We start from the raw sequence: 230,686 nt of genomic DNA, 5'->3' as shown, positions 1-230,686 counted from the left end.
CCGTGTATATTTCTAAACTTGATTCAGTGCTTTTTGGAGCATATACATTAAAAGATACTGTTGCTAAAGATCCTTTTCCCCAAACTGGATATTTATCAGTTAATAAAGAAGGTATCTTTGTTTTAGCGTCATCTACAGAATTAAAATTGCCATAGTTTAAATCTAAAGCAGCATAATCGTCATCTGATAAGGTAAAAGTTACATCACCAGTAATTACTTCTTGTTGGGCATCTATTTCCGTATAAATATTGTCCATAGGGTTACAGGATGTAAAAAGATACGCTCCTATAGCCACAAATAAATAAGTTAATTTTTTCATTTTAAATAATTTTTTAATTAAAATCTAATTTTAGCACTTACGTTAAAAGTTCTTCCATATCCAAACCAAACGTATGAAGTTTGTGCATCAGAATTAGAACCATCTTGAGCAACAGATACATATTCAGTATTGAAAACATTATTCATTCTACCAATAACAGTAGCATCTAAATCTCCAATTTTGAATCCATATCTAATACTAGCATCAAATGTTCCAAAATCAGGCATTTTCCAAGGTTGAGCTGTTCCAGGAGTAGTTCTATTATCTGGAGTATAACGTGCATATAAATCTGCATAGTAGTTATAATCTACAGTAAAATGAGTTTTTTCCATAACTTCATAATCAAAACCTAAAGCAGCTGTTGTTTGTGCAGGACCACCAACTTTTAAACCTTTAATATATAAATTATAAGTTCTAATAGGGTTTTGTTGTTCGTCATAAACCTGAACATTTTCTACATTACTATTCCATTTCCAATCTCCTAAAGATAACATACCTGTAGCAGTAAATTTGGTGGTTGGTTTATATGTAAAATCAAATTCAATACCTTGATGAAGCGCATTAATACCAGTTAAATTAGCAAAATAATTAGTAGTTACTCCTGAACCAGGAAAAGTTTCTCCTTGGAAAGATTTAGTAAAAGATCTATCATTCCATTCAGTTCTGTAAATGTTAAGATTAGCGGCAAATTTTTCTCCTCTTAAACCATAACCTAATTCAATACTAAATATTTTTTCATTTGCAGCATCTTTATTAATGTGCTCATTATCATATTGTAAGAAAACAGCATCAAAACCTGGAGCTTTTTCAAAGTAACCAATATTAGCAAATACATTTTGTGTAGCTGTAAAGTTGTAATTTGCACCACCTTTTATACTGTAACCTCCAAAGTTGTATTTATCTGTTTTTTGTAACGGATCACTATCTAAATAGTTAAAGTAATCAATTCTTTGGTATGAAGTGTTAGAAGCTGCTGCAGAAACAAATGCGTTAAAATTTTCTTTATTGTATTCTAATTGCGTGAACATTCCTAGCCATCCTACTTTACCATCATCATAATAATCACGTTTATCTCCTACTTTTAACACAGCATTTGGATTGTTAACGTTTGCGTTGTCAAGTGCGTAATCAGCACCTAATAAATCCGTTACTTGTGAGAAGTGGTGTCCTGTGTAAGTTCTTAAATCAACACCAACAGTAAAATCTAAATTATCATTTAACTCTGTTTTAAAAGTGGATAATGCTCCATACCAGCTATGGTCATTTCTTGAAGCTCTTAAGTAAGATACAGCACCTAAAGGTCCATTAGCACGGTTAATTGCAACAATATTATCTAAATCTATTGGTTGATCAGGTCCACCTAATCTAACTTGGAATAAACTAGCGTCTCCAGCAGTTCCTCCGCCGCCTCCTGTTCCCCAAGAAGCATATAATGCAGTGGATAAACTTGATCTATCACTAATAGTCCAGTAATCATTTAATGAAGTTTGTGATTTATGGTAGAAGTTATCTTCTACATGAACTACTTGACCAAATTTAATACCCCAATCTGGGTTAAATTTTAAACCACTTTCAGCATTTCTATAAGTAGAAATTAAGCTTTTATTTTGGCGTTGTCCGTGTCTTTGTGGAGCTCCAAAAGAAGTAATAGCTATTTTATGATTTTCAGATAATTGTTTTGAAATGTTTACAAAATAACTCATACCTTTAAATTCAGTACCATCAATATAACCATCTCCAGTTGTTCTAGATGCAGATGCAGTAACAGCAAACCCATTATCTAATAATCCAGTAGATAAAGTAACTCCATATTTTTGATAATTATCATTACCAATAGCAGTAAATATATTTCCACCTTTTTCAACATCCGTAGTTTTTGATAAAATGTTAACAGTACCACCAATTGAAGGAACGGCAACTTTAGAAGCACCTAAACCACGTTGAACTTGCATAGCACTAGTAACATCACTTAAACCTGCCCAGTTGCTCCAGTATACTCTACCATTTTCCATATCATTAACAGGTACACCGTTAATTAATACCGCAACATTTTCAGAGTTAAAACCTCTTAATTGTAATGAACCATCACCAAAACCTCCACCTTCTTTGGTAGCATAAACCCCTGGTGTAGATTTTAAAATTTCAGGAAATTCTTGAGATCCTAATTTGTTTTCAATAACATCCGCTTTAACTGTAGATACAGCTACTGGTGTTTTTCTGTCAATTGCAAAAGAAGTTTGTGTAATTACAATTTCATCTAATGATTCAGCAGAAGGTTTTAAAGTTATTGTTCCAAAATCTTTACTTCCACTGAAATCAAGATTTTTAGTTTCATATCCAACAAATGAAACTACAATTGTACCATTAGAAACTTTAGTTTCAAATGTAAATTTCCCATCAAAATCTGATGAAGTTCCGCTTGTAGCTCCTTTAAGAACTACAGAAGCTCCTGGTAAAGGTTGATTTGTTTCATCAACGATAGTTCCAGTAAGTTTGGTTTGACCAAAAATGACAGATGTAGATACTAAAAGTACTACTACTAACCAATTTTTTAAATTTCTCATTGTGTAATTTTAATTTGAATTAAATGTTATGCAAAAATGCAATTATTAATTGATTTGTTTTTTAATTAATTGTTAATTTTTAACAAAAAATTAAGACTTCTAAAAGTATTAAAAATCTTTAAAAAACAGGCTGTTAACCTTGTTAAAAAATAATACTTTTATTAACAGATGTTAATAAAAGTATTAGGTTGCTTTGAAAAAGGTGAAAATTATTACTTTTTGTAGATTTTTTTAGCTAATTCTTTACCTAGCTCCACTCCAAACTGATCAAAGCTAAAAATATTCCAAATTATGCCTTGTACAAATATTTTATGTTCATAAAAAGCAATTAAGCTTCCAAGTGTTTTTGGAGTTAATTTTTCTATTAAAATTGTTGTACTTGGTTTGTTTCCTTCAAAAACTTTAAAAGGTAATAATTGGTTAATGTCATCTAAATTTCCTTGAATTTTTAAATCTAAATGAACTTCTTGTTTTGTTTTTCCTTCAGCTAAAGCCTGAGTTTGAGCAAAAAAGTTTGCCATTAATTTTTGATGATGCTCTTTATTTCCGTACAAAGGTTGTTTGAATCCTATAAAATCAGCAGGAATTAATTTTGTTCCTTGATGAATTAATTGCATAAAAGCATGCTGTCCGTTGGTACCAGTACTTCCCCAAATAATATTAGCAGTTTGGTAATTTACGCTATTACCATTTCTATCTACGCTTTTTCCGTTACTTTCCATAATTGCCTGTTGTAAATATGCTGGTAATTTGTTTAAGTATTGTGTATATGGCAATATAACTTCGGTTTCGGCATTAAAAAAATTAGTGTACCAAATACCAATTAAACTTGCAATTATTGGCGCATTTTCTTTAAAAGGAACATTTTTAAAATGCTCATCCATTTCATAAGCACCTATTAGTAACTCGTTAAAATTATCAAATCCAACGGCTAAACAAATAGATAATCCAACAGCACTCCATAAAGAAAATCGTCCTCCAACCCAATTCCACATTGGAAAAATATTTACTTTATCAATGCCAAAATTGCTAACAGCTTCTATATTAGTGGAAACTGCTACAAAGTGTTTTGCTACATCTTTTTCAGATGCATTTTGCAAAAACCATTTTCTGATTGTGGTTGCATTAGTTAAAGTTTCTTGCGTTGTAAATGTTTTTGAAACGATAACAAATAAAGTAGTTTCTGGATTTAAATTTTTGATAATTTCTTGTACATGATCTCCATCAATATTGGATACAAAATGTGTGTTTAAATGATTTTTGTAGTATTTTAAAGACTCAACAACCATATCTGGACCTAAATCTGATCCTCCAATTCCGATATTTACTATATCAGTAATAGATTTTCCTGTATAACCTTTCCAATTTCCTGAAATTACTTCCTCACTAAAAGATTTCATTTTGGTTAAAGTCTCTTTAATTTTAGGCATAATATCACCGCCATCAACTAATATTTCAGAATTTGTAGGATTACGTAATGCGGTATGTAAAACAGCTCTGTTTTCAGTTTGATTAATTTTTTCGCCTGAAAAATATGCATTTATAGCATTTTTTAAATCGCATTCTTCGGCTAATGCTAACAAGTTTGTTATGCTTTCTTCCGTTATTCTATTTTTAGAAAAGTCGAATTCAAAATCATTAAAGTTTATGGTAAATTTATTTTTTCTGTTTTCATCTTTACTAAACAAATCTTTAAGTTGCTCATTTTTTACTTCATTAAAATGAGTTTCTAAGTTTTTCCAAGCTTTAGTTTGGGTTGGATTTATATTTTTTAAAGCCATAATTTATGATTAATGAGGTTGATTTTAATTAGAGTATTTAATTGAGTCTAATTGTTTTTTTAGAGGTTCAATAAATTTATAATAACTTGGTTTGATTTCTTTTTTCATTGGTTTTGCCGCAGGTAATTTTTGTTTTAAAGGATCTACCTGTCTACCGTTTTTCCAAAAACGATAACAAACATGCGGGCCAGAGGTATTACCTGTCATTCCGATATAACCTATAACTTGACCTTGTTTAACCACCTGGCCAACTTTAACGGCTCTTCTACTCATATGCAAGTATTGTGTGCTATAAGTACTATTATGACGAATTTTTACGTATTTACCATTACCTCGAGTGTAACTAGCTGCAATAACAGTTCCGCTAGCTGTACTCATTATTGGAGTGCCAATTGGAGCGGCAAAATCTGTTCCTTTATGTGGTCTAATTTTATTACCATAATAAGCAATTCTTCTTCGTAAATTATAGCGAGATGTTATTCTACTAAATTTTACGGGCATTTTTAAAAATTGACGTCTTAAATTTGTTGCTTTATCATCAAAATAATCAGGTATATTTAAAGTAGAATCTGCTAAATATTTAAAAGCATAAAAAGGCTCACCACTATGTTCAAAATACGCAGCTTTTATTTCCCCAATACCAACTGGAATGGTATCATTAATATATAGTTGCTCATATATTAGTTTGAATTTATCATTTTTTTGAAGCCTAGAAAAGTCAATAGTCCAAGCATAAATATCATCAGCCATTTTTGAGGTTAAATAGGAACTTAATCCTTGTTTATCCATAGCTTCGGATAATGAATTTTTAATGATACCAGAAGCAGTTTCTATAACAGTTTTTACCTTTTTTTTGCCATTATAGGCAGAAATAATAGAATCTTTAAAGTTAACAACTGTGTACCTAACTTTTGAGGGTTTATATATGAAAACTTCTGCTTTTTCAAGTGAATCTTTAGAAGCTAAAATTGTATAAGGTGTTCCACTTTTTATTTTTCGAACATTAAAAGTGTCTCTAATTTTATTTACAATTTCAAGTACTTTAGGATATTCAACATGGTTTCTGTCTAAAATTTCACTAAAATTTTCTCCAGATTTTATAGTGTCATGTATGACTTTATAATTATTTAAATTAAAGCCGTATTCATAAACTGTTTTAGGCTTTACAGGCGTTTTTACCACCTTTGGTTTTTCGTTTTTACATGCAGTTAATAAGCCAATTAAAAGGAAAATAATTATTTTTTTCAAAAGAGTTTTTTTACAAATTAATTCTTAAAATAAAATCAAGTGGCAAAAATACAATTTAATTGTCAAAAATTATGTTAAAAGGATGTGCTAAACCTTTAAAGGAGTCTAAATCTGCTCGTAATGAGCCAACAGCAAGCGCTGCTTTTATTTTAATCGGAATTTTATTTTCGTCATCGGTTACCCAAACAGTTACACTTTCTTCAGCTTTAAAAACTCTCCCTTTTTGTACTATAGGTCTAAATTTTAATGCTTTTACTTTGCCAAACTTTGTTCGTATTATTTCTTTTCCTAAAAATCGAAGTTTAAAATTATTTATTTCTTGATCAAAAAATAATTTGATTTCAATTTCATTACCAATTCTTAAATTGCTTAAATTTTTATTTCTTAAATAATACAATGCAGAAAGCATATCTTGTATATCGTCACTTATTGGATATTTTTTTACTGTGTTGTGTTTGTAATTTTTTACAATAGCTTCTTTTGAGTCATGATCAAAAGTTATTTCTTTATTTTTTGTGTAACCTCCTTCGTTAATTTTTCGGATAAACAAAAAGGGTTTTAGGGATTTTTTATACATATAACTTTGATAGTTATCCCTAACTTTAAAAAATAAGCCAACTAAGCCAGTAGATTTTCCTTTGCCAATAATATGAAATGCTTCTTTTTTCTTGTAAGTTATTTCTTTAACTTCTATGGTTGAAAAACCTGCATTAAAAAAATTACTATAACTCATTTTAAACCGAAGCCACTCCCCATCTTTAAAAGCTAGTTCATTAGAAGGCATTGGGGCTGGTTTTGTTTGGCTAAATATAAATATCGAGAAAAAGAACAGGATGTAAGGTAGCTTTTTTATCATACATTTTAATTAGTAGTTTACTTTTGCGTAAATTACAATTATTAAGCCAAAAATAATAAAAGCTTAACAAACGTAGTTAAGCTTTTATTAAAATTATACTATTGGCTAGTAAATTATAAGGTTCCTCGTCGTTCTTGTTCTGCTTCAATAGACTCAAAAAGAGCTTTAAAATTTCCTTTTCCAAACGATTGTGCTCCTTTTCGTTGAATTATTTCGAAGAAAAGAGTAGGTCTGTCTGAAACAGGTTTTGTAAATATTTGTAATAAATAGCCTTCATCATCTCTATCTACTAAAATACCTAAATCTTTTAATTCTGCTAAATTTTCATCAATTTCACCAACCCTATCTAAAACAGTATCGTAATAAGAACCAGGAACGTATAAGAATTCAACACCTCTTTCGGTCATTGCTTTTACAGTTTCTAAAATGTTATTAGTAGCAACTGCGATGTGTTGAACTCCTGGACCATTATTAAATTCTAGATACTCTTCAATTTGTGATTTTTTTAAGCCTTCCGCAGGTTCATTTATTGGAAATTTAACTCTACCATTTCCATTAGTCATCACTTTACTCATTAAAGCAGTATATTGTGTAGAAATATCTTTATCATCAAATGTAATTAAGTTGGCAAACCCCATGGTTTTATTATAAAATTTGGACCAAACATTCATTTCATTCCATCCCACATTACCAACCATATGATCAATATAGCGTAAACCTACATCTGTTGGATTGTATTTAGATTCCCATTTTTCGAATTTAGGTAAAAACAATCCATTGTAGTTTTTTCGTTCAACAAAAATATGAACGGTATCTCCATACGTGTGAATTCCAGAACGAATAATTTCTCCGTTTTCATCACTTTCTTTAGTTGGCTCTAAAAAAGATTTTGCACCTCTTTTTGTAGTTTCTTCCCAAGCTTTAGTTGCATCTTCAACCCAAAGAGCAACTACTTTTACTCCGTCGCCATGTTTTTCAATATGTTCAAAAATTTCTTTATTTGAGGAGTTTGGCATTGGAGTAGTTAAAACTAAACGAATTTTATCCTGTACTAAAACATAGCTTGTTCGGTCTTTCATTCCAGTTTCTAATCCTGCATAAGCCAAAGATTGAAATCCGAAAGCAGTTTTGTAATATAAGGCAGCTTGTTTTGCATTTCCAACGTATAATTCTACGTAATCTGTTCCTAATAAAGGAAGAAAATCTTCAGCTTCAGAGAAAATTTTCTCTAAGCCATAATCAAAATTTTGTATGTTTTTTAGTTTTGTCATTTTGTGTGTTTTTTAGTCAATAATCCATGATTTGTAATAATCATCTACTTCAAGTTTTAAGGCTTCTTCTGTAATCATAACAGGATGGAAAGGGTCAATCATAACAGCTAATTCTTCTGTAAATTTTTTACCAATACTTCTTTCAATTGCTCCAGGATGTGGTCCGTGAGGGATTCCACCTGGATGCAAGGTGATTTGTCCTTTTTCAATATTATTTCTACTCATAAAATCGCCATCAACATAATATAAAATTTCTTCAGAATCTATATTGCTGTGATGGTAAGGAGCAGGGATAGATTTTGGATGATAATCGTACATTCTTGGCACGAAAGAGCAAACTACGAATCCGTTTGCTTCCCATGTTTGATGAATTGGTGGAGGCATATGAATTCTACCTGTTATTGGTTCAAAATCATGAATAGAAAATGCATAAGGGTAATTAAATCCATCCCATCCAACTACATCAAAAGGATGATTTTTATAAGTGTATTCCCAAAGAATTCCTTGTTTTTTAATTTTTATTTTAAAATTTCCTTTTTCATCATGTGTTTCTAAATTGGTAGGTAATTTAAAATCGCGTTCGCAAAAAGGTGCATTTTCTAATAGTTGCCCAAAGTTATTTCTATAACGTTTAGGAGTTACTATTGGGCTAAAAGATTCTACATAAAGAATTCTATTTTCATCTGTTTTAAAATCAATTTGATAAATAGTTCCTCGTGGAATTATTAAATAATCTCCATATTTAAAAGGAATGTTTCCATACATGGTTTTTAAAGTCCCGCTTCCTTTATGAATAAATAGCATTTCATCGGCATCAGCATTTTTGTAAAAATAAGTAGCCGAAAATTCTTTTGGTGCCGCTAACCCAATATGTAAATCATTATTCACAAAAACGGTTTTTCGGCTTTCTAAATAATCCATTTCGGGTTTTAAAGAAAATCCTTTAAAACTTAAAGCTTTCATATTTTTTTCTACGGCAATTTTTGGAGTAACGTTTTTAAGTTGTTTTATTTCAGAAACTACTGTAGGAGGATTTATATGATAAATTAAGGAAGACATTCCTACAAAACCTGCAGTTCCAAAAAGTTCTTCTTGGTATAATCCACCATTAGGTTTTTCAAAAGTAGTATGACGTTTAGGTGGAATTTTACCTAAGGTATAATATCTAGGCATAGGTTATTGAATTAGTTAGTAATATAAATTTTATTCGATAAAATCAACTTAAAAAAGTGTTAAGGTTGATTTATGCAATTAGTTAATTATAGGTAAATAGTAAAATTTACTTCAAAAAATAGCTAATTCATTCAGGATCTCTCTTGATTAAGAATTTAAGTAGTAATAATAATTCTGTCCAAGGATTTTTCATACACTACAAATATAGTATATTTTTTAAGATTAAAGCAATAAAAAAGAGCACGTTATGTGCTCTTCTTTAAAAAAATTATATAAATAAATTAAAAAGAAATTCCATTAACTTCAATAACTCGTTTAATTTGAGGTGCATGCTTTTTAATAGTAGCTTCAACTCCATTTTTTAGAGTCATTTGATTTACTGAACAACCAATACAATTTCCCTCTAGCTGAACGCTAACGGTATCATTAGTTATGTCAATTAAAGAAATATTACCACCATCTGCTTCTAGAAATGGTCTAATTTCTTGTAAAGCTTGCTCAACGTTAATTTTCAATTCTTCTTTATTCATGATTTATTAGTTTGTGCTACACCCACTCATGGTTGAAATTCTAACCACTTCTGTTGGAGGTAAATTTTTATTTCTTTTTACCAATTCAGTAAGCATATTTTTTGTGATATCAGAAAAAGCATTTTCTAGTGGAGTGTTATCTTGCAAGGCTACAGGATGACCAACATCACCAGCTTCTCTAATACTTTGTACTAATGGAACTTCGCCTAAAAATGCTGTTTCAGAATCGTTTGCCAAGTTTTTTGCTCCATCTTTGCCAAAAATATAGTATTTGTTGTTTGGTAACTCTTCAGGAGTAAAATAACTCATGTTTTCAACTATTCCTAAAACAGGAACATTAATATCTGCTTGAGCAAACATTGCAACTCCTTTTTTAGCATCTGCTAAAGCAATATTTTGCGGAGTACTAACAATTACGGCTCCGGTAACAGCAACGGATTGTACGATAGACAAATGAATATCACCTGTTCCTGGAGGTAAATCAATTAATAAAAAGTCTAATTCTCCCCAATTTGCATCAAAAATCATTTGATTTAATGCTTTTGAAGCCATTGCTCCTCGCCAAATTACAGCTTGATTTGCACCTGTAAAAAAACCAAGAGATAATATTTTAACTCCATAGCTTTCAATAGGTTGCATTTTAGATTGTCCATCAACAGTTACCGATAATGGACGAGCATTTGCAACATCAAACATTAAGTGAATAGAAGGTCCGTAAACATCAGCATCTAAAATGCCAACTTTGAACCCCATTTTTTGTAAAGAAATTGCCAAGTTTGCAGTAATGGTAGATTTTCCTACACCACCTTTACCTGAAGCAACTGCAATAATATTTTGCACACCTGGTAACTTGTTTTCAATAGTGTTTACTGGTTTTACAGGAACAATTGCTTGTACGTTTACTTTTACATCTGCTTTTTGGTCAACCAAATCATGAATTACTTTCATGATTTCTACTTCCATTTTCTTTTTTGCTTGTAAGGATGGATTACTTATGGTTACATCCACAATTACTTCTTTATCAAAAGTAACAATATTTTTTACCGCACCGCTCTCTATTAAGTTTTTACCTTCTCCAGGAGCAGTAATGGTTTCAAGTGCTTTTGATATGTCTTTTTTATTAATTGCCATAGTTGTTATATAAAATGATTCTAAACAACAAATATACAGAAGTTCTATTGGATTAAAAAGATATGTACTAAAAAGAAATGTGGCTATTGTTACATTTTATTTTTTGAAAATGAAGTATTTACTTTAATTCATTAGAAGGATTCCAAAATACCTTTTCAAAATTTTGGATTTGATTTTTAATCACAATAATACCTTCACTTTCTAGTAATTGTTGCATTAAATTGGTTCCATCAAAATGATGTTTTCCGGTCAGCAATCCTTTTCTATTTACAACTCTATGAGCTGGAATTTCATCATTTCCGTGCGAAGCATTCATTGCCCAACCTACCATTCTGGCAGATTTTGCAGTGCCTAAATAAGTAGCAATTGCACCATAACTTGTAACTCTTCCGTAAGGAATTTGTTTTGCAACAGCGTAAACGCGATCAAAAAAATTTGGTGGGTTGTTTTCCATTCGTTAAAAATAAAAAAATTAATAACGAATTTTAAATTTTATATAAGTTATAGGTTTTCCTGTTTCTAAATACTGACTTTCATAAAAAGTTTGAGTTTCTGTAACTTCAGTGGGCGAAACATAGTTTTTGTAAATATCATGATGTGCATATAAAATTTCATGACCTTCACCGTGTAATAATCCTAAAGTATAACCGTGCATAAATTCACTGTCTGTTTTTAAATGAACTACACCTTCAGGCTTTAAAATTGTATGATATTTTTTTAAAAAATCAGAATTAGTTAATCTGTGTTTGGTTCTTTTATATTTTATTTGAGGATCTGGAAAAGTAATCCAAATTTCACTTACTTCGTTTTTAGAAAATAAAAAATCAATAAGTTCTATTTGAGTTCTTAAAAAACAAACATTGGTTAAATTTTCTTCTAAAGCTGTTTTAGCACCCCTCCAAAAACGAGCTCCTTTGATGTCAATTCCAATATAATTTACATTAGGATTTTTACGTGCTAAAGCAATAGTATATTCTCCTTTTCCGCAGCCAAGTTCTAAAATAATAGGATTATTATTTTTAAAAAAAGAATGCCATTTTCCTTTTAAGTTGAAATTTTCAAGAACTTCAGATCGAGTTGGTTGAATGACATTGCTAAAAGTTTCGTTTTCACGAAATCTTTTAAGTTTGTTTTTGCTTCCCACAAATAGTGTGATTAAAAATAAAGATTATAAGAGCAAAAAATTATTCGCCACCCAATTTTTCGTACTTTTTTAATTCGTTTAACCAATAAAATAAACCGATAAAGGCAATTATTATAAGTATAAAGCTAAATGTATTTTGTGCCCACCAGTTATGCATAAAACGAATCATATCATATGGACGAAAGACAACATTTGTAAAAAAGTTACCAATAGCTCTAAAAATATTGTTTGCAATCATATCTTAATTATATTTACAGGCAAAAGTAAAAAATATAGTAATGATTGCAAATTTTTTTAAGAAATCAAAACCAGCAGGAGTTATTTTAATAATTAGTTTACTATTTATTTACTTCTTTTTTGCAACATTTTATATTTACACAACTAATATTTCTGTAAAATTATTAGCTAACAGATTGTTTTTGTTTTGTTTATATGTTTTATGGTTGTTGGTGTTTAATTTTATCATTTCTAAAAACAAATTAACCTTAGATAATTTATATGGATTATTAATTGGTGTAATTTTTTTAGGAACTTTCTATGAGAGTTTATTTTCAACCAATTTATTATTGTCTAATATTTTTTTGCTGTTGGCATTTCGTAAAATTTATAGTTTATCTAGCAATTTAAATACTAAAATAAAGTTGTTTGATGCTGCTTTTTGGATAGGAATTGCATCGCTAATTTATTTTTGGAGTTTTTTGTTTTTTGTGCTTATTTATGTTGGAATTATTTTATACAAAAAAGTTTCTATTAGAAATTTTTTCATACCAATTATAGGTTTTATAATGCCTGTTTTTTTGTATTTTACGTATTGTTTATATTTAAATGAATTGCCAGGTTTTTATCAAAAGTTCAATTTTAACTTTAATTTAGATTTTAATAATTACAGCGTAGTAAAATATTTATTGCCAATAATTTTGTTCGGTTTTATACTTATTTGGTCCATAATTAGGGTTACGCCAAATATTATTTTGATAAATAATAGATTAAAACAAACATGGATTTTACTATTAAATCATTTAATAGTTTCTTTAGTTGTTGTTGGATTGGCAATGGTAAAAAATGGTTCGGAAGTGCTATTTTTAATTTTCCCTACTGCAATTATTTTAGGAAATTTTATTCCTAAATTAAAGTCAAAATTACTTAGAAATGTATTGCTGTTTATGTTTTTGGCACTTTCAATAAGTGTTTATTTGTTATAATTTTTTTCCAAAAGCTAAATCTCCGGCATCACCTAGCCCAGGCACAATATATCCGTGTTCATTTAATTTATCGTCTACAGTAGCTACCCATAATTTTGTGTTTTCAGGGAAGTAATTTTTTATATAATCAATACCTTCTGTAGAAGCAATAACACAAGCAATATGAATTTCTTTTGGAGTGCCATTTTGTTTTAATCCTTCGTAAACACTAGCCAATGATCTTCCTGTAGCCAGCATTGGATCTGCAAGTATTAAAACTTTATTGGTTAAATCTGGAGATGCGAAATATTCAACTTTTATTTCAAATTCATTTTCATTAATATATTTTCTGTAGGCTGAGATAAATGCATTTTCGGCATCGTCAAAATAATTTAAAATTCCGTTATGTAAAGGTAATCCAGCTCTTAAAATAGAGCAAATAACAATATCTTTTTGAGGCGTTTGAACTTTTTTTGTTCCTAATGGAGTAGCTACATTTTCCGAATTAAATTCTAAGGTTTTACTAAGTTCATAAGCTGTAATTTCACCAATACGTTCAATGTTTCTTCTAAATCGCATGGTATCTTTTTGAATGGTTACATCTCTGATTTCACCAATAAATTTATTTAAAACAGAACTTTCGGAATCTAAAATAGTAACTTTCATACCTTAAAATTTATTGCAAAAATAACACTTAAATCTTTTTTATACTAGTTCTATTATTTTATTTACAACTTTTTTCGGAGTAATACTTTCCATAACATTTTCATATCCTTCGAAAACTTTATTTCCATAAATAGAACAAGGAATGTTTGGATATTTTTTTAGATTGGGAAGTAGACAATTTGTTGATGGTTGGTTAAATGGAGCAAATCCCGCAAAAGGATGTGTAACTCCCCAAAGAGTAATGGTTTTTACACCTAACATAGCTGCAAAATGCGCGTTTCCAGAATCCATACTCAACATAACATCAAGGTTTGAAATTAAAGCTAGTTCTTTTTCTAGCGAAAGGTTTCCTGCTATATTAATGGTGTTTTTGTTATTAGTTGAAATTTCATTTAATAACACAACTTCTTTTTTTCCACCACCAAATAATAATATTTTATAGGAGGTATTTTTAGATAATTCTTCAATTACCTTTTTCATTAATGATAATGGATACATTTTAGATTGATATTGAGCAAATGGAGCAATACCAACCCAAGGTTGTTTTTTTATTCCTGTTAGTTCTATAATTTCTGAAACTAAATTTTGTTTAGCAGGAAATGTTGGGTTTGATAAGTTTAGTTTATAACCTAAATTTCTAAAAACATCAGCATAACGTTCATGAGAAGTTTTAAGTTGTTTGAAAATTTTGTTTTTTGAACGAGTTAAAGCTTTTTTTTCGGCTCTTCCTTTGTTAATATATGCAGTTTTTACAAACGATAATTTAAAAAAAGTTCGTAAAATAATAGACCTAAGCACATTGTGTAAATCTGCAATTTCCGTAAAATTTTGTGACTTAAGTTCTTTAAATAACTTATAAATCCCTGCAAAGCCTTTATGTTTTCCTTTTACATCAGCAGTATAAAAAGTAACATTCTCTAAATCAGCAAACAAAGGTTTTAAAAAAGGTTTTGAAAGTACAGTTATTTTTACAGATGGATGTTGTTTTATAAAAGCTCTTATTACGGGTACTGTCATTGCCACATCTCCTAAAGCAGATAAACGGATTACTAAAATATGGGCGTTTTTATCCAAAAGAAAGTATAAATGTTAAATTATTAAACAAAAATACCATAAGTTGAAGTACAAAAAAAATTTAATCTTCGCTTAAAAAATATTCAAAATTAAATTTATGTAAATTTGTCTAAATTTTAGAATACATGATACAATCAATGACTGGATACGGGAAAACCGTATTACAACTTCCCACAAAAAAAATTTCAATTGAATTAAAATCATTAAATAGTAAAAATTTAGATGTAAGTGTTAGAATGCCATCTTATTATAGAGAAAAAGAGTTGGATGTTCGTAAAAAAATAGCGTCAAAATTAATTAGAGGAAAAATAGATTTTTCAATTTATATTGAAAATAATGGAGGCGAAGTGCATTCAAAAGTAAATGAAAATGTAGTAAAAGAGTATATGAATCAATTGAAAAAAATTGTAGATTCTAATGAAATAGAGTTGCTTAAAATGGCTGTTCGTTTACCAGATTCTTTAAAAACAGAGAGGGAAGAATTAGATGAAGAAGAATGGAAACAAATTGAGAAAACCATTAATGAAACTACAGATAAAATTATTTTATATAGAAAAGATGAAGGTAAAGCGCTATTAAATGATTTTGAATTGCGCATTGAAAACATTGAAAAAATATTAGATAAAATAATTGAAATTGATCCGCAGCGTATTGCACAAGTTAGAGAACGTTTACAAAAATCTATTTCTGAATTGGAAACGAAAATAGACCAAAATAGATTTGAGCAAGAACTAATTTATTATATTGAAAAACTAGATATAACTGAAGAAAAAGTTCGTTTAAAAAACCATTTAGATTATTTTAAAAAGGAACTAAATAGTGATATTTCTAATGGAAAAAAGTTAGCTTTTATTACGCAAGAAATGGGAAGAGAAATTAATACTATGGGATCAAAATCTAACTTTGCGGCAATGCAAAATTTAGTAGTTCAAATGAAAGATGAGCTTGAAAAAATAAAAGAACAGAGTCTTAATGTTTTATAAAAATTCGATGTGTTAATGAAAAAAACAGGTAAACTTATTGTGTTTTCAGCGCCATCAGGTTCAGGGAAAACTACCATTGTACATCATTTATTACAATTTAAAGAGTTGAATTTAGATTTTTCTATTTCAGCAACTTCTCGAGATAAAAGAGGTAAAGAAATTCATGGAAAAGATTATTATTTTATTTCTTTAAAAGAATTTCAAAAGCATATAAAAAATAACGATTTTGTGGAATGGGAAGAAGTTTATTCCGATAATTTTTATGGAACGTTAAAAAAAGAAATTGAACGAATTTGGGCTTTAGGAAAAAATGTAATTTTTGATATTGATGTAAAAGGAGGTTTAAATATAAAATCACAATATCCAGATCAAACATTAGCTATTTTTGTACAACCACCATCTATTACAGAAATGGAACGAAGATTAAGAAATAGAAAAACCGATAGCGAAGAAAAAATAAAAGAACGGGTTTTAAAAGCAGAAAAAGAACTAAAATTTGCAGCGGATTTTGATGTGATTTTAGTTAATGATGAATTAGAAATAGCTAAGAAAAATGCATATAATTTGGTAAACAATTTTTTAAATAAATGAATGTAGGTTTATTTTTTGGCACGTTTAATCCAATACATGTTGGACATATGATAATTGCAAATTATATGGCCGAATTTTCTGATTTAGATGAAATTTGGCTTGTAATAACACCATTAAGCCCATTTAAACAAAAAGAAACATTACTTAGCAACCACCATAGATTAGCAATTGCAAATGTAGCGGTAGAAGACTATCCAAAATTAAAAACATCTACTATTGAATTTAAGTTGCCTCAGCCAAATTACACCATAAATACGCTAATTCATTTAGAGGAAAAATATCCTGAAATTAATTTTAATTTAATTATGGGAGAAGATAATTTGCAAAGTTTTCATAAGTGGAAAAATTACGAAACTATTCTTAAAAATTATCATTTATATGTGTATCCACGTGTAAATTCAAAACCTATAAAAGAAGATTTTAAAAATCATCCAAATATACATTTTGTTCCAGCTCCAATTATTCAAATTTCTTCAACATTTATAAGAAAAGCAATTCATGAACATAAAGATATAAGTACAATGCTACCATTAAAAGTTTGGAATTATATAGATGAAATGAATTTTTATAAATAAGCAAATCGAAATTTTTCAATCTAAACATAAGCCCTAAAAACTAATTCACCTAAATTTTCGTTGTATATTTGAGCATTCATAATTATGGCAAAAACAACCACAAATAAAAAAAAGTTTAAACAAAAATTAATTGATAAATATCGATTAGTAGTTTTAAATGAAGATACTTTTGAAGAGAAATTATCTTTTAAATTAAATCGGTTAAATGTATTTATTTTTGGAAGTATTTTTTCAATATTACTTATTGTTGGCACAATTTTTTTAATTGCGTTTACACCATTAAAGGAATATATTCCTGGGTATTCATCCACTAAACTAAAAAAAGAAGCAACACAATTAGTTTATAAAACCGATTCATTAGAACAAGTTTTAAAAGTTAATAATCAGTACTTACAAAATGTTAGAGAATTATTAACTGGTAAAATATCAGAAGTTAATTTTGATAAAGATTCTGCCATGCAAATGATTAAATTAAATAGAGATTCTGTGAATTTAGCACCATCTGAAAGCGATTTAGATTTTAGAAAAGATGTAGAAAGCGAAGATAGGTACAGTCTTTTTAATCCTGCTAAAAAAACATCAGACGTTGTGTTTTTTGCCCCTTTAACAGGAACAATAACGGATAGATTTAATATTGAAATAAAACATTTTGCAATTGATATTGCAGTTGAGGCAGGAACACCAGTAAAAGCTGTTGCGGACGGAACAGTAATTTTTGCAGGTTGGACTCCAGACACAGGAAATGTAATTGTATTGCAACATGCCGCTGGTTTTATTTCGGTTTACAAACACAATAGTGTACTGCATAAACAAGAAGGAGATATTGTAAAATCTGGTGAAGTTGTTGCCGCTTCTGGAAATACAGGCGAATTTAGTACAGGAGCGCATTTACATTTTGAATTATGGCGCGATGGACAACCTGTAAACCCTGAAAATTATATTGATTTTGAATGATGATTAAAATAAAATCCATTTTAGCAAAACCTTTTGCAAAGCAAATTGCATCTAAATTTTATAAGAAAAGTAATAATGCAGTTGCAGAGCAACAAAAAATATTTAAAAAAATAATAAATCAAGCTAAAAATACCCAATTTGGAAAAGATCATCATTTTAGCGAAATTAAAACCTATCAAGATTTTAAAAATAGAGTTCCAGTAAAAGATTATGAGGCTTTAAAACCATATTTTAATAGAGTTAAAGAAGGCGAATCAGATGTTTTATGGCCAGGAAAACCAATTTATTTTGCAAAAACTTCAGGAACTACTTCGGGTGTAAAATATATTCCGCTAACTAAAGATTCTATGCCAACTCATATTTCAGCAGCTCGTAATGCTTTGTTGTTGTACATTAATCAAACTAATAAATCTGATTTTGTAAATGGTAAAATGATCTTTTTACAAGGAAGTCCCGAACTAAATGAAACCAATGGTATAAAAACCGGAAGACTTTCAGGAATTGCAGCTCATTATGTGCCGCAATACTTAACTAAAAACAGAATGCCAAGTTGGGAAACTAATTGCATTGAAGATTGGGAAACAAAAGTAGATGCAATTGTTAAAGAAACTGTTAATGAAGATATGACTTTAATTAGTGGAATTCCTAGTTGGGTACAAATGTATTTTGAAAAACTAACTGAAAAAACAGGCAAAAAGGTTGGAGAAATTTTTCCAAATTTTAATTTGTTTGTTTATGGAGGCGTTAATTTTGAACCTTATAGAAATAAATTTGAAGATTTAATAGGTAGAAAAGTGGATACGGTAGAGTTGTATCCAGCATCTGAAGGTTTTTTCGCATTTCAAGATTCTCAAAAAGAAAAAGGAATGATGCTTTTAGTGGATAATGGTATGTTTTATGAATTCATTCCTTCCGATGAATTTTTTGATGAAAATCCAACACGAATTTCTTTAAAAGATGTTAAAGTTGGTGTGAATTACGCTTTAATTTTAAATACAAACGCAGGACTTTGGGGATATAATATTGGAGATACTGTAGAGTTTTTATCTGTAAATCCACCAAGAATTATAGTTACTGGTAGAATAAAACATTTTATATCCGCTTTTGGAGAACATGTTATTGGTAAAGAGGTGGAGTATGCTATAAATGAAAACACTAAAAATTCGGAAATTAAAATTAACGAATTTACTGTTGCGCCACAAATTACACCAGTTAATGAATTGCCTTATCACGAGTGGTTTATTGAATTTGAAAATGAACCAGAAAACATGAGTGAATTCTCTAAAAAGGTGGATGTTTCATTACAAAAGCAAAACCCTTATTATTTCGATTTAATTAAAGGAAATATTTTGCAACCTTTAAAAATTACACCAATTAAAAAAGGAGGGTTTAATAGTTATATGAAATCTGTTGGAAAATTAGGAGGTCAAAATAAAGTTCCTAGATTATCTAATGATAGAAAAATTGCTGAATCACTTTTAAAATTTAAAGCGTAATGAAAGTAATTTCTGTAAATATTGGAAAAAAAGAAAAACTAATTTATAAAGGAGAAGAAATAGTTACAGGGATTTTAAAATATCCAGTAAATAACTCTATTTCTTTAGGAAAAGAAGATGTAGTTAATGATGTTGTTGTAGATAGAAGATATCACGGCGGAGAAGATCAGGCGGTATATGCCTATTCAGAAAACCATTATAAATATTGGAAAGAATTATTTCCAAATTTAGATTGGCATTTTGGTATGTTTGGTGAAAATTTAACTATTTCTAATCTTGATGAAACAGTAATTTGTGTTGGAAATGTTTATAAATTAGGAGAAACCATTATTGAAGTTACAAAACCTAGAACGCCTTGTAAAAAACTTGGAATTGTATTTAAAACACAACAATTTTTAAAGCAATTTTGGAATACTACTAAAAGTGGTATTTATTTTAAAGTTCTAAAAATAGGTAAAGTAGCTGTAAATGACGAATTAATTCTTATAAACAAAACTGAAAATTCTCCAACTATTGCTGAAGTTTATAAATCAAAAAAGAAATCATAAAAAAAGGGTTGCATACACAACCCTTTTTGATTTATTAAATAAAGTTTGGTTTATTTTTTAGATAATAAATCTCTTATTTCGGTTAATAAATCTTCTTGAGTTGGTCCTTTTGGTGCTTCAGGAGCTGGTTCTTCTTTCTTTTTCAGTTTATTAATTCCTTTTATAATCATAAACATTACAAAAGCAACAATAATAAAATCAATTAAGTTAGTAATAAAATCGCCATATAATACTGCAACTTCACCGGTAATTTTTCCAGTAGCGTCAGCAGTTCCTTCGGTTATTACATATTTTAAATCTTTAAAGTCGGCTTTGAAAATTAATCCAATAAGTGGAGAAACAATACCTCCTGTAAATGAGGTTACTACACTTTTAAATGCAGCACCCATAACAAAACCTACAGCAATGTCTACAAGGTTTCCCTTCATTGCAAAGTCTTTAAATTCTTTTAGCATTCCCATTTTTTGTTGAAATTTTGGTTAATTATGGATGCTAATATACTAAAATGGATTAAAAATATTTAACTTTTTATTAACACTCTTTTTATTCGTTGAGAAATTGCAGTAATTAATTCGTAAGATATAGTATTAGCGTTTTTAGCTAAATCTTCAATGTGAGATTGATTTTTATAAATAATTACTTCATCACCCTCTTCACATTCAATATTAGTTATATCTATCATAATCATATCCATACAAACATTACCAATAATTGGTGCTTTTTTATCATTTATATAAATATAGCCTTTTTTATTGCCTAGCTGCCTAGAAATACCATCGGCATGACCAATAGGAATAGTCGCAGATTTTATGGTTTTAGTAGCTATATAAGCTCTGTTATATCCAATAGAATCTCCTTTGTGAACGGTATGAATTTGTGAAATAATAGATTTTAAAGTAAGTACATTTTTTAATTTTGATGTTTCTTTATCGTCATTACCAAAACCGTATAATCCAATTCCTAATCTAACCATATCAAATTGAGCTTCAGCATTATAATTAATAATTCCTGAAGTATTTAGCATGTGTTTTATTGGAGCATATCCTAACTTTTCAATAAATTCATTAGAAATAGCTTTAAAATTGCTAATTTGGTTTAAAGTAAAATTTCGTTCATTTAAATCTTCACTTGCAGCAATATGAGAAAAAATAGAGGTTACTTTTATACTAGTTTGTAATTTAAGCAACTCTGTTAATTTAGAAACATCTTTTTTGTCAAAGCCTAAACGGTTTAATCCAGTATTAAACTTAATATGAATAGGATAGTTATTTAGAGAAAATTTTTCTGCACATGCTAAAAAGGAATTTAACAGTTTAAATGAATAAATATTAGGTTCTAATTGATATTCAATTAATTTTTCGAAATTACTAATTACAGGATGTAAAACTAAAATAGGGTTTATAATTCCTGCTTTGCGCAAAGCAATTCCTTCATCTAAATAAGCAACAGCAAAATACGAAACCTTATCTGCTAAAAATTTAGAAACTTCAACAGCACTGCTTCCGTAACCAAATGCCTTAACAACTGCTAGTGTTTTTGTAGTGCTTTTAAGTTTGCTTTTAAAATAGTTAAGATTAAATTCTAATGAATTTAAGTTTATTTCAAGTTTTGTTATGTGGTTATTCATCCTATTTTTTAGGTTTAACCTTTTTAATTTGATCTTTATTAGTAGCTTTAAAATAAGCTGCTCTGCTAAGTGGTTCATATTCTTGGGTTTCCCCTAGAAGAACTAACTCGTCACTTGCAGCAGTTCTATGGCTATAATGTGCTAAGTTTCCTGTTCTTGTGCAAACAGCATGTACTTTAGTAACATATTCTGCAGTTGCCATTAATGCTGGCATTGGACCAAACGGATTTCCTTTAAAATCCATATCTAAACCAGCAACTATAACACGAATACCTCTGTTAGCTAAGTCATTACAAACTGCTACAATTTCATCATCAAAAAATTGTGCTTCATCAATACCAACTACATCTACATCATTAGCTAAAATTCTAATGTTTGCAGACGAAGGAACAGGAGTTGAACGAATTTCATTTGCATCGTGTGAAACTACCATTTCTTCGTCATATCTAACATCAATAGTAGGTTTAAAAATTTCCACTTTTTGTTTTGCAAATTTGGCGCGTTTAAGTCTACGAATCAGTTCTTCGGTTTTGCCAGAGAACATAGATCCACAAATAACTTCGATCCAGCCAAATTGTTCATTATAATTTACGGTATTTTCAAGAAACATTTTGTAATTTCACAATTCAAAGGTTATGGTAAATTTAATTTTGAACAAAACGAAATTATAAATAGTTTATTTTTTTAAATTCGTTTATGTTCGTTACTAAAACAAGTTTTTGATTGTTTTAACAAATACAAATTTATTAAAAATAACACACTAAAAATTATTTAACACCGCAACTTATGCACAAAAAATTAGAAGCAGAATTAGTTAGTTTGGCACACAGTGTTTTACAGTTAAAAAATGATGAAGAAATAGAGGTTTTATATAAAAAAGCACAAGCTATTTATGAAAAATTGACGATTGCTAAATTTTTGAATGAGCAAGAGGAAATAGAAAATAACACTAGTGTTGAAAACCAAGAAAACATTGAAATTAAAGAAGATAAGTTTAACGAGGAAGCAGTTGCTGAAATGAATCAAAGCATTGATAGTGAGGTGGATATGTTAAGTAAAACTTCAAATTTTGAACAGGTAGAATTTTCACTTAACGAAGAAGAAATTGTGTTTGAGAAGGAAGAAGTTGAAGAAATAAATTCTATTCAAACCTCATTAGAAGAAGAATTTAAGGACGCAATATCTTCAACAGAAGCAACTAAAATATTTGAAAATGTTACTAAAGAAAATCCTATAATATCAGAAGAAACATCTGCTAAAAACAGAACTTTAAATGATGCTTTGTTTAAAAATAATTTGCAAATAGGATTAAATGATAGAATTGCATTTGTTAATCAATTATTTAATGGAAGTCAAGAAGATTTTAACCGTGTAATTTCGCAGTTAAACACATTTAATAGCGAAGAAGAAGCAAAGAATTTTCTTTTAAAACTTGTAAAACCAGATTATGATTGGAGTAATAAGCAAGAGTTTGAAGAACGATTGTTAATGTTAATTGAACGAAAATTCACTTAATTTCATGGATTATAAAAGGCTAGAAAAAGAACTTAATTACAGAACAAAACTTAAATATGTTTGGGGAAGAAGACAAACCGATGATTTTGATAAACTTACCAATTTTATCTATAAAACATATTCGTTTAATTTGCTTCTTGAAAAAATAGAAATTGATTTTAAGGATGAAACTAATAAAGAAGAATTAAAAAATTATGCTTTAAACAGATGGTTCAATTTTTGGTCCGCAAAAGGCATTGAAACTATTTTTTGTGAACATCAAAAAGTAAAAGCACATAAAAATTCGTTTGATAGATACACTGATTTTTTTATAGAAAACATTCCCTTTGATCATAAAACTACGGTTTTTCCTAAAGCGTTTAATAAAACGGTTGCTTACGCAAAAAAGCATCCTGACGAGTTAATAAAGTGGTTATATAAAAATCAAAGTAGCCAACAACGGCAGCATTTTAAAAACAGGCTTTTTATTGTTTTAGTTAATACAAACAATGCAGATGAACATTGGAAATTAAAAGCGGAAATAAGTTGGTTAAAGCAATTAATTTCAACTTATTTGCTTAATTTTAACCGCTCAAAATTGATAACATTATCTTTGAAGGATAAGTCAATTTTTACAGATATAATTTGGGCAATTAAATAGTTATTAGTGAATTACATAGGATCTAAAAATAAACTTTCTTCCTTTATAAAAAAATCTATTCAAGAAACCGTTGGAAAAGATATTTCAAACCTAGTATTCTGCGATTTATTTGCCGGAACAGGTATTGTAGGTAGAACTTTTAAACCTTCGGTTAAGCAAGTTATAGCAAATGATATTGAGCAGTATAGCTATGTTTTAAATAAAAATTACATAGGTAATTATCAAAGTTTAAATTGCGATAAATATATTGAGTTTCTTAATAATTTAGAAGGAATTGAAGGATTTATCTTTGATAATTACAGTGAAAATGGAAAAGAAAATAGACAATATTTTTCTTCCGAAAATGGTAAAAAAATAGATGCTATCAGATTGCAAATAGAATTATGGAAATCTAATTCTGAAATTTCAAACGAGGTCTATTATTTTTTATTGGCAACTTTAATTGAAAGTGCCGATAAAGTTGCAAATACAGCATCGGTTTATGGCGCGTATTTAAAAAAAATAAAAAAATCAGCTCAAAAAACATTGGTTTTAAAACCCGCAGAATTTGAAATCACAAAAAATGCTCATCAGGTTTTTAAGGAGGATAGCAATAAATTAATAAAAAAAATAGCTGGAGATATTTTATATTTAGATCCGCCTTATAATGCTCGTCAATATGGAGCAAATTATCATATTTTAAATACTATTGCTTTATACGATTCGTTTAAACCAAAAGGAAAAACTGGATTACGAGATTATTATAAATCCTCTTATTGCAAAAAAGGAGAAGTTAAAAAAGCCTTTGAAGACTTAATAAAAAATGCTAAATTTAAATACATTTTTTTAAGCTATAATAACGAAGGTTTAATGACTAAAAATGAAGTTGAAAATATTATGAAGGCTTACGGAAAGTATAGTTTAAAAACCACAAATTATCAGCGGTTTAAAGCCGATAAAACTGAAAACAGAAATCATAAAGCAACGGCAACCGTTGAATATTTACATATTTTAGAAAAACAATTATGAAAGCAAAACAATACAACGAACTTTTTGATAAAGTAATAGAAAAATATCACATCATAGATTCTGTAGACCAACCTTTTGAAAATCCTTATGAAAGTAACACTTTTGAACATTTATTATACAGAAAATGTTGGATTGATACTGTGCAATGGCATTATGAAGATATTATTCGATTACCAGATATTGATCCTGTTGAAGCAATCAAATTAAAACGAAAAATTGACGCTTCTAATCAAGATAGAACAGATATGGTTGAATATGTTGATAGTTATTTTTTAAATAAATTTAAAGATGTTCAAGTTAAAGATGGCGCAAAAATCAATTCTGAAACTCCAGCTTGGGCAATTGATCGATTATCTATTTTAGCGTTAAAAATATACCATATGAATGAAGAAGCTACAAGAGAAAGTGCTTCAGAAGATCATAGAAATAAATGTCAAGTTAAATTAAATGTATTGTTAGAACAACGTGTAGATTTATCAACTGCAATTGATGATTTATTGAACGATATTGCAACAGGTGAAAAGTATATGAAAGTATATAAACAAATGAAAATGTATAATGATGAGGACACTAACCCAATGTTATACGCTAAAAAATAAATTAAAATTAAGGAATAAAAAAAGCGGCTTTAAGCCGCTTTTTTTATGTTTAAAAACTAAACTTAGTTAGTTTTAGCTTCTTTTTTACTTCCAAAAGTATATGTAATACCAAAGTTAATTCCGAATGAAGAATAAGGAACTTTTTGACTTAATTCTTTTGAAGGGTCAGTATTAGTATTTGATAATGTATCAACATAAGTAGTTTTTATAACATAACCATCAGGAAGATTATCTAAAGATTTAACTCCTGCAGCAGCAATATCTCCATTTGGTAGTACTAAATCGGTATTAAACTCAGTGATTTCAGAATAATCTCTTTTAACACTAATACCTAAATATTCACCCTCAATAAATAAAGATAAATTTTCATTAAGATCATGTTTATAACCAAATGCTCCTGCAAAACCTAGCGGTAGTACACCATGATAATCTTCTTTATAATTTGTTTGTAGATAAGATCCGTCAGGTACACTGAAAGCAGTAGCAACTGTTACGCCTTCAGCAGCATAATAATTTTTATCACTTACAACAGCTTCAGTTTTACCACCAACTTTAATTAACGCTCCAAATCTACCATAGATATGCTTAGAGAATTTATAAACAATAGATGCAGATAATCCCATAGCCCTTGCTCTAGCAATTGCATTGGTATTTCTGTAATTTGCTATATCAACTTTTTGTACAGTTTGATCTGTACCGTGTAAATATGCTAAACCTAAATCAACACCAAAAGTATCGTTAAAAAAGTATCCAGCTCTAAATTGATAATTAGCTCCTTCTCCATAACTTCCATAGGAATTTTCAGTTTGCGTTGCAGTAATTTTTGTTCCTAAAAGCATATCAGAACTTCCAGTTGCATAGCCTGCACTTCCAGAAACATAAAATTGTGCGCTTGCACTTGTAGCCATTGCTATTGCAGCAAATAATAATAAATATTTTTTCATTTTTTTTAAATTAAATTTAGTAATGGAGTAAATTACCTTTATTTTTAGGTTTTAAGAAAGGATTAGAAATTAAATATTTCGAAAAAGTCGTTTTTATGTATTTGATAAAAAACGAATGTAAAATTATAAAAAATCAAAAAACACTTACTTTTTTTTGTGTATTTCCAACATAAACATCTTTTTTATTAACAATAACAGGGCGTTTTAAAAATGTATATTCTTCTAAAATAAGTTGTTTAAAGTCCTCTTCTGTTAAATGCTGACTTTTTAAGTCCATTTGCTTGTATTTTTTCGCCCTTTTACTAAATAAAACTTCGTAATTATTGGTTAATTTATAAAGCTCTTCTAATTGTTTAACTGTTATAGGGTTTGTTTTAATTTCTTGTAAAATGTAATCGCTTGTATCCATGCTTTTCAAAATTCTTCTACAAGTATCGCAAGTTTTTAAATAATATATTTTTTTCATGGGCTTGTATTTTGTGTAGCGTAAATTTAAGAGGATATTAATTAATTTTTGAATACTTTTATAAAAAATCAAAAAACAATGAATAAACAATTTGAAATTTTACAACAATCTAGAAAATTAATATTAAAAAGTATTGAAAATTTAACCATAGATCAATTAAATAAAATACCAGAAGGGTTTAATAATAATATTGTTTGGAATGTAGCTCATTTAGTAGTTACACAACAGTTACTTTGTTATAAGTTATCAGAGTTAGAATGTTTAATTTCTAACGATATGATTGAACGTTTTCAAAAAGGTACATTTCCTAAAAACCCAATTTTAGAAGATGAATTTTTAGAGATAAAAAAGCTTTTTTTAGAATTACCCAAAAGGTTGGAAGAAGATTATAAAAAACAAATGTTTAAAAAATATTTTACCTATAAAACAAGTGTAAATATTACTTTAAATTCTATTGAAGATGGAATTGCATTTAATGCTTACCATGAAGGTATCCATTTAGGAATAATTTTGCAGTTGTTGAAATTTATTTAGTTATGAGTTTATATGTAGTTGCTACTATTTTAATTGTACTATCCGCAGTATTTGGTTATATAAATGTCCGATTTTTAAAATTACCAAACACCATTGGTTTAATGTTAATCACAATTATATTTACTTTGTTAATTTTAGCTACAAGTTTATTTAGCGATACATTATTAGAACACGAGAAATTATTAATTTCTCAAATTGATTTTCAGTCTGTTTTATTAGATGTTATGTTGAGTTTTTTGTTGTTCGCAGGGGCATTACACACTAATTTTCAACAGCTAAAAGTGCATCGTAAACCAATAATATTTTTTGCTACATTTAGTACGATAATTTCAACTTTATTGGTTGGATTTTTTACGTTTTATGTTTTTAAACTAATTAATTTAGAAGTCGATTTTATTTATTGTTTGTTATTTGGAGCTTTAATTTCGCCAACAGATCCTATTGCAGTTTTAGGAATTTTAAAACAAGTTGGAGCACCAAAAAAATTGGAATCTAAAATTGTAGGAGAATCATTGTTTAATGACGGCGTTGGAGTCGTAATATTTTTAACAATATATAAAATTGCTGAAGGCGGAAGCAGTGTTACCTTTAGTCATGTTGCAGAAATGTTTTTATTTGAAGTAGTTGGAGGTATTGCATTTGGGTTACTAATAGGATGGATTACATATAAATTATTAAAATCTATTGATGATTACGATATTGAAGTAATTATAACTATAGCAGCGGTAATGGGAGGAACTTTAATTGCTCAAGAATTTCATTTGTCCGCACCTTTAGCAATGGTAACGGCAGGATTATTTGTTGGTAATGATACCGCTAGAGAAACCTCTATGAGTAAAACAACAGAACAATATGTTGATAAATTTTGGGAACTAACCGATGTGCTTTTTAATGCATTATTGTTTGTGTTAATAGGAATGGAAATATTAGTTCTTACTTTTAATAATCATTATATTTTAGCGGGTTTAATAAGCATACCAATTATATTATTAGCTCGTTATTTATCCTTAATGTACCCAATTAAAGTTTATTCCAAAAAATTAGAATTTGTTCCAAAAACTAATTTAATTATGACTTGGGGAGGTTTGCGTGGAGGAATTTCTATTGCCTTAGCTTTAAGTTTAACTGTAGAAATGCATCGCGATTTATTTTTAATAATTACGTATATAATTGTAGTTTTCTCCATAATTATTCAAGGATTAACCGTTGGAAAATTAATTAAAAAAATAACTAAAGAATAAGTACATTTGTCGCTCAACAATTAGTGAATTTAAAACTCTAAATGAAGATGAAATTTAATACGAAAACTATTCACGGAAATCAACAACATGATTCTGCAACAGGAGCAGTAATGCCTCCAATATATCAAACATCAACCTACGCTCAAACTTCTCCGGGTAAGCATAAAGGATATGAGTATTCAAGAACAGCAAATCCAACTAGAACAGCTTTAGAAAATGCTTTTGCAAGTATTGAAAATGGAAAATTTGGATTAGCTTTTGGATCAGGTTTAGCTGCAATTGATACTGTTTTAAAGTTATTAAAACCAGGAGATGAAGTAGTTTCAACTAATGATTTATATGGAGGATCGTATAGAATATTCACCAAGATATTTGAGGATTTTGGAATTAAATTTCATTTTATTGGCATGGAAAATGCTACTAAAATAGGAGATTTTATTAATAAAAAAACAAAACTTATTTGGGTAGAAACTCCTACTAATCCAATGATGAACATTATTGATATTGAAGCGGTTTCTAAAGTTGCAAAAAATCATAATGTTTTATTGGCTGTAGACAATACATTCGCAACACCATATTTACAGCAACCTTTAACTTTAGGAGCGGATATTGTAATGCATTCAGCTACAAAATATTTAGGGGGCCATTCTGATGTGGTAATGGGAGCTCTTGTGGTTAATGATAAAGATTTAGCTGAAAAATTATATTTTATTCAAAATTCTTGTGGAGCAGTTTGTGGGCCAATGGATAGTTTTTTGGTTTTACGCGGAATAAAAACATTACATGTTCGTATGCAACGTCATTGTGAAAACGGAAAAGCTGTTGCTGAATTTTTGGCTAATCATCCTAAAGTTGAAAAAGTTTATTGGCCAGGGTTCGAAAGTCATCCAAATCACGAAGTTGCTAAAAAACAAATGAAAGATTTTGGAGGCATGGTTTCTTTTGTTACTAAAGGAAATAATATTAAAGATGCTTTTAAAATTGTTGAAAATCTTAAAATATTTACACTTGCTGAATCTTTAGGAGGTGTAGAATCACTCTGTGGTCATCCTGCAAGTATGACGCATGCTTCTATTCCAAAGGAAGAACGTGAAAAAACAGGAGTTGTTGATGCTTTGGTTAGATTAAGTGTAGGTATTGAAGATGAAGAAGACTTAATAAACGATTTAGAACAAGCGCTTCAGTTAGTTTAAATAGTAAGTATAACCAACATGAACCCATAATAACCAATCGTTATATTTATTTGCGGGATCATCTTTGGCATTAAGTCCATCTATAAAATTTGAGAAAAAATATTGCCAACGGGCTTCAATTAATATATCAGAATATTCACCTAATTTATGTCGTGTACCTAAACCTAAAGTTGCTGACATGGTGAAATTAGGTTTAACACTAATTGCTCCAGGAACTCGCCATTTTTGATAAATTACAGAAATATCTTGTTCCCAATCTCCCATATCTGATTTTAACTCAGGTTTATAATAATCTACCATAGCCCCAGCACTTAAATATGGAGACCATTTTAAATCAGGAATTCTTCTTGAACCAAAATCGACAATATCTACCCAATGAAATTCAAGTTGAGCACCAAAATTTATTATTTGAGTTTTTCCGTGCATGGCTCTTAGTTTATCAGCTTCTAAAGAAGTTTGGCTAGGGTCAACATATTTACCAAAATGGTCCAACTTTGCTGACATATAGGATAATTCAGTTCTAACTCTAAAATGCTCATTGAAATAATTAGTTCGTTGATTCCATCTGTATCTATAGTCGGTAAAATTTAAATAGTAAATTAAACCTACTCCCATACCGACATTACCACCAATATTTGCTCTAAAATTATAGCGTTGCCCATAATCTGTAGTGAATGATGCAGAGCCAGTAATAAAACCAATTTCATGGCTAGAGCGATCTTGAGCAAAGCCAGATAACATAAAAAAGCATGTTAAAAATGGGGTTATTATTTTTAGTAGGTGATTCAAATTTGAGGTAGTTAATTGTTTCAAATGTAATAAAATCTTTTTAATCTATTAATTATTAACTTATTGAATACTATTTTAGTATGAAAACTTCATTTAAATCAAAATTAGCTCTTAATTTTAGTTTTTTGTTAAAATACTGAACTTTTTCAGGATATTTTTTATCTAAAAAATTTCCAGTATCCCAAATACCATTGTTATTATCATCAAAAATTGCTTTGATAATATAAGTTTTTGGTGGTAAATTTTTAAATTTTAAATTTTTGTTTTTTGAAATGTATTTTGTAGCAACAACTATATTTTTATCGGTTTGTAATTGAATAATTACAGGAGAGTTCACATTTGAAACACTTAGGTTTATATTTCCATAACTATCTATGTTTTTGGTAGTAAATTTATATTTTAAAGTATCATTTGTGTTTTCAAAAATATCTTTAATGGCGTTTGGCAAAAAATTAACGGTATATCTTTTGTCAAATTTTTTTTCAAAATTTAAGTAAAGTTTAGTTTTACTTTTATCTAAAGTAGAAGTGTATTTTACGTTTAAAGAATCTACTAGAAGTTTTATTTTTGATGTGTCAATAGTTGTTATTGGAATATTGGATTTTATGGCAAAAGTATCGCGTAAATCTAAAACGGATTTTGTGATTTTTGAAATCTGAAGGGAGTCTTTTTTAGCGGTTCTTAATCTTACAGTAAAAGTATCTATATACTTTTTGTTAGTAACTTTAAATAGTAAAGAATCTGCTTTTAACTTTGAAAACCAATAATTAACAGTGTCTTTACCATTTTCAAAATATTCTGCTTTTTTAAAATTATCAGGTTTTGAGCTTAGCAGTTCAATTTTTAATTTTTTTGGATTTCCTTCAAAACCAAAAATAATATGCCCTTTGGATACTTCTTTTGGTTTAATCATTTTAAAAGGAAGTATTTCTTTAAATATTGGAAATTCATAAGTAGTATCTGTTGGAACAGAAATAATTTTTTTATAAAACCCAAATTTATCTTGTTTTGGATGGTAAATGTAATTTTTAGATGGTTGTTTTAAAGCAACTAATAAATATTTACCAGCTTTTATATTTTCAATTTCAAAATTAGCAGTTGTATCTATTGTGCTAGTTACGTAAATTGGTTTTTGTTTGTATACGATGGAATCATTAAAAGTTTTGGTTATTTCGTATAATTCTACGGTAATATCTTCATCTGTTTTTTGATTGAAGGCATCATAAACTTTTCCAGAAACGGTTAAAGAGTCTATGTATGATCCTGTTGAAACTACATATTTAAAACGTTCTAATTTATTTTCTTCGTTATTATCAACAACACTATTTCCAAAATTAAAAGTGTAAGTAGTATTTGGTTGTAGCGTATCTAAAATTTTTAAACTTATAAATTTACTTGCTGTTCCAACTGGTGTAATTATTGGCGTATTTTTTAACGGAGGAGAAATAACTAACTGTTTATTTACATCTTTCAGTTTTATATATTCATCAAATGAAATCTTTATTTTTTTAGCTATAAAATTAATGCTTTTATTAGCGGGTACTGCGTGTACTAATAATGGCGGTATACTATCTTTTTTACCACCAGTTGGCCTTCCTCTTTTGGCACAATTAGTAAGTGTAAGTCCAAATAAAGTGATTAAAATTATAAAATAAACTTTTAATTTCATGGAAGATTATATTTAATGCAAAATAACAACTTATTTGTTTAATTTAATAAAAAAAATGTCTGTTACTTTTGCTATTTAGTATATGCCATACAAGCAATACTAATTTTAATTCCAGTTGAATTTTTAAATGCATTACAGCAAGCTTCAAGTGTTGCCCCCGTTGTGATTACATCATCAATTAATAGGATATGTTTATTAGATGTTTTATTTGGTTCAGGTACATAAAAAAGTTCTTGTACGTTTTTCCATCTGTCCAATCTAACTTTTTTAGTTTGAGTTTTGGTTGAAGAAACTCGTATTAAAATTTCTTCATTAAAAGGAATACTAAGTTTTTTAGATAAACTTTTCCCGAATGTTGTTACTTGGTTATATCCACGTTTTATTAATTTGTTTTTATGTAACGGAACTGGTATTATGTAATCTATATTTTGGAATCGTTTACTTTTTAGCATTTCTTCGCCAAGCCAATCTCCTACAAAAGCACCAACTTGTTGTTGGTTTTTATATTTTAGATTGTGAATTAATTTTTGAACGGTTCCTTGTTTATAAAAGTAAAATAAAGCGGTTCCGTTTTGTATTGGATATTTTCCATAAAATGATTTTTCAACCAAGTTATTAGGTTCAAAGCTAAAATTAGTTAATGGTAAATCGTGTCTGCAATTTATACAAAGCACTTGTTCGTTTGCTGCTAATATTGCATTACAAGACAAACAAATTTCTGGAAAGAAAATATCAAAAACATTTTTAAAAAAATTCATAGCAAAACTTTTTTCTAAAAATACAAATTTAAAAGAACTGTTAAAAATTAGCTTTCTAGTAATTTATTTCGTAGTTTTATAAAACTCCACAAAAACTTTATAAAAAAAATTATATTAAGTATAATTTAAAATGATTATTAGCGTTAGCTAATTATAATCAAAAGTATTTATAATGGAAGATAAAAAAAACAATAACAAACTTATTATCATTGCATTGGCAATTTTGCTGGCGGGAGTTTTAGCATACACTTTTTATATAAACAATAATTATAAAAAAGTTAATAATGCAATTAAGGACGAAAAAGTAGAAATTGAACAAAACTTAGATAGTATGATAGTGAAATACGAGGATGCTATTTCACAAAATACATCTATGTCAAATGAACTTTCCTTAGAAAGAGATAGAATTATAGGTTTACGAGATTCAATAAAAAACCTAAAAGCAACAGATTACCGTTTAATTAGAAAATACAGAAGACAAATTGCTGCTTTACAAAAAACAAATCAACGTTTATTCTACTTAAATGATTCATTAACAGGAATGAACACGGTTTTGCAAACAAATTTAGATAGTGCTAATGTTAAAATTTCAACGCAAAAAGCAATGAACGATACGTTATCATTAAAAAATCTTAATTTATCACAAAAAGTTGCAATAGCATCTGTTTTAAAAGTGAAAACTGCTAAAATATTAGCAATGAGAACTCGTAATAATGGAAAATTAGTAGAAACTTCTAGAGCTAGAAATACCGATGCATTTAGAATTAACTTTACTATTGATAAAAATGAAATTACGGATCAAGGAGAAAGAGAGGTTTATATTCAAATAATGGACGCTAAAGGAAATACTATTGCGCCTAAAGGATCTTTAATGTTGGCAGATGAAACTACAACTATTGATTACAGCGACAAAACAATTGTAAATTATTTAAATGAAGCAGTTGATGTTATTTCTTTAGTTGAAGTAAATAGAGACAATATAAATCGTGGAGCTTATATGGTAAATATTTTTATAAATAATAAATTTGCTGGAGAGACTAAAATTGTATTAAAGTAAAAAGGAAACTCCAATTTGTATTTAATGTTGATTGAGTGGAAATAGTTTAGGCTATTTCCACTTTTTTGTTTTGTAGGTGTAAAACCTTTACTATTTTTGCACCATGGCAAAACAAGAAGATCAATTTAAAAAAGTAGTTTCACACGCAAAAGAATACGGATATGTATTTCAATCTAGTGAAATTTATGACGGCTTAAGCGCAGTTTATGATTATGCACAAAATGGTGTAGAATTAAAGAAAAACATTAGAGAATATTGGTGGAAAGCAATGGTGCAAATGAATGAAAACATTGTAGGCATTGATTCCGCAATATTTATGCATCCAACTATTTGGAAAGCTTCAGGCCATGTAGATGCATTTAACGACCCTTTAATTGATAATAAAGATTCTAAAAAGCGTTACCGTGCAGATGTTTTAATTGAAGATTATGTTGCAAAATTAGATGCAAAAATTGAAAAAGAAGTTTCAAAAGCAGCTAAACGTTTTGGAGACGCTTTTAATAAAGATGAATTTTTAACAACTAATGCAAGAGTTATTGGTTATAAAGAAAAAGGTGAAGCCATATTAAAACGAATGGGAAAATCTTTAGAAGGTGAAGATTTAGCTGATGTAAAAGCATTAATTGAAGAACTAGAAATAGTTTGCCCAGTTTCTGGTTCAAAAAATTGGACAGATGTTAAGCAGTTTAACTTAATGTTTGGTACTAAATTAGGAGCTTCAGCAGATTCTGCAATGGAATTATATTTACGCCCGGAAACAGCTCAAGGTATTTTTGTGAATTTTTTAAATGTTCAAAAATCGGGAAGAATGAAAATTCCTTTTGGAATTGCACAAACTGGAAAAGCTTTTAGAAACGAAATAGTTGCACGTCAGTTTATATTTAGAATGCGTGAATTTGAGCAAATGGAAATGCAATTTTTTGTGCGTCCTGGCACACAAAAAGAGTGGTACGAAAAATGGAAAGAAACTCGTTTAAAATGGCATTTATCCTTAGGAATGGGAGAAGAAAATTATCGTTTTCATGATCATGAAAAATTAGCACATTATGCAGATGCTGCTGCGGATATTGAATTTAAATTTCCTTTTGGGTTTAAAGAATTAGAAGGAATTCATTCTAGAACAGATTTTGATTTGTCAAGTCATGAAAAATTCTCAGGTAAAAAAATTAAATATTTTGACACAGAATTAAATGAACATTATACACCATACGTTGTAGAAACTTCTATAGGTTTAGATCGAATGTTTTTGGCAGTTTTTTCTAATTCATTACAAGAAGAAGAATTAGAAAATGGAACTACAAGAACTGTTTTAAAACTTCCTGCAGTTTTAGCTCCTGTAAAAGCTGCTATTTTACCGTTAGTTAAAAAGGACGGTTTACCAGAAATTGCTAAAAAAATTGTTAGCGATTTAAAATGGGAGTTTAATGTAGCTTATGATGATAAAGATGCAGTTGGAAGAAGATACAGAAGACAAGATGCTGCCGGAACACCATTTTGTATTACTGTAGATCATAATACTTTAGAAGATAATACAGTTACAATTCGCTTTAGAGATACTATGGAACAAAAACGTGTTAAAATTGAAGAATTACAGAGTATTATTAAAAGTGAAGTTGACTATAAAAGTTGGTTAATGAAAATGTAATTTAACTAATATAAAAATATAAAAAGAACCGAGCAAAACTCGGTTCTTTTTTTTGTTAAAAAACAGCTTTTAGTTGTACAGATCCTGTATGTATTGTTTTTGATGTTTCGCTTTTTCTACCCAAATAGTTAAAATTTAAATGTAAAAACGAGTTAATTTTTCTATGAAACAGAAAACTCCAAGTATAGTTTTTTCCAGCTTGTAAACCTTCTAACATTTGGTAGCCAACAGGCGAATTAGTATTTCCTTTAAATTTATTATTAAACAAATTTAAGGTTATTTTTAAAGAATTTCTTGAGTTATTTGAATTATTAAACTCAAGTCCTAGTTTATGAGATTTTAACTCTTCAAAACCTTCAATTAAATTTTCTTTATTCTTTAACTCGTAAAATACAGAAAAATAGGTGTTGCTATTGTAGTAATAAGATAATTTTGGAGCAATACTATAATTTTTCAAATCAAAATTTCTATTGGTATAATTTAAAGAGTTTGTTTTATTTTTACTTTGATTACCATTAATGTTAAATAACCAAAACTTACCTATTTGATGTTCAAAAGTTAGTTGCTGTATTTGTAAATTATTGGTTAAATTATCAATAGTTGTAGTACTTACATTTTTTGATTTTTGATAACTATAACTAGTTGTAAAATGCTTTTTCCCTTTGTTAAAATAAATAGTATTTGTAAAATGATAATTTAAAGCCAACAAATTAGGATTATTTATATCGAAAGGATTTAAATTAAATTTTTTAGGTTGCTTAAGTTGTTTGTTATCTACCAAAATATAGGTTTGATTATTTAAGTGTGAAAGCACTTTTTTTATACCTTTTTTATTACTCCATTGCTGTGCGTTTATACCTATTGTTTGGGTAAATTTATTTTGATGTGTTGCAATATAATTTATACTTGGCAAAATAACGCGTAAATATTCAGCTTGATCAGGAAATTGCGCAATTTCAAATTCGTTTAATTCTTTAATACCATTGTTATTATAATCTATCCAAGTATAATATCCTTGTCCAGGTTCTGTTTTTATATAAGAATAATCTTGCTGAGGTAATGTTCCTGAAAGTGTTTGATAAACAGTACTAAAATTTAAGAATTGATGAAATAATTGTTGTTGATAAATTAATCTTGAATTCAGAGATTCTTCATCTTTAAAATTAGTGTTTTTTACAGTTCTATAATTTATAAATGCTGTTAAATGTGCTGTGTTTGATTTTATTAAATCGGAATTTAAATAATACGTTTTTGATGTGTTAGCACGAGTAAATTTATTGTTTTGAATGCTATCTGTAGTTCTAAATTTTATTCCAATTTTAGTAAATATTTTAGTAGAATCTCCAATACCAAAATAGCCTTCATAAGCATTAAATTTATGACTAATATTTTCTTTTAATTGGGTTAAAACGGATGTTTGTTCATTGTTTTCACCATTAAATCTAGTACCAATCCATCCTTTTCCTAAATTGTAAATTGTAGCTATATGATATCTAGAAAAAGTACCTTTTCTTATTTCTGAAGTATTATCCAAAACGCTTCCATCAAAATTTATGGATAAATTATTATGAACGATATTTCCAAATAAATGATGTTTATTTCCTGTAAATCCACCACCTAAAGTTAAATTTTCAAAGGCATAATGAATGTTACTATTTTTTTTATTGAAAAGTTGTAATTCTGTTGTAACTAACTGCTGATTTCCAGTTAAAGTGTTAATATTCCAATCTCTATTAAACTCTATATTTTGAACTCGTTCAACACTTTTAAAATTATCATTTATATAATCTAAACTCAAGTTGCTTTTTAGTTCCCATTTTTTAGAAAATAGTACTTGTTTCCAATTAAATTGAGTTGCAAATCCGTTATTATTTTCATCATCAATTTTTGAAAATAAATTTGCATCGTTAACACTAAAAGCGGTTTCTGCATTTATAGAAGTTTTTGTAGATGGCTGATAATTTGCCTTAAATACAGCTACTTGTAGTTTATTAGGCGCAGTAAGTTGAATTATTGGATTATAATCTCCTAAATTTTCACCTACATATTCAAATACTTTACCAATAGCAATTACTTCTTTTAATTTATAGCTTCCTAAATTATTACCCACAAAAGAAAAGGAAACGTGGTATAAAATATCATTTTCATTGGTAGAATATTCAAAAATTTCAGAAGTTCCTAAAAGTGTTTTTTTATATAAAATTTTGTTTTCAGAATAAGTATCTATATATGCGGAAGGACTTACCATTTTTGTTAAATCATTTCCAGCATTTGCTAATATTTGCTTTTGAGTATCTGTTAAATCTTGTTCTAAAGGTTGATTTTTAGCATCATTTTCATTGTAAAAATAACCACTTACTGCTAATTTTTTACTTTTAAAATGGATATTATTATAAGTAATAAATCGAGTAAAAACGCTGTCGTTATATTGAAATTCTGCTGTTATTCTCATATTAGCAGTAATAGGAAAAGTGGTATTAAAAGTTAATTCGGCGTTATTATAATCAATAGTATAATCGTAATTTGTACCTCTTTTTAAAAGCCTTCCGTTTACATAAATTTTTTCAGTTCCCGATAAAATTAAAATATAAGTATTATTGTTTAAGTCGTTTAATTTATAAGGACCTTGATTTCCTTCAACACCAACAAATTGAACCTTTTTATATTTACCTCTAACTACAGCTCCTGAAGTTTCTAAATTTATTTCCGAATGTTTATTTTTAATAGTTGCATTAACCGCTAAACCTGATACTTTTTTATTAAAATTCAAATATTTAGTTTCGCTGTTATTCAAATAAATATCTCCTGCGGTAATTTTCCAGCTTTTACTAAATAATTCGATAAAAACTCTGTCAAATTCATTTAATTTATATGTATTTCCATTTTCTTGAATAGGAATATTAGTGTCTATAATAGAGCCTTTTAGAGTTACGTTGTCAGATATTTTACCTGTAATTTGCAAATCTAAAGTAGAGTTTACAACACCATTCTGGTTATTGCCAATAGTAAGCCCTCGAGTTATATTTCCAACGGCATTTAATCCCTCAAATGGTTTATTGGGATTTTTAGATTCATTGGTGGTTAAACTGTATAAATTTCGAGAAGTATTGTTAGTAACAATTAACTTTTTATCAAAACGCTGGTATTTTTTAGTTAGAAATTTTGGATAAGGTTTGTATTGAATTTTGACTGAATCTAAATTTTTTAAACTTTTATCACTAAAAATTAGTTGTGCTTTGGAAAAGTTGATTCTATACTTTGAAGGATTAATTAGAGAATCATTTTTATAAACTTTAAAATTGAAAGAACTTATACTAATGGAATCAATTTTTATAGTATCATTTTTAATTTTGAAGGATTTTATCAGTGTTTTATTCTTTGAAACTTGAGCATTCAAAGTAATTATCGATAATAAAAACACTAAAAAAAAACCTTTTTTCATTGGTAAATTAACGATTTAATACCCCTTTTAGTTTAAAACAGAGTTTGTTGTTTTACTGGATTTTCATGCTCCAACAACCATTTTTTTCGCCATATTCCTCCTGCATATCCAGTTAATGACCCATCGGAACCAATAACTCTGTGACAAGGAATTATAATCCAAATAGGATTTTTACCATTGGCAGAAGCTACAGCTCTAATTGCTTTTATATCTCCAAGTTTTTTAGTTTGCTCTAAGTAAGTTCTTGTTTTTCCATATGGAATATTTAAAAGTTCATTCCATACTTTTTTTTGAAAATCTGTTCCTTGTGGATTTAATTTTAAATCAAATACAGTTCTATTTCCATTAAAGTATTCTTCTAATTGTTGTACACATTTTTTTAATGGAAGTGGGATTTCTGTTGTTTCAATTTCTTCATCTAAAACAGTAATGGAAGAAATTCCAAATTCATTTCCAACAATTTTTGCTGTACCTATTGGTGTTTTGTAATATGCGGTTTGATTAGATTCCAAATATGTCTTTTGAGTTTTGAGTGGTTATTTCTGTAATTTCTTGTGGTGATAAGTCATAAATATCTACTAATTTATCTAAAACTTTAGTAATATAACTACTTTCGTTTCTTTTTCCTCTAAATGGTGTAGGCGCTAAATAAGGCGCATCGGTTTCTAGCACAATATTTTTTATAGGAATTTCATTCAAAAACTGATCTATTTTTCCGTTTTTAAAAGTGACTACGCCGCCAATCCCTAATTTCATGTTATAGGAAATAGCTTTTTTAGCTTGGTCTAAATTTCCGGTAAAACAATGAAAAATACCAAAAAGTTTATCATCTTTTTCCTCTTCTAGAACTTCAAAAACTTCATCAAACGCATCACGACAATGAATTACTATGGGCAAGTTTTTTTCTTTAGCCCATTGTATTTGCGTTTTAAAAGCATACCGTTGTTGTTTTACAAAAGTTTTATCCCAATATAAATCAATTCCAATTTCTCCAACTGCATAAAAATTTCGTTTATGCAGCCATTTTTTTACAAAAGATAATTCCTCTTCAACGTTTTCTTTAACATGAGTTGGATGTAAACCCATCATTAAAAAAGTATTTTTAGGAAAATCTTTTTCCAAATTTAGCATAGCATTTAAGTAAGTAGAATCTATTGCAGGAATAAAAAAACGAGTAACACCAGCTTTTATGGCTCGCTGTATCATTTCATTTCTATCCTCATCAAATTGTTCGCTATATAAGTGAGTGTGTGTATCTGTAATTATCATGTGGTAAAAATAGTTAAAAGTTTAGTTTGTATATATAATTCATCTGTTTTTCATTTTAAAAAGATTAGTTTTGAAACTTAAAATTTTGATCAATGAAATTGAGTAGTATTCTTAAAAGAAAACAATACGAAAAAATTAAATTAAATAAAATAAATACGAATCATTTTGAATTAAAGGCTTCTATAAATGGTGTTTTAGGTAGTTTTATTTTAGATACTGGGGCTTCAAATTCTTGTATTGCGATTGATTTAGCAGAAAAATTTAAATTAAAGGTTGAAGATTCTGAAACAAAAGCTGCAGGAGCTGGAGCAATTGGAATGGAAACTAAAATTTCATCAAAAAATAATTTAAAAATTAAAGATTGGGAGTTTAAAAATCAAATTTTAGTTCTATTAGATTTAACCCATGTAAATACTGCTTTAACAGAGCATGATGCAAATGCTGTAGATGGTATAATTGGTGCGGATGTTTTGGAAAAAGGCAATGCAATTATTGATTATAAGAAGCATTGTGTTTATTTAAAAAAGTTAGTATTTAAGTTTTAATTACCCAAGTTAATCTTCCTCCTGTAAAAAATTGAGAATGATTTAATCCTTTTGAAAATCCAAAATCAAAAGAAAATGAGTCGTTAATTTGATGGCTTATACCAGTTATTCCATTTTGCAAATAATTATTATTAGTGGTATTATTTCCAGTATATTCTATAAAGACACTCCAATTTGAAGATAGATTATAGGTTAAATTAGTAATTAAAAACCATGACAATTCTGTGTTTTTTTCAAATGCATAACCAAAATTATAATTTAATGCTAGTTTTTTGGTAAGTGTATTTGATAAGTTTAATGAAACAGTTTGACCAACATAATCAAATTTTAAATTAGATTGATAATGGAGGTAAGCGCGCGTCATTAATGCAGCTTCTGGAAGCCATTTTTTTTCATTCCATAAATTTATGGAAAAGCCAAGTTGTGTGTCATCAAATTTATGAGTTGAATATACAAGCTCATTATGTTCGTAATAATCTTCTTTAATTATGGGAATTGAAAGTTGTAATTCGACATTTTTTAGAACTCCATATCTAAATAAAAAATTAGGTGTGCTTAACGATTTGGATTCGCTTATATTTTCTTTTTCAATAGAATATATACTTTCTAATTCTATTTGAAGTGTTCTTTTATCAACTGCTTTTGATGGTTCTGCGGTTTGCGCTTTTAAAGGGCATTTACACATAAATAGAGTGAATAATAGACAAGTAATTTTTTGCATTATAAAATTAATTTGAATGCAAAGTTATTTTTAATTAGTCTAAATAAAAATGATTTTAATCAATTTTATAAAAAAAGCCAAACAAAAAATGTCTGGCTTTAAATTAGTTTATTGAATTTTAAAATTAAAGTTCTAATGCTTTTTTAGGGTTGTTATTCATTAAAATTTCTATAGGATTTTCTAAAGCTTCTTTTACAGCTACTAAAAATCCAACAGATTCACGTCCATCAATTACTCTATGATCATAAGAAAGAGCAACATACATAATTGGTCTAATAACTACTTCGCCATTAACAGCAACTGGCCTTTCAACAATATTGTGCATTCCTAAAATACCACTTTGAGGCGGATTAATTATTGGTGTGGATAACATAGATCCAAAAACACCACCGTTAGTAATGGTAAATGTACCACCAGTCATTTCATCTACAGTAATTTGTCCATCACGAGCTCTTAGAGCTAAACGTTTTACTTCACTTTCAACACCTCTAAAGGATAAATTTTCAGCATTTCTAATTACAGGAACCATTAATCCTTTTGGACCAGAAACAGCAATGGAAATATCTTTAAAATCGTGTAAAATTTTATAATCTCCATCAATCATTGAATTTACATCAGGATATAATTCTAAAGCTCTAACAACTGCTAAAGTAAAGAAACTCATAAACCCTAAACTAACCCCATGTTTAGCTTTAAAATCTTCTTTAAACTCAGTTCTCAAATCAAAAATAGGTTTCATATCTACTTCATTAAAAGTAGTAAGCATGGCTGTCTCATTTTTAACAGAAACTAAGCGTTGCGCCACTTTTCTACGAAGCATTGACATTTTTTTGCGTTCAGAATTACGAGAACCACCAGTTGGAGTTCCCATACTTGGAGTTGCGTTTACTGCATCATCTTTTGTAATTCTTCCATCTCTGCCTGTTCCTTTTATTTCGGAAGAAGCAATTCCTTTTTCATCTAATATTTTTTTAGCAGCAGGAGAAGTTGCTCCACTTGCGTAAGTAGTTTTGCTTTCTGCAGGTTTCTCTGCTTTTTTAGGTTTTTCTTCAACCTCAACTTCTTTGGTTTCAGTTGTTCCTTCAGGTTTTTTAGCGTCTAAATCAATTAAACAAACAATTGCTCCAACAGCTACAGCATCACCTTCTTCGGCTTTTAGAGTAATAATACCGCTTTCTTCCGCAGGTAATTCTAAGGTTGCTTTATCTGAATCAACTTCCGCTATTGGCTGATCTTTTTCAACATAATCTCCATCTGCTACAAGCCAAGTTGCAATTTCTACTTCGGTAATAGATTCTCCCGGAGAGGGAACTTTCATTTCTAAAATCATCTTATTAATTTTTTGTCTTTTTTTGACGAATTTTTATTAGTTAGTTTCAAATACTTTATCAATAACACGTTGGTGTCTTCTTTTAAATCGTGTTGATGAACCAGCTGCAGGAACCGCATAAAACGGTTGTGCTGCAACGTCTAAATTTACCAATTTAAATCGTTGTAACATATAACTCCAAGCTCCCATATTTTCAGGTTCTTCTTGTGCCCAAACATATTTTTTTACATTTGTGTATTTATCAATTATTTCTTGTAATTTATCAAAATGTAATGGAAATAATTGTTCAATTCTAACAATGGCTACATCAGTTCGTTCTAATTTTGTACGTTCTTCTAATAAATCATAATAAAATTTACCACTACAAAATACTAGTTTTTTTACATTTTTTATTTCGATAGAATCGTCTATTACTTCTTGAAAACCACCATCAGATAATTCCTGAATTGTTGAGGTTGCTAAAGGATGTCTTAGCAAACTTTTTGGAGTAAAAACAACTAGAGGTTTTCTAAAATTGCGTTTCATTTGACGACGTAATAAATGGTAAAAATTAGCTGGAGTTGTACAGTTTGCCATAGTCATATTATCAACTGCGCAAAGTTGTAAATAGCGTTCTATTCTGGCAGAAGAATGTTCAGAACCTTGGCCTTCATAACCATGAGGAAGTAAAACAACTATTCCATTTTGGAGTTTCCACTTATCTTCAGCAGCCGAAATATATTGGTCAAATATAATTTGAGCGCCGTTACTAAAATCTCCAAATTGTGCTTCCCAAATAGTTAAGGTATTTGGATTTGCCATAGCATAACCATAATCAAAACCTAATACGCCATATTCTGATAATAAGGAATTATAAATATCCATTTTACCTTTTGCATCAGGTAATGTATTTAATAAATTTATGCGTTCTTCTGAAATTTCATCTCTTAAAATAGCATGGCGGTGACTAAAAGTTCCACGTTCAACATCTTGTCCAGATATGCGAATATTAAAACCTTCCTGCATTAAACTTCCATAAGCTAAAGTTTCAGCCATTCCCCAATCTAACTTATTGGTTTCAAAAACCATTTTGTTTCTATCTCTTAAAATTCTTTCAGCTTTTCGTAAAAATTTTACATTTTCAGGAACTGTAGAAACAACTTTTGCAATTTCTTTTAGTTTATTTGAAGAGAATGTAGTGTTTTCCGAAATCAACATTTCCTCTAAACCTTTTCTGGTGAATTCTGCCCAAGTATCTTGCATAAATTCACGCACTTTAGAAGTACTAGACTTTTTAGCTTCTTGATATTTTGATTCTAAAAAGTTTTTAAATTCAGAAATAGAATTGGTTAAATAGTTTGCATCAATAACACCTTCATCCAAAAGTTTTTTTGCGTAAATATCTCTAGGATTTGGATGTTTAGCTATTGCTTTGTATAATTTTGGTTGTGTAAAACGAGGCTCATCTCCTTCATTATGTCCATATTTTCTATAACCTAAAAGGTCAATAAAAATATCACGTTTAAATCTCATTCTAAAATCTAGTGCTAATTCAATTGCTTGTACTACGGCTTCAACATCATCAGCATTAACATGTAGCACAGGAGATAGCGTAACTTTGGCAACGTCTGTACAATAAGTGCTTGAGCGTGCGTCTAAATAATTAGTTGTAAATCCAATTTGATTATTAATTACAATATGAATGGTTCCACCTGTAGTATAGCCATTTAATTTACTCATTTGAATTACTTCATATACTACGCCTTGACCTGCAATTGCAGCATCTCCGTGAACAATTATAGGAAGTAGTTTAGAGTTATTACCATTGTAAATACTATCAATTTTCCCTCTAGAAATTCCTTCTGCAACAGGACCAACAGTTTCTAAATGTGATGGGTTTGGAACTAAATTCATTTTAAGTTCCTTATTGTTTTTTAGTGTTTTGGTAGTGGTTAAGCCTAAATGATATTTAACATCACCATCAAATTCTCTTTCCTCAAAATCTTTACCTTCAAACTCACTAAAAAGCTCTTGCATTGGTTTTCGAAAAATATTGGATAAGGTGTTTAATCGACCACGATGTGCCATACCTAAAACAAATTCTTCTACATCATATATTTCAGCTGCATTTCTAATAACAGAACTTATTGCAGGTATAATAGTTTCGCCTCCTTCTAAGGAAAATCTTTTTTGCCCAACATATTTAGTTTGTAAAAAGCTTTCAAAAGTAACAGCTTGTGTTAGTTTTTTAAGAATATATTTTTTGGATTCTGAAGAATATTTGTGTTCGGAATGATTATAATATAGTTTCTTTTGTATCCATTTTATTTCTTCAGGGTTTCGAATATACATATATTCAACCCCAATAGAATCGCAATAAATTGCTTCAAGATGTACAATTATTTCTTTAAGAGTAGCTTTTCCAGTTCCAATAATTTCTCCTGCATCAAAAACGGTATCTAAATCATCATTTGAGAGTCCAAAATTTTCAAGAGCTAAAGTTGGTGCGTATTTACGGCGTTCGCGAACTGGATTGGTTTTAGTAAATAAATGCCCCCTAGATCTATATCCATTTATAAGATCAATAACCTTAAATTCTTTTAATACATTTTCTGGGAGATTATAGCTTTTCTCTTTAAATGAATCGGAGTAATTTTCATTGGCAAAATCATAGCCCTGAAAAAAACTTTTCCAACTGGGTTCAATGCTGTCAGGATTTATTAAGTACTGATTATATAAATCAGCTATAAATTCTGTATGAACAGTATTTAAAAAGGAGAATTTATCCATAACTTTAATTAGTAGTATCTATTATAGACCGCAAAAATACAATTTTTACTTACAATTATATTTTTAAAAAGTAAATATTCTATTTTTTTACGAATTATTGTTTTTTACTAGTCTATTATCTGATTTTGTTAATGTTAGCAAGGTTTTTTTTTAGGATTGACAAGAAGAAATATATATTTTAGATATAAGAACGATTTTAATAATTAAAAAAAGATTTATTTTTTTAAAAAAAGTCTTGCAAAAAGTATAAAACCTTGTATATTTGCACTCGCAATTGAGAAATTAAATTCCTCCTTAGCTCAGTTGGTTAGAGCATCTGACTGTTAATCAGAGGGTCCTTGGTTCGAGCCCAAGAGGAGGAGCAACCTAAAAAAAAGCTACACACAGGTGTGGCTTTTTTTGATTAGGCTCCATAGTTCAAGGGATAGAATAGAAGTTTCCTAAACTTTAGATCCAGGTTCGAGTCCTGGTGGAGCTACTTCACTTATATACAGATAGTTATAGATGATTTAATTGTAGAAAAGAAGAAACGATTTTATATGTTGAAGGAGCACTTATTTAAACTATAAATATTCCAAGTATTATGTTTAATGGTTTTTTTGAACTAAAGATGAAAATTTATTTAATCATAAAATAAAACAGGTTATAAAAGAGGTATAGTTAAAAAATAGCTTAAGTACTTTCTAAGTTCAAGTAATATTATCGCTAGAAAAAATAATATTGAAATTAGCTAAAAAAGGGTTTTCTATTGTTAGCTCTTTTTTTGTATATTTGAGATAATTTAATCTTTTATATAAATGCTTCTTAAAAAGAACATATCAAACTTAATAAAAACATACAGAAAGCTGTTTGAATGTTTGATGCTATTTGAGCTGTCTTTTTAATTCACTTCTTAAAATTAGTTCAACTTATTGTTTATTATATTCGGTTTAAAGCTGAAGTTTAGTTCATATTCTTAAATTATGGAAACAAATCAAAAAGTATTAAAGCCTGAAAGACCAGTAGCTGCACAAGGTAATTTTTATCAACCAATAACCAACGCTATTGGACCAGGAATGAATGAGCGTATTCAAAAACTTAGAAAAATAAGTTTTGAAACAGAGCCTTCATTATCTATTGAAAGAGCCCTAATTCAAACACAATTTTATAAAGAAAACTTCGGAAAATATTCAACTCCAGTTTTAAGAGCGTTAAATTTTTTAGAAATCTGCAAACAAAAAACAATTTATTTAGGCGAAGGTGAATTAATTGTAGGAGAACGTGGGCCAAAACCAAAATGTGTACCAACATTTCCAGAATTAACTTGTCATAGTGTTGAAGATTTTCATGTATTGAATACGCGTGAAATGCAACGTTACACCATTTCTCAGGAAGATATTGATACCTACGAAAAAGAAGTGATTTCTTATTGGAATGGTAAAACAATGCGTGAACGCATTTTTAGTTATGTGCCAACTGAATGGTCTGATTTGTATGAAGCAGGTTTGTTTACGGAGTTTATGGAGCAACGTGCCCCAGGGCATACAGCGTTGGATGGAAAGATTTACGAAAAAGGGATGTTGGATTTTAAAAAAGAAATTCAAGAGCAGTTGAATAAACTCGACTTTTTAAACGATCCTGAAGCAACTGATAAAAAAGAGCAATTAGATGGAATGAAAATTTCTTGTGATGCCGCCATTATTTTTGCCGAACGCCATGCAGAATTAGCTGAAGAACAAGCCAAAACCGAAACGGATCCAAAACGAATCAAAGAACTTCAAAATATTACAGAAGTATGCCGCTGGGTACCAGCAAATGCACCACGAAATTTTCACGAAGCTATTCAAATGTATTGGTTTGTTCATTTAGGGACCATTACTGAATTGAACGGTTGGGATGCAATGAATCCTGGTCATTTCGACCAACATTTAACACCTTTTTACGAAAAAGAATTAGCAGAAGGAACATTAACACGAGAAGAAGCAAAAGAACTATTAAGTTGTTTTTGGATTAAGGTAAATAATCATCCGGCACCACCAAAAGTAGGAATTACAGCTAAAGAAAGTGGAACGTATAATGATTTTACAAATATTAACATTGGTGGTGTAAAAAAAGATGGCTCTAATGGTGTAAGTGAGGTTTCGTATATCATGTTGGAGATTGTTGAGGAATTACACATACTACAACCTGGAAATTCTGTGCATATCAGTTCCAAAACACCAGACCGCTTTTTAAAGGAAGCATGTAAAGTAATTCGCCAAGGGCACGGTTATCCTTCTATTTTTAATCCAGATATTTATATTCAGGAAATGTTACGTCAAGGGAAATTATTGGAAGATGCTCGAGAAGGTGGTTGCAGTGGTTGTATTGAAGTTGGTGCTTTTGGGAAAGAAGCCTACATTTTAACAGGTTATTTAAATGTTCCAAAAATTATTGAAATTACATTAAATAATGGAATTAATCCAGTTACGGGTAAACAAGTAAGTATTAAAACTGGAGATCCAAGGAATTTTAAAACGTATGAAGAATTGTATGATGCGTTCCTAAAACAGCTGAATTACATTATAAATCAAAAAGTTTTGGTAAGTAATTATATTGATAGAATGTTTGCAAAATATAGTCCGGCAACATTTTTATCAGTAGTTATTGAAGATTGTATCACAAAAGGAAAGGATTACTATAATGGAGGACCAAGGTATAATACAAATTATATTCAATGTACAGGTTTGGGAACGGTGACAGATAGTTTATCAGTTTTAAAGAAACACGTTTTTGAAGACAAAACTTTTTCAATGAGCACACTTTTAAATGCAGTTGCCAATAATTTTGAAGGTGAGGAAATTTTAAGGCAAACCATTATCAACAATACACCGTTCTATGGAAATGATAATAATTATGCCGATGATATAGCATTGCAAGTTTACAATGATTTGTTTGATGCCATTGACGGTAAACCAAATACAAAAGGTGAAACTTTTCATTTAAATATGTTATCAACAACTTGTCATGTGTATTTTGGAAAAGTAATGGGAGCAACACCTAATGGACGTTTAGCGCAAAAATCAATTTCTGATGGAACTTCACCATCACACGGTTGTGATGTTAATGGGCCATCAGCAGTCATAAAATCATTAACTAAAATTGATCAGGTAAAATCTGGTGGAACATTGTTAAATCAACGTTTTTTACCAAGTTTACTAAAACGTGATGAAGATATTATGAAGTTGGGTCAATTGGTAAGAAGTTATTTTGCTTTGGGAGGACACCATATTCAATTTAATATTGTAGATACTGCTACTTTGTATGCTGCACAAAAAAATCCAGAAGATTACAAAGATTTATTGGTGCGTATGGCAGGTTATAGTGATTATTTTAATGATATGAATATCGATTTACAGCAAGAAGTTATTGAAAGAACCGAAAATGAATCGTTTTAAATGAGTACAGGATTAATTTTTGACATTAAAAAATTTGCCATTAATGATGGCCCAGGAATTCGTTTAACAGTATTTTTTAAAGGTTGTAATTTACAGTGTAAATGGTGTCATAACCCAGAAAGTATGTCGCCAAAAGTACAGAAAATGTACAATGCTAAAAAGTGTATTGGGACAGTAAAATGTATTGAAGTTTGTCCAAATGATGCTTTAAAAATGACTTTGGAAGGTATTGTTACCGATTATAATGTTTGTAATTTATGTGGAAAATGTTCTGAAATTTGTCCAACCAAAGCCTTTGAAATGTTGGGTTCAGAAATTCCAATTTCTGAATTAATGAAAAAGATTGATAATGAAGCTATTTTCTTTGACCAGTCGGATGGAGGAGTTACGTTTTCAGGAGGGGAACCTTTAATGCATTCAGAATATTTGTTAGCAGCTTTAAAAGAATGCGGAAAAAGAATGTATCACAGAGTTGTGGACACAACTGCATTTTCAAAATTAGAAACGGTATTAGAAGTCGCAAAACATACTGAACTTTTTTTGATTGATTTAAAAGTGATGGATTCCGAAAAGCATAAAGAGTTTACGGGTGTTAGTAATGAAAAAATTCTTTCAAATATTGTGGAATTGGCAAAAACAAATTGTGAAATTATTTTTAGAATGCCCTTAATAAAAGGTGTAAATACCTCTGAAGAGAATATTAAAAAAACTGCTGTTTTTATGAATTCATTGGATGGCAATAGGGCGACTATAAATTTGTTACCTTATCATAAAGTAGCTGAGAACAAGCATGTAAAATTAGGAGATTCAAACAAATTTATTGAGTTTGAATCTCCTAATAATGATGAGGTATTGAAGGTTATTTCAATTTTTAAAAATTATGAAATCAATGCCACAATTGGTGGTTAATATTAATTATTGATTTAGAAGTTTCATTCCTGAATCATTTTTTCTATTTCCACGAACTTTATGAGATACTTTATTTATTCGCTTTAAGTCAGCATCAGTTAAAACAATTTCCAACGATTGGATATTCTCTGCAAGATAAATTCTTCTTTTTGTGCCGGGAATCGGAAAAATATCAGTTCCTTGGGCAATTAACCATGCAAGTGCAATTTGGCTTGTTTTGCATTTTTTCTCGGTTGCAATTTTTTCCAATTCATCCACAATAAGTAAATTGGATTTAAAATTTTCTCCCTGAAAAAGCGGAATATCTTTTCGGTAATCATCCTTCTCAAATATATCGGTACTTTTTATTTTTCCGGTTAAAAACCCTCTTCCAAGCGGGCTGTATGGCACAATCGCTATTTTAAGTTCACGGCAAGTGTCTAAAATTTCCGTTTCAACATTTCGTACCCAAATAGAGTATTCTGATTGCACCGCAGTAATAGGATGTATGGCATGTGCTTTTTTTAAGCTTTGTGCAGAAACTTCCGAAAGACCAAGATATCTAACCTTGCCTTCATTTACAAGATCAGCCATAGCGCCAACTGTTTCCTCTACGGGTACATTTTTATCTATACGATGTAAATAATACAAATCTATATAATCAGTTCCAAGTCTTTTTAAGCTTGCTTCACAGGATTTTTTAACATATTCCGGTCTGCCACAAATGCCTTTTTCGCTAGGTAGATAACCAAATTTAGTCGCTAAAATTACATTTTTACGGACTTCTTTTAGTGCATTTCCTACAAATGTTTCATTATGTCCATTTCCATAAACATCGGCAGTGTCAAAAAAGTTAAGGTCTTTTTCAATTGCCAATTTAATGGTGGCTAAAGATTCTTTATCATCGGGTTTTCCATACCATTCAGATATTCCCATGCAGCCTAAACCTATTCTTGAGGCTATTAAATCACTTTTGCCAAGTCTTTGTTTTTTCATATATGATAATTTTATAATTCTTAAATAGTTAGGTTTGATTTGTTAATAATCAAATGTTTTAATAATTCTAATATTTATATTTTCTTAAGGAAATGTACAAGAAAGCTTTATAAATAGGTGCCTTAAATTAGTTTTTTTAATAGTTTAGTTACTAGAAATAACAGTAGGTAAAAAAAAATGTCTAAAACTCCAGTGTGAATTGTCAGTAAAAAGTGAATTAGCTAACATCATTTAATGTTGTTAAAAAAAACATATTTACTGACCTCTTTTAAACGTAAAGATACGAAATGTTGGTTGTTACTTTGCGTAATATATAGGCAGGAAATTAAGAGTTACAAAGTCTTTGTAACTCTTTTTTGTTTTTGCCTCAATAGTTTAAAGGATAGAATAGAAGTTTCCTAAACTTTAGATTCAAGTTCTATTCTTGGTGGAGTCACATAATGTAATTTTCAAAATCCTTGAGTTAACTTTTTTTAAATTGATTTTATAATATTTCTACCTTTAAATCGTTTTAAAAGTACTTTTTATATTAATCTATTAAACTAAAAAAATATGAATTCCAAAAGAATTTTCACAGCTTTTTTTATGATTATTACAGCAATGATTACCCAAAGTTGTAGTAATAATAATGATAAATTAAATGGGACTGCAAGTGTTCAATTGAAGTTAATTGATGCCCCTGGAGATTATTTAGCAGTTAATGTTAATATTGTAGATATTCAATATAATAATACGGAAAGCGATTCGGGTTGGACTAGCTTTAATTTAGAAAATACACCTATTAGTGTTGATTTAACAAAGCTAGTAGCTGGTAATAATTTAATACTAGCAGATCAATTAATTCCTGCAGGTACTTTTAAACAAATTAGATTGATTTTAGGTGATGGTAATACATTAAAAATTGAAGGTAATGATACTTTAATACCGCTTGATACACCAAGTGCTATGCAGTCAGGCTTGAAATTACAATTAAACAACACCTTACAAGCAGGCTTTTCTTATACTTTTATTTTAGATTGGGATGTGCAAAAATCTATTGTGAAAGATGGAGCTTCAGGAAAATATAATTTAAAACCTGTTATTAGAGTTAATACTGAAGTAAATTCAGGTTCAATTTCAGGAAATGTAGTTGAAAATATAAATACTGTAGAAACTCCAATGCAAGGAGCTATAGTTAAATTTGTTAATCAATCTGATACTACAATTGAGGGTTCTACGTCAACTGATGAAAATGGTGATTTTTTAATTCAAGGTATTCCTGAAGGAACATATGATTTAACAATTCAACAAACAGGGTATGATGATGTAACAGTAACAAATGTTAATGTTACTGTAGGAAATGTAACGACTGTTGATAAAGTTACTTTAAACCTTACTCCAACTCCTTAAAAAGTTAATATAAGATACAGAATTAAAAAAGCCTACAATAAAATCGTAGGCTTTTTTAATTAAATTTAAAACTGAAATTTATTAGTCATTTTCAAGATCAGTATCTTCTTTTAATAAATTTTTAATTAGATTAGCTAAATCAGCGTTTCCATCAATATTATCAGGTGAAATTTCAATTACACCATCCGCGTTTCCATCAACAGCTGCTGAAAAATCTATTGTTGAAGCAGTTCCAAAAATAGCACTTAAGTCAAAATTAATAGTTGTTGTAGTTGTAGTTCCATCAACAACAATATTAGTGTTTAAAGTTGAAAAGTTTATTTCCATTTCTTCTTCAGCATCTGTCCAAAAAATAAAAGGAACACCATTAATATCTCCTTGAATTTCAATAGATTTACCATATATAGGACTATTAGGATCTGTATCTTTATTTAATTCAAACTGTACTTTATCATATACATTATTTGGCACTTCAACATTAGCTATATCTATAGAAGTATTGCCTGAAGCAAGATCTAATAAAAAAGGACCATGTAATTCTAAATCATGATAAATACTATCATTTGGACTATCTAATTCACCTTCTTCTTCATTAACGCCAAATTCTATGTCTTTAATGTTGATTTTAAGACTTGTAATGTTAAGGCTTAATCCTTTTGCTGAGGTGCTGCTTTTAGCAGCGGTGTTGTTAATTGTTGCTTTTGCTTTTAAAGCTACATTACCAGCAGATGTTAAAGCGGGTGAATTATCTTTTGAACAAGAAATTGTAAAAGCTACTAAAAAAACGGCAATAATTGTTTGGGTAATTTTTTTTGTTTTCATTATTAAAAATGTCTTAAGGGTTTATATTCATATTTAATAACAGTTTAAAAAATAAAAACCCTACCGATTATTTAACTTTTTTTTAGAATCTATATTTTATAATTAAATTCTAAAAATAGAAAGGCTTTTTTCTGCTTATTTTTTAATACAAATTAAATAATTAGAGATCACATAGAAACTCTAAAAGTAAAATTAGGAGTAATTCCGATAGAACTATTGTTTACTTGAGTTATTGATGCGTCAGAATTTGCCTTAAAATAAGTGTTTAGAGTATTGTTTTTATTAAAAATGTTTAACAACGAAACACCTATAAACCCATTAACTTTAGTGTTAAACTTAAAAGCATATGTACTTGAAAAATCAGCTCGAATGTAGTCTTTCAAATTTTGATTATTTGGTAAACTATAATTTATAATGTTTGAAATTCCATTACTAATAACAGGTTCAGTTTTATTTGGAATGGTATATGGTTTTCCTTTACGCCAATGAATTCCTAAAGCAAAATTTAATTTTTTATAGGTATACGTATTACCAAATGAAATACTGTGTTTAATATCTAAATTGTTAGGAAAAGTATTAGGCGTTAAAGCTTTAAAAGTATATTGATTATTATTAAATGTATACCCTAGCCAAATGCTAAAATTGTTTATTTTTTTGTTTACTAAAAATTCTATACCATTAACATTATAACTGCCAGAAGTTTTTACAAATTGAAATTGGTTTTGAAATCCTTGGTTGGAAGTTGTAATGCCATCAACTTTTTTAATAAATCCTTCTAGGTCAATAAATAAGTTGTTGTTTTTATAATTAAATCCAAAGGAAGCTTGTTTGCTTTTAATTACTGGTACAGCATTATTATCGGTTAAAGTCCATCTGCTTTTTGCTACACCTAAGTAATCTTCTTGTAAATCTACTACTTGAGTAATATTCTGACTTTTAAATTCTCCTCCTAGTTTTAGTGAAAATTGAGGGTTTAATTTTTGTAAAACTTGCAAACGAGGTTCAAACAGAAGCATTTTAAATTTTTCAATGTAATTTAAGCGAACTCCGGTTTTAATATAAGTATTATTATTGTTTGAATGAAAACTTGCTTGAGTAAATACAGAATGATTTCTAATTACATTTTTTACAGTTCTAATAAATAAAGGCAAGTTTACGTCTTCAGAATTAGTTACCCCTAATTCATAAAAATGATAACCAGATAAAATAGACAAATTATTATTGATTTTATAGTTTGCATTTAATTTAATTCCAGTTTCTAAAACTTTATTGTGTTGTAATAATCTTTGATCTGTTAACAATGAAAAATTAGAAGCATTAATAGTGTATTTTGTGTAATACGCTTGTAAAAAAGTATTAAAATTAGAGGTCCATTTACTTTTTAACTGAAAACCAACTACCATATTTTCTTGCTCTAATTCACTTGTTTTTGAATCTGTTACACCTTCGTCACTAAGTAATTCGTTATAATCTAAACTATTTTCAATTCTCAAGTAGTTAACTCTTATATGATGATTTTTATTTAAGTCATATAAAAACTTCAAACTATAGTCAAAAAAATTAAAGTTTGAACTTGTCTTAATATCTTCATTACTGGTAGTACTTGTAGTTATTTTTGAATCTTGAAAAGCTTTATTAAAATATTGTGTAAATGTTGGTGTTTTTAACCAATCGGTAATTGATCTTCTTCCAGACACCTGAACTCCAATTTTTTTTGAAACAGGAATATATGCATAAGCATCAGCACTAAGCAGGTTGAACCCTGCGCCAGCAAAAAACTTTTGGTTTACTTTATCTAAAGATTCAATTTTTATGGTTCCAGATACGGCATCATTGTATTGTGCGCTGGTTCCGTTTTTTATAACGGTTACTTTTTCAGTTAAATAAGGATTGAAAGCAGATATTAACCCAAAAAAATGACCTGAATGGTACATTTTAATTCCATCCCAAAGCAATAAATTTTCATCTGTAGTTCCGCCTCTAATATTTATGTTAGAAACACTTTCATTAACACTACTAATTCCTGGAAGAGCTTGTATTTTTTGTAAAACATCAGGCTCAATCAATCCGGGTAAAATACCAGACTTTAATAAATCAATAGTTGTAGAATTATCTGTTTTTATAGCTATTCCTGAAGTTAAAAAGTTACTGATAATTACTTCAGATAATTGCTGAATTTTTTGAGATATAGAAACAAAAATACATTTTTTAGACACTAAAAAATCGGTTGTATTTAAAAAAATGGTTGGATAAGAAATATGGCTTATTTCTATAACAGAGTTTCTATCTACATTTTCAATAAAAAAATATCCATTAGTATTTGAAATAGCATGAATATTTGTGTTTAATATGCTAATATTAGCTCCTTCTACTCGTTTTTTCGTATTAATATCTATTAAATAGCCACAAATAGAATTTTGCGAAACAGGTTTATTGATTAGAATGTTTTTAGCATTTAAAACAGTAAAAGTTAGCGGAGCATTATTGGTAAAATATTTAATTACATCTGTAAGTGATAAGCTTTTGTTGTATGGTAAAATACGGATAGAGTCAATAACTTTATCTGCAAATGAAAATTTAACTCCAAATTGATTTTCGGCACTTTTAAGCAATATAGAAAGAGGCTGTGTTTCTTCTTTTAATAATTTTTGAGAATACGTTAAATTAGTAATAAAAAAACAACCTAAAAACAATAAAAATAACGATTTGTTAATTTTTGTTTTCAATAAAAGAAACCTTGTGATCGCCAATAGTTTTAAAAGTTAAATTTAAAGGTATTGTAACTGCTTTTAACGCTGTATCTAAGTTAGTATGTGTAAAGTTTCCAGTAAACAATGTATTAGCATATTTAGGATTGTATTCTATTTTAATTTTGTATTGCCGTTGTAATTCTTCAATTACAAAATGATAAGGCACACTTTTAAAAGAACTATAATTTTGAATCCAAGATGGTAAAGTATCGTTAATGGCAAAAGGTTGTTCACTATTATTACCTTCTGCTTTAAATGAAGTTCCTGCTGGAACTTTTATAGTTTTATCTTTATAACTAACACTAACCAAACCCCTATAACATGTAACTTGAAAATAATTACCTCTAACAATGACGTTAAACTTTGTACCTAAAACGCTTACGGAACCTAGTTTAGTATTTACCGTAAATTTTGAGCCTTTTTTTACACTAAAATAAGCTTCTCCTTTTAATTTTAGATTTCGATTTGTATTCCAATTTTTTTCTTTAAAAGTAATTTCGGAATCGGCATTTAAGTCAACAACAGATTGATCGGGTAGCGTGAAATTTGTTTTTTCAGCATATTTTGTGGCGTAAACAGTTTCTTTAGCACTAAAAAAATAAAAAGCCATAGCAATAATAGCAATTGACGCGGCAACTCTATAAACTAATTGGAAATTCAATTTTTTTACTTTAGTTTGTTGTTTTTTAGTATTAACTAAATTTAATGCTTTACTAGAATCAAAAGCTGGCGCTTGAAGTTTTTTGGAAGCCTCAATAATTTTTTTGTAAGTGCGTAATTCATCTTCACTAACAAATTTTTTAAGCTCGTCTTCAGATAACTCGTTGTTCAACCATTTTGCTATGTAGTAATTTTCTTTCATATCCTTAATATAACTTAAAACAATTTAAAAATCATTTACCCTACCTTTTGTTAAAAAACATCAATTTCTTTTCTCAAATTTACCAATGCGTTATGAATTCTTTTTTCAACTGTTTTTATAGATATTCCTAATAATTCAGCTATTTCTCTGTATTTTTTTCCATCAATTCTATTCATTAAAAAAGCAATACGTTGTGGTTCTGATAAATTTGAAATAGCTTTTTGTAATTTTGCTTCAAATTCTTTTTCTTCTAAAAGAAATTCTGGAGATTCGTTAGTGTAATCTTTTTTAGGAGTATTCTTGTAATTTATTATTACGGTTGATTTTGCGTATTCGTTTAAAAATAAATTAGTAGCAATAGTAAATAAAAATGATTTTGCTTTGTTAGGAATTACTTTTGCACAGTTTTTCCATATTTTTATAAATGCTTCTTGAACAATATCGTTGGATAAATCCGTATTACCACATTTGTAAAAGATGTAGTTAAAAAGCAAGGTAGAGTTATCTAAAAAAAAGGAACTAAACTTTTTTTCATTACAAAACTCATTTTCATTTTTTTCACTCATTAACAAACGTTTTTATAAATTTGATGTAAATATAAATTTTTTTCAGAATAAGGTAGGGTAAATATACTTTTAACTGTTTATCTTATATACCCAAACAATATTAATAATGAAACTAAAAAATTACTTTTTTATTTTAAGTTTAATTTCTACACTGCTTTTTTCTTGCCAGAAAGAAGTAACTACAGTAATTCAACCTACACAAAATGAGGTTTTAACACCAAATACAATTGTAGAAAACTTAATACAAAAAACAGTTACCAAAGATGGTTCAAAAGATAATATTATTGATAATGCTAGTTGTATTAGCGTTCAATTACCGGTAACTGTAATAGCTAATGGAACTGAAATAGTAATTAGTACAGAAGCAGATTATGTTAAAATTGAAGCTGTTTTTGATCAATCTAGTGTTGATAATGACAGTTTAAATATTATTTTCCCTATTACTATTATTTTAAGTGATTATACCGAAGTTACTATCCAAAACATGGATGAACTAGAAAGCTACACTAGCACTTGTAATGGAGAAAATGAGCCAGATGACGATATTGAATGTGTTGATTTTAACTATCCAATTACATTTTCAATTTTTGATTCAGCAAATGAACTTACCGATACAGTTTCTATACAAAATGATGAACAATTCTATTTGTTTCTAGAAAACATGAATGAAAGCGACATTGTTCAAATTAATTTTCCTATTTCAATAACTTTAGCTGATGGAACAGAAAAAACTATAAATAACCTAGATGAGTTAGAAACAGCTATTGATGATGCTAAAAACATGTGTAATGAAGATGACAATAATGATTATAATGATGACGATTGTGTAAATTGTACTACAGAACAAATTACCGAGATATTACTTACTTGTAGCTGGATGCCAGATACCGTAATAGTTAACGGACAAGATAATAGTGAACAATACGCAAATTACATTTTTACTTTTAAACAAGATGGTACAGTCGTTGCCGATGATAACGGAAATGAGTTACAAGGAACTTGGGTAATTGATCAATCGGATAATGGAATTTTAGTGAAAATTAATTTTGAAGGATTACCTGATTTTTCATTCAATTGGAATCTTCATGAATACAATGATGATCATACTGAAGTTGATTTAACTTTAGAAGAGAATAAACTTACTTTAGAAAAAGTTTGTTTAGAAGATAAAACTTTTTTAGAAAATACGTTAAATGAAGGCACTTGGTTGGTTGCCAATTTTATAAATGGAGGAGTTAGTGAAACAGATAATTATAATGATTTTGTGTTAGATTTTATGACAGATGGAACTGTTACTGCAACAAAAAATAGCGATGTTGTAAACGGAACTTGGAATGTTATATATGATAGTGGAAAATTAAAGCTAGTATTAAACTTTAATGATGCCATTCCATTTAATGAATTTAATGAAGATTGGATTGCGGTTGATGTACAAACAGCTAGGGTTGAGGTTAAACACATTGACAGTGATACAAATGCTGAAAGCACAATAGTTTTTGAGCGTTTATAAACCCCTCTCTTGATTAGATCAAAGCCACTTTTTAAGTGGCTTTTTTTTTGCTAAAAAAAATTACAAGTATAGCTTTAGCTAAACCAATTAAAAAATATTTATATTTACAAGTAAATGATTTTATTACTAAATAGGTAGTAGTATATAGAATTAAAAAAATAAATAAAAAAATCTCAAAATTTGAAATCCTCAGAATTACTTTTAAATGATGCAAACTTAATAGCTGTTTCGGCAGATAAAAACGGACATATTAAATATGTTTCAGGAGCGGCTGAGAAAATAAGTGGTTATAAAACTGAAAATTTATTAGGAGATTTGTGGTGGGAAAAAACTTATTGTGATAAAAATGAAGGATTAGTTTTTAAACAAAAAGTGATTAAAGTATTAGCAAATAAATCTCCTTTAAATGAGGAAATATATGAGCGAAAAATTCTTTGTAAAGATGGAAGTCATAGATGGATAGAATGGAGAGACTCTCTAGGCGCTAACAATAATTATGTATCCGTTGGTGTAGATATTTCCGATTGGAAAAGAAAAGAAGAACATAGAATTCAATCGGAAGAAATTTTAAAGAATATTCCATCCATAGTATTGGTAAGCAATAAAGAAGGAGAAATAGTTTTTGCATCACCATCAGTTGAAAAAATACTAGGCTATAAAGTTAAGGAAATATTAGGCGAAAAATGGTGGCAAAAAACATTTTTAAGCAAGTATAAAGCAGAGGACACCAAAGAGGCAATTTATAAGTATGTTTTTTTTAATGAAAAAAGTTATGTAGATTTTTTCAAGCAAAAACTTAGAACTAAGGATGGATTAGATAAATGGATTGAATGGCAATATTCAAAAGGAGTAAATGAAACCTATATTTCTATTGGAACAGATATTACTGATAGAATTATTTCTGAAATTGAGTTGAAAAAAGCTAAAGAAGCAGCTGAAGAATCTGTGCAAGTTAAAAATGATTTTTTAGCAAATATGAGTCACGAAATTAGAACTCCGTTAAATGCTGTTATCGGATTCACAGATTTACTTTTAGAAACTAAATTAACAAAAGAGCAACGTGAACATTTAGAAACAATGCGTAATTCTGGTGAAATTTTATTGACCTTAATTAACAATGTTCTTGACCTTTCCAAGCTTGAATCTAATAAATTTGTAATTGAGCAAATACCTTTTAATTTAAACAAAACTTTAAATGAAGTTATTAAATTAATGGATGTAAAAGCCCAAGAAAAGGATATTACTCTGGATTTAATTATCGACCCAAATGTAACATCTGAAGTAATTAGCGATCCAAATAGAATTAGTCAAATTTTATTAAATCTTATTGGGAATGCTATAAAATTTACAGATAAAGGTGGCGTAACTATAATTGTAGATAAATTAGAAGAAAAAGATAAAACAGCATTAATTTCCTTTAAAATAAAAGATACTGGAATTGGAATTGTTTCAAACAAAATTAATTCTGTTTTTGGAGCTTTTACTCAAGCAAAAAATGATACTTCAAGAATCTATGGAGGAACAGGATTAGGGCTAACCATTGTAAAACGATTAATTACCTTACTAAATGGAGAAATTAAAGTTGAAAGTGTATTTGGAAAAGGAAGCACCTTCACCATGTTTTTACCATTAAAAATAGGAAAAAAAATTGTTTACAATGAAATTATAGAAAAGGAAACAGAGGATAAAAATTTAGGTTATTCTATTTTATTAGTAGAAGATAATAAAACTAACCAACTACTTGCTAAAACTCGTTTAGAACGTTGGAATTGTAATGTAGATGTGGCAAATAACGGATTTGAGGGCGTAAAAAAAACACAGCAAAAAGTATATGATATTATTATGATGGATATACAAATGCCTATTATGGATGGTTATGAAGCAACCAAAATTATCAAAAACGATATTTCTGAAGAAGTTTCAAAAATACCCATAATAGCAATGACTGCATTTACATCAAAAACAGAAATTGAAAGGGCATTAGAATCTGGTATGGACGATTATATTTTTAAACCATTTAAACCTGACGAGTTATTTAAAATATTAAAAAAGAATTTTAAAAAGATTAAAAACATAAAAAAAACAGCTATGAAAAGTGAAATTAAAAGGGATTATAAGTGTATTAATTTAGAGTTTTTAGAGCAAGAAACCCTTAACGAATCTACTGTTTTAATACTTTTAATAGATTTGTTTTTTAAAGACTTAAAAGAGTATATGCATATGTTAGATGAAGATGTTAAGCAAAAGAAATGGCAGGATTTATATAAAGCAACACATAAAATTAAGCCAAGTATTAGTATGTTTGGTGTTACAAAGTTAGAACCAGTAATATTTACTTTAGAACAAAAATTCAAAGAAGAAGATTTAGAAGATATAGATTCCTTAGTAAGGAAATGTAAAAGCATTATTGTGAATGTGAAAAAAGAATTAAAGCTTGAACTTAAATCTTTGAAAGAATGAAAGAAACTAAAAATATTGTTTTAGCAGAAGACAACACTACCCTATCTCAATTATTAAAATTTAGGTTGCAAAAAGAAGGCTACAATGCTTTTATAGCACAAGATGGCAAACAAGCAATTTCGCTTATTGAACAGCATAAGCCAAATTTAATATTAACCGATATTATGATGCCATTTATTAGTGGATTAGAAGTAATTAGTCATGTTAGAAATAAACTAAAATCAGAAACCCCAATAATTGTTTTTTCAGCAGCCGGACAAGAAGAAATGGTGTTAAAAGCTTTTAACTTAGGAGCAACAGATTTTATGTCAAAACCATTTAGCCCTAACGAATTAATAATTAGAATAAAACGAATATTAACCTAACCCCAACTTGTTAAATTTGGAAACTTTTAAAATTCTTCAAAATTATTTTCAGCAACTACCAATTGAATTAAAATTTGTGTGGGTTTTGAGTTTTATTCTAACTGTTTTTGCAATTATTTTTACGTTTTATTTAAAAATTTTAAGAAATTCCTTAAGAAAAAAAGAGGCGTTAACCATTAAATATCAAAAAGAGTACGAAGATCTTTTACTATCATTTTTATTTGAAGAAATAGAAAATAATGAATTAAGTAATAAACAAAATCAGTTTATAAAAACAATTGAAAATGAAATTAATAATAATTTTAAACGAAAAATTATTGTTGAAACCTTGTTAAAATTAAAGAATGAAGTTTCTGGAGAAATTGAAACTGCAATTCAAGATATATACTTAAAGTCTAATTTAAAAGAACATGCTTATAAGCAACTAAAAAGTAAAAAATGGGATAAAGTTGCAAATGGAATTAAAGAATTTACAAAGTTTAAAGTAAAAGAAGCATATCCAGAAATTAAAAAATTAATAAAATATCCTAAAAAAGAAGTTAGAAAAGAAGTGGAATTATATTTAGTTAGTTTATTTCACTTTGAAGGGCTCGAATTTCTAAATGATTTAAAAATTAGTTTATCCGAATGGGATCAAATTGAATTACTTGAAGAATTGCAAAAACTTGATAATCAAGAAATACCAGATATTACTGTTTGGCTAAATTCTAAAAACGAATCTGTTGTATCATTTTCATTAAAATTAGCCAAAATTTATAATAAATACGAAACAGTAGAAACCTTGTTAAAGTTATTGAATCATAAAAATCAGAAAATTAGATTACAGGTTATTGACGTTTTAACACATTTACAAGTGTTTGATGCTAAAGATATTTTAAAAAATAGTTTTAAAAAACGAAGTCAAGAAGAAAAAATAGCAATTTTTAAAATGTTTGAAAATATTTGTGAACCTAGCGATGAAGATTTTATTGTAGAAAACACCACAAATAGCAATTTTGAAATTCAATATTTAGCAATAAAAATGTTGAAAGAAATTAATGAAAAAGCATTTAATTATTTATTAAAAAACCAAAATAAATTTTATAATAAAGAGCTTTTAAAATTTGTTCAAAATAATTAACGTATGAATACTACTACATTAAATACTATTATTCAAATAATACATTATTTGTTTTTTAGCTATGCCTTTTTGGCAATTTTTTCATATGTTGTATTGTCCATAATATCTGCTTTTGAAACTGTTGATTATTTTAAAAAAAATAGTTTTGTAAACTATAAAAAAATATTGTCTTCTAATATTGCTCCAAGTATTTCTATTATTGCGCCAGCATATAATGAAAGTTTAAATATTGTTGAAAACGTAAGATCTTTACTTTCTAATCATTATGCAAATTACGATGTTATTATTGTTAATGATGGAAGTAAAGATAATAGTCTAGAATTGCTTATAAAGGCTTACGATTTAGTAAAAACAAACTACTTAATTAATCCTCAGTTAAAAACGCAGCCTTTGCGTAAAGGCGTTTTTAAATCTACAAATCCAGCTTTTGAAAAATTAATTGTTGTAGATAAAGAAAATGGAGGAAAAGCAGACGCTTTAAATATGGGCTTAAATATTAGTAATAGTAAATATGTTGCTTGTATTGATGTAGATTGTTTATTGTTAGAAGATGCTTTGCAAAAAATGGTAAAACCTTTTTTAGAAATTACAGATAAAAAAGTTGTAGCTACAGGTGGTGTTATTAGAATTGCAAATAATAGTATTATAAAAGAGGGAAAATTAATGGAAGTCAATTTGCCAAATAAATTAATAGAAAGAGCTCAAATATTAGAGTATTTACGTTCTTTTCTATTGGGGCGAATGGCTTGGAGCAGATTAAACGGGTTACTTGTTATTTCAGGAGCTTTTGGTATGTTTCACAAAAAAATCGCCATTGAAATAGGCGGATATGATACTTCAACTGTAGGTGAAGATATGGAAATAATTGTTAGAATGAGAAGACATTTAGAAGAGCAAAAAGTTAATTATAAAGTGGCTTATATTCCTGATCCTTTATGTTGGACAGAAGCACCAGATAATTATAAAATATTTGTTTCTCAACGTAATAGATGGACTAGAGGAACTATAGAAGTGTTAAGAAAACATCGCAAGCTGGCTTTCAATCCTAATTACAGGAATTTAGGAATATTAAGTTATCCATATTGGCTAATTTTTGAAAGATTAGCTCCAGTAGTTGAGGTTATAGGAATTATTTATTTTGGTATTTTATTAGCATTAAGAGAAGTAAAATGGGATTATGCACTAGCATTTTTTATTTTAGCGTATTTATTTACTACGCTATTGTCATTAGGAGCAATATATTCAGAAGAATTAACGTATCATCAATACAAAAAAAAGGGAACAGGTTTTAAATTAATATTAATTAGTTTGCTTGAACCGTTTGTTCTTCATCCATTTGTTTTGTACGCAGCTGTTAGAGGGAATTTAGATTACTTCTTTAATAAAAAGAAGAAATGGGGAGAAATGACAAGAAAAGGAATGGGAAATATTAATAAATAAAAGATTAATTAAGTATGAAAATTCTTAATTCAAAATTACTATATAGCTATGCATATTTACTATTTACAGTATTAATAGTAGTATGGGTTGCTAGTTTTTTAGATTGGTTTTTAACGGATTATAATAATAAATTTTCAGTAATTACAGTTATAACGTATAAATTTATAAATGACTTTTGGGCAATTGTAATTCTTGGTGTTATTTTATTTCCAATATTTTGGTTAGGATGTATTTTCTTTAAGAAAAGAATTATACCCATTTTTCAAGTACTATTTATACTTATTTTATTAATACAAATATCTTTAATAAAATACAGTTTAACCACTCATGTTAATTTAGGAGCAGATTTACTTGGATATTCTTATGATGATATTTATACAACGGTAACTTCATCAGTATCCTTATCTTTTATTACTATTCTGCCTTTTTTAGTTCTTATCGGATTTTTTTATGGCGTTTATACATTGCTTAAAAAAAGTGTATTAAATTCTCAAATTTTAATTGTTACCATTTTATTAGTTTTATTATTTGGAAGCTTAAAATTAGTATTGCCAAATACTTCTAATGAATTGTTTCAAAATAAAATGCAGTATTTGGCTACGGACATTATTAACTATCAGACTGAAAAATACAGAACCAATGCAAATTTATACAGTAGAAATGATTATCCGTTATTAGAACCTGTTTCAAAAGTAAAAGATGTACTAAAACCATTTTTTAATATTTCTGAAACTAAACCAAATATTGTAATTATAATGGTTGAAGGTTTAGGAGGAGAGTTTATAGGTAATCATAATTATGCCGGTTTTACACCGTATTTAGATAGCTTAATTTCAAAATCTTTATATTGGGAAAATTTTGTTAGTAATGCAGGTAGAACATTTGGTGTTTTACCTTCGTTAACAGCTTCTTTACCTTTTGGTGATAAAGGATTTTTAGAAATACAAAATGCGCCATCGTATATTTCTTTAATAAGCGTTTTAAAATCAAATGGATATACAACTTCATATTATTCAGGCGATCCTTCTAGCTTTGATAGAAAAATCAATTTTTTAGAATATAATCAAATTGATGATGTAATTGATGAAAGTAAATACGGATCAGAGTATAAAAAAACAGCGGCTAATGATGGTGGATTTTCTTGGGGTTATCCTGATGAGGAAATCTTTAAAAAAATGTTAGCATCTATGCAACATAAAAAATCACCTCGATTAGATATTGTGATGACTTTAAGTAATCACGAACCTTTTACTTTTCCTAACAAAGAAAAATATTTAGAAAAGGTAGATAGTATTTTAAACTCTGGCAAGGTTTTAAAAATAAGTAAAGAAAAAGTATTAGAGTACAAAGATATTTTTGCCAGTATATTATATACAGATAATTCTATAAAAAACTTTATGGAAGAATACTCTAAAAGGCCAGAATATAAAAACACTATTTTTGTTATTACAGGAGATCATCGATTAATTCCAATAACACAAAAAGATAAATTATGTCGTTTTCATGTGCCATTATATATTACAAGTCCTTTATTAAAAAAAACAGAAACGTTTAAGTCAGTTTCTTCGCATTGGGATATTACACCAAGCTTACTTTCCTTTTTAATGGATAATTATAAAATGAAACCATTAGATGAAGTTTCATGGATAAGTCAGGGTTTAGATACAGCAAAACAATTTAGGAATATTCATCAAATTGCTTTTATGCGTTATAAAGGAAAAATCAACGATTTTATGTTTAAAGATTATTTGTATTCTGCTGGAAGTTTATATAAAATAAATGAAAACTTTGGAATTTATAAAGTTCAAGAAGACGAGTTGCAAAAAGCAATTAAAGATTCGTTAAATAAATTTAAAAACCTAAATGCATACTTAACTAAACGAGATAAAATTTTCCCAGATTCATTAAATATTTATAGAAAACCAAATTATAAATTTTCTGAATCTGAATTAAAAACCATTCAAAAAATGACAAAAGGGTTAAATTTTGATCAAATTTTTTATTTGGCTAGAAAAAATGCATTTAATAAAAAATATAAAACAGCCCTGTTATTGTGTAATTATATTTTAAATGAATTACCAAATCATGCAGATGCCAGAACATTAAAAGGGAGAGTGTTAGCTTGGAATGGTGATTATAAAAAATCAGAACAAACCTTATTAAATGTATTAAAAAGAAATCCATATTACTCAGATGGTTATGCGGCTTTATTAGATTTGTATTGGTGGTCAAACCAAGATGAAAAAGCAGTAGTTATTTATAAAACAGCACTAAAAAATAAATTAACTAATGCAGATATTAGTTTTAAAATGGCAAAAGCATACCAACGTTTAAAAAACATAAAACAATCGGAAGAAATTATGGATAGTTTATTAATTATATATCCAGATAATAAAGATTATAAAACATTTAAACAAAAGCTAAAAAACTGATGTCGAAAAAAATCGTAACTTTTTATTTATTCGTTATTTTACTCTCTGTAAATGTAGTAGCTCAACAAAAAGAATTTACAGGAAATCCTGATACAGCATTTAAAGTGGCACGTGAACTAGCTTTTAACAAGCACAGAAAACAAGCACAAGATACTTTACTGTTGATTTTAACCAAATATCCCACTTATAATGATGTAAGAGCATTTTTAGCCAGTACTTATTCTTGGGATGGAGATTATGATAAAGCACGAAAAGAATTTATGAAAGTGCTTCATAATGATGCAGATAGAAAAACCACTTGGGTTGCGGCAATCAATAATGAGTTGTGGAGTGAATCTCCATTTAAAGCTTTAGAGTTAGCTACTGATGCTTTAAAATATTTCCCAAAAGATGATGAAATTTTGCTCTTAAAAGCAAAAGCTCAGGAAAACAGTAAAAACCCTGAAGACGCTTTGACCATAGTAAATCAAGTGATAATTAATAACCCAAAAAACAATAAAGCGCTTGAGTATAAAAAAGGGCTTATTAATGCTTTAAGTTATAATACTATTGGATTAAAAACCTCTATAGATTTTTATTCAGAAGTATTTGACCCAATGCAATTACATACTTTAAAATATAGCCGACAAACTAAATATGGAAGTGTAATAGCTAAAATGAATTTTAGTAGAAGGTTTCAAGAAAACGGGACGCAATTTGAAATAGATTTATATCCAAAAATAGCTAAGGGATTATACGCTTATTTAAATATTGGTTTTGCTAATACTTTTTTATTTCCAGATGTTAGATACGGAGCAGAATTATACAAATCATTACCAGAAAGTTTTGAAATTTCTGCTGGATTTAGAACTTTAAAATATGATACTACAACCAACATTTATACTAGTTCATTGGGTTGGTATACGGGTAACAGTTATTGGGCATTTAGAGTCTATATTACTCCAAATGATAATGGAAGTAGTAAATCGGGAACTTTAAACTATCGTAAATATAGAAGCGATGCTAATAATTATTTTAGTGCTTCAATAGGCATGGGATATTCTCCTGAAATTGATCGATTTAACTTTAATGGAAATGAAAATACCATTGTTAAATTAAATTCTCAAAAAATAAATGGTGGATATTATTTTTCTTCAAAAAATAATAAAAATTTGTGGGGTTCTAGCTTTGGAATTACACATCAAGAAATTAGTTTTGATCTTGGAAATTACTTTTGGATTTATTCTCTTTCTTTATCTTGGGAATTAAAATTTAGATAAGCAAAAAACACAATTCAAATAAATCGTATATTGTTAAAAAAACTAATTAAAAGATAGTATGGTAGAATTTGCAGGTATTGTTGTTTTAGGAATTATCGCTCAGTGGTTTGCTTGGAAATTTAAAATTCCAGCGATACTTCCTTTAATTTTAATCGGTTTAGCAGTAGGACCATTTTCTACATTATTTATTGAAAATGGCTCTAAACTTATTGAACCTGTTTGGAATGGAAGAGAAGGTTTATTTCCAGGAGAACGCCTGTTTAATTTTGTCTCTCTAGCCATAAGCATTATTTTATTTGAAGGAGGTTTAACATTAAAAAAAGAAGAAATTTTAAATGTTGGTCCTTCAATTTTAAAATTAATTACTTTAGGAGCAGCAGTAACTTTTTTTGGTGGAGGTATAGCAGCTCATTATATCTTTAATTTAAGTTGGAAAATTTCTTTTTTATTTTCAGCATTAATTATTGTTACTGGTCCAACTGTAATAGCACCAATTCTTCGAAATATTCCGTTAAAAAAAAATATAGCTGCAGTTTTAAAATGGGAAGGAATTTTAATTGACCCAATAGGAGCTTTAGTAGCAGTTTTAGTTTTTGAATTTATTATAGTAGGTGAAGGATATAATTACACCAAAGATGCACTAATTGAATTCGGAAAAATTATTATTATAGGATTTTCTATTGGGTTTACAGCGGCTTACGCATTATTTTATTCCATAAAACACAGACTTATACCTCATTATTTATTAAATGTAATTGCTTTAGCTTGGGTGTTGGCAGTGTTTGTTTTATCCGATTTATTTGCTCACGAATCAGGGTTATTAGCTGTTGTGATTATGGGAATGGTTTTAGGAAACATGAAAGTAAAAGAGCTAAAAGATATTTTATATTTTAAGGAATCATTAAGTATATTATTAATTTCAATACTGTTTATTTTATTAGCTGCAAACATTAATATTAAAGATTTATTATTAATTTATAATTGGAAAACACTAGTTTTATTTGGTATTGTAATCCTTGTTCTACGACCGGTTTCTGTTTTTTTAAGCACTTCTAATTCTGATTTAAAGAGAAACGAAAAGTTATTTATTAGTTGGGTTGGACCAAGAGGAATCGTAGCCGCAGGTATCGCTTCTTTATTTGGATTGAAATTAGTTATGTTGAAGGAGCCAGGAGCAGAATTTATTACCCCATTAGTGTTTATGATTGTGTTAGGAACTGTATTATTAAACGCCACAACTGCACGATTAGTAGCTAAAATAACCAAAGTTTTTTTAGATTCTTCAAATGGAATTTTAATGATTGGAGCTTCAAATTTTGCACGTTTAATAGCAACTTATCTTAAAAAAAATAATAGAAGAGTAGTTTTGGTTGATAATAACGCTGGCAATATTGAAAAAGCTAAACTTCTTGGGTTAGAAGCTTTTGAAGGTGATGTGTATTCCGATGAATTAATAGAAAATGTAGAGTTAAATGATATTGGCTTTTTACTGGCTTTGACAGGAAGCCCAATAATAAATACCTATGTTTTAGATAAATATAAATCTAGTTTTGGAGAGCAAGGAACTTTTCGTTTAATCACTTCTGAAGAAATGAAACAGGATAATTTAAAACCTAAAAACGGTCTGTTTTGTGATACAGAAGATTTTATTAATTTAAGTGAAACAGTAAGAGATTTTCCTTTTATAAATGAAGTTAGCATTACTTCTGAAGAGCATTTTATAAAATTATTAAAAGAATTAAAACTAGAAAAATCTGCTGTTCCTTTATTTTTAAAAGATAATAAAGGAGTTATTCATTTAATTCCTTCATTACCGGATTCCTTTATAATTGAAAATGGTAATGAACTTGTTTATTTAGGAAAAACAATAATTTAATAAACTTAACTTTAAAATAAGGTTATTAAAACCATTTAATAACAATTAATTAAGTACTTGCAGAGCAAATAATTTATTAAAATTTAATTTGAAGTCTGCTACTAAACGTAATCTTGAATTAGTTGTAATCTCAGATATCCATTTAGGAACTTATGGATGCCACGCTAAAGAGTTGTTAAAATATTTAAAAAGTATTAACCCTAATACTATAATTTTAAATGGGGATATTATTGATGTTTGGCAATTCAATAAACGCTATTGGCCAAAATCACACATGAAAATTATAAAACAGCTAATTAATTGGATTTCTAAAGGTAAAAAAGTGTATTATATTACAGGAAATCATGATGAAATGCTACGGAAATTTGTTGATTTCAAATTAGGTTCTTTTTCCATAAAAAACAAAGTAGTGTTGGAATTAGATGGTAAAAAGGCTTGGTTTTTTCATGGGGATGTTTTTGATGTTACAATGGAACACTCTAAATGGTTAGCAAAATTAGGAGCAAAAGGGTATGATTTACTTATCCTTATCAATAAAGCTGTAAATAATATTAGTGAGTTTTTTGGAAAAGGGAAAATATCATTATCCAAAAAAATTAAGGATAGCGTAAAATCAGCAGTAAAGTTTATTAATAATTTTGAAAAAACAGTTACAGATATAGCTATTCAAAATGAATTTGATTGCGTTGTTTGTGGACATATACATCAGCCTGTGATAAAAAATATTACAACAAATAATGGTAAAGTAACTTATTTAAATTCAGGAGATTGGATTGAAAATTTAACAGCTTTAGAATACAATAATAAATCTTGGAGTTTGTATAAATATAATGAAACACATTATAAAAAAGCAAATGAAAAAGAAGTTATTGAAGATGTTGATTTGGTAGATAAATCGGCAAAAGAAATTTTTGGAAAGCTAGTAGCTGATTTTAATTTTAAAGAATAGATGAAAATATTATATGCAATACAAGGAACAGGAAACGGTCATTTAAGTAGGGCAAAAGAAGTTATACCAGCGTTATTAAATCGAGCACAAGTAGATGTTTTAATAAGTGGAACACAAGCTGAAATAGTTTTAGATTATCAAGTTAAATACAAATATAAAGGGCTCAGTTTTTATTTTGGAAAAAGAGGAGGCATTAACTTTTTTAATACTATAAAAAATAATAATATTTTAAGAGTACTAAAAGAAATTATAAACTGTCCAGTTAAAAATTATGATTTAGTAATTAATGATTTTGAGCCAATTTCCGCTTGGGCTTGTAAATTAAGAAGTGTAAAAAGTATTTCGTTAAGCCATCAAAGTGCTTTATTTACTAAAAATGTTCCTAAACCTTCTCATTATGATTTATTAGGGAGTTTAATTATTAAAAATTACGCTAAATGTACCTATAATTATGGATTTCACTTTAAAAAATATAACGATAAAGTATACACGCCAATTATTAGAAATAATATTAGATTGTTAAAACGCACAAATAAGGATCATTTTACAGTTTATTTACCTGCATATTCTGATCAAAAAATTATTGAAGTACTATCTCAAGTTAAGGGAATAAAATGGAAAGTTTTTTCAAAAGAAGCAACTAAATATTATCAAAAAAAGAATGTTTATATAAAGCCAATTAATAGTAAAAAATTTGAAAAAAGCTTAGCATCTTGTCAAGGTATTATATGTGGCGCAGGGTTTGAGACTCCTTCTGAGGCTATTTTTTTAAAAAAGAGATTAATGGTAATTCCTATGAAAAATCAATACGAACAGCATTTTAATGCAGAAGCGTTGAAAGAATTAGGAGTGCCAATCTTAAAATCTTTAAAAAAGAAACATATTTCTAAAATAAAGGATTGGATAGCAAGTGATACAAAAGTTGAATTAAATTTTCCAAATGAAACACAACAAATTGTGGATCATATTTTATATGAATACATAATTAAAGAAAATAAAATTACAGAAGTAAAAACTATCTAAATTTTCCAGTATTGTGGTTTAGTATCTTCTGTTTCTTGATTCCAATAATCGTGCGTTACTTTTCTGCCATCTAAAGTTTTTAAACGTCTTTGAAATATCCAAATAGTTGGGTTAAAAGTCATATCTGTAACACCAACAGTATATAGTTGAGGTTCTTCTTCGCTTTTACGTTTTTCTTCTTGAATAATTACCTCAAAACCGTTATGCTCTAGTAATGTTTTTAAAAACTCTTTTCTATCTTCTGATATCTTTTTTTCAATAAAAGTAACACGTTGTTCTCCAATACTTCCAAATAAATGTTTGCCTCCTAGTCTCATACTATATTAATTTAAAAAAACATTACTGAATGAATAAATGTATTCATAAATAGGGCTATATAAACCAATTACCAAAATACCAATTGCAGCTATTAGTAAACCTAATCTCATATAATTTCCACTCCTAAAGTAAGGTATTGGATTTTTCCCTTTTCTTAAAAACATTGCTCGTACAACTAATAAATAATAATATAAAGATATGGTTGCGTTAACAACAGCAATAAATACCATTACATAATAACCTTTACTTGCAGCAGCGGTATATAAAAAGAATTTACCAAAAAATCCAGCTAATGGAGGTATACCCGCTAATGAAAATAAAGCAAGCATCATAACCAAACTTAATTTTGGGTTAGTTCTATATAAACCTTCATAATCATCTATATTTTCTTTGTTAGTTGCAGAAGAAATAGCTTGAACTACGCCAAATGCGCCTAAATTTGAGAATATATAAATAGCTACAAAGTAAATAACTGTAGCTGTTCCTAGTTGGTCTACAGATAATAAACCCAATAATATAAAACCAGCTTGAGCAATAGATGAATATGCTAAAAAGCGCTTCATATTCTGTTGTCTTAAAGCAAATAAATTACCAGTAAACATAGTTGCAATGGTTACTATATAAATAATTTTATTCCATGCAGGCATTAAAGGTTTAAACACAGTAAATAAAAGAATCATTAAAATAACTACTGCAGCACCTTTTGAAATTACGGATAAATAGGAAGCAACATTAATTGGTGAGCCTTCATAAACATCTGCAGTCCAAAAATGGAATGGGACTAAGGAAATTTTAAATGCTAATCCTGAAAAGAAAAACACAAAACCTAATATTGCAAGATTTGAGCTAGTTAAAATTTCAGCCATTGCATCAAAATAAATAGTTCCTGTAGTAGCATATAATAAGGAAATTCCAAATAATGATGTACCTGAAGCTAATGCTGAAGATAAAATATATTTCACAGCTCCTTCGGCAGAAATTCTTTTATATGTTTCATAAGCTACTAAGGCAGCTACAGGAAGTGTGGTTAATTCAAGTCCAATATAAAACATTAAAAAATCTCCAGCAGAAATCATAAAGTATGCTCCTAATAGCGATGAGATAATTAAAATTATAAATTCTGTTGCTTTATTTTCAGCTACTATTTTTTCTTTAAGCCAATCGGCTGATTGTAATAATAAAATTAAAACACCTAAACTTAAAGTTGTTTTAAAGAAATGTAATAAAGTATTTGTTCTAAACATACCACCAAATATTTCGCCAGTATTTAAAGGGAAAAATCCTAATATGGTATTTATAGCCAATAAAATTAGCGCAAACGGAATTATATTTGCTTTTTGTTTTTTGTTGGTAAAAATTTCGAATATAATTAACAATACAATAATTGCAGTTAATCCTATTTCTGATCGCATTAATAGTAAACTTTCTAAGTTCATCTTTCTTAATTTTTTATAATAATCGTTCTAAAAACGGTTGAATACTTGCTTTTAACATTTCACTTAAGCCAAGTGGCATTACCCCAATAATTACAACAGGAATCATTAGTAATATTAGTCCAGTTTTTTCGTACCAAGTAGCTTTTGGTAATTTGGCATATTCCATATTGGATAAAGGTCCCATCATAATTTTACCAACCATTCTTAAAATATATACAGCAGTTACAACAATAGAAGAAACTACCACAATGGTTAAAACTCTATGGAACATATCAGGATGTTGAAATGCACCTACAAAAACACTCATTTCAGCAACAAAACCACTAAAACCAGGTAATCCTAAATAAGCTAAACCAGTGATTACATATATGGCGCCTATAAAAGGTAATATTTTCATTAAACCACCTAATTTGTCTATTTCTCTTGTATGAGTTCTTCCATACACCATTCCAATTAAAGCAAAGAATAAAGCAGTTAATAACCCGTGAGATAAAGATTGGATAATAGCACCATTCCAAGCGGTTTTATTAATCATTAATAAAGCAAATAAAACTAAAGCTAAGTGACTAACGGAAGCATATGCATTCACGTATTTTAAATCTTTTTGCATTGTAGCTCCAAATGCCCCATAAATAACACCAAAGGCAGCTAAAACCAAGAAGAAATCTGTCCAGTTTAAAGCACCAAGAGGTAATAAATACATAGCAATTCTAAATACACCGTATCCACCTAATTTCATTAAAACCCCTGCGTGTAACATAGAAACTGCTGTTGGAGCTGATGCGTGACCAGATGGTGACCAAGTATGAAAAGGAAATAAAGCCCCGATTACAGCAAAACCAATAAATACAAATGGGAAAAATAAGTTTTGTGCAGCTTCAGGAATATGAACTTGTGCTATTTCAAAAATATTAAAAGTTAAAGCACCTCCATCAGCGTTTGAGTTGAAATAAATACCTAAAATACCTACAGATAATACTGCTGAAGCTCCCATTAACATTAATGTTAATTTCATTGCAGAGTTTTCTTTAGGACCAGATCCCCAAATACCAATTAAAAGGTACATTGGAATTACAGCTATTTCGTAAAAAACGAACATGGTAAATAAATCAGTAGAAATAAAGAACCCAAAAACTCCTGAAGATAAAACAATTAACGAAACAAAAAATTCTTTAGCTAAATCGTCTATTTTCCAAGAAATAAAAATACCTGCTAAAACTACTGTAGAAGTTAAAGCAATCATTACCACAGAAATGGCATCAACTCCAATGCTGTAATGAATATTAAAATTTTCAAACCAAACAACATCTTTGGTGAAAACCATAATATCGGTATTTGTTGCTCGCTCTTTTAAATAAGCGAAAATTAAATTTATAGACATGGCAAATTGAATTGCCATACCAATTAACGATATTACCCTTGCTTGTTTAAGATTTTTAGCAAAAACTAAAACTAAAACAGTTAAAATAGGTACAACTACAAAAAGTGATAAAATATCCATTATATTAAATTAATTTATCCATAAATAAAAAATTACCATTGCGATTACTACGCCACCTCCAATAAAGGACATTGCATAATCTTGAAATTTACCAGATTGCAATCCTTTAATTTTATTAGAAATAGAAACAGTAACATTTCCTATACCTATCATAGATCCATCTACAATATGTTTATCGAACCAAGCAGCGGAAAAACCAACAACTCCAAATAATACTTTTTTAGTGATAAAGATGTATAATTCATCAAAATAAAATTTATGGTAAGTCCATTTATAGAAAACGCCAAATGCATGTGCAAATCGTTCAGGTAAATTATTTTCTTTTTTATAAAACACAAATGCTAAAATAATTCCAACTAAACCTACTGATGTAGCTATTGCAGCTAAAGGAAGGTCTAAATGAGATTTAAAAGGAATATGGTCAGCAGTTACATACTCACTAAAATGGAAGTAACCACCAGCTATACTCATAAAAGCTAAAAATACCATAGGAATTGTCATAGACCATGGCGATTCATGAGGTGTGTGTTTGTATTGTTTTTCTTGTCCCCAGAAAATTCCAAAATATAATCGGAACATATAAAAAGCAGTTAAACCAGCTACAAATACACTACTTATATAAATTAGCATGTTGTTTTCAAAAGCAGCAGCTAAAATTTCATCTTTACTAAAAAATCCTGCAAACCCTGGGAAACCAGCAATTGATAAAGCCGCAATTAAAAATGTAATGTGTGTTATTGGCATATATTTTCGTAATCCGCCCATATCGCCCATTTCGTTACTATGTATTGCATGAATAACTGAACCAGCACCTAAGAACAATAATGCTTTAAACATTGCATGGGTAAATAAATGGAACATGGAAGCCATAAAACCTAATCCCTCATGACCATCATATTTTGAAACACCTAATGCTAACATCATATATCCAATTTGAGACATGGTTGAAAATGCCAAAACTCTTTTAATATCGGTTTGTGTAATAGCAATTACTGCTGCTACTAATGATGAAATTGCCCCAATGTAAGCTACAATTTGTAAAGCAAAGCCGTCTTCAACAAAATAATACGCAGGAAATAAACGTGCTACTAAATACACACCAGCAACTACCATAGTGGCAGCATGAATTAAAGCTGAAACAGGTGTTGGCCCTTCCATTGCATCAGGTAACCAAATGTGGAAAGGTAACATTGCTGATTTTCCAATACCACCCATATAAATTAAAATTAATCCCCAAGTAAAAACAGATAATCCCATAAAAGAAGTAGCTGCCCAATTGGTAATAATGCTTCCTTGTAAATTATTTATTTCTTGAAAATCAAATGTTCCTGCATAATAGCTAACAACTAATATTCCTATTAAAAATCCTAAATCGGCAAAACGAGTAACAATAAAAGCTTTTTTTGCTGCGGCAACCGCTGAAGGTTTGGTATAATAATAACCTATTAAAAGGAAAGATGAAGCACCCACCAATTCCCAAAATATATAAATTTGGAAAAGGTTAGTAGCAAGTACTAAACCAAACATGGAAAAGCTAAATAATGCTAAATAGGAAAAGAATCTAGTATATCCATCATCACCTTTCATATAACCTCTACTGTATAAATGCACCATAAAGGAAATAGTAGAAACTACAACTAACATCATTACGGATATAGGATCAATAAGTACTCCCATATCAATATGCAATTTATCGGTAAAATTTAACCAAGTGTTTTTATAAATAAAAGTTTGATAAACACCATTTAATTTCCCTTCTAGAAAATAAGTATAGGCTGTGTACCATGATAAAACAAATGAAGTTCCTAAGCCTAATGAACCAATCCATCCTGAAATTGATGGTGGTATTTTTTTACTGAATATTCCTAAAACAATAAATAGTGCTAGCGGAATTAACGGAATAAGAATAGTATAACTAAAATCCATTTTTTATAATTTAAATTCTTGTCTTTTTGTTTAATTATTTTTTAAGTATAAACCTAGTATTTCATAGTTTCTGTGTCTTTTACTTCTACAGAATAAATGAGTTTATACAAATTAATTATAATGGCAATAGCTAAAGCTGTTTCTGCAGCGGCTAGTGCAATTATGAATATGGTAAAAATGGCGCCTTGTAATAAATCTGGATATAAATAAGTATTTATAAGCACAAAGTTTACTGCGGCAGCATTTAAAATTAATTCAATTGACAGTAATACTGTAATCAAGTTTTCTCTTGTGAAAAACCCATATACTCCTATAAAAAATAAGATACTTGTTAGGGTTAAAATTTCGTATATATTGATTCCTGCAATCATTTTTAATTAATTTTCTTTTAATTTTTTTCCTTTTGCTACTATAATAGCTCCAATCATTACTGCTACTAAAAGCACACTTATTACTTCAAATGGTAAAATAAATCCACCGTCACCATAGCTTAATAATTTAAAGCCTATATCTTTTACTTCAATAGAAGAGTAGGTAGTTGCTGCAGTTTTAAATGTATAAGTAAATATTGCCCATAGAGTTATTCCTAATCCTAAAAGACTTAGAATACCTGCAATTATTTTTTTCTTTAAAGATGTTTTTTCTAATTCAAGTTCTACATGATGAACTAATAAAACAGAGAAAATAAATAGTACTATAACTCCACCTCCATATACGGTTAATTGAATGGCCGCAAGAAGATTGTAATTAATTAAAAAGTACAATCCAGCAATACAGATTAAAACAAATAGTAAATAAATTACAGCTCTTAAAATTTTACGGCTGGTAACAGATGCAACAGCGAATATTATCATTAATGTTGCGAGTATATAAAATAAAATTGCTTCCATAGTTTTAATCTTCTATACCAGCTTGAACTGTTGAGCCTGGCTGATTTAATATTTTTGTTAAATAACTTCTATCGTAAACAGAGTTTTCATAATTCTGTGCCCAAACAATTGCGTCTGTAGGACAAGCTTCTATACATAAACCACACATAGTACACATAGATAAATGGTAAATGTGTTTATCAATCATTTTTTTCTTTTTCCCTGTTTCAGGATCCACTTGCCTATCCCAAATTATTTCAATAGAACCATTAGGACAAGCAATTTCACATGATTGACAACCTGTACAACGGTGTTGATTGTTTGCGTCATGTGGCATAACTACTTCACCTCTAAAACGATCAAACATTTTAAGGGTTTCTCTGTTATCAGGATATTGTTGTGTTAGACTTCCTTTTCTTGCATGAATAAAATAACCTCCAGTAACTTTCATCCCTGTAATTAAGGTTTTTATTCCATTGTATATGTCTGAAAAATAACTCATTATCGTATTATTTCAAGTGTTAAATTGTCCAATTCATCCAAATTATAACTGCCATTATCATTAAATTAGCTAAGTTTAATGGTAACAAATATTTCCATTCAAGAGTAAGTAATTGATCTACTCTTAAACGAGGGAATGTCCATCTAAACCACATCATTAAAAAGATAATTACTAATACTTTTATTAAAAACCAAAGCACTTCAGGAAACCAAGTAATACCATCAGTTATTCCAAAAGGAGATAACCAGCCTCCAAAAAACAATACTACAGCAATGGAAGCTATAATAAACATATTAATAAACTCGGCTAAAAAGAAATAAGCGAATTTCATTCCTGAATATTCTGTATGAAATCCAGCACCAAGTTCCGATTCAGCTTCAACTAAATCAAAAGGCGCTCTATTAGTTTCTGCAGTTCCTGCTATCATGAAAATACAAAAAGCTATTATTGCAGGAATGTGTCCTTGTAAAATTAACCAACCTCCTGTACGTTGAACTTCAATAATTTCTGATAATTGTAAAGTACCAGTTAATAAAACCATAGTTAAAATGGATAAACCAACAGATAGTTCATAACTAATGGTTTGTAAACCACTACGCATAGCGCCAATTAAAGCAAACTTATTATTACTAGCCCAACCTCCAACTAAAATACCAATAACTCCAATAGAAGATACTGCAATTAGAAAAAAGAGTCCAATATTAATATCGAAAGCTTGAAATTGTTTTGAAAAAGGGAATACTGAAATTCCAATTAAGGTGGAAACAATTACAAAATAAGGAGCTAAATTGTAAAGAAATTTATCAACTCTATCATTTGAAGTTAACTCTTTTGAAACTAATTTTAAAGCATCTGCAATAGTTTGAAATAGCCCCCAAGGTCCAACTCTATTTGGTCCTAAACGTAATTGAAACCAAGCAGCTACTTTACGTTCTAATAAAACTAAGTATAAACCTGCTACTGCAAATAATGCCAAGTAAGCTACAGCTATCAAAACCATAATGGTAATACTGGCAGCTGTTTCAGGCATTATGCTATAAATCCAATCGTGGATTGTACTAGTGATGTTTAATGGAATATTCATTATTAAAAAATTCATAATCTATAATTAACGATCTATATCTGGAATTACAAAGTCAAACGAAGCCATAGTTGCAACTAAATCGGCAATTTTACTTCCTTTAGCTATATGATTTAATACAGATAAGTTTGAAAAACCTGGAGAACGGAATTTTACTCTATATGGGTTTTTAGTTCCTGTACTATTTATATAAACACCTAATTCACCTCTTGCAGTTTCTACACGTTGATAGTATTCTCCTTTAGGTAGTTTTATGACTGCTTTGGTTGGTTCTTTTACAGATCCTTCGGGAATGTTATCAATCAATTGCTCTATAATAGAAATAGACTCCCAAAGTTCCATAATTCTAACTTGATAACGCGCAAACGTATCACCCTCAGTTAATAGAGCTTCTTTAAAATCTACTCTGTCATAAGCACTATATGTATGATGTTTTCTAACATCACATGAAAATCCAGAACCTCTACCAACAGGACCAGTAACTCCATACGAAATAGCATCTTCTTTAGTTAAAACGCCAACTCCTTTTGTTCTTTTCTGAAAGATTACATTACCAGTTAATAAACGGTCGTATTCCGGAATTTTGGTTTTAAAGTGCTTGATAAAATCTTTAGTTCTTTTTACAAAATTTGGATGTATATCATACATTAAACCTCCTGGAGCATTATAATTCATAGTTAAACGAGCTCCACAAGTTTCTTCAAAAATATCGTTAATCATTTCTCTATCTCTAAATGCATAAAAATAGGTAGTTAATGCACCTAAATCCATTCCCATAACTCCCCACCATAAACAGTGAGATGCAATACGTGTTAATTCAGAAATAATGGTTCTAATTACTTTAACTCTATCACTAACTTCAATTTCTAAAGCTTTTTCAACAGTTAAACAAACCGCTTCATTATTTATATTTGAAGACAAATAATCCATTCTATCTGTTAAATGAACAATTTGTTGGTAACTATCGCGTTCACTCATTTTTTCAATAGAACGATGAATATACCCTAAATCTGGTTCCACATTTTTAATAATTTCACCATCAATAGTTAATAACAAACGTAATACACCATGAGCTGCAGGGTGTTGAGGCCCCATATTAACGAAATATTCTTCCGTTTTTATTTTGTTTTTTATTTCTTGATCTGTCATGAGTAATGCTTATTTGATAATCATATTAGCTTCATCTACATAATCTTTTCTCAAAGGATAACCTTCCCAATCTGGCGTTAAAAACAAGCGTCTTAATTTTGGATGATTATTGAATTTTATACCGAAAAAATCGTAGATTTCTAATTCGTGAAATTCAGCTGTTTGCCATATGTCATGTACAGAATCTAAAGTAGGGTTTTCACGATCTTCTGTTTTTACTTTTACTACTATTTCATGTTCAAGTTCGGTAGAATTTAAATGATAAATAACCCCTAACTCTTTTCCCCAATCCATACCTGTTATACAAAAAGCATAATCAAATTTTAATTCTGGATTTGACTTTAATTGACTGCAAACAGCATGAAGTTGTTCTTTAGGAACTAATACATTTAAAAATTCAGATTCTTCTGTGGAAAATTCTAAATTTTCTCCTAAGCCATTTATGATGTTTTGTAAATCTTCGTTTTTCATTTTATCTATTGCTTAAATTCAAACTTTTCCTTCATCAAAACCATCTATAGGATTAACCTTATGGCTCATGTTTTCCGTTTTTATTTTTTTCTGTAACATAATCATACCTTCTAATAATGCTTCAGGTCTTGGAGGGCATCCAGGAACATAAACATCAACAGGTATTACGTGGTCTGCACCTTTAATTACAGAATAGGAATTATAATAAAAAGGACCGCCTGAAATAGCGCAAGCCCCCATTGCAATTACATATTTAGGCTCTGCCATTTGATCGTATAATCTTCTTAAAACAGGTCCCATTTTATTTACAATAGTTCCTGCAATAATAATAAGGTCTGCTTGTCTAGCAGAAGGTCTGGCAACTTCAAAACCAAATCTAGAAAAATCATGTTTTGGAGCTCCAGTTTGCATCATTTCAATTGCGCAACAACTTGTTCCAAAATAAAGGGGCCATAATGAATTTGATCGCCCCCAGTTAATAACACTATCTAATGTTGTAACTACAATATTTCCGCCGTTACCTCCTGGAATTACTTTGCCAGGAAAATCTTCAGGCACAACTTGTTTTAGTCCGTCTGCTTCAAATTGATTTAAAAATCGTTTTTTTTCTACTCCCATCGTAAAGCTCGTTTTTTATAGGCATATAACAATCCTAAACCTAAAATTATTAGAAATACAATTATTTCAACCAAGGCAACTGTGCCAATTTCTTTGAAAACTACTGCCCAAGGAATTAAAAATGCTACTTCAACATCAAAAATTAGAAATAAAATAGCAAATAAATAATATCCTACATTAAATTGAATCCAAGTTGGTCCAATGGTTGGAATACCACATTCGTAAGGCTCTCTTTTTTGAGGGTTATCGGATTTATGTGATATTAAATTTGATAAAAAGTTTGCACCTACTACTAAAACAATTGCAGCAAGTAAAAATACAATGATGGCTTCTGAACCCATTTTTTATATACTTTTTAAATTAGAAGGCAAAATTATAGGAATGCATTCGAAAATTAAATGATAATAGTCAGTTAAAATAGTAATATTTATTACTTAACTTCATACGTTTCTCCTGAGAAAAATAGATCGTCTGTTTTAGTAAATTTAGAGTTCGCTTTTACTTGCTCTGTTAGAGCGTTTTCGCGTTCTTCTAAGGTTACATCATTAAAACTTCTAATAACTCCGGTAGCTAAAGGATATTCTAATCTAACTAACATTTGATGCATAGTTGGATCTTTTTCTTTAGCGTCATGAACTAAAATATCTTTTTCTGTAATGCCATTTTCCCCAATAGTTACTACTTCTAATTTTAAGCCGTTAAGTACTAAACCTTTATCTTTATTTTTACCAAAAATCATTGGTTTACCATGCTCCAAATAAATTTGTTTATCCTCTTTTACAACTTTATCGGTGTACTGTGTATAACATCCATCATTAAAAATGACACAATTTTGTAATACTTCTATTAATGAAGTTCCTTTAAATTTATGAGCCTCAATTAAAATTCGGGTCATGTCTTTAGGATTGTTACCACCAATTCTAGCAAAGAATCTTGCTTTAGCTCCTAAAGCTAATTCACCTGGTAAAAATGGAGGTTGCGTATTTCCATAAGGAGAAGACTTGGTTTTTTGTCCAACTAGTGAAGTAGGAGAGAACTGTCCTTTGGTTAATCCATAAATTTCATTATTAAACATAACAATATTTAAATCGATGTTTCTTCTAAGGACATGTATAAAGTGATTACCTCCAATTGCCATAGAATCGCCGTCACCAGTCATTACCCAAACGCTTAAGTCTGGATTAGCTAATTTTGTTCCTGTTGCAATACCTGGAGCTCTACCATGGATAGAATGCATACCATAAGTATTCATATAATATGGAAAACGTGATGAACATCCTATTCCTGAAATAAACACAACGTCTTCTTTTTTAACGCCCATTTCAGGTAATGCTTTTTGCATGGATCGTAATATTACATAATCATCACAACCAGGACACCAACGAACTTCTTGGTCGCTTTGAAAATCTTTAAATGTATATTTTTTTTCAGCTGTTGTTTCCATAATTATTTTACTAATTGTTTAAATTGATCAATTAATTCGCTATTTGCAAAAGGTAATCCTTGAACTTTATTGTGTTGATAAATATCAAGATTTTTAAAATTCATTTTTAAAACATTTACAAATTGTCCGCTATTTAATTCACAAACTATTATTTTTTTGAATTTGCGTAAAACTTCTTCTGTATTTTTAGGAAGTGGATTTATATAATTAAAATGGGCTAAACCAACTTTTTTATTACCATCTTCATTAAATTGTTTTACTGCTGAATGTAAAGATCCATAAGTACCTCCCCAACCAACAACTAATAAATCACCTTCAGTAGCAAATTCAGTTTTAAGATTTGGAATGTAATTTTGAACTCTTTTAATTTTTTCAGCTCTAAGGTGTGTCATCTTTTCATGGTTTTCAGGAACGTAAGACACATTACCTGTAATACTATCTTTTTCTAAACCACCAACTCTGTGTTCAAAACCGGGAGTTCCTGGTACTGCCCAATCACGAGCTAAAGTATCTTCGTGTCTATCATAAGGATGCCAATTTTCTGAGTATTCAGTAACTTTATTAGTTTTAATTTCTGGCATATCTTTTACACTTATAACTTTCCAAGGAGCAGAACCATTAGCAATATAACCATCTGTAAGTAAAATAACTGGAGTCATATGTTCTAATGCAAGTTTTGCAGCTTCAAAAGCATAATTAAAACAGTTTGCAGGAGTACTAGCAGCAATTACTACAACTGGGCTTTCCCCATTTCTACCATACATTGCTTGTAATAAATCGGATTGTTCTGTTTTAGTAGGTAAACCTGTTGAAGGACCTCCACGTTGTACATTTACAACTACTAAAGGTAATTCAATCATCATTGCTAAACCTAAAGCCTCACCTTTTAAAGCTAATCCAGGTCCTGAAGTTGTAGTTACAGCTAAATCACCAGCAAATGAAGCTCCAATTGCGGAAGAAATACCAGCAATTTCGTCTTCAGCTTGAAAAGCTTTAACGCCAAAATGTTTATGTTTTACTAATTCATGCAAAATATCAGTTGCTGGAGTTATTGGGTACGAGCCTAAAAATAACTCTAAACCAGATTTTTCAGCAGCAGCTAATAATCCCCAAGCAGTTGCAGCGTTACCCATAATAATTCTATAGGTTCCTTTCTCCATTTTTGCAGGAGAAATAGTATATGAATTAGGAATTAATTCTAAAGTTTCCGCAAAGAAATAACCAGCATTTAAAACCTTAGTATTTGCTTCTATTATTAGTGGTTTATTTTTGAATTTTTTATTGAAAAAATCAATAGTATAATCTTTTTCTCTATGATACATCCAATAAACCATTCCTAAAGCAAACATGTTTTTACTTCGAGTAATGGATTTATTATCTAACCCTACAACATCTTTTAATGCTTCTTTTGTTAAAGAAGTCATAGCCACTTCAATTACACTGTAGTTATCTAAACTACCATCTTCTAATGGATTAGATTCATATTTAGCTTTTTCAAGATTTTTTTTAGTAAAAGAATCGGTGTCTACAATAATAGTATGTCCAGGTTTTACTGCATGTAAGTTCGTCTTTAAACCTGCAGGGTTCATAGCAACCAACAAATCTAAATCGTCGCCTGGTGTGCTAACTTCTACACTACCAATATGAACTTGGAATCCAGAAACGCCATATAAACTTCCTTGAGGGGCTCTAATCTCCGCTGGGTAGTTTGGAAAAGTTGCAATGTCGTTTCCAAACATAGCAGAAGTGTCAGAAAATTGAGTTCCTGTTAATTGCATACCATCTCCAGAATCTCCAACAAACCTGATAACTACGCCTTCTAAAACTTCAACGGGTCCGTTATTTTTAGTTGTAATCATAATTTATGATAATTTGAAAAATTTATTTAATTTTAAAAAATAATTTATACTTGAATATTAAGTGCCAAATGTATCGTTACTTTTTATAAAAGGAAATGATTTTTATCACATCTGATTTAATATAAATTATATAATTTTGTGAAATAATAAATTTAAAAAATTAATCATGGCAATTAAAATAACAGATGAATGCATTAATTGTGATGCATGTATTTCAGAATGTCCTAATAATGCAATTTATGAACCAGATAATGAATGGGCATTATCCGATGAAACGTCATTAAGCGGTACTGTAACATCTCCTAGCACTGGCGAAGAAATGGATGCAGATGAAAAGCAAGAACCAAAATCGGATGAATTTTATTTTATTGTAACTGATAAATGTACAGAATGTAAAGGTTTCCATGACGAACCTCAATGTGCTTCTGTATGTCCAGTAGATTGTTGTGTTCCTGATGAAGATCATGAAGAAACTGAAGAACAATTATTGGCTAAAAAAGCTTGGTTACACGGAGAATAATCTTCAAAATTATTTATAAAAAAACGCCGAAATTTCGGCGTTTTTTTATGTTTTATTTTTAATCATTTAGTTTTAAAACGGCCATAAATGCTTGTTGAGGAATTTCAACATTACCTACTTGTCGCATACGTTTTTTACCTTTTTTCTGTTTTTCTAATAATTTTCGTTTACGTGAAATATCACCACCATAACATTTTGCAGTAACATCTTTACGTAAAGCTTTTACTGTTTCTCGTGAAATAATTTTAGCGCCAATTGCAGCTTGAATAGGAATGTCAAATTGTTGACGAGGTATTAATTGTCTTAATTTTTCACACATTTTTTTGCCAATACTATAAGCATTGTCTGCGTGAATCAAAGCTGATAAAGCATCAACTGGAGTTCCGTTTAATAAAATATCAACCCTAACTAATTTAGAAGCTTTTAATCCTATTGGATGATAATCAAAAGAAGCATAACCTTTTGAAACGGTTTTTAATCTGTCATAAAAATCAAATACAATTTCAGATAAAGGCATATCAAAAGTTAATTCTACTCGTTCAGGAGTTAGGTAATTTTGATTTGTAATTTGCCCGCGTTTTTCAATACACAAACTCATTACTGGACCTACAAAATCGGCTTTAGTTATTATAGATGCTTTTATAAAAGGTTCTTCAACTCTATTTATTTTAGAAGGTTCTGGTAAATCAGAAGGATTGTTTACCAAAATTGGAATGTCAGGATGTTTATTTGTAAATGCATGATAAGATACGTTTGGTACAGTTGTTATAACCGTCATATCAAATTCACGCTCTAATCTTTCTTGAATAATTTCTAAATGAAGCATTCCTAAAAATCCGCATCTGAAACCAAATCCTAATGCAGCGGAACTTTCAGGAGTAAAAACTAAAGAAGCATCATTTAATTGTAATTTTTCCATAGAACTTCTAAGTTCTTCATAATCTTCAGTATCAACAGGATAAATTCCTGCAAAAACCATTGGTTTTACATCTTCAAAACCATCAATTCTATTTTGCGTTGGATTTAAAGCATCGGTAATTGTATCACCAACTTTAATTTCACTTGCTGTTTTAACACCTGTAATTAAATAGCCAACATCGCCAGCTTTAATACTAGGTTTAGGAATTTGCGTTAATTTTAATGTGCCAACTTCGTCTGCGGTATATAATTTATTTGTAGCCATAAATTTTATACGCTGACCTTTTTTTATTTCACCATTTATAACTCTAAAATAGGTTTCAACACCGCGATATGAGTTATAAACAGAATCGAAAATTAGAGCTTGTAGAGGCTTGTTAATATCTCCGTTTGGAGCAGGAATTTTAGTAATAATAGCCTCCAAAATATTTTCAACTCCAAATCCGGTTTTTCCACTTGCGTGAATTACTTCATCCGCATTACAACCTAATAAAGCTACAATATCATCAGTTACTTCTTCTGGATTTGCACTTGGTAAATCTACTTTGTTTAAAATCGGAATTATTTCTAAGTCATTTTCTAAAGCTAAGTATAAATTAGAAATAGTTTGTGCTTGTATACTTTGCGCAGCATCTACAATTAATAAGGCTCCTTCACAAGCAGCAATAGAACGAGAAACTTCATAGGAAAAATCTACATGGCCAGGAGTATCAATTAAATTTAAAGTATACTTTTCCCCTTCATAAACATAATCCATTTGAATGGCGTGACTTTTAATGGTAATACCACGTTCACGTTCTAGATCCATATTATCTAGCAACTGTGCCTGTTCTTCACGTGCAGTTGTAGTTCCGGTAAAACTTAATAGTCTATCGGCAAGTGTGCTTTTTCCGTGATCAATATGCGCAATAATGCAAAAATTTCTAATGTGTTTCATACTTCGTTTTCCAGTCTTCTATTTGTGCGCAAAGATAACTAATTATTTGTTCCGAAAATTAAAATTAAACAGTGTCATGATTTGGATAAAAAATACCTGCTTTTTTTCTGATTTTATCTAAAATGCTCATTAAATCTAAACTAACTTGATTGGTTATAATAGGACTTTCAATAATGCCTTTATCTAAACAATCCATAACATGAATTGCTTCGTATTTATAGCCCGAATTTTTAGTAGCTTCAAAAAATATTTCTTGTTTATTACCATCTTTAAATAATTGAATCGGATTTTCTGAAAAACGTTCGTATTTAATTAAGCCATTTTCAAAACACAATTCAGTTTCGTTTTTGTAATCGGTTTCAAAACTAGAAGATAAAATTGCCGTTGCACCGTTTTTATAACTAAACAACATTGAAATACTTTTTTCAGAGCCTGTTGGACTAAAATGTGGAGTAACTTTTATTTCATTTGGTGTGCCAAGTAAAGTCAATGCTGTAAAAACAGGGTAAATTCCAATATCTAATAATGAACCACCTCCCAATTCAATATTATAAAGCCTGTTTTTTGGATTATATTCAGCATTGAAATAAAAATCAGATTTTACAAATTTTAGTTTTCCTAAATTTTCAGTTTCAATTAATTCAATTACTTTTTTAAGTTTTGGTTTAAAAATAACCCAAAAGGCTTCCATTAAAAATGTATTATTTTCTTTTGAAGAAGTAATCATTTGTTTTACTTCTTTTGAGTTTATGGCAAATGCTTTTTCACATAACACGGCTTTTTTATGGTTTAAGCAAAGTAGCGTATGTTCTAAATGAAATGTATGTGGAGTAGCAATATAAACTACATCAATATCAGGGTCATTAGCCATTTCTAAATAGGATCCATAAGATTTTTTGAATCCAAATTTAACTGCAAAATTTACCGCTTTATTTAGGTTTCTAGAAGCTGTAGCATATAAATTTGCATTTGGTAACTCTTTTAATTCCAAAGCAAATTTTTCAGCAATATGCCCACATCCTAAAATTGCCCAGTTATATATTTTTGCCATAATAATAAATTATTCTACCCAATCGGCCACAAATAAATTAGTGTCGCGTGTGCCGTAATTGTTTCTGTTTGAAGAAAATACTAATTTTTTACCGTCAGGAGAAAACATAGGAAAAGCATCAAAAACAGTATCGTAGGTAATCTGCTCTAAACCAGTTCCATCTACATTAATCATAAATAAATTAAAACTATGTTTGGTTTTATGATTAGATGAAAAAATTATTTTTTTACCTGAAGGATGAAAAAATGGAGCCCAATTTGCGTTTCCTAAATTAGTTATTTTCTTCAAATTAGATCCATCAACATTGCAAATGTATAATTCCATATTGGTTGGTTGTACTAATCCTTGTGCTAATAAATCTTTGTATTCTTTAATTTCTGCTTTTGTTTTTGGGCGAGAAGATCGGAAAATTAATTTAGTGCCATCTGGAGAAAAGAAAGCGCCACCGTCATATCCTAATTCATGAGTTATTTGCGTAATATTACTTCCATCAATATTCATGGTAAATAATTCTAAATCTCCTGTTCTTGTAGATGTAAAAACAATTTTATCACCTTTTGGTGAAACAGTTGGTTCTGCATCGTAACCATCGTTAAAAGTTAATTGTTTTAATTGGTTTCCTTTGGTGTCAGCAATAAAAATATCATAGCCTTTATAAACAGGCCATATATATTTGTTTCCATAATCTTCTTTTTTAGGAACAGGAGGACAATCTTTTCCTGCTAAATGTGTAGATGCATAAATTATAGTAGAATCTCCAGGAAGAAAATAGCTACAAGTTGTTCTACCAAATCCAGTGCTAATTCTTTGAGGGATTTCAGAACTATCTAAAGGCTTTGAAGCATTCATTATAAATATTTGATCACAGTTTAATCCCCAAGCTTTATTATTGGATTGAAAAACTAATTTGGTGTTGTCAAAACTCCAATAAGCTTCCGCATTATCTCCTCCAAAAGTTAACTGTTTAATATTTTTTAAATGTTTTTCTTGTGGATAATGAATTACGTTAGCTATAACAGTTGCTCCAGATTTAGCATCTGTAGCATTTTTGTTTTTAGTTTTTTTACAACTTACAAAAGTAAAAGTAATTAGTAGAATTAAAATAGGATATTTCATAAACAAGATATTTTATAAGTGCTAAAAATACAATTTAAATATAAAAATAGAAATGTTTAAATTTATGTATTTTTGCAGCCTAAAATTAATGATTTGGTAAAAATTGGCAATATAGAATTACCTGATTTTCCGCTTTTATTAGCGCCAATGGAAGATGTAAGCGACCCACCTTTTAGAGCTTTATGCAAAGAACAAGGAGCGGATTTGGTGTATACTGAATTTATTTCTTCAGAAGGATTGATACGTAATGCGGCAAAAAGTAGAAAAAAACTAGATATTTATGAAAAAGAACGCCCAGTTGGTATTCAAATTTTTGGAGCAAATCTAGAATCGATGTTAAAAACGGTGGAAATTGTAGAAGAATCTCAGCCGGATATTATCGATATTAATTTTGGTTGTCCAGTTAAAAAAGTGGTAAGCAAAGGTGCAGGTGCAGGTATTTTAAAAGATATTGATTTAATGGTGAAGCTTACAGATGCTATGGTAAAGCACACTAATTTGCCAATTACAGTTAAAACAAGATTGGGTTGGGATTTTGATTCGATACAAATTGTAGAAGTTGCCGAACGTTTACAAGATGTTGGCTGTAAAGCTATTTCTATACATGGAAGAACAAGAGCTCAAATGTACAAAGGAGAAGCAGATTGGAGTTTTATTGCAGATGTTAAAAATAATCCTAGAATGCATATTCCTGTTTTTGGAAATGGAGATGTAAATTCTCCTGAAAGAGCTATGGAAATGAGAGATGTTTTTGGATTAGATGGTGCTATGATTGGTAGAGCTAGCATTGGAAATCCATGGTTTTTTAAACAAGTAAAACATTTTTTTGAAACGGGTAAACATCTACCAGAAATTACTATTGCAGAACGCGTAGAAATGGCGAAGAGGCATTTACAAATGGAAATTGATTGGAAGGAAAATGAAATTGTTGGTGTTATGGAAACTCGTAGACATTATAGCAATTATTTTAGAGGAATTCCACATTTTAAAGAGTATCGTTTAAAAATGGTTACTTCTGATTCAGCACAAGATGTGTTTAATGTATTTGAGGAGGTTTTGCAGAAGTTCGCCTAATTGTATGTTGAAAAATTTATATTTTTTTGAAAAGGTTAATTCATAAAAAAGCAGTTTAAAAATTTTAAACTGCTTTTTTATTATTGGACTTTTAATTTATTTTAAATCGAATCTATCTGCATTCATGACTTTTACCCAAGCATTCACAAAATCCTGTACAAACCGTTCTTTATTGTCATCTTGTGCGTAAAATTCAGAATAAGAACGTAAAACTGAGTTTGAACCAAATACTAAATCAGTTCGTGTAGCAGTAAATTTTACTTGCCCTGTTTTTTTAGAACGAATATTATACAATCCATTTTCTGTAGGCTCCCAACTGTATCCCATATCTGTTAGGTTTACAAAAAAGTCGTTAGACAAAGCTCCAATAGTATCAGTAAATACGCCATGTTTTGTTTGACCATAGTTTGTTCCTAAAACACGCATCCCACCTAATAAAACAGTCATTTCAGGAGCAGTTAGCCCCATTAATTGAGTGCGATCAAGCATTAGTTCTTCTGGACTTACTATATACTCTTTTTTCAACCAGTTTCTATAACCATCAGCTAATGGTTCTAAAGGTTCAAATGATTCTGCATCAGTCATTTCATCAGTTGCGTCACCACGCCCAGGTTCAAAAGGAACTGTAATAGTTATTCCTGCTTTTTTTGCTGCTTGTTCAACACCAATATTTCCAGCCAATACTATAGTGTCTGCAATACTTATCCCAAATTCTTTTGCAATTGGTTCCAAAACTGATAGTACTCTTGATAATTTTTCTGGCTCGTTTCCTTGCCAATCTTTTTGAGGACTTAATCTAATCCTTGCACCATTTGCACCTCCTCGTTTGTCTGACCCCCTAAATGTTCTAGCACTGTCCCATGCTGTTGAAACCATTTCAGAAATACTTAATCCAGAATTTGCAATTTTCTCTTTAACAGCATCAACATCGTATTCTTTATTGCCAGGATTAATTGGGTCTTGCCAAATTAAATCTTCTTGTGGAATATCTGGTCCAAAATAACAAGATTTAGGACCCATATCACGATGTGTTAATTTAAACCAAGCCCTTGCGAAAGCATCGGAAAAAGCATTAAAATCATTCATAAATTTTAATGAAATTTCTTTATAAATTGGATCAACTTTCATTGCCATATCTGCATCAGTCATCATAGGATTATGACGCATAGAAAAGTCTTCAACATCTACTGGTTTATCCTCTTCTTTTATGTTTTTAGGCTCCCATTGCCAAGCTCCTGCAGGACTTTTACGTAATTCCCAATCGTGCTTAAATAACATTTCAAAAAAACCGTTATCCCATTTTGTTGGGTTGGTAGTCCAGGCTCCTTCTAAACCGCTGGAAACCGTATAGCGTCCTTTTCCTGATTTTTGATTGTTGTGCCATCCTAAACCTTGCTCTTCAAGTTCGGCTGCTTCCGGAACAGGACCTAATTTACTGGCATCTCCATTTCCGTGAGTTTTTCCAATGGTATGTCCACCCGCTGTTAAAGCAACTGTTTCTTCATCATTCATTGCCATTCTTTTAAATGTTTCACGAACTTGCTCTGCAGTTTTTAATGGGTCTGGTTTTCCATTTACACCTTCTGGATTCACATAAATTAGCCCCATTTGCACAGCGGCTAAGGGGTTTTCCATAGTAGATGGATTTTCTAAATTTTTATAACGACTATCGCTAGGCGCTAACCATTCTTTTTCTGCTCCCCAATAAATATCTTTTTCAGGGTGCCAAATATCTTCTCGTCCAAAAGCAAATCCAAAGGTTTTTAATCCCATATTTTCATAGGCAATAGTACCGGCTAAAATGATTAAATCAGCCCAACTCACTTTATTTCCGTATTTTTTCTTAATTGGCCAAAGTAAGCGTCTTGCTTTATCTAAATTCACATTGTCTGGCCAAGAATTAAGTGGTGCAAAACGTTGATTTCCCGTTCCACCTCCACCACGTCCATCGGATGTTCTATAAGTACCTGCTGAGTGCCAAGCCATACGAATCATTAATCCGCCATAGTGTCCCCAATCTGCAGGCCACCATTCTTGACTGTCTGTCATTAAGTTATTTACATCTTTTTTTAGTGCTTCAACATCTAATTTTTTTAATTCTTCACGGTAGTTAAAATTGGTTTTTAAAGGATTTGTTTTAGTATCGTGTTGGTGTAAAATATCTAAATTTAGTGCTTTAGGCCACCAATCCATTACAGATTTATCTGATGAAGTGTTTCCCCCGTGCATTACAGGACATTTTCCAGCTTCATTTGTTGCCATTTTTTTTGTAAATTGACTGTGATCAACTGGACATTTGTCTTCCTTTGAATTGCTCATAATTTTTATTTTTTAATTAATATAAATTTATTATAAAACATTATTATTAATAAATAATAATAATAGATATTATTTATATCTAAATAAAATCTTATGTTTGGAGTTTAGTAAATAATAAATTTGAGGTTTAACCCTATGATAGCTATATTAAATTTAATAAAATAATTTTGTTAAAAAAATAAGAAGGTTCAAGTATTATTCTACCAACTTTTTAGATATTCTGCTACTGGCAATAATTGAAGCTATATAGCCTAAAACTAAAATGGTAATTACTACCGTAACTATATTTAAAAAAGTTAATTCAACAGGATAAGCAAGATGTTGAGTGATTTTGAATAAATGATATTTTTTTTGAATAAGCACAAGTATAATTCCTGAACTAACACCAATTAACATTCCAAAGAAAGTCAGTAAGAATCCTTGTAAAATAAAAACCTTTTTTATTTGCTTAATATTTGCCCCTAAATTATATAAGGTTTTTAAATTATCTTTTTTCTCTAAAATCATCATAATTACAGCACCAATAACATTAAATAAAGCTATTATTAAAATTAATGTAAATATTAAATACGAAGTAAGATTCTCTGTATTTAGCATTTTGTAAAAAACGGAATTTAACTGCTCTCGATTTTTAATAGTAAACTTATTTCCTAGTTTGGTTATAAGAGAATTTTGAATTTTATCTAAAGAACTATTTTTATCTAATTTTAGTTCAATTGCAGAAATCTGATTTTCTTTATAATTAAGTAATTGTTGAGCAGCGGTTAACCAAACAAACGTAAATTTTTTATCTACATCATCGGTTAAAGCAAAAATACCTATTGGTTGTGTGTCTATTCTAGAGAAAGCATTATTAGGATTAGTTATGTATCCTTTTCCTGGTTTTGGAACGTATATAGTAAGCGGTTCAATAAAATCAAAAACCCCAACGGATAATGTGTTTGAAATACCATTTCCAATAACAGTTCCGTAAGGAATATTTTTATCTAACCAAGTGCCAATATAAACGGTTGTATCTATGCTATTTACTTTAGTGTAATTTGTATCAACACCTTTAATAAATGCAATATGTGTTTTTTTATTGTATTCAAAAAAGGCACGTTCTTCTATTACTTTGGAATAATTTAAAACACCATTTTCTTGTTCTAAAACAGATTTTATGGTATCGTTTAAAATAAAAGATTTTCCTTTTTTAGCAGTTATTTTTATATCTGGATCAGAAGTGTTTAAAAAACCAACGCTAAATGTTCTAAGTCCAGAAAAACCTGAAAGTACAATAAACAAAGCTAAACTACCAACAATTACTCCAACACCAGCAATTAAGGTAATAATGTTAATAGTATTATTGCTGCTTTTTGAAAATAAGTAGCGCTTTGCTATGTACAAAGAAAAGTTCAAATTACCTTTTTTGGCGTTTAGATAATAAATCAGGATCTTTAATTGGGTTCCCTTTTTCGCCTTTTAAAGCACTATCAATGTCTTCAATATAATCTAAACTATCATCAATATAAAAAGATAAATCAGGCATTCTTCTAAGTTGATTTCTGGTTCTTTTTGCCATTTCATATCTAATTGAAGATGCATTTTCTTTAACTCCTTTTAAAATTATATCTCTTTTTAATTGAGGGAAAACGCTTAAATACACTTTAGCTTGTGATAAATCGGAAGTTACGTGTACTTTAGTTACAGATATTATTACTCCCTTCATTCCGTCATGAGCGGCGCGTTGCAATACATCAGCTAAATCTTTTTGTAAAACGCCTGCTATTTTTTTTTGTCTGTTTGTTTCCATGCTGCAAAAATAACGATTAAATATACATAAAAGTTATTTTTGAACAGGATAAAATAGTTGCCATTTTTTTTCAGTAATTTTGAACTATAAATTTTACAAGGATGAATAAAATTGAACATATTGGTATTGCAGTTAACGATTTAGAAAAATCAAACGGAATTTTTGCAAGTATTTTTGGTGAAAAACAATACAAAATTGAAGAAGTTAAGAGTGAAGGCGTAAAAACCTCCTTTTTTAAAGTTGGCGATAATAAAATAGAATTGTTAGAAGCCACAAATAAAGATAGTCCAATTGCAAAATTTATAGAAAAAAAAGGAGAAGGAGTTCATCATATTGCCTTTGCAGTAGATGATATTTTAGCTGAAGTTCAAAGGATGAAAAAAGAAGGATTTATCGTGTTAAATGAAACTCCAAAAAAAGGAGCAGACAACAAGTTGGTGGTGTTTTTACATCCAAAAACCACAAACGGAGTTTTAATAGAACTTTGTCAAGATGCTGAATAATTTTTTGTAAAAATTTAAGAGCACTAACCTTAAAAAAACAAGAAAAATAGGGGGAATTTATTAATAAATTCCCCCTATTTTTCATTTAACTTTCTTTTTGTTAAACTGGTGTAGTTTCTTCTTTGGCCCTGTTTTCTATAATTTTTTCAATTAGGTCAGGGACCTTTTCAAATACAGAAGCTAGTCCTTTTGTTTTGCCAGCAGATAAAAATGAAATTTCTTTTCCTCTAGTTACTAAAAAACCGATTGGTTCAATTCCTATACCTGCTCCAGCGCCTCCACCTTGTCCTAAAATAGATTTAGCTACTTTTTTATCTGTCTTTTCAGTGTTTTCTGCACCACCAGAACCAAAACCTGTTCCCACTTTAATTACAGGTACACATTTAAATTCTCCTAATTCAAATTGTTTACCAACAACAGTTTCAGTGTTTGCTTCAGACTTAATAAAGTCTGTAATTTCGTTTAATAAATTTTCAAAATGTAATTCCATAATTTTGATTTTTAAAGGTTAAAAAATGATTTAATGATATATATAGGTTTGCATTCAATGTGTAAAACCATTTGATTTCTTCCTTGAAAATTGATACTAAATGTTCCAACATAATTATTTAATAAAGCAAAAAGAGGATATAATTTTGCGTTTGTAATACAATCATTTGTGTCTAAATTAATAAGTAGCTTTTTAACTTTAAACGATTTTAATAACTGTACTGTTTTATTAAAACTCAATTTTTGTTTCTTCTTTTTCTTGTTACCTTTTTTCTTCATTATTATTTTTTCTTTTATACTTTTAAGTGGATAGAAATAATATTTAAAAAAAATAATAGATAGTTTTATTCTGATTAACTCTTCTGAGTGTTTTTCTAAACTTGCCTTAGCTAAACCTTTAATGGTAACATAATATTGATTTGTTGAAGTATCTACAAATAAAAGGACAGGAGTAAATAATAAATAAATTAGTAGAACTAAAACCAGAATAAAAAAACCATATATAAAAGATAATATCATTTTTGATTTAAAGAAAATTAATTGTGGAAATTGTCACAATGATTCTAATCAGAAAAAGGTAATTAATTATCTAATATTCAATGATTTTAATCAGATTCAAGTGGTAAAATATAGATTTTAATATGATATTAATCAAGTTGAAAAAACAGTTCTAAAATTTTAATGGTTGAACAGACTTACAGGTTTAGCAAACTAATTATTTATACTTTTAAAACTTTACATAAATAATTAAAATGAATATTAATGCTAAAATTTAATATGTTATTAGTACTCTATGTTCATTAAAAAATAAGCAAAAACTTACAACTAATTTGTATATTGCAAACTATTTATTTAAGAAATTACTATTTTGAACACATCATTTGAAAAATATCAAAAGAGAAGGCTACGTTCTTCTTACTTTTCTGTTATAATAAGCATTGCTTTGGTTTTGTTTTTAGTTGGTGTTTTAGGTTTAATTTTAATAAAAACAAACAGTATTTCAAAACATTTTAAAGAACAGGTTGTTATGACCATTTTTTTGAAAAATGATGCGAAAAATAGTGATGTAGATATTTTAAAAGCAGAATTAAAAAAAGCAGATTACACAAAATCTATAAAATACATTTCTAAAAAAGAAGCTGCTGAAAAATATAGTAAAGATATTGGAGAAGATTTTATGCAGTTTTTAGGTGAAAACCCATTAAAAAACGCTATTGATATTTCTTTGAAATCTGATTTTGTTACTCCTGAAAAAATGGAAGCAATTGAAAAAAACTTATTAAATAGAAGTTTGGTTTATGAAATTTCCTATGATAAACCGTTAATTGATTTACTTACCAAAAATATAAAACGATTAACTTTTTGGATGCTACTTTTTAGTGCTGTGTTTACTCTAATAGCAGTAGTTTTAATAAATAGTTCTATTAGATTATCGGTATATTCTAAACGATTTACCATTAAAACGATGCAAATGGTTGGAGCAACCAAAAAATTTATTAGAGTACCTTTTATATGGAAAAGTATTCAGTTAGGGTTTTTAGGAGCAATTGTTGCTATTATTGCATTAATTGCACTAGGTTTGTACGTAAACAACTTGGTTCCCGAACTAAATTTACTTTCTGATTATAAATGGTTCGCAATTTTAGCATTATTTATTATTGGATTAGGAATACTAATTAGCTGGATAAGTACGTTTTTTGCTACACAGCGATTTTTAAATTTACAAGTAGACGAATTATATTATTAATATGGCAAAACAAAAAAAAACACCTTCAGGAAATCAATTTTTATTTGGTAAAAAAAACTATATCATAATGTTAATAGGTATAGCAATTATAGGATTGGGTTTTATATTAATGTCTGGTGGAGGTAGTAATGATCCAAACGTATTTAATCCTGAAATTTATGATTTTAGAAGAATTCGTTTAGCGCCAACCTTAATAATTATCGGTTTGGCAGTTGAGGTTTATGCAATTTTAGCAAAGCCTAAAAAATAACTATGAATTATATCGAGGCAATTATACTTGCCATAATTGAAGGTATTACCGAATATTTACCAGTATCTTCTACAGGGCATTTAATTTTAGCATCTTCATTTTTACATATTGCAGGAGATAATTTCACAAAGCTATTTACTATTGTAATTCAGCTAGGAGCAATTTTAGCAGTGTTGGTTTTATATTGGAAACGCTTTTTTCAGAGTGTAGATTTTTATTTTAAGTTATTAGTAGCATTTATTCCAGCAGTAGTTTTAGGATTATTATTTAACCATATAATTGATGAATTATTAGAAAGTCCTTTAATTGTTGCTAGTACACTTATTTTAGGAGGAATTATTTTACTTAAAGTAGATGATTGGTTTAAAGCTAATGAACAAATTGAAGGCGACAAACCATTAGAGCATGTTAAAATAAATTATAAAACAGCTTTTAAAATTGGATTGTATCAATGTTTAGCTATGATTCCAGGAACATCAAGAAGTGGTGCAACAATTGTTGGTGGAATGACTCAAAAATTAAACAGAAAAACAGCAGCTGAATTTTCGTTTTTTTTAGCCGTACCAACTATGTTTGGTGCTACGGCAAAAAAACTATTTGATTATTATAGAGCAGGTTTTACTTTATCCTCAGTACAAATAAATTATTTAATAATAGGCAATGTTGTAGCTTTTATTGTAGCAATGTTTGCTATAAAATCATTTATTGATTATTTAAGTAACAAAGGATTCAAAATATTTGGTTATTATAGAATTTTGTTAGGAATTGTTATTTTAGCAATTCACTTTTTCTTATACGAATTAACACTTATTTAATGTTAACAGGAGAAGATTTTAAAGATGGTCAAGTTTTATTAATAGATAAACCTTTGCATTGGACATCCTTTCAGGTTGTTAATAAAATCCGTTGGCATATTCGTCAAAAATACCATATAAAAAAAATTAAGGTTGGGCATGCAGGAACTTTAGATCCGTTGGCTACAGGTTTGTTAATTTTATGTACAGGAAAGTTTACCAAACAAATAGAAACTTATCAAGCGCAAACAAAAGAATATACTGGCGAAATAACGTTAGGAGCAACTACGCCAAGTTATGATTTAGAAACAGAAATAAATCAAACATTCTCTATTGAACATATTACGGAAGATTTAATTTATAAAACGGCAAAACAGTTTGAAGGTGAAATAAATCAGAAACCACCTATTTTTTCTGCCATAAAAAAAGATGGAAAAAAACTGTACGAATTAGCCAGAGAAGGTAAAACTACCGAAATTAAATTTCGAAAAATTACAATTGAAGCCTTTGAAATAACTAAAATAGATTTGCCAAAAGTAGAATTTAGAGTAGTTTGTAGCAAAGGAACTTATATACGTTCTTTAGCTTTTGATTTTGGAGAAGCCTTAAATTCTGGAGCATATTTGTCAAAACTTCGAAGGACTAAAATCGGAGACTTTAGTGTAGAGAATGCTACAGAACCTTTAACTTTTGTGGAAAATAATTTAAGTTGAGATTACTTAAAAAAGTGTCCCAAATAACTATCCATAATATTAATTTCCCATTGATTAGATAACTCTTCTTTAGTAGAAATCATATTGTTAAAAACGGTTATTTTTGGAGAAATACTTTTGCTTTTTATCATCTTTTTAAAAGCAATTAAATCTTTGTACTGCACAAATTCTCCTTGTTTATAACAAACGTTAATTTTATCTAACAATAAAATATTATACTTTTTTTCAAGACTTTGAATAAAATCACTTAAAGCATCATGAGTTTCTAATGGTAAAGTAATTTCAGAATCATCAATGGTAATAATAATAAATCGATCGTATTTTATTTGATAAGCAGATTTTAATTCTTCTTTATCCAGATTCCATGTTTTTAAAAAACTTTCAATACTTTCTTTTACTTCGTTAATTTCTTGAGAATAAAACTTTCTACTTGCTGGAAAAACCCAAAGTTTACCCCAATCTGGAATTTTATCAAAATCTACAATCATTTATTTTATTTAGGTGGTAAAGGTATTTAATTTATTATGAAGCTTTCAATAAAGTTATAATATCTTTTTGTGTGCTAGTACCTTTATCTTTATTGTACCAAAGTTGTAAATCTTTTTTAAATTCGGCATCAATAACGCCATGTTTTTCTTTATAATCTAACACCATTTTTGTAGCAATAGAAGGACGTGGTCCCCAAGAATTTATAACTTCATTGTTCTCATCCACAATTATTACTTTTGGAATAGATTTACTTCCATTAGTTAAAAACTGATTCATTAATTCTTCGTTTTCATCTCTAAGCACAATTTTTAAATCAATTTTTGGAGTAGAGGTAGCAATTTTATTTAATATAGGAACTATTTGAGCAGCATCTCCACACCAACCTTCAGCAATAACTAAAAAAGTAAAAGGTTTTGATAAGTTATTTATCGAAGTAATAGTTTCATCTGAAAGTTTACTAGTTTTATCTAACCTATCCATTCGTTTATCATTCAAATGCGTATAGCTTAAAAGAGCGTCATTTTCAATTTCCTGTGATGATTTAGAAGAAATGGAGTCTTTTAAATATGTTCTATATTCAGAATATGTGTATCCTTTTTCTAAACTTTTATTTATAAGATTTTTATTCATTTTTAAAATTTTAATGCAAGTTTTTTGACGTTAAATTTAGAGCAAACTTACAATTTCTTTTTCGGAACAAATTTACAATTATTACTTGTTTTATTGAAGTAACAAACATTACACATAATAAAAAAGGATAAAAACATCTTTATTTCTTTAAAACTGACATTTATCATTTTCTAAAAGGCCATCACCCTTTACATTTGCCAAATAAAATAATTAATACTAATTTTATAAATATGAAAAAATCAACTTTAACTATCTTATTTTCAGCTATTTTTATTGTAATGGTTACTAGCTGTGAAACAAAAGAAAAGAAAAAAGTAGCAGTAAAAAAATCAGAAACTAAAGAAATTGTAGAAAAAGGTCAAGCATCCGTAAAAGATAATATTTCCGATGCGAATGCATTGCAAGTTGCAAAATCATTAGAAGATTTCAAAACTTTGGTTACGGCAATTGAAGCAGCTGGAGTGGAAGATGCAGTTGTAAATGCAGGTCCTTTAACAATATTTGCACCTGTAAATAGTGCATTTGATAAATTACCAAAAGGAACTGTTGAAACTTTATTAAAACCTGAAAACAAAGCAAAGCTGGCTTATATTCTAACAAATCATGTAGCTCCGGCTAATTATCCAATTAAACAATTAAAAAAAGAAGCAAAAAAAGGAAGGAAACTTTATATGGCTTCAGGCAAATATTTAGTAGTTGAAAATAAAGAAGATGGTGTATATGTTGGAGGAACAAAAATTTTAAAAACCGTAAAAGTAAGTAATGGATGGATACACGTAATAGGTAATGTATTGGTTCCATCTGAATAAATAATTATAATAATAAAATAAAATGAAATTAAAACTTATTCTAATAGCATTAGTTATTGCAGTTTCAAGCTGTGGAAATAATGATAAAAAAGAAGTTAAAAAGGAATCTCCTAAAAAAGAAGTATCTGAAAAAGTAGAAAATATTGATCCAATGCTAGACAAAGGGGTTGGACCAATTACTAGCGTTACACTTGGAGAAATTGATGAAAGTTTAGCCGCCAAAGGAAAAGAAGTGTTTAAAGCTAAATGTACTGCCTGCCATAAAATTAATAAGCGATATATAGGACCTGCTTTAAAAGGAGTCACTAAAAAACAATCTCCAGAATGGATTATGAATATGATTTTAAATCCAGAAGTAATGATTGCTAAAAATAAAACAGCTAAAGAGTTATTAAGAGAGTTTAGTGCGCCAATGGCAAATCAACATTTAACGAAAGATGAAGCTCGTGCTGTTTTAGAATATTTTAGAACAAAAAATTAAACATAAAACAACAATCAAATTAAATATTTATGAAATCAATTTTTGCATTTTTAACAGTAGCTGTTTTTTTGGTTAGCTGCAATCCGGCACCAACAAGCTCAAAAAGTTCTAAAGGAGCTTTAACGAGTAACGCAGCGGAAAGAGTTTATGTTGCTCCAGGGCAATACGATGAGTATTATGCCTTTATTTCAGGTGGATTTAGTGGACAGTTATCTGTTTACGGATTACCATCTGGAAGATTATTTAGAGTAATTCCTGTTTTTTCACAAGATCCAGAAAAAGGATATGGTTATAATGAAGAAACTAAACCGATGTTAAATACTTCTCATGGTTTTGTGCCTTGGGGAGATTCTCATCATCCTGATATTTCTCAAACTAATGGAGTTTTAGATGGTCGTTGGGTTTTTATCAATGAAAATAATACACCACGAATAGCTCGTATTAGTTTGAAAACTTTTGAAACAGAAGAAATTATTGAAATTCCTAATTCTGCAGGAAATCACAGTTCATCATTTGTAACTGAAAATTCGGAATATGTGGTTGCAGGTACTCGTTTTGGTGTTCCAATTCCTCAACGCGATATTCCAATTAGTGATTATAAAGGAAACTTTAAAGCGTCTTTATCTTTTATAAAAATTGATCCAAAAGATGGAGAAATGAATATAGCATTTCAACTTAGAATGCCAGGTTTTGATTATGATTTATCACATCCAGGTAGAGGGAAATCACATGGTTGGTTCTTTTTCTCTATGTATAATACTGAAGAAGCTCATTCTTTATTGGAAGTAAATGCTTCTCAAAATGATAAAGATTTTATTGCAGCAGTTAACTGGAAAAAAATAGAAGAATATATAAAACAAGGTAAAGGACATACAGAAAAAGTAAAATACGCCCATAATGTTTGGAATGATGATACACATACTGCAACTTCAACTATGGAAGATGAAGTATTAGTGGTTAATCCACAAGACGTTCCTGGTGCAATTTACTTTTTACCAACTCCAAAATCTCCACATGGTTGTGATGTAGATCCAACAGGAGAATATATTATTGGTAATGGTAAATTGGCTGCAGCTATGACTGTTCACTCTTTTACAAAAATGCAAAAAGCAATTGCAGATAAAGCTTTTGATGGTGATGCTTACGGAATTCCAATTTTGAAATTTGAAGCAGTAAATTATGGAACATTAGAACAACCAGGTTTAGGACCTTTACACACTGAATTTGATACAAGGGGGAATGCATATACAACTTTCTTTATTTCTTCGGAAGTAGTAAAATGGAATATAAAAGATTTAAAAGTTGTGGATAGACATCCCGTTTATTACTCTGTTGGTCACTTAATGATTCCAGGAGGAAATTCTAGAAAACCATTTGATAAATATTTAGTAGCAATGAATAAAATTACAAAGGACCGTTATTTACCAACTGGACCTGAAGTATGCCAATCAGCTCAATTATTTGATATTTCTGGAGATAAAATGCAGTTATTATTAGATTTTCCAACTATTGGAGAGCCACATTATGCTGCTGGTATTCCTGCAAAAATGTTAATGGATAAATCTCAAAAAATATATAAATTAGAAGATAATAAGCATCCTGAAGCAGTTAAATCTGAAGCAGACACAAAGGTAATTAGAAAAGGAAATGAAGTACATGTGTATATGAGTATGATTCGTTCTCACTTTTCTCCAGATAATATTGAAGGTGTAAAAGTTGGGGATAAAGTATTTTTCCATATTACTAATTTAGAACAAGATTATGATGTTCCACACGGTTTTGCTATGATTGGAGCTGACAATTCAGAAATGTTAATTATGCCTGGTAGAACAGCAACTTTAGTTTGGGAACCTAAAGAGGTAGGTGTTTGGCCATTTTATTGTACAGATTTTTGTTCTGCATTACATCAAGAAATGCAAGGTTATGTTCGTGTATCTGCTAAAGGAGCTAATACACCAATTAAATTCACCTTGGATGATGAAATTCCAGGAGAAGAAGAATAGTTGAGTATATTTAAATTAAAAACTGGCAGTTTTTTTGATTGATTTACTGTCAGTTTTTTAAAAAATCATCAAATGAGAAAAGATAAATTATTAATGGTTATTGGAAGCATGTTATTGCTTTTATTATTTGTATTTCCATTATGGAAAATAACACTTTTAGCTCCGCAATATCCTGAACCATTAGGGTTAAATATTCACATTACACATTTGTCGGATGGTAATCAATTTAATGATGTAAAAAACATTGATTTATTAAATCATTACATTGGAATGGCTCATTTACCTTATAAAGCAAATGTTGAAAAAGGAGTTGTAGAACCTTTTAAAGAGTTTGTTATTATTCCAATAGTTGTAATTGTACTTGTAATTCTTGGAGTTATTTTCGGATTTATAGGAAATAGAAAGTTATATGCCACATGGCTTGGCTTATTAACTGTTTCAGGAATTGTTGGAATGTACGATTTTTATAATTGGCTATATATTTATGGGCATGACTTAAATCCGAATGCTATATTAAAAATTACAGATAAAGCTACTGGCGAAATGATGGCTTATCAACCACCTATTTTTGGATTTAAACAAATGTTGAATTTTCAAGTGTATTCGTATCCATCAACTGCTGTGTATTTTATTGGACTATCATTTGTGTTTGTGGTATTTGCATTTATAATAAGCTCAAAAAATAAATTAAAGAACTAAACAATCAATTAATTACATTTTGTAATTTTAAGAAAAAATCAAAAATAGTACTTATGTCAACGGTTAAATTTATATTTATAGGAATCCTTTTTACCCTTATTTCTTGTAAAGTGGAACCACAAAAAATTAATTATGGACAAGATCATTGTGCATTTTGTGAAATGACAGTGGTAGATAAAACTCATGCTTCAGAGTATGTTACTAAAAAAGGGAAGAGTTATATATTTGATTCTATAGAGTGTATGGTTCAGAAAATTAATGAAGAAAATAATGAAGGGGAATTAGCCTATATTTTGGTTGCTAATTATCAAAAACCTGGAGAATTAATTAATGCACAAAATTCTACATATTTAATTACCAAAAAAATTAAAAGCCCAATGGGCGCTTATTTGTCTGCGTTTAGCTCTTTTGAAAATGCTGAAAAAGTTAAAAATGAACTAGACGGAAAAATCTATAATTGGCAACAATTAAAAGAAAAATTTAAAGACTAAATAGCATGAAATATTTAGTTTTAATCTTTGTTTTAGTTTGTTTTGAAATTAAAGCAAATACAATTACTGTTTGTAAATCTTGTAAAATTCAAACCATTAAGGAAGCTGTTTCACTTTCAAAAGATGGAGATTCTATTCTTGTAAAAAAAGGAATCTATAAAGAGCAAAACATTTCTATCCTTAAATCTATTTATTTAATAGGAGAAAACAACCCTGTAATTGATGGAGAATTTAAAGGAACAATTATTAAAGTAACTGCAAATAACTTTACTATTGAAGGATTAACTTTAATGAATGTTGGCCAAAGTTATACTAAAGATTTTGCCGCAATTTTAGTTTCTAGAAGTAAGCAGTTTGTATTAAAAAATATTACATTAAAAAAAGTTTTTTTTGGATTTCTTATTGAAAAATCACACTACGGAACTATTTTAAATAATACCATTACAAGTAATGCGGATAACGAAGCCAATTCGGGAAATGGAATTCATATGTGGCATTGTTCACATATGAAAATTCAAAACAATAAAATTTCGGGTTTAAGAGATGGTATTTATTTTGAATTTGTAAAAAACAGTACTATTTCTAATAATATTAGTCAAAATAATATTCGTTATGGATTACATTTCATGTTTTCTAATAACAATGTATATTTTAAAAATGAGTTTAAAAACAATGGAGCAGGAGTAGCAGTTATGTTTTCTAAATTCATTATTATGCATGATAATGTATTTCATTATAATTGGGGAATGGCCTCTTACGGATTACTTCTAAAAGAAATATACGATGCTCAAATTGAAAACAACACTTTTGAACAAAATACTATTGGTATTAATGTAGAAAACTGTTCAAGAATTGATTATAATAAGAATAAATTTATTAGAAACGGATGGGCTCTAAAATTTAGTGGCGGATGCTATAAAAATATCTTTAAACGAAATGATTTTATATATAATGCATTTGATTTGTCTTATAACAGTCAATTAAATAGCAATCGATTTGAAAATAATTATTGGAGTGATTATACTGGGTACGATTTAAACAAAGATGGTATTGGCGATGTGCCTTACAGACCAGTAAAACTCTTTTCTTATATTGTAAATCAAACGCCAGAAGCCTTAGTTTTATTAAGAAGTTTGTTTGTAGATATTATTAATTTTTCCGAAAAAGTATCGCCAGTTTTTACACCAGATAATTTAGTAGACAAAAACCCTTTAATGAAAATAGCACATGATTGAGTTTAAAAATATTCATAAAAAGTTTGGAAAATTAATTGTTTTAGATGGTCTTAATCTTTCCATTAAAAAAGGGGGAGTATTTGCAGTTTTAGGTCCAAATGGTTCAGGCAAAACAACGCTAATAAAATCTTTATTAGGTATGGTAATTCCAAATAAAGGAGATATTTTGTTAAATGGAAAAACAGTTCTTAAAAAATGGGAATATAGAAATCATTTAAACTATTTACCTCAAATAGCTAATTTTCCTCCAAATCTATCCGTGATTGAACTGATAAAAATGGTGAAAAATTTAAGGCCAAAAAATTCTAAGGAAAATGAATTAATAGAATTATTTGGGCTACAGAGCTTTTTGCAAAAAAAATTGGGAACTCTTTCAGGGGGAACAAAACAAAAAGTAAATTTAGTACTAACCTTTATGTTTGATAGCGAACTAATAATTTTAGATGAGCCAACCACAGGTTTAGATCCTATTGCTTTAATTCATTTAAAAGAATTAATCACTAAAGAAAAAGAAAATGGTAAAACTATTTTAATAACTACGCATATTATGAGTTTTGTAGATGAAATTGCCGATGAAATAGTGTTTTTATTAGATGGTAAAATTTATTTTAAAGGAAGTATTGATGCTTTAAAAAAGCAAACTGAAAATGATAATTTAGAACATGCCATTGCTAATTTAATTTCAAAACAATATGCTTAAAATATTAAAATATAGTTTTTTCGATTTAATGCGAAGCCGTTGGAGTTATGTATATTTTGTTTTTTACTTGGCTTTAGGTTTTGTGTTATTATTTTTAAATAATAATTTAAATAAAGCAGTAATAACTTTAATGAATATTATTATTGTTTTAACACCGTTAATTGGAACAATATTTGGCGTAATGTATTATTATAACTCTAAAGAATTTACAGAGTTATTATTAGCACAGCCAATTAAAAGAAATACCATATTTATGGGGCAATATATTGGTATTGCACTTTCATTAACACTAAGTTTGGTTTTAGGCTTAGGAATTCCCTTTGTATTGTACGGCTTATTTAAATCTACCGCTATTTTTGATTTTAGTTTGTTATTGTTAGTTGGTACTTTCTTAAACTTTATTTTTGTGGCGTTGTCTTACAACATAGCACTTTCAACAGATAATAAAATTAAAGGCTTTGGATATGCTATACTTATGTGGTTGTTTTTAGCCGTTATTTATGATGGAATATTTTTAATATCGTTATTAATATTTAATGATTATCCACTAGATAAATTCTCTTTAATTGCTACTATGTTTAATCCTATTGATTTATCTAGAATTTTAATTTTATTAAAATTAGATATTTCTGCACTTTTAGGTTATACAGGTGCAGTTTTTAGAAATTTCTTTGGAACAAATTTCGGAATGATAATATCAATGATTATTTTATCTTTTTGGGTTTTACTTCCTGTTTTTAGGATGAGTAGAAAACTTCGCAAAAAAGATTTTTAAAAATTTTAACTTTCAAATAAAATTTAGAAAGTTACTTTTGTTCTAAAATAGTATAAAATGGAAAATAATTTAACTACCCCAAGTTCAAATCACAACCCAATAAATTTAACCCAGAGTATTCCGGCATATCTAACAAAAGTGTATAACTGGATGGCGATAGCTTTACTAGTTACAGGTTTAGTAGCATATTTTACAGCAGGTTCTGAAATGTTAATTAATGCAATTGTTGGAAACAAAATACTCTTTTATGGCTTACTAATTGGTGAAATAGCATTAGTAGGATATATTTCTGCTCGAATTAATAAAATCAGTTCCTATAATGCAACACTACTGTTTTTATTATATGCGGTACTAAACGGATTAACTTTTGCCATTATTTTTTTAGTATTCACATCTGAATCTATATCTTCTACATTTTTAATTACAGCAGGTACTTTTGGCGCAATGAGCTTATATGGGTATTTTACTAAAAGTGATTTAACAAAAATAGGTAGCTTGGCAATAATGGCTTTAATAGGTATTATTATAGCATCTATAGTTAACATGTTTTTGCATAGCGAAATGATGTATTGGATTGTAACTTATTTAGGTGTAGCTATCTTTATAGGCTTAACAGCATATGATACTCAAAAACTAAAAAGGATAGCTATAAATGGTTTTGAAAGTGAAGAAAGCATGGAAAAAAGCGCCATATTGGGAGCTCTAACTTTATATTTAGATTTCATTAACTTATTTTTGTTTTTACTTAGAATCTTCGGTAATAGAAAATAAACTCAAAGTTTTTAATTTTTTTCTGCAAATAAATTTTTTTAAAAAGAATGCAATTTATTAATATGATTATCTTTGATAGTATAATTCTTTTTTAATCTAGTAATAATTTGATGAAAAACTATATGCCAAAAGGAAGGTTAACTGCTGAAGAATACATAAATGGTATTTTAGAAGGAGATCGAGTGCTGCTTTCAAGAGCAATTACTATTATAGAAAGTAATTTAGAAAGCGATAAACTTCTTGCAAAAGAAATTATTCAATCTATTTTACCAAATACGGGAAATTCAATTAGAATAGGAATCACAGGAGTTCCAGGTGTTGGGAAAAGTACTTTTATTGAAGCTTTTGGAAAGCATTTAATTAGCAAAGGGAAAAAGGTTGCCATTTTATCTATTGATCCCACAAGTCAGCGTAGTAAAGGCAGTATTTTAGGCGATAAAACTAGAATGGAAGAATTGGCAAATTTAGAAGATGCTTATATTAGACCTTCCGCTTCGGGAGACACTTTAGGTGGAGTTGCCAATAAAACAGGAGAAACTGTATTGCTTTGTGAAGCGGCAGGCTATGATGTAATTTTAATTGAAACGGTTGGAGTTGGACAATCGGAAACTGCCGTTCATGGAATGACAGATTTCTTTCTCCTTTTAATGTTGTCTGGTGCAGGCGATGAATTACAAGGCATTAAAAAAGGTATTATGGAAATGGCAGATATGGTGGTTATTAATAAAGCCGATGGCGATAATATTCGCAAAAGTGAACTCGCAAAAAGACAATATCAAAATGCTTTACATATTTTTCCTCCTTCTGAATCTGGATGGAGTCCAGTAGTTAGTACAGCTTCTGCAATTGAAAATATAGGTATAGAAACCGTTTGGGATGAAATTTTAAAATTTAAGAAATTAGTAACAGAAAATGGATATTTTCATAAAAATAGAAATCATCAGCAAATTAAATGGATGTATAATAATATTAATGAAGCGCTGAAAAATTTATTTTATGGATCTAAAAGTATTGCAAGCCAACTTAAAGTTTTAGAAAATGAAGTTGTTGAAGCTAAAATTTCTCCTGTAAAAGCAGCGCAACAAATTGTAGATGCTTTTAAAAAATCATTTTAATTTAATAATAAAAATAGTTTATAAATAAAAAAAAACCTTGAAAAAAATTCCAAGGATTTAATTTTATAAACGTTTGAAATTAGCTATTCTCAAATTTTTTATGAAGACTATTTAGCATGTTTTCTGACATTTTGTGTAAATCAAATTTAGGTTGCCATCCCCAGTCTTCTTTAGCTCTAGAATCGTCAATACTTTGTGGCCAGCTATCTGCAATTCTTTGTCTGAAATCTTCATGATAAGAAATTTTAAAATCAGGAATAAATTTTTTGATTTCTAATGCAATTTCTTCAGGGGTAAAACTCATAGCGGCTAAATTATATGAGGATCTAATTTTTACGTCTTCAGGTTTAGCATCCATAATTTTAATAGTTGCATCAATAGCATCATCCATATACATCATTGGTAATTTGGTGTTTTTGTTTAAAAAAGAATCGTATTTACCCACTAATAATGCATTATTATATATTTCAATAGCGTAATCTGTAGTTCCGCCACCTGGATTTGTTTTCCAGCTAATAATACCAGGGTATCTAACACTTCTAACATCAACACCGTAATTGTTAAAATAATACTCGCACCAACGTTCACCAGCCTGTTTGCTTATTCCGTAAACAGTTGTCGGCTCCATAATTGTTTCTTGAGGGGTGTTCTCTTTTGGAGTTGTTGGTCCAAATGCGGCAATGGAACTTGGCCAAAACATTTTTTTTATTTTTTTCTCTTTAGCAAAATTTAGCACATTAAATAAAGAAGTCATATTTAACTCCCAAGCTTTAGCAGGAAATTTCTCTCCTGTTGCAGAAAGCATTGCGGCCATTAAATAAACTTCAGTAATTGCATATTTGTCTAATATTTTTTCAATACTATTTTTGTCCATAGCATCTACTATTTCAAAAGGACCAGATTGCATTAATTCATCGTTTCCTTCTCTAATATCGGACGCAATTACAGCATTATTGCCGTTAATTTCACGTAGTTTTAAGGTCAATTCTGTGCCAATTTGGCCACAAGCACCTATAATTAGTATCTGCTTATTCATGTTTAGTTTTGTTGTTCCGTTTCGGTTTTCAAAGATACTGAAAATATAAATTTTATTTTCATATATTTAGTTTTTATCAATTTGATAAAATTTATTTAAAACAAGTATTTTATTACTATTTTTGGAAGGAATTTATTAATTTATGAAGTATTTATTTTTCCTTTTTGTAATTATATTAGTAGGAACAGTTTCATGTACCAAAAACAAGTCTAAAACTCAGGTTATTTCTAAGCAAGATTCTTTGAAAATTGTGAATAATAGAATTGAAGTTCCTCTAGGCGAAGTGCTAATACCAAGTGCTAAAAAAGCAGTTAACAATTGGAGGGAATATAAAGATGTAGATGATTTTATAACTCAATTTTATAATATTAGTACTTCTGAGGCACTTTCTAATGCTAGGGAGTTAAGTGAATTGGTTGTTTTAATGAAAGATTCTATAAGAGTTGACGATTTAAAAACTCCAAGTGTAATTGCAAGAATAAACGTTTTAGAGAATGAAACCTTACGTTTGGCAGATATGGCTACAATTCCATCTATAAAAACCTCGGAAGTTAAAGATGAAGTGACAAGTATATTAACAGTTTATTCGGATTTAAATTCAAAAATTAACACGTTGTATAACGCTTCGGCTATTCAAAAAGCTTTAGAAGTTGATACGGAAAAACCAGTAGAAGAATTAAAAAAAGATAAGGTTATTCCATATAAAAAACCATCAAAAACGATAAGAGAAAGTACAATTCGTAAATCTAGATTAAAAAATAAGCCAATAATTAAAAAAAATTAAAATATGAAAAATAGTATATCCATAATGCTAGTTTTACTTTTTATTAGTTGTAATAATCAAAAGCCAGCTAATTTGAATTTTGTTAAGGAAAAAGAAAATATAAATAACGTTTTAAATACTTGGCACAAAAATGCTGCAGAATCAAATTACGAAGGTTATTTTAATGCAATGGATGAAAATTCAATTTTTATTGGTACAGATGCATCAGAACATTGGAATAAAAAAGAATTTGAAAAATTTAGCAAACCTTTTTTTGATAGAGGAAAAGCTTGGGATTTTACACCATTAAAACGAAATATTTATTTTGAAAAAGATGGAAGAATAGCATGGTTTGATGAACTTTTAAATACTTGGATGGGCGTTTGCAGAGGATCTGGAGTTATAGAAAAGGAAGGAGAAACTTGGAAAATTAAACACTATGTACTTTCTTTAACCATTCCTAATTCAAATATTGATGAGGTAATTAAAATTAATAAAACGAAAGATTCAACTTTTGTTAAAAAATTACACAGTAATTTAATTAGGAATTAATTCTGTACTTTTTTTATACACTAAATTAGATTCAAATCCTTTTGAAATTAAAAAATTAGAAAGTTTATTTCTTTTTTTATAAATATTAGCTTCTTTAATTAAAGCTAATTTTTTCTCTGCAACTTTATGAAGAGTTTCTAAGTAAATTTCTTCATCAATTTCTTTAAGAGCAGTTTTAATGTTGTAAGCGGAAATTTGTTTTGATTTTAATTCTTTAATAATTTTATTTCTGCCCCATTTCTTTATAGAAAATTTTCCCCTAACAAAAGCTTTTGCAAATCGTTCTTCATTTAAAAAATTATGTTGTAATAAATGAAGAATGATTTGCTCTTTTGCTTCTGAAATCATTTTTAAATCGTATAACTTATTTTCAACTTCTTGATGACAGCGTTCTTGATAAGCACAATATTTTTCTAATACTTTAGTTGCTTCATCAACAGTATACGTTTTATTTCTTTTCATAAATTAAGATAAAATCACCTAAACTTTGGCGGTTTTATTTTTATTAAAGTATAATTTAACTCTATTTAATAAATAATACATAATAGGAACAATTACTAGCGTTAAAAATGTTGCAAAAGTAAGGCCAAAAATAACGGTCCAAGCTAATGGTCCCCAGAACATAACATTTTCTCCTCCCATATAAATGTTAGGATTAAATTCAGTAAACAAACCAATAAAATCAATATTAATTCCTAAAGCTAACGGAACCAAACCTAACACTGTGGTTATTGCCGTTAGTAACACTGGTCTTAAACGAGTTTTACCACCTTCTACAATACTTTCGTAAACTAGATTAATAGGTAAAGCACCTTCTTTTAGGTCGTTTTCTTGTCGTTTTCGTTCCATAATTAAATTGGTATAATCAATTAAAACTATGGCGTTATTAACCACAATTCCTGCTAATGAAATAATACCTAACATAGACATAATGATGATAAAATCCATTCTAAAAATAACTAGACCTAAAAACACACCAATTAAACTAAGTAGCACTGCCATAGAAATAATAAATGGAGTAGAAGCAGAATTAAATTGCCCTACAAGAATTAAAAATATGGCCATTATTGCTATCATTAATGCCTTTAGTAAAAAATCCATATTTTCAGCTTGTTTTTCTTGCTCTCCTGTAAATTGATATTTTACTCCAACTGGCATTTTATAATTTTTTAGAGATTCACTTATTTTAGCAACAATTTCATTGCCATTATAACCATCAATTACATTAGAATATAAGGTAATTACACGTTTTAAATTTTTACGTTTAACTACGTCAAATGTTGAAGCATTTTTTAATGTTGCTACAGAAGAAATAGGAATTTGTTTTATAATTCCTCCATCCGCTTGATCTCTAAATGTTATTTTTTGATTCATTAAAGCATCTTCATCATATCGATATTTATCCATTAATCTAATATTAATAGGATAATCATCTTCTCCATCTTTAAATCTAGAAACTTCTTTGCCGTACAAAGCGGTACGTAAAGCATCTGCAATTTGTCCAGTAGAAATATTTAATCTACGTGCTTTTTGACGATCAATAATAACAGGAAGTTCAGGTTTTCCTTGATTTACATCTATTTTTAAACCTTCAATACCACCAATATTTTGTTCGTTTATAAAATCTCTCATATCATTGGCAACGTTCATTAATTGCGAATAATCATCTCCTGAAATTTCTAAATTTATTGGAGCCCCAGTTGGAGGACCATCTTGGTTTTTGTCAACAACAACCTTAATTCCTGCATAACTTCCAATTAAATTACGAATATCATTCATTATTTTTTGGGTACTAACTTTTTCTCCTGTTTTAGGATTAACTCTGTCTTGGAAATCTACAAAATCAATAGAAATTTTAGATTTGTTTGGAGTGCTTCCTCCTTGAAAACCTCTACTAGTATCTCCGGCTCCTTCACCAACTTGTTCAATTACAGAAGTAACCATAAAATCGTTGCCATTAACTTTGTATTGTTTTAAATAGTTAACAACCTTACTCTCCATTTGTTTGGTAAAATCATTAGTCTTTACTATATCCGTTCCAATAGGGAATTCTATATATACATATACTTGTTTTGGTGCGTTATCTGGAAAGAAGTCTACTTTTGGAGGAAATAATCCGAAAAGTAATAATGATAATATTAATAATAATATTGTTCCGCCAAAAAATGCTATTGGATGTTTTCCTTTAAGAACATATTGTAAAAATCGTTCATAAAAGTTTTCCAATTTAGGTAGAAATACAGATTGAAACCATTGCGTTCCTGGTTCTAAAATTTTTGTGTTTAAATATCCTAAAGCACCAGCTAATATTGTTAAATTACCAATAACTATTAATACTTTAGATGCAAAAGTTAATCCAGATACAACGATTAAAGTTCCTATAAAAAATAAAAGAAGACCAATTTTAAATCGAGTTTTAACATCTCTCTTTTTTTCTTCTAATTTCATATAAACCGATGTTAGCATCGGGTTTACAACCAAAGCCACAAATAGAGAAGAACTTAGCACAATAATTAAAGTTATAGGCAAATATTTCATGAATTCACCAATAATTCCTGGCCAAAATGCTAATGGAACAAATGCGGCTAAAGTGGTTGCTGTTGATGCTATAATTGGCATAGCAACTTCACCTACACCATATTTTGCAGCGTCTATTGCCGAATATCCTTTTTCATCCATTAAACGATATATATTTTCAACAACCACAATACCATTATCTACGAGCATTCCAAGAGCTAATACTAATGAAAATAATACCATAGTATTTAGAGTTACCCCCATGAAACTTAATATGATAAAAGATAAAAGCATAGACATTGGTATAGCAATACCAACAAATAAAGCGTTTCGTAATCCTAAGAAAAACATAAGAACTCCAACTACTAATAACATTCCTAAAATAATACTATTTTCAAGGTCTGATACTTGAGTTTTAGTTTGGTTAGACATATCATTGGTTTTTGAAATAACCAAATTTTTAGGAAAAACTTCAGCTTTTGATTTTGCTAGTATTTCATCAATTTTTTCGGAAGCGTTTATTAAGTTTTCGCCACCACGTTTTTTAACATCTAGCATAACTACGGATTTTCCGTACTGACGAGCAAAACTTTCTTTTTCTTGTTCTTTATAAGTTACGGTAGCTATATCGCGTAAATAAACTACTTTTTGTTTTTCGCGTTTTACTATGATATTTGCAATTTGTTGTGCGTTTTTAAATTCACCTTCAACTCGAACATTTCGACGCAAACCACCTTCTTTAATTTCTCCGCCACTAATAGTTACGTTTTCGTTTTTTATAGCATTAGCAATATCGTTATAACTAATTTTCAACGATTGCATTTTATATAAATCGATGCTAATAGCCATTTCTTTATCTTGTACACCACGAATATTAACTTCACTAATTTCGGGTAATGCTTCTATTTCATCTTGTAAATATTCACCGAATTTTTTTAATTGATCCATAGAAAAATCACCAGATAGGTTGATATTCATAATTGGCATCAGTTCTGCAAAATTCAGTTTAAACACATTTGGTTCGGCCGGTAAATCTTTTGGAAAATCTTTATCAGCTTTAGCTTCATCTACTTTGTCTTTTACCTTTCGTAAAGCTTCATCTGGCGTTACACTAAAATCAAATTTTACATCAATAGTAGAATATCCTTCTAATGAATTAGAAATAATATCATCTACTTCTGAAATGTTATTTAATTTTTTTTCAATTGGGCGCGTAACCAGTTTTTCTATATCTAATGCCGAATTTCCTGGGTATGGAGTGGTGATATAAACTTCAGGTGCTGAAACTTCTGGAAATGCTTCACGCGGCATCGCCATATACGAACTTAAACCAGCTAAAAATATGATGAAAATAAGAACATAAACGGTCATTTTGTTCTTAATAGCCCAAGTTGAGAGTTTAAATTCTTTAAGTATGGTGTTTTTATTTGTTTCCATAAAAATGAGTTCTACAAATTAAATTTAGTTTACAACGGTTATAGATTGGTTGTTTTTAACCCCTCTAGATCCTTTATTAATTATAAGGTCGTTGGCAGCTAAACCAGATTCAATATTTGTTCTGTTGTTATATGATAAACCACTTTTAATTATGGTTTTTATAGCTTTAAATTGATTGTTATTTTCTTCAATTTTAAATACAAAACTGTTTCCTTCTTGATCTTCTTGAATTATGTTTGAAGGGATTGTTAATGCATTTTTGGAAGTAAAATCGTTTAATCTTAAGTTAGCTATTAAATTAGGTTTCAACTTCTTATCAGAATTGTTTATGTATATTTTAACTTTAAAACTTCTATTATTTGGATCAATATAATTAGCTACTTGATTTACGGTTGAAGTTATTTGGGTTGCGTTATTTTCAAATTGAATAATAGCTTCAGTACCTTTTTTTATAGAACTGATATATTTTTCCGAAACTTCTGCTTCTACATACATTTTGTCTAAATTTATTAATCTTACAACAGGTGTTTGCGGACTTGTAAGCTCACCTGTTTTTGGAAAAATTTCATCAATTACACCATTAAAAGGTGCAATTATTTTCATTTTTTTTGCTTGAGATTTTAGTATGGCAATATTATTTTCCAAGCTTTCTTTTTGAGTTTTTGCTTGTAAGAATTGAATTTCTGAACCTATTTTTTGATCCCAAAGACGTTTTTGACGTTCAAAAGTTGTTTTTGCTAAAGACAACTGAGTATTTAACTCATCAATATTTCTTTTTATGGTGGAATCATCTAATTGTACTAAAACTTGACCAGCAGCTACTTGTTGGCCTTCTTTTACAAATATTTTTGTAATGTTTCCACCTGCTTCAGGTCTGATTTCAATATTTTTATCGGTTTTTACAACGCCTTGTATTTCAACATAATGTTTAAATAATTCTTGTTTTACAGGTAATGAGGTTACTATTTGTAACTTTTTTGTGGTATCTAATTTTGAAATTTTTTGTTCCACAGATTTAAGTTCTATAGATAAACTATCTATTTTACTTTCTATGTTCTTTTTATTTGAAATTAGCTGTTCTAAGGTTGATTTTTCTTTTTTATTAGCGCATGAAAAAGCAATAATTGCGGTGAGAATGATTAGAGATATTTTTTTCATTTTAATATTTTTTCTAGTTGTTAATTGGTGTGTTTAATGCAGTGTCTAAAGCAGCTTTGTTTGATATAACATTTAGCATAGCTTGTAAATAGTTTTGCTGCATTGTATATAATTGTGTTTGCGCATTGGATAAATCGAAACTTGTTGAAATTCCTTCAAAAAATTTGACTTCTTGTTTGTGTTCAATACGTTCCGCCAATGCTAAATTTTCTTTTGATGTTGTTAATTCTTCTAAACTATAATTGTAATTAGTTTTAGCCTTTTCTACTTGAAGCTTAATTTTTTGAGAAGTTTCGAATAAATTAGTTTTAGATTTGTCTAACTCAATTTTAGCTTGTTGCGTTCTAGAACTTCTTTCTAAACTACTAAAAATCGGAATTTTTAAATTAACACCTAATAAAGAAGAATCGAACCATTTTTGTTGCTTTTTTAAAAAATCGAATTGATTTCCGTTACCAGCGTATCCAAAATTTACAAAACTACTTAAGGATGGTAATGCTTTACTTTGTTCAAGTTTAACTAAAAGTTCATTAGATTTTTCTGTGTTTTTAGCAATTTTATAATCAATATGATTTTCAACATTAAGTTGGTTAGATAATAATTTTAAATCATTATTTTCTTGAGATAATTTATCTAAGGTATCTGTTAAAATTATTTTCGAATTTATATCAATGCCTAAAGTAATATTAAGCATTTTGTAAGCAATATCTTTTAATTTTCTAGTTTTAGATAATTGACTGTTTATTTTTGAGAGTGTAATTTTTAACTGCTCTACATTTTCTTCTTCGGTAAGTCCGTTTAAATAAATTTGGTTGGTATCGTGCAGGTTTTTTTCTAAAGTTTTTTTATTTTTTTCTAAAATTAAAATGCTTTCTTCACTTAGTAAAACATTTCCATAAGCATTAATTACAGCTTCTCTAACTCCTAAATCGGTTTTTTCTTTAGCGTTTTCTGATATTTTTAAATACGTTTTAGCTGATTGTAATCCAACTAAATATGATCCATCAAAAATTAATTGATTAACAGTTGCAGTAGCTTTCATGGTTTGTTTTGTTCCAAATGCAATTTCTGTAAATTCGCCTGGAGTTCCGCCAAAAAATTCAGCTGGAATTAATGAAACTTGTTGTTTAATCCAGTTTTGATATTCAATATCGGCATTAATTTTTGGTAAGCCAATAGTTGTGGTTTCCCATTTTTTCTTTTTTGCTACTTCAAGATCTCTTAAAGCATTAATAGAAGCGTAGCTATTTTTTAGAGCATAGTTGATGGCTTCTTTTAAAGAAAGTGATTTGGTTTCTTGTGCATAGTTTACAAAACCAAATAATAACGTAATTATAATAATTAGTGCTTTTTTCATTATTAAATTATATTTTTTCTAATTGTTTTTCTAAAATTTTTATTCCTTTATCTGTTGCAATTGCTCTGGTATGGTATTCCAAAGCCTCTATTTCTAATTGATTTAGTGTTTTATTTTGTTGTGTAAATAGAGTAGTGTCATAAACACTAAATACTAATGAAAAGTAAAAACGACTAATAACACTTTCATTAATGTCTTTTCTATACAATCCTTCCTTAATTCCCTTTTTAATGTTTTCTGAAATGCAATCTTTAAACATTTCAAATTCGCTACTCATAACTTTTTCATAGGTTTTAGGATAGTATTTTTGAAGTTGAAATACAGGTGATTCATTTAAATTTTTAAATATATCTTTAAACATTATTTTCACTTCAAAATTTTCTTCAATTGCATTATAACCCTTATTGCAAATACATAAAATTGAGTTATGAATATTATTGTGAAAAAACAAAACAGATTCATCTACTAATTGCTCTTTATTTTTAAAATACTTGTAAATGGTTTTTTTAGAAATGGCTAATTCGTTAGCTATATCATCCATCGTGGCAGTTTTAAAGCCATATTTTAAAAACACTTCTCCTGATTTTTCTAAAATAGTTTTTTTCATAAAATTGATATTACCTATTTTTTTGCCTGCAAATATACTAATGGAAACTTAAAACACAAAAAAAGTTTCCATAGTTTTAACAAATTAATAACATTTAATAGTTTTATAAGTTTTAAAGTAACTTTTAAAGCAGTATTTTTACCAAAATTTGTAATTAATGAAAAGCATTGAAAACTATAAAGAAGATTTTTTACTTTATTTAAATGAGGCTATAAAAGTAAAAGAGCCAAAAAAACTATACGAACCAATACACTATATATTACAATTAGGAGGAAAACGTTTACGTCCGGTTTTAACGTTATTAATTTGTGATATATATAATGGAGATGTTGCAAAGGCAATGAATGCCGCAGCTGCTATTGAAGTATTTCATAATTTTACCTTAATTCATGATGATATTATGGATAACGCCATAATAAGAAGAGGAAAAACTACAGTTCATGAAAAGTGGAATATAAATGCAGGAATATTGTCTGGTGACGCTATGATGATTATGGCATATCAATTATTAGAAAAATACGAACCTCAGTTATATAAAAAACTAAATATTTTATTTAGTAAAACAGCTTTAGAAGTTTGTGAAGGACAGCAGTTAGATATTGATTTTGAAACTAAAACAAATGTTTCTATTCCAGATTATATAAAAATGATTACTTATAAAACATCGGTTTTAGTAGCGGCAGCAATGAAAATGGGAGCGATTTTAGCGAATGTTTCAAATGATGAAGCAGAAAAAATTTATAAGTTCGGGTTAAATTTAGGAATAGCTTTTCAGCTACAAGATGATTATTTAGATACTTTTGGAGATGTAGCCACTTTTGGAAAAGAAATAGGAGGAGATATTAATGAAAACAAAAAAACTTTTCTGTTTTTAAAAGCTTTAGAAGTTTCTAATGATAAGGATAAAAAGGAATTGCTGAAATGGTATAGTTCTAATAATTCTTCAGAACTAAAAGTAAATGCCGTTACCAAAATATTTTCAAAAAATAAAATACAAGAACTTACCAAAAGAGAAATTGAAAATTATACAAAAACAGCTATTGGAACTTTAGATGAGCTGTCTGTAAACGAGGATAAAAAAGAAATATTAAAAAATTTCGGATTAATTTTAATGAATAGAGCATTATAATGTTACCTGCCGTTTCTGAATTATTAGAAAAATCTTTAAAAGAAAATTTATATGGTAAAATTATTCAGCAATTGAATAAGGATTTTTTATTAGCAAATGTTTCTTATCATTTTTCAGAAGAGATAAATCCTTCTGAATTAAAAAAAACATTAGTAGAAATTTTACATGAAATGGTAATAAATAATTATGATGATTATTTAAATTTAATTTACCGAATTGATATTTCTGAAAAAGATTTAGCAAAAATTAAAGGACAATCTCTTAAATTAATTGTTGATGAAATTACGTATTTAATTCTTAAAAGAGAATATCAAAAAGTGTGGTTTAGAAATACAATCTAAATACGGGAGATAAACCAGAAGCGTAAATAACATTTTTTGTTTGATCAAAAAGTACATCGTAACGTAATCCCATTGCTAAATTGCCAGTTACATATTCCATTCCAACATACAAAGCAGGTTGCCAAGGGTTTATAGTGTTTGAATAATTAATTTTCTGATTTAATTTTAATTGTTCATATTCCATAGAAAGTTGTATATATTGTATGGGACGATATAAAGCTAAAATACTTCCGCCATATAAATTTGAAGTTCTTTGTATTGTAGATTTATTTTTAACATAAACATAAGTTAAACCTAATCCTAAGCTAAATTCGTCGGAAAAATCATACAACGCGCTTGGTGAAATTGCAAAAGCGGTGTACGAATTGTTTAAACTAATGTTGAATCCACCTCCAAAACGGACATTATTTATAAATTTCTGTTGTTTTAACTCTGAATTTTGAGAGATTAAATTAGAACTAGCCAGAAATAACATTAAAAGTAAAATAAAGGTTTTCTGCATGTTAACTATTTTTGCTAAGGTAAAAATTTAATTGTGAATTTTTTTGTTAAATAAATATTGTACATCATATAAATAAGTATTATTTTTGCATCCAGTTTTTGGTCCCATAGCTCAGCTGGTTAGAGCACCTGACTCATAATCAGGGGGTCCAAGGTTCGAGCCCTTGTGGGACCACAACAATACAAGAGCCTTACAGAGATGTGAGGCTTTTTTATTTCTAATAAAAAAAGATTATAAAAGGCTAACTCTTATATACATTACTGTTTATTATTAGATAGTTACTGTTTATTAGAAAAATGATTATATTAGTGAAATTTTATTTGTAACTATTTCATTTTTAATAAAAAAGATTAACTTTGCTCATAGAAATGTTGTAAATAATTATTTGTTTTAACAAAATTATTTTGTAATAATAACCCCCTAAATAAAATATTTTTGAAGCCCCATTTCCAAAATAGATTTAGAATTGTAACTGTTAGCGTCTGCTTTTTATTTATGAGCGTTTTTGCTTATTCGCAAAAAGTACCACCACCTGCTGGGCCACCACCACCTGTAGGTTTGCCAATTGATGGAGGTTCAGTCTATTTATTTATTGCAGGAGTTGCTTATGGAGTTTATAAATTAAAAAAACAATAATTATTTTTCAAGTAACCTTGCTACGTATTTGCCAATAACATCAAATTCTAAATTTACAACAGCACCTATTTTAAAGGTGTGAAAATTAGTGTTTTCATAAGTGTATGGAATTATTGCTACAGAAAAGCTATTCTTTTTAGAATTTACTACAGTTAAACTTATTCCATTAATAGTTATTGACCCTTTTTCAATAGTAATATTTTGTTTTGATGAGTCGTATTCAAAAGTAAAAAGCCAACTTCCGTTTTCATCTAAAATATTAGTGCATTTAGCAGTTTGGTCTACATGACCTTGAACAATATGACCATCTAACCGTTCGCCTAATTTCATTGCACGTTCTAAATTAATTTTATCTCCAACTTTTAAAAATCTCATATTAGATTTTTCTAAAGTTTCTTTTATTGCAGTTACCGTATAATTATCTCCATCAATTTTAACAATAGTTAAGCAAACGCCATTATGAGCAATACTTTGATCAATTTTTAATTCTGGTGTAAAATTGCTTTTAATTGTAAAATGGAAATTTTCATTTTCTTGCTCAATAGCAGTAATTTCTCCTAGATTTTCAATAATACCTGTAAACATATTTTTATCAATTTAATTGATTACTTTTGAAGTGTAAAATTAAGTATAATTAACTTTATTTATGAGTAAAACTGAAAAAATAAAAGTAGGTATTTCTATAGGAGATTGTAATGGTGTTGGTATTGAAATTATTCTGAAAACATTTTTAGACAAACGAATGCTAGATTTTTGTACACCAGTAATATTTGGTAATACAAAATTGATATCTGCTTATAAAAAAAATTTAAACTTAGACATACAATTTAATGGTGTTAAATATGCAAATAAAGCTTTAAGTGGAAAATTAAATATTTTAAATATTTGGAATGAAGAAATCCCAATTGAGTTAGGGAAACAAACCAAAGTAGCAGGAGAATATGCGTTTAAGTCGTTAGAATCTGCAACAAATTCTTTAGAAAAAGGAGAAATAGATGTTTTGGTAACGGCACCTATAAATAAAGATAACATACAATCAGAAAACTTTCATTTTCCTGGTCATACCGAATATTTAGAATCAAAATTAAAAGGAGAAAGTTTAATGATTTTAATGACGGATGAAATTAAAATAGGTTTAATTACAGGGCATATTCCAATTTCAAAAGTTGCAGAAACAATTACAGCAGAATTAATTACAAATAAAGTAGAAAATTTATATACAACATTAGTGCAGGATTTTGCAATTTCTAAACCAAAAATAGCAGTTTTGGGTTTGAATCCTCATTGTGGAGATCATGGTGTTATTGGTACAGAAGATGATGAAATTATTAAACCAACATTAATTAATATTCAAAAAGAAGGAAAGTTAGTATATGGTCCATTTGCGGCAGATAGTTTTTTTGGCTCAGAAAGCTATAAAAGTTTCGACGCTATTTTAGCAATGTATCATGATCAAGGTTTAGCACCTTTTAAAACATTATCTTTTGGTGAAGGTGTAAATTATACGGCTGGTTTAAATAAAATTAGAACATCGCCAGATCATGGTACAGCGTATAATATTGCAGGTAAAGGAATTGCAAGTATTAGTTCGTTTAAAGAATCAATTTTCACCGCAATTAAAATTTATAAAACACGGCAAGAGTATAATTCTTTAACTAAAAATACGTTAAAAACAGTAGAACAGAAACAAAACAAATAAATTTTCAAAACATTTTATATAAAATAAAGTAATAATTTTATATCTTTGCCCGCTCAAATTGAAGATCTAAATGAAAGATTTAAAAGACTTTGACATTTCTTTTATAGGTTTAAAAGAAGGATTACATCAATTTGAATATTTAATTGAAAAAGAGTTCTTTGATTTTTTTAACTACGATGAATTAAACAATTCAAATGTAATAGTGCAATTAAGTTTTTTAAAAAAAACAACTATGTTTGAATTAAACTTTTCATTTTCGGGTTGGGTAGAAGTTGCTTGTGATATCACAAATGAATTATACCATCAACCAATTAAAACAGAATCTGAATTAATTATAAAATTTGGAGAAACTTTTAATAATGAAAATGAAGAATTGTTAGTAATTCCACATAGTGAATTTAAAGTAAATGTTGCACAATATATTTACGAATCCATTGTGTTAGCTTTACCATTAAAACGAATTCATCCAGGCGTGGAAGATGGCACTCTAAAATCTGACATTTTAGAGAAGTTAAAAGAATTAGAACCAAAAGAATTAAAAGATAAAATTGATAAAGAGGATATAGATCCTAGATGGAATAAATTAAAGAATATACTAATAGATAAAAATACGAGTAATGGCACATCCTAAAAGAAAAATATCGAAAACTAGAAGAGATAAAAGAAGAACTCATTACAAAGCTGTTGCACCTCAAGTAGCTGTTGATCCAACTACTGGAGAAGCTCATTTGTATCACAGAGCTCATTGGCACGAAGGTAAATTATATTACCGAGGTCAAATAGTTATTGATTCTGAAGAAAACATAGCTTAATAGGTTTATTATTAAGATTTTAAAAACTCTCTCGCTGAGGGTTTTTTTTATTTTAAACGTTTAATTTCGCTAAAAAATCATAAAAGTCGCTGTAAAATCAAAATAAATTTCATTACTTTGAACGACTTTTTTTAGTAATAATAACCACTTATGAAAAAAATTACAGCAGTAATAACTGGAGTCGGTAAATACGTGCCAGATTTTGTTTTAACCAATGCTATGTTAGAAGAAATGGTAGACACAAATGATGAATGGATTACTACAAGAACAGGTATAAAAGAGCGTAGAATATTAAAAGGAGAAGGCAAAGGAACTTCTTATATGGCAATTAAAGCTGCTGAACAGCTTTTACAGAAAAAAAACTTAGATCCTAAAGAAATAGATTTGGTTATTGTTTCTACGGCAACACCAGATATGCAAGCGGCATCTACTGCAGTTTATACCGCTACTCAAATAGGAGCAACCAATGCTTTTGGATTTGATTTAGAAGCTGCATGTTCAAGTTTTTTGTATGGCATGTCTGTAGCCTCAAGTTATATTGAATCTGGCAGATATAAAAAAGTATTATTAATAGGAGCAGATAAATGTTCCTCTATGATTGATTATACAGACAGAGCAACTTGTATTATATTTGGAGATGGAGCTGGAGCAGTTTTATTTGAACCAAATGAAGAAGGTTTAGGCTTGCAGGACGAAATTTTAAAAAGTGATGGAATTGGAAGAGAATTTTTGCAAGTAAAAGCAAGCGGATCTTTATATCCTGTAACTAAAGAGGCAATTGATAAAAGAGAAAATTTTGTATTTCAAGATGGAAAAACTGTATTTAAAAATGCAGTTTTTAACATGGCAGATGTTACTGTTAAAATTTTGGAGCGCAACAATTTATCTAATGAAAATATAAATTGGTTAACAGCACATCAAGCAAATAAACGCATTATTGATGCAACAGCCAATAGAATTAATTTGGATAGTTCAAAAGTAATGATGAATATTGAAAAATATGGAAATACCACATCAGCCACTATTCCATTATTACTTGCAGATTACGAAAAACAACTTAAAAAAGGAGATAACATAGTTTTTGCTGCTTTTGGAGGTGGCTTCACTTGGGGAGCCATTTACTTTAAATGGAGCTATAATTCTTAAAAATATTAATAATTAACACAAACAGATATGGATTTAAAAGATATTCAAAATCTAATAAAATTTGTTTCAAAATCTGGAGCAAGTGAAGTGAAATTAGAAATGGAGGATGTAAAAATCACCATTAAAACAGGTTCAGGAAAAACAGAAACAACCATTGTACAACAAGCTCCAATGGGAATTCCTCAAATGCCTGTTAGCGCACCTGTAGCTTCATCGCCTGCTGAAAGTGCAAAATCAGAAGATGATTCTTCAAAGGATGCTTCTTCAAAATATATTGAAATAACGTCACCAATTATTGGTACTTTTTATAGAAAACCTTCACCAGACAAACCAGTATTTATTGAAGTTGGAGATACCGTTAATGAAGATACTATAGTTTGTATTGTCGAAGCTATGAAACTTTTTAATGAAATTGAATCGGAAGTATCTGGTAAAATTGTTAAAGTTTTAGTAGAAGACGGAACACCTGTTGAATTTGGACAACCATTATTTTTAGTGGATCCATCATAATGTTTAACCCAAAATTTAATAAGTAACTATACTTTTATAGAAGTTTAACTTATTAAAAATTGAAATTTTCGAACATAATGTTTAAAAAAATATTAATCGCCAATAGAGGTGAAATAGCATTGCGCATAATTAGAACCTGTAAAGAAATTGGTATTAAAACAGTTGCAGTTTATTCCACCGCTGATGCAGATAGTTTGCATGTAAGATTTGCAGATGAAGCTGTATGTATTGGTCCAGCTCCAAGTAGTGAGTCTTATTTAAAAATGACAGCTATTTTTACAGCAGCTGAAATTACCAACGCAGATGCTATTCATCCAGGATATGGTTTTTTATCGGAAAATGCTAAATTTTCTAAATTGTGTGAAGAATACGGAATTAAATTTATTGGTGCTTCAGAAGAAATGATTAGTAAAATGGGAGATAAAGCATCTGCCAGAGAAACTATGAAAGCTGCGGGAGTTCCTACAATTCCAGGTTCTGATGGATTAATTGATACTTTTGAAGAAGCTGAAAAAATAGCAGAAGAAATTAAATACCCAGTTATGTTAAAGGCAACAGCTGGAGGAGGAGGAAAAGGAATGCGTGAAGTTTGGAAAAAAGAAGACTTAAGAGATGCATGGGATTCTGCAAAACAAGAAGCATTTGCATGTTTTGGGAATGATGGAATGTATTTAGAAAAGTTAATTGAAGAGCCTCGTCACATTGAAATTCAAGTTATTGGAGATGCTTATGGCAAAGCTTGTCATTTATCAGAACGAGATTGTTCCATTCAACGTCGTCACCAAAAATTAACTGAAGAAGCTCCATCTCCTTTTATGACTGCTGCTCTTAGAAAAAAAATGGGAGACGCAGCTGTTAAAGCGGCTGAAAGTATAGCTTATGAAGGAGCAGGTACTATTGAATTTTTAGTAGATAAACATAAAAATTTCTATTTTATGGAAATGAATACTAGAATTCAGGTAGAACACCCAATTACAGAACAAGTTATTGACTACGATTTAATTTACGAACAAATTAAAGTAGCTGCTGGCGTACCTATTTCTGGAAAAAATTATTTACCTAAACTGCATTCTATTGAGTGTAGAATTAATGCTGAGGATCCGTTTAATAATTTTAGACCTTCTCCAGGATTAATTACTACTTTACATACACCAGGAGGGCATGGAGTTAGAATAGATACTCATGTTTATGCAGGTTATAGAATTCCACCTAACTATGATTCTATGATAGCAAAATTAATTACTACAGCTCAAACTAGAGAAGAAGCAATTAATAAAATGCGTAGAGCTTTAGATGAGTTTGTAATTGAGGGTATTAAAACTACAATTCCTTTCCATAGGCAATTAATGGATAATCCAGATTATATTGCAGGTAAATACACTACTGCTTTTATGGATACTTTTGAATTGCAGCCAGTAGAAGAAGAGGAAGAATAATTTTAAAATATATTATAAAGTAAAATAAAGGATTTGGTTTCAAATCCTTTATTTTTTTATAAATTTACCTATAAATAAGTAATAGATGAAAGAAAAAGAATTACATATTGATGGTATTGATAAAATTATTTTAAAAAATTTAATGGAAGATGCTCGAACTCCAATATTAAGTATTGCAAGAAAAATTGGAATATCAGGAGCAGCAATTCATCAAAGGTTACGAAAATTAGAAGTATCAGGATTAATAGCAGGTTCAAAATTTGTGATTAACCCAAAAGTTATAGGTTATAAAACATTGGCATTTGTTGGTATATTTTTAGATACTGCAAGTAAATATTCTGAAGCAATTAAAAGATTAAAAGAAATACCAGAGGTTATTGAAAGTCACTACACAACTGGAGATTGGGCAATTTTTATAAAAATATTATGTAAGGACAACGAGCATTTAATGAAATTATTAAATCAAGAAATTCAATCTATTAAAGGCGTTGCCCGTACAGAGACATTTATATCTTTAGATCAGCAAATAGACCGTCAAATAAAACTGTAATTTAATTTCTTGAACCTAATATTTTAAGCCCCCAATATAAAAGCATAGCTAAAGAACCTAAAGCAGCAACTAAATAAGTTCTAGCAGCCCATTTTAAAGCATCTTTTGCGCCATTTTGTTCCTCTGCAGTTAACATATTATTTGTCTTTAACCAAACTAATGCTCTATTACTGGCATCATACTCAACGGGTAAGGTTATAAAACTAAAAATAGTGGCAATAGCCATCATTATTAATCCAATTACAGCTATTATAAATCCTAATCCCACTTTGCCAGAAGTAGCACCTAAAATTAAACCACCAAAAACTAACCATTGTGAAAATTTTGAAGAAATATTTACAGCGGGAACTAATTGAGAACGCATGGTTAACCATTTATAGGCTTTAGCATGTTGAACTGCATGGCCACATTCGTGAGCAGCAACGGCAGCTGAAGATATGTTTCTTTGAGTATAAACAATTTCACTTAAATTAACGGTTTTATTTAAAGGATTATAATGGTCGGTTAATTTACCAGCTACTGAAATTACTTTTACATCATAAATACCATTGTCGTGTAACATTTTTTCAGCAACTTCTTTTCCGCTTAATCCATTTTGTAAACTAATTTTAGAATAATAGGCAAATTTGCTTTTTAATTGGTTGCTTATAAGCCAACTAATTAGTGATATAATTCCTATTAAAATATAAAATCCGATCATTTCTTTAATTTTTAGTTAATGTGCATTTATTTGGTAAATTTACATCATAAATTATTCCAAAAAAAGAATAGGACAAAATGGCAAAAATTCCTCAAATACTATTGATTTATACAGGTGGAACAATTGGTATGCTTAAAGATTATAAAACGGGAGCTTTAAAGAATTTCAATTTTGATAAATTATTAGAACATATTCCAGAAATCAATCAGCTAAACTGTAAAGTTCAAAGTATTTCTTTTGATGAGCCAATTGATTCTTCAAATATGAATCCGAAAGCATGGGTGCTAATAGCAGAAATAATTGAAGATAATTATGAAAAATTTGATGGTTTTGTGGTTTTGCATGGCTCTGATACAATGTCATACTCATCGTCTGCAATAAGTTTTATGTTTGAAAATTTGGCAAAACCAGTAATTTTTACAGGCTCACAATTGCCAATAGGGGATTTAAGAACTGATGCAAAAGAAAATTTAATTACTTCTATAGAAATTGCTTCTGCGCAAGAAAATGGATTGCCAATTATTTCAGAAGTATGTTTGTATTTTGAATATAAATTATATAGAGCAAATAGAACCACAAAAATAAACGCAGAGCATTTTGAGGCATTTACTTCTCCAAATTTTCAACCTTTAGCAATTAGTGGAGTGCATTTAAATTTTAATAAACTTTTAATTTTTAGACCAAAATCTACTAAGAAGTTAAAAGTTAGAAAAAAGCTAAATAATAACATTGTTATACTAAAAATATTCCCTGGAATTAATGAGAAGGTAGTTGAAAGCATAATAAATATACCTGATTTAGAAGGTATTGTGTTGGAAACCTATGGTTCAGGTAATGCAACTACCGAGTCTTGGTTTATTAATTTATTAAAAAAAGGGATTAGTAAAGGAATTCATATTGTTAATGTAACACAATGCGAAGCCGGTAATGTAATTATGGGGCAATATGAAACGAGTATAGCTTTAAAAGAGATAGGAGTAATTAATGGAAATGACATTACAACAGAATCAGCTTTAGCCAAATTAATGTACCTTTTAGGTGAAAAAATTCCTAAAAATGAGTTTAAAAATATTTTTGAAACTTCATTACGAGGAGAAATAAGCATTATTTAATATTTATTTTTTACTGAAATAAGCTATTATTAATCTAATCTTTAATAAATATATTATATTTCATTAAAAATTTATTGAATGTTTAAAAAAACGATTATTTATAAAAAATAGCTTAAAGTACTTGTAAAATTTTTAGAATTCAACAATTTTTTGTTACTTGCCAATCGCAAAAGATGCTAAAAGACAGGAGATGAAAAGAAGCTAAAGACTTCAAAATCTTTCTCTTCTTCAGATTTGTTTGTTTTGTGAAAATTATTTTATATTTAACCCGTTAAAAAATTAATAAATTAACTATTACACGATGAAAAGAGTATTTACTATCCTTGCAATTACAGGATTATTGTTATTTGGAGCGGCACCAAAAGCTATAGCTCAAGAAGCTGCTAAAACAGAACAAGTTGCTAATGATGCAACCCAACAAAAAACTTTCCACCAAGAATTAAAACAACGTTTTATTGAAGGAGGTCCTTTCTTTATGGGTATTGTATTGGTTACCCTTATTTTAGGTTTAGCAATTGCTATTGAAAGAATTTTGTATTTAAATATGGCAACAACCAACACTAAAAAATTAGTAAATAAAGTGGATGAAGCATTAGCTTCAGGTGGTGTTGAGGCTGCAAAAGAATTATGTAGAAATACAAAAGGTCCTGTTGCTTCTATCTTTTATCAAGGTTTAGATAGAATGGATGAAGGTATTGAAAACGTTGAAAAAGCCGTAGTTGGTTATGGAGGTGTTCAAATGGGATTATTAGAAAAAAATATTTCTTGGTTATCCTTATTTATTGCACTTGCACCAATGCTTGGTTTCATGGGTACAGTAATTGGTATGATTAAAGCATTTGATTCAATTGCTGCAGCAGGTGATATTTCTCCAACTGTTGTTGCTAGTGGTATTAAAGTGGCTTTATTAACAACGGTATTTGGTTTAATTGTTGCAATTATCCTTCAAATTTTCTATAATTATATTATTTCTAAAGTTGATAGTATTGTTAATAATATGGAAGATGCTTCAATTTCACTTATTGACCTTTTGATTAGACAAAAAAAATAAGAGATATTATGAGCGAAAAATTTTCAAAAATACTAACCATAATTGCAGGAGTAATTGGATTAATAGGTTTCTATTTTTTCATTAGAATTGTAATGGAAGGTGATGATGTTATTAAAACAGATGCAGGATTGCAAAATTCTATATTATCACCATTTATTAATTACTCTGTAGTTGTGTTAGTAATTGTAGCAGCAATTTCTGTGATTTTTTCATTACTAAATTTATTTAAAAATCCAGAAATTTTAAAAAGAACTTTAATAGGAGTTGCATTTTTAGCTGTTTTATTGGTAATTGCATATAGTGTATCTTCTGATGCGGCAGTTACTGATGCTGCAGGTAAAATAATAAAAGATGGTGAAGCAGGTTCAGTATCTAAATGGGTAAGTACCTTAATTAATTATAGCTTTTACCTTGGTTTTATAGGCTTAGTGATGTTTTTATTTGATTTTATGAAATCATTAGTAAAATAATAGTAGTATGGCAAGAAGAGAAAATTCAGAAATTAATGCTGGTTCTATGGCAGACATCGCGTTCTTGCTTTTAATATTTTTCTTAGTAACAACTACTATGGATGTTGATTCTGGTATTGCACGTAAATTACCTGAAAAAACAGATGAGACTCCTAAAGTAACTATAAAAGAAAAAAACATCTTAGATATTGTAATTAATAGAAATAATCAGTTGTTAGTTGAAAATGAAAATGCAAAAGTTCAGGACATAAAAAAACTAGCAATGGATTTTATTGATAATGGAGGTGGATTAAGCCAACCTAAAGATGGTCAACCAGGGCAACCTTGTGACTATTGTAACGGAGCTAAAGATCCTAAATCTTCAGATCATCCTTCTAAAGCTATCATTTCATTAACAAGTTCAAGAGGTACAACTTATGGTATGTATATATCTGTTCAAAATGAAATTGAAATGGCTTACAATGAATTAAGAAATAGACTTTCTTTGAAGTTATATAATAGATCTTATAAAGATTTATTGAAAGATTATAAAGATGATCCATCAGAAGCTTTAAAAGCTAAACTTGATAATTTGAAAGATAAATATCCTCAAATTATTACAGAACCTGAACCTATTAAATAATATCAGATTATGAGTAAATTTACAAAAAAGAAAAAAGGATTACCTGGTATTTCTACGGCTTCATTACCTGATATTGTGTTTATGTTATTGTTCTTTTTTATGGTTTCAACCACAATGAGACAAACTGATTTAATGATTAAAAAACCTTCACTGCCTACAGCTAGTGAGGTTAAAAAATTAGAACATAAAAGCTTAGTAAGTACTATTTATATAGGTAAATCTAAAGATTCAAGAATAGAAGGAGATAAAATTCAGGTAAACGATAAAATTATTGATGTTAAAGATGTTATTAGTTTTATTTTATCTGAAAGAGCTCAGCGAAAAGAAGAAGAAGTTAAATATATGACAACTTCAATTAAAGCTGATAAAAATGCTAATGTAGGTACTATTTTAGATATTAAAGAACAGTTAAGAGATATAAATGCTCTTAAAGTGAGTTTTTCTACAACAAAAGGAACAGACTTTTCAAAGAACTATCAATAATAGTATATAAATTTTATTAAAAAAGGCAATCAATTTTTTGATTGCCTTTTTTGTTTTTAAAGTATATTTGCAATATGAAAAGAATATATTGGATTATCTTTTTATTGTTATTTGTTGAAATAAATTATGCACAGACTAATTTATCTTCTAAGGATAATAAGTATTTAGAAGATCAAATTTATATTTCTTTAACGTATAACTTACTGTTAAATAAGCCACCTTTAATTAATCAAAATGGTTTTTCAGGAGGTGTTTCATTTGGGTTTATTAAAGACTTACCTATAAATAAGAAAAGAACCTTTGGTTTTGGTTTAGGAGTAGGATATTCATATAACGCTTTAATTCAAAACTTAAAAATCAGTCAATTAAATGGAACAACTGTTTTTGAGGAAGCAGTTGATTATAGCAGTAATAAGTTATCTCTTAAATCTATTGATATTCCAGTTGAGATTAGATGGCGAAATTCAACACCTTCAAAATTCAAGTTCTGGCGAATTTATAGTGGAGTTAAATTTTCTTATATTACTACTGCAAAGTCTAAATATAGAGATAGCAATGATTATATTGTAACTAAAAACATATCAGAGATTAATAGATTGCAATATGGAATAACTTTAGCAGCTGGCTATGGAACCTGGAATTTATTTATGTATTATGCGCTTAATCCGATATTTAATAATGCAAATTTAAATAATGAAAAAGTTAATTTTAAACAACTAAATGTTGGTTTAAAATTTTACATCATGTAAATAAAATATACTAAAAATTGCGTTAATAAACCTAAAATAAATCCTAATAAAACCTCATTAAATTTATGAGCTTGTAGGCGAAGCCTTACAGTTGCTACTATTCCATTTAACAATAATAAAACAGCTAAAATTACAATTAGATTTATTTTATAGTAAAAGCTTAAATATGCAATAAATCCTATTAATCCACTTATAGCAGCCGTATGTAAACTAACTTTTATTTTGAAATAAAGCAGAATATAGGCTAAAATTAAACCTAAACCATAACCAAAATAAAAAAGCGAAAGTAAATCTACAACTGCAGATCTAAATAACCAATACCCAGTAAAAATAGTAATTGAAATAAATAAAAGTAAGGGGAATTTACGTTCTTCAACAGTTGTCATATGGTAGCTATCTATCATTTTAAATGATTTTAACAAAATAATTAGCACAAGAGGGAATATATAAGTAATAATAAATATTACGGCTAGTAGCAGCCTTTCTTGTTCTATATATAAATATTTTGGTAGTAATAAAAAGTATAAAATAGCACCAGCAATTGGAAAATTGATGGGATGAAAAAATGAAGAAATTATTTTAGAAGATTTCATAGTTTTTTAAGTAGTAAATCTATATTTTTTTTCGTAATCTGGCAACAGGAATATCTAATTGTTCTCTATATTTTGCAACTGTTCTTCTCGCAATAGGATAACCTTTTTCTTTTAAAATTATTGCCAATTTATCGTCTGTTAATGGCTTCTTTTTATCTTCCTGGTTAATTACTGAGGATAAGATATTTTTAATTTCAGTTGTTGAAACATCTTCTCCCTGATCATTTTTCATAGATTCGGAAAAGAAATCTTTTATTAATCTAGTTCCATAAGGTGTAGAAACATATTTACTATTTGCAACTCTCGAAACTGTAGAAACATCCATTTGAATAGCTTCAGCAATATCTTTTAAAATCATTGGTTTTAATTTGCGCTCATCACCAGTCAAAAAATATTCTTTTTGATATTGCATAATTGCATTCATATTCAAAAATAGAGTTTGCTGACGCTGTTTTATTGCATCTATAAACCATTTGGCAGCATCTAGTTTTTGTTTGATGAATTGTACTGCATCTTTTTGCGATTTAGATTTTACCTTAGAGTTTTTATACCCATGTAATAAGTTATTATATTCGTTAGATATATGTAACTCTGGGCTATTTCTAGAATTTAGACTTAAAATTAATTCTCCTTCTTCAATTTTTATAGTAAAATCTGGAACAATTTGCTCGGCGATTTTGTTATTACTAACATACGAGCCACCAGGTTTTGGGTTTAATTTTTCAATTTGAGAAATAGCAGCCTTTAACTCTTCTTCATTAATTTTAAATTTTTGCTGAAGTTTGGCGTAATGTTTTTTAACAAAATGTTCAAAGGATTCTTCTAATATTTTTATAGCTAAATTAGAACTTGAACTTTCTTTTTTCCGTTTTAGCTGAATTAATAAGCACTCTTTTAAATTTCTTGCTCCAACTCCTGAGGGATCTAATTGTTGAATTATTTTTAACAATCTTTCCAATTCTTCAATGGTTGTATATATATTTTGAGTGAATGCTAAATCATCTATAATGTCCTCTAAATCTCTTCTTATATAACCACTTTCATCAATACTGCCAATTAAAAAATCGGTTATAATTTCTTCTGTTTCTGATAAACTATAAGTGTTTATTTGATTTTTTAAATACTGTGTAAAAGAAGTTCCCGAAGCATAAGGAATTTGCTTATCGTCATCGTCTACGGAATAATTATTAGATTGAGTTTTATAATTTGGTATTTCGTCATCGCTTAAATATTCATCAATATTAATATCTTCAGTAGTTATACTTTCATTATCTGATGATTCAAAATCAGAATTATCTAATTCAGAATTTAAGGACTCTTCTGAGTTTTCTTTACCACTTTCTAGAGCTGGATTTTCCTCTAACTCTTGTTTTAGTTTTTGTTCAAATGCCTGCGTTGGCAATTGAATCAGTTTCATTAATTGAATTTGCTGAGGCGATAATTTTTGTAATAATTTTTGTTGTAAATTTTGTCTTAGCATATATTTAATTAATAAAAGTAATAGTTAAAAATACGAAAAAGCATAGTATAAATTATACTATGTTTTTGTTTTGTTGCTTTTTAAAACTCTGCATTTTGAGGGTATCTTGGGTAAGGGATAACATCTCTAATATTACCCATACCTGTAGTAAATTGAACTAAACGTTCGAATCCTAACCCAAAACCACTGTGAACAGCAGTGCCAAACTTTCTGGTATCTAAATACCACCAAAGTTCTTTTTCATCAATATTTAAAGCTGCAATTTTCTGTTTTAAAACATCTAAGCGCTCTTCACGTTGACTTCCACCTACAATTTCTCCAATACCAGGAAATAAAACATCCATTGCTCGTACTGTTTTTTCATCTTCATTTAATCGCATATAAAATGCTTTTATATTTGCAGGATAATCGAATAAAATTACAGGACATTTAAAGTGTTTTTCAACTAAATAACGTTCGTGTTCACTTTGTAAATCTGCACCCCATTCGTCAATTAAATACTGAAATTTTTTCTTTTTATTAGGTTTACAGTTTCTTAAAATATCAATTGCTTCGGTATAACTTACACGTTTAAAATTGTTGTTTACTACAAAGTTTAACTTTTCTATTAGAGTCATTTCACTCCTTTCATTAGCAGGTTTTGCTTTTTCTTCAAGTGCTAATCTGTTCTCTAAAAAAGCTAAATCATCTTTGCAATTTTCTAAAGTGTAGTTGATAACATATTTTATAAAATCTTCGGATAAATCCATGTTGTCATCTAAATTATTGAAAGCAACCTCCGGTTCAATCATCCAAAATTCAGATAAATGCCTTGTTGTATTTGAATTTTCTGCTCTAAAGGTTGGACCAAAAGTATATACTTTACCAAGTGCCATTGCATAGGTTTCTGCTTCTAATTGCCCCGAAACGGTTAAGTTGGTAGCTTTACCAAAAAAGTCTTTGGAAGTATCTACTTTCCCATCTTCGTTTTTAGGTAAGTTATTATAATCTAATGTGCTAACGCTAAACATTTCACCAGCTCCTTCAGCGTCTGAACCTGTAATAATTGGCGCATTAAAATAATAAAAACCTTTATCGGTAAAATATTTATGTACTGCAAAAGATAACGCAGATCTAACACGCATTACCGCACTAAAAGTATTAGTTCTAATACGTAGATGTGCATTTTCACGTAGAAATTCTAAACTGTGTTTTTTTGGTTGAATTGGATATTCATCAGGATTAGAATCTCCTAAAATTTTAATTTCAGAAACTTGTATTTCAACATTTTGACCTTTACCTAAGCTTTCTACTAAAGTACCTTTAACTTTAATAGCAGCTCCAGTATTAATTCGTTTCAATATATTTTCATCTGTGTTTTCAAAATCAACTACACATTGAATATTATTAATAGTTGAACCATCATTTACAGCAATAAATCTATTAGCTCTGAATGTTCTTACCCAACCATTTAATGTTACTTCATTTAAAAAATTAGAGGAACTTAAAAGTTCAGCAACTGTATATCGTTTCATGTTCTATATATTATAAGATGCAAAGATACATATTGCATTAAAAAATGCGAATATCCAGCAATTAAAATTAAAAATTTAGGAAATATTTTAGATTAAATATCATTATTTTCATCATCTGGAGGTAATATATCCAATATTGGCTCTTTAAAATCTTCTTTATTAGCGATACTTTTTTCTAAAGAAAGCAACAATGAAGGAAGCAATATTAGATTTGATACCATTGCAATTAATAGAGTTACCGATACTAAACCTCCTAAAGCAATTGTTCCTCCAAAACTTGAAGCGGTAAATACCAAAAATCCGAAAAATAATACTATTGAAGTATAAAACATACTAACTCCTGTTTCTTTTAATGCTGCTAAAACAGAAGGTGTAATTTTCCATTTATGTACTTTTAGTTCTTGTCGGTATTTTGCTAAAAAGTGAATTGTATCATCTACGGATATACCAAAAGCGATACTAAACACTAAAATTGTAGAAGGTTTTATAGGAATTCCTAAATAGCCCATTAAACCAGCGGTAATTAATAAAGGAAATATATTTGGAATGAGGGATATTAAAATCATTTTAAAAGAACGAAACATTACCGCCATAAATAAGGCAATAAATAAAATGGCTAAGGATAAAGAAATTATTAAGTTATAAATTAAATAATGAGTTCCTTTTAAAAACACTAAAGCTTTTCCGGTAAGGGTAACATCAAATTTATCTTTAGGAAATACTTTAGCAACTTTTTGAGCCATTTGAGTTTCAATAATATCCATTTTATCCGTACCAATATCTTTCATAAAGGTGGTTATTCTTGCATACCTTCCTGTTGAATCTACATAATTGTTTAATAAATTGGTATTTGAAACTGAATTTTTAGTATAGCTTAAAATCCAGTTTTTTTCTTGATTATTGGGTAGTTGATAAAACTTAGGATTGCCATTATAAAATGCCTGTTTAGCGTATTTTACTAAGTTTAAAATAGAAATTGGTTTAGATAGTTGTGGTATTTCATCAATAGTTTCCTCTAATTGATTCATGCGCTTTAGAGTAGAAAGTTTCATTACACCATTTTCTTTTTTGGTGTCAATAACAATTTCTAAAGGCATAATACCACCAAACTCATTTTCAAAAAATACGATGTCTTTAAAAAATGGTTTTCCTTTTGGCATATCTTCAATTAGACTTCCAGAAACCCTAATCATATAAATACCAATCATACTTATAATAATTAAAGATACTGTAGTTAAATAAACGGCAATTCTATGATTTTTTACAATTAAAATTAATCCGCTAACAATAGATTCAATCCATTTTCTATCTAAATGTTTTAAATGTTTTTGCTTTGGAAGTGGTAAAAAACTGTAAATAATGGGTATTAGTAGTAATGCTAAAAGAAATATTCCAAAGATGTTTATGGATGCTATAATACCAAATTGTTGTAACAATTCACTTTTAGTAAAAACAAAGGTTAAAAAACCAATTGCAGTAGTGGTATTAGTCATTAAGGTTGCATTACCAATTTTGGTAATTACACGTTGTAAAGATTTTGCCTGATTTCCATGTTTTTTTATCTCTTGCTGATATTTGTTGATTAAAAATATAGCATTTGGAACTCCAATAACAATAATTAAAGGCGGAATTAAAGCCATTAAAACTGAAATTTCATAACGGAATAATCCAATAAATCCAAAGGCCCAAATTACACCAATACTTACAACTAAAATGGCAATTGCAGTAGCTCTAATAGAACGAAAGAAAAAGAAAAAAATTAAAGAAGTGACTCCTAAAGCTAAGCCTACAAACAAACCAATTTCATCCACAATATTTTGCGCATTCATGGTTCGGATATATGGCATACCAGAAACTCTAACCTTTAAATTATACTGTTCATCAAACTTTTTAATGGTTGGATTTAAAACATTGAGAATAAAATCTTTTCTGGCAACTGTATTTACGATATCTTTTTTTAAATAAATTATAGTTCTAAGTGTTTGCGCTTTTTTATTATATAATAAGTTTTCATAAAAAGGTAAATTATTATATAGCTTATTTTTTATACTTAGAACTTCTTTTTTCGTTTTTGGTTCTTTTGTATATAAAGGAACGATATCAAATTTTTCTTTTGCCTTGTTTTTTTGAAGCACTTTTACATCTCCAATTCCTAATGAAAAATCTACTTCAGGGAAACTATCCAATTTTTTAGAAAGCTGATTCCAAGCATTAAATTTTTCAGGAGTAAAAATAGTAGAATCCTGAACAGCCATAACCACTAAGTTTCCTTCTTCACCAAAGTGTTTTAAAAACTTATTATATTCTAAATTTATGGGATGATTCTCAGGTAATAAATTAGCTTCCGTATAGGAAAAACGCATGTATTGCATTTGTGAAGCTAAAAAATAAGTAATTGCTGCTAATAGTACTAAAATAAAGTAGCGTCCTTTAATAATTAAACGCGAAACATACGACCAAAAATCCATTTAAAAAATTTTTGCAAAGTTATAAAAATTGTTGACTAATTAATCTTTCAACCTTTAAATTCCTAAATTAAGTTTAAAGGTTAGTTTAACTGCTAAGTTATCACTCCAAATAGGGTTAGAATAGGCTCCATATCTATAATGAGCACTTAACCCAAACCCTTTAAATAAGCTATTTAATTCTAAACCACTTTCAAAATATCCTTTTTTCAGACTTTTAAATTGTATGCCTGTTTGGTAACTAGGATTATAAATATTCCCAACAACCGCTCTTGTTACTAAAGTAAACTGAGGTTTAAAATTTTTAAATAGTTTAATTGGTTTTAAAAGATGTTTTATATGAATTGCTACAAACCTATCTGATATAAATTCATTGTATCCCATAGTTTCAAAGCTGTTTGTACCAGCTAAATTTATACGTTTTCGCCAAGGATTTTTAAAAGTGTAATTTGGCGCAGAATTAAATAAATGAGATATTGGAGCATCTCCAAAAACTATTCCTCCTTCAATTAAAATTTTAGTAATTCCTTTTCTAAGAGGTTTAATATTTTCTAGAATTCGTAAATTAATTTGGGTAAAGTTAAAATCGCTTTGCAAAACGTTTTCAAAACTTTTAGCAACTTGAAATGTGAATTGAGGATATTTATCTTTGGTTTTAATTTTTCCAATAGGAGTATTCATATACTCGCTTTTTGGGTTGTATTGAAAACCAATAATTGCCAAACTTAATTGATATTTGCTTAAAGTTTTGGTTGGTGAAACAAATTGATAGTCAAAAACTGGGTTATAATCTCCAGCACTTAGTTGCAGTTTGGTTTCAAAATTAGGTTGAATATCATGTTTTATGCCTACACTAATTGTTTTATAATTATAAAATTTACTGATGTTTAAATTTCGTGGATTAATTGGTGAAAATGAAGTGTTTTCAGCAATAAAATCTAAAGAAGCTGCTTCTTTAATGTCATTAGAGTAATTAGTAGAAAACCAAGTGTTTGTTTCTTTATTTAATCGAATTGAACCGCCAAAACTATATTTAAAATCGGCATCTTTAGTTCCGTAAGCTATATATGATTGTAGTTTAAATTTTGATGAAAATTGATTATTTGTAACGCCTCCAAAACCTAAGCGTAAACCTTCATAATTGTTAAGGTTAATAATTTTACCCAAATTCAAGTCAATATACTTAGTAGGATAATATCCTTTAAATATAGAACGAGCCAATTTAATTTTACGTTCTATATGTTCTTTTTTTGCCAAACTATCTAAAACAGCGTATGTTTTTTTATCTCTACTAGTTATGGAATCTGTTCTATATTTATTCCAAAAACTTGTCGATTTACTAGCGGCATCATCTTCAAATTGTATGGTTGATGATGATTTATTAACCTTTATGGGTTTATTTATTTCAATGTTGAAATTTTGAGTTTTCGAGAGGAAATAAGTAATTGCATCTGGACTATTTTTTTTGGTGTTTTGTATACTGTCGTTTTTCTCATTTTCTGAAAACTTCACTATTCCTCCAAAAAGTGAAATTTGTTTTTTATTAACTCCTTTTTTTAATAGAATTTCTTGATAACTTGGAAACCAAATTTTATCCGATTTTTTATATATAAAGTTTTGTGTTGCTTTTATATGGATAATTCCTTTTAATTCAACTATTGCTTTGGTAATTGCAAAACTTTTTTGATCTAAATATAATACACCTTCAATGCCTAAAACTTTTTTATTGAGCTTTGGTTTAAAATAAATCGCAACAGATTTTCCTATGGAATTGTTAACGGTATCTAATATTTTATAAGAATAATGTTTTAATGCATTGTTGGCAATTGGATTGTAATACTTGGTTCCAGCAACAGTGTAAAACGGATTGTAAAATGAAAAATCTTGTAAAGTGATGGCTAAAAACTCATAAATAGGTTGTTGTAATCCGGCCATTCTTGAAGCTAAAATAATTTCTTTCTTCTTTTTCCCTTTTTGAAATTTATATTCAGAAATTTTTTCAGAAATATATAAGTGTTTATTTTCAATTTCTTTTCGGAATTTATAATTAGAAGAATCTAACTTTAAAAACACTTTTTCACCACTTTTTATTTTGTATATAGAATCTATTTTACTACTTAAAGAATCAGGATTTGCAGTAACCAAAATTTTATTATATGCATTAAATTTAAAAGTGTTTAAGCTAGTTTCAATATTATTTTTTTCTCTATTTTTTATTGCATTACGTATTATTTTTAAAGCAGGATTTTCTTTAGCTGTTATTAAAACTTCTTTTAAATTTTCTATGGATGCATTTAAAGCAATAGTTATATATTTTTTAGAACTATTTAAAGGAATTTTTTTTGTAGAATAGCCAACATAGGAAATAGTAATTTCAGAGATTGGTTTGTTGCTATTAATTTGAAAAAAGCCGTCAATATCTGTTAAAGTACCATTTGTTTTGTCTAAAATTACGTTTGCAAAAACTAAAGGCTTTTTGGATTTGGAGTCTATGACCTTTCCACTAATCTGATATTGAGAAAATGCAAAAAAAGGAAATAATAATGTTAGTAAAAATATATTTTTCATTCAATATTAGATGATAGATTTACAAATATAAGCTAATAAAAAAAGCACTCTACAGAGCGCTTTCACTTTTTTAAAGATTTAAGTATAAAACCTTAAACTTTCATAATTTCTTGATCTTTTACTTTGTAAAGCTCATCAACTTTATCAATAAATGAATCAGTTAATTTTTGAACATCAATTTCAGCATTAGATTTCATATCTTCAGATGCTTCTGCTTTTTTAATTTCATTCATAGCATCTTTTCGGCTATTTCTTATGCTTATTTTTGCTGTTTCTGCTTCAGCTTTTGCCTGTTTTGAAAGTTGTTTTCTTCTTTCTTCTGTTAAAACGGGAACATTAATAATAATAACTTCTCCATTATTCATAGGATTAAAACCTAAATTAGCTAGCATAATAGCTTTTTCAATTTCGTGTAATAAATGTTTTTCCCAAGGCTGAACAGTAATGGTGTGAGCATCTAAAGTATTTACGTTAGCCACTTGTGTTAACGGAGTTTGGGCGCCATAATATTCAACGGTTACGCTACCTAACATTGCAGGTGAGGCTTTGCCAGCTCTAATGTTTTTAAATTCATTAGTTAAATGTGCAATGGCATGCTCCATAAGTTCTTTAGTACTATCAATTACAAAGTTTAGTTCTTCATTCATAACTAAAAATATTTAATTTATTGGTAATTATTTGTCAACTATTGTTCCAATATTTTCTCCAGAAACTACTTTTTCAAGGTTTCCTTTAGTATTCATATCAAAAACCACAATAGGTAAATTATTTTCTTGGCTAAGCGCAAAAGCAGTCATATCCATTACTTTTAATCCTTTATTCATAACATCTTTGTAGGTAATAGATTCAAATTTTGTAGCATCTTTATTTTTCTCAGGGTCTGAAGAGTAAATTCCATCTACTCTTGTTCCTTTTAAAATTACTTCAGCTCCAATTTCAATTGCTCTTAAAACAGCTGCTGTATCTGTTGTAAAATATGGGTTTCCTGTTCCACAGCCAAAAATTACAACACGTCCTTTTTCTAAATGCCTAACTGCTCTTCTTTTTATAAAAGGTTCAGCAACTTGTTCCATTTTAATGGCGGTTAGTAATCTTGTTTTTATTCCAGCAGCTTCAATTGCGCTTTGTAATGCTAATCCATTTATTGCAGTTGCAAGCATTCCCATATAATCTCCTTGAACTCTATCTATACCATTACTTGCTCCAGCAACTCCTCTAAAAATATTTCCTCCTCCAATAACAATTGCAACCTCAATACCTTTATCTACAATGTTTTTGATTTCTTGAGCGTATTCAGCTAATCTAGCTGGGTCAATGCCATGTTGCCGATCGCCCATTAGCGCTTCGCCGCTTAATTTTAATAAAATTCTTTTATAAGCCATAATTTATTTGAAAGTTATGCAAATATAATAAATAGTTGTTAGTATTTACAGCTAATGTTTATATAGATTTTAGAGAGCATGGCTACGATTAATATACAATTTATAATTTTTTATAAATTAAAATTATGAATTTTAGAATTTTGTATCTTGGCATTTAATTTCACTAAAAGGGTATAATAATATTAAAGACTTTAAAATGACAAAACCAATATCTTCAACAATTCAGAAAAAAAACTTTACTATTCCCATTATAATTATAGCGGGACTATTTTTTATTTTTGGTTTTGTTACTTGGATTAACGGAGCTTTAATTCCATTTATGAAAACGATTAGTGAACTAACTTCTGCCCAATCATTTTTAGTAGCTTCAGCTTCTTATATTTCATTTGTTGTTATGGCATTACCAGCTTCTTATATCATAAATAAAATTGGGTATAGAAAAGGAATGTCATTAGGTTTATTTGTAATGTCAATTGGAGCAATTGTTTTTATTCCTGCAGCAGAGGCAAGAACGTATTGGGTGTTTTTATCAGGAATTTTCATTCAAGGTATGGGAATGACGTTATTACAAACAGCTTCAAATCCGTATATTACAATTTTAGGACCTATTGAAAGTGCTGCAAAACGGATTGCAATTATGGGAATTGCAAACAAAGTAGCAGGAGCTTTAGGATCTTTAATTTTTGGAGCACTTTTGATATCAGGCATTAATGAAATTAAAGAGAAATTGAGTGTGGCTGGTGCAGTTGAAAAAGAACATTTATTAAAAACAATGGCAGATAGTGTGGTAACTCCATATATAGTTATGGCGATAATTTTATTTGTATTGGCTATTTTAATAAGACGCGCTCCTTTACCACATGTTGAAGCCGAACCAATGGAAGAAGTTAAAGAGGGAGAAACTTCTAAGTCAAGTATTTTTCAATTTCCACATTTGTGGTTGGGCGTTTTAACTTTGTTTATGTATGTGGGAGCTGAAGTTATAGCAGGCGATACTATTATTGCGTATGGTATTTCTTTGGGATTTTCCGGAAATGATGCTAAATTTTTTACAACTTTTACTTTAATGGCTATGGTTGCAACCTATGGGTTGGGAATTTTTTTAATTCCTAAATATATAAGTCAGGTTAAAGCTTTAAAAATTAGTGCAGTATTAGGTGTTATTTTTACTTTTTGTATTGTCTTAACAACGGGATTTACATCTATTCTTTTTGTAGCAGCTTTGGGTATTGCTAACGCATTAGTTTGGCCTGCTGTTTGGCCATTAACGTTGAAAGGACTTGGAAAGTTCACCAAAACGGCATCAGCATTATTAATTATGGCTATTTCTGGAGGTGCAATTATTCCTCCATTATACGGATGGTTTGTAGATAATAATAAAATTAATTTAATAGCTAAAGGAATAAGTGAGGTAACTGCAAACGCTCAGGCGGCAACTTTAGGATATTGGATTTTATTACCTTGCTATTTAATTATTTTATATTATGCTATTGCAGGGCATAAATTAGGATTGAAAAAACAATAAAAAAAGGCTCATCAATTGATGAGCCTTTTTTTATTTATATTTTAACGGAAACTTAAACTAAAGAAACACGTTTAAAATCAGTTACTTCAACGCCTTTAGATTGTACGTATTCTGCAACTGTTTGTTTTTCATTTTTAATAAAATTTTGATCTAAAAGACATAATTCTTGGTCCAAAGTAGTATTATCAGAAATAAATCTTTCTAATTTACCAGGAAGAATTCTATCCCAAATTTTCTCAGGTTTTCCTTCTGCTTTTAATTCTGCTTTTAAATCTTCTTCTGCTTTTGCTATAATTTCATCAGTTAATTGAAGTCTTGAAATATAAGTAGGTACATGTTTTAAAGTTTTACCTAATCTTCCAAGTTCAATATTGTCTTTTTCAATAACAGCAATTCTAGCTTCAGTTTCAGAAGCTACAAATGCAGGATCAAGGTTTTTATAAGATAAAGTTGTTGCTCCCATTGCTGCAGCTTGCATAGAAACATCTTTAGCAACTTCTTTTGCATCATTAACATTTGCAGATAAAGCAACTACAGCAGCAATTTTATTTCCTGCATGAATGTAAGAACCTACAAATTCTCCAGATACTTTTTCAAAACTTCCAATTTCTAATTTTTCACCAATAACTCCAGTTTGCTCAATTAATTTTTCAGCAACAGTCATTCCTCCAAAATCAGCATTTAAAAATTCTTCTTTTGAGTTTGTGTTTACTGCAATTGCAGCGAATTCTTTTGCTAAAGCAACAAAATCATCATTTTTAGCAACAAAATCGGTTTCACAATTTAAGGAGATAATAACGCCTTCAGTGTTGTTATCATTTACTTTTGCAATAACTGCACCTTCAGAACTATCTCTATCAGCTCTTTTTGCAGCAACTTTTTGTCCTTTTTTACGTAAAATTTCTATTGCTTTGTCAAAATCACCTTCTGCTTCAACAAGCGCATTTTTACAGTCCATCATACCAGCTCCGGTAGATTTTCTTAATTTGTTAACTTCTGCGGCTGTAATTTTTGCCATTTTATTTTATTTTTTATTGAAAAATATTTTCGACTATTAAACTTTTTTATTTTGATTCGGATACTTTTTCAGATTTGGTTTCTGAAGTTTTAGCTGCTTTTGCTTTTTGTTCCGTTTCTTTTTCTTTAGATGATTTTCTTTCAGCTAACCCTTCAGCAATATTTTCTGTAATAAAGCTTAATACTTTATTAATTGATTTTGAAGCATCATCGTTAGATGGTATTACATAATCAATTCCTCTTGGATCAGAATTTGTATCTACCATTGCAAAAATTGGAATATTTAATTTTTTAGCTTCAGCTATTGCAATGTGCTCTTTTTTTACATCAATTACAAAAACTGCACCAGGTAAACGTGTCATATCAGTAATAGAACCTAAGTTTTTTTCTAATTTTTCACGTTGACGATTAATTTGTAATTTTTCTCTTTTTGAAAGTGCATCAAAAGAACCATCTTGTTTCATTCTGTCAATTAATGACATTTTTTTAACAGCTTTTCTGATAGTAACAAAATTGGTTAACATTCCGCCTGGCCATCTTTCAGTGATGTAAGGCATATTAACGCTTTTAGATTTTTCAGAAATAATTTCTTTTGCTTGTTTTTTGGTAGCTACAAAAAGTATTTTTCTACCAGATGCTGCGATTTTTTTTAAAGCTTCAGACGCTTCTTCAATTTTTGCAGCAGTTTTGTAAAGGTCAATTATGTGAACACCGTTGCGTTCTCCATAAATGTAAGGAGCCATATTTGGATCCCATTTTCGAGTTAGGTGCCCAAAGTGTACACCTGCATCTAATAATTCTTTAATTTCAATATTTGTCATTTGTATTTAGTTTACGTTCCGTTGAGTTAGCAATAGGGAAGTAGCGGAAATCCGGTCTTCCCTATTTGGATGCTAAACTTTTTACAGTCATTGACTGATTCAACGACAACTTGTTTAATTTTAATTTCAATGAACTGCCAATAAAATTGGCAAAATAATTCAATAAAACGATTAACGTTTTGAGAATTGGTATTTTTTTCTTGCTTTCTTTTGACCGAATTTTTTACGCTCAACCATTCTTGGATCTCTAGTAAGTAATCCTTCTGGCTTAAGAATAGCTCTATTTTCAGCATTTAGTTCTACTAAAGCTCTTGAAATAGCTAATCTAATAGCCTCAGCTTGTCCGGTTACACCTCCACCATAAACATTAACTTTAATGTCAAACGATTTTGCATTATCCGTTAAGTTAAGTGCTTGTAAAATTTTATATTGTAATGTTGCTGTTGTAAAATAGTCTTTATAATCTCTTTTATTTACAGTAATATTTCCTTTTCCTTCAGAAACATAAATACGAGCAACGGCTGTTTTTCTTCTACCTATTTTGTGAATTGTTTCCATTATTTAAGATCGTTAAGGTTAATAGCTTTTGGTGATTGAGCTTCTTGTTTGTGTTCAGCACCTGCATATACATATAAATTTCTGTACAATGCACTACCTAATTTGTTTTTAGGTAACATTCCTTTTACAGCTTTTTCTACCAATTTGATTGGATCTTTTTGAAAAACTTCACTAGCTGTTAATGATCTTTGACCTCCTGGATAGCCTGTGTGACGGATATAAGTTTTGTCACTCCATTTTTTACCAGTTAAATTAATTTTCTCTGCGTTGATAACCACTACATTGTCTCCACAATCTACGTGAGGAGTGTAATTTGGTTTATTTTTACCTCTAATTAGCATTGCTATTTTAGAAGCTAGACGACCCAACGTTTGACCGTCTGCATCAACTAAAACCCACTCTTTAGTAGCGGTTTCTTTGTTAGCTGATACTGTTTTGTAACTTAATGTATTCACAATTAAATTCTTTGTTATAGTTAAACATTTATTTTTAATCCCTAAAAAGGGAGTGCAAATGTACAAACTATTATTTAGATAACAAATAGTAGGTTAAGGATATTTTTATAGGTATTAATGCGCTTCTAACCAATTGTTTCCTTCCCCAATATCTACAATTAATGGAACCGAAAGTTTGAAAGCACTTTCCATGGTTTTTTTAAGCAGAGGTTTTAAGGTGTCTTTTTCTGTTATGTGCATATCAAAAACCAATTCATCATGAACTTGTAGTAACATTTTGGTTTTGTAATTTCCTTCTTTTAGTAATTCATCAATTTTAATCATAGCTATTTTAATAATGTCTGCTGCACTTCCTTGTATTGGTGCATTTATAGCATTTCTTTCATCGGCTTTTCTTACAATTGCATTCTGAGAATTTATGTTTTTTAAATACCTTCTGCGCCCTAAAATGGTTTCAACATAACCATTTTTTTTAGCGAATTCTACTTGATTAGCAATGTAATTTTTTAGAGTAGGAAATTTTGCATAGTAGTTATCTATTAATTTTTTTGCTTCAGCTCTAGATTTATTTAATTGCTCTGCTAAAGTAAAAGCTCCTTGTCCATATATAATTCCGAAATTCACCGCTTTTGCATCGCTTCTTTGCGACCTTGTTACCTCTTCTAAAGGAGTGTTAAATACCTTTGCAGCGGTTGCTTTATGAATATCTTCTCCTCTTTGAAAAGATGCTATCATACTTTTATCTTCGCTTAAAGCTGCAATAATACGAAGTTCAATTTGGGAGTAATCTGCAGCAACTAAAGTGTAATTCTCATCTCTAGGAACAAAGGCTTTTCGTACTTGCCTTCCTCGTTCCGTTCTAATAGGAATGTTTTGAAGATTTGGATTGTTAGAGCTTAATCTTCCGGTTGCAGCAACGGTTTGACTATAAGTTGTGTGAATTCTTTTTGTGGTTGAATTTACTTCGTTTGGCAAAGCATCTACATACGTATTTTTAAGTTTTACTAATCCTCGCCAATCTAAAATATTTTGAACAATTTCATGTTTTGATGCCAATTTTGATAAAATTTCTTCACCTGTTGCATATTGACCAGTTTTAGTTTTTTTTGGTTTTTCAACTAGTTTTAAATGCTCAAATAAAACATCACCCAACTGTTTTGGCGAAGCTAAATTGAATTCAACTTCAGCTTCTTTATAAATTTTGGTTTCTAATTTTAAAATGTCTTCGGATAATTTTTTAGATAACGAATTTAAATAAACGCTATCCATTTTTATACCTTCTATTTCCATAGAAGCTAAAACGGAAAGCAAAGGTATTTCTATTGAATTGTATAAGCTAGTTAGATTTAATTTTTCTAATTTATTTTCAAAAATTGGATTTAATTGAAGAGCAATGTCAGCTTGTTCACAAACATAACTAGCTTGTTTTTTTAATTCAATTTCCTTAAAATTTAACTGGTTTTTTCCTTTTTTTCCAATAATGGATTCCAATGATTCTGGAGTGAAATTTAAATAAGTTTCAGATAAAACGTTTAGATTATGACGCATATCTGGTTGTAATAAATAATGTGCTAATCTAGTATCAAATAATTTCCCTTTAAGTTTTATGTGATGTGTACTTAAAAGTTTGCTGTAAAATTTTAGATGCTGCCCAATTTTTTCTATTTCATCATTTTCAAAAAACGGTTTGAAATCTTTTAAAATAGTTTGTGTTTCATCTTTAATAAATGGAATATAATATCCTGAATTTTCTGAATAGGAAAAAGCCATTCCAAGCCAATCACAATTAAAAAAATCAGTTCCTAAAGTTTCTATATGAAAACTAACTTTTTTTTGTTGATTTAACTTTGAAAGTAACAACTTTCTGGCTAAAGAAGATGTTACATGCTGGTATACTTTTCCTGAATTTTTAGTGTTTTGTGATGAGGTATTTTCTGTGGAATTTGAAAATAAATTGAATTGAGTATTTGTGTTGTTAGAATCTAAAATAGGAGCTTCAGTTTCTTTTACGTTATTTTTAGCTGTTATTTCAGGATGATTTTTGAATATTTTAGGTAAACTTTCCGCAATTCTTCTAAATTCTAGTTCTTTAAAAATTTCATTTGCTTTATTAAGATCGGGATGATTTAATTCGAAATCTTTTTCATTAAAAGTTACTGGACAATCAATCATAATTGTGGCCAATTTTTTGGAAAGGATTCCTAAATCTTTATTTGCTTCAATTTTTTCTTTCATTTTTCCTTTTAGCTCATGAGTATTTGCTAATAGGTTTTCCATACTTCCGTATTGTTTTAAAAACTTTTTTGCCGTTTTGTCTCCAACACCAGGTAACCCAGGAATATTATCAACGGCATCTCCCATCATTCCTAAATAATCTATAACTTGTTCAGGGCGTTCAATTTCAAATTTGGCTTTAACTTCTGGAATTCCCCATATTTCAATGCCATTTCCCATTCTTGACGGACGATACATAAAAATATTTTCAGATACCAGTTGCGCAAAATCTTTATCTGGAGTAACCATAAAAGTTTCAAAACCTTCTTTTTCTGCTTGTTTTGATAGTGTTCCAATTAAATCATCGGCTTCAAAACCTTCTTTTTCAATAATTGGAATATGCATTGCCTTAAGTATTTTATAGATGTATGGAATAGCAATTTTTATAGCTTCAGGAGTTTCAAGCCGGTTTGCCTTATAATCTGAAAAAGCTTCTGTTCTACTATGAGAACCTCCTTTATCAAAAGCAACTGCTAAATGATCTGGGTTTTCACGCTTAATAACATCTAATAATGAATTTGTAAATCCTAAAATGGCAGAAGTATCCATTCCTTTTGAGTTAATTCTAGGATTTTTAATTAAGGCATAATAACCACGAAAAATTAAGGCGAAAGCATCTAAAAGGAAAAGGCGTTTTTTTTGCATTTTTTAAGTAATGTTTTTAATTGAGTAAAAGTAAGAAAATCAATTTTAACAATTCATTAATTAATTTGGTAAACTATTATTTGAAATATAGATTATATTTACTTTTAAAATGAAATTTATTTTTATGATTAGATGGTTTATTTTAGTAGTAATTCTTTTATTTATAGATTTTTATGCTTTTCAAAGCTTAAAAACAATTTCTAAAAATAAATTTATTTTAGTACTTTATTGGTTTATATCTATTGGCATTTTAGTAAATTTTATCGTAAAATTAACTTCTTTTAATGGCTCAAAGGGACTTACTCATGGAATAATGTTAGCAATTGGCTTACTGATTTTATCCATAATTCCTAAAATAACGGCCATTTTAGTATTGTTTTCTGAAGATATTTTTAGAGTAATTAAGGCAGCATTTTCAATGAGTTCTTCAACAGTGGAAACCCATTTTCCAGCGCGTAGAGAATTTATTGCTAAAGTGGCACTTGGTTTAGCGGCAGTTCCTTTTGCTTCCATAATCTACGGAATGACAAAAGGAAAATATAATTTTCAAGTAATTAAACACACTTTATTTTTTGATGATTTGCCAAGCGCTTTTGATGGATTTAATATTACACATATTTCAGACATTCACAGTGGAAGTTTTGATGATGAAAATAAAATTGATTATGCTATAAATTTGATCAATGAACAGAAATCGGATGTAATATTATTTACTGGTGATATTGTTAATAATACTTTTGATGAGATGAATCCATGGATTGATTATTTTAAGAAACTTGAAGCACCATTTGGAAAATTTTCAGTGTTAGGAAATCATGATTATGGAGAATATGTTCATTGGAAAACCCTTGATGAAAAGGAACAAAATTTTCAAGAAATTAAAAATATTCACCCAAAAATTGGATTTAATTTATTGTTGAATGATAGTGTTTATCTAGAAAAAGAAAACGAAAAGCTAGCTATTATTGGTGTAGAAAACTGGGGAACTCGATTTAAAAAAGCTGGAGATTTATCAAAAGCATCTGAAAAAATAAAAAAAGAAGATTTTAAAATTTTATTAAGCCATGATCCTTCGCATTGGGATGCAGAAGTTAAAAATCATGAAAATAATTACCAGTTAACTTTAAGCGGACATACCCATGGAATGCAATTTGGTATTGAGATTCCAGGCTTTAAGTGGAGTCCAATACAATACGTTTATAAATATTGGGCAGGAATTTATAAAGAGTTTAATAGGTATATAAATGTAAATAGAGGTTTCGGATTTTTGGCGTTTCCTGGTAGAGTTGGTATTTGGCCTGAAATTACTGTAATCACTCTGAAAAAGAGGTGAATATTAATTTTTTAAATTAAAATGTTACATTTGTATATATACTTTTTTAGTAAAATAAGTTTTTAAGAATAATATTATGGCAAAATTTGGAGAATTAATTAGCTCAGATATTCCTGTTTTAATAGATTTTTTTGCTGATTGGGATGATGAAGAAAATAGTTTACACAGTATATTAAGAGATGTTGCTGCAGCTTTGGGAGATAAAGCTAAAGTAATTAAAATTGATATGGATAAAAATGAAACTTTAGCAAATGCACTTAGAATAAAAGGCAATCCAACTTTTATTATTTATAAAAACGGTGAAATGAAATGGCGTCAATCTGGTGACCAAGATGCTAATACTTTAATTAGTTTAGTAGAACAATATGTTTAACTGATTTTTTCAAAAACATACCCTTTTTCATAATAATATTTTAAAACTTTAGGAAGTGTATCTTTTAAATTTTTATATGCTTTTTTACTATCATGAAATGTAATAACACTTCCGTTTTCAGTGTTTTTAATAACGTTATTTAAGCATTGTTCTGAGGTGATAGAATTATCAAAATCTGCACTTAGCACATCCCACATAATTATTTTATATCCTTTTTTTCGTATTTTTTTTGATTGAGATATTTTAAATTTTCCATACGGAGGTCTAAACAAATTAGGCTTTATATTCGTCGTTTTTTGTATAGTGTTTTCGGCTTGAACTACATTTTCAAGATATTCATCAGTTTTGGTGTTTAACCCATTAATGTGATTGTGGGTGTGGTTGCCTATAGTGTGCCCATCAGTAATTATTGAAGAAGTTAAATTAGGATGGTTAGCTACATTTTTTCCAAGACAAAAAAATGTAGCTTTTGCATCGTATTTTTTGAGCTCATCTAAAATCCATTCGGTTATTTGTGGTGTTGGTCCATCATCAAAAGTTAGGTAAATTATTTTTTCTTCTTCCGAAAATTTCCATTTCCAATTATTGAAAATGTGTTTTACAACTTTTGGTGTTTTTACAACATACTTTTTCATTCAGGCGATTTAATTAAGAAATCATACAATTTTAGATAGCTAATATATTCTTTTTTAATAGAATTTGCATAATCAATATCATCATATTTTGATGCAGTTTTTACCAATTGATCGTACATTAATAAATTGCGCTCAATATTATCATAAACTGAATTTATTTCATCCTCTGAATATTGGCTGAAATAGGTTAAATTTTCTTGAAATACAGATTTTAATTGATTGGTTAAATCGCGAGCTTTATCTTTTTTATTTAGTTTATAGTATAATTCTACATAAGGAATTAACATACTATAATGTCCAAATTTGTGAACAGGCATTTTTTCTAAAGAAATATCTAGAATTTCTTCAGCTTTTTTCATCTTATGTTCATCAATTAAGGCTCTAACCAAACGTTCCATATTGTTACGGTAGGTAACTGCATTTTTTCTGGTTTCAGGATCTAAATAAACGTTATTATCGGTAATGCTTCCCCAATCCCAGTCTTTAACCTTTTTATACATTATATCTGTATCTATTCTTCCCATATCAAAAAAGCTGCCTTTATTAGGGGTTTTAATTGGTACTAATTTATAGGCTAAACCATCTAATTGAAGATAATCTTTCATCCAAATATATTCTTCATCTGCTTGTGCACCTCCAGTAAAATATATTGGTCTTTTCCAATCATTATTTGCTAAAATATCTAACATTAAAATTCTGTTTTTGGTTAAACTACCACCTATATTAATATCTATGTAAGGAACTATTAAAGCAGAATCTTTTTTGGCTACTATTCCATTTTTTAGAACAGCTTCTTTATCTACAGGAATTCGTATTTTGTTTGTTGGTAAAACTTTATCAGGTATTCCATCATCATCTAAATCGTAAAAAGTAACTTTATTTTTACTTTGAATCCACTTCATAAAATAATCTATATCTACTACAGAATCTTTGTATTTAGGGAAAAGTTCTTCAAAATAATACGCAACATCTAATGTTCCCCATTTATAATCACTATGTTTTAATTGTGATGGAATTGGGTCGGCATCATAAGTTTTACGTTTCATTTGGTCGATATACCAGTCCGTTTGGAATAAACTTGTGTTTATGGTTTTAATATCGGTTCTGTAATTTTCAGCTTCTTGCATATACCAAAGAGGGAATGTATCATTGTCTCCAATGGTAAATAATATAGCATCTTTATCGCACGAATCTAAATAAGCTTTTGCATTTAATCGAGCAGTATATCTGTTAGATCTGTCGTGGTCATTCCAATTTTGTGAGGCCATAACTGTTGGCACAGCTAATAAGGTAATTATAGTTGTGGCAATTGCAATAGCGTTTTTGTTGGCGTATTTTTTTAATTTTTCATAAATAGCTAAAACTCCGAATCCAACCCAAATTGCAAAAATGTAAAAGGAACCAACTACAGCATAATCTCTTTCTCTAGGTTCAAAAGGTTTAGGGTTTGTATAAAAAATAATTGCTAATCCTGTAAAAAGGAAAAACAGCAATAAGGTGTAAAAATCGTTTTTATTTTTGTTAAGTTGAAAAAATAATCCAATAAATCCTAAAATAAAAGGAAGGAAATAATACGTATTTCTACCTTTATTATTTTTCATATCCGTTGGTAAATTAGTTTGCGGACCCAAATGCCATTCATCAATAAAATTAATTCCACTAAGCCAATTTCCATTTATATCATCTAACTGACCTTGAACATCATTTTGTCTTCCAACAAAATTCCACATAAAATAACGGGCGTACATATAACCAAATTGAAAATCGAACATAAATTTCAGATTTTCTAAAAAAGTAGGTCTGCGTTTGCTTTTTTGTGGAATGCCTGCAATTGCTTTGTAATTTCTAATTACGGAAGCATCAGTACTAACCATTCTAGGTATAAATCCTTTTTGAGAACTACTCCAATTTGGCAAAGCGTTTTTGTAATGGTTTACAATAACGTATTTTCCAGTTTTTTCGTTTTTTTCGTATTTAGGTTTATCGTCTCTTGTTGGGTTGTCTTTATCAGTTTCTCTATTGTAAATTATAGAATAATAAGTATCGTAAAAAACATTTGCATCACCATATTGATCTCTATTATAATAAGCTAACAATTCTCTTGCACTTGAAGGGTCGTTTTCATTTATTGTAGTATCTGCATTTGCACGAATTGGTAACATTAACCAAGTTGAAAAACCTATTATAATAAATAAAACGGATAGGATGATTGTGTTAGCTCCAACTAGCTTTTTTTTATGAGTATAGTTTAATCCAAAATAGAAAGCAGCAATTAAAATAATTAAAGCAATTATACTTCCAGAGTTAAAAGGAAGTCCAATAGAATTCACAAAAAATAATTCAAGACTACTAAAGTATTGTAAAGTAAAAGGGAATAGCATTTTAAAAACAAATACTAATACTAAAATTGCTACCACATTTGCAATAGCAAATTGTTTTATGTTTAAGATTTTATATTTTTTAAAGATGTATAAAAATACAATAGAAGGAATTACTAATAATGATAAAATATGAACTCCAAAGGATAAACCAACAATAAAACTTATTAATAGCAACCATCTATTTCCTTGTGGTTTATTAAGGTCAGCTTCCCAACGTAATCCTAACCAAAAAAGTAAAGCCATTAAAAAAGAAGACATTGCATAAACTTCACCTTCAACTGCACTAAACCAAAAACTATCGGTAAAAGTATAAGTTAAAGCGCCTACTAAACCACTTCCTAATATTGCAATCCCTGTACTTTTTGAAAATATTTCTTTTTTAGCAACTAATCTTTTTGCTAAAGCAGTTATTGTCCAAAACATAAATAAAATGGTAAGAGCGCTTGATAGTGCTGACATTAAATTTACCATTTTTGCAAATTCTGTAGCTTTAGAGGCAAACATGGCAAAAAATGCACCTAACATTTGGAATAATGGTGCTCCTGGTGGATGCCCAACTTCTAGTTTAACAGCTGTAGGGATGTATTCCCCGCAATCCCAATAGCTAACTGTTGGTTCAATAGTTGATGCGTATGTAAAAAGAGCAATTGCAAAAGCAAACCATCCAATAATGTTGTTCCACTTTTTAAAGTTGAATGAATTCATGTATTTTTTTTTATTGAGGCGAATTTAGCAAATTTAAACGTAAATATTTAAATGGTAGTTCATTTGAAGTCTTAATTAAATATTAAAATGTAGTATTTTTAAAAAAAATAAAAAATTTATTTGCCGAATTAAAACTTTAGGTTAAATTTGCAACCTGAAAAATGACCCATGGTGTAATGGTAGCACTCCGGTTTTTGGTATCGTCAGTCAAGGTTCGAGTCCTTGTGGGTCAACAAAAAGCTTCAATTTATTGAAGCTTTTTTTTATACCTTGAAAGTGATAACTGGTAATTCAGCATGATTGGATATGTCTTTGCCAATACTTCCTGTAAATAAATAGGATAAACCTTTTCTTCCACTAGTATTTATTAGTATAACATCAGCATCAATAACACTTGCAAAATTAATAATACCCGATTCAACAGATATGTCATTATAAATATTTAAAGTATAATCGCCAAGATCATAATTATTTATAAAGTTTCTAATTGCGTCACTTGATTCTTTAGTGGTTTCAAAGTTGTTAATTGTATTAATTTTTAATAAATGAATTCTAGCGTTAAAAAGAGAAGCAAAGTCTAATATTTTTTGAAAAGAGACTTTGTTTTTTTTCTCAAAATTAGATGCAAAAACAATATTTTCAATTTTAAAATTGTCAATTTCATTTTTAATAACTAAAACAGGAATTTTAGAGTTTCTAACCACTTTTTCAGTATTAGAACCAACAAGCATTTCTTCTAGTCCAGAAGTTCCTTTTGATCCCATTACAATTAAATCCACTTTTTGCTTTTCGCTTTCTTCTATAATTCCATCAAAAGCCTTATGGAATTGAACAGAATCTTCAATGTCTAAACCTTTAAGAAATGGCAGCTTTTTGAATTCTTCAAACTTTTCATGTGCCCGTTTTAAAAATAATAAAGCAGTTGGAGTATTGCTAGATGAACCATAACTAGAAGGATCAATAACTCCAGTTGGTAACTCAAGCATATGGAGCAAATAAATTTTTGCATTTGAAATTTTTGCTATATCACTTGCAGCTTTTGCGGCATATTTTGCTTGTTCAGAAAAATCGACAGGGACTAATATACTTTTCATAAAATTGTGGTTAGATTAATTGCAAACATGGGTAAAAATAGCAATTTTAAATTAAAAAGAAGAATGATTTTTTATCAATTAAAAAAATGTTACTATATTTGCACGGAAATTAAAGAGGTTAAAGTGGAAAGGAGGGGACGTTAAGTCCCCTCTTTTTATAGAGAAAAATGGATAAAATTAAAATTAAAAACTTGGTTAATGGTGCTATTGAAGAAAATTCAAGTTTGTTTTTAATAGAATTAAATTTTTTACCAGACAATAAAATTTTAGTAGTAGTAGATGGTGATAAAGGAATTTCTTTAAAAGAATGTGTTAGAATAAGTAGAGCAGTTGAACATAATTTAGATAGAGAAGAAGAAGACTTTTCGTTAGAAGTAACCTCGCCAGATATTGCACAACCGTTAATTGTTAAAAGACAATACAAAAAAAATATTAATCGTACCTTACAAGTTAAATTAATAGATAATTCAAAAATAGAAGGAGTTCTAAAAAATGTTGATGAAAATGCTATTGATTTAGAATGGAAAGTAAGAGAACCAAAACCTGTTGGAAAAGGAAAAATAACAGTGGTTAAAAATAAAACAATACCTTTTAAAGATATTTTAGAAGCAAAAGTGAAATTATTATTTTAATAAAGTGAATGCATGGAAAATTTAGCATTAATTGAATCGTTTTCAGAGTTTAAGGGAGATAAAAATATTGATAGGGTAACCCTTATGGCGATACTAGAAGATGTGTTTAGAGCAGCTTTAAAAAGAAAATTTGGATCTGACGATAATTTTGATATTATTATAAACCCAGATAAAGGAGATTTAGAAATTTGGAGAAATCGTGTTGTAGTTGCAGATGGTGAAGTTGAAGATCCTAACGAAGAAATTGAATTAAAAGAAGCTCGTAAAATTGAACCTGATTTTGAAATTGGTGAAGATGTTTCTGAAGAAGTTAAGTTAATAGATTTGGGAAGAAGAGCTATTTTGGCATTACGTCAAAACTTAATTTCAAAAATTTATGAGCACGATAGCACAAATACCTTTAAACACTTTAAAGAGTTAGAAGGTGATATTTATAGTGCAGAAGTTCATCACATTCGTCATAATGCAATTATTTTATTAGACGATGACGGTAATGAAATTATTTTACCAAAAAGCGAACAAATTCGTTCTGATTATTTTAGAAAAGGAGATTCTGTTAGAGGTATAATTAAATCTGTAGAATTACGTAGTAATAAACCAGTAATTATATTATCAAGAACTGCTCCGGAATTTTTAGAAAAGTTGTTTGAACAAGAAATACCAGAAGTATTTGATGGCTTAATTACCATAGAAAAAGTTGCTAGAATACCAGGCGAAAAAGCAAAAGTAGCAGTAGATTCATACGATGATAGAATTGATCCTGTTGGAGCATGTGTAGGAATGAAAGGTTCTAGAATTCATGGTATAGTTAGAGAATTAGGTAATGAAAATATTGATGTACTTAATTATACAAAAAATACGGAATTATTTATTGCAAGAGCATTGAGTCCTGCAAAAGTAGCTTCTATGGTAATTCATGAAGAAGAAGATAGAGCAGATGGAAAAAAAGGCAGAGTAGAAGTGTTTTTATTACCAGAAGAAGTATCTAAAGCAATTGGTAAAAACGGAGTAAATATTAGGCTTGCATCTCAATTAACAGGATTTGATATTGATGTTCAACGTGAAGGAGTTGAAATGGAAGATGATGTTGAATTAACTGAATTCTCTGATGAAATAGAAGAATGGATTATTAAAGAATTTAACAATATTGGAATTGACACAGCCAAAGGAGTATTAGATAAAAGTGTTGAAGAACTTGTAAGTAGAACCGATCTTGAAGAGGAAACTATTTTAGAAGTTCAAAAAATATTAAAAGAAGAATTTGAAGATTAATTTTTAAATTCAACAAAATAATTGGCTTAAAAATAATTATATGGCTAACAACAAAACATTGAGACTGAATAAGGTATTACGAGAATTAAACATTTCGTTAGATAGAGCTGTAGAACATCTAGAATCTCACGGATTTGAGGTAGAAGCACGTCCTACAACTAAAATATCTGATGAAGAATATCAAATATTATTAGATGGTTTCCAAACAGATCGATCTAAAAAAGCAGCCTCAAAAGAAGTTAGCGAAGAAAAGCGAAAAGAAAAAGAAGAACTTAGGATTGCAGCAGAAGAAAAACAACGATTAAAACAGGAAGCTGAAGAAGCAAAAAGAGTTGTTATAAAGGGAAGAGCAGAAAAATTAGAAGTAAAAACAGTTGGTAAAATTGATATTGAGCCAAAACAACATAAAGACTCTCCTGCTATTTCTCCTGAAAAAGAATTAGAAAAGGAACAACCTAAAGAAGAGGTAAAAGCCGAACCTGTAAAAGAAGACATCAAGGTTAAAGAAGAAGTAGTTACAAAAATAGAAGTTGTTGAAGAAAAAACAGAACCTGTAAAAGAAGTTGTTGCTAAAGAAGAGATAAAGAAACCAGAAGTAGTATCTGAAATAAAAAAAGAAGTTACAGCTAAAAAATCAGAGGAAAAGCAGGAAGTAAAAAAACAGGAAATAAAGAAACAACCAGAAGCTAAAAAACCTGAGTTTAAAAAAACTGAAACCCCAGTTGTAAAAAAGGATAGTAAAAAAGAAGAAAAAGAAGAAGAAAAAACTCCTGAAACTAAAATTGCTACTCATTATAAAAAATTATCTGGTCCAAAAATCACAGGTCAAACTATAGATTTAAAACAGTTTGAACGTCCTAAAAAGAAAAAACCTGAGACAACTGACGCTAAAAAAGATAATAACGAGGCAAATAAAAAGAAAAGAAAAAGAATAAAAAAAGCACCTTCTGCAAACTTTAAAAAGCCAGGAACTGGTAATAACCAAAACAGAGGTAATCAAAGAGGTAATCAAAGACCACAAAGAAAACCAATTGTTAAGGAAGAGCCAACAGAAGCGGAAGTTCAAAAACAGGTTAGAGAAACTTTAGAAAAACTTCAAGGTAAATCTAAAAAAGGAAAAGGAGCAAAACATAGGAGAGACAAAAGAGATTTACATAGACAACAATCCGAAAAAGATTTAGAGCAACAAGCAGCTGAAAGTAAAATTTTAAAACTTACAGAATTTGTTACAGTTAGTGAGTTGGCAACTATGATGGATATTCCAGTAACCAATGTAATATCTGCTTGTATGACTTTAGGTATGATGGTAACTATGAATCAACGATTAGATGCAGAAACACTTACTATTGTTGCCGAAGAATTTGATTATTCAGTAAACTTTATTGGAGCAGAAGTTGAAGAAGCAATTCATGAAGAAGAAGATAAAGAAGAAGATTTAGAACCAAGAGCACCAATTATTACCGTAATGGGACATGTAGATCATGGTAAAACATCATTATTGGATTTTATTCGCGAAGAAAATGTAATTGCTGGTGAATCTGGAGGAATTACTCAGCATATTGGAGCTTATGGAGTTCAGTTAAAAAATGGTCAAAAAATAGCATTTTTAGACACACCTGGTCACGAAGCATTTACAGCAATGCGGGCTCGTGGAGCACAAGTTACCGATTTAGTAATTATTGTAATTGCAGCGGATGATGATGTAATGCCTCAAACTAAAGAAGCAATAAGTCATGCTCAAGCAGCAGGAGTACCAATTGTTTTTGCAATAAATAAAATTGATAAACCAAACGCAAATCCTGATAAAATTAAAGAGCAACTTTCTGCAATGAATTTATTAGTAGAAGATTGGGGAGGTAAAATTCAATCTCAAGAAATTTCTGCTAAAACAGGTGAAGGAGTTGATGTCCTTTTAGAAAAAGTTTTATTAGAAGCTGAAATGTTGGATTTAAAAGCAAATCCAAATAAAAATGCAATAGGTACTGTTGTGGAAGCTTTATTAGATAAAGGACGTGGTTATGTGTCTACTATTTTGGTACAAGAAGGTACGCTTAAAATTGGAGATTTTATGTTGGCAGGTAAACATAGTGGAAAAATTAAAGCTATGTTTGATGAACGAGGAAACAATATGACTGAAGCAGGTCCTTCAACACCAGTTTCTATATTAGGATTAGATGGAGCTCCACAAGCTGGAGATAGATTCCATATTTTTGAAGATGAAAAAGAAGCAAAACAAATTGCTACAAAACGATCTCAGTTACAAAGAGAACAGTCTGTTCGTACACAACGTCACGTAACCTTAGATGAAATAGGAAGAAGAATTGCTTTAGGAGATTTCAAAGAGTTAAATATTATTTTAAAAGGAGATGTAGATGGATCTGTAGAAGCTTTAACAGATTCATTCCAAAAATTATCTACAGATGAAATTCAAGTAAATATAATTCATAAAGGTGTTGGAGCGATAACCGAATCGGATGTTTTACTAGCAACAGCTTCTGACGCAATTATTGTTGGGTTTAATGTTCGACCTTCTGGAAATGCTAGAGCTATAGCGGATAATGAAGAAATTGATATCAGAACGTATTCTATTATTTACGATGCCATTAACGATTTACGTGATGCAATGGAAGGAATGTTATCGGCAGAAATAAAAGAAGAAGTAACTGGTAATGTTGAAATTAGAGAAGTTTATAAAATTTCTAAAGTTGGTAATATTGCTGGTTGTATGGTAACTAGTGGTAAAATCTTTAGAAACTCTAAAGTTAGAATTATTAGAGAAGATGTTGTAATTCACTCGGGAGAATTGGCTTCCTTAAAACGTTTTAAAGATGACGCTAAAGAAGTTGCTAAAGGTTATGATTGTGGTATTCAAATTAAAAACTACAATAATATTGAAGTTGGCGATGTAATTGAAGCTTATCAAGAGGTAGAAGTTAAGAAGAAACTTAAAAGAAATTAAGAAAAGAAATAAAAAAGTCGGGCTAAACCCGACTTTTTTATTAAATTTTATCTTCTAAAACAAAAGCACCAATAAATTTTTGTTGAATTATATTTAAAGCTCTATCAGCTTCTAATCTAGTATTAAAATCTCCAACTTGAGTTTTCCACTCAGGAGCAACATAAATTATTTGAACTTTATACTCTGGAAATGTAGATTGAAACTTATACTTTTTTGCGTAAGCATCTTTTTCAACGCCATTAAATAATTGAATTTTATAAACGGTTGAAGTCTTATTATTCTTGTTAAAGTCTCGTTTTTGGTTAACTAAACTACTTATTTTATCTTGTTCAGTTTGTGAATATAACTGTGTATAACTTGTTAAGCTTATAAACAAACTCAATATCAATATTTTTCTTAAATCAAGATGCATAATTTTATAATTTTGTTCAAATGTAAAATATTCCTTTATAAATTGAATTAATAAAATGTTATTTAGAATGGTTATAAATTACATTTAACATTACTCTAACGTTTCCTGTTTTCGTTTTTAATCTTATTTTTGTCGAATCTTTCGAAAATGACTTATATCATAGGTATTTCTAAAGAAAAAATTATACCAAACAGATTAGAAAATAATTTTTAAGTATGAAAAGTGTGATTAAACACCTTAAAATCAACAAACTGACCAAATTAACTTTCGTTTTTATTTTTACAAGTTTATTGAGTTTTGCGCAAGAAGGCAATTATGATAATGGTAAAAAACTATTTAATGCTAATTGTGCAGCTTGCCATAGATTAGATAGAAAATTGATTGGTCCAGCTTTGGCTAATGTTACGGAAATACGTTCGTTAGACTGGTTAAAACTTTGGATTAAAGATAATAATGCTTTACGTGCTAGTGGAGATGCTGATGCAAAAGCAATATTTGAAGAGTTTAAAGGAATGCCAATGACTCCGTTTCCTCAATTATCTGACCAAGATATTGTGGATATTTTAGAGTATACTAAAGGTAAACCAAAAGCAAAAGCTGCGGTTGCTGCAACTCAAAAAATTGATCCAGCAGTAGAACGAGGTAAAAAAATATTTAAAGCTAATTGTACAGCTTGTCATAGATTAGATAAAAAGTTAATTGGTCCACCATTATACAAAATTGGCGACCTACGTTCATTAGAATGGTTAAAACTTTGGATTAAAGATAATAATGCTTTACGTGCTAGTGGAGATAAAGATGCTAAAGCAATATTTGAAGAGTATAAAGGAATGCCGATGACACCATTCCCTCAATTATCTGATCAAGATATTGAAGATGTTGTTAAATATTTAAATGTTGGTGATGTAAAACCAGCAGCGGCACAAACAGCAGTTTCTAAATCAGATCCAAGATTTAATAAACCTGGCGTTAGTGTTGGAGTAGCTTTAGGACTTACCATTTTAGCATTTTTATTATTGTCATTAATAATTGCTTCAACTACTAAAAAACGAAAAGGAGAAGAAAGTGAACCGAGTATGATTGTTACTTTGTATAAAAATCCATTTTTAAGATTTTTAGCAGTAATATTTGTGTTGTTAGGAGGTGCTTATTTAGTGTTTGGTTTCTTTATGCAAGTAGATGTTAATGAAGGGTATCAGCCAATTCAGCCTATTAAATTTTCACACGCAGTTCATGCTGGCGCAAATAAAATTGACTGTCAATATTGTCACTCATCAGCAAAACATAGTAAAACATCAGGTATTCCATCAGTTAATGTTTGTATGAATTGTCATAAATCAATTTCAGAATATAATGGAGAATTATTTGGAGGTAATACTAAAGCAGATTTAGATGCTGAAATTCAAAAAATGTATGATGCAATTGGTTGGGATAAAGAAAATTTACAATACAAAAAGAATTATAAACAAAAACCTATTAAATGGGTTAGAATTCATAATTTACCAGATTTCGCATATTTTAATCATTCACAACACGTAACTGTAGCAGGTGTTACTTGTCAAACATGTCATGGTCCAGTTGAAACTATGGATGAAGTAAAACAATCGGCTAAATTAACAATGGGTTGGTGTATAAACTGTCATAAAACTACAGAAGTTAATATGAAAGATAATGGTTATTACAAAAATATCCATGATGAACTTTCTAAAAAATATGGCATAGAAAAAGTTACAGAAGCTCAAATGGGTGGGCAAGAATGTGGTAAATGTCACTATTAATAAAAATATAGAAATTACATAAATAAAACATGGCATCAAATAAAAAATACTGGAGAAGCGTTGAGGAATTGAAAGCCAATAGTCCTATTGTTGAAAGTTTACAACAAAAGGAATTTGCAGAAGAACTTCCAACGGATGAGTTTTTAGGAGATAAAGAAAATTTATCTAAGCCTTCAACTACCAGAAGAGATTTTTTGAAATATGTTGGGTTTTCAACAGCAGCAGTTACTTTAGCTGCTTGTGAAGGACCAGTTGTAAAATCAATACCTTATGTTGTAAAACCTGATGATGTTATTCCTGGTGTAGCAAATTATTATGCATCTACCATGGCTGACGGAACAGACTTTGCAAACATATTGGTTAAAGTTCGTGAAGGACGTCCAATTAAAATTGAGCCTAACAAAATGGCTGGTAATTGGGGAGCAACTTCAGCAAGAGTTCAGGCATCTGTTTTATCATTATATGATAACAATAGATTGCGTAACCCACTAGTTGAAGGAAAAGAGTCTGATTGGAAATCTTTAGATGAAAAAGCAATCCAAACTTTAAAAAGTCTAAAAGATTCTAACGAAAAAATTGTAATTCTTTCTGGAACTACAGCAAGTCCTTCAACAAATAAAGTAATTGAAGAATTTACTGGAGCTTTCGGTAATGTATCGCATGTTGTTTATGATGCGCTTTCTGAAAGTGCAGCTTTAGATGCTTTTCAAGCAATATATGGAGTAAGAGCATTACCAGATTATAAATTTGAAGATGCAGAAGTTATTGTTTCTATTGGAGCAGACTTTTTAGGAGATTGGCAAGGAGGTCATTATAGTGGAGCTTATGCAAAAGGAAGAAAACCTGTAAATGGCAAAATGTCAAAACTTATTCAGTTTGAATCAATTATGTCATTAACTGGTGCGAATGCAGATAAACGAATTCCAGTTAAGCCGTCAAACCAAATTTATGCATTGTTAAATTTATATAATGCAATAACAGGAAATACTGTAAATTCAAAAGAAACACCAGCTGATAAGGCAGTTAAAATGGCTGCTAAACAACTTAAAAAAGCAGGTAAAAAAGCAGTAGTTGTTACAGGTATACAAAATAAAGAAGCTCAATTAATTGCTATCGCAATTAATCAAGCATTACAATCAGAAGTATTTGATAGTACTGCTCCTCGTTTTGTAAAAGCAGGGGATGATGTTGCCGTAGCAAATTTGGTAAAAGAAATGAATGAAGGTAAAATAGGTGCATTATTAATAAATAATGTTAACCCTTCTTATACTTTACCAAATGCCGATGAATTTAATGCGGGACTTAAAAAAGTAAAATTATCTATAAGTTTTAGTTCAAATAATGATGAAACTGCTGCAAATACTAATTTAGTGGCAAATGCTCCTCATTATTTAGAGTCTTGGGGTGATGCAATGATGCAAGCAGGACATTATTCTTTAATGCAGCCAACTATACGCCCATTATTTAATACACGTCAATTTGAAGAATCCTTACTAACTTGGATGGGATCTACAAATTCTTATTATGACTATTTAAAAAACAATTGGAAAACTTCAATTTTAAATGGATCAACTTGGAATAAAGCATTAGAAGATGGTGTTTTTAAAGCAGATTCTAAAGTAGAACTTTCATCAAATACTGTAGATATAAATCAAATTGCTGCAGACTTGTTAGCTGCAACAAAATCATCTGATTTTGAGCTAAATGTTTATGCAAAAACTAGTTTAGGAGATGGTAAACAAGCAAATAATCCTTGGTTACAAGAATTGCCAGATCCAATTTCTAGAACTTCTTGGGATAATTATTTAACAATTTCTTCGGAAGATGCTAAAGCTTTAAATTTAGAAAACTGGAATGTAAGTGATGGAGCATTAAATGGAAGTAAAGCATCTTTAAAAGTAGGAAATACTGTTTTAAAAGATGTACCAGTGCTTATTCAGCCAGGTCAAGCAAAAGGTAGTATTGGTATTGCTGTTGGTTATGGAAGAACCGCAGGAATGAAAAAAGATATGATGATAGGATTAAATGCATATCCTTTAATGCAAAACTTTAATCCATTCCAAAAAGTAGAAATTGAAAAAACTTCAGGAGAACATGAGTTTGCTTGCGTACAATTGCAACATACAATTATGGGGCGTGATGAAATTATTAAAGAAACTACTTTAGATGATTTTATCAATAAACCAAAAGAAGATTGGAACGAAACTCCTGAGTTCTCTTTAAATCATGAAGAAGTTCCAGCTAATAAAGTTGATTTATGGGAAAAATTTGATGACACCATTGGACATCATTTTAATTTATCCATTGATTTAGCAACTTGTACAGGTTGTGCAGCTTGTATAGTTGCATGTCACGCTGAAAACAACGTACCTGTAGTTGGAAAACATGAGATTAGAGTTAGTAGAGATATGCATTGGTTGCGTATTGATAGATACTACACATCTGATATGACGAATGAAGTAGCTAAAGAAGAAGGTATTTTTGGAACAGGTGAAATGTTTAATGAAATGACTGTTCCTCAAGAAAATCCTCAGGTTGCTTTTCAACCAGTAATGTGTCAACATTGTAATCATGCACCTTGTGAAACAGTTTGTCCTGTTGCTGCTACTTCTCACAGTCGTCAAGGTCAAAACCATATGGCATATAATCGATGTATAGGAACAAGATATTGTGCAAACAACTGTCCGTATAAAGTTCGTAGATTTAACTGGTTCAAATACGCTGAAAACAGTGAATTTGACTTTAATATGAATAACGATTTAGGAAGAATGGTTTTAAATCCTGATGTAGTAATTCGTTCAAGAGGAGTTATGGAAAAATGTTCAATGTGTATACAAAAAACACAATTAAGCATTTTAACAGCTAAAAAAGAAGGACGACCAGTTAAAGATGAAGAATTTCAAACTGCTTGTTCAAGCGCTTGTCCTACAGGGTCTATGGTGTTTGGAGATGTAAATGATAAAGAAAGTGAAGTTGCTCATTTAATTGAAGATGATAGAACTTTCCATTTATTAGCAGAAGTGGGTACTAAACCAAATGTGATGTATCACTTAAAAGTTAGAAATACAGAAGAATCATAAATAAAAATTAAGATAGATATTAATTATGTCTCATTACGAAGCACCTATTAGAGAACCATTAATTTATGGTGATAAAAAATACCACGACATTTCTGTTGATGTTGCGGCACCTGTAGAAGGGAAAGCCAATAAAAAATGGTGGATTGCATTTATTATTGCATTAATTGCATTTTTATATGGTTTGGGAGCAATACTATATACTATTGGAACTGGTATTGGAGTTTGGGGATTAAATAACCGTGTTAACTGGGCCTGGGATATTACCAATTTTGTTTGGTGGGTAGGTATTGGACATGCAGGAACCTTAATTTCAGCAGTACTATTATTATTTCGTCAAAAATGGAGAATGGGTATTAACCGTTCTGCAGAAGCAATGACAATTTTTGCCGTAGTACAAGCAGGATTATTTCCAATTATACATATGGGTAGAGTTTGGAATGCATTTTATGTATTACCAATTCCAAATAACTTTGGATCATTATGGGTAAACTTTAACTCACCATTATTATGGGATGTATTTGCAATTTCAACATATTTATCTGTGTCATTAGTATTTTGGTACACAGGATTATTGCCTGATTTTGCAATGTTAAGAGATAGAGCGGTAAGACCATTTCAAAAAAAGATATATAGTTTATTAAGTTTTGGTTGGTCAGGAAGATTAAAAGATTGGCAACGTTTTGAAGAAGTATCTTTAGTGTTAGCTGGTTTAGCTACTCCGTTAGTGTTATCAGTACACACAATTGTATCTATGGACTTTGCTACTTCAGTAATACCAGGATGGCATAGTACAATATTTCCTCCTTATTTTGTTGCAGGAGCAATTTTTTCAGGTTTTGCAATGGTACAAACCTTATTATTAATTATGAGGAAAGTATCTAACTTAGAATCATATATTACAAGAGTTCATATTGAAAACATGAATAAAGTAATTTTGGTAACAGGCGGAATAGTTTCTGTTGCATATATTACTGAGTTTTTTGTAGGATGGTATTCAGGAAGTAGTTATGAAGATTACACTTATTTGTCTGTTGGAGCTGCAACAGGACCTTATTGGTGGGCTTTTTGGGCACTTATTACGTGTAACTTTATTTTCCCACAAACACTTTGGTTTAAAAAATTAAGAACTAATTATATATGGTCTTTCATCATTTCAATAATTATTAATATTGGTATGTGGTTTGAAAGATTTGATATTATTGTTATCGATTTAAGTCGTGGGCATTTACCTTCATCTTGGACTATGTTCTCACCAACTTTTGTAGATATTGCAATTTTTATTGGAACTATTGGATTTTTCTTTGTGTTGTTTTTATTATATGCTAGAACTTTCCCAGTAATTGCCCAAGCAGAATTAAAGAGTATTTTAAAATCTTCAGGAGATAATTATAAAAAATTAAGAGAAGAAAATCATGAGTAACAAAACCATACAAGCCATTTTTGATGATGATGACGTGCTTTTAAAAGCCGTTAAAGGATTAAAAGATGCAAATTATGATATTGAAGAGGTATTTACACCTTTTCCTGTGCACGGATTAGAAAAAGCAGCAGGGTTAAAAAATACTCGAATTGCAATTGCTTCATTTATTTACGGAGTTATTGGTTTTTCTTTTGCTGTTTGGATGATGAATTATATGATGATAATGGATTGGCCACAAAATATTGGAGGAAAACCAAGTTTTAGTTTTCATGAAAATATGCCATCATTTGTGCCTATTATGTTTGAATTAACTGTATTTTTTGCAGCTCACTTAATGGTAATTACTTTTTATATGAGAAGTAAATTATGGCCATTTAAAAAAGCTGAAAATCCTGATGTTAGAACTACAGATGACCATTTTATGGTTGAAGTTTCTACAGAAGAAAATGTTGAAAAATTAGAGGAGTTCCTTAAAAATAATGGAGCTAAAGAAATAAAATTAAAAGCATAGCAAATAATGAAACGAATACTTAATATTATAGCAGTTTTGTTAATAGTTATTAGCGTAACTTCTTGCAATAATCATCGTAAACCTAAATTACGATATATGGCAGCAACGGATATGTACAATGCTGTTGGTTATGAAACCTATGCTACAAATCCGTTTTTCAAAAATGGAATTGAAGCTCAAAAACCAGTTGAAGGAACTATTTTTAGAGGAGAAGTTCCTTATGAAATTCCTAATACTAATGAAGGATATGAGTTAGCAAAAGCAACTTTAAAGTCTCCATTAGAAGTTAACGAAAAAAACTTAGCTAAAGGAAAAGCAATGTTTACCATTTATTGCGCTGTTTGTCATGGAGCAAAAGGGGATGGTCAAGGTGTTTTAGTAAAAAGAGAGAAATTTTTAGGAGTTCCTAATTATAAAGACAGACAAATTACGGAAGGAAGTATTTACCATGTTATTATGTATGGTAGAAATTTAATGGGATCACATGCTTCTCAGTTAACCTATAAAGAACGTTGGCAAATAGTTCAGTATGTTCAAAAATTAAGAGAAGATTCATTAAAGTAAAATAGTTACAAAAGAAAGAAAATTAAAATATGTATACTTTTTCAAATAAATTAAAAATTAGTGCAATCATATTTATGGTTTTGGGTGCATTGGGTATTGGTTACGGTTTTTTAACTACACCAAATAATGTTGACGAAGTAAAAGAAATGATGCAACATGAAAATACTCATGAAAATCATTCTGCTGCTGAAAATACATCCTCAATTGAGTTAAAAGGGGAAGCCCATGATAGCGCATCAGCTAATGAAAGTACGAAAGATGCTCATTTCACTCATGCATTACATGCTTTGCAAAATCGTCCTTATACAGCTGTGTTTATTGCAATGTTTTTCTTTTTCATGATAGCTTTAGGAACTTTAGCTTTTTATGCTATTCAATATGCATCTCAAGCAGGTTGGTCTATAGTATTATTTAGAGTAATGGAAGGAATTACTGCATATTTATTGCCAGGATCATTATTTATTTTAGCCTTTTTAATTCTTATGGCTGCAAATGGTCATCATTATTTTGTTTGGATGAACCCTGATTTTTATAATGTTTCAAGCGAACATTATGATGAAATTTTAGTTTCAAAAAGTTGGTGGTTAAATATTCCATTCTGGATGATTAGAACTTTTATTTATTTGTTAGGTTGGAATTTTTATCGATATTATTCTAGAAAAAACTCATTAGCTCAAGATACAGCATCTGATTTAAGTGCTTATAAAAAGAATTTTAAAGCATCAGTTTTCTTTTTAATATTTTTTATTGTTACCGAATCCATGATGTCTTGGGATTGGTTAATGTCTTTAACTCCACATTGGCAAAGTACCTTATTTGGATGGTATGTTTTTGCAACAATGTTTGTTTCTGGTATAACCGTAATTGCTATGGTAACTATTTATTTAAGAGCAAAAGGATTTTTACCTAAAGTAAATGATAGCCATTTACATGATTTAGCAAAATTTATGTTTGGGTTTAGTATATTTTGGACTTACTTATGGTTTTCTCAATTTATGCTAATTTGGTATGCAAATATGCCAGAAGAAACAGCTTATTTTCAACCTAGACTTTTAGGCCCATACCAACTTTTATTTATAGGAATGCTTATTTCAAACTTTGTATTTCCATTATTAGTTTTAATGAATAGTGATTACAAACGTATTCCTTGGTTTATAATTGCAACAGGTATTATTATTTTATTAGGACATTATGTAGATGTTTTTGTAATAATTTCACCTGCTACTGTAGGAAATCATTGGCATGTTGGTATTCCTGAAATTTCATCAATTTTGTTCTTTTTAGGAGTATTTATTTATGTGGTATTTTCAGCGCTTGCGAAAAAATCGTTAGAGATAAACAAAAACCCATTTTTAAAAGAAAGTGAACATTATCATTATTAATATTAACTCATAAATCGAGTCCTGAGTAATAATTATTCAGGATTTTTTTTATATTTGACGCTACTATAAAAACTAACTAAAAAAATGACAGCATTACTTTATGTTTTATTGGCAATAGTTATTTGTATTGCTATATGGCAAATTGCAAGTATATTTAATTTAAAAAGCACAATAGCAACCGAGAGAGATAATAACACTCAAGGAATATTATTTGCTTTATTTGGGGTATTTTTCTATGGATTAATGATATTTTCCTTTGTGAAATACTCTGTAACTTTATTACCTGATTCTGCTTCAGTTGAAGGAGAAAGTTACGATACTTTATTTGCAATTACAATGGTATTAATCTTAATTGTACAAGCAATTACTCAGTTTTTACTATTTTATTTCGCATATAAATACAGAGGAATTAAAGGAAGAAAGGCTCTGTTTTATGCAGATAGTTCTAAGCTTGAAGCTATTTGGACAATTATTCCTGCAGTAGTATTATCAGGATTGGTATTATACGGGCTTTCAGTTTGGCAAGATGTTATGGATTCATCTGGCGCAAAAGATCCTTTAATAGTTGAAGTGTATGCTAAACAATTTCAATGGCAAGCTCGTTACGCTGGAGCTGACAATGAATTAGGACGTGCAAATGTTCGAAACATTAAAGGTATTAACACTATGGGTGTTGATATGACCGATAAAAATGCACAAGATGATATTCCTACTAGAGAATTACATTTACCTAAAGGAAGAAAAGTAATTTTTAAATTTAGATCACAAGATGTTTTACACTCTGCATTTATGCCTCATTTTAGAGCTCAAATGAACTGTGTTCCAGGTATGGTAACTTCATTTTCATACACTCCAAATATTACAACCAAAGAAATGCGATTAAATAAAAAAACGATTGCTAAAGTAGATGGCATAAATAAAATTAGAGCTGAAAAAGGAGAAGATCCATATCAATTTGACTATTTACTACTTTGTAATAAAATATGTGGAGCATCTCACTACAATATGCAAATGAAAATTATTGTTGAAACACCTTCTGAATTTAATGCTTGGTTAAAACAACAAAAAACTATGAGCCAGATTATCAAATAATATACTACACTACTAAAAAAATAAAATATGTCAAATCATCATCATAAAGAAACATTTATAACAAAATACGTTTTTAGTACTGATCATAAAATGATTTCTAAGCAGTATTTAATTACTGGGATTTTTATGGGAATTATAGGGGTATTTATGTCTATGTTGTTTCGTTTACAAATTGCTTGGCCAGAAAAATCATTTGGAATTTTTGAAGCATTTTTAGGTCACCATCAAGATGGAGGTGTAATGTCTCCAGATATATATTTAGCATTAGTAACCATACATGGTACTATTATGGTATTTTTTGTATTGACAGCTGGTTTAAGCGGAACCTTTAGTAACTTACTTATTCCATTACAAATTGGAGCTAGAGATATGGCTTCTGGATTTTTAAATATGGTTTCCTATTGGTTATTCTTTTTGTCTAGTGTAATTATGGTTAGCTCTTTATTTGTAGAAGCAGGTCCTGCTGCTGCAGGTTGGACTATTTATCCTCCTTTAAGTGCATTACCACAGGCAATTCCAGGCTCTGGAATGGGAATGACATTATGGTTAATTTCTATGGCGATTTTTATAGCTTCTTCATTGTTAGGAGCTTTAAATTACATTGTTACTGTATTAAATTTGAGAACAGTAGGAATGAAAATGACAAGATTACCATTAACTATTTGGGCATTTTTTGTAACTGCTATTATTGGTGTTGTATCTTTTCCTGTATTATTATCTGCAGCTTTACTATTAATTTTTGATAGAAGTTTTGGAACGTCATTTTACTTATCTGATATTTTTATTCAAGGTGAAGTTTTACATTATCAAGGTGGTTCACCCGTTTTATTTGAACATTTATTTTGGTTTTTAGGACACCCAGAAGTTTATATAGTTTTATTACCAGCTTTAGGAATTACTTCTGAAATTATTTCTACAAATTCAAGAAAACCAATTTTTGGTTATAGAGCAATGATAGGTTCAATTATTGCAATTGCCTTTTTGTCAACTATAGTTTGGGGACATCATATGTTTGTTTCAGGAATGAATCCATTTTTAGGTTCAGTATTTACATTTACAACATTATTAATTGCAATTCCATCAGCAGTTAAGGCATTTAATTATATTACAACACTTTGGAAAGGTAATTTGCAAATGAATCCTGCAATGCTATTTTCTATTGGATTAGTATCTACTTTTATTTCAGGAGGATTAACAGGTCTTGTTTTAGGAGATAGTGCTTTAGATATCAATGTTCATGATACCTACTTTGTAATTGCTCACTTTCACTTAGTTATGGGTGTTTCTGCAATATACGGTATGTTTGCTGGTATTTATCATTGGTTCCCTAAAATGTATGGTAGAATGATGAATAAAACCTTAGGATATTGGCATTTTTGGATTACTGCAGTTGCAGCCTATGGTGTGTTTTTCCCAATGCACTTTCTTGGTTTAGCAGGATTACCTAGACGATATTATTCAAATACAGCATTTCCTTTATTTGATGATTTATCTGATGTAAACAAGGTGATAACTATATTTGCCATTTTAGGAGGACTTGCACAATTAATATTCTTAGCAAACTTCTTTATTAGCATTTATAAAGGTAAAAAAGCAAGTCAAAATCCTTGGCACTCTAACACACTTGAATGGACAACTCCTGTTGAACATGTTCACGGAAACTGGCCTGGAGAATTACCTACAGTTTATAGATGGTCTTACGATTATAGTAAACCAGGACTTCCTGAAGATTTTGTACCGCAAAATACACCTCTTTTTGAAGGAGAAGAAGAATCGTAAAAAATATTTAACTTATTATATTTACAAAACCTTTCTAAATTTAGAAAGGTTTTTTTATTTCTGCTATCTTTGTTTTTATGAATGAAAATTTAAATCCTGATAAAAGTAATTTTACTTCCGAAGAATTTGATATTGAAAAGAAGTTACGTCCGTTAAGTTTTGATGATTTTACTGGGCAAGAACAAATTTTGGAGAATTTAAAAATTTTTGTTCAAGCAGCTAACCAAAGAGATGAGGCATTAGATCACACATTGTTTCATGGACCACCAGGATTAGGGAAAACAACTTTAGCACACATTCTTTCCAATGAATTAAGGGTTGGATTAAAAATTACATCTGGACCTGTAATTGATAAACCAGGAGATTTAGCAGGTTTGTTAACTAGTTTAAGTGAACGAGATGTATTGTTTATTGATGAAATTCATCGTTTAAGTCCAATTGTTGAAGAGTATTTATATTCGGCAATGGAGGATTACAGGATTGATATCATGATTGAATCAGGTCCAAATGCTCGAACGGTTCAAATAGATTTAGAGCCATTTACTTTAATTGGAGCAACAACTCGTTCAGGGTTGTTAACTGCACCAATGAGAGCTCGTTTTGGAATTAGTAGCAGATTACATTATTATAATACGGAACTACTTACTACCATAGTTCAAAGAAGTGCTCATATATTAAGAGTACCAATTTCTATGGAAGCAGCTATTGAAATTGCAGGGAGAAGTAGAGGAACTCCAAGGATTGCAAATGCACTTTTAAGAAGAGTTCGTGATTTTGCTCAAATAAAAGGAGATGGTAGCATTACCATTAAAATTGCCAAGTATGCGCTTAATGCTTTAAATGTAGATGCTCATGGCTTAGACGAAATGGACAATAAAATTTTGACTACTATAATTGATAAATTCAAAGGAGGACCAGTTGGAATTACTACTATTGCGACAGCAGTAGGGGAAAATACAGAAACTATTGAAGAAGTTTATGAGCCTTTTTTAATTCAAGAAGGATTTATAATGAGAACGCCAAGAGGAAGAGAAGTAACAGCTTTAGCTTATAAACATTTAGGTAAAACAAAAACTAACTCTCAAAACGAGCTATTTTAATTTTAGTGATCTACATCACAATATGAAAAAATGTTCGTAGTACTTTTGTTTTAAACTTTACTACTTAGAACTGATATGACTTTAAAACAAATTTTACCTTTTTTAACATGGTTACCAATGGTAAGGCAAACATGGAAAGATGACTTAATTGCAGGATTAACAGGAACTATTATTGTTATACCACAAGCTGTAGCTTTTGCAATGATAGCAGGAATGCCCCCTGTTTATGGATTTTATACAGCAATGTTAACACCAGTAATTGCAGCTCTTTATGGCTCATCAAACCACTTAGTTTCTGGGCCAACAACAACTAGTTCTATTGTTCTGTATTCCATAATTAGTAAACATGTAAACCCTACTAATGATATTGAGGCATTTGTTTCACTTGCAATTTTATTATCATTTATGGCTGGGGTTATTAAGCTTATTATGGGAATAGCTAGAATGGGAAAATTAGTAAATTTTGTTTCTAACTCTGTAATTATTGGATTTTCTGCAGGAGCAGGAGTTTTAATAGCATTTAAACAATTAAAGCATATTTTTGGAATTAATGTACCTCAAGGAAGTTCTTTTTCAAATATTATTGAATTTATTGCTTTTCATATATCAGAAATAAATTGGTATGTATTTGCAGTAGCTATAGGTACTTTAGCTTTAGCATTAATAATTAGAAAAGTTAAAAAGATTTCTAGATTATATATGTTATTCGCCATGATATTTGGAAGTTTATTAGCAACCTGGTTAGGAGGAGGATTACACGGTATTGAAACTGTAGGAGATATCCCTTCAAATTTACCACCATTTAAAATGCCTGATTTTAATTATCAAAATATGCGAATGTTAAATTCAGGAGCATTAATATTAGCTACTTTAGGTTTAGTTGAGGTAGCTGCAATATCACGATCTATTTCTTTACATACGCATCAAAAAGTAGATCTTAATCAAGAATTTGTCTCTCAAGGAATATCCAATTTGGTTTCTAGCTTTTTTTCATGTTATACAAGTTCAAGTTCGTTTACAAGATCAAGTATAAATTATCAATCTGGAGCTAAAACAAGGTTTTCAGCATTTGTTTCATCATTTGGATTAATGTTTGTAATGTTATTTTTTGCAAAATATGCAGCTTATTTACCAAAGGCAGCTATGGGAGGTATTATTTTATTAGTTGGATATAATTTAATAGATTTTAAACATATTAAAGGCATTTTTAAAAGTAGTGGACGCGAACTAATTGTTTTTAGTGCTACTTTTTTAGGAACTTTGTTTTTAGATCTTCAGCAAGCATTAGTTATTGGTATATTTTTCTCATTATTTTTCTATTTAGAAAAAACTTCAAAGCCACATATTGCAGTTTTAGGGTTAAATAAATCAAACCGATTTGTAAATATAATTAGAGATAAAAGTGTTAAACAATGTCCACAGTTAAATATTATTCGTGTGGATGGTTCTCTGTATTTTGGTTCTGTTGAATCTATTTCAAATTATTTTTCAGATTTATATGATAATAGTGATGAAAAGCACTTACTTGTTATAGCTGATGGAATTAATTTTATTGATTTAGCTAGCGCAGAGTGGTTAACAAATGAAGTAAAAAAATGGGAATCTACAAATCGAATTATTTATTTTAGCGGAATGAAATTAGTTAGTCAAAATGTACTAATAAAAGGTGGTTTTTTTGATGAAATAGGAAGTGATCATTTTTATAAAGATAAAAAAAATGCTATTCAAGCAGTTTATCAAAAATTAGATAAAAATATATGTGAAACTTGCGAAGTAAAAGCCTTTTTTGAATGTACCGAAAACTAATATAGTATATAAATTCAAAATAAACTTTTCTTATTAAATGAAATTAGCAAACGTATTTCCATTTTTAGATTGGTTATCTATTTATAAAAAGTCGTGGTTAAAAGGCGATATTTCTGCTGGATTAACCGTTGGAGTTATGCTAATTCCTCAAGGTATTGCCTACGCAATGATTGCTGGTTTACCTCCAATATATGGTCTTTATACTGCAATGATACCACAAGTTGCTTATGCAATTTTTGGTACATCTAGGCAATTGGCTGTTGGACCTTCAGCCATGGATTCTTTAATTGTTGCATCAGGTATTGGAGCTATTGCAACCGTTGGATCGGAACATTTTATTGCATTAGCTATACTTTTAGCATTATTAATAGGTTTAATACAATTGGCTTTTGGTTTATTTAGATTGGGATTTATAGTCAATTTTTTATCAAAACCTGTAATTAGTGGCTTTACATCTGCAGCTGCATTAATTATTGGTTTTAATCAAATAAAGCATTTATTTGGAGTTGATATAAGTAGAAATCATCAATTACAATATTTAGTTTTTGACGCTATTGAACAACTAAAAAATATTAATTATCCTACTTTTTTTATTGGGATAACTTCTATTTTAATAATAGTTTTATTAAAGAGATATTTTAAAAAAATACCTGCAGCTTTAGTAGTTGTTATTTTAGGAGTTTTAGTGGTAAAAATCTTTAATTTACATCAATATGGAGTTAAAATAGTAGGAAATATACCAAAAGGATTACCTAATTTTAACATACAACAGTTTAACTTAGCAACAATACATGAGCTTGGACCACTTGCATTAACCCTTGCATTAATAGCTTTTATGGAAGCAATATCGGTTGCAAAAGCTATAGAATCTAAGCATATGAATTATAAAGTGAAAGCAAATAAAGAGTTAATAGCTTTAGGTTTAGGAAACATTGTAGGATCACTTTTTCAAAGTTATCCTTCAACAGGAGGATTTGGTCGAACAGCTGTGAATAATCAAAGCGGAGCAAACACTCCTTTTGCAGCTATAATTTCAGCAATAGTTGTTGCTTTAACATTATTATTTTTAACGCCACTATTTTATTATTTACCTAAAGCAGTTTTAGGCGCAATTATTATGGTTGCAGTTTTTAGTTTATTGGACTTTAAAGTTCCCTATCAGTTATGGAAATATACCAAAAGAGATTTAATAATTTTAAACGTTACTTTATTGGTTACAGCAACCATTGGAATTAAAGAAGGGATTATTACAGGAGTTCTTTTTTCTTTAATTATGTTAATTTACAAATCTACAAAACCACATGTTGCAATTTTAGGAAATGTGCCGAATACATATTTATATCGAAATATTAAAAGGTTTGACAATTTAATTGTACTTAAAGACGTTTTAATAATTAGATTCGATGCTCAACTTCACTTTGCAAATACAACTTATTTTAAAGATACTATTTATAGTGAAGCTAGAAAAAAAGGGAAAAAATTAAAAATTATTGTAATTGATGGTGAAAGTTTAAATAATTTAGATAGTAGTGGTGTTTATGCTTTAGAAGAAGTATTAAAATATTTTAAAGAAAAGAAAATTAAACTATATTTTACAGGGTTAAAAGGACCAGTTAGAGATACCATTTATAAATCTAATATTATAAAAGATATTGGTCAAGAATATTGCTTTATGAGTATTCAAGAAGCAATTGATTATTATCAAGAAAAAACCAAAACTGACAACAAAAAAAAATACACCCATCAACGAAATGTTTAACTAGGTGATTTACATCACAATAAGTAATCTGTAATTTATTATTTTGGAGCAATTTAATTAACTATTAAAAAATCAGAAGATGAAAGTAGAACAATTATTTACTGGCTGCTTAGCGGAAATGGCCTATTATATTCATTCAAATGGTGAAGCCGCAATTATAGATCCACTAAGAGAAACTGCACCATATATAGAAATGGCTAAAGCCGATGGTGTAAAAATTAAGTATGTCTTTTTAACCCATTTTCATGCCGATTTTGTATCGGGTCAGGTAGATTTGGCTAAAAAAACAGGAGCAACTATAGTTTTTGGTCCAAATGCTAACCCAGCATATGAAATTCATCAAGGAAAAGATGGAGAAGAGTTTAAAATTGGAGATTTAACCTTAAAGTTATTACATACTCCAGGTCATACAATGGAATCATCCTCTTATTTACTTATTGATAAAGATGGAAATAAACCTTATGTGTTTACAGGAGATTGTTTATTTATTGGAGATGTTGGAAGACCAGATTTAGCTGTTAAATCTGATTTAACACAGGCAGATTTAGCAGGTCATTTATTTGATTCATTAAGAAATAAAATAATGACACTACCAGATGATATAATTGTATATCCAAATCACGGAGCAGGTTCAGCATGTGGTAAAAATATGAGTTCAGAAACTTTTGATACTTTAGGAAATCAAAAGAAAACAAATTATGCTTTAAGAGCTGATATGACTAAAGAGGAATTTATTAAAGAAGTTACTACTGGTTTAAAACAACCACCTCAATATTTTCCTAATAATGTTAGAATGAATAAAGGTATTAACACTAGTATTGATGAAGTTCTAAAAAAAGGTACTACACCAATTGATGCAGATACTTTTAAAGAAATGAGTGAACAAAAAGATATTTTAGTTATAGATACACGCTCTAAAGAAGATTATACGGAAGAAGGAACTGTTCCAGGAGCTTGGTTTATTGGTGTTGATGGCAGTTTTGCTCCTTGGGTTGGAACTTTAATTAAAGATATCAATCAAAAAATTATTTTTATAGCAGAAGGAGATAGAGAACAAGAAGTTGTTACACGTTTTTCTCGTGTAGGTTATGATAATATTTTAGGCTTTTTAAGAGGAGGAATGCATTCTTGGAAAGCTGCAGGTCATGAAATTTCAAAAATTGGTTCGATGTCTGCAATTCAATTTGCAAATAGATTGAAAGAAGGAAGTTTGGAAGTTCCTTTAGATGTTAGAAAAGAATCAGAATATTTGTCAGAACATGTTGTTGGGGTTGGTAATTTCCCATTAGATTTTATTCATGAAAATTTTGCTGAAATAAAGCCTGATAAAGAATACTTTTTACATTGTGCAAGCGGTTATAGATCGTTAATTGCAGCTTCTATTTTTCAAGCAAATGGAGTTAGTAATGTTACCGATATAAGAGGTGGATTTAATGATATTAAAGATAGTGGTGTTGAACTTACAGACTATGTGTGTCCAACTACATTATTATAAAACAACAATATTTTTTTAAAATTAATAGGGAGTTTTTTAACTCCCTATTTTTGTTTATAGTAACTTTGGTTACTGCTTAAATTTAATCGAAAAATTATATTTGTAAAAAATCAAAAACAAAATTAAATGAAAACATTAATTAAAACGGTATTAACTGTACTAGTAGTTAGCTTTATTAGCTTGAGTTGTAAAAATAATCAAGCTAATAAAATAAATAATTCAAGTACTGTTTCCTCAAAAGTATCTAATAGCGATACACAAGCAATTAAAGATAAAATAACTGTTTTATCTCCTTCAGAATTTAAAGAAAAATCACAAAATAACCCTATCATTGATGTAAGAACACCAATGGAATTTAGCCAAGGTTATATTAAAGGTGCAAAAAACATTAATTTTTTTGATTCAGATTTTGCAAAACAAATAAACTCTTTTGATAAAAGTAAACCTATTTATGTATACTGTAAAACAGGACATAGATCAGAGATTGCCTCAGAAAAAATGGTTCAACTTGGTTTTAAAGAAGTTTATGACTTAAAAGGAGGAATTATTAATTGGGTTAGAAATAATAATAAAATTGAAAAATAAATTTAAACATATAATTTTTAGTCTTTTTCTAGTAGCAATAACGATTTCTTGTAATAAATCGTTAACCCCTAAAGAAAAAGAAGCCTACCTTGTTAAAGGGAAGGAGATTTCTAAAGAATCTTTTAAAACATTAAGCGGTAAATTAAAAGAACAATTACAAAAAGGAGGAGTAGTTCATGCTATTCCTTTTTGTAATAGTGAAGCACTTCCAATAACTAAAGAATTATCAAAGAAGTTTAATGTTTCAATAAAAAGAACTTCAAATAAAATTAGAAATATAAAAAATAATTCTACAGCTAGAGAATTAGAAGTAGTAGAAAAATTCATAACTTTAAAAGAAAATAATAAAGAGTTAGCTCCTATAGTTGAAGTAGGTAAAAATGATAAAATACATTTTTATGCCCCAATTATTATGAAAAACAATTGCTTAGTCTGTCATGGAACAGTTGGGCAAGAAATATCTGTAAAAAATGATTCAATAATAAAATTATTATACCCAAATGATAAAGCAACAAATTATAAAGAAGGTGATGTTAGAGGAATTTGGAGCATAACATTTGATAAATAGATAAAAAATGGCAAAAGTAGTAGTTTTAGGGGCGGGGATTTCTGGTCACACGGCGGTTTCTTATTTGAGTAAATCACTTAAAAAAAACCATGAAGTAGTTATGGTTTCTCCAAATAGTAACTTTCAATGGATACCATCTAATATTTGGGTTGGAGTTGGTTTAATGACTCCAGATCAAGTTAAGTTTAAATTAGCGCCAGTTTATAAAAAAATGGGTGTTAATTATAAACAAGCAATGGCAGTTTCTATTCACCCAGAAGGTGATTCTGAAAACGATAAAGGATTTGTAAAAATTAAATATGTTTCAGAAGAAGAAAAAGGCAAAGAAGAGATTGTATCGTATGATTATTTAATTAATGCTACAGGGCCAAAACTAAATTTTGATGCTACAGAAGGGTTAGGACCAAATAAATTTACACAATCTGTTTGTACTTATGATCATGCCGAGCATGCTTGGAGCAAATTTCAAGAATCTCTTGCTAAAATGGAGAAAGGAGAAAAACAGACTTTTGTAGTAGGAACAGGTCATGCTTTGGCTACTTGCCAAGGAGCAGCGTTTGAATACATTTTAAATATTGCTTTTGAAATTAGAAAGCGAAAATTAATGCACTTAGCTGATTTATGGTGGATTAGTAACGAATATGAATTAGGTGATTTTGGTATGGGGGGAGCTTATGTTAAAAGAAATGGTTATGTAACTCCAACTAAAATTTTTACAGAATCTATTTTAAAAGAATATGGAATAAATTGGATTAAGCGTGCAGGAGTTCAAAAAGTTGAAAAAGGAATTATTCATTATGAAAATTTAGACGGACAATTTTTAACTCGAAGTTTTGATTTTGCCATGTTAATTCCTGGTTTTACAGGTGCAGGAATGAAAGCTTTCAATAAAAAAAATGAAGATATTACTTCTGAGGTTTTTGTAGCAAATGGCATGATGAAAGTAGATGCAGATTATACTCCAAAACCATATGAAGAATGGAGTGCTAAAGATTGGCCATCAACGTATCAAAGTCAAAAATATGATAATGTTTATGCAGCTGGTATTGCTTTTGCACCACCACACGGAATGTCAAAACCAATGCAAAGTCCAAATGGAACAAAAATTTTTCCAACGCCTCCTAGAACAGGAATGCCATCTGGAGTAATAGGTAAAATTGTTGCACAGAATATTATTCATGCTGTAAAAACTGGCAAAATGGAACATAAACATAAAGCATCTATGGCTAAAATGGGAGCTGCTTGCATTGTTTCTGCCGGATATGGAATGTTTAAAGGCCAGGCAGCTGTTATGACTGTAAACCCAATTGTACCAGATTGGGAAAAATATCCTAAATGGGGAAGAAATATTAAAGATACGGTTGGTGTTGTTGGTACCGCCGGACATTGGATGAAATTGTTTATGCACTATATGTTTTTGTATAAAGCAAAAGCAAAACCATTTTGGTGGTTAATTCCAGAATAAAACATTAAAAAAATAATTATGAGTAAAAATATCGATAAAACAATTCCATACAGCAACAATTCATTTGCTACAGAGCCTACAAGAATGGTAAAATTTTTAAGAGTATGTTTCTTATATCAAGTTTATAACTTTTTTAAATTAAATTTAAAAGTTATGAGAATTGTAGTTGGAGGACATTCATAAATAAAAGAAACTCACCTAAAATTAAAGGTAAAATAAGTTAAAAACTACATTTTACTTAATAAAATTTTAATCTAACACTTTAAAGTGATTTCAATCACCTTAAGGTGTTTTTTTTATTGTAATTTTTTCGCCTAAAAACTTATTAACTAATAATTTAAATAAATAATGTCAAAACATTTTCAAATTCTCGTTATTGGAGGAGGAACAGCTGGAATAATGGTCTCTTCCATGTTAAAACGAAAAGACGCTTCATTAAAAATAGGGTTATTAGACCCTGCAAAAAAACATTATTATCAACCAGCATGGACTTTAGTTGGTGCTAACACCTATGATTTTGAAAAAACAGGAAGAGAAATGGATTCATTAATTCCTAAAGGTGTAGAGCATATTAAAGAATTTGCAGAAAAATTTGATCCAGATAATAATAAAGTAATCACCAAAGATGGAAATGAATATACTTATGATTATTTGGTTGTAGCACCCGGCTTAAAAATAGCACCAGATTTAGTAGAAGGTTTATCTGAAGCTATGGACAAAGGTGTGGTTTGTAGTAATTACACAAACCCTAATCATACTTGGGAAGTGCTTAAAAACTTTAAAGGAGGTACAGCGTTGTTTACACAACCTGCAACTCCAATAAAATGTGGAGGAGCACCTCAAAAAATTATGTATTTAGCAGATGAATATTTTAAAAAATCTGGAGTTAGAGATAAAACAGATATAGTTTTTGCAATGCCAGGAAATGTAATTTTTGCCGTTAAAAAAGTAGCGAAAACATTAATGGAAGTAATTGATAAAAAAGATATTAATGTTCGTTTTTATCACAAATTAGTTAAAGTAGATGCTAAGGAGCAAATTGCTTGGTATGAAATTTTAAAAGAATCGGATGATGGTAATGATTGTGTGGTAATTAAAGCTAAGGAAGGTGATGTAGTTGATGCAGAAATTCAATATAATTATAAAGATGTAAAAGCCATAGAAAAAGATGGTTTAGTAGGAATTCATTTTGATATGATGCATTTGGCTCCACCACAGCAAGCACCAGATTTTATTAGAAACTCTCCTTTAGCAAAAGAATCCGGATGGCTTTCTGTAGATTCAGGTACTATGCAACATACTAAATATAGTAATGTGTTTGGTATTGGTGATGTTTGTGAATTGCCAACTGCAAAAACAGGCGCAGCAATTAGAAAGCAAACACCAGTAGTTGTTGGAAATATTTTACATTTAATTTCTGAAAACAAATTAGGAAATAAAACATATAATGGATATTCATCTTGTCCATTAGTAACAGGTTATGGAAAAATGGTTTTAGCCGAATTTGATTATTCAAAAGAATTTAAACCAGATCCAAAACTAAAAGAATTTCCATTAATGATTAGTGATTCTTCAAAAGAACATTGGAGATTATGGATTTTGAAAAAATATTTATTACCATATATATATTGGAATAAAATGATGAAAGGAATTGAAGTATAAAAAAAACCGAGGCTTTGCCTCGGTTTTTTTTTATTTAAAATTTTAAAGTTACTCCAACTAAAAAGTTTCTAGTAGCTTGAGGATAATAACCAGCTCCGTCTAAAGTTGTAGTTGTACCGGGTGTAGACCAAGTATCATCATACGTATAATAATATCCGTTTGAAATATATTTAGTATTAAAAATATTATTAATTAAAGCCGTAAAAATTATCGATTTTATTATTTTTTTAGGTTTAATTTCATAGGTAGCATTTAAATCGTTTACAAAATAGCTGTCTAATTTTGAATTTTTATTATCAATATTTCCCATATATTGTTCTCCTACATATTTTGAAAGTAATGCAATTTGTATTGCAGAATTAGGATGATAAGCTAAAGCGTTTCCAGCAACTACATTTGGAGAAAAGGAGATATTTGTTTTTCCTAAATTTACTAAAGATCCATTCCAAGAAGTTACAAAGTCAATATTTTTATTTGAACTTATAGCAATATTTGGTTGCCAGCTAAATTGCTTACTTATATTAATTTTTCCATCAAATTCAACTCCTAATCTATAACTTTTTCCGCTTGTTCCTCGTATAAAATCACCAGTATCATCTATAGCACCTGTTAATACTAATTGATTTTTATAACGCATATAATAAATATTAGTATTTAACGCCATGTCCTTTGATTTATATCGCCATCCTAGTTCAAAATCGGTTAAATTTTCAGCAGTATTTACACCGTTTTTAAAATCACTTCGATTAGGTTCTTTAGTGGCTTTTGCAACTGAAAAATAGATACTATTATTTTTTGAAGCATTAAATGTTAGTCCTGCTTTAGGATTAAAAAACGAATAATTTTTATCTACATTAATAGGATTCCTATCTGATGTAATTCCATTAGTTTTAAAACCTACAAAACGACCTTGTAAATCAGTGAACAAAATCCATTGGTTATTTAATTTATAAGTGATTTTTCCAAAAATATTAGCATCATTTTTTTTGGTATTACTATCATAATAATGATCTCTGATTTTTGAATTACTTGCATATTGCGCCCAAATTATTTCGCCAAAATGATCTCCATTATAATGGCTAACAGAGGTTCCAAAAATTAATTCTAAAGAATTATTTTTATACGTAGCATTTGCATTAGCAACATAAAAATCGTTTACTAACCAACGTCTTCTAATTAAATTGGTTTGATTAATAGTTTCTCCGCCAATTGTAATTGGCGTTAAATTATAATCTGAGAAGTTTTCATCATTTTTATATTGTTCATAATAACCTTTTCCATGCGTATAATTTAATGCAATATTGGTACTCCAGTTTTGGGAAAGTTTTTGGTTCCAAAGTAATTGATTGTGATCTTGTTGGTAGTTATCTATTTCATTATCATAAGTGTATGGATTATAGGTTCTTCCTAATGTTTCCATTTCTTCTTTAGTTACTCCATACCAAGCTTGATACGTTTTTTCTTTTCCTCCAAATGCTAAGGCTTTTATTAAAGTATTTTCATCTACATAAGCAGCTTGTAAAAAGTACGATTTTAGGTGTGAAAAAGCTCTGTCAATATAACCGTCAGAATCTATTTTAGAAACTCTTCCTGCAAATTCAATATGGTTATTTATTTTTCCAGTACTAAATTTTACAGTATTTTTTGAGGTGTTATATGAACCTATTGAGCTACTAATTTCTCCAAATGGATTTTCAGAAATAGCATCTGTTAGCAGATTTAAACTTGCACCAAACGCACCTGATCCATTTGTTGAAGTTCCTACACCTCTTTGTAATTGCATGCTTTGTGTTGAAGAAGCAAAATCTGGTAAATCTACCCAATATGTTCCTTGACTTTCAGCATCATTATACGGAATTCCGTTAATAGTTACATTAACTCTGGTTGCGTCACTTCCTCTAACTCTTATTCCAGTATACCCAACTCCTGCACCAGCATCGGAAGTAGTAACTACCGAAGGTAAATAATTTAAAAGAACAGGAATATCCTGACCTAAATTTCGCTTTTCCAAAACTTCTTTAGTTACATTGCTATGTGTTACTGGAGAGGATCCTTTTACTCGGACAGCAGCTACTAATACTTCATTTAAATTCACAAAACTATCCGACATGTTAATGGAAATAGTTTTATTTCTAGTTAAGTTAATAGTTACTTCTTTTGGTTGGCTAATAGCACTTATTACTAAAGTATAAGTTCCTTTTTTTAATTGAAATTTAAAATTCCCTTTTAAATCAGAGGTTGTTCCGTTAGAAGTTCCTTTAATTAAAATACTTGCTCCAGATAAAGGTTGATTTCCATCCACAATTTTTCCAGATAAAGTAAAAGTGTTTTGTGCATTTGCGTTAAAAGTAAATGCAAGAATTAAAAAAGCTACTAATAACTTCACTTTTTTAAAATTTGTTTTTAAAAATAGTTTCATTTAAAATAAAATAAAACGATTTAAAAAGAGGTAATTAATCGATGTTTAACGTAAAATTTGCTCAAATATTAATCGATTTTGAGCAATCCCTTAACAGCATTATCTGTTCAGGTTCAATGGGTTTAATCTCAGCCTATAAAGCACCCCTTTTGAGATACTGCAAATTTAGCAATAATTTTATTTAAAAACTTTAAAAATGTTATTTAACTTTTACATTTATTTATGTAACATTTAATTCATAAAACAATGATATATATTAGTATTAAAGCCTAGCTAATAAATTATCTTTGTTTTTTAATTTTAAAGTACATTTCTTTTGAAAACTGTTACCTCAAAAATGGTTTTGACAGATGCTTCTAGGATTATGACAGAAGCATTAGTGCAATCAGGTGCTGATGTGTTTATAGGATACCCCATAACACCTTCCAATTTATTTTATGCTTATTCTAAAGAGCGATTTCCTGAATTTTTAGCAGGGCCAGATGAAATTTCTGTTTTACAATGGATGTGTGGTTATTCGGCTGCAGGAAAAATTCCTGTTACAGCAACGTCTTTTCCAGGTTTAGCCTTAATGACTGAAACGCTTAATATGGCTTATATGATGGAATTGCCAATGGTGCTTGTAATTGTCCAAAGGTTAGGTCCAAGTACAGGTTCTGCAACTACAGGAGCTCAAGGTGATTTAAAATTCTTAGATGGTATAATTTCAGGAGGTCTTCCATTACCAATATTCTCTCCTTCTGATTTTAAAGATTCTTGGAATTTGGCAAATGAAGCTGTTAAAACAGCTGTTGAACTTCGCACCCCAGTAATTTTGCTTACTTCAAAAGAAATGGTAATGACTCAAAAAGGGTTTGATATAAACTTATTAAAAACCTTAAATAGAGTAAACAATCCTATAAAAAACTTTGAGCCTCCATATCAACCGTATAAAGCAGGTGAAGATATGGTTCCTCCTTTTGTGCCATTGGGAAATGAAGAATTACAAGCGCGTTTTAATGCTTCTACTCATGATAATGATGGATTAATTAGAAAAGGAACTCCTGAAAGTTTAGCAAATACTTGGCGTTTACGTGAAAAACTAGAAAAACGAATAGATGAATTCTTTTTTTATGAGTTAGATGCTGAGGTTGGAGCTACTAATTTAGTTGTAAGCTGGGGAATAACATCAGATGCATCAAGAGATGCAGTTCAAGCCATTAGAAAAAAAGGAAATAAAATTTCGTTATTGATAGTGAAAACGATATTGCCAATTTCTTCAAAAATTTATGAAATTATAGATTCGTATGAAAAAGTATTATTTGCTGAAGAAAATATGACAGGTTTATATAAAGAGATGATTTTTGGTAAACGAAATAATTCAAAAGTTAAAACGGCTACAAAATTTGGCGGTATGTTAACACCGTCTGAAATTGAAAAAATGCTATTTAATTAGAACAAAATTATGGAAACATCAGATAAAATATTAACTAAAGCTAAAATGCCTTTTTGCCCAGGCTGTGGCCATGGGGTTTGTGTTAGAAGTACTTCAAAAGCACTAGAAAATTTAGGATATGGTTCTAAAGATGTAGTGATGGTAAGTGATATTGGATGTTCTGGTTTAGTAGATCCTTTATTTGCAACCCATACAATTCATGGTTTACATGGCCGTTCACCAGCTTTAGGGCTTGGGGTTACGTTAGGTTTAGATAATCCTAATAAAAAAGTAATTGTTATTCAAGGTGATGGAGGAGCTACAATAGGTTTACAACATATTTTGGAAGCTTCAAGAAGAAATGTAGATATGACTTTAATTGTACTGAATAATTTGTTGTATGGTATGACTGGCGGACAAATGAGTGGCTTATCAACCAATAATTTTAAACAATTTAAGCATAGTGATGATAATGCGGAACCTTATGATATTGTAAATTTAGCACATCAGGCTGGAGCAGCTTTTAGTGTTAGGGTTAATGATATTTCAAATTTTGAAAAAATTCTAAAAGAAGCTATTGAGAAACCAGGATTTTCATTAGTAGAATTATCTAGTTTGTGTACTTCACACGGAATGAAAAAAATTTCTGAACTGAAAAACTATATTGTAGAGGAAGAAAAATTCACAAATAATCGTCCAGTTGGAGTTAGTTTAAGAAGAAATACTGTTAATTTGTTTGACCGAGCTAAGATTTTAATACCTCAATTTAATTCAAATATTTCAGAAACTATAGGTGTTGTAATTGCAGGTTCTGCAGGTGGAGGTATACAATCTGCAGCAAAAATGTTAGCTCAAGCTGGAATTTTATCTGGATTGTATGCAACTATGAAAGGAGAATATCCAATTACGGTTGGAACTGGGTTTTCAGTTGCTGAAGTAATTTTATCTAAAAAACCAATTCATTTTACGGGATTAGAAAATCCAAGTATTGTTTTAGCGGTAACGGAGGATGGGTGGAATAAAGTTAAGAACAGAATTTCAAGTACTTCTAAAGTTTTAACAGATTCTAAAATTAATTCAGAAGAAAGTTATTCTACTAAAGAATTTTTAAAAGAAGGAGGGAAAAAAGGTGCCGCATTATGTGCAGTTTCTTATTGGATTAATGAATCGAGGGTGTTTCCTATAGAAGCTTTGTTAAAGGTAGTTGAAGGTAGTAAATATGAAGAATCTTTGCGAAGTGCTATAAAAAGTGCAGAGAATTTATAATTAGAGAATAATCAAATTTTTATAATTCGGGTTTTTTTCGGAAAGCTTTTTTATAGGCATGTTTTTTCTTTTTTTCCAATCTTTTTTGGATACTACTTTTAGTTGGCTTAGAAGGTTTTCTTTTTTTAGGAATTAGTAATCCTTTAGATATAATTTCTAAAAAACGTTTTATAACAATTTCTTTATTTTTATGCTGACTTCTGCTTTCGTCACATTTTAAAATTAGTTGATTTTCTTTTGTGAGTTTTGTGTTTAAATTTTTAAAGAGTAAATTTTTTTCTTCTTCATTAAATTCTTTTGAGTTTAATAAATCAAAAATTAGTTCAATTTTAGAAGAAACTTTATTTACGTGTTGTCCACCAGCACCACTGCTTCTAACTGCTTTAAAAGTAAGTTCTTTTATAAGATTTTCAACATTCATTAGAGTTGCTGGTTAGTATTATCATTACTTTGTTGATGTAGAAAATGTAAATCTAAATCGGTTAAATTATCAGAAAATCGTTGTAAATTTTCTTTTGATTTTAAGATTTCATCAATTTTAGCAACAGCAGTTTCAAACCTTGTTTTTTTATCTCCTTTCAATAAAATATAAGGGCGATTGTATTTTTTTAATGCATTCTCAAAGGCATTAAACATTTCTAAGCGTTGTTCGGGTCTATCTCTTAAATCATCGGCTTCCCAAGGCGTATCAATATAAGTAAGTAAATACAAATCATAAGTGTTTGCAATGGCTGCTTTTTCTAATTTTTCATTTACTAACCCGCCATAATATTCTTCAGAGTAAACTTTGGTTTCTAATAAATCCGTATCACAAATTAAAATTCTATCGGCTTTTTTAGCCAATTCATTTTCTAATTTCATTTGTCCATATGCAATAGGAACTAAGTCGGAATTTTCACAGGTTTTACGTTCATTATTCCATTTATTTTGTAAGTATTCTCTTGCGTATTCAGGAGCCCAAACAGTATTGTAATGTCGAGCTAAATGTTTAGATAAAGTAGTTTTACCTGTGCTTTCAGGCCCAAATAAAACTACTTTAATAATGTTTATGTTGTCTTGTTTAAGAGTTTTCTCCATGAAAAATATCCTTGTATGGCTAAAATTAAAAATATGGTATACTGAATACCTGTAAATCCGTATCCTTTAACAAAGTATAAAGGAATTGAAACAATATTGCCAGCAATCCAAAGTGTCCAATTTTCTAGCTTTTTATTAGCCATTAACCACATTCCAGCAAAAAATATTCCAGTGGTAAAGGTATCTAAAAATGGTGTAATTTTTCTAAAATCGGACAATTTACCTGAAAACATATTTGTTAATGCATAGTTTACGCTTTCAGTAAAATTTAAATTATTAGGCATTACATTAAAGTGTCGATAAACGATAATTACAAAAATGGAAGTGAATATAAAAATACCAGTAGTTTTAATTTTATCCATTTTAGTAGTTCTTGTAATAGGAATATGTTTATTGTTGTCCATAACTCTACTCCACATATACCATCCATAAATGCTCATAATAGTGTAATAAATATTGATGATTAAATCACCATAAAGATTCCATCTTGAGAGTAAATAAACATATATAGCTGTACTTATTATTCCTGTTGGGAAAACTAAAATATTTTCCTTTTTTGCGTAAAAAACACTAATTACACCAAATAACGCAGCAATAAATTCCAAAATTATATTTAACGTTGTTGCGGATTGATAAGGATCTGTAAAAAAATCTATTAATTGATTCATAATATATTGTTTTCAAATGCATTACCAATAACCACTATATCTGCTCCGCTATTAAATGCTGTTTGAATTTGTTGTTTTGTTTTAATTCCTCCTCCAACTATTAAAGGAACCGTTATTTCTTTTTTTACGTTAGCTATTAAACTTGATTTTACTGGAGTTTTGGCTCCACTACCAGCTTCTAAATATATTAACTTTTTTCCTTTATATTCGCCTGCAACTGCTGTGTTTACAGCTAATTCAATATTATTTTGAGAAATAGGAGTAGTGTTACTTACTTTTAAAACAGATGATTTTACTCCACCATCAATTAAAATATATCCTGTAGGTATAATTTCTAACGTTGTATTTTTTAAAAAAGGAACCGCTTTAATTTGTTGTTCAATTAAATACTCTGGATTTCTTCCTGAGAGTAATGATAAAAAAAGAATGCCATCGGCATAATTAGTTATTTGTGAATAATCTCCAGGAAATAACACAATTGGTATTGTAGTGTTATCTTTTAATTTTTTAACAAAATTTTCTGTTGCCCCATTTTTAACAAAGCTACCACCAACAAAAATTAAATTAGCTTCTAGTTTTTTAATTCTTTTAATAATACCAGGAATTTCTAATGGTGAAGTTTTATCAGGGTCTAATAAAATTACTAATAATTTTTTCCCTTTTTGAGTTGCATCTTGTATAAAATTTAAAATTGAATTATCCATTATTTAAATTTTCAAGTGCGTAAACTAATGTAAAATTTTCTAGCTGTTGAAAATGAATGTTGTATTTTTTATCCCAGTTTTTTATTTTAATATAGCCAGTGGTTTTTTTATCGGCAATTTGAAAAGAGCAAATATCAATGTCGTTTTTAAAAGTTAAACCACCATAAGGATAAATTTTGTAAAGAGACTCTTTAGCGCCCCAAATAACCGTTAATTGCTCAATATAATCATCATCTTTATGAATAAATCCACGTTCAAAATTCACAAATTTATTTTGAATAATTTTGATTTTTTCTCTGTTTTTTTCAATATCAATCCCCACTTCTAAATCGCTAATAATTATTGCAGAAAAAGTATAAGAATGTGAAATGGAAATATGCTTTCCGTCTTTTAAATGAGGTTTCCCATTTCCGTTGTAATATAAATCACTATCGGTATAACCTGCTTTTTTTAATAAATGCCTAACACTTAAAAATCCACGCTGGTGTAATTCCGATTTCATAGATTGTAATCTATTTAAACTATATTCCGTTAAGGTTATATCTTTTAATAATACATTAAAAGATTCCTCTATTTTCCAAATATAAATAGAAGTGCTATTGTTAGGTATAATTGTTTTATATAAAGGCATTTAGTTTTTCAAAGGTATTTTGTACTTTTGCAAAATCAAAAAATAATTATTGGTTTTAAAAATCAAAAGCAAATTTAATAAATATGAGCGCAGAAACATCAACTTACGTAAAATATAAAGTAAAAGATATCAATCTTGCAGATTGGGGACGTAAAGAAATTCAATTAGCTGAAGCTGAAATGCCGGGTTTAATGAGTTTAAGAGAAGAGTATAAAGGACAAAAACCTTTAAAAGGAGCAAGAATTGCAGGTTGTTTACACATGACTATTCAAACAGCGGTTTTAATTGAAACTTTAGTAGAATTAGGTGCTGAAGTAACTTGGAGCTCTTGTAATATATTTTCAACACAAGATCAGGCTGCTGCTGCAATAGCTGCTGCAGGAGTTTCAGTTTATGCTTGGAAAGGAATGACTGAAGAAGAATTTGATTGGTGTATAGAACAAACTTTATTTTTTGGAGAAGATAAAAAACCATTAAACTTAATTTTAGATGACGGTGGAGATTTAACCAATATGGTTTTAGATAAATATCCTGAACTAGCTAAGGGAATTAATGGTTTATCAGAAGAAACTACTACTGGTGTTCATCGTTTATATGATAGAATGAATGAAGGAACTTTACCAATACCAGCAATTAATGTCAATGATTCTGTTACAAAATCTAAATTTGATAATAAATATGGTTGTAGAGAAAGCGCTGTAGATGCTATTAGAAGAGCAACGGATATTATGTTAGCTGGTAAACGAGTGGTTGTTTGTGGTTATGGAGATGTAGGAAAAGGAACGGCAGCTTCATTTAAAGGAACGGGTGCAATTGTTACCGTTACTGAAATTGATCCAATTTGTGCTTTACAAGCAGCTATGGAAGGTTTTGAAGTTAAAAAATTAGATACCGTTGTTGGAAATGCAGATATCATTATTACTACAACAGGAAATAAAGATATCGTTCAAGCTAATCATTTTAAGAAAATGAAAGATAAAACCATTGTATGTAATATTGGTCATTTTGATAATGAATTAGATATGGCATGGTTAAACAAAAACTATGGAAATACAAAAGTTGAAATAAAACCACAAGTTGACAAGTACACTATAGACGGTAAAGAAATTATTATTTTAGCAGAAGGGCGATTAGTTAATTTAGGTTGCGCAACAGGGCATCCAAGTTTTGTGATGAGTAATTCATTTACAAATCAAACATTAGCTCAAATTGAATTATGGAATCATAGAGAGAACTATGAAAATAAAGTGTACATGCTTCCAAAACATTTAGATGAAAAAGTAGCTCGTTTACATTTAGCTAAAATAGGTGTTGAATTAGAAACTTTACGTGAAGATCAGGCAAAGTATATTGGAGTTAAAGTTGAAGGACCTTTTAAACCAGATTATTACAGATATTAATAAATTAAAAATAAATTTATTATTTAAAGCTTTATTGTATTAGCAGTAAAGCTTTTTTTTATATTTGTTTTTGAAAAATCAATTTAAAAAAATCAATTTAGCTATATGAAATCAATATTAGTCCCTTTAGGAGATTCTGAAAAAGCAATTTGCACGTTACAATATGCAATCGATTTTGCGTCGATGGTAAAGGCTAAAATTTATGTAATTCAAGTATTTGGAACTACAAAAGTTGCAGGTGCTTTAAAAAATATAGATGAACTTCTTGAAAAAGATAGTAAAGAAGAATTGGCACATGTTTTAGCAAGTGTAGATAAAAAAGGAATTAAAATAGTTGCTAAAACTATAAAAGGTCAAGTTGTAGATAGTATTAATAGAATTGCAACACAATTAAAGGTTGATTTAATAATTGCATCCGCAAAAAATAGCGCAGCAGATTCTTCAATTTATGTTGGCAAAATAACAGGTGGACTTGTTAAACAAACAGAATTACCAATGTTAATTATTCCAAAAGGTTATAAGTTTAAAACTATTAAAAACGTTTTATTAAGTATCCGTTCAGGAGTTATTAGACAATCAAAAGTTTTAGATCCTTTAGAAAAAATTGTAAAAATATTTAATGCTAATGTAAATTTATTACATGTAATTACGCCTCATAATACAGCTGAAGATAATCTTTTGCATAAGGATTTTGAAACTATTTCTGACACTATAGTAAATAGTGAAAACGCAACAGTTTTTCAGGGAGTTTTGGAACATTTAATTGAAGTTAACCCAGATATGATTTGTGTTATTAGACGTAAACGAGGATTTTTTAATAAATTATGGGAACAAAGCCATATTAAAAAAATTGATTTTGAAAGTAGAATTCCACTATTAGTTTTAAAAGGAAATTTATAAAAAAAGTATTGGGGCCGTAGCTCAGTTGGCTAGAGTGCTTGACTGGCAGTCAAGAGGTCGTGGGTTCGATTCCCATCGGCTCCACACAAAATAAAAAAGAAGAGAACGCTAGGCTCTCTTCTCTTTTTTTTACTACTAACTAAAAAAATCAAAAACATTACTTAAACGTGTTAAGTAAGTAATTATGAGACAAATTTAAAGACTTAAAATCATTCAAATAATGATTTTTGTCATTAAACAGAAAAATAATTAAATTAATTTAATTGACTCAATAATTCTGTTACTGCCTTTTTTAGTTGAGAATCTGTATTTTTTGCTTTTTCATCTGGTTTATTGTCTATTATATAATCTGGAATAGCTGCTTGGAAATCCATATTTTTACCACTAGACTTAACGTACCAACCTCTAAAAGGAGTTCTTATGTACGAACCATCAATAAGTGTATGTCCTCCAGTTGAAATTACAGCGCCAAAAGTTGGAGTTCCTACTAATTTACCTAATTTTAATTCTTTATACGCATGAGAAAATATTTCAGCGTTAGAATAACTGTTTTGGTTACATAAAGCAACTGTAGGTTTAGTCCAAGCGGCTAAGGGTAATCGTTCACTATAAGGATAATAATTTTTAAACTTGGTATTTTCTTTTGCCAAATTTTTAGCGGCTCCTCTTGGAATTGTATAAGCATGTTGTTTAACATTTAGCACAGCCATTAAATAATCGGTAGTCCATCCACCGCCATTGTAACGAACATCAATTACAATACCTTCTTTGCCTAAACCTGCAGCAGTTAATTCGCGTTCAAAATGTTCAAAGCTTGTCCAGTTCATCCCTTGAATGTGAATATAACCTAAACGACCATTTGAATATAGATCTGTTAATTTTTTTCTATTGTTAACCCACGCTTTATAATTATCAACTCTTGCACTTTCTTTTGGGCGAATTACTATTTCTTTGTCATTTCCATTTGAAACAACTCCCAAAATTATTTTCTCGTTAACTGTATTATTCAAATATTTGTAGATGTTTTCATTTACAGACACATCTTTTCCATTTACAGAAGTAATAATATCGCCAACATTAAGTTTGCTAATTTCCCTATCTGCAGCTGAGTTTACAACTACATTTGATATTTTTAATTTTCCATTTGAGGTAGGTTTTAATTCTACACCTAAAATGCCCGTTTTTTCTTTTTGAACCTTCTTTCTATCCTCTCCACGATACATACCCATATGGCTTGCATTTATTTGACCAAGCATTCTATTAAATATGATTTTGAAATCATCTCTGTTTGATGCTTTTAAAGCTAAAGGTTTATATATTCTCTTTAAATTATCCCAGTTTCTCCCATGAAAATTAGGATCATAAAAACGTTCATTGATCGCTCTCCAAGCTTCTTCAAAAATTTGATTTGCCTCTGCTTTATAATCAATGTCCATTTTAGCTTTAAAAGGTAAACTTTCTTTTTTAGCACCTTTCAATTTTAGTTTATATGATTTTCCTTTACTTAAATAATATGCGTAGTCTTTTTGTTTTGAAAATTTAACTTTTCTTGGACTAGTATTTTTTTTAGTAAGTTCTTTTTTGTCTTTCCCTTCCCAACTAATTTCAAACAAATCGGAATTAGCCTTTGCATTACCTCTGCTTCCATTTCCTGTTGTGTAATAAAAAGTTTTTCCATCGTTTGAAATTCCATTTAAAAATTCACCTCCAGTAAATGAGGTAACTTGTTGTTGGCGTTCATAAATATTATCAAAATCAATAACAATATCTTTAACAGCTTTTTCTTTTTTACTAACGGAATCTTTCTTTTTGGATTTATCATCAGAAGGAGTTTCCTCCCAATCTTGTTTTGTTTTTTCCCAATCTTGTTTTTTAAGCCAAACAAACCAAATATCATAATCTCCGTTATTTCTATTAGAAGAAAAAGCTATTTTAGAACCGTCTTTACTCCAAATTGCTCCAGAATCATTTTTTGGATGCATGGAAATATTTACAGGTTTTTTAGTATTGTCAGCTTTTTGAATATAAATTTCTTCATTAAAATATAAATCACTTAGACTATAAGAAACCCATTTAGAATCTGGAGACCAAGCAATATCAGAAGGGGAATCCCAACCACTAACTAAAGTTTTCAGATTGCTTAATTTTCCTGCTTTATCAATATTTGAAACTATTAATTTCCCATTTCCTTTGTTAAATGCTAATTTAGTTTTGTTTGGTGATAGCGTTGGATTGGTGTTTCCTTCTTTATCAAAAGTAATTTGTTTTATATTATGTTTTAATGAAGTAAAAATATTTTTGTTAGATGTATCGTTTGAAGATATTGTATAAAAATTATTTGTACCATTTCTGTCTGAGCTAAATAATAGTGTTTCGTTGTTTAACCAAATAGCATTAAAATCTTTATAAGGTGAATTAGTTACGTTTATGGTCCTACTTTTTTTAGGGTCATTTTCTTTGACGAAAATTTCGCCTCTAATAACTAAAGCAATATATTTTCCATCTGGAGAAATTTGGATTTCGGATGCTTTATCGGTATAAGTTTTGTGTTCTATTTGGTCAAATCTGTAATCACTGTTTATGGAAATAGTTATTGGTTTTGTTTGCTTATCGTTTGTGTTTAATAACCAAACATTATCTCCAGAAACCATAATAATATCTTTACCATTTTTACTTAAACTGAAAGAGAATAATCCCATTTTTTTTAAGAAAGAAATTTGAGATATTTCCCCTGATTTATTTCCATTTTCATCAATAGTTAATTTATGAACGTTGTATTTACCGCTTCTTGCTGATTGGAAATAAATAGTTGAATTATCGGCCCAATAAGGAGAAAAATCTTGTCCGTTAAAAGTAGTTAACTGTTTGTAAGAATCTTTTGCAATGTTATATAACCAAATATCTCTATTTGCAGCTCCTTTGTATGCTTCTCGTTCTATTCTACAAGTTCCTTTGGTAAAAACAATAAACTTTTGATTAGGGGATAATTTGGCGTCAAAACCAACAGTATTTAATAACCTAATTGGTGTTCCTCCTTTTGCACTAACAGAATGAAATTCTTTAGCCCGCTCAATTTGAACAAAATTCCGTTGAGTTTCAAAAATAAGCTGATTATTATTGGTAAAATCGGTTAAAATATCATTTGCTGAATTGTAAGTGATTCTTTTTGGAGTTCCTCCAGAGGAAGGAATTGTATAAATATCAAAATTGCCAAATCTATTGCTTTGAAAAGCTATAGTTTTTCCATCATTACTCCAAATAGGGTTAGTGTCATATCCTTCGTGGATGGTCAATCTTTTTAGTTCTTCACCTTTTAAATTTGAAGTCCAAATATCACCTTGATAATTAAAAGCTATGGTTTTGCCATCAGGACTAATGGAAGGATTGTTTATTAAAGGGTTATTAGAAGCATAATTGATTTGAAACGCTCCTAAAATAAATAGAAAGTATATAAATATTTTTTTCATAAAAAATTGATTAATTGATAATTACTCAAAGTTAAGCTATATGGGTTAATTATCAATTAATCAATTAAAAAAATGCTTTATTTTTCTTTTAAGTTAAATGAAACATTTACTATAATTTCTTTAGCAATTTTTTCTTGTACAATGCTAGGAATTTTAATATCAAAATCCTCAGGTTTAACTTTAAATTCTGCGGTTAATGAAATTGTATTATCCTTTTTAGAAATTGTAGCTATAGTTTTAATTTTTTTGCTTTTATTATGTAAGTGTAAATTACCTTCAAGTTCAACTTTTTGTGCTTTTGAGTTTGCTTTATAAAAATCAAAATCACCTAATTTTCCGTCAAAAGTTGCTTTTGGATATTCATCAGATTCAACATAGTTTTCGTTAAAATGCTCTTCCATTAAAGCAATTTTAAAACGAAATGCTTTCATTAAGGCAAGTGCCGCAATTTCATGGGTTTTAGTGTTTAAAATTGCAGTAACCGAATTATTAGCCGCTTTAATTTCTTCGAATGAAGGAACAGATGCTTCAAACTTAATAGTTCCGTTTTTTGTGTAATATTTTTGCTGAGCATTAATTGCTTTTGCACTAAAAAGTATACACATTAATATAATAAATTGTTTCATAGTTTATTGTTCTAAAAGTCCTTGAGTTTTCCAATCTTTAAATAATTGAATTTTAGCATCAGCCATTCTTCCTGCTGGAGGCATAATACCTGTTTGTCCATTTTGTAAATCTATTCTTCCAATAATTAAATCAATATTATTTTTCGCATTAGTGTATGTTGTTAAATTTAAGCCTGCAGAAGGATTGTTTGCACCGTGACAAGCTGTACATTCTTGAGTTAAAACTGCTTGAATATCTGTAGTATAAGTAATGTTTCCAGAAGTATTTCCAGTATTTCCAGAGCCACCAGTATCTGTTCCTTCTAATAAACCATCAGTTTTCCATTTCTTTATAGTAGCAATAGCACTTTCATCAGCTCTTCCACTTGGAGGCATAATATCTTCATCTCCATTTTGTAAATCCATTTTTCCAATAATTCTATTGATATTGTTTTTTGCTTTTATGTAAGTAGAAATGTCTAACCCTTCTTCTGGATTTACAGAGCCATGGCAGGTAACACAAAGCTGATTTAAAATAGGTTTTACATCTGCCAAATAAGTTGTTTTATTACTGGTGTCGTTGTTTCCAGAAGTTCCTCCTCCGCTATTATCAGTAGAATCACCACCTGTGTTTGTCGTGTCATTGCCAGAATTGTCTGCATTAGGATCAACAGGAACATAATTATCATACACACATTGTGTAAATAAAAATCCAGTTAAAATTAAAATGATTGTTTTTTTCATAATTTTTATATTATTCAGTTAGACCTTGAGTTTGCCAGTTTTTAAAAGCTTGAATAGTATTTTCAGGCATTCTGCCACTTGGAGGCATAATACCATTTTGTCCTGTTTGTAAATCAATTCTACTTAAAATTAAGTTGATGTTATTTTTAGCTTTTGTGTATGTAGAAATATCTAATCCTGCTGTTGGATTTACTGCTCCATGGCAACTAATACAATTATTATCTATAAATGTTTTAATAGTATTTGTATAGGTAACATTATCCAGATTTACATTATTATCAGGATAGGATAGCGTGTTTATATTTTCATTGGTACAGCTAGTAGCTTCAATTAAAAATAGAGTTAGAAATAAGTATTTAACGAGGTTTTTCATTCAAGTATTAGTTTTTTGTTTCTATTAGTTATACAACAGTTAACTAGCTAAATACCCTACTTTTTGTAAGAAAAATTTAAAAAGTTTAGAAGAAGTAGGGTTTTTTGAGTTTAACTTGTTTAATAGGTTAAAAGAGAGTTTTACTATTAAAATTTACAAAATGAAAAAATTAAAAAAATTTGGTGTTTTATTACTTGTTGCTGTAGTTGGGATAACTGCATCCTACCAATATTTATATCAGGACCATAGAAATATTGCTGCTGAAAAACCAGCGTATAGAATTAACACACAAGAATTGTTAAAAGAATTTACAGGTAATTATGTAAAAGCATCTGAAAAATATTTAGATAAAGTAATTATTGTAAATGGTAAAATCACTGATTTAGATAAAAATACAATAACTATTAATAATTCTATTTGTATTCAATTTTTAAACACCAATACCTCTAAATTTAATTTAAATGAAGCAATAAAAGTAAAAGGAAGATGTATAGGTTATGATGAATTGCTTGAAATGGTGAAAATGGATCAGTGTACAATAGTTAAATAATGGAAGTTTTATTTATGAAAAAAAGTATAATTTATTTTTTGTTAGTTTTTTCAGTAACTAGTGTAGTTGCTCAAGATGGATTGTTAGACGAGTTAAATTCGTCGGTAAGTCTAAATAATTCAGTGTCTTCAACGTTTAAAGCATTAAAAATAGTTAATTTAGAATCTACTAAGTTAGCCGCTAAAAAAGATTTTTATTTTATAATCTCACATAGATTTGGTTCTTTAAAGGGAGGAGCTAAAGAATTTTTTGGTTTGGATCAATCTACGATAAGATTTAGTTTTTTTTATGGGTTTACAGATTGGTTAACACTTGGTTTTTCAAGAAGTTCATTTCAAAAAACATACGATGTAACAGCTAAATATAAGCTAAAGGGTCAGCAAAATAATGGTTTTCCAGTATCTATAGTTGGATTTAATGCAGTTTCTGTAAACACTCAGCAAAGTAGAGCTAATGTGCCTTTATTAGAATATAAACACAGACTTACTTATTTATCTCAATTATTAATTTCAAGAAAATTTAGCCGATCGTTATCATTAGAATTAGCGCCAATATATTTTCATGAAAATTATGTTTCAAACCCACTTCAAGATAATAATCAATATGCTATTGGAGGCGGAGGAAGGATAAAAATTTCTAATCGTGTTACTTTTAATGTAGATTATGTTTATCATCTAAATAGAGCTGAAAATTCTGTGTTTAAAAATCCACTTTCTATGGGATTTGATATTGAAACAGGAGGACATGTTTTTCAATTAATTTTTTCAAATGCACAACCTATGTATGATGCAGGTTTTATAACTAATGCATCAGGAGATTGGACAAAAGGAGATGTTTTCTTCGGGTTTAATTTATCAAGAGTTTTTTAAAAAATTATCCTAGCCAACCTTCACGATCAAGGCTTCTGTATTGGATGGCTTCGGAAATATGTGAAGTAGATATTTCGGAAACTCCTTCTAAATCTGCTATGGTACGCGATACTTTTAAAATACGATCGTATGCTCTAGCAGATAAATTTAATCGTTCCATAGCATTTTTAAGTAACAAGTTACTTTCCACGCTTAATTTGCAATATTTTTTTATTTGTTTAACGTTCATTTGAGCATTATAATGAATGTTTTTATAGTTTGAAAATCGTTCTGATTGCGTTTCTCTTGCTTTAGTAACTCTTTTTCGGATTACTGAACTTGATTCACTAGGTCTATCTTCAGATAATTTATCAAATGGAACAGGATTTACTTCAATATGTATGTCTATTCTATCTAATAACGGACCAGAAATTTTACTTAAATAACGTTGCATTTCAGCTGGGCTTGAAGTTACTGGTGCATCAGGATCATTAAAATAACCACTTGGGCTAGGATTCATACTAGCAACCAGCATAAAACTACTAGGGTAGGTTACTGTAAATTTTGCTCTTGAAATGGTAACTTCTCTATCTTCTAACGGTTGACGCATAACTTCTAAAACGGTTCGTTTAAATTCAGGTAATTCGTCTAAAAATAATACACCATTATGCGCTAAAGAAATTTCTCCTGGCTGTGGATATTGACCTCCTCCAACTAAAGCTACATCAGATATTGTATGATGCGGCGATCTAAATGGACGTTGGCCCATTAAGCCTGTTTCTTTAATTTTACCAACTACGGAATGAATTTTTGTAGTTTCTAATGCTTCTTGTAAAGTCATAGGAGGTAAAATAGAAGGTAATCGTTTGCTTAGCATTGTTTTTCCACTTCCAGGAGGGCCAATTAAAATAATGTTATGTCCTCCAGCTGCAGCAATTTCCATTGATCTTTTTACTGATTCCTGACCTTTTACATCTGTAAAATCAAATTCTAAATTTTCTAAGTTGTTATAAAATTCTTTTCGAGTATCAATAGTGGTTTTTTCAAGTGATTTTTTTCCGTCAAAAAATTGAGTTACTTCTGTAATATTATCCACTCCATAAACATCCAGCTTATCTACAATTGCAGCTTCTTTAGCGTTTTGCTTAGGTAATATAAAACCTTTAAACCCTTCTTCTCTAGCTTTAATAGCAATAGGTAAAGCGCCTTTAATTGGCTGTAAACTTCCATCTAAAGATAGTTCACCCATAATTAAATATTCATCTATTTTATCCGCTTTAATTTGATTTGACGCGGCTAATATTCCAATAGCTAAAGTTAAATCATATGCTGATCCTTCTTTACGCAAATCTGCAGGAGCCATGTTTATAGTAATTTTTTTACCGGGAAGTTTGTAATTATTATTGTTTAATGCAGCTGAAATTCTATAGCTACTTTCTTTTATAGCATTATCTGGTAATCCAACCAAATGATACCCAATTCCTTTATCAATATTTACTTCAACGGTAATAGTAGTAGCTTCAACGCCAAAAACGGCGCTACCATAAATTTTCACTAGCATTTTTTTATTTTAAATTTTAAAACTTGATGTACAGTTTTTTTGTGGAATCTCTTTCTATTAATTCTGTTCTAATAATTTCGGTACGAATATCATCAAAATCTATTTTGTTTTCCAGTTTATTTATTAATCTAATAGCTGCTTGTTCACCAATTTTTACTCCAAATTGATTTACAGTAGTTAAGGGGATTACGCTATGTTTGGATAAAATACCATTAGTAAAACCAATAATAGAAACATCTTTAGGAATTTTAATATTTCTAGCATTTAAAACTTGAACAGCTATTGCTGCTGAAGTTTCATCAATTGTAAAAATACCATCTACTTTATGATTATCTATCATATGTTCAATTCGTTCTTTTAAATGTTCATTATTTTCTAAACGAATTATTAAGTCCTTATTAGGCTCTATACCATATTTTGTAAGTGCTTTTTCATATCCTTTTGCCCTAAACTTGCCAACATTTAAACCATCAATAGTAGATATTAATGCTATATTATCACATTTAGAACGCATTAAGAACCGTGTAGCTTTATAAGCAGTTTTAACATTATCTATAACTACTTTATCACAAACAATATCTTTATGTACTCTATCATACAAAACAATTGGTGTTCCTTCTGCAATTACATTATTAAAGTGATCAAATTTTCCAAGTTTTAAGGTTTCTTCAGATATACAAGCAATAAATCCATCAATAGTGCCATTGGATAAAGTTTCTATAGTATGTTTTTCTTTATCATAGGATTCGTTGGTAATGCAAGTTATGATATTGTAGCCTTGTTCTGCGGCAACTTTTTCAATACCACTTAAAACTTTTGCAAAAAAATGACTTAAAATATTGGGGATAATTATACCAATAGTTTTGGTTTTTTTATTTTGTAAGCTAAGTGCAAGTGTATTTGGTTTATAGTGATGAAATTTAGCATATTCTTTAATTTTTTTCTTAGTTTCATCACTAATTTCATAACTGTCATTAAGTGCCTTAGAAACAGTAGAAATAGAAACATTTAATGCTTTTGCAATTTGTTTTATGGTTATTCGTTTGTTCATTTTTTTGGTGAAAAAGTTAGTTTAGTAGATACTGAAATAATCTCTTTTTTATTCATCTTCATTTTACGGAATTTTCCTTCATTATACATTATTGCTTGATCTTTATAGTGTTTACTTAAAAAATTTCCAGATTCTCCAGTAGGTAAAATACTGATACTATTTTCAACATCTGAAAAATCTATAATTCTTCTAGTGGATGGACCAGCAAATACAGAATATAATCCTGTTTCGGTATAATCAAATCCTCTATTATTTAGCACCTCTTTAGCTCCATTTATTGGAAAAGGACCTACATCAAAATATTTTCTTAAATAAGATATTGTTCCTAAAGGATGTTTATGTTCTAAAGTTTGAACATTTCCCCAATGCCAACTATCTATATTACCGCCTAATTGATTTTTTAACGATTTAATAGCTTCTTTAAAAGAACTCAGTATTATTTCTTCACGAGTTTCTGTTTTGTTTTTGGTGGAAATATTGTCCCACCAAACAGAACTATTTTCTTTAATTTGGGAAGCGATAACTCTTTTTGATAAATGGGTTTTTAAAAATTGTGTAAATATTTTATTCCCCATTTCGTCTTCAAAAGTGCTTTTTAAGTACTCGTATATAAATTTATTATAAATGGTTGGCGCAATTGATTTTATAGTGTTTGAACCATCCCAATTTTTAAGAGTTGTTAACGCTTTTTGTTCAAATTTTGACAAGGAATCTTGTTTAATAATAGAAGCTAATTCCTTAACAATTGTTGGTGAAACCGATGAGGTTACATCATTTATCATAGTAGCAAAATCTTGTTTTGACCAATCATTTTTTGGCTGAAGTAATTGTACAATACGTTTTGCTCTATTTTCTGGAAGATAGTAACCAGGATATAAAACATTTGCAATAGTATCTGGTTGATTATTAGCTGAATATACATAATTCCAAGATGGATTTTCAGCCATTGGATTTTCAGAGAAATCTAAATATTCAGCAATATCATCTTCTCCAGTAGCACCATTTAAAATAAGTTTTCTGCTTGAGTTTGATTTTAATTTGTACAATTTTGCAGCTGCCCACCACGCAATATTTCCTTTCGCATCGCCATACATAATATTTAAACCTGGAGCAGAAATTAGCGAGGCTCCTTTTTTAACATCATCCATTTTTTTTGCTCTCGAAATCGTGTAAAGAGCTTTTAAAAGGTGTACATCAGAATTAGTATATATCCAGTCCATAGCAATTGGATTGCTGTTTGGCATATTATCAATAACGTTATTCATTATTGGCCCGTGGCGTGTATTTTTAACTTCAATAGTAACATCATCTGCATTTTTTACTTTTATGGTTTTTGTAAAAGTTTTATAATCTGCAAAGCCATTAGGAGTTTTATATTGATTTTTATTTTCTGGATTATTCTCTTCTTTATAAAAGTCAAGATCATCATTTTCAAACATAGTTAATCCGTATGCATAATTTCTATTATGACCTAATAAAGGGAAAGGAACACCGGCTAAATGATAGCCATACATTTCGTAATTAGGAGTTTTAATATATGCCTCGTACCAAACTGCAGGTTGTGAGTAAGCTATGTGAGGATCATTTGCAAATAACACATTTCCAGTGTTTGTTTTTTTCGCAGAAACTACCCAACTATTACTTCCAATAAAAGGTGAAATAGGTGTTTTTTCCATAACTTCATTAATATTAGCAACCATTTCTTCATAGCTTTTAATGTCTTGCTTTGAAGTTTTTATTATAGTTGAATTTGGGTTTGTGTTTATGGGTAAATCTTTTATATAATTATCTCCTAATTTTTCTTTTAGAATGGTTAATAATGGATCTGTTTTTTGAGCCATAGCAAAACTAAAAGACATATAACCAGCAATATTGTAAATATCTTTTAACTTAAATGGTTCTTTTTTGATTCCAATTAAAGAGAATTCTATTGGTGTTGGTCCGTTTTTGATATATTGATTTATACCGTTTAAATATGCTATAGATAATTTGTAAGCTTCGCTATTTTTATCTATGTTTTTAACTGCTTTTTCAGAAGCTTGTTCTATACCCAAACTAACAAAGAATTTATCGTTTTTTAGCATTTTCTCTCCAAATATTTCGGAAAGCCTACCTGGTGCAATTCTTCTAATAAGTTCCATTTGAAATAAACGATCTTGCGCATGTACATAACCTAATGCAGTAATCGCATCTTCTTGGTTTTGTGCATAAATATGAGGTATGCCATAATCATCAAAATAAACGGTAGTTTCGTTTTGAATGCCGTTTAAAGTTAAGTTACCCTCATAGGTTGGTTTTAAGGAGTTTAAATACCACCAAACTCCAATAAATAAAATGAAAATAACCAATATAATAGCAAAAAGAATCTTTTTAAATAAGCGCATAAGATAAATGTAGATTGTTTAGTTACTTCAAATATAATATTTTTTCTTCTACAAAAATGTTTACTTGGAGATTACATAATGATTCTGATGAAGTTACTTCTGTTATTGATAATAATAGGAAGTAGTTTAATTGTATTTTTTTCTAAAATAGAATATTATATTAATTATATTGCTAGCAGTTATTTTTGTGTTTGATTAAAGATATTTTTCTTGCAATACTTTTAAATGATGCATTTGATGACCAGCAATTATAAACCCCAATGCTCTAACACTCATTTTATTATTATTGGCATTACCTGTTTTGGTTAGCATTTTATCAGAAAAACTATTGAAAAGAGCAATAGTACTATTTCTTACCAAAGAAAATTCGTTTTGTAAACTTTCTTTAGTACGAGTTTTTCCATTGGAATTTTCTACATAAAAATCTTCATCAAAACCTGGAATTTCCGTTTGGTCATTTCTTGAAAATCGCAAAGCTCTATAGCTCATTATTCGTTCAGTATCAATTAAATGTTGTAACATTTCTTTAATACTCCATTTGCCTTTTGCATAACTATAATTTAATTTATCTTCAGGTAATTTACGGATTATTTCAACTAATAAATTATGTGAATCTGTTAGTGTTTCTATCAAATCCACATCGCCAAGTTCAGTGATATAGTTTTTATAAAAAGGAGCAAATTCAAAAGGATTTAAGTCTGTTGTTTTCATAATTAGGCCGAGTTTCTACTAGCGTTAATATTACCAAATAATGAACGAGTTACCATTTTTTCGTAAATTTTAACAGCTTCAGTATTTGTTTTTTCATCTTTTTGAAGTTCTTGAATTTTAAGTAATGCGTATTGTTGAATGGTTAATAAAGGTAGTACAATTTCTTCTCTCATATCAATAGAAGCCTTACCTACCGCATTATTTTGCATAAGTTTTGAATAACCTGCAAGCTTTAAAATTAGCCTTTTAGAGGTTTTATATTCTTCATAAATAAGTTTCCAAAATTCGCCAAATTCTTCATCATTTTCCATGTATTTAGTTAATTCAAAAAATGATTTTGAAAGTGCCATCATGCTATTACCTATTAAAGCTTTGAAAAATGCAGATTCTTTATAAAATTGTTTAATTTTATTAAACTCTCCATTGTCTTCATATTTTTTTAAAGCTGTACCAACACCAAAAAAACCAGGAACGTTTTGTTTTAATTGACTCCATGAACCAACAAAAGGAATCGCTCTTAAATCGGCAAAATTTAAACCTTCGCTTTTAGGTGATCGTTTGGAAGGACGACTTCCAATATTAGTTTTAGCATAATATTTTAAAGTGCTCATACGCTCTAAATATGGTAAAAACTTTGGATGATTTTTAAAATCTACATAAGCTTGGTAACTTGTATCTGCTAAATCATTCATTATTTTTGTGTTTTCTAACGACATTTTATCATTTTCATGACTATACAAGTTATTAGATATTCCTGCGCTTAATAATTGTTCTATATTATATTGAGATGCATCTAAAGTGCCAAAATTTGAACTAATTGTTTGTCCTTGAACGGTTAGTTGAATTTCCTCATCTTCAATAGTTGGACCTAATGAAGCGTAAAATTTATTTGTTTTTCCTCCTCCACGAGCTGGAGGACCACCACGACCATCAAAAAATAAAGCAGTAATACCGTATTTTCTTGAAATTTTGGTTAAATCTTCTTTCGCTTTAAAAATAGACCAGTTTGCCATTAAATAACCGCCATCTTTAGTTCCGTCCGAAAAACCTAACATTATAGTTTGTTTGTTTTTTCGATCTTTTAAATGATTTTTATAAGAAGTATTGGTGTATAATTGCTCCATTACATTTGCGGCATTTTCCAAATCTTCAACAGTTTCAAAAAGAGGAATAATATCTACAGGAAGTTTATTACCAAATCCAGATAATTTAAACATTGCAAAGGTTTCCATTACATTAAGCGCTGTTTTGTTATTACTAATAATATAGCGGTTTGCACCAAGTTCTCCGTTTTGTTGTTGTATGGTTTTTATGGCTTGAATTGAACCTAAAGTTTTTTGAACCATTTCATCTTTAAAAATGGAAACATCAATATTGTCAGACACATTTGATAGTATCTGTATTTGTTCTTTTTCGGAAAGTTCCAAATAATTATCCTTAAAAATATGGTTTCCATTACTTTGTAAAGTGGTAACAATATCCGCAAAAACATTATGATGAACCCTACTATCTTGCCGTATGTCTAAACTCGCAAAGTGATAACCAAATAAGTGAACTTTGTTTATAATATCTTCTACTTCACTTAAATATAGAGATTGATAATTAGCAATTAAAATTTTTTTAATGGTTTCAAGTTTTTTCTTAAAATCAGCTAAAGGAATTAAAGTGTTTAATTGTGCATTTACACTATTTTCAAATATATTAATTTCTAATTCTGAAATTATTTCTTCGATACCTTCAAAGGTTAAATGACGTTTTAATTTTCGTAAATCTCTATAGTAGTTTTTAAGTACAGTTTGTCGTAATCTTTCTGCAACTTTTAGAGTTATTTCTGTAGTTACAAATGGATTTCCATCTCTATCTCCACCTGGCCAAAATCCTAAATTTATTATTTCGTTTGGGTTTGATTTATATTCTAAAATATTACTTTGAATATAATTATAAACGGTAGATGCTGAATGGTAAAAAACATTTTCTAGATACCAAATTAAATTAACAGCTTCATCAAAAGGAGATGGTTTTTGGTGTTTAAAAAAAGGAGTTTTACCTAATTGAGCAAGTAGCTGATTTATTTGTAGTAAATCATTTTTTTTAATTGCTTCAGTTAAATCGGTAATAATACCTAAAACGGTTCCTGGGTAAAATTGTGTTGGATGAGCGGTTAAAACTAATCGAACTTTAAATTTTTGCAGATGTTTTTGTAAGGCTTCCCATTTGTTTTCTGAAGTTGCTGTTTCTTTACTATTACGCAATGTTCCAACTCCATCCATATTATTTACAATTGGAAAAGCAGCATCTTCAATTGCGTCAAAAAGAACTACTTGACGTTCAATATATTGAATAAAACGGAATAAAAGTTTTATCTTTTTTTCTTCAGATGGATTTTCTTGATAGGTTTTAAAAAAGGATTCTACAATTTCTTTTGGATTTTTTTTATTAGAAAACCCTTGTTTACATACCGAATGAAATAAAGGTAGAAGTACTCCAGTTTTAGTAATAGTATCAAAAGGCAAAGTCATAAAAATACCATTGTAAATTTGGTATTTAGCCATTACATTTTCATTAAATCTGGTTAATTTTGGTGCCTGATGCATATTTTACTTTTTAAAAATGAAAGATACAAAACCTAGTATAAACAGGTATAAGTTACATTGAAATTTAACGAAAACGATATATTTGATTAAATTTATTTAAAAACTTAACAAGTTATTTTTAATATTTTATTAGTGGTTTTGGTCACTTTAAATCGGTCGTCTAATCTGTGACCAATTACCCAAATTATTTGGTTGTTGGAAAGAAGTAGCCAAATGTTTTCTTTTGCTGTAATAGCTAATTTTTCATCTTTAAAAAACTTGCTAATTTTCTTTTTACCGTTTAATCCTATTGGAAAAAAATAATCTCCTTTTTGCCACTTTCTAATAATTAAAGGAAATGTAATTTTATCATAATCTAAAGAAACCGTGTTTTTATCATCAAATAAAACTTCTTCTAATATTTTATTTTGATAATTTTTAGTGTCAAAAGGAATGGTAATTGTTTCAAATTTTAGTGGTATTGGTTTTTCTATTTTTGGTGTGTTTTCTGAAATTTCAAAGTTTAATAAATCATCATTTTTTTCTATTTCAGTTAAAATTAAAACATTTCTATCCTTTAATAAACGATGAGTTTTACTAAAAACTTGTTTACCGCTTTGTGCAGTTAATAACGCTTCTACATCTTCAAATTCTGTGAATCCATAATTTTTTAAAAGCTCGTATAAATATATTTTAGGATTATTTAATTGTTTAATTTTTTTAATGTTAAAAATCAACTCATTTTCGTGTTGTTCACTAACTTTTTCCAGAATATTTTTTATATGATCTTGATTAATTTGTTGGCTTCCTCTTAAATTATTTAAAGTATTTTCAAAAGAATTCAATAGGTTAGGATTCAGTTCTTTTAATACTGGGATTACTTTATGACGAATTTTATTTCTAACATATTTTATGGAAGAATTACTTTTATCTTCTCGCCATTTCAATTTGTTTTTTGACGCGTAAATTAAAATATCATTTCTTGAAAATGGGAGCAAAGGCCGTACAATATTTCCATTAATTTCAGGAATACCTGTTAGTCCATTTAACCCGGTTCCTCTGGTTAAATTAATTAAAAAAGTTTCTAAAACATCATCAAGATGGTGAGCAGTTAAAATATAGTCAAAATTTTGTTCCGTACTTATTTTTTGAAACCAATTATAACGTAAATCTCTTGCAGCCATTTGGATAGAAATTTTATTTTCTTCGGCATATTTTAAGGTTTCAAATTCAATGGTAAAAAAAGGAATATTTAAACTTTCAGATATATCTTTTACAAAATCAGCATCTTTAAAACTATCTTTTCCACGTAGTTTAAAATTACAATGAGCTAACGAAATATTTAATTTTAACTTATGTAATAAATACGTTAAAACCACACTATCAATACCGCCAGAAATAGTGATCAATAATTTTTTATCCATTAAAAATGGTAAATTGGTATTAATATGTTGTTGCAATTTTGCTAGCATGTTGTAAATATAATTATTTGTTGTTTAACAAAACCTGTTTCATAGCTTTTGCTTTTAAAAGGCATTCTTCGTATTCATCTTCAGGAGTTGATTTTGAGGTGATAGCACTACCAACAGAGTAGGAAACGTATTGTTTGTTTGCATTATATAAAATGCTTCTAATAATTACATTAAAATCAAAATTGTTGTCTGGAGTAATATAACCAACAGTTCCAGAATATAAACCTCGTTTGGTTTCTTCAACAGTTTCAATAATTTTCATAGCAGCTATTTTTGGAGCGCCAGTCATACTTCCCATTGGAAATGTTTTTTTAATAATATCTATAGGATTTACATTTTTAACCACGCATGAAACGGTTGAAATTAATTGATGTACTTGTTTAAAAGTATAAACTTTGCATAGTTCGTCAACTTTTACAGTTCCTTTTAAAGCAACAGTTGATAAATCGTTACGAACTAAATCTACAATCATAATATTTTCGGCTCTTTCTTTTTGATTTTGTTCAAGCTCCTTAATTAATTCGCTATCTTCTTTTTCAGTTTTAGCTCGTTTTGCAGTGCCTTTTATCGGTTGAGAAATAACAATATCTCCATCTTTTTTCAAATACCTCTCTGGCGAAGCTGAAAGCAGATAATTATTTTCAAATTTGAAGAATGTTGCAAAAGGAGGTTTTGAAATTTCATTTAAATTTTGAAATACTTTTAACGGATTTATTACAGCATTTTCACTATAAAATTCCTGACAAAAGTTAGCCTCATAAATGTCGCCACGATGAATGTGATTTAACACTTTTTGAAATTTGTTAAAGTAATCATCTTTATGGATTCTTAGTTTTATTTTTAATTCAGAATCAGAAGTATTATAACAAATATTAGTAGTGTTTATATTTTGCAAATCACTTGTAATTTCCTCTTCGTGCTTCTTTAAATAGCTTATTTTTAGCGTATTATTTTTGATAAAGAAAATCTTTTTAGGTTGAAAAAAGAATAAATCTGAAAAATGTAAACCATCAAAATTGTTGGAAGATAAATTTTCAATGTCATTTTTCAGATCATATCCCAAATAACCAAAAATATAGTCGTTACAATTAGATTGATACGTTTTTAATTTTTGAAAAGCATTTTTGTAATTAATAGAAAGTTTGGTTTCGGCACCAACAGCCAAAACTGCATTATAATTACTGTGTTTTTGAGGGTAATTATTACTGTCTAACCAGCAAGCTACTTTAAATTTTTGAGCCCAAACTAATAGTTTTGATTCAAAATCTATAGTATTAATTTTTATAGTTACTTCAGCTCTTTGCATGTTTACAAAAATAAATAAGTCCTTTCAAATTGAAAGGACTTATGCTTATATAAATTCAGAAAATAAATTTTAACTGTGAATAGCTCTGTTAGCAACATCTAAACAAGCTTCTTTAAAAGCTTCTGTGTAAGTAGGATGCGCATGAGAGGAACGAGCAATATCTTCTGATGATGCTCTAAATTCCATAGCAATTACCGCTTCAGCTATCATGTCTGCAGCTCTGGCACCAATCATATGAACTCCTAATATTTCATCGGTTTTCGCATCCGCTAAAACTTTTATTTGTCCATCAATATCCATACTTGCTCTTGCTCTACCTAAAGCACGCATAGCAAAAGTACCTACATTATAATTTATTCCCTCTGTTTTTAGTTGTTCTTCAGTTTTTCCAACAGCAGCAACTTCTGGCCAAGTATATATAACTCCTGGAATTAAATTATAATCAATATGAGGTTTTTGACCTGCAATAATTTCAGCAACCATAGTTCCTTCTTCTTCAGCTTTATGAGCTAACATGACACCTTTAACAACATCACCAATAGCATAAATGTTTGAAACATTGGTTTGAAGATTTTGATTTGTTTCAATTTGGCCTCTGTCAGAAACTTTAAGTTTAACGTTTTCTAGTCCTAATCCTTCAGTATAAGGTTTTCTCCCTACTGAAATTAAAGTGTAATCACCAGTAAATTCAACAGGATTTCCTTTTTTGTCATCAGCAATTATTTTTACTTCATTGCCAGTGTTTTCAACAGAAGTAACTTTGTGATTTGTGTAGAATTTAATTCCTTGTTTTTTTAAGGATTTTTGTAATTCTTTTGCTAACATTCCATCCATACCAGGAATAATGGTTGGCATATATTCAATTATGGATACTTGAGAACCTAATCTATTATAAACCGAACCTAATTCTAAACCAATAACACCACCTCCAATAACTATTAAATGTTTAGGTATTTCATTTAAACTTAATGCTTCAGTTGAAGTTATTACTCGTTTTTTATCTAATTTAATAAATGGTAAGGTAGCAGGTTTTGAGCCAGTTGCTATAATAGTTTTTTTAGCTTCAATTTCTTCGGCTTCACCATCAGCATTTTTTATGGAAATATGAGTAGCATCTTTAAAACTTCCAGTTCCTTGAAAAACAGTTACTTTGTTTTTGTCCATTAAATAATTGATTCCACCAGATGTTTGTGCAACTACTTCATTTTTACGAGCAATCATTTGCTCAAAATTTATTTTTAATTCGGAAGTTTCAATACCGTGTGTTTTAAAATGTTTAACAGCATCAAAATAATGGTGTGAAGAATCTAATAGAGCTTTTGATGGAATGCACCCAACATTAAGGCAAGTTCCTCCCAAAGTATTATATTTTTCAATAATGGCAGTTTTTAATCCAAGTTGTGCACATCTAATAGCAGCAACATATCCTCCTGGTCCTGAGCCAATAACAGCTACATCGAATTGTTTCATTTTAAATAGTTAGGTTAAAAGCACAAAAATATAACATTTTTTATCCTATTCTATTTTTTTAGCAGTTAAATAAAAAATAAAAACTTATTTAACCAGATTAATAAAACTACAGTTAAGGGGACGAAGTTTTATTGGGTTAAATAAGCTTTTATTAAATGTTGAGGGGACTTTGACTTAATTTATGCTTTGCTTTTAACTACAGTTGTGGGGACTCTGTTGTGATTATAGCATGATGCATTTTTTAGGTCTTATTAATTTACCTAATTTATCTAAATAGCTAAAATCTGGCGATAATGTATTTATGTATATTTTTTTAGACGCCTTCTGTTCAGCCTTTTTGTTGTTTTTAATAACAGTCAAATGAGATTTTTGATTGCTTTTTAGTGGGGATGAAGTTTTCATGTGAGAATGGTTTTGAGGTTAATTATTTTTTTATAAACATTTGGGTAAAAAAGTTTCTTCCGTCGTTGTTTGCTTCGGTTGAAATACCAAAATGAGTAAAATTAGGGTTTTCAATTATTGCTTTATGTTCTGGACTATTAAGCCAACCATTAACAACGCTTTCTGCTGTTGTGTATCCATAAGCTACATTTTCGGCTACAGATTTTGCTCCTGCATTATCCATTAGCTCCTGAGCTCTTTCATCAAAATTATCATGGCTAATTGTACCAGTTTCTATCATGTATTCAGTATGTCCATCTGCTACACCAGAAACAACGTCTAATTTGCTTAATGTTGAAAGCCCTAAACTTGTTCTGTGAGCATTTACAAGGTCTAAAATATCGTTCTCAATTTTAGAATAAGTGACATTTTTATTTACTACTTCTGCAGTTTGATTAAGATAAATGCCATCGTCTTCTTTTGAACAAGAAAATAAAACAAAACTTAAAAAAACTACTAAGGAAAGTTTTAGAATGTGAGGTTTCATTTTGTGGGGTTTTGGGGTTAGGGATTTTTGTTTTTAAAATTTTAAGGGAATTCAGATGTGATTACGCATAATTTATAACTAGCAAATAGGATTACTGCGTAACCACCATACTGAATCACCATTCTTACTAAAAATACTATTATTTAAAATTATTATATAATTGGTTTTTGGGGTTTTATTAGATAAATAAAAATCATCAAACTTGCTTTGTTGGAAAAACAAGTTTGATGATTTTTCAAGTTTATTAACCGGTGGGGTTTGGTTGGTTAATTCGACATTATGTCTTAAATTAAAATTCATACAATTCAAATATTGTTGGGGTTAATGATTTTTAACACTACTAAAGTATAATTTATTTTTTAAATAACAAAATAAATAGCCATTTATTTGTAAAAACGAGTAAAATAATTGATAAAACGCACTGTTTATTAGTTTTATATGGTTAAATATAGATTATATTGTTACCGTTTATTGGATAAAAAATGCATTTTATTGTATTAAATTGACAGAAAATAGGTGAATTATAACTTATAATTTGTTTAAATAAACAGTTTTGAGCATTATTTTTTTAACCCAGCGCGTTTTAATAAAGCATCAATAGAAGGTTTTTTTCCTCTAAATTTTAGATATAAATCCATAGGTTTTTCTGTGCCTCCTTTTTGTAGAATATTAGTTTTAAATTTTTGTGCAATTTCAGAATTGAATATGCCATTTTCTAGAAAATAAGCAAATGCATCTGCGTCTAAAACTTCAGCCCACTTGTAGGAATAATATCCAGAAGAATAACCTCCTTGAAAAATGTGTGAAAAAGATGTGCTCATACAATTTTCTTTTACATCAGGAAAAAGTTGTGTGTTTTTAAAAGCAATAGACTCAAATTCTTTCACCGAATTAATTTTATCTGGATTTGTAGTATGCCATTTCATATCTAAAATTCCAAAACTTAATTGACGAAGAGTTTGCATTCCTTCTAAAAAATTTGAAGACTCTTTAATTTTTTTTACTAATTCCATAGGAATTAGTTGGTTAGTTTTATAATGTTTAGCAAATAATTCTAATGTTTCTTTTTCATAACACCAATTTTCAAGTAATTGACTTGGCAATTCAACAAAATCCCAATAAACGTTAGTTCCAGATAAACTTGGATAAGTGGTGTTGGCTAACATTCCGTGCAACGCATGTCCAAACTCATGGAAAAGTGTAGTAACTTCATTAAAAGTTAATAGTGAAGGTTTTGTTTCTGTAGGTTTGGTAAAATTGCAAACAATAGATATATGTGGTCTTGAATTTTCATTGTTTTTAATCCACTGATTTTTAAAAGATGTCATCCAAGCACCTCCACGTTTTCCTTTTCTTGGGAAAAAGTCAGCATAAAAAACTGCAATAAAATTAGATGATTTGTCTGTTACTTTAAATGTTTTAACATCTTCGTGATAAGTATCAATATTTTTAATTTCCTCAAAGTTTAATCCGTATAGTTTTTGAGCAACTTTAAAAACACCATTAATTACGTTTTCTAATTTAAAATAAGGTTTTAAAAGTTCTTGATCTAAATCGAATAATTGCTTTTTAAGTTTTTCGGAATAATAAGCACTATCCCATTTTTCTAAATTATTAATGCCATCTTTTTTGGCAATGTTTTTTAATTGTTCAAAATCGTTATTAGCAGCAGGGGTTGCTTTTTCTAATAAATCGTTTAAAAATGTAATGACATTATCTGGGTTTTCAGCCATTCGCTCTTCTAAAACAAAATGAGCATGCGTTTTATATCCTAATAAATTTGCTCTTTTATTTCGAAGGTTTACAATAGACAATACATTTTTTTGATTATCATTTTTATTGTTTTGGAATGCTTTTGCTCCAAATGCTACAGCCATTTTTTTTCTTAAAAGTCTGTTCTCAGCATAAGTCATAAAGGGAATGTAACTTGGATAATCTAAGGTGAAAACCCAACCTTTTTTGTTGCGTTGTTTGGCTGTAATTTCGGCTAATTCTAAACTGGTTTCTGGTAAGCCATTTAATTCTTCTTTGTTAGTAATATGAAGTTCAAAGGCATTTGTTTCTGCTAATACATTTTCACCAAAATTTAATTTTACTTTAGCTAATTCGGTATCGATTTTTCGTAATTTTTCTTTTTCTTTTGATTTTAGATTTGCCCCGTTTCTAACAAAACTTTTATATTTATTAGTAAGTAAAGTGTCTTGTTCTTTGGTTAAATCTAACTCATCTTTTATGTCGTAAACTAGTTGAACACGTTTAAATAATTTTTTATTTAAAGTAATATCATTTGAAAATTTGGTTAATAAAGGAGAAACTTCTTGCGCTATTTTTTGAATTTCTTCAGAAGTTTCAGCGCTATTTAAATTAAAAAAAATACTTGAAATTCTGTCAAGCATTTGGCCGCTAAAATCTAGAGCTTCTATAGTGTTTTCAAAAGTTGGAACTTTTGGGTTATTACAAATGGCATCAATTTCAGCAGTTGCTATTTCAATAGCTTTTTCAAATGCAGGTTTAAAATGCTCATTTTTAATTTTTGAAAAAGGAGCAGTATTAAATGGAGTTTCAAATTTTTGTAATAACGGATTACTCATGGTTAAAATCTATAGAATATTTAAGTAGCAAATATATTATTATGATGTGACTTTTTTTGTTAAAAGAAATCATAAAATTAAAGCAATATTTTTTGTTAAAATTTATACTATTTAAAATTAAAGTACGTTAAAGCAATACTTAAATAATTTTAATAATGATGATGGTTGAATCTGAAATGAAAAACACTAAAACAGATAAAAAATTAAGAATAAATACTTTAGTAGAAGGATTTAGTTTTAAAAATAAAAAAGGGGAAAAGGTTACTCCTAAAAAAATAGTACGGTTATAAACCTTTCTTTAAGTTATTATTTGCTTTAATAACTTTATTTTTTAGCGCTTCTTTAAATTCAATAATTTTATTTAGCGCATTTTTATTTGAGCTGCCAATAATTTGAGCAGCTAAAATACCTGCATTTTTAGCACCATTTAGTGCAACAGTTGCTACTGGTACACCACCAGGCATTTGTAAAATAGATAAAATGGAATCCCAACCATCAATGGAATTGGATGATTTTATAGGAACTCCAATTACAGGTAGCGGACTCATCGAAGCAACCATACCTGGTAAATGAGCAGCTCCTCCAGCTCCAGCAATTATTACTGAAATTCCTCTGGCATGAGCATTTTTGGCATAATCATATAATTTTTCAGGAGTTCGGTGAGCAGAAACAACTTCTACTTCTACTTCAATATCAAAACTTTTTAATATTTCTACTGCTTGTTGCATTATTGGAAAATCTGAATCACTTCCCATAATTATTCCTACTTTACTCATTTTGTTTATTATTAAAGATTAAAAAATCAAAAACTATTCACTAATTACTCGAATGGTGTTTTTTACTTTTTCAGCAATTTTCCGAGCTTCATTTAAATTGTTATTTACAATAGTTACATGTCCCATTTTTCTAAACGGCCGCGTTTGTTTTTTTCCGTAAATATGAGGTGTAACACCATCCATTTTTAAAATTTGTCCCATGTTTTTATATACAACATTTCCTGAATATCCTTCTTCACCCACTAAATTTACCATTATTCCGGCAACTTTACTACTTGTATTTCCTAAAGGTAGATTTAAAATGCTACGCACATGTTGTTCGAATTGATTGGTGTACGATGCTTCAATACTGTAATGTCCGCTGTTATGAGTTCGTGGAGCAACTTCATTAACCAAAATTTCATCATCTTCTGTTTGAAAAAGTTCAACGGCTAATAAACCAATATGTTTAAAAGAATTAGCTACTTTTAAGGCAATATCTTGTGCTTTTCGAGCAACTTCATCTGAAATTCTTGCAGGACAAATTACATATTCCACTTGATTTGCTTCAGGATGAAATTCCATTTCAACAACTGGATATGTTTTAAGTTCTCCGTTTTTATTACGGGCTACAATTACAGCCAGTTCATTTTTAAACGGAATTAATTCTTCAATAATACAATCGGTATCATTTAAAGTGTTTAAGTCGGCTTCATTTTTTACAATTTTAACACCAGTTCCATCATAACCAAATTGGGCAGATTTCCATACAAAAGGAAACTTTAAGGTTCCTTTTTTTAACTCATTTAATCTTTTAAAACGTTGATGGGGAGAAGTAGGAATGTTGTTTTCTACAAAAAAATCTTTTTGTTTTCCTTTGTTCTGAATGATTTCTAAAACTTGTGGCTGAGGATAAATTTCTAATCCTTCCTCTTGTAATTTAAATAAGGCATCAATATTTACATGTTCAATTTCAATGGTTAACAAGTCAACTTTTTTTCCAAAATTATAAACCGTGTCAAAATCCATTAAACTACCTTGATAAAATTCATTACAAATTTGAGCGCAAGGAGCATCTTTTGAAGTGTCTAAAATACAAGTATAAATATCAAACTTATGCGTTTCAGTTAGCAACATTTTACCTAATTGACCACCGCCTAAAACGCCTAACTTAAAATTGGATGAGAAATAATTTTTCACTTTTTATGCTTTGACACAAAAGTACTAATTTGATTGAAATATAAAGTTAATAATTGGTAATTATTAAAGTGTTTTCGTTTACTTGATTTACCTTGTACTCTCTTGCAAAATGATAATTCCCTGCTGTTTGAGGAGAACCATCAATAATACTGTATTCACTATCGTCACACGAACATTTTAATTTTAAACTACCATCAAAGGTCATAGGCGAAGTACAATCGTTATTTGGACAGGCTCTTTCAAAAGCTTTAAAATTAGGATTTCCAATGCCAGTATTTTGAACTACAATTCCTTGTAAACCACCTTGTACATAAACCCAATCACTAGGGGTTTTTAGTGAAATATATTCAGGTAAATTTAAATCTAAAACAACATTAACATCTATATTTGGTAAAATGTCGTTTGTATTGTTTCTTTCACAAGAAAAAAAGGAAGTTATTAAAAACAATAAAAGGAACTTTCGCATAGTTATATATTAGTATTATCGGATTAACGATTGCAATTTACAATTATTTTGTACATTTGTGTTAAATCTCATTCTGGTTTCAGTTTTGAGATTTTTGTATTTTTAATAAAATGATAAGTTATGAGTGAAATTTCGTATTATTCAGTGGAAGGGATGAAAAAACTAAAGAGCGAACTAGAGCATTTAGAACATGTGGAACGCCCAAGAGTTAGTAATGCAATTAGTGAAGCACGTGATAAAGGCGATTTGAGTGAAAATGCCGAATATCATGCTGCCAAAGAAGAACAATCGTTGTTAGAATTAAAAATAGCAAAATTAAAAGAAGTAATTTCTAATGCTCGTATTTTGGACGAATCGTTATTAGATACTTCAAAGGTTTTGATTCATTCTATTGTTAAAATTAAAAACGTAGCTAATAAAATGGAGTTTACTTATACTCTAGTTGCGGATTCCGAAACTAATATAAAAGAAGGTAAATTATCTGTTAATTCACCTATTGGGAAAGGATTGTTAGGTAAAAAAGTAGGCGACATAGCCGAAATTCAAGTGCCAAGTGGTATTATGAAATTTGAAATTTTAGATATTTCAAGAGCATAAATAATTAAAAAAATGAAATAAACCCTTTTCAGTTTGATTATTGAAAAGGGTTTTTTAATTTTGAATAAAACAGAAATAATGAGTACAATTTTTACTAAAATAATTAAAGGCGAAATACCTTCTTATAAAGTTGCTGAAAACGATAAATTTTTTGCGTTTTTAGATATTAATCCAAATGCTAAAGGACATACTTTAGTGGTTCCAAAAAAAGAAGTAAATAGGCTTTTTGATTTAGATGAAGAAACGTACAATGAATTAATGAGTTTTTCAAGAGAAATAGCAATTGCTCAAAAAAAAGTAATAGATTGTGATAGAATTGGGATGGCTGTTATAGGCTTAGAAGTACCTCATGTACATGTGCATTTAATTCCTTTAAATGCAATGGAAGATATTCAGTTTACCAAAAAAGTGAAACTCGAACCTGTAGAATTTGAAGCAATAGCAAAGGCTATTTCAGATAAGTTATAATTGTTTTTTTAAGGAAATTTCAAAAGTAGTTCCTTTACCAATTTCTGAATTAATTACGCCAATTTTACCGTTATGGTAATCTTCAATAATTCTTTTAGCTAACGATAACCCTAATCCCCAGCCTCTTTTTTTGGTAGTAAAACCAGGAGAGAATATTTTTTGCTGTATTTTTTTAGAAATACCTTTTCCAGTATCTTTTATAGTTATTAAAATATTTTTAGAAGTTTCATTAATATTTAAATGTATTTCTCCTTTGCCTTCCATAGCATCAATTGCATTTTTAATTAAATTTTCAATTACCCAACTAAATAATTGTTCATTTATATTGGCATTAATTACAGGTGAGCTAGAGTTAAAATTAAAATGAACTTGTTTAGAACTTCTTGCTTGTAAATATGCAAACGCATTTTTTGTGGTTGCAACAATATTTTTCTTTTTAACTTCAGGAACTGAGCCAATTTTAGAAAATCGTTCAGCTATAGTATTTAAACGACTAACATCTTTTTCAATTTCCTGAACGGTATTTTTATCGGTATTCTCTATTCGTAAAATTTCAATCCAACCTAATAATGAAGATAAAGGTGTTCCAATTTGATGAGCAGTTTCTTTAGCCATTCCTGTCCAAAGTTTGTTTTGTTCCGCAACTTTAGATGATTTAAAAAACAGATAAATAACACTAGTAAATAATACTAAAATTAAAATTAGGGCAATTGGGTAGTATTTAAGTTTTGTAAGTATATCAGAGTCTCGGTAATAAATATAAAGCCTAATTGTTTTATTTTTTTCTTTATCTAAATAACTTACAACAATTGGCACATTTTGACTTTTCATTAAAGCCAGTTGCTTTTTTAAATAATTAGGTTGCTTAACCTTATTTGGATCTAAATTTGACCACTCTGTAATTTCTCCTTTTTCGGTAGTTATTAGTATTGGTATATTATGGTTGTTACCAATAATTTTATATTCCAGAGTAATATCAGCATTTAAATCTAAAATATTTAAGCGTTTATAAGCCAATGCTAAAACTTCAATTTTAGAACGTTCTTCTTTTTTAAACTTTTGGAAAAAAGAATACGTATTCCATAATATAAGAGAAACAATAATAAACGATGCGCTAATTACCAGCCCTCTAATTAATTTGGTGTATTGTTGTGAAGCCATTAGTCAAATATAAAATCTGTTAGTATAACTAAAAAATATTATGGTTATTATTTTAAGAGGGATTTATTTACATTTGCTAAAAAGAAAAAATGATAAGCATTTATCCTAAAAATATATCCACCAAAAAATTACATAGTTACTTGTTAAGTGCAGTGGCTCCAAGGCCAATAGCATTTGCAAGTACAATAGATGCTAAAGGAAATCCTAATTTATCTCCTTTCAGTTTTTTTAATGTTTTTAGTGCTAATCCGCCTATATTAATATTTTCACCAGCTCGTAGAGTAAGAGATAACACCACAAAACATACTTTAGAAAATGTACTAAGCACAAAAGAAGTAGTTATTAATGTGGTTAATTATGCAATGGTTCATCAAATGTCGTTGGCAAGTACTGAATATGCTGAAGGAGTTAATGAATTTGAAAAAGCCGGATTTACAATGCTAAAATCAGAGGAAGTTAAACCTTTTAGAGTTAAAGAGTCTCCAGTTCAATTTGAATGTAAAGTAAATGAAGTTGTTGCTTTGGGTAATGAAGGTGGTGCAGGAAATTTAGTAATTTGTGAAGTAGTTAAATTACACATTTGTGAAGAATATTTGAATGAGAATGAAGAAATTGATCAACAAAAGTTAGATTTAGTTTCAAGAGCAGGAGGAAGTTTTTATTCTAGAGCTAAAGAAGGTTTTTTTGAAATTCCAAAACCGTTATCAACTTTAGGTATTGGGGTGGATGCAATTCCGTTAGAAATAAGAAATAGTACTGTTTTAACAGGAAACGATTTAGGAATGTTAGGCAATGTAGAACGTATACCTAATCCAAAGGATGTTAATAAGTTTGCGAAAGAACATGCCGAATTTGTAATTGAAAATAAGGTAAAAAAACATACATTTGCCAAAGCTTTTTTAGCAAAAAATGATGTAATAAGTGCTTGGAAAGTACTTTTAATGGAAAATTAAGTAAAAAATGGAAGTTACAGGAAAAATTAAAAAAATTGAGGAAACTAAAACTTTTGGAGCAAGCGGTTTTAGAAAAAGAGAAATGATATTAACAACAAATGATCAATATCCACAAATGCTAAAAATTGAATTTGTACAGGATAAATGTGATTTATTGAATAACTATCAAGAAGGGCAAGATGTAAAAATATCCATTAATTTAACAGGTAGAGAATGGATTAATCCTCAAGGAGAAGCAGTATATTTTAATGCTATTCAAGGTTGGAGAATTGAAAATTTACAAGCTGAAAATTCAAATGAAATTCCTCCAATGGCTCCAGCTGAAAGTTTTGAAACTACAACTAATTTAGACGAAAACGAACCTGACGATTTACCATTTTAATGGTTAAATGACTAAAAATATTTAAGAGAAAAGCGTTTAGCTTTTCTCTTTTTTTGTTTTTAAAATTACCGTAATTTTAAATTATGTTTTTGCTTACTAATGAACTTGTTTTTCCTGATGTACAACTAGCCGATGAAAATGGTATGTTGGCTATTGGAGGAGATTTATCAGTTAAAAGGTTAACACTTGCATATAAAAGCGGAATTTTTCCATGGTTTAATCAAGGAGAACCAATTATCTGGTATAGTCCAGATCCACGAATGGTATTGTTTCCATCAGAATTAAAAATTTCAAAAAGCATGAAACAAGTACTTCGAAAAAAGGAATTTAAAGTAACTTTTAATCAAAATTTTGAACAAGTAATATTTAATTGCAAACATATTTTTAGAGCAGCAGATCAAGGCCAAACTTGGATTACGGATGAAATGCAAAAAGCATATGTTAATCTGCATAAAAAAGGTATTGCAAAATCAGTAGAAGTTTGGCAAAATAACGAGTTAGTTGGTGGTTTGTACGGTATAGACTTAGGAACAATTTTTTGTGGAGAAAGCATGTTTAGTAAAGTTAGTAACGCTTCAAAAATGGCGTTTATTTATTTGGTTAAAAAACTAGAAACAGAAAATTATAAATTAGTAGATTGCCAAGTTTACAACAATCATTTAGCTAGTTTGGGAGCAAGAGAAATACCTAGAGAAGAATTTTTAAAGTATTTGAAAAGCACCTAAATGAAGATAAGTTTTTATCTTTGAAAATCAGTTAAAAAATAAAACCATTATGGATATTAAAAATGCGCAGCTAATAGTTGATAATTGGATAAAAGAACATGGAGTTCGTTATTTTAATGAACTAACTAATATGGCTCAATTAACCGAAGAAGTTGGTGAAGTTGCACGTATTATTGCAAGACGTTATGGGGAGCAAAGTGAAAAAGAAAGTGATAAAAATAAAGACTTAGGAGAAGAGTTAGCTGATGTGGTATTTGTAGTGTTGTGTTTGGCAAACCAAACAGGTATTGATTTACAAGCAGCATTTGATAAAAAAATGGATATTAAAACAAATAGAGACCATGATAGACATCATAATAATCCAAAATTAAAATAAATGAATTCTTACAAAAAAGTACCTTTTTTTAAGCTTGTTTTACAATTTGGAGTTGGGTTTTTAATAATTATTTTTTGTATTGAAATAATTATTTCAGTAATTAAAAATGCCAGTTTTACAGCCATGTTAAACCAATATTTTTATAATGGCAATTGGTTTTTCTTTTTTGAACGATTAATTATTATGTCCGTTTTTTACGGTCTTTTTATGGCAGGATATTATAAGTTTATAAAAAAATAGAAAAGTTTTTCATACTTTTTTATAAACTTATAATAACTATAAGCAGAAGAAAAATTAATTTAAGTTAATCAAATTTATATCACTTTCTTTTACTTTTTTATTAAGCAAAGGAATATCTTCTTTAAATATTTTATAAATTTTAGCTAACTCAGAATCAATAAGTTTGGTAATTTCATTTTTAAAGGCAATAGATTGGTCAGTAGGTTTAAAATCACCTATGGAACTTAGTGAATTTAAATGCGCTAACTTATTATTTAATCGAATTGGAAAATTCAACGGATCCTGATTGCTTTTACTTTTTGTCTGGTATAAAATATTTTCATAAGTAGTCAATTCTTTTACAATTTTATCTGCTAAATCAATAATGTCTTTGTTCTTTTTTGTATCCGTAATAGAAGATTTTAACTGCTTTATTTGCTTTTTAGCTTTGGTAATTTTCTTCAAAGTTTTATGAATTTCTGTCAGCTTTTTTTGAATTTCAATAATAAATTTAAACTGAGCTTGTAAATCTTCTTCTGAAGCAGAGCTTCTAGGGTCTTTTAGTAAGGTAAAAGTTTGCTCAGATACCATTTTATGGTTTTTACTTAATGATACTTTGTACTCACCAGGAAGCGCTTTAGGTCCACTTAAAGATGCCCACCATAAAATCATTCCTTTTACTTTTTCAGCATCAGGATATTGCATATTCCAATTAAAAATATTGTCACCTTTTTTTGCTTTTAATTTTTCTTCTTTTTCTTTCTTATTAGGTATAGTTGAAAACGTTTTAATAAGCTTTCCTGATTTTTCAAAGAAAGATAAACTCAAAGTGTCTTTTTCATTAATATCGTTAATATAGTAATTTATGATAACTCCTCCAGGATGATTTTGTCCAGCAGTTTTTGATTTTCGTTTACTTCCTCCCATTCGGTAACTATCCATTGGTTTGTAAAGGAAATCATCTTTAGAAGTTAATTTATTATTTAATTGATGAAGGGGTGTTAAATCATCAATTATCCAAAAAGCACGACCTTGTGTGGCAGCAATTAAATTGTTGTTTTTTATAGTTAAATCAGTAATAGGAACAATTGGTAAATTTAGCTGAAACGGTTTCCAATTATTTCCATCATCAAAACTAATATACATGCCGTTTTCGGTTCCTGCATATAATAAACCTTTTCTTTTTGGATCGGCACGAAGTACTCTTGTAAAAAAATCAGGATTAATACCTTTAGTTAATAATTTCCAGCTTTTGCCATAATTTTCAGTTTTGTATATATAAGGAGTATTATCTCCAAGTTTATATCTAGTACCAACAATATAAGCTCCACCATTTGTAAACGGATCAACTTCAATACAATTAATCATCATCCATTCAGGCATTTTTTTAGGCGTAACATTTGTCCAGTTTTTTCCTCCGTTAGTTGTAATATAAACCAAACCATCATCTGATCCTGTCCAAATCAAGTCTTTTTCATAAGGAGATTCAACTGCGGCAAAAATAGTTCCATAATATTCAACACCAGTATTATCTTTTGTTATTGGACCACCTGAAGGTTCTAGAGTTTTCGGATCATTTCTTGTTAAATCTGGACTTATAACTTCAAAAGATTGACCTTCATTATAAGTTACATGAACATGATTTGAAGTGGTGTATAATTTCTTTTTATTATGAGGAGAAAAGAAAATTGGATAATTCCACTGAAAGCGATATTTCATGTCTTTAGCTCCGTGTCCCATTGGGTCATCAGGCCAAACATTTATAACTCTATGCTCTCCAGTTTTGTGATTTATTCGGGTTAATAAACCTCCATAACTTCCACCATAAACTATATCATTATTTAATGGATCTACAGCAATATGAGCACTTTCTCCGCCAGCTGTACTTTCCCAATCCCTTTCATTAATGGTTCCTCCGTCAGTTCTATGAGCAATTCGTACCGTTGAATTATCTTGTTGGGCTCCGTAAATTCTATAAGGGAAATAATTATCTGTTACAACTCTATAAAATTGAGCAGTTGGTTGGTTCATATAAGTGCTCCAGTTTTCACCTGCATCAAAACTAATTTGAGCGCCTCCATCATCACCAATAATCATTCGTTGGCTATCTTCAGGAGCAATCCATAAATCGTGATGATCTCCATGTGGAGCATTAAAAGATTTGAATGTTTTTCCTCCATCTTTTGATTGATGATACTGAACATTTAAAACATAAAGGGTGTTTTCATCTTTGGTATCGGCATAAATCCGCGTGTAATACCAAGCACGTTGACGTAATTTTCGTTCACTATTAATTAGTTTCCAGGTTTTTCCTGCATCTAAAGATTTATAAATACCACCATCTTTGTTTTCAATTAAAGCCCAAACTATATCAGAATTTAATGGTGAAACAGCAATTCCACTAATTCCCCAGATTCCTTTTGGTAACCCTTTATTCGTTGATATGTTAGTCCATGTTTCTCCTTCATCGGAGCTTTTCCAAATAGCGGATCCTTTTCCTCCACTTGAAAAACTATAAGGAGTTCTTCTAACATTCCAAGTAGAAGCATATAAAATACGAGGATTATTAGGGTCAATAATTAAATCAACTGCTCCAGCATCGGGATTTGTGTATAAAACTTTTTTCCAAGTTTTCCCACCGTCAATAGATTTAAAAACGCCTCTTTCTTCATTCGATTTATATAAATCTCCTAACACAGCTGCGTACACAATATCTGAATTTTTAGGATTAATTCGAACTCGAGGAATGTGACGGGAATTTTCTAACCCAATATGTTTCCAAGTTTTTCCTGCATCAACAGATTTCCACATACCATTACCTGAAGATACATTTCCTCTAACAGTTACTTCACCAGTGCCCACATAAATTACATTATTGTCAGATTCACTAACTGCAATTGCTCCAATAGATCCGCCAAAATAGCCATCAGAAATATTACTCCAAGAATTCCCTGCATCTGTAGTTTTCCAAACTCCTCCGCCAGTAGCTCCAAAATAATATAAATTTGCTTTATTAGGAACCCCAGTTACAGCAGCACTTCTACCACCTCTAAAAGGTCCAATGTTTCGCCATTGAATTGCACTATAATATTTCTCGTTTAATTTGGATACTATTTTTTGAGCATTAACTTTGTTTGCTGAAATAAAAAAAAGGAAGCTAAAAAGGAAGAGATATTTTTTCATAATATTAGGTTAAGTTGATTGAAAAACAAACGAGTAGTAAATCTATTAAAAAATATTTTAATCAATGTTATAAATAAAACATAGAATGGAGTTGTTGAAAATTAATAAGGTTAATAAAATAGAAAATAAAAAAATTCAAATTACTGGATCTAAGAGTGAGACTAATAGACTATTAATTTTACAACAATTGTATGATAATTTAAAAATTGAAAATCCATCAGTATCCGACGATTCATTAGTTTTACAAAAAGCATTAGTTTCATCTGAAAATGAAATAAATATTAGTCACGCAGGCACAGCTATGCGGTTTTTAACGGCTTATTTTGCAACTCAAGAAAATAGAGAAGTAATTTTAACAGGTTCTGATAGGATGAAAAACAGACCAATTAAAATTTTAGTAGATGCTTTAAGATTTTTAGGAGCAGAAATTCAATATCTGGAAAAAGAAGGATATCCTCCTTTAAAAATTTCAGGAAAAAAGTTAGTTAAGGATTTTGTTGAAATTCAAGGAGATGTTAGTAGTCAATATATTTCAGCCTTACTATTAATTGCTCCAAAATTACCTAACGGAATTAAATTAAAATTTAAAGGCGAAGTAACTTCAGTTCCATATATTAAAATGACACTCAGTTTGTTAAGTAATATAGGAATTGAATTTGATTGGAAAGATAATATAATTACAATTTTACCTCAATATGCTATAAAAAATAAAACTATTGTAGTAGAATCCGATTGGAGCTCGGCTTCATACTTTTACAGTTTAGTAGCTTTAAGTCCAAATTCTGAAATACAACTAGCTTCTTATAGAAAAAATAGTTTGCAAGGAGATGCAGATTTATTTAATATTTATAAAAAATTAGGTGTGCAAACAATATTTAAGGAGAATACTATTATTTTAAAGAATGCAAATACTCTTATTCCTAAAAATTTAGAGTTAGATTTAATTAATACTCCAGATTTAGCTCAAACTGTTGCGGTTACTTGCTTTGGTTTGGGAATTTCATGTAAACTTACAGGTTTACACACGCTTAAAATTAAAGAAACGGATAGGCTGGTAGCTCTTAAAACTGAAATTGAAAAATTAGGGGGAAAGGTAAATATTACGGATAATTCAATTCAAGTGTTTTCTTCAGCTGTAATTAATAAAAATATTTCCATAGCAACATATCATGATCATAGGATGGCAATGGCATTTGCACCTTTGGCATTAAAGGGTCCAATACAAATTGAAGATCCAGAAGTTGTTTCAAAATCATACCCTAATTTTTGGAATGATTTTGAAAAAATAACTCAATAATTTTTACTAAAATAAATTTTAAATGCTTAAACACTTGACAACCCCTATGTTGAAGTTGTATATTTGCGCTCATTCTTTAAAAAAAATACATGAAGTTATCACATTATAAATTTGATTTGCCAATGGAGTTATTGGCAGAGTACCCAGCAGAGCATAGAGATGAAGCACGTTTAATGGTTTTAAACAGAAAAGAACAAACTATTGAACATAAATTATTTAAAGATTTAATTGATTATTTTGATGAAGGCGATTTAATGGTATTAAACAACACTAAAGTTTTTCCTGCTCGTATGTATGGCGAAAAAGAAAAAACAGGTGCTAGAATTGAAGTATTTCTATTAAGAGAATTAAATGCAGAAAGTAGATTATGGGACGTTTTGGTAGATCCTGCTCGTAAAATTAGAATAGGTAATAAATTATTTTTTGGAGATGATGAAAGTTTAGTAGCAGAAGTTATTGATAATACTACATCTAGAGGAAGAACTTTACGTTTTTTATATGATGGATCTTACGAAGAATTTAGAAAAAAATTACAAGAATTAGGAGAAACTCCGTTACCAAAATATATTAAAAGAGAAGTTGAACCATCGGATGAAGAACGATATCAAACTATTTATGCAAAACACGAAGGAGCTGTTGCTGCTCCAACTGCAGGTTTACACTTTTCAAAACATTTAATGAAACGTTTAGAAATTAAAGGAATCGATTTTGCTGAAATTACACTTCATGTTGGTTTAGGAACTTTTAGTGGAGTAGAGGTTGAAGATTTATCTAAACATAAAATGGATTCCGAAAAATCATTAATAACACCTGAAACTGCAAAAATTGTAAATGAAGCTATAGATTCTAAAAAAAGAATTTGTGCAGTTGGTACAACTGTTATGAGATCTTTAGAAAGTGCTGTATCTTCTGATCAACATTTAAATGCTTTTGATGGCTGGACTAATAAATTTATATTTTCACCTTACGATTTTAGCATTGCAAATTGTATGATTACAAATTTCCATACACCAAAATCAACATTAATGATGATGACGGCAGCTTTTGCAGGTTATGATTTTTTAATGAAAGCATACAAAGAAGCTATCAAAGAAAAATATAAGTTTTATTCTTATGGTGATGCTATGCTAATTATATAATAAATTTAAATACTTTAGAAAAAATATATTCCCGCTTTGGCGGGAATAATTTTATAAACTAGATTTTAAAATGACTAAAAAGAAAGATATTCGTGCTTTAACTAAAGAACAACTTCGCAATTTTTTTGTGGAGCAAGGAGATAAGGCTTTTAGAGGAAATCAAGTTTATGAATGGCTATGGATTAAAAGCGCACACTCTTTTGAAGGAATGACAAACCTTTCTAAAGAAACTCGTAAAATGCTGCACGATAATTTTGTTATCAATCATATAGAGGTTGATAAAATGCAACGAAGCAATGATGGTACGGTAAAAAATGCTATTAAATTACATGATGGATTAATTGTAGAATCGGTTTTAATTCCAACTGAATCTAGAACTACAGCTTGTGTTTCTAGCCAAGTTGGTTGCTCATTAGACTGTAAATTTTGTGCTACAGCTCGCTTAAAAAAAATGCGAAATTTAAATCCAGATGAAATTTACGATCAAGTTGCTGCAATTAACAAAGAAAGTTTATTGTATTATCATCATAAATTATCCAACATTGTATTTATGGGAATGGGAGAACCATTAATG

General features: G+C 29.2%; 213 protein-coding genes, 5 tRNA genes and 1 riboswitch (2 of these 219 only partly in view). Of the genes, 110 read left to right on the top strand and 108 right to left on the bottom strand.

All coding sequences use genetic code 11. The features are described 5' to 3' along the window. From R3342_RS08605 to R3342_RS08550, 12 genes are all read right to left on the bottom strand, one after another. A protein-coding gene (locus tag R3342_RS08605) for a hypothetical protein (protein WP_318939617.1) crosses the window boundary here: on the bottom strand, positions 1-319 show its start. Its footprint begins 794 nt before the window's first position; the window shows 319 of its 1,113 coding nt (coding positions 1-319); the start codon lies at positions 317-319; its stop codon lies off the left edge, out of view. 17 nt (positions 320-336) lie between these two features. Continuing rightward, positions 337-2,883: a TonB-dependent receptor gene (locus tag R3342_RS08600; RefSeq protein ID WP_318939616.1), complete on the bottom strand. Its 2,547-nt coding sequence runs from the start codon at positions 2,881-2,883 to the stop codon at positions 337-339. Between the two features lie 212 nt (positions 2,884-3,095). After that, positions 3,096-4,664 (bottom strand): glucose-6-phosphate isomerase, encoded by a 1,569-nt coding sequence (gene pgi, locus R3342_RS08595; protein WP_318939615.1) that lies wholly within the window; start codon positions 4,662-4,664, stop codon positions 3,096-3,098. 24 nt (positions 4,665-4,688) lie between these two features. Next, entirely contained in the window at positions 4,689-5,912 is a 1,224-nt protein-coding gene (locus R3342_RS08590; RefSeq protein WP_318939614.1) for a peptidoglycan DD-metalloendopeptidase family protein, read from the bottom strand. A 55-nt stretch (positions 5,913-5,967) separates the two neighbouring features. Next, on the bottom strand, positions 5,968-6,768 hold the full coding sequence (locus R3342_RS08585) for a DUF3108 domain-containing protein (RefSeq protein ID WP_318939613.1): 801 nt from the start codon (positions 6,766-6,768) through the stop codon (positions 5,968-5,970). Between the two features lie 113 nt (positions 6,769-6,881). Continuing rightward, a complete protein-coding gene (gene hppD / locus R3342_RS08580) occupies positions 6,882-8,039 on the bottom strand; it encodes a 4-hydroxyphenylpyruvate dioxygenase (protein WP_318939612.1) in 1,158 nt (385 codons plus the stop codon). Positions 8,040-8,051: 12 nt separating this feature from the next. After that, a complete protein-coding gene (locus R3342_RS08575) occupies positions 8,052-9,212 on the bottom strand; it encodes a homogentisate 1,2-dioxygenase (protein ID WP_318939611.1) in 1,161 nt (386 codons plus the stop codon). A gap of 281 nt (positions 9,213-9,493) precedes the next feature. Next, complete coding sequence (locus R3342_RS08570) at positions 9,494-9,742, bottom strand: NifU family protein (protein WP_318939610.1); 249 nt, start codon at positions 9,740-9,742, stop codon at positions 9,494-9,496. Between the two features lie 6 nt (positions 9,743-9,748). Continuing rightward, a complete protein-coding gene (locus tag R3342_RS08565) occupies positions 9,749-10,873 on the bottom strand; it encodes an Mrp/NBP35 family ATP-binding protein (RefSeq protein WP_318939609.1) in 1,125 nt (374 codons plus the stop codon). 118 nt (positions 10,874-10,991) lie between these two features. After that, a complete protein-coding gene (locus R3342_RS08560) occupies positions 10,992-11,327 on the bottom strand; it encodes an MGMT family protein (RefSeq protein ID WP_318939608.1) in 336 nt (111 codons plus the stop codon). A gap of 18 nt (positions 11,328-11,345) precedes the next feature. Continuing rightward, positions 11,346-12,017, bottom strand: coding sequence for a tRNA (guanosine(46)-N7)-methyltransferase TrmB (gene trmB / locus R3342_RS08555; protein ID WP_318939607.1), 672 nt, complete (start codon positions 12,015-12,017; stop codon positions 11,346-11,348). Between the two features lie 40 nt (positions 12,018-12,057). Next, positions 12,058-12,255 carry a DUF6341 family protein gene (locus R3342_RS08550; protein ID WP_318939606.1) on the bottom strand — a complete coding sequence of 66 codons (198 nt, stop codon included), beginning with the start codon at positions 12,253-12,255 and terminating at the stop codon, positions 12,058-12,060. Between the two features lie 40 nt (positions 12,256-12,295). Between R3342_RS08550 and R3342_RS08545 the strand changes: the two genes are divergently transcribed. Beyond that, entirely contained in the window at positions 12,296-13,219 is a 924-nt protein-coding gene (locus R3342_RS08545) for a DUF6427 family protein (RefSeq protein ID WP_318939605.1), read from the top strand. Here R3342_RS08545 and upp read toward each other — a convergent pair. Continuing rightward, positions 13,214-13,864 carry a uracil phosphoribosyltransferase gene (gene upp, locus R3342_RS08540; RefSeq protein ID WP_318939604.1) on the bottom strand — a complete coding sequence of 217 codons (651 nt, stop codon included), beginning with the start codon at positions 13,862-13,864 and terminating at the stop codon, positions 13,214-13,216. The two genes, R3342_RS08545 and upp, sit on opposite strands and share 6 nt — an antisense overlap. A gap of 39 nt (positions 13,865-13,903) precedes the next feature. Continuing rightward, positions 13,904-14,881: a glycosyltransferase family 9 protein gene (locus R3342_RS08535; RefSeq protein WP_413468705.1), complete on the bottom strand. Its 978-nt coding sequence runs from the start codon at positions 14,879-14,881 to the stop codon at positions 13,904-13,906. A 182-nt stretch (positions 14,882-15,063) separates the two neighbouring features. Between R3342_RS08535 and R3342_RS08530 the strand changes: the two genes are divergently transcribed. The 6 genes from R3342_RS08530 to R3342_RS08505 all read left to right on the top strand — a co-directional run bounded on the left by R3342_RS08530 (position 15,064) and on the right by R3342_RS08505 (position 20,085). Continuing rightward, entirely contained in the window at positions 15,064-15,921 is an 858-nt protein-coding gene (locus R3342_RS08530) for a YicC/YloC family endoribonuclease (protein WP_318939602.1), read from the top strand. A 15-nt stretch (positions 15,922-15,936) separates the two neighbouring features. Beyond that, positions 15,937-16,512, top strand: coding sequence for a guanylate kinase (gmk, locus tag R3342_RS08525; protein WP_318939601.1), 576 nt, complete (start codon positions 15,937-15,939; stop codon positions 16,510-16,512). Beyond that, entirely contained in the window at positions 16,509-17,087 is a 579-nt protein-coding gene (gene nadD, locus R3342_RS08520) for a nicotinate (nicotinamide) nucleotide adenylyltransferase (RefSeq protein ID WP_318939600.1), read from the top strand. The genes gmk and nadD overlap by 4 nt, the downstream gene beginning before the upstream one ends. Positions 17,088-17,171: 84 nt before the next feature. Beyond that, positions 17,172-18,041, top strand: a complete 870-nt coding sequence (locus tag R3342_RS08515; protein WP_318939599.1) for a M23 family metallopeptidase — start codon at positions 17,172-17,174, stop codon at positions 18,039-18,041. Beyond that, a complete protein-coding gene (locus tag R3342_RS08510) occupies positions 18,041-19,537 on the top strand; it encodes a GH3 auxin-responsive promoter family protein (protein WP_318939624.1) in 1,497 nt (498 codons plus the stop codon). The genes R3342_RS08515 and R3342_RS08510 overlap by 1 nt, the downstream gene beginning before the upstream one ends. Next, positions 19,537-20,085 carry an MOSC domain-containing protein gene (locus R3342_RS08505; RefSeq protein WP_318939598.1) on the top strand — a complete coding sequence of 183 codons (549 nt, stop codon included), beginning with the start codon at positions 19,537-19,539 and terminating at the stop codon, positions 20,083-20,085. Before R3342_RS08510 ends, R3342_RS08505 begins: the two co-directional genes overlap by 1 nt. Positions 20,086-20,135: 50 nt before the next feature. On the opposite strand, the gene mscL is transcribed toward R3342_RS08505, so the two are convergent. The 3 genes from mscL to R3342_RS08490 form a co-directional block, all read right to left on the bottom strand. After that, entirely contained in the window at positions 20,136-20,540 is a 405-nt protein-coding gene (gene mscL, locus R3342_RS08500; RefSeq protein ID WP_318939623.1) for a large-conductance mechanosensitive channel protein MscL, read from the bottom strand. Between the two features lie 65 nt (positions 20,541-20,605). After that, positions 20,606-21,712: an alanine racemase gene (alr, locus tag R3342_RS08495; protein ID WP_318939597.1), complete on the bottom strand. Its 1,107-nt coding sequence runs from the start codon at positions 21,710-21,712 to the stop codon at positions 20,606-20,608. 1 nt (position 21,713) lies between these two features. Further along, positions 21,714-22,322: a thymidine kinase gene (locus tag R3342_RS08490; RefSeq protein ID WP_318939596.1), complete on the bottom strand. Its 609-nt coding sequence runs from the start codon at positions 22,320-22,322 to the stop codon at positions 21,714-21,716. Between the two features lie 176 nt (positions 22,323-22,498). Here R3342_RS08490 and R3342_RS08485 point away from each other — a divergent pair, with 176 nt between their 5' ends. The 4 genes from R3342_RS08485 to R3342_RS08470 are packed head-to-tail and all read left to right on the top strand — an operon-like array spanning position 22,499 to position 25,474. Continuing rightward, positions 22,499-23,227 carry a hypothetical protein gene (locus tag R3342_RS08485; protein WP_318939595.1) on the top strand — a complete coding sequence of 243 codons (729 nt, stop codon included), beginning with the start codon at positions 22,499-22,501 and terminating at the stop codon, positions 23,225-23,227. A 4-nt stretch (positions 23,228-23,231) separates the two neighbouring features. Next, a complete protein-coding gene (locus R3342_RS08480) occupies positions 23,232-23,867 on the top strand; it encodes a hypothetical protein (RefSeq protein WP_318939594.1) in 636 nt (211 codons plus the stop codon). A 6-nt stretch (positions 23,868-23,873) separates the two neighbouring features. Continuing rightward, positions 23,874-24,875 (top strand): DNA adenine methylase, encoded by a 1,002-nt coding sequence (locus R3342_RS08475; protein WP_318939593.1) that lies wholly within the window; start codon positions 23,874-23,876, stop codon positions 24,873-24,875. Continuing rightward, complete coding sequence (locus tag R3342_RS08470; protein WP_318939592.1) at positions 24,872-25,474, top strand: DUF4254 domain-containing protein; 603 nt, start codon at positions 24,872-24,874, stop codon at positions 25,472-25,474. The genes R3342_RS08475 and R3342_RS08470 overlap by 4 nt, the downstream gene beginning before the upstream one ends. Positions 25,475-25,536: 62 nt before the next feature. Here the strand turns inward: R3342_RS08470 and R3342_RS08465 are convergent, their stop codons facing one another. Both R3342_RS08465 and R3342_RS08460 read right to left on the bottom strand, forming a co-directional pair. Then, on the bottom strand, positions 25,537-26,418 hold the full coding sequence (locus R3342_RS08465; protein ID WP_318939591.1) for an outer membrane beta-barrel protein: 882 nt from the start codon (positions 26,416-26,418) through the stop codon (positions 25,537-25,539). 133 nt (positions 26,419-26,551) lie between these two features. Next, on the bottom strand, positions 26,552-26,884 hold the full coding sequence (locus tag R3342_RS08460; protein ID WP_318939590.1) for an arsenate reductase family protein: 333 nt from the start codon (positions 26,882-26,884) through the stop codon (positions 26,552-26,554). A gap of 78 nt (positions 26,885-26,962) precedes the next feature. Between R3342_RS08460 and R3342_RS08455 the strand changes: the two genes are divergently transcribed. Genes R3342_RS08455 through R3342_RS08445 form a run of 3 tightly spaced genes read left to right on the top strand, consistent with a single transcriptional unit; the run spans position 26,963 to position 29,852 of the window. Beyond that, positions 26,963-27,418 (top strand): DinB family protein, encoded by a 456-nt coding sequence (locus R3342_RS08455; protein WP_318939589.1) that lies wholly within the window; start codon positions 26,963-26,965, stop codon positions 27,416-27,418. A 2-nt stretch (positions 27,419-27,420) separates the two neighbouring features. After that, positions 27,421-28,659 carry a sodium:proton antiporter gene (locus tag R3342_RS08450; protein WP_318939588.1) on the top strand — a complete coding sequence of 413 codons (1,239 nt, stop codon included), beginning with the start codon at positions 27,421-27,423 and terminating at the stop codon, positions 28,657-28,659. Positions 28,660-28,706: 47 nt separating this feature from the next. Beyond that, on the top strand, positions 28,707-29,852 hold the full coding sequence (locus R3342_RS08445; protein WP_318939587.1) for a cystathionine gamma-synthase: 1,146 nt from the start codon (positions 28,707-28,709) through the stop codon (positions 29,850-29,852). On the opposite strand, the gene R3342_RS08440 is transcribed toward R3342_RS08445, so the two are convergent. The 3 genes from R3342_RS08440 to R3342_RS08430 form a co-directional block, all read right to left on the bottom strand. Beyond that, positions 29,844-30,593 carry a THC0290_0291 family protein gene (locus R3342_RS08440; RefSeq protein WP_318939586.1) on the bottom strand — a complete coding sequence of 250 codons (750 nt, stop codon included), beginning with the start codon at positions 30,591-30,593 and terminating at the stop codon, positions 29,844-29,846. The genes R3342_RS08445 and R3342_RS08440 overlap by 9 nt on opposite strands. A gap of 118 nt (positions 30,594-30,711) precedes the next feature. Beyond that, a complete protein-coding gene (locus tag R3342_RS08435; protein ID WP_318939585.1) occupies positions 30,712-32,310 on the bottom strand; it encodes an Ig-like domain-containing protein in 1,599 nt (532 codons plus the stop codon). 71 nt (positions 32,311-32,381) lie between these two features. Beyond that, complete coding sequence (locus R3342_RS08430) at positions 32,382-33,068, bottom strand: ComF family protein (protein WP_318939584.1); 687 nt, start codon at positions 33,066-33,068, stop codon at positions 32,382-32,384. Positions 33,069-33,240: 172 nt separating this feature from the next. Between R3342_RS08430 and R3342_RS08425 the strand changes: the two genes are divergently transcribed. Next, positions 33,241-34,125 carry a hypothetical protein gene (locus tag R3342_RS08425; RefSeq protein ID WP_318939583.1) on the top strand — a complete coding sequence of 295 codons (885 nt, stop codon included), beginning with the start codon at positions 33,241-33,243 and terminating at the stop codon, positions 34,123-34,125. A 103-nt stretch (positions 34,126-34,228) separates the two neighbouring features. Then, a complete protein-coding gene (locus tag R3342_RS08420; protein ID WP_318939582.1) occupies positions 34,229-35,770 on the top strand; it encodes a glycine--tRNA ligase in 1,542 nt (513 codons plus the stop codon). Between the two features lie 55 nt (positions 35,771-35,825). On the opposite strand, the gene R3342_RS08415 is transcribed toward R3342_RS08420, so the two are convergent. From R3342_RS08415 to R3342_RS08405, 3 genes are read right to left on the bottom strand one after another with little or no spacing between them, the layout of a single operon-like run. After that, positions 35,826-39,212, bottom strand: coding sequence for a hypothetical protein (locus R3342_RS08415; protein ID WP_318939581.1), 3,387 nt, complete (start codon positions 39,210-39,212; stop codon positions 35,826-35,828). 32 nt (positions 39,213-39,244) lie between these two features. Further along, positions 39,245-39,724 (bottom strand): methylated-DNA--[protein]-cysteine S-methyltransferase, encoded by a 480-nt coding sequence (locus R3342_RS08410; protein ID WP_318939580.1) that lies wholly within the window; start codon positions 39,722-39,724, stop codon positions 39,245-39,247. Beyond that, a complete protein-coding gene (locus R3342_RS08405; protein ID WP_318939579.1) occupies positions 39,714-40,481 on the bottom strand; it encodes a TatD family hydrolase in 768 nt (255 codons plus the stop codon). The genes R3342_RS08410 and R3342_RS08405 overlap by 11 nt, the downstream gene beginning before the upstream one ends. Before the next feature lie 92 nt (positions 40,482-40,573). On the opposite strand from R3342_RS08405, the gene R3342_RS08400 reads away from it, so the two are divergent. Beyond that, positions 40,574-41,026: a retropepsin-like aspartic protease gene (locus tag R3342_RS08400; RefSeq protein WP_318939578.1), complete on the top strand. Its 453-nt coding sequence runs from the start codon at positions 40,574-40,576 to the stop codon at positions 41,024-41,026. Here the strand turns inward: R3342_RS08400 and R3342_RS08395 are convergent. The 3 genes from R3342_RS08395 to R3342_RS08385 all read right to left on the bottom strand — a co-directional run bounded on the left by R3342_RS08395 (position 41,016) and on the right by R3342_RS08385 (position 45,846). Then, positions 41,016-41,747, bottom strand: a complete 732-nt coding sequence (locus R3342_RS08395; RefSeq protein WP_318939577.1) for a hypothetical protein — start codon at positions 41,745-41,747, stop codon at positions 41,016-41,018. The two genes, R3342_RS08400 and R3342_RS08395, sit on opposite strands and share 11 nt — an antisense overlap. Positions 41,748-41,871: 124 nt before the next feature. Beyond that, the gene (gene odhB / locus R3342_RS08390; protein WP_318939576.1) at positions 41,872-43,077 is read right to left on the bottom strand and encodes a 2-oxoglutarate dehydrogenase complex dihydrolipoyllysine-residue succinyltransferase; all 1,206 of its coding nucleotides are present in this window, start codon (positions 43,075-43,077) and stop codon (positions 41,872-41,874) included. Between the two features lie 36 nt (positions 43,078-43,113). Continuing rightward, positions 43,114-45,846 carry a 2-oxoglutarate dehydrogenase E1 component gene (locus R3342_RS08385; protein ID WP_318939575.1) on the bottom strand — a complete coding sequence of 911 codons (2,733 nt, stop codon included), beginning with the start codon at positions 45,844-45,846 and terminating at the stop codon, positions 43,114-43,116. Positions 45,847-46,134: 288 nt separating this feature from the next. On the opposite strand from R3342_RS08385, the gene R3342_RS08380 reads away from it, so the two are divergent. The 4 genes from R3342_RS08380 (at position 46,135) to R3342_RS08365 (ending at position 50,171) form a co-directional block, all read left to right on the top strand. Then, positions 46,135-46,208 (top strand) — tRNA-Asn (locus tag R3342_RS08380). Between the two features lie 44 nt (positions 46,209-46,252). Further along, positions 46,253-46,324: transfer RNA gene (locus R3342_RS08375), tRNA-Arg, on the top strand. A gap of 484 nt (positions 46,325-46,808) precedes the next feature. After that, positions 46,809-49,262 (top strand): trans-4-hydroxy-L-proline dehydratase, encoded by a 2,454-nt coding sequence (hypD, locus tag R3342_RS08370; protein ID WP_318939574.1) that lies wholly within the window; start codon positions 46,809-46,811, stop codon positions 49,260-49,262. Continuing rightward, positions 49,263-50,171 (top strand): glycyl-radical enzyme activating protein, encoded by a 909-nt coding sequence (locus R3342_RS08365; RefSeq protein ID WP_318939573.1) that lies wholly within the window; start codon positions 49,263-49,265, stop codon positions 50,169-50,171. It begins immediately after the preceding gene. Between the two features lie 6 nt (positions 50,172-50,177). Here R3342_RS08365 and R3342_RS08360 read toward each other — a convergent pair whose 3' ends face one another. Then, the gene (locus R3342_RS08360) at positions 50,178-51,146 is read right to left on the bottom strand and encodes an aldo/keto reductase (protein WP_318939572.1); all 969 of its coding nucleotides are present in this window, start codon (positions 51,144-51,146) and stop codon (positions 50,178-50,180) included. A 552-nt stretch (positions 51,147-51,698) separates the two neighbouring features. Between R3342_RS08360 and R3342_RS08355 the strand changes: the two genes are divergently transcribed. After that, positions 51,699-52,535 carry a DUF4382 domain-containing protein gene (locus R3342_RS08355; protein ID WP_318939571.1) on the top strand — a complete coding sequence of 279 codons (837 nt, stop codon included), beginning with the start codon at positions 51,699-51,701 and terminating at the stop codon, positions 52,533-52,535. A gap of 81 nt (positions 52,536-52,616) precedes the next feature. Here R3342_RS08355 and R3342_RS08350 read toward each other — a convergent pair whose 3' ends face one another. From R3342_RS08350 to R3342_RS08335, 4 genes are all read right to left on the bottom strand, one after another. After that, positions 52,617-53,357 (bottom strand): hypothetical protein, encoded by a 741-nt coding sequence (locus tag R3342_RS08350; protein WP_318939570.1) that lies wholly within the window; start codon positions 53,355-53,357, stop codon positions 52,617-52,619. Positions 53,358-53,524: 167 nt separating this feature from the next. Next, the gene (locus tag R3342_RS08345; protein ID WP_318939569.1) at positions 53,525-56,083 is read right to left on the bottom strand and encodes a TonB-dependent receptor plug domain-containing protein; all 2,559 of its coding nucleotides are present in this window, start codon (positions 56,081-56,083) and stop codon (positions 53,525-53,527) included. Then, entirely contained in the window at positions 56,067-56,969 is a 903-nt protein-coding gene (locus tag R3342_RS08340; protein WP_318939568.1) for a FecR family protein, read from the bottom strand. The genes R3342_RS08345 and R3342_RS08340 overlap by 17 nt, the downstream gene beginning before the upstream one ends. Before the next feature lie 50 nt (positions 56,970-57,019). Continuing rightward, complete coding sequence (locus R3342_RS08335) at positions 57,020-57,535, bottom strand: RNA polymerase sigma factor (RefSeq protein ID WP_318939567.1); 516 nt, start codon at positions 57,533-57,535, stop codon at positions 57,020-57,022. A 106-nt stretch (positions 57,536-57,641) separates the two neighbouring features. Here R3342_RS08335 and R3342_RS08330 point away from each other — a divergent pair, with 106 nt between their 5' ends. The 10 genes from R3342_RS08330 (at position 57,642) to R3342_RS08285 (ending at position 71,969) form a co-directional block, all read left to right on the top strand. Further along, positions 57,642-59,045, top strand: a complete 1,404-nt coding sequence (locus R3342_RS08330; protein ID WP_318939566.1) for a hypothetical protein — start codon at positions 57,642-57,644, stop codon at positions 59,043-59,045. Positions 59,046-59,225: 180 nt separating this feature from the next. Then, a complete protein-coding gene (locus R3342_RS08325) occupies positions 59,226-61,505 on the top strand; it encodes a response regulator (protein WP_318939565.1) in 2,280 nt (759 codons plus the stop codon). Continuing rightward, positions 61,502-61,870 (top strand): response regulator transcription factor, encoded by a 369-nt coding sequence (locus R3342_RS08320; protein WP_318939564.1) that lies wholly within the window; start codon positions 61,502-61,504, stop codon positions 61,868-61,870. Before R3342_RS08325 ends, R3342_RS08320 begins: the two co-directional genes overlap by 4 nt. Before the next feature lie 16 nt (positions 61,871-61,886). Continuing rightward, entirely contained in the window at positions 61,887-62,990 is a 1,104-nt protein-coding gene (locus tag R3342_RS08315; protein ID WP_318939563.1) for a hypothetical protein, read from the top strand. A gap of 3 nt (positions 62,991-62,993) precedes the next feature. Next, on the top strand, positions 62,994-64,430 hold the full coding sequence (locus tag R3342_RS08310; RefSeq protein WP_318939562.1) for a glycosyltransferase: 1,437 nt from the start codon (positions 62,994-62,996) through the stop codon (positions 64,428-64,430). A 14-nt stretch (positions 64,431-64,444) separates the two neighbouring features. Continuing rightward, a complete protein-coding gene (locus R3342_RS08305; RefSeq protein ID WP_318939561.1) occupies positions 64,445-66,862 on the top strand; it encodes a sulfatase-like hydrolase/transferase in 2,418 nt (805 codons plus the stop codon). Then, positions 66,862-68,121 carry a YaiO family outer membrane beta-barrel protein gene (locus R3342_RS08300; protein WP_318939560.1) on the top strand — a complete coding sequence of 420 codons (1,260 nt, stop codon included), beginning with the start codon at positions 66,862-66,864 and terminating at the stop codon, positions 68,119-68,121. Before R3342_RS08305 ends, R3342_RS08300 begins: the two co-directional genes overlap by 1 nt. A 58-nt stretch (positions 68,122-68,179) precedes the next feature. Then, positions 68,180-69,997: a sodium:proton antiporter gene (locus tag R3342_RS08295; protein WP_318939559.1), complete on the top strand. Its 1,818-nt coding sequence runs from the start codon at positions 68,180-68,182 to the stop codon at positions 69,995-69,997. Positions 69,998-70,085: 88 nt separating this feature from the next. Then, complete coding sequence (locus tag R3342_RS08290; protein WP_318939558.1) at positions 70,086-70,946, top strand: UDP-2,3-diacylglucosamine diphosphatase; 861 nt, start codon at positions 70,086-70,088, stop codon at positions 70,944-70,946. Continuing rightward, on the top strand, positions 70,947-71,969 hold the full coding sequence (locus R3342_RS08285) for a glycosyltransferase family protein (protein ID WP_318939557.1): 1,023 nt from the start codon (positions 70,947-70,949) through the stop codon (positions 71,967-71,969). Here R3342_RS08285 and R3342_RS08280 read toward each other — a convergent pair. The 14 genes from R3342_RS08280 to R3342_RS08215 form a co-directional block, all read right to left on the bottom strand. Then, on the bottom strand, positions 71,966-72,286 hold the full coding sequence (locus R3342_RS08280; RefSeq protein ID WP_318939556.1) for a hypothetical protein: 321 nt from the start codon (positions 72,284-72,286) through the stop codon (positions 71,966-71,968). The two genes, R3342_RS08285 and R3342_RS08280, sit on opposite strands and share 4 nt — an antisense overlap. Before the next feature lie 6 nt (positions 72,287-72,292). After that, positions 72,293-73,723, bottom strand: a complete 1,431-nt coding sequence (locus tag R3342_RS08275; protein WP_318939555.1) for an NADH-quinone oxidoreductase subunit N — start codon at positions 73,721-73,723, stop codon at positions 72,293-72,295. Between the two features lie 13 nt (positions 73,724-73,736). Beyond that, complete coding sequence (locus R3342_RS08270) at positions 73,737-75,224, bottom strand: NADH-quinone oxidoreductase subunit M (RefSeq protein ID WP_318939554.1); 1,488 nt, start codon at positions 75,222-75,224, stop codon at positions 73,737-73,739. Positions 75,225-75,233: 9 nt separating this feature from the next. After that, positions 75,234-77,150: an NADH-quinone oxidoreductase subunit L gene (gene nuoL, locus R3342_RS08265; RefSeq protein ID WP_318939553.1), complete on the bottom strand. Its 1,917-nt coding sequence runs from the start codon at positions 77,148-77,150 to the stop codon at positions 75,234-75,236. A gap of 53 nt (positions 77,151-77,203) precedes the next feature. Next, positions 77,204-77,521, bottom strand: a complete 318-nt coding sequence (gene nuoK / locus R3342_RS08260; protein ID WP_318939552.1) for an NADH-quinone oxidoreductase subunit NuoK — start codon at positions 77,519-77,521, stop codon at positions 77,204-77,206. Between the two features lie 6 nt (positions 77,522-77,527). After that, positions 77,528-78,040: an NADH-quinone oxidoreductase subunit J gene (locus R3342_RS08255; RefSeq protein WP_318939551.1), complete on the bottom strand. Its 513-nt coding sequence runs from the start codon at positions 78,038-78,040 to the stop codon at positions 77,528-77,530. A gap of 4 nt (positions 78,041-78,044) precedes the next feature. Beyond that, positions 78,045-78,521, bottom strand: coding sequence for a 4Fe-4S binding protein (locus R3342_RS08250; RefSeq protein WP_318939550.1), 477 nt, complete (start codon positions 78,519-78,521; stop codon positions 78,045-78,047). A 19-nt stretch (positions 78,522-78,540) separates the two neighbouring features. Further along, positions 78,541-79,620, bottom strand: coding sequence for an NADH-quinone oxidoreductase subunit NuoH (nuoH, locus tag R3342_RS08245; RefSeq protein ID WP_318939549.1), 1,080 nt, complete (start codon positions 79,618-79,620; stop codon positions 78,541-78,543). Positions 79,621-79,629: 9 nt separating this feature from the next. Beyond that, the gene (locus tag R3342_RS08240; protein ID WP_318939548.1) at positions 79,630-80,751 is read right to left on the bottom strand and encodes an NADH-quinone oxidoreductase subunit D; all 1,122 of its coding nucleotides are present in this window, start codon (positions 80,749-80,751) and stop codon (positions 79,630-79,632) included. Between the two features lie 9 nt (positions 80,752-80,760). Beyond that, a complete protein-coding gene (locus R3342_RS08235) occupies positions 80,761-81,222 on the bottom strand; it encodes an NADH-quinone oxidoreductase subunit C (RefSeq protein WP_318939547.1) in 462 nt (153 codons plus the stop codon). Between the two features lie 18 nt (positions 81,223-81,240). Then, the gene (locus R3342_RS08230) at positions 81,241-81,840 is read right to left on the bottom strand and encodes an NADH-quinone oxidoreductase subunit B family protein (protein WP_318939546.1); all 600 of its coding nucleotides are present in this window, start codon (positions 81,838-81,840) and stop codon (positions 81,241-81,243) included. Next, on the bottom strand, positions 81,831-82,181 hold the full coding sequence (locus tag R3342_RS08225) for an NADH-quinone oxidoreductase subunit A (protein ID WP_318939545.1): 351 nt from the start codon (positions 82,179-82,181) through the stop codon (positions 81,831-81,833). Before R3342_RS08225 ends, R3342_RS08230 begins: the two co-directional genes overlap by 10 nt. Positions 82,182-82,270: 89 nt before the next feature. Then, entirely contained in the window at positions 82,271-83,284 is a 1,014-nt protein-coding gene (locus tag R3342_RS08220; RefSeq protein ID WP_318939544.1) for a 2-oxoacid:ferredoxin oxidoreductase subunit beta, read from the bottom strand. Between the two features lie 2 nt (positions 83,285-83,286). After that, a complete protein-coding gene (locus tag R3342_RS08215) occupies positions 83,287-85,143 on the bottom strand; it encodes a 2-oxoacid:acceptor oxidoreductase subunit alpha (RefSeq protein WP_318939543.1) in 1,857 nt (618 codons plus the stop codon). Positions 85,144-85,309: 166 nt separating this feature from the next. Between R3342_RS08215 and R3342_RS08210 the strand changes: the two genes are divergently transcribed. Continuing rightward, positions 85,310-85,663: a 4Fe-4S binding protein gene (locus R3342_RS08210; protein ID WP_318939542.1), complete on the top strand. Its 354-nt coding sequence runs from the start codon at positions 85,310-85,312 to the stop codon at positions 85,661-85,663. Between the two features lie 58 nt (positions 85,664-85,721). Here R3342_RS08210 and lepA read toward each other — a convergent pair whose 3' ends face one another. The 3 genes from lepA to R3342_RS08195 all read right to left on the bottom strand — a co-directional run bounded on the left by lepA (position 85,722) and on the right by R3342_RS08195 (position 89,685). Continuing rightward, a complete protein-coding gene (gene lepA / locus R3342_RS08205; RefSeq protein WP_318939541.1) occupies positions 85,722-87,518 on the bottom strand; it encodes a translation elongation factor 4 in 1,797 nt (598 codons plus the stop codon). 64 nt (positions 87,519-87,582) lie between these two features. After that, positions 87,583-88,569: a Gfo/Idh/MocA family oxidoreductase gene (locus R3342_RS08200; RefSeq protein ID WP_318939540.1), complete on the bottom strand. Its 987-nt coding sequence runs from the start codon at positions 88,567-88,569 to the stop codon at positions 87,583-87,585. A gap of 9 nt (positions 88,570-88,578) precedes the next feature. Continuing rightward, a complete protein-coding gene (locus tag R3342_RS08195) occupies positions 88,579-89,685 on the bottom strand; it encodes a hypothetical protein (protein ID WP_318939539.1) in 1,107 nt (368 codons plus the stop codon). Between the two features lie 93 nt (positions 89,686-89,778). On the opposite strand from R3342_RS08195, the gene dusB reads away from it, so the two are divergent. After that, positions 89,779-90,759, top strand: a complete 981-nt coding sequence (dusB, locus tag R3342_RS08190) for a tRNA dihydrouridine synthase DusB (RefSeq protein ID WP_318939622.1) — start codon at positions 89,779-89,781, stop codon at positions 90,757-90,759. A gap of 96 nt (positions 90,760-90,855) precedes the next feature. Here the strand turns inward: dusB and katG are convergent, their stop codons facing one another. The 3 genes from katG to rbfA all read right to left on the bottom strand — a co-directional run bounded on the left by katG (position 90,856) and on the right by rbfA (position 94,870). Next, on the bottom strand, positions 90,856-93,078 hold the full coding sequence (katG, locus tag R3342_RS08185) for a catalase/peroxidase HPI (protein ID WP_413468704.1): 2,223 nt from the start codon (positions 93,076-93,078) through the stop codon (positions 90,856-90,858). 195 nt (positions 93,079-93,273) lie between these two features. After that, a complete protein-coding gene (locus R3342_RS08180) occupies positions 93,274-94,476 on the bottom strand; it encodes an ABC transporter permease (RefSeq protein ID WP_318939538.1) in 1,203 nt (400 codons plus the stop codon). A 1-nt stretch (position 94,477) separates the two neighbouring features. Beyond that, positions 94,478-94,870 (bottom strand): 30S ribosome-binding factor RbfA, encoded by a 393-nt coding sequence (gene rbfA, locus R3342_RS08175; RefSeq protein WP_318939537.1) that lies wholly within the window; start codon positions 94,868-94,870, stop codon positions 94,478-94,480. Between the two features lie 101 nt (positions 94,871-94,971). On the opposite strand from rbfA, the gene mce reads away from it, so the two are divergent. Next, positions 94,972-95,373, top strand: a complete 402-nt coding sequence (gene mce, locus R3342_RS08170; RefSeq protein WP_318939536.1) for a methylmalonyl-CoA epimerase — start codon at positions 94,972-94,974, stop codon at positions 95,371-95,373. Positions 95,374-95,473: 100 nt separating this feature from the next. On the opposite strand, the gene R3342_RS08165 is transcribed toward mce, so the two are convergent. Both R3342_RS08165 and R3342_RS08160 read right to left on the bottom strand, forming a co-directional pair. Then, a complete protein-coding gene (locus R3342_RS08165; RefSeq protein ID WP_318939535.1) occupies positions 95,474-95,863 on the bottom strand; it encodes a GerW family sporulation protein in 390 nt (129 codons plus the stop codon). An 11-nt stretch (positions 95,864-95,874) separates the two neighbouring features. Further along, positions 95,875-96,381 (bottom strand): hypothetical protein, encoded by a 507-nt coding sequence (locus R3342_RS08160; protein WP_318939534.1) that lies wholly within the window; start codon positions 96,379-96,381, stop codon positions 95,875-95,877. Between the two features lie 349 nt (positions 96,382-96,730). On the opposite strand from R3342_RS08160, the gene R3342_RS08155 reads away from it, so the two are divergent. Genes R3342_RS08155 through truB form a run of 4 tightly spaced genes read left to right on the top strand, consistent with a single transcriptional unit; the run spans position 96,731 to position 99,366 of the window. Next, the gene (locus tag R3342_RS08155) at positions 96,731-97,609 is read left to right on the top strand and encodes a cell division protein FtsX (RefSeq protein WP_318939533.1); all 879 of its coding nucleotides are present in this window, start codon (positions 96,731-96,733) and stop codon (positions 97,607-97,609) included. A gap of 1 nt (position 97,610) precedes the next feature. Beyond that, on the top strand, positions 97,611-97,859 hold the full coding sequence (locus tag R3342_RS08150; protein ID WP_318939532.1) for a DUF3098 domain-containing protein: 249 nt from the start codon (positions 97,611-97,613) through the stop codon (positions 97,857-97,859). Positions 97,860-97,861: 2 nt separating this feature from the next. Then, entirely contained in the window at positions 97,862-98,674 is an 813-nt protein-coding gene (locus R3342_RS08145) for an undecaprenyl-diphosphate phosphatase (RefSeq protein ID WP_318939531.1), read from the top strand. Continuing rightward, positions 98,674-99,366: a tRNA pseudouridine(55) synthase TruB gene (gene truB / locus R3342_RS08140; RefSeq protein WP_318939530.1), complete on the top strand. Its 693-nt coding sequence runs from the start codon at positions 98,674-98,676 to the stop codon at positions 99,364-99,366. Before R3342_RS08145 ends, truB begins: the two co-directional genes overlap by 1 nt. Before the next feature lie 2 nt (positions 99,367-99,368). Here truB and R3342_RS08135 read toward each other — a convergent pair whose 3' ends face one another. Together R3342_RS08135 and R3342_RS08130 are read right to left on the bottom strand one after the other, a co-directional pair. Further along, positions 99,369-99,854, bottom strand: coding sequence for an ABC transporter ATPase (locus R3342_RS08135; RefSeq protein ID WP_318939529.1), 486 nt, complete (start codon positions 99,852-99,854; stop codon positions 99,369-99,371). A gap of 34 nt (positions 99,855-99,888) precedes the next feature. Then, the gene (locus tag R3342_RS08130; protein WP_318939528.1) at positions 99,889-100,485 is read right to left on the bottom strand and encodes a thioredoxin family protein; all 597 of its coding nucleotides are present in this window, start codon (positions 100,483-100,485) and stop codon (positions 99,889-99,891) included. Between the two features lie 230 nt (positions 100,486-100,715). On the opposite strand from R3342_RS08130, the gene R3342_RS08125 reads away from it, so the two are divergent. The 10 genes from R3342_RS08125 (at position 100,716) to meaB (ending at position 109,564) form a co-directional block, all read left to right on the top strand. Beyond that, positions 100,716-101,294, top strand: a complete 579-nt coding sequence (locus R3342_RS08125; protein ID WP_318939527.1) for a fasciclin domain-containing protein — start codon at positions 100,716-100,718, stop codon at positions 101,292-101,294. Positions 101,295-101,316: 22 nt separating this feature from the next. Next, positions 101,317-101,775 carry a cytochrome c gene (locus R3342_RS08120; protein WP_318939526.1) on the top strand — a complete coding sequence of 153 codons (459 nt, stop codon included), beginning with the start codon at positions 101,317-101,319 and terminating at the stop codon, positions 101,773-101,775. 29 nt (positions 101,776-101,804) lie between these two features. Next, positions 101,805-103,778, top strand: coding sequence for a Sec-dependent nitrous-oxide reductase (gene nosZ, locus R3342_RS08115; protein WP_318939525.1), 1,974 nt, complete (start codon positions 101,805-101,807; stop codon positions 103,776-103,778). Between the two features lie 72 nt (positions 103,779-103,850). After that, entirely contained in the window at positions 103,851-104,477 is a 627-nt protein-coding gene (locus tag R3342_RS08110; RefSeq protein WP_318939524.1) for a hypothetical protein, read from the top strand. Positions 104,478-104,530: 53 nt separating this feature from the next. Further along, positions 104,531-104,968, top strand: a complete 438-nt coding sequence (locus tag R3342_RS08105) for a nitrous oxide reductase accessory protein NosL (RefSeq protein WP_318939523.1) — start codon at positions 104,531-104,533, stop codon at positions 104,966-104,968. A gap of 5 nt (positions 104,969-104,973) precedes the next feature. Continuing rightward, complete coding sequence (locus tag R3342_RS08100; RefSeq protein ID WP_318939522.1) at positions 104,974-106,203, top strand: nitrous oxide reductase family maturation protein NosD; 1,230 nt, start codon at positions 104,974-104,976, stop codon at positions 106,201-106,203. After that, positions 106,196-106,903, top strand: coding sequence for an ABC transporter ATP-binding protein (locus R3342_RS08095; protein WP_318939521.1), 708 nt, complete (start codon positions 106,196-106,198; stop codon positions 106,901-106,903). The genes R3342_RS08100 and R3342_RS08095 overlap by 8 nt, the downstream gene beginning before the upstream one ends. Beyond that, positions 106,896-107,678, top strand: coding sequence for an ABC transporter permease (locus tag R3342_RS08090; protein ID WP_318939520.1), 783 nt, complete (start codon positions 106,896-106,898; stop codon positions 107,676-107,678). Before R3342_RS08095 ends, R3342_RS08090 begins: the two co-directional genes overlap by 8 nt. Before the next feature lie 57 nt (positions 107,679-107,735). After that, a complete protein-coding gene (locus R3342_RS08085; protein WP_318939519.1) occupies positions 107,736-108,449 on the top strand; it encodes a Bax inhibitor-1/YccA family protein in 714 nt (237 codons plus the stop codon). 110 nt (positions 108,450-108,559) lie between these two features. After that, the gene (gene meaB / locus R3342_RS08080) at positions 108,560-109,564 is read left to right on the top strand and encodes a methylmalonyl Co-A mutase-associated GTPase MeaB (RefSeq protein WP_318939518.1); all 1,005 of its coding nucleotides are present in this window, start codon (positions 108,560-108,562) and stop codon (positions 109,562-109,564) included. Positions 109,565-109,643: 79 nt separating this feature from the next. Here the strand turns inward: meaB and R3342_RS08075 are convergent, their stop codons facing one another. Then, positions 109,644-110,600 carry an NAD-dependent epimerase/dehydratase family protein gene (locus tag R3342_RS08075; RefSeq protein WP_318939517.1) on the bottom strand — a complete coding sequence of 319 codons (957 nt, stop codon included), beginning with the start codon at positions 110,598-110,600 and terminating at the stop codon, positions 109,644-109,646. A gap of 142 nt (positions 110,601-110,742) precedes the next feature. On the opposite strand from R3342_RS08075, the gene R3342_RS08070 reads away from it, so the two are divergent. Together R3342_RS08070 and R3342_RS08065 are read left to right on the top strand one after the other, a co-directional pair. After that, positions 110,743-111,384: a hypothetical protein gene (locus R3342_RS08070; protein ID WP_318939516.1), complete on the top strand. Its 642-nt coding sequence runs from the start codon at positions 110,743-110,745 to the stop codon at positions 111,382-111,384. A gap of 3 nt (positions 111,385-111,387) precedes the next feature. Further along, a complete protein-coding gene (locus R3342_RS08065; protein WP_318939515.1) occupies positions 111,388-111,915 on the top strand; it encodes a nuclear transport factor 2 family protein in 528 nt (175 codons plus the stop codon). Here R3342_RS08065 and R3342_RS08060 read toward each other — a convergent pair. From R3342_RS08060 to R3342_RS08040, 5 genes are read right to left on the bottom strand one after another with little or no spacing between them, the layout of a single operon-like run. After that, positions 111,901-112,377 carry a regulatory protein RecX gene (locus R3342_RS08060; protein WP_318939514.1) on the bottom strand — a complete coding sequence of 159 codons (477 nt, stop codon included), beginning with the start codon at positions 112,375-112,377 and terminating at the stop codon, positions 111,901-111,903. The genes R3342_RS08065 and R3342_RS08060 overlap by 15 nt on opposite strands. Before the next feature lie 18 nt (positions 112,378-112,395). After that, positions 112,396-115,869, bottom strand: a complete 3,474-nt coding sequence (locus R3342_RS08055) for an efflux RND transporter permease subunit (protein WP_318939513.1) — start codon at positions 115,867-115,869, stop codon at positions 112,396-112,398. A gap of 24 nt (positions 115,870-115,893) precedes the next feature. Continuing rightward, positions 115,894-117,027, bottom strand: coding sequence for an efflux RND transporter periplasmic adaptor subunit (locus R3342_RS08050; protein ID WP_318939512.1), 1,134 nt, complete (start codon positions 117,025-117,027; stop codon positions 115,894-115,896). 13 nt (positions 117,028-117,040) lie between these two features. Continuing rightward, complete coding sequence (locus R3342_RS08045) at positions 117,041-118,384, bottom strand: TolC family protein (RefSeq protein ID WP_318939511.1); 1,344 nt, start codon at positions 118,382-118,384, stop codon at positions 117,041-117,043. Between the two features lie 7 nt (positions 118,385-118,391). Continuing rightward, complete coding sequence (locus R3342_RS08040; RefSeq protein ID WP_318939510.1) at positions 118,392-118,991, bottom strand: TetR/AcrR family transcriptional regulator; 600 nt, start codon at positions 118,989-118,991, stop codon at positions 118,392-118,394. Positions 118,992-119,148: 157 nt separating this feature from the next. On the opposite strand from R3342_RS08040, the gene R3342_RS08035 reads away from it, so the two are divergent. Beyond that, positions 119,149-120,120, top strand: coding sequence for a polyprenyl synthetase family protein (locus R3342_RS08035; RefSeq protein ID WP_318939509.1), 972 nt, complete (start codon positions 119,149-119,151; stop codon positions 120,118-120,120). Further along, positions 120,120-120,461, top strand: a complete 342-nt coding sequence (locus tag R3342_RS08030; protein ID WP_318939508.1) for a hypothetical protein — start codon at positions 120,120-120,122, stop codon at positions 120,459-120,461. Before R3342_RS08035 ends, R3342_RS08030 begins: the two co-directional genes overlap by 1 nt. On the opposite strand, the gene R3342_RS08025 is transcribed toward R3342_RS08030, so the two are convergent. Beyond that, on the bottom strand, positions 120,445-120,963 hold the full coding sequence (locus R3342_RS08025) for an alpha-ketoglutarate decarboxylase (RefSeq protein WP_318939507.1): 519 nt from the start codon (positions 120,961-120,963) through the stop codon (positions 120,445-120,447). The genes R3342_RS08030 and R3342_RS08025 overlap by 17 nt on opposite strands. Before the next feature lie 100 nt (positions 120,964-121,063). On the opposite strand from R3342_RS08025, the gene R3342_RS08020 reads away from it, so the two are divergent. Both R3342_RS08020 and R3342_RS08015 read left to right on the top strand, forming a co-directional pair. Continuing rightward, positions 121,064-121,137 (top strand) — tRNA-Ile (locus tag R3342_RS08020). A 261-nt stretch (positions 121,138-121,398) separates the two neighbouring features. Continuing rightward, a complete protein-coding gene (locus R3342_RS08015) occupies positions 121,399-121,599 on the top strand; it encodes a PID-CTERM protein-sorting domain-containing protein (protein WP_318939506.1) in 201 nt (66 codons plus the stop codon). On the opposite strand, the gene R3342_RS08010 is transcribed toward R3342_RS08015, so the two are convergent. After that, the gene (locus tag R3342_RS08010) at positions 121,600-122,184 is read right to left on the bottom strand and encodes a riboflavin synthase (RefSeq protein ID WP_318939505.1); all 585 of its coding nucleotides are present in this window, start codon (positions 122,182-122,184) and stop codon (positions 121,600-121,602) included. A gap of 61 nt (positions 122,185-122,245) precedes the next feature. On the opposite strand from R3342_RS08010, the gene pdxA reads away from it, so the two are divergent. From pdxA to R3342_RS07975, 7 genes are all read left to right on the top strand, one after another. Continuing rightward, positions 122,246-123,298, top strand: a complete 1,053-nt coding sequence (pdxA, locus tag R3342_RS08005; RefSeq protein WP_318939504.1) for a 4-hydroxythreonine-4-phosphate dehydrogenase PdxA — start codon at positions 122,246-122,248, stop codon at positions 123,296-123,298. Positions 123,299-123,368: 70 nt separating this feature from the next. Then, on the top strand, positions 123,369-123,929 hold the full coding sequence (locus tag R3342_RS08000) for a DUF177 domain-containing protein (RefSeq protein ID WP_318939503.1): 561 nt from the start codon (positions 123,369-123,371) through the stop codon (positions 123,927-123,929). Then, complete coding sequence (rpmF, locus tag R3342_RS07995) at positions 123,916-124,110, top strand: 50S ribosomal protein L32 (RefSeq protein ID WP_291973122.1); 195 nt, start codon at positions 123,916-123,918, stop codon at positions 124,108-124,110. Before R3342_RS08000 ends, rpmF begins: the two co-directional genes overlap by 14 nt. 150 nt (positions 124,111-124,260) lie before the next feature. Further along, the gene (locus tag R3342_RS07990; RefSeq protein ID WP_318939502.1) at positions 124,261-125,256 is read left to right on the top strand and encodes a beta-ketoacyl-ACP synthase III; all 996 of its coding nucleotides are present in this window, start codon (positions 124,261-124,263) and stop codon (positions 125,254-125,256) included. 27 nt (positions 125,257-125,283) lie between these two features. After that, the gene (accB, locus tag R3342_RS07985; RefSeq protein ID WP_318939501.1) at positions 125,284-125,766 is read left to right on the top strand and encodes an acetyl-CoA carboxylase biotin carboxyl carrier protein; all 483 of its coding nucleotides are present in this window, start codon (positions 125,284-125,286) and stop codon (positions 125,764-125,766) included. A gap of 77 nt (positions 125,767-125,843) precedes the next feature. Then, positions 125,844-127,202: an acetyl-CoA carboxylase biotin carboxylase subunit gene (gene accC, locus R3342_RS07980; protein ID WP_318939500.1), complete on the top strand. Its 1,359-nt coding sequence runs from the start codon at positions 125,844-125,846 to the stop codon at positions 127,200-127,202. 85 nt (positions 127,203-127,287) lie between these two features. Beyond that, the gene (locus tag R3342_RS07975) at positions 127,288-127,752 is read left to right on the top strand and encodes an Lrp/AsnC ligand binding domain-containing protein (protein WP_318939499.1); all 465 of its coding nucleotides are present in this window, start codon (positions 127,288-127,290) and stop codon (positions 127,750-127,752) included. 1 nt (position 127,753) lies between these two features. Here the strand turns inward: R3342_RS07975 and R3342_RS07970 are convergent, their stop codons facing one another. Further along, entirely contained in the window at positions 127,754-128,452 is a 699-nt protein-coding gene (locus tag R3342_RS07970; protein ID WP_318939498.1) for a zinc metallopeptidase, read from the bottom strand. Between the two features lie 77 nt (positions 128,453-128,529). On the opposite strand from R3342_RS07970, the gene R3342_RS07965 reads away from it, so the two are divergent. From R3342_RS07965 to R3342_RS07940, 6 genes are all read left to right on the top strand, one after another. Then, positions 128,530-129,564 (top strand): asparaginase, encoded by a 1,035-nt coding sequence (locus R3342_RS07965; RefSeq protein ID WP_318939497.1) that lies wholly within the window; start codon positions 128,530-128,532, stop codon positions 129,562-129,564. Between the two features lie 301 nt (positions 129,565-129,865). Continuing rightward, on the top strand, positions 129,866-130,615 hold the full coding sequence (locus R3342_RS07960; RefSeq protein ID WP_318939496.1) for a MotA/TolQ/ExbB proton channel family protein: 750 nt from the start codon (positions 129,866-129,868) through the stop codon (positions 130,613-130,615). Between the two features lie 8 nt (positions 130,616-130,623). Beyond that, complete coding sequence (locus R3342_RS07955; protein ID WP_318939495.1) at positions 130,624-131,085, top strand: hypothetical protein; 462 nt, start codon at positions 130,624-130,626, stop codon at positions 131,083-131,085. Between the two features lie 7 nt (positions 131,086-131,092). Continuing rightward, the gene (locus R3342_RS07950) at positions 131,093-131,707 is read left to right on the top strand and encodes a biopolymer transporter ExbD (protein ID WP_318939494.1); all 615 of its coding nucleotides are present in this window, start codon (positions 131,093-131,095) and stop codon (positions 131,705-131,707) included. Positions 131,708-131,716: 9 nt separating this feature from the next. Continuing rightward, positions 131,717-132,190: a biopolymer transporter ExbD gene (locus R3342_RS07945; RefSeq protein WP_318939493.1), complete on the top strand. Its 474-nt coding sequence runs from the start codon at positions 131,717-131,719 to the stop codon at positions 132,188-132,190. Positions 132,191-132,264: 74 nt separating this feature from the next. Further along, positions 132,265-132,939, top strand: a complete 675-nt coding sequence (locus R3342_RS07940) for a porin family protein (RefSeq protein ID WP_318939492.1) — start codon at positions 132,265-132,267, stop codon at positions 132,937-132,939. Here the strand turns inward: R3342_RS07940 and R3342_RS07935 are convergent. From R3342_RS07935 to pyrH, 7 genes are all read right to left on the bottom strand, one after another. After that, entirely contained in the window at positions 132,927-133,532 is a 606-nt protein-coding gene (locus R3342_RS07935; RefSeq protein WP_318939491.1) for a hypothetical protein, read from the bottom strand. The genes R3342_RS07940 and R3342_RS07935 overlap by 13 nt on opposite strands. A gap of 19 nt (positions 133,533-133,551) precedes the next feature. After that, entirely contained in the window at positions 133,552-135,012 is a 1,461-nt protein-coding gene (rpoN, locus tag R3342_RS07930) for an RNA polymerase factor sigma-54 (protein WP_318939490.1), read from the bottom strand. Positions 135,013-135,092: 80 nt separating this feature from the next. Next, positions 135,093-136,526 (bottom strand): asparagine--tRNA ligase, encoded by a 1,434-nt coding sequence (asnS, locus tag R3342_RS07925; protein ID WP_318939489.1) that lies wholly within the window; start codon positions 136,524-136,526, stop codon positions 135,093-135,095. Positions 136,527-136,618: 92 nt separating this feature from the next. Next, positions 136,619-138,994 (bottom strand): efflux RND transporter permease subunit, encoded by a 2,376-nt coding sequence (locus R3342_RS07920; RefSeq protein WP_318939488.1) that lies wholly within the window; start codon positions 138,992-138,994, stop codon positions 136,619-136,621. A 54-nt stretch (positions 138,995-139,048) separates the two neighbouring features. Beyond that, on the bottom strand, positions 139,049-141,559 hold the full coding sequence (locus R3342_RS07915) for a DUF5686 and carboxypeptidase-like regulatory domain-containing protein (RefSeq protein ID WP_318939487.1): 2,511 nt from the start codon (positions 141,557-141,559) through the stop codon (positions 139,049-139,051). Positions 141,560-141,651: 92 nt separating this feature from the next. Next, a complete protein-coding gene (frr, locus tag R3342_RS07910; protein ID WP_318939486.1) occupies positions 141,652-142,206 on the bottom strand; it encodes a ribosome recycling factor in 555 nt (184 codons plus the stop codon). A 27-nt stretch (positions 142,207-142,233) separates the two neighbouring features. Beyond that, positions 142,234-142,941, bottom strand: a complete 708-nt coding sequence (gene pyrH, locus R3342_RS07905) for a UMP kinase (RefSeq protein WP_318939485.1) — start codon at positions 142,939-142,941, stop codon at positions 142,234-142,236. A gap of 196 nt (positions 142,942-143,137) precedes the next feature. On the opposite strand from pyrH, the gene R3342_RS07900 reads away from it, so the two are divergent. Further along, the gene (locus R3342_RS07900) at positions 143,138-144,466 is read left to right on the top strand and encodes a sugar MFS transporter (protein WP_318939484.1); all 1,329 of its coding nucleotides are present in this window, start codon (positions 143,138-143,140) and stop codon (positions 144,464-144,466) included. 52 nt (positions 144,467-144,518) lie between these two features. Here R3342_RS07900 and tsf read toward each other — a convergent pair whose 3' ends face one another. From tsf to polA, 5 genes are all read right to left on the bottom strand, one after another. Further along, on the bottom strand, positions 144,519-145,484 hold the full coding sequence (gene tsf, locus R3342_RS07895) for a translation elongation factor Ts (protein ID WP_318939483.1): 966 nt from the start codon (positions 145,482-145,484) through the stop codon (positions 144,519-144,521). 46 nt (positions 145,485-145,530) lie between these two features. After that, positions 145,531-146,304 (bottom strand): 30S ribosomal protein S2, encoded by a 774-nt coding sequence (gene rpsB / locus R3342_RS07890; protein ID WP_318939482.1) that lies wholly within the window; start codon positions 146,302-146,304, stop codon positions 145,531-145,533. A 171-nt stretch (positions 146,305-146,475) separates the two neighbouring features. Then, complete coding sequence (gene rpsI, locus R3342_RS07885; RefSeq protein ID WP_318939481.1) at positions 146,476-146,862, bottom strand: 30S ribosomal protein S9; 387 nt, start codon at positions 146,860-146,862, stop codon at positions 146,476-146,478. Next, positions 146,862-147,317, bottom strand: coding sequence for a 50S ribosomal protein L13 (gene rplM / locus R3342_RS07880; protein WP_318939480.1), 456 nt, complete (start codon positions 147,315-147,317; stop codon positions 146,862-146,864). Before rplM ends, rpsI begins: the two co-directional genes overlap by 1 nt. A gap of 114 nt (positions 147,318-147,431) precedes the next feature. Continuing rightward, positions 147,432-150,236, bottom strand: coding sequence for a DNA polymerase I (polA, locus tag R3342_RS07875; RefSeq protein ID WP_318939479.1), 2,805 nt, complete (start codon positions 150,234-150,236; stop codon positions 147,432-147,434). 109 nt (positions 150,237-150,345) lie between these two features. Between polA and R3342_RS07870 the strand changes: the two genes are divergently transcribed. Further along, positions 150,346-151,569: a metallophosphoesterase gene (locus R3342_RS07870; protein WP_318939478.1), complete on the top strand. Its 1,224-nt coding sequence runs from the start codon at positions 150,346-150,348 to the stop codon at positions 151,567-151,569. Between the two features lie 76 nt (positions 151,570-151,645). Further along, entirely contained in the window at positions 151,646-151,942 is a 297-nt protein-coding gene (locus tag R3342_RS07865; protein ID WP_318939477.1) for a thioredoxin family protein, read from the top strand. Here R3342_RS07865 and R3342_RS07860 read toward each other — a convergent pair. Both R3342_RS07860 and R3342_RS07855 read right to left on the bottom strand, forming a co-directional pair. Continuing rightward, positions 151,939-152,577 (bottom strand): polysaccharide deacetylase family protein, encoded by a 639-nt coding sequence (locus R3342_RS07860; RefSeq protein ID WP_318939476.1) that lies wholly within the window; start codon positions 152,575-152,577, stop codon positions 151,939-151,941. The two genes, R3342_RS07865 and R3342_RS07860, sit on opposite strands and share 4 nt — an antisense overlap. Further along, positions 152,574-155,663, bottom strand: a complete 3,090-nt coding sequence (locus R3342_RS07855; RefSeq protein WP_318939475.1) for a DUF2723 domain-containing protein — start codon at positions 155,661-155,663, stop codon at positions 152,574-152,576. Before R3342_RS07855 ends, R3342_RS07860 begins: the two co-directional genes overlap by 4 nt. A gap of 162 nt (positions 155,664-155,825) precedes the next feature. Between R3342_RS07855 and R3342_RS07850 the strand changes: the two genes are divergently transcribed. After that, positions 155,826-155,896: transfer RNA gene (locus R3342_RS07850), tRNA-Gln, on the top strand. Between the two features lie 30 nt (positions 155,897-155,926). Here the strand turns inward: R3342_RS07850 and R3342_RS07845 are convergent. Further along, the gene (locus R3342_RS07845) at positions 155,927-156,757 is read right to left on the bottom strand and encodes a universal stress protein (RefSeq protein WP_318939474.1); all 831 of its coding nucleotides are present in this window, start codon (positions 156,755-156,757) and stop codon (positions 155,927-155,929) included. Positions 156,758-156,924: 167 nt separating this feature from the next. Here R3342_RS07845 and rimP point away from each other — a divergent pair, with 167 nt between their 5' ends. From rimP to infB, 3 genes are read left to right on the top strand one after another with little or no spacing between them, the layout of a single operon-like run. After that, a complete protein-coding gene (gene rimP / locus R3342_RS07840) occupies positions 156,925-157,389 on the top strand; it encodes a ribosome assembly cofactor RimP (RefSeq protein ID WP_318939473.1) in 465 nt (154 codons plus the stop codon). Between the two features lie 12 nt (positions 157,390-157,401). Beyond that, positions 157,402-158,661 carry a transcription termination factor NusA gene (gene nusA / locus R3342_RS07835; RefSeq protein WP_318939472.1) on the top strand — a complete coding sequence of 420 codons (1,260 nt, stop codon included), beginning with the start codon at positions 157,402-157,404 and terminating at the stop codon, positions 158,659-158,661. Between the two features lie 40 nt (positions 158,662-158,701). Then, positions 158,702-161,620, top strand: coding sequence for a translation initiation factor IF-2 (gene infB / locus R3342_RS07830; protein WP_318939471.1), 2,919 nt, complete (start codon positions 158,702-158,704; stop codon positions 161,618-161,620). Positions 161,621-161,660: 40 nt separating this feature from the next. Here infB and R3342_RS07825 read toward each other — a convergent pair whose 3' ends face one another. Beyond that, positions 161,661-162,032, bottom strand: a complete 372-nt coding sequence (locus tag R3342_RS07825) for a hypothetical protein (RefSeq protein ID WP_318939470.1) — start codon at positions 162,030-162,032, stop codon at positions 161,661-161,663. 215 nt (positions 162,033-162,247) lie between these two features. On the opposite strand from R3342_RS07825, the gene R3342_RS07820 reads away from it, so the two are divergent. From R3342_RS07820 to R3342_RS07740, 17 genes are all read left to right on the top strand, one after another. Further along, on the top strand, positions 162,248-163,810 hold the full coding sequence (locus tag R3342_RS07820; protein ID WP_318939469.1) for a c-type cytochrome: 1,563 nt from the start codon (positions 162,248-162,250) through the stop codon (positions 163,808-163,810). A 29-nt stretch (positions 163,811-163,839) separates the two neighbouring features. Continuing rightward, entirely contained in the window at positions 163,840-166,890 is a 3,051-nt protein-coding gene (locus R3342_RS07815; protein ID WP_318939468.1) for a TAT-variant-translocated molybdopterin oxidoreductase, read from the top strand. Positions 166,891-166,912: 22 nt separating this feature from the next. Next, positions 166,913-168,310 carry an NrfD/PsrC family molybdoenzyme membrane anchor subunit gene (gene nrfD / locus R3342_RS07810; protein WP_318939620.1) on the top strand — a complete coding sequence of 466 codons (1,398 nt, stop codon included), beginning with the start codon at positions 166,913-166,915 and terminating at the stop codon, positions 168,308-168,310. Next, on the top strand, positions 168,303-168,821 hold the full coding sequence (locus tag R3342_RS07805; protein ID WP_318939467.1) for a DUF3341 domain-containing protein: 519 nt from the start codon (positions 168,303-168,305) through the stop codon (positions 168,819-168,821). The genes nrfD and R3342_RS07805 overlap by 8 nt, the downstream gene beginning before the upstream one ends. A gap of 6 nt (positions 168,822-168,827) precedes the next feature. Further along, the gene (locus R3342_RS07800; protein ID WP_318939466.1) at positions 168,828-169,385 is read left to right on the top strand and encodes a cytochrome c; all 558 of its coding nucleotides are present in this window, start codon (positions 168,828-168,830) and stop codon (positions 169,383-169,385) included. A 29-nt stretch (positions 169,386-169,414) separates the two neighbouring features. Continuing rightward, positions 169,415-170,767 carry a quinol:cytochrome C oxidoreductase gene (locus R3342_RS07795; protein ID WP_318939465.1) on the top strand — a complete coding sequence of 451 codons (1,353 nt, stop codon included), beginning with the start codon at positions 169,415-169,417 and terminating at the stop codon, positions 170,765-170,767. Positions 170,768-170,851: 84 nt separating this feature from the next. After that, entirely contained in the window at positions 170,852-171,859 is a 1,008-nt protein-coding gene (locus R3342_RS07790) for a cytochrome c oxidase subunit II (RefSeq protein WP_318939464.1), read from the top strand. Positions 171,860-171,886: 27 nt separating this feature from the next. Beyond that, positions 171,887-173,638 carry a cbb3-type cytochrome c oxidase subunit I gene (locus R3342_RS07785; protein ID WP_318939463.1) on the top strand — a complete coding sequence of 584 codons (1,752 nt, stop codon included), beginning with the start codon at positions 171,887-171,889 and terminating at the stop codon, positions 173,636-173,638. A 77-nt stretch (positions 173,639-173,715) separates the two neighbouring features. Next, a complete protein-coding gene (gene ruvB, locus R3342_RS07780) occupies positions 173,716-174,738 on the top strand; it encodes a Holliday junction branch migration DNA helicase RuvB (protein ID WP_318939462.1) in 1,023 nt (340 codons plus the stop codon). A 75-nt stretch (positions 174,739-174,813) separates the two neighbouring features. Then, the gene (locus R3342_RS07775; RefSeq protein WP_318939461.1) at positions 174,814-176,544 is read left to right on the top strand and encodes a SulP family inorganic anion transporter; all 1,731 of its coding nucleotides are present in this window, start codon (positions 174,814-174,816) and stop codon (positions 176,542-176,544) included. Between the two features lie 37 nt (positions 176,545-176,581). Continuing rightward, the gene (locus R3342_RS07770; protein ID WP_318939460.1) at positions 176,582-178,303 is read left to right on the top strand and encodes a sulfate permease; all 1,722 of its coding nucleotides are present in this window, start codon (positions 176,582-176,584) and stop codon (positions 178,301-178,303) included. A gap of 79 nt (positions 178,304-178,382) precedes the next feature. Next, entirely contained in the window at positions 178,383-179,798 is a 1,416-nt protein-coding gene (locus R3342_RS07765; protein ID WP_318939459.1) for an MBL fold metallo-hydrolase, read from the top strand. Between the two features lie 126 nt (positions 179,799-179,924). Then, entirely contained in the window at positions 179,925-180,383 is a 459-nt protein-coding gene (locus R3342_RS07760; RefSeq protein WP_318939458.1) for a rhodanese-like domain-containing protein, read from the top strand. After that, positions 180,373-180,951, top strand: coding sequence for a DUF3365 domain-containing protein (locus tag R3342_RS07755; RefSeq protein ID WP_318939457.1), 579 nt, complete (start codon positions 180,373-180,375; stop codon positions 180,949-180,951). Before R3342_RS07760 ends, R3342_RS07755 begins: the two co-directional genes overlap by 11 nt. A gap of 7 nt (positions 180,952-180,958) precedes the next feature. Beyond that, complete coding sequence (locus tag R3342_RS07750; protein ID WP_318939456.1) at positions 180,959-182,416, top strand: NAD(P)/FAD-dependent oxidoreductase; 1,458 nt, start codon at positions 180,959-180,961, stop codon at positions 182,414-182,416. Between the two features lie 18 nt (positions 182,417-182,434). Then, positions 182,435-182,599 carry a hypothetical protein gene (locus R3342_RS07745; RefSeq protein ID WP_318939455.1) on the top strand — a complete coding sequence of 55 codons (165 nt, stop codon included), beginning with the start codon at positions 182,435-182,437 and terminating at the stop codon, positions 182,597-182,599. 165 nt (positions 182,600-182,764) lie between these two features. Then, positions 182,765-184,078 (top strand): FAD/NAD(P)-binding oxidoreductase, encoded by a 1,314-nt coding sequence (locus R3342_RS07740; RefSeq protein ID WP_318939454.1) that lies wholly within the window; start codon positions 182,765-182,767, stop codon positions 184,076-184,078. Positions 184,079-184,112: 34 nt separating this feature from the next. Here R3342_RS07740 and R3342_RS07735 read toward each other — a convergent pair whose 3' ends face one another. Continuing rightward, positions 184,113-186,464 carry a TonB-dependent receptor gene (locus tag R3342_RS07735; RefSeq protein WP_413468703.1) on the bottom strand — a complete coding sequence of 784 codons (2,352 nt, stop codon included), beginning with the start codon at positions 186,462-186,464 and terminating at the stop codon, positions 184,113-184,115. A 103-nt stretch (positions 186,465-186,567) separates the two neighbouring features. Continuing rightward, positions 186,568-186,655: riboswitch (TPP riboswitch) on the bottom strand. A gap of 158 nt (positions 186,656-186,813) precedes the next feature. Between R3342_RS07735 and R3342_RS07730 the strand changes: the two genes are divergently transcribed. Both R3342_RS07730 and R3342_RS07725 read left to right on the top strand, forming a co-directional pair. After that, entirely contained in the window at positions 186,814-187,932 is a 1,119-nt protein-coding gene (locus tag R3342_RS07730) for a hypothetical protein (RefSeq protein ID WP_318939452.1), read from the top strand. A 9-nt stretch (positions 187,933-187,941) separates the two neighbouring features. Beyond that, positions 187,942-189,177 (top strand): thiamine pyrophosphate-dependent enzyme, encoded by a 1,236-nt coding sequence (locus R3342_RS07725; RefSeq protein ID WP_318939451.1) that lies wholly within the window; start codon positions 187,942-187,944, stop codon positions 189,175-189,177. 19 nt (positions 189,178-189,196) lie between these two features. On the opposite strand, the gene arfB is transcribed toward R3342_RS07725, so the two are convergent. The 5 genes from arfB to R3342_RS07700 are packed head-to-tail and all read right to left on the bottom strand — an operon-like array spanning position 189,197 to position 192,257. Then, positions 189,197-189,598: an alternative ribosome rescue aminoacyl-tRNA hydrolase ArfB gene (gene arfB, locus R3342_RS07720; RefSeq protein WP_318939450.1), complete on the bottom strand. Its 402-nt coding sequence runs from the start codon at positions 189,596-189,598 to the stop codon at positions 189,197-189,199. Continuing rightward, entirely contained in the window at positions 189,598-190,254 is a 657-nt protein-coding gene (locus R3342_RS07715; protein WP_318939449.1) for an ATP-binding protein, read from the bottom strand. The genes arfB and R3342_RS07715 overlap by 1 nt, the downstream gene beginning before the upstream one ends. Next, on the bottom strand, positions 190,224-190,922 hold the full coding sequence (gene pnuC, locus R3342_RS07710) for a nicotinamide riboside transporter PnuC (RefSeq protein WP_318939448.1): 699 nt from the start codon (positions 190,920-190,922) through the stop codon (positions 190,224-190,226). Before pnuC ends, R3342_RS07715 begins: the two co-directional genes overlap by 31 nt. Then, complete coding sequence (locus R3342_RS07705) at positions 190,919-191,626, bottom strand: geranylgeranylglyceryl/heptaprenylglyceryl phosphate synthase (protein ID WP_318939447.1); 708 nt, start codon at positions 191,624-191,626, stop codon at positions 190,919-190,921. Before R3342_RS07705 ends, pnuC begins: the two co-directional genes overlap by 4 nt. Next, a complete protein-coding gene (locus R3342_RS07700; protein WP_318939446.1) occupies positions 191,619-192,257 on the bottom strand; it encodes a 4'-phosphopantetheinyl transferase family protein in 639 nt (212 codons plus the stop codon). Before R3342_RS07700 ends, R3342_RS07705 begins: the two co-directional genes overlap by 8 nt. 83 nt (positions 192,258-192,340) lie before the next feature. On the opposite strand from R3342_RS07700, the gene ahcY reads away from it, so the two are divergent. From ahcY to R3342_RS07685, 3 genes are all read left to right on the top strand, one after another. Continuing rightward, positions 192,341-193,657 carry an adenosylhomocysteinase gene (gene ahcY / locus R3342_RS07695; protein ID WP_318939445.1) on the top strand — a complete coding sequence of 439 codons (1,317 nt, stop codon included), beginning with the start codon at positions 192,341-192,343 and terminating at the stop codon, positions 193,655-193,657. Between the two features lie 105 nt (positions 193,658-193,762). Further along, positions 193,763-194,557 (top strand): universal stress protein, encoded by a 795-nt coding sequence (locus R3342_RS07690; protein WP_318939444.1) that lies wholly within the window; start codon positions 193,763-193,765, stop codon positions 194,555-194,557. A 10-nt stretch (positions 194,558-194,567) separates the two neighbouring features. After that, positions 194,568-194,641 (top strand) — tRNA-Ala (locus R3342_RS07685). A gap of 170 nt (positions 194,642-194,811) precedes the next feature. On the opposite strand, the gene R3342_RS07680 is transcribed toward R3342_RS07685, so the two are convergent. From R3342_RS07680 to R3342_RS07665, 4 genes are all read right to left on the bottom strand, one after another. After that, the gene (locus R3342_RS07680; RefSeq protein WP_318939443.1) at positions 194,812-198,024 is read right to left on the bottom strand and encodes a S41 family peptidase; all 3,213 of its coding nucleotides are present in this window, start codon (positions 198,022-198,024) and stop codon (positions 194,812-194,814) included. 77 nt (positions 198,025-198,101) lie between these two features. Next, complete coding sequence (locus tag R3342_RS07675) at positions 198,102-198,650, bottom strand: YceI family protein (protein ID WP_318939442.1); 549 nt, start codon at positions 198,648-198,650, stop codon at positions 198,102-198,104. Between the two features lie 3 nt (positions 198,651-198,653). Beyond that, positions 198,654-199,373 carry a hypothetical protein gene (locus R3342_RS07670; protein WP_318939441.1) on the bottom strand — a complete coding sequence of 240 codons (720 nt, stop codon included), beginning with the start codon at positions 199,371-199,373 and terminating at the stop codon, positions 198,654-198,656. 10 nt (positions 199,374-199,383) lie between these two features. Further along, positions 199,384-199,746, bottom strand: a complete 363-nt coding sequence (locus tag R3342_RS07665) for a hypothetical protein (RefSeq protein WP_318939440.1) — start codon at positions 199,744-199,746, stop codon at positions 199,384-199,386. A 160-nt stretch (positions 199,747-199,906) separates the two neighbouring features. On the opposite strand from R3342_RS07665, the gene R3342_RS07660 reads away from it, so the two are divergent. Together R3342_RS07660 and R3342_RS07655 are read left to right on the top strand one after the other, a co-directional pair. Further along, positions 199,907-200,296, top strand: coding sequence for an OB-fold protein (locus R3342_RS07660; RefSeq protein WP_318939439.1), 390 nt, complete (start codon positions 199,907-199,909; stop codon positions 200,294-200,296). After that, positions 200,296-201,165, top strand: coding sequence for a DUF5777 family beta-barrel protein (locus R3342_RS07655; RefSeq protein WP_318939438.1), 870 nt, complete (start codon positions 200,296-200,298; stop codon positions 201,163-201,165). The genes R3342_RS07660 and R3342_RS07655 overlap by 1 nt, the downstream gene beginning before the upstream one ends. Positions 201,166-201,169: 4 nt before the next feature. On the opposite strand, the gene R3342_RS07650 is transcribed toward R3342_RS07655, so the two are convergent. From R3342_RS07650 to R3342_RS07600, 11 genes are all read right to left on the bottom strand, one after another. Then, entirely contained in the window at positions 201,170-202,705 is a 1,536-nt protein-coding gene (locus R3342_RS07650; protein WP_318939437.1) for a YifB family Mg chelatase-like AAA ATPase, read from the bottom strand. 16 nt (positions 202,706-202,721) lie between these two features. Next, on the bottom strand, positions 202,722-203,756 hold the full coding sequence (locus R3342_RS07645) for a LacI family DNA-binding transcriptional regulator (protein ID WP_318939436.1): 1,035 nt from the start codon (positions 203,754-203,756) through the stop codon (positions 202,722-202,724). Next, a complete protein-coding gene (locus tag R3342_RS07640) occupies positions 203,753-206,140 on the bottom strand; it encodes a penicillin acylase family protein (protein WP_318939435.1) in 2,388 nt (795 codons plus the stop codon). The genes R3342_RS07645 and R3342_RS07640 overlap by 4 nt, the downstream gene beginning before the upstream one ends. 195 nt (positions 206,141-206,335) lie before the next feature. Further along, positions 206,336-206,851, bottom strand: coding sequence for a DinB family protein (locus tag R3342_RS07635; RefSeq protein ID WP_318939434.1), 516 nt, complete (start codon positions 206,849-206,851; stop codon positions 206,336-206,338). A gap of 2 nt (positions 206,852-206,853) precedes the next feature. Beyond that, entirely contained in the window at positions 206,854-209,445 is a 2,592-nt protein-coding gene (locus tag R3342_RS07630) for a phosphoenolpyruvate carboxylase (RefSeq protein ID WP_318939433.1), read from the bottom strand. A gap of 104 nt (positions 209,446-209,549) precedes the next feature. Further along, the gene (gene tilS / locus R3342_RS07625; protein ID WP_318939432.1) at positions 209,550-210,896 is read right to left on the bottom strand and encodes a tRNA lysidine(34) synthetase TilS; all 1,347 of its coding nucleotides are present in this window, start codon (positions 210,894-210,896) and stop codon (positions 209,550-209,552) included. 13 nt (positions 210,897-210,909) lie between these two features. Then, on the bottom strand, positions 210,910-212,202 hold the full coding sequence (locus tag R3342_RS07620; protein ID WP_318939431.1) for an anthranilate synthase component I family protein: 1,293 nt from the start codon (positions 212,200-212,202) through the stop codon (positions 210,910-210,912). A gap of 69 nt (positions 212,203-212,271) precedes the next feature. Then, positions 212,272-213,672 (bottom strand): dihydrolipoyl dehydrogenase, encoded by a 1,401-nt coding sequence (gene lpdA, locus R3342_RS07615; protein WP_318939430.1) that lies wholly within the window; start codon positions 213,670-213,672, stop codon positions 212,272-212,274. A 222-nt stretch (positions 213,673-213,894) separates the two neighbouring features. Beyond that, positions 213,895-214,074: a hypothetical protein gene (locus tag R3342_RS07610; protein WP_318939429.1), complete on the bottom strand. Its 180-nt coding sequence runs from the start codon at positions 214,072-214,074 to the stop codon at positions 213,895-213,897. A gap of 22 nt (positions 214,075-214,096) precedes the next feature. Further along, positions 214,097-214,600: a CAP domain-containing protein gene (locus R3342_RS07605; RefSeq protein WP_318939428.1), complete on the bottom strand. Its 504-nt coding sequence runs from the start codon at positions 214,598-214,600 to the stop codon at positions 214,097-214,099. A gap of 560 nt (positions 214,601-215,160) precedes the next feature. Continuing rightward, complete coding sequence (locus R3342_RS07600) at positions 215,161-217,191, bottom strand: M3 family metallopeptidase (RefSeq protein ID WP_318939427.1); 2,031 nt, start codon at positions 217,189-217,191, stop codon at positions 215,161-215,163. Between the two features lie 155 nt (positions 217,192-217,346). Between R3342_RS07600 and R3342_RS07595 the strand changes: the two genes are divergently transcribed. After that, positions 217,347-217,481 carry a hypothetical protein gene (locus tag R3342_RS07595; RefSeq protein ID WP_318939426.1) on the top strand — a complete coding sequence of 45 codons (135 nt, stop codon included), beginning with the start codon at positions 217,347-217,349 and terminating at the stop codon, positions 217,479-217,481. On the opposite strand, the gene purE is transcribed toward R3342_RS07595, so the two are convergent. The 3 genes from purE to R3342_RS07580 are packed head-to-tail and all read right to left on the bottom strand — an operon-like array spanning position 217,476 to position 219,612. Further along, the gene (gene purE, locus R3342_RS07590; protein ID WP_318939425.1) at positions 217,476-217,967 is read right to left on the bottom strand and encodes a 5-(carboxyamino)imidazole ribonucleotide mutase; all 492 of its coding nucleotides are present in this window, start codon (positions 217,965-217,967) and stop codon (positions 217,476-217,478) included. The two genes, R3342_RS07595 and purE, sit on opposite strands and share 6 nt — an antisense overlap. Before the next feature lie 33 nt (positions 217,968-218,000). Further along, a complete protein-coding gene (locus R3342_RS07585) occupies positions 218,001-219,146 on the bottom strand; it encodes a 5-(carboxyamino)imidazole ribonucleotide synthase (protein WP_318939424.1) in 1,146 nt (381 codons plus the stop codon). Between the two features lie 46 nt (positions 219,147-219,192). Further along, positions 219,193-219,612, bottom strand: a complete 420-nt coding sequence (locus tag R3342_RS07580) for a hypothetical protein (protein ID WP_318939423.1) — start codon at positions 219,610-219,612, stop codon at positions 219,193-219,195. A gap of 120 nt (positions 219,613-219,732) precedes the next feature. Between R3342_RS07580 and greA the strand changes: the two genes are divergently transcribed. Then, entirely contained in the window at positions 219,733-220,209 is a 477-nt protein-coding gene (greA, locus tag R3342_RS07575) for a transcription elongation factor GreA (protein ID WP_318939422.1), read from the top strand. A gap of 78 nt (positions 220,210-220,287) precedes the next feature. Next, entirely contained in the window at positions 220,288-220,677 is a 390-nt protein-coding gene (locus R3342_RS07570; RefSeq protein ID WP_318939421.1) for an HIT family protein, read from the top strand. Here R3342_RS07570 and R3342_RS07565 read toward each other — a convergent pair. After that, complete coding sequence (locus tag R3342_RS07565; RefSeq protein ID WP_318939420.1) at positions 220,672-221,838, bottom strand: HAMP domain-containing sensor histidine kinase; 1,167 nt, start codon at positions 221,836-221,838, stop codon at positions 220,672-220,674. The genes R3342_RS07570 and R3342_RS07565 overlap by 6 nt on opposite strands. 89 nt (positions 221,839-221,927) lie before the next feature. Between R3342_RS07565 and R3342_RS07560 the strand changes: the two genes are divergently transcribed. The 5 genes from R3342_RS07560 (at position 221,928) to R3342_RS07540 (ending at position 224,514) form a co-directional block, all read left to right on the top strand. Then, entirely contained in the window at positions 221,928-222,791 is an 864-nt protein-coding gene (locus R3342_RS07560; protein ID WP_318939419.1) for a flavin reductase family protein, read from the top strand. Positions 222,792-222,798: 7 nt separating this feature from the next. After that, complete coding sequence (locus R3342_RS07555; RefSeq protein WP_318939418.1) at positions 222,799-223,173, top strand: DUF3127 domain-containing protein; 375 nt, start codon at positions 222,799-222,801, stop codon at positions 223,171-223,173. An 83-nt stretch (positions 223,174-223,256) separates the two neighbouring features. Beyond that, positions 223,257-223,898 carry a leucyl/phenylalanyl-tRNA--protein transferase gene (gene aat / locus R3342_RS07550; protein WP_318939417.1) on the top strand — a complete coding sequence of 214 codons (642 nt, stop codon included), beginning with the start codon at positions 223,257-223,259 and terminating at the stop codon, positions 223,896-223,898. 49 nt (positions 223,899-223,947) lie between these two features. Further along, entirely contained in the window at positions 223,948-224,274 is a 327-nt protein-coding gene (locus tag R3342_RS07545) for a nucleotide pyrophosphohydrolase (RefSeq protein ID WP_318939416.1), read from the top strand. Next, complete coding sequence (locus R3342_RS07540; protein WP_318939415.1) at positions 224,275-224,514, top strand: hypothetical protein; 240 nt, start codon at positions 224,275-224,277, stop codon at positions 224,512-224,514. A 54-nt stretch (positions 224,515-224,568) separates the two neighbouring features. Here R3342_RS07540 and R3342_RS07535 read toward each other — a convergent pair whose 3' ends face one another. Continuing rightward, positions 224,569-227,676, bottom strand: a complete 3,108-nt coding sequence (locus R3342_RS07535) for a VPS10 domain-containing protein (RefSeq protein WP_318939414.1) — start codon at positions 227,674-227,676, stop codon at positions 224,569-224,571. 85 nt (positions 227,677-227,761) lie between these two features. Here R3342_RS07535 and aroA point away from each other — a divergent pair, with 85 nt between their 5' ends. The 3 genes from aroA to rlmN all read left to right on the top strand — a co-directional run. Next, complete coding sequence (aroA, locus tag R3342_RS07530) at positions 227,762-228,973, top strand: 3-phosphoshikimate 1-carboxyvinyltransferase (protein WP_318939413.1); 1,212 nt, start codon at positions 227,762-227,764, stop codon at positions 228,971-228,973. Positions 228,974-229,062: 89 nt separating this feature from the next. After that, the gene (gene queA, locus R3342_RS07525) at positions 229,063-230,112 is read left to right on the top strand and encodes a tRNA preQ1(34) S-adenosylmethionine ribosyltransferase-isomerase QueA (protein WP_318939412.1); all 1,050 of its coding nucleotides are present in this window, start codon (positions 229,063-229,065) and stop codon (positions 230,110-230,112) included. A 70-nt stretch (positions 230,113-230,182) separates the two neighbouring features. After that, positions 230,183-230,686 carry the 5' portion of a 23S rRNA (adenine(2503)-C(2))-methyltransferase RlmN gene (rlmN, locus tag R3342_RS07520; protein WP_318939411.1) on the top strand. Its footprint extends 534 nt past the window's final position, so only the first 504 of its 1,038 coding nucleotides appear in the window; the start codon lies at positions 230,183-230,185; its stop codon lies beyond the right edge, outside the window.

It is taken from the genome of Lutibacter sp. (assembly GCF_033723435.1).
Taxonomy (GTDB): domain Bacteria; phylum Bacteroidota; class Bacteroidia; order Flavobacteriales; family Flavobacteriaceae; genus Lutibacter.
Note: the sequence above shows the minus strand (reverse complement) of the source record. Positions and strands in the feature narration are given on the sequence as shown.

What these genes read in the sequence shown, in the direction of transcription:
- R3342_RS08420 (WP_318939582.1), top strand. Translation starts at nt 34,229, where the DNA reads ATGGCAAAACAAGAAGATCAATTTAAAAAAGTAGTTTCACACGCAAAA.
- R3342_RS08510 (WP_318939624.1), top strand. Translation starts at nt 18,041, where the DNA reads ATGATTAAAATAAAATCCATTTTAGCAAAACCTTTTGCAAAGCAAATT.
- R3342_RS07725 (WP_318939451.1), top strand. Translation starts at nt 187,942, where the DNA reads ATGGAAACATCAGATAAAATATTAACTAAAGCTAAAATGCCTTTTTGC.
- R3342_RS07790 (WP_318939464.1), top strand. Translation starts at nt 170,852, where the DNA reads ATGACAGCATTACTTTATGTTTTATTGGCAATAGTTATTTGTATTGCT.
- ruvB (WP_318939462.1), top strand. Translation starts at nt 173,716, where the DNA reads ATGAATGAAAATTTAAATCCTGATAAAAGTAATTTTACTTCCGAAGAA.
- R3342_RS07805 (WP_318939467.1), top strand. Translation starts at nt 168,303, where the DNA reads ATGAGTAACAAAACCATACAAGCCATTTTTGATGATGATGACGTGCTT.
- R3342_RS07565 (WP_318939420.1), bottom strand. Translation starts at nt 221,838, where the DNA reads ATGGCTTCACAACAATACACCAAATTAATTAGAGGGCTGGTAATTAGC.
- R3342_RS08425 (WP_318939583.1), top strand. Translation starts at nt 33,241, where the DNA reads ATGGAAGATAAAAAAAACAATAACAAACTTATTATCATTGCATTGGCA.
- R3342_RS07555 (WP_318939418.1), top strand. Translation starts at nt 222,799, where the DNA reads ATGGAAGTTACAGGAAAAATTAAAAAAATTGAGGAAACTAAAACTTTT.
- greA (WP_318939422.1), top strand. Translation starts at nt 219,733, where the DNA reads ATGAGTGAAATTTCGTATTATTCAGTGGAAGGGATGAAAAAACTAAAG.
- rbfA (WP_318939537.1), bottom strand. Translation starts at nt 94,870, where the DNA reads ATGGAAACAAACAGACAAAAAAAAATAGCAGGCGTTTTACAAAAAGAT.
- R3342_RS07545 (WP_318939416.1), top strand. Translation starts at nt 223,948, where the DNA reads ATGGATATTAAAAATGCGCAGCTAATAGTTGATAATTGGATAAAAGAA.
- R3342_RS08485 (WP_318939595.1), top strand. Translation starts at nt 22,499, where the DNA reads ATGCACAAAAAATTAGAAGCAGAATTAGTTAGTTTGGCACACAGTGTT.
- R3342_RS07795 (WP_318939465.1), top strand. Translation starts at nt 169,415, where the DNA reads ATGTATACTTTTTCAAATAAATTAAAAATTAGTGCAATCATATTTATG.
- frr (WP_318939486.1), bottom strand. Translation starts at nt 142,206, where the DNA reads ATGAATGAAGAACTAAACTTTGTAATTGATAGTACTAAAGAACTTATG.
- mscL (WP_318939623.1), bottom strand. Translation starts at nt 20,540, where the DNA reads ATGCTAAAAGAATTTAAAGACTTTGCAATGAAGGGAAACCTTGTAGAC.
- R3342_RS08130 (WP_318939528.1), bottom strand. Translation starts at nt 100,485, where the DNA reads ATGAATAAAAATCTTATAAATAAAAGTTTAGAAAAAGGATACACATAT.
- upp (WP_318939604.1), bottom strand. Translation starts at nt 13,864, where the DNA reads ATGAAAGTTACTATTTTAGATTCCGAAAGTTCTGTTTTAAATAAATTT.
- truB (WP_318939530.1), top strand. Translation starts at nt 98,674, where the DNA reads ATGTTAACAGGAGAAGATTTTAAAGATGGTCAAGTTTTATTAATAGAT.
- R3342_RS08125 (WP_318939527.1), top strand. Translation starts at nt 100,716, where the DNA reads ATGAAAAAATCAACTTTAACTATCTTATTTTCAGCTATTTTTATTGTA.
- R3342_RS07705 (WP_318939447.1), bottom strand. Translation starts at nt 191,626, where the DNA reads ATGGATAATTCAATTTTAAATTTTATACAAGATGCAACTCAAAAAGGG.
- R3342_RS08360 (WP_318939572.1), bottom strand. Translation starts at nt 51,146, where the DNA reads ATGAAAAAACAAAGACTTGGCAAAAGTGATTTAATAGCCTCAAGAATA.
- R3342_RS08400 (WP_318939578.1), top strand. Translation starts at nt 40,574, where the DNA reads ATGAAATTGAGTAGTATTCTTAAAAGAAAACAATACGAAAAAATTAAA.
- R3342_RS07635 (WP_318939434.1), bottom strand. Translation starts at nt 206,851, where the DNA reads ATGAAAACAACAGACTTAAATCCTTTTGAATTTGCTCCTTTTTATAAA.
- R3342_RS08270 (WP_318939554.1), bottom strand. Translation starts at nt 75,224, where the DNA reads ATGGATATTTTATCACTTTTTGTAGTTGTACCTATTTTAACTGTTTTA.
- R3342_RS07870 (WP_318939478.1), top strand. Translation starts at nt 150,346, where the DNA reads ATGAAATTTATTTTTATGATTAGATGGTTTATTTTAGTAGTAATTCTT.
- R3342_RS08210 (WP_318939542.1), top strand. Translation starts at nt 85,310, where the DNA reads ATGGCAATTAAAATAACAGATGAATGCATTAATTGTGATGCATGTATT.
- mce (WP_318939536.1), top strand. Translation starts at nt 94,972, where the DNA reads ATGAATAAAATTGAACATATTGGTATTGCAGTTAACGATTTAGAAAAA.
- R3342_RS08060 (WP_318939514.1), bottom strand. Translation starts at nt 112,377, where the DNA reads ATGAAAAGAAATAAAACGTATACTGTTGATGAAGCAACTAAAGTATTA.
- R3342_RS07670 (WP_318939441.1), bottom strand. Translation starts at nt 199,373, where the DNA reads ATGAAAAAAACAATCATTTTAATTTTAACTGGATTTTTATTTACACAA.
- R3342_RS07825 (WP_318939470.1), bottom strand. Translation starts at nt 162,032, where the DNA reads ATGCATCTTGATTTAAGAAAAATATTGATATTGAGTTTGTTTATAAGC.
- R3342_RS08010 (WP_318939505.1), bottom strand. Translation starts at nt 122,184, where the DNA reads ATGTTTACAGGTATTATTGAAAATCTAGGAGAAATTACTGCTATTGAG.
- R3342_RS08550 (WP_318939606.1), bottom strand. Translation starts at nt 12,255, where the DNA reads ATGATTGCAAACAATATTTTTAGAGCTATTGGTAACTTTTTTACAAAT.
- R3342_RS08600 (WP_318939616.1), bottom strand. Translation starts at nt 2,883, where the DNA reads ATGAGAAATTTAAAAAATTGGTTAGTAGTAGTACTTTTAGTATCTACA.
- R3342_RS08160 (WP_318939534.1), bottom strand. Translation starts at nt 96,381, where the DNA reads ATGATATTATCTTTTATATATGGTTTTTTTATTCTGGTTTTAGTTCTA.
- R3342_RS07770 (WP_318939460.1), top strand. Translation starts at nt 176,582, where the DNA reads ATGAAATTAGCAAACGTATTTCCATTTTTAGATTGGTTATCTATTTAT.
- R3342_RS08230 (WP_318939546.1), bottom strand. Translation starts at nt 81,840, where the DNA reads ATGGGAGTAGAAAAAAAACGATTTTTAAATCAATTTGAAGCAGACGGA.
- R3342_RS08095 (WP_318939521.1), top strand. Translation starts at nt 106,196, where the DNA reads ATGATTGAGTTTAAAAATATTCATAAAAAGTTTGGAAAATTAATTGTT.
- accC (WP_318939500.1), top strand. Translation starts at nt 125,844, where the DNA reads ATGTTTAAAAAAATATTAATCGCCAATAGAGGTGAAATAGCATTGCGC.
- R3342_RS07815 (WP_318939468.1), top strand. Translation starts at nt 163,840, where the DNA reads ATGGCATCAAATAAAAAATACTGGAGAAGCGTTGAGGAATTGAAAGCC.
- R3342_RS07620 (WP_318939431.1), bottom strand. Translation starts at nt 212,202, where the DNA reads ATGCAAAGAGCTGAAGTAACTATAAAAATTAATACTATAGATTTTGAA.
- R3342_RS07785 (WP_318939463.1), top strand. Translation starts at nt 171,887, where the DNA reads ATGTCAAATCATCATCATAAAGAAACATTTATAACAAAATACGTTTTT.
- R3342_RS07945 (WP_318939493.1), top strand. Translation starts at nt 131,717, where the DNA reads ATGAGTAAATTTACAAAAAAGAAAAAAGGATTACCTGGTATTTCTACG.
- katG (WP_413468704.1), bottom strand. Translation starts at nt 93,078, where the DNA reads ATGAGCAATTCAAAGGAAGACAAATGTCCAGTTGATCACAGTCAATTT.
- arfB (WP_318939450.1), bottom strand. Translation starts at nt 189,598, where the DNA reads ATGAATGTTGAAAATCTTATAAAAGAACTTACTTTTAAAGCAGTTAGA.
- R3342_RS08435 (WP_318939585.1), bottom strand. Translation starts at nt 32,310, where the DNA reads ATGAAATTAAAAGTTTATTTTATAATTTTAATCACTTTATTTGGACTT.
- R3342_RS07680 (WP_318939443.1), bottom strand. Translation starts at nt 198,024, where the DNA reads ATGAAAAAAATATTTATATACTTTCTATTTATTTTAGGAGCGTTTCAA.
- R3342_RS08150 (WP_318939532.1), top strand. Translation starts at nt 97,611, where the DNA reads ATGGCAAAACAAAAAAAAACACCTTCAGGAAATCAATTTTTATTTGGT.
- R3342_RS07860 (WP_318939476.1), bottom strand. Translation starts at nt 152,577, where the DNA reads ATGAAAAAGTATGTTGTAAAAACACCAAAAGTTGTAAAACACATTTTC.
- R3342_RS08280 (WP_318939556.1), bottom strand. Translation starts at nt 72,286, where the DNA reads ATGAGACTAGGAGGCAAACATTTATTTGGAAGTATTGGAGAACAACGT.
- R3342_RS08585 (WP_318939613.1), bottom strand. Translation starts at nt 6,768, where the DNA reads ATGATAAAAAAGCTACCTTACATCCTGTTCTTTTTCTCGATATTTATA.
- R3342_RS08305 (WP_318939561.1), top strand. Translation starts at nt 64,445, where the DNA reads ATGAAAATTCTTAATTCAAAATTACTATATAGCTATGCATATTTACTA.
- R3342_RS08075 (WP_318939517.1), bottom strand. Translation starts at nt 110,600, where the DNA reads ATGAATAAGCAGATACTAATTATAGGTGCTTGTGGCCAAATTGGCACA.
- rpoN (WP_318939490.1), bottom strand. Translation starts at nt 135,012, where the DNA reads ATGCTAAGACAAAATTTACAACAAAAATTATTACAAAAATTATCGCCT.
- R3342_RS08220 (WP_318939544.1), bottom strand. Translation starts at nt 83,284, where the DNA reads ATGGAAACAACAGCTGAAAAAAAATATACATTTAAAGATTTTCAAAGC.
- R3342_RS08040 (WP_318939510.1), bottom strand. Translation starts at nt 118,991, where the DNA reads ATGAAAAAAACTATTTTAGAAAAATCAGGAGAAGTGTTTTTAAAATAT.
- R3342_RS07955 (WP_318939495.1), top strand. Translation starts at nt 130,624, where the DNA reads ATGAGCGAAAAATTTTCAAAAATACTAACCATAATTGCAGGAGTAATT.
- R3342_RS08335 (WP_318939567.1), bottom strand. Translation starts at nt 57,535, where the DNA reads ATGAGTGAAAAAAATGAAAATGAGTTTTGTAATGAAAAAAAGTTTAGT.
- tilS (WP_318939432.1), bottom strand. Translation starts at nt 210,896, where the DNA reads ATGCTAGCAAAATTGCAACAACATATTAATACCAATTTACCATTTTTA.
- R3342_RS08535 (WP_413468705.1), bottom strand. Translation starts at nt 14,881, where the DNA reads ATGACAGTACCCGTAATAAGAGCTTTTATAAAACAACATCCATCTGTA.
- R3342_RS07690 (WP_318939444.1), top strand. Translation starts at nt 193,763, where the DNA reads ATGAAATCAATATTAGTCCCTTTAGGAGATTCTGAAAAAGCAATTTGC.
- R3342_RS08415 (WP_318939581.1), bottom strand. Translation starts at nt 39,212, where the DNA reads ATGAAAAAAGGTTTTTTTTTAGTGTTTTTATTATCGATAATTACTTTG.
- R3342_RS08070 (WP_318939516.1), top strand. Translation starts at nt 110,743, where the DNA reads ATGAAGTATTTATTTTTCCTTTTTGTAATTATATTAGTAGGAACAGTT.
- R3342_RS08395 (WP_318939577.1), bottom strand. Translation starts at nt 41,747, where the DNA reads ATGCAAAAAATTACTTGTCTATTATTCACTCTATTTATGTGTAAATGC.
- R3342_RS07970 (WP_318939498.1), bottom strand. Translation starts at nt 128,452, where the DNA reads ATGATCGGATTTTATATTTTAATAGGAATTATATCACTAATTAGTTGG.
- R3342_RS08530 (WP_318939602.1), top strand. Translation starts at nt 15,064, where the DNA reads ATGATACAATCAATGACTGGATACGGGAAAACCGTATTACAACTTCCC.
- R3342_RS08465 (WP_318939591.1), bottom strand. Translation starts at nt 26,418, where the DNA reads ATGAAAAAATATTTATTATTATTTGCTGCAATAGCAATGGCTACAAGT.
- tsf (WP_318939483.1), bottom strand. Translation starts at nt 145,484, where the DNA reads ATGGCAAAAATTACAGCCGCAGAAGTTAACAAATTAAGAAAATCTACC.
- odhB (WP_318939576.1), bottom strand. Translation starts at nt 43,077, where the DNA reads ATGATTTTAGAAATGAAAGTTCCCTCTCCGGGAGAATCTATTACCGAA.
- R3342_RS08105 (WP_318939523.1), top strand. Translation starts at nt 104,531, where the DNA reads ATGTCAACGGTTAAATTTATATTTATAGGAATCCTTTTTACCCTTATT.
- ahcY (WP_318939445.1), top strand. Translation starts at nt 192,341, where the DNA reads ATGAGCGCAGAAACATCAACTTACGTAAAATATAAAGTAAAAGATATC.
- R3342_RS08440 (WP_318939586.1), bottom strand. Translation starts at nt 30,593, where the DNA reads ATGTTATCTGGCTTTGCTCAAGATCGCTCTAGCCATGAAATTGGTTTT.
- polA (WP_318939479.1), bottom strand. Translation starts at nt 150,236, where the DNA reads ATGCAAAAAAAACGCCTTTTCCTTTTAGATGCTTTCGCCTTAATTTTT.
- R3342_RS07845 (WP_318939474.1), bottom strand. Translation starts at nt 156,757, where the DNA reads ATGAAAAGTATATTAGTCCCTGTCGATTTTTCTGAACAAGCAAAATAT.
- R3342_RS07605 (WP_318939428.1), bottom strand. Translation starts at nt 214,600, where the DNA reads ATGAAACCTCACATTCTAAAACTTTCCTTAGTAGTTTTTTTAAGTTTT.
- R3342_RS08445 (WP_318939587.1), top strand. Translation starts at nt 28,707, where the DNA reads ATGAAATTTAATACGAAAACTATTCACGGAAATCAACAACATGATTCT.
- R3342_RS07675 (WP_318939442.1), bottom strand. Translation starts at nt 198,650, where the DNA reads ATGAAACAATTTATTATATTAATGTGTATACTTTTTAGTGCAAAAGCA.
- R3342_RS08045 (WP_318939511.1), bottom strand. Translation starts at nt 118,384, where the DNA reads ATGAAAAAAGCACTAATTATTATAATTACGTTATTATTTGGTTTTGTA.
- R3342_RS07990 (WP_318939502.1), top strand. Translation starts at nt 124,261, where the DNA reads ATGAAAAAAATTACAGCAGTAATAACTGGAGTCGGTAAATACGTGCCA.
- R3342_RS08570 (WP_318939610.1), bottom strand. Translation starts at nt 9,742, where the DNA reads ATGAATAAAGAAGAATTGAAAATTAACGTTGAGCAAGCTTTACAAGAA.
- nuoL (WP_318939553.1), bottom strand. Translation starts at nt 77,150, where the DNA reads ATGGATTTTAGTTATACTATTCTTATTCCGTTAATTCCGCTAGCACTA.
- R3342_RS08455 (WP_318939589.1), top strand. Translation starts at nt 26,963, where the DNA reads ATGAATAAACAATTTGAAATTTTACAACAATCTAGAAAATTAATATTA.
- R3342_RS08405 (WP_318939579.1), bottom strand. Translation starts at nt 40,481, where the DNA reads ATGATAATTACAGATACACACACTCACTTATATAGCGAACAATTTGAT.
- R3342_RS08035 (WP_318939509.1), top strand. Translation starts at nt 119,149, where the DNA reads ATGAAAAGCATTGAAAACTATAAAGAAGATTTTTTACTTTATTTAAAT.
- R3342_RS07715 (WP_318939449.1), bottom strand. Translation starts at nt 190,254, where the DNA reads ATGGAGAAAACTCTTAAACAAGACAACATAAACATTATTAAAGTAGTT.
- R3342_RS08025 (WP_318939507.1), bottom strand. Translation starts at nt 120,963, where the DNA reads ATGCAGAAAACCTTTATTTTACTTTTAATGTTATTTCTGGCTAGTTCT.
- R3342_RS08225 (WP_318939545.1), bottom strand. Translation starts at nt 82,181, where the DNA reads ATGGGTTCAGAAGCCATCATTGTATTTTTACTTGCTGCAATTGTTTTA.
- R3342_RS08195 (WP_318939539.1), bottom strand. Translation starts at nt 89,685, where the DNA reads ATGAAATATCCTATTTTAATTCTACTAATTACTTTTACTTTTGTAAGT.
- R3342_RS07935 (WP_318939491.1), bottom strand. Translation starts at nt 133,532, where the DNA reads ATGAAATCTTCTAAAATAATTTCTTCATTTTTTCATCCCATCAATTTT.
- hypD (WP_318939574.1), top strand. Translation starts at nt 46,809, where the DNA reads ATGGAAACAAATCAAAAAGTATTAAAGCCTGAAAGACCAGTAGCTGCA.
- nosZ (WP_318939525.1), top strand. Translation starts at nt 101,805, where the DNA reads ATGAAATCAATTTTTGCATTTTTAACAGTAGCTGTTTTTTTGGTTAGC.
- lepA (WP_318939541.1), bottom strand. Translation starts at nt 87,518, where the DNA reads ATGAAACACATTAGAAATTTTTGCATTATTGCGCATATTGATCACGGA.
- pgi (WP_318939615.1), bottom strand. Translation starts at nt 4,664, where the DNA reads ATGGCTTTAAAAAATATAAATCCAACCCAAACTAAAGCTTGGAAAAAC.
- R3342_RS07580 (WP_318939423.1), bottom strand. Translation starts at nt 219,612, where the DNA reads ATGCGAAAGTTCCTTTTATTGTTTTTAATAACTTCCTTTTTTTCTTGT.
- R3342_RS08065 (WP_318939515.1), top strand. Translation starts at nt 111,388, where the DNA reads ATGAAAAATAGTATATCCATAATGCTAGTTTTACTTTTTATTAGTTGT.
- aat (WP_318939417.1), top strand. Translation starts at nt 223,257, where the DNA reads ATGTTTTTGCTTACTAATGAACTTGTTTTTCCTGATGTACAACTAGCC.
- R3342_RS07900 (WP_318939484.1), top strand. Translation starts at nt 143,138, where the DNA reads ATGACAAAACCAATATCTTCAACAATTCAGAAAAAAAACTTTACTATT.
- rpmF (WP_291973122.1), top strand. Translation starts at nt 123,916, where the DNA reads ATGGCACATCCTAAAAGAAAAATATCGAAAACTAGAAGAGATAAAAGA.
- R3342_RS08480 (WP_318939594.1), top strand. Translation starts at nt 23,232, where the DNA reads ATGGATTATAAAAGGCTAGAAAAAGAACTTAATTACAGAACAAAACTT.
- pyrH (WP_318939485.1), bottom strand. Translation starts at nt 142,941, where the DNA reads ATGGCTTATAAAAGAATTTTATTAAAATTAAGCGGCGAAGCGCTAATG.
- rpsI (WP_318939481.1), bottom strand. Translation starts at nt 146,862, where the DNA reads ATGGAAACAATTCACAAAATAGGTAGAAGAAAAACAGCCGTTGCTCGT.
- R3342_RS08565 (WP_318939609.1), bottom strand. Translation starts at nt 10,873, where the DNA reads ATGGCAATTAATAAAAAAGACATATCAAAAGCACTTGAAACCATTACT.
- R3342_RS08255 (WP_318939551.1), bottom strand. Translation starts at nt 78,040, where the DNA reads ATGGAAGCAATTTTATTTTATATACTCGCAACATTAATGATAATATTC.
- queA (WP_318939412.1), top strand. Translation starts at nt 229,063, where the DNA reads ATGAAGTTATCACATTATAAATTTGATTTGCCAATGGAGTTATTGGCA.
- R3342_RS08470 (WP_318939592.1), top strand. Translation starts at nt 24,872, where the DNA reads ATGAAAGCAAAACAATACAACGAACTTTTTGATAAAGTAATAGAAAAA.
- R3342_RS07540 (WP_318939415.1), top strand. Translation starts at nt 224,275, where the DNA reads ATGAATTCTTACAAAAAAGTACCTTTTTTTAAGCTTGTTTTACAATTT.
- R3342_RS07915 (WP_318939487.1), bottom strand. Translation starts at nt 141,559, where the DNA reads ATGAAAAATATATTTTTACTAACATTATTATTTCCTTTTTTTGCATTT.
- R3342_RS07940 (WP_318939492.1), top strand. Translation starts at nt 132,265, where the DNA reads ATGAAAAGAATATATTGGATTATCTTTTTATTGTTATTTGTTGAAATA.
- R3342_RS07855 (WP_318939475.1), bottom strand. Translation starts at nt 155,663, where the DNA reads ATGAATTCATTCAACTTTAAAAAGTGGAACAACATTATTGGATGGTTT.
- R3342_RS07665 (WP_318939440.1), bottom strand. Translation starts at nt 199,746, where the DNA reads ATGAAAAACCTCGTTAAATACTTATTTCTAACTCTATTTTTAATTGAA.
- R3342_RS07760 (WP_318939458.1), top strand. Translation starts at nt 179,925, where the DNA reads ATGAAAACATTAATTAAAACGGTATTAACTGTACTAGTAGTTAGCTTT.
- R3342_RS08515 (WP_318939599.1), top strand. Translation starts at nt 17,172, where the DNA reads ATGGCAAAAACAACCACAAATAAAAAAAAGTTTAAACAAAAATTAATT.
- R3342_RS08350 (WP_318939570.1), bottom strand. Translation starts at nt 53,357, where the DNA reads ATGAAAACAAAAAAAATTACCCAAACAATTATTGCCGTTTTTTTAGTA.
- R3342_RS07630 (WP_318939433.1), bottom strand. Translation starts at nt 209,445, where the DNA reads ATGCATCAGGCACCAAAATTAACCAGATTTAATGAAAATGTAATGGCT.
- R3342_RS08460 (WP_318939590.1), bottom strand. Translation starts at nt 26,884, where the DNA reads ATGAAAAAAATATATTATTTAAAAACTTGCGATACTTGTAGAAGAATT.
- R3342_RS08050 (WP_318939512.1), bottom strand. Translation starts at nt 117,027, where the DNA reads ATGAAAAAAATATCTCTAATCATTCTCACCGCAATTATTGCTTTTTCA.
- R3342_RS08490 (WP_318939596.1), bottom strand. Translation starts at nt 22,322, where the DNA reads ATGTTTCTTGAAAATACCGTAAATTATAATGAACAATTTGGCTGGATC.
- R3342_RS07965 (WP_318939497.1), top strand. Translation starts at nt 128,530, where the DNA reads ATGGCAAAAATTCCTCAAATACTATTGATTTATACAGGTGGAACAATT.
- R3342_RS08330 (WP_318939566.1), top strand. Translation starts at nt 57,642, where the DNA reads ATGAAACTAAAAAATTACTTTTTTATTTTAAGTTTAATTTCTACACTG.
- R3342_RS08000 (WP_318939503.1), top strand. Translation starts at nt 123,369, where the DNA reads ATGAAAGATTTAAAAGACTTTGACATTTCTTTTATAGGTTTAAAAGAA.
- R3342_RS08200 (WP_318939540.1), bottom strand. Translation starts at nt 88,569, where the DNA reads ATGGCAAAAATATATAACTGGGCAATTTTAGGATGTGGGCATATTGCT.
- accB (WP_318939501.1), top strand. Translation starts at nt 125,284, where the DNA reads ATGGATTTAAAAGATATTCAAAATCTAATAAAATTTGTTTCAAAATCT.
- nusA (WP_318939472.1), top strand. Translation starts at nt 157,402, where the DNA reads ATGGAAAATTTAGCATTAATTGAATCGTTTTCAGAGTTTAAGGGAGAT.
- nadD (WP_318939600.1), top strand. Translation starts at nt 16,509, where the DNA reads ATGAATGTAGGTTTATTTTTTGGCACGTTTAATCCAATACATGTTGGA.
- infB (WP_318939471.1), top strand. Translation starts at nt 158,702, where the DNA reads ATGGCTAACAACAAAACATTGAGACTGAATAAGGTATTACGAGAATTA.
- R3342_RS08430 (WP_318939584.1), bottom strand. Translation starts at nt 33,068, where the DNA reads ATGAATTTTTTTAAAAATGTTTTTGATATTTTCTTTCCAGAAATTTGT.
- R3342_RS07645 (WP_318939436.1), bottom strand. Translation starts at nt 203,756, where the DNA reads ATGAACAAACGAATAACCATAAAACAAATTGCAAAAGCATTAAATGTT.
- R3342_RS07640 (WP_318939435.1), bottom strand. Translation starts at nt 206,140, where the DNA reads ATGCGCTTATTTAAAAAGATTCTTTTTGCTATTATATTGGTTATTTTC.
- R3342_RS07655 (WP_318939438.1), top strand. Translation starts at nt 200,296, where the DNA reads ATGGAAGTTTTATTTATGAAAAAAAGTATAATTTATTTTTTGTTAGTT.
- R3342_RS08450 (WP_318939588.1), top strand. Translation starts at nt 27,421, where the DNA reads ATGAGTTTATATGTAGTTGCTACTATTTTAATTGTACTATCCGCAGTA.
- nuoK (WP_318939552.1), bottom strand. Translation starts at nt 77,521, where the DNA reads ATGATTGCAGGAATCAATATATACGAAATTTTAACCCTAACAAGTATC.
- R3342_RS07975 (WP_318939499.1), top strand. Translation starts at nt 127,288, where the DNA reads ATGAAAGAAAAAGAATTACATATTGATGGTATTGATAAAATTATTTTA.
- R3342_RS08030 (WP_318939508.1), top strand. Translation starts at nt 120,120, where the DNA reads ATGTTACCTGCCGTTTCTGAATTATTAGAAAAATCTTTAAAAGAAAAT.
- R3342_RS08055 (WP_318939513.1), bottom strand. Translation starts at nt 115,869, where the DNA reads ATGGAAACAAATAAAAACACCATACTTAAAGAATTTAAACTCTCAACT.
- R3342_RS07610 (WP_318939429.1), bottom strand. Translation starts at nt 214,074, where the DNA reads ATGAAAACTTCATCCCCACTAAAAAGCAATCAAAAATCTCATTTGACT.
- R3342_RS07650 (WP_318939437.1), bottom strand. Translation starts at nt 202,705, where the DNA reads ATGCTAGTGAAAATTTATGGTAGCGCCGTTTTTGGCGTTGAAGCTACT.
- R3342_RS08505 (WP_318939598.1), top strand. Translation starts at nt 19,537, where the DNA reads ATGAAAGTAATTTCTGTAAATATTGGAAAAAAAGAAAAACTAATTTAT.
- R3342_RS07745 (WP_318939455.1), top strand. Translation starts at nt 182,435, where the DNA reads ATGAGTAAAAATATCGATAAAACAATTCCATACAGCAACAATTCATTT.
- asnS (WP_318939489.1), bottom strand. Translation starts at nt 136,526, where the DNA reads ATGAAACGATATACAGTTGCTGAACTTTTAAGTTCCTCTAATTTTTTA.
- R3342_RS08310 (WP_318939562.1), top strand. Translation starts at nt 62,994, where the DNA reads ATGAATACTACTACATTAAATACTATTATTCAAATAATACATTATTTG.
- rpsB (WP_318939482.1), bottom strand. Translation starts at nt 146,304, where the DNA reads ATGACAAATATTGAAATTAAAGAATTATTAGATGCAGGTGTACACTTT.
- R3342_RS08275 (WP_318939555.1), bottom strand. Translation starts at nt 73,723, where the DNA reads ATGAACTTAGAAAGTTTACTATTAATGCGATCAGAAATAGGATTAACT.
- meaB (WP_318939518.1), top strand. Translation starts at nt 108,560, where the DNA reads ATGAAAAACTATATGCCAAAAGGAAGGTTAACTGCTGAAGAATACATA.
- rimP (WP_318939473.1), top strand. Translation starts at nt 156,925, where the DNA reads ATGGATAAAATTAAAATTAAAAACTTGGTTAATGGTGCTATTGAAGAA.
- pdxA (WP_318939504.1), top strand. Translation starts at nt 122,246, where the DNA reads ATGAGTAAAACTGAAAAAATAAAAGTAGGTATTTCTATAGGAGATTGT.
- R3342_RS08135 (WP_318939529.1), bottom strand. Translation starts at nt 99,854, where the DNA reads ATGATTGTAGATTTTGATAAAATTCCAGATTGGGGTAAACTTTGGGTT.
- R3342_RS08165 (WP_318939535.1), bottom strand. Translation starts at nt 95,863, where the DNA reads ATGGAATTACATTTTGAAAATTTATTAAACGAAATTACAGACTTTATT.
- aroA (WP_318939413.1), top strand. Translation starts at nt 227,762, where the DNA reads ATGGAGTTGTTGAAAATTAATAAGGTTAATAAAATAGAAAATAAAAAA.
- R3342_RS08340 (WP_318939568.1), bottom strand. Translation starts at nt 56,969, where the DNA reads ATGAAAGAAAATTACTACATAGCAAAATGGTTGAACAACGAGTTATCT.
- R3342_RS07660 (WP_318939439.1), top strand. Translation starts at nt 199,907, where the DNA reads ATGAAAAAATTAAAAAAATTTGGTGTTTTATTACTTGTTGCTGTAGTT.
- R3342_RS08235 (WP_318939547.1), bottom strand. Translation starts at nt 81,222, where the DNA reads ATGAAAAACGAAGATTTACAAAACATCATAAATGGCTTAGGAGAAAAT.
- R3342_RS08575 (WP_318939611.1), bottom strand. Translation starts at nt 9,212, where the DNA reads ATGCCTAGATATTATACCTTAGGTAAAATTCCACCTAAACGTCATACT.
- R3342_RS08215 (WP_318939543.1), bottom strand. Translation starts at nt 85,143, where the DNA reads ATGATTACAACTAAAAATAACGGACCCGTTGAAGTTTTAGAAGGCGTA.
- R3342_RS07960 (WP_318939496.1), top strand. Translation starts at nt 129,866, where the DNA reads ATGAAAAGAGTATTTACTATCCTTGCAATTACAGGATTATTGTTATTT.
- R3342_RS08120 (WP_318939526.1), top strand. Translation starts at nt 101,317, where the DNA reads ATGAAATTAAAACTTATTCTAATAGCATTAGTTATTGCAGTTTCAAGC.
- R3342_RS08385 (WP_318939575.1), bottom strand. Translation starts at nt 45,846, where the DNA reads ATGGATAAATTCTCCTTTTTAAATACTGTTCATACAGAATTTATAGCT.
- R3342_RS08250 (WP_318939550.1), bottom strand. Translation starts at nt 78,521, where the DNA reads ATGAGTTATTTTTCAGACATATACAATGGAATAAAAACCTTAATTACA.
- gmk (WP_318939601.1), top strand. Translation starts at nt 15,937, where the DNA reads ATGAAAAAAACAGGTAAACTTATTGTGTTTTCAGCGCCATCAGGTTCA.
- R3342_RS08300 (WP_318939560.1), top strand. Translation starts at nt 66,862, where the DNA reads ATGTCGAAAAAAATCGTAACTTTTTATTTATTCGTTATTTTACTCTCT.
- R3342_RS07865 (WP_318939477.1), top strand. Translation starts at nt 151,646, where the DNA reads ATGGCAAAATTTGGAGAATTAATTAGCTCAGATATTCCTGTTTTAATA.
- R3342_RS07800 (WP_318939466.1), top strand. Translation starts at nt 168,828, where the DNA reads ATGAAACGAATACTTAATATTATAGCAGTTTTGTTAATAGTTATTAGC.
- nuoH (WP_318939549.1), bottom strand. Translation starts at nt 79,620, where the DNA reads ATGAATTTTTTAATAATGAATATTCCATTAAACATCACTAGTACAATC.
- R3342_RS07820 (WP_318939469.1), top strand. Translation starts at nt 162,248, where the DNA reads ATGAAAAGTGTGATTAAACACCTTAAAATCAACAAACTGACCAAATTA.
- R3342_RS08145 (WP_318939531.1), top strand. Translation starts at nt 97,862, where the DNA reads ATGAATTATATCGAGGCAATTATACTTGCCATAATTGAAGGTATTACC.
- R3342_RS07750 (WP_318939456.1), top strand. Translation starts at nt 180,959, where the DNA reads ATGGCAAAAGTAGTAGTTTTAGGGGCGGGGATTTCTGGTCACACGGCG.
- R3342_RS07740 (WP_318939454.1), top strand. Translation starts at nt 182,765, where the DNA reads ATGTCAAAACATTTTCAAATTCTCGTTATTGGAGGAGGAACAGCTGGA.
- alr (WP_318939597.1), bottom strand. Translation starts at nt 21,712, where the DNA reads ATGAATAACCACATAACAAAACTTGAAATAAACTTAAATTCATTAGAA.
- R3342_RS08110 (WP_318939524.1), top strand. Translation starts at nt 103,851, where the DNA reads ATGAGAAAAGATAAATTATTAATGGTTATTGGAAGCATGTTATTGCTT.
- R3342_RS08090 (WP_318939520.1), top strand. Translation starts at nt 106,896, where the DNA reads ATGCTTAAAATATTAAAATATAGTTTTTTCGATTTAATGCGAAGCCGT.
- R3342_RS07765 (WP_318939459.1), top strand. Translation starts at nt 178,383, where the DNA reads ATGAAAGTAGAACAATTATTTACTGGCTGCTTAGCGGAAATGGCCTAT.
- R3342_RS08365 (WP_318939573.1), top strand. Translation starts at nt 49,263, where the DNA reads ATGAGTACAGGATTAATTTTTGACATTAAAAAATTTGCCATTAATGAT.
- R3342_RS08320 (WP_318939564.1), top strand. Translation starts at nt 61,502, where the DNA reads ATGAAAGAAACTAAAAATATTGTTTTAGCAGAAGACAACACTACCCTA.
- R3342_RS08560 (WP_318939608.1), bottom strand. Translation starts at nt 11,327, where the DNA reads ATGGAAAACAACCCACCAAATTTTTTTGATCGCGTTTACGCTGTTGCA.
- R3342_RS07595 (WP_318939426.1), top strand. Translation starts at nt 217,347, where the DNA reads ATGATGATGGTTGAATCTGAAATGAAAAACACTAAAACAGATAAAAAA.
- pnuC (WP_318939448.1), bottom strand. Translation starts at nt 190,922, where the DNA reads ATGAATCAATTAATAGATTTTTTTACAGATCCTTATCAATCCGCAACA.
- R3342_RS07775 (WP_318939461.1), top strand. Translation starts at nt 174,814, where the DNA reads ATGACTTTAAAACAAATTTTACCTTTTTTAACATGGTTACCAATGGTA.
- R3342_RS08295 (WP_318939559.1), top strand. Translation starts at nt 68,180, where the DNA reads ATGGTAGAATTTGCAGGTATTGTTGTTTTAGGAATTATCGCTCAGTGG.
- R3342_RS07600 (WP_318939427.1), bottom strand. Translation starts at nt 217,191, where the DNA reads ATGAGTAATCCGTTATTACAAAAATTTGAAACTCCATTTAATACTGCT.
- R3342_RS08085 (WP_318939519.1), top strand. Translation starts at nt 107,736, where the DNA reads ATGGAAAATAATTTAACTACCCCAAGTTCAAATCACAACCCAATAAAT.
- R3342_RS08285 (WP_318939557.1), top strand. Translation starts at nt 70,947, where the DNA reads ATGAAAATATTATATGCAATACAAGGAACAGGAAACGGTCATTTAAGT.
- R3342_RS08545 (WP_318939605.1), top strand. Translation starts at nt 12,296, where the DNA reads ATGATTGCAAATTTTTTTAAGAAATCAAAACCAGCAGGAGTTATTTTA.
- lpdA (WP_318939430.1), bottom strand. Translation starts at nt 213,672, where the DNA reads ATGAAACAATTCGATGTAGCTGTTATTGGCTCAGGACCAGGAGGATAT.
- R3342_RS08355 (WP_318939571.1), top strand. Translation starts at nt 51,699, where the DNA reads ATGAATTCCAAAAGAATTTTCACAGCTTTTTTTATGATTATTACAGCA.
- R3342_RS07920 (WP_318939488.1), bottom strand. Translation starts at nt 138,994, where the DNA reads ATGGATTTTTGGTCGTATGTTTCGCGTTTAATTATTAAAGGACGCTAC.
- R3342_RS07950 (WP_318939494.1), top strand. Translation starts at nt 131,093, where the DNA reads ATGGCAAGAAGAGAAAATTCAGAAATTAATGCTGGTTCTATGGCAGAC.
- purE (WP_318939425.1), bottom strand. Translation starts at nt 217,967, where the DNA reads ATGAGTAAAGTAGGAATAATTATGGGAAGTGATTCAGATTTTCCAATA.
- R3342_RS07700 (WP_318939446.1), bottom strand. Translation starts at nt 192,257, where the DNA reads ATGCCTTTATATAAAACAATTATACCTAACAATAGCACTTCTATTTAT.
- hppD (WP_318939612.1), bottom strand. Translation starts at nt 8,039, where the DNA reads ATGACAAAACTAAAAAACATACAAAATTTTGATTATGGCTTAGAGAAA.
- R3342_RS08240 (WP_318939548.1), bottom strand. Translation starts at nt 80,751, where the DNA reads ATGACAGATCAAGAAATAAAAAACAAAATAAAAACGGAAGAATATTTC.
- R3342_RS07570 (WP_318939421.1), top strand. Translation starts at nt 220,288, where the DNA reads ATGAGTACAATTTTTACTAAAATAATTAAAGGCGAAATACCTTCTTAT.
- R3342_RS07535 (WP_318939414.1), bottom strand. Translation starts at nt 227,676, where the DNA reads ATGAAAAAATATCTCTTCCTTTTTAGCTTCCTTTTTTTTATTTCAGCA.
- R3342_RS08100 (WP_318939522.1), top strand. Translation starts at nt 104,974, where the DNA reads ATGAAATATTTAGTTTTAATCTTTGTTTTAGTTTGTTTTGAAATTAAA.
- R3342_RS07560 (WP_318939419.1), top strand. Translation starts at nt 221,928, where the DNA reads ATGATAAGCATTTATCCTAAAAATATATCCACCAAAAAATTACATAGT.